The sequence below is a fragment of the Streptomyces sp. NPDC008092 genome, assembly GCF_042957285.1.
Taxonomy (GTDB): Bacteria; Actinomycetota; Actinomycetes; order Streptomycetales; family Streptomycetaceae; genus Streptomyces.
Map to the genome: position 1 here is coordinate 112,338 of NZ_JBIBHY010000007.1, position 227,839 is coordinate 340,176.

The following is a 227,839-nucleotide window of genomic DNA, read 5'->3' on the forward strand; positions in this document are numbered from 1 at the left end:
CCGGGATCAGCTGCAGTCCCTTGGGCTCCAGCGCCTGCTCGAAGGCCGCGAGCCCGGTGTCGGTGAGGGTCACGGTGTCGTGCTCGGCGACCACCATGAGCAGCGGTGTGGGGGAGACCCGGCTGATCCAGGCCCCCGGCTCGTACATGCGGGCCAGCCGGTTGGAGCGGACCGTGACCTCGTTGCGCCACGCGCCCTCGGGCGTCGGCTGGAGGTAGAAGCCGATGGCGTCCGGTGTCCGGTAGGACGCGGGCACCGCGGGGTCGTCGCTCACGACGGCCTGGCTGCGGGGGGCCTCGCCGCGCGCCTGGGCGCGTTCGTCCTCGTCGAAGGCCGCCTCCAGCTTCGCGACCGCCTCCGGCGCGACGCGGCGCCGGCCCTGCTCGAAGCCGCTGATGGTCGGGACCTGCGCGACCACGGCGCGCAGCCGCCGGTCGGTGGCGCCCAGCACGATCGCGTGGCCGCCGGCGTAGCTGGTGCCCCACAGACCGATCCGGTCGGCGGCGACCTCGGGCCGGCTCTCCAGGAAGGAGATGGCGCGGCGCCAGTCGGCGATCTGCCGCCAGGGGTCGATGTCCTGCCGGGGCAGGCCGTCGCTGGCGCCGAAGGTGCGGTGGTCGTGCAGCAGGACGACGAACCCCGCCCCGGCGAAGGCCCGTGCGAAGGGTTCGAGGCCGTGGTCCCTGACCCCGGCGTAGCCGTGGGCCATGGTGATCGCGGGGTGCGGGCCGGGACCGTCCGGCAGGAAGAGCCAGCCGCGCAGGGTGACCCCGCCGTCGGCGTCGAACGCGACGTCCTCGCGCTGGATCATGGGACAACCTCCTGGGTGCGGCCGGGGCAGGTCCCCGGCCGGAGTGACGGAAGACGGGGTCTCAGCCCCGGTGGAAGTACCCGGCGTCGAGCAGGCCGGCGAGTCTGGCGCCCAGTTCGGCGGAGAACCGGTGGACGGCGCCGAGCGGCCGGTGGTGGATGGCGGCCCGGACGATCTGTCCGGCCGCGTTCTTCGTCAGGACCGTCACGCCGTCGATCCGCATGCCGCCGAACGCGGTGGCCCGCCACTCCAGGTAGGAGCGTTCGCCGCTCACGGTCTCCTGGGTGAAGACGAGGGAGTCGTAGATCGCGCTCGCCGCGGCCAGCACGTTCTTGACCGGGTCCCGGCCCTCGACGGGGCGGGTGAGCGCGCTGGCCTCCAGCGTCACGTCGTCGGCGAACGCCTCGCCGAACGCGTCGGCCGACTTCTCCGCGAAGGCGCCGGTCCAGCCCGACGCGCGCACCGTGGGCAGCACAGCGGCGAGGAAGCGGTCGAGGTGGCCGGCGACGACGGCCGGCTGCTCCAGGTGGGCCCAGTGCCCGGCCCGGTCGACCACGACCGTCTCGGGCGCGGCGAACCGCGGCGCGACCCCCTGGGCGACCAGCTCGGCGGTGACGAAACCGTCGTCCGCACCGCGCACCACGAGCACGGGGCCCGGGTACCGGCTGGGCCGGGCGCCCGCCGGGTGCCCGTCGTTCCAGCAGCCGACGGTCTCCCGCACGGTCTCGGGACGGATCCGGGTGCCGCTCACCACCAGCCGGTCGAGGTCGGCCTCCGCGAGCGCGGTCGACAGCCGCGTCCGGACCGCGCGCTGCGCGTCGCCGTCGCCGCCCAGGGACCGGAAGGGGGCCGTCAGCGCGTCGGGCTGCCGGGTTCCGGCCAGCGGGACCGGGGTGACCAGGACCAGGCCGAGCGCCCGGCCGGGGCGCTCCGCGGCCACCAGCTCGGCCACGGCCGATCCCATGCTCTGGCCGACGATCACGAAGGGCTTGCCGAGGGCGTCGGCCACGGCACCCACCTCGCCGGCGAACCGGTCGTAGCCGAAGGGCCCGCTCGCCCCGGTGCGGTCCCCGCTCCCGGCCAGGTCGAGGGTGACGCATTCGACGCCGGGGGTGGTGAGTTCGCCGATCAGGCCGTCCCAGACGTACTGGTCGTCCAGGAAGCCGTGGACGAAGAGCACGGCGAGGTCCCCCTCGCCCTGCCGCCGGAACCGCACGTCGCTCGTTCCGATCCGGTCGGTCCGCATGGTCGCCGCGCTCACTTTCCGGGGGCGGTGGTGGCTCCGGAGGGGGACCACTCCGCGGTGTCGATCGGGGACCAGCCGGTGGGCCGTCCGTCCAGGCGCTGCATCCGCCGGCCGTGCCGCGCCGCCAGCAGTTCCTTGTCCAGGGGCGTGGTGAAGACGTTCTCGACCAGCGTGTACTCGGCGGCGAGGCGTCCCACGGCCGGCAGGGCGGCGGTGTCGATCCGGCCCCGGTCCAGGTAGAGGTCGTCCCGGATGTGGAAGCGGACGACCCGGCCCCACACCACGTGGTCGACCTTGTCGTCCCCGACGGGGATGATCCGGTCGACGACGCACTCGAAGGAGATCGGCGCCTCCCCGACCCGGGGGGCGCGGACCACCTCGGACGGCTCCTTGCCCAGGCCGAGCACCTCGAACTCGTCCACGTCCGCCTCGAACCCGAACGCCGAACCGTGCATGGCGTCCGCCTGCGGCAGCGTCACCAGGTTGGTGACGAACTCCCCGGTGTCGCGGATGTTGACGAAGGTGTCCTTCAGCGTGACGCCGTCCGCCTGGGGCTGCAGCGTGATCGAGACCATGGGCGGCTTCCTGCCGACCGCGGTGAAGAAGGAGATGGGCGCGAGGTTGGCCACGCCCTCGGCCGACACCGTGCTGACCCACGCGACCGGCCGCGGAATGATGCTCCCGATCAGCAGTTTGTACGCGTGGGCGGCGTCGAGTTCCGCAGCGTCAATGATCATCTTCTGGCCTCCGTCGGATTGCGGCGCGGTCCGGGCCGGTGAGGAGCGGCTCGTGAGGCGGTGTCGCACACCCGCCATCGGACATAACGCCCACGCGACAGAAGTGTATGCCCTATGCATGCGTCGTTTTGGTGTGACGCCGACCTCGTACACAGCGCGTGGCGCGCATGATGCCGTCCGCAAATGACATAGATGTGCACCGTTTGACTATGTCCATCCCTCGGGTTAATTTCGGCTGGAGAAGCACGACGTTGCAGCCCCCGAGAGCCCCAAGGAAGCGATCATGTCGGGACCACGACCGAGCTGGAGTGTCCATGTGGCGCCGTCGATCCCCACCGGGATCGACGATCTGCCGCCCGACGTCCCCCGGCGCATGTGGTCGCCCATCACGGCCACGCTGATCACGGGTGAGCGCGATGCGGTGCTGGTCGACGCACTGATGACCGCCGGGCAGGCGGACCGGCTGGCCGACTGGGTCGCCGCGAGCGGCAGGAACCTCACCACCGTCTTCGTGACCCACGGGCACGGCGATCACTGGTTCGGACTGGGCACCCTGCTCGAACGCTTCCCGCAGGCGCGCGCGGTGGCGACACCGGCGGTGGTGGAGCGGATGAAGCAGCAGATGGCGCCGGAGTTCGTCGCGTCGTTCTGGGAGAAGCGCTTCCCGGGACAGCTCCCGGACCGGCTCGTGGCCGCGGAGCCGCTGGCCGGCGACCGGCTGGAACTGGAGGGCCATGACCTCGTCGTGGTGGGCCTCGGGCACACGGACACCGACGACACCACCTGTCTGCACGTGCCGTCGACCGGCCTGGTCGTGGCCGGCGACGCCGTCTACAACGACGTGCACCTCTACCTCGCCGAGTCACCGGCCGAGGGCCGCCGGGCCTGGCTGCACGCGCTAGACACCATCGCCGCGCTGGAGCCGGAAGCGGTGGTCGCGGGGCACAAGAACCCCGCACGTCCCGACGGCCCGGGGGCGATCGCCGAGACCCGGAGGTACATCCACGACTTCGAGGCGGTCGCGGAGCGCACCACGAGCACGCTCGACCTCTACCGCGGCATGCTGGAACTGCATCCCGGCCGGGTCAACCGAGGCGCGCTGTGGGGTTCGGCGAGGTCCGCCAAGGGGTGAGCGACCGACCCGGTATGAAAATGTTTCCATAGCCGCCGTTCACCGAAAGAGATCCACCGATGCCCTGGACCGCCACCGCCCGATACGGCCTTGAGCCCGCCCCGGGCGGGCTGGCCTTCGTGCAGGACCTGCTGAACACCCTGTCCGCCGGGAAACCGCGCAAGCCCGACCTGCTGCAGACCGCAGAGGACGCCCGTGCCTGGCTGGACCAGGCGCTGCAGAGCTGGAGCGAGGCGACCCGACGGCCCGCACCCGTCATCGAACTGACGCCGCAGGATGTGGAGAGCCTCCGCGACTTCCGCCACGACCTGGTCCGGAGCCTCCACGGCCGGCACGGTGACCCGGTGCCGGAGCCCGGTCCGGCGGCGTCGGTGCTGACCCTGCCCACGGCGCTGCGGCTCGACGGGCACGGGGTCGTGCACGCCGAGCCCCGCGGCACGGGCTGGCGGCAGGCGGCCTCACTCGCCCTGACCGAGGTCTACCAGGCGCAGTGCACCGACACGCTGCGCCGACTGAAGTCCTGCCGCAACTCCCGCTGCCTGACCGCCTTCTACGACCGCTCCCGCAACAACAGCGGTATCTGGCACGACGTCCACGTCTGCGGCAACGCGGCCAACCTGCGCAACTACCGCGCGCGCAAGCGGGCGGGCGCGGACCAGGCCTGACGGGAGGATCGGCCCTCCGCCTTCGGTTCTTGTGGGCCCGGGGCCCTTTTCTTGTTCAGATCGTTGACACGAGTCACCACCGGATCCTACGTTTCCGACGCGCCGGTGGTGAGACTGACAGCTCGTCAAGGCCCTGTGACGGTCGGTGCGTTCACAGGCCGAACGCGCTCCGGGCCCGCCTTCGGCGGCTTCGCGGTCCACATCGTCGTGCCCGCACACCGAAGGAGTGACGGCTCATGTCCGAAACCGTCTCCCGACGATCCGCCCTGCGACTCACCGCCGGTGCCATAGCGGTCGCCGCCGCGGCCACCGGCGGACTCGTCCCGCTCACGCCCGCCGCGGCGGCGGACAGACCCGGGGCCGGGGCCGGCCCCCGCGTCGAGGGGCTGCTCGCCAGACTCACACTCGACGAGAAGATCTCCCTGCTGCACGGGGCCGACGACCCCGGCTCGCTCGGCCAGGCCGGCTACGTGCCCGGCGTCCCCCGGCTGAACATCCCGCCCCTCAGGCTCGCCGACGGCCCGGCCGGCGTGCGCATCACCGAACACGCCACCGCACTGCCCGCGCCCGTCCTGCTCGCCTCCGCCTTCGACCCCGAACTGGCCCGCCGCTACGGCCGGGTGATCGGCCGCGAGGGCCGCGCCCTCGGCCAGGACGTGCTGCTCTCCCCGATGGTCAACCTCATCCGCACCCCCTACGCGGGCCGCAACTTCGAGACGTTCAGCGAGGACCCGCTGCTCGCCTCCGACCTGGTGGCCGCCGAGATCCGCGGCATCCAGGGCGAGGGACTGATCGCGACCGTCAAGCACTTCGCCCTCAACAACCAGGAGCAGGACCGCAATTCGATCGACGTGCGGGCCGGCGAACAGACCATGCACGAACTCGAACTGCGCGGCTTCGAGGCCGCGGTGGGCGCCGGCACCGGCGCGGTCATGGGCTCCTACAACAAGGTCAACGGCACCTTCGCCTGCGAGAACAAGACCCTGCTCACCGACGTCCTGCGCGACCAGTGGGGCTTCGCGGGCTGGGTGATGACCGACTGGTTCGCCGCCCACAGCACCGCCGCCGCGCTCACCGCCGGCCTCGACATGGAGATGCCCGACGGCACCTACTTCGGGGCGGCCCTCAAGTCGGCGGTGCGGAACGGCAGTGTGCCCGAGCGGTACGTCGACCGGGCGGTACGGCGGATCCTCGCGGTGATGGACCGCTTCGGCCTCCTCGACGGCAGTGCCCCGCCCCGGCCCGCCCGGGACGCCGCGGCGGGCGCCGCCGTGGCCCTGGAGGTCGCCAAGGCCGGCGCGACCCTGCTGCGCAACGAGCACCGCACCCTGCCCCTGGACGGCGGCAGTGTCGCGGTGATCGGACCGACCGGCTCGCTGCCCTTCGTCAGCGGCGGCGGCAGCGCCCATGTCGTCCCCGACCACGCCGACAGCCCCCTGGACGCCATCAGGGCGCGGACCCGCGGCCCGGTCACCTACGCCCTCGGCGAGGACCTGTTCGGCAAGGCCCTGCCCGCCGACGCCCTCAGCCCCGGCTTCACCACGGAGGGCCAGCGGGTGGACGCCGGGAAGACCTGGGCGTACGACGGCACGCTCACCGTCGCCGAGGACGACGAGTGGACCTTCGTGCTCCACTTCTCCTCCGCGGCCACCGCCCGCCCCAAGGTCCTGCTCGACGGCGAGGAGCTCTTCCCGCTCGCGGCCGGATACGGCGAGTACTTCTCCGGCGGCCTGGTCGCCGCGGCCCCCGACGGACTGGGCGTCCGCCGCAGGACGCTCCGGCTCGCCCGCGGCGCCCACCTGTTGCGGATCACCGCGGACGGCGGCGACTCGGGTCTGCTGTTCCGGCTGCGCCGCAGCACGAGCGCGACCCGCGCCCAGGACGTCGCCGACGCGGTCGGCGCGGCCCGGGCGGCCCGCCACGCCGTGCTGTTCGCCTACGAGGACGCCACCGAGGGCCTCGACCGCACCACCGTCGCCCTGCCCGGCCACCAGGAACAGCTGATCCGCGCGGTGACGGCGGCCAACCCGCGCACCACCGTCGTCCTCAACACCTCGTCGTGCACCTCGATGCCGTGGCTGGCGGAGACCGGGGCCGTGCTGCAGATGTACTACCCGGGCCAGGAGGGCGCGGCCGCCACCACCGCCGTACTCTTCGGCGACAGCGACCCGGGCGGCCGTCTCACCCAGTCCTTCCCCGCCGACGACGACCACCACCCGGTCGCCGGCGACCCGCGCCGCTACCCCGGCGTCGACGGTGTGGAGGAGTACTCCGAGGGCATCCACGCCGGCTACCGCTGGTACGACGCGCAGGGCGTGCGGCCGCTGTTCCCCTTCGGGCACGGGCTGTCGTACACCTCCTTCGCCTACTCCGGCGCGGAGGCGCGGTGGACGCGCGGCGGGCTGGAGGTCTCGTTCACCGTGCGCAACACCGGGCGCCGGGCCGGGATCGCGGTGCCGCAGGTGTACGTCGGGCCCTCCCCGGATCTCCGGCTCGACCAGGCGGTACGGGTGCTGGGCGGCTACCGGCGACTTGGGCTGCGCGCGGGGGAGCGGCGGCGGGTGACCGTGCGGGTCGCCGCGCGCACCCTGTCGTCCTGGGACGCGCGGCATCATCGCTGGACGCTCGGCACCGGGCGGCGGACCGTCTGGGTCGGTGCCTCGGCGGGCGACCTGAGACTGCGGACCGGCGCCCGGGTGGGCGGCGGCCACCGCTGAATTCCTGTCAATGAACGGCCGGCGAGCGGGAGCTCTCCGGCCGTTTACTTCAAGGGTTTACAAGAATTTTCCCCGCCGTGTGTTTCATTTGCAGCGCTGTGGTTGACGGCGGGTTTTTGTCAGGATTGGGTGAGGGTTCGCGCAGAGGTGTTCGGCGCGAGTTTCCGGTGTGCCACGATCGAGCCAGCGGGCCGAAGTCATCCCGAATTTACAGAGCTCGGCGCGGCCGCACGCCGCGTTGCGGCGTGGTGAGTGCCGGGTGAATGGCCGGGGTGCTTTGACGGGCTTGTGGCGGTGTGCCGCCAGTGATCCGACCATCCGACGGCCGCCCATCCGCAGTGGATTGCTCGGATTTTCGGCTCTTGCGGTGAATTCCTCCCGCTGGCCGAATCAATGCTACCGGACGTGGTGGGCCACCTCCGTTATTGACCCGCGAGTAATGAACTCGCTAGTTTCCGGTGGCCTCACCACGAGCTTTCCGCCGCACACATCCCCCACCGTGCTGTCCTCCCGATTATTCGGAGCGTCATGACGTCCCCTGTGCGTGCCGTCGACCTGATCATGTGCATCACGCCTTTCGGAGAACCCGATGCCAGGCTCTCCGCAGCGGTCTGTGCCGCCGGCGGACTCGGCGTCCTCGACCTGGGCCGCGGCGACCGAAGAACCCGGGAGGCGCTGGCCCGGCTGAGACGGGCGGTGCCGGGACCGTACGGCGTGCGGGTCGCCGCCGGCTGCGCCCTCACCCCGGACGAGCTCGGCCCGGCGCCCGACACCGTGGTCCGGGCCGCCGACGCACCCTGGACCGTCGCCGAACTCGCCCCGCACACACGGGTGCTGGCCGAGGTGACCGATCTCGCCGAAGCGCGCGCGGCGGTCGCGGCCGGAGCGCACGGGCTGATCGCCCGGGGTGCCGAGAGCGGCGGCCGGGTCGGCGGGCTGAGCACCTTCGTGCTCCTCCAACAACTCCTGAACTCCACGGAGTCGGAGGTGCCGGTCTGGGCGGCCGGCGGCATCGGACCACGCACGGCGGCGGCCGCGGTGGCAGGTGGCGCGGCCGGGGTCGTCCTCGACAGCCAGCTGGCCCTGCTCGCCGAGTCCCGGCTCCCCGAGGCCACGGCAGCCGCACTGCGCTCCCTGGACGGCTCCGAGACCGCCGTCGTGGCCGGACACCGGGTCCTGCACCGCCGCGGGCCGGACGCCGTGCGCCCGCCCGCCGACGACCCGGCCGCGGTCGCCGCGCTGCTCGGCGCCGAGGACCTGCGCACCCAGCTGCTCCCGGTCGGCCAGGACGGCTTCCTCGCCGCACGGTTCGCCGAGCGGTGGGGCGATGTGCGGCGGACCGTGCGGGAGCTGACGGCGGCGATACGCACGGACGCGGGCGCCGCCGAGGCGCTGCGTCCCGGAACCTCCGCCATGAGCCGCGCCCTCGGCACCCGGCTGCCCGTCGCACAGGGCCCGATGACCCGGGTGAGTGACCGGGCCGCCTTCGCCGCGGCGGTCGCCGACGACGGAGCGCTGCCCTTCCTGGCCCTGGCCCTCGCCGACGGCGCCCGCACCCGCGAGATGCTGACCGAGGCAAAGGCCGCGCTCGACGGACGGCCCTGGGGCGTCGGCGTCCTGGGCTTCGCGCCCGAGGAACTCCGGAACGCCCAGCTCGAAGCGGTACGGGAACTGCGGCCCAGCCACGCCGTCGTCGCGGGCGGCCGGCCCGCGCAGGCGGAGGCGCTGGAGCGTGCCGGGATCAGCACCTTCCTGCACGTGCCCTCGCCCGGGCTGCTGCGGCAGTTCCTGGAGGCCGGGGCCCGCAAGTTCGTGTTCGAGGGCTCCGAGTGCGGCGGCCACGTCGGACCCCGCGCGAGCTTCCCGCTCTGGGAGGCCCAGCTCGCCGTCCTTGAGGACTTCCCGGACGCCGAGGGCCTGGAGGTCTTCTTCGCGGGCGGCATCCACGACGAACGCTCCGCCGCGATGGTCGCCGCACTCGCCGCGCCGCTCACCGCCCGGGGCGCGGCCGTCGGCCTGCTCATGGGCACCGCCTACCTCTTCACCGAGGAGGCCGTGGACCGTGGCGCGATCCAGCCGCTGTTCCAGCGCCAGGTCATGGCGGCCGCCTCGACCGCCCTCCTGGAGACCGCGCCCGGCCACGCCACCCGCTGCGTGCCCAGTCCGTTCACCTTCAACTACCGCGAACGCGAGGCGGAGTTGCGGGACAGCGGGGTGCCCGACCGGCAGGTCTGGGAGGAGCTGGAGCGGCTCAACGTCGGCCGGCTGCGCATCGCCAGCAAGGGCGTCGACCGCACGGCCGGCGGCGAGCTGACGCCCGTGGACGAGCAACGCCAGTTCTCCGACGGGATGTTCATGGCCGGAGAGGTCGCCGTGCTGCGCTCGGCGACCACCACCGTGGCCGCTCTCCACCACGCCGTGACCGACGGAGCCGCCGACTTCCTGGCGCGCCGGACGCCGGCGGAGGCACGGCCGGCCGAACCTCCCGCCCCCGCCCCGCTCGACATCGCGATCGTCGGCATGGCCTGCATGTTCCCCGAGGCCCCCGACCTCGCCACCTTCTGGGCGAACGTGGTCGCCGGACACGACGCGGTGACCGAGGTGCCGGTGGAGCGCTGGGACCCGGCCGTCCACCACGCCGACGGCTCCACCACCTCGAAGTGGGGCGGCTTCCTGCCGCCGATCCCCTTCGACCCGCTGAGCTACGGCATCCCGCCCGCCTCCCTCGGCCACATCGAGCCCGTCCAGCTGCTCGCCCTGGAGGCGGCCCGGCGCGCCCTGGACGACGCCGGATACGGCGCACAGGGACGGGAGTTCGACCGCGCGCGCACCTCCGTCGTGTTCGGCGCCGAGGCCGGCAGCGACCTCTCCAACGCGGCCACCCTGCGGGCCGTACTGCCCTCCTACTACGGCAAGGTGCCCGACGGCCTGGCGGACCAGCTGCCCCGGCTCACCGAGGACTCCTTCCCGGGCATGCTCTCCAACGTCATCTCGGGGCGGATCGCGAACCGCCTCGACCTGGGCGGCGCCAACTACACCGTGGACGCCGCCTGCGCCTCCTCGCTGGCCGCCGTCGACGTCGCCTGCAAGGAACTCACCGCAGGCACCAGCGACGTCGTGCTCTGCGGCGGCGCCGACCTGCACAACGGCATCAACGACTACGTCCTCTTCTCCTCGGTGCACGCCCTCTCCCCGACCGGCCGCTCCCGCGCCTTCGACGGCTCCGCCGACGGCATCGCCCTCGGCGAGGGCGTGGCCTGCGTCGTCCTCAAGCGGCTGACCGACGCCGAGCGCGACGGCGACCGGATCTACGGCGTGATCAAGGGCCTGGGCTCGTCCAGCGACGGCCGCTCCCTGGGCCTGACCGCGCCCCGGCCCGAGGGCCAGCGGGCCGCGCTGCTGCGCGCGTACCGCAACGCCGGGATCTCCCCGGCCCAGGTCGGCCTGGTGGAGGCGCACGGCACCGGGACCGTGGTCGGCGACCGCACCGAACTCACCATCCTCAGCGAGGTGTTCGCGGAGGCGGGCGCGGCGAACGGCGGTTGCGGGCTCGGCTCGGTCAAGTCCCAGATCGGGCACACCAAGTGCGCCGCCGGCCTCGCCGGGCTGATCAAGACCACCCTCGCCCTGCACACCGGCGTCAAACCGCCCACCCTGCACCTCGACCACCCCAACCCGGCCTGGCAGGAGGAGGACAGCCCGTTCGCCTTCCACACCGAGGCCCGGCCCTGGGCGGCGCCGCCCGCCGAACGGGTCGCCGGAGTCAGCGCGTTCGGGTTCGGCGGCACCAACTTCCACGTGGTGCTGGGCGCGTACGACAGCGCCGTGCCGCCCGAGCAGGGGCTGGACGCCTGGCCCGCCGAGCTCTTCGTGTTCCGGGGACGGGACGAGAAGGCCGCCCGGCGGGGCGTCGAGGAGCTCCTGCGGGCCGCCGGGACCGGTTCCTGGCGACTGCGCGACCTGGCGCTCGCCGCGGCCCGCCGCGCGGACGCCTCGCACGAGCCGGTACGGGCCGCGGTGGTCGCGGCCGACGTCACCGGGCTCGCCGCACAGCTGCGCCGGGTCCTCGCGGGGGACCACGACCCCGCGGCCGGGATCCACCTGGCCGACGGGCCCCGGGACGGGGACGCCAAGGTCGCGTTCCTCTTCCCCGGCCAGGGCAGCCAGCGTCCCGGCATGCTCGCCGACGTCCTCATCGCCTTCCCCGAGCTGCAGCACTACCTCCAGCTCGGCCGCGCCCACGCCGACGCCCTCTACCCGCCCGCCGCCTTCGACGACGGCACCCGCGAGCGCCGCCGGGCCGCCCTCACCGACACCCGGGCCGCCCAGCCCGCCCTCGGCATCACCGGCCTCGCCGCCCACGCCTTCCTGACGGCGGCCGGCGTCCGCCCCGACATGGCCGCCGGGCACAGCTACGGCGAACTGGTCGCCCTCAGCGCGGCCGGTGCCCTCACCCCCGAGACCCTCCTGGAACTGAGCGCCGAACGCGCGGCCGCGATCCTGGCCGCCGCGGGCGACGAACCGGGCACCATGGCCGCGGTGTCCGCCGGAGCGGACGACGTCGAGCGCGCGCTGCGGGCCGCCGACGCCCCCGCCTCCGTCGTCGTGGCCAACCACAACTCGCCCCGCCAGACCGTCATCTCCGGCCCCACCGACGAAGTGACCGCAGCCGTACGGTCGTTGCGCGAGGCGGGCCTCGGTGCCAAGCGGATCCCGGTGGCCTGCGCCTTCCACAGCCCGGTCGTGGCCGGCGCGGGCGAGCGGTTCGCCGAGGTCCTCGCGGACACGGCCGTACGACCGCCCGAGTTCCCCGTGTGGTCCAACCGCACGGCGGCCCCCTACCGGCCGGACGCCGACGCCGTACGCGCCGAACTCGCCGCCCAGATCGGCTCACCGGTCGCCTTCGCCGCCCAGATCGAGGCGATGTACGAGGCCGGGGCCCGGGTCTTCGTGGAGGCCGGACCCGGGACCGTCCTCACCCGGCTCGTCGGGCAGATCCTCGGCGACCGCCCGCACACCACCGTGGCCTGCGAACCCCGCGCGGGCGGCGGACTGCGCGGCTGGCTCGACGCACTCGCCGGGCTGGCCGCGGCCGGCGCACCGGTCCGCACCGCCTGGCTGCTGCGCGGCCGGGACGCCGTGGACGCGGTCCGGACCCCGGCGCCCAAGCGGCCGGGCTGGACGGTCGACGGACAGCTCGTGCGCACCGCCGCCGGAGACCTCCTGCCCGGTGCCCTCGCACCGGCCCGACGAGTCGTGGAGACGACGACTGTGACGACGAACCAGCCGCACGGCGCCCCCGCCGACCGGGACGCGCTGATCTCCGAGTTCCTGCGCACCAGCCGGGAGATGATCGCCGCCCAGCGCGATGTGCTGCTCACCTACTTCGGCGCGACCCAGCTGCAGGTGCCGGCCGCGCCGGTCCTCCAGCAGCTGCCGGCCGCCGCGGTGGCCGTGGCGCAGCCCCAGCCGCCGGAGCCCGCCCTCGCCCTCGCGCCCGCACCGGAGCCCGTCCCGGCGGTCGAGCCCGAGGCGACGGCCGACGTCGAGCGGGTCGTCCTGGAGATCATCAGCGAGCGCACCGGCTATCCCGTGGACATGATCGAGCCCGACCTCGACCTGGAAGCCGACCTGAGCATCGACTCGATCAAGCGGGCCGAGATCGCGGGGGAGCTGGCGAAGCGCCTCGGCATCGCGGGCGGCGCGGAGACCCTCGACGACGCCGAGCTGGAGGAACTGGCCAAGGCGCGCACGGCCGCGGCCGTCACCGGATGGCTGCGGGCACGGGTCGGCACCGGCGCGGAGGAGCCGGCCACGGCCCCGGCGGAACCGGCCCCGGCCACCGCCGGCCGGACGGCCGACGTGTCCGGGCCGGCGGCCGCGGTGACGGAGCCGGGGTCCGGCCCGGGCGCACCGGCGACGGCGTCCCACCCCGCCGCGGCCGACGAGGTCCCCGCGGGAGAGGCGCCCAAGCGGTTCGAGATGCGGCCCGTGGCCCTGGCCGGGCCGGACGCGATGGCCGACCCGGCCGCCGTGCTGTCCGGCAAACGGTTCCTCGTCCTCGGGGACGGCACGCGCACGGCGGCCCGGCTCGCCGGGTACGGCGCCGAGGCCGTGACCGTCGACGCCGACCACCTGCTCGGGGAGGCCGACGGAGCCGTGGACGGCGTGCTGTACCTGGGCGCGCTGCCCGGCACCGACACCCCCGTGCTGCCCGACGCCTACCCGGTACTGCGGGCGGCCCTGGCCCGGAACCCGCGCTGGCTGCTGGCCGCCCGGCCCGCCGGCGGCGCGGACGCGGCACGCTCGGCCGGACTGCACGGGCTGTTCCGCACCGTGGCCCGGGAGTACCCGGACACCGTCGCCCGGGTCGTCACCCTCGGGGACACCGCACCCGAGGCGGTCGCCGACGCACTGCTCGCCGAACTGCTCGCACCGGAACCGGCTCCCGTCGTGCTGCGCACGGCCACCGGCCGGCAAGGCCTGGAGCTGGTCGAGGTGGCGCCCGGCGCACTCGGCGGCACCGGGGCCGGACCGGCCGGGGCGGGGGCCGCCGAGGCCGCCGCGCTCGGCCTCGACCGGGACTCGGTGGTACTGCTGGTCGGCGGCGCCCGGGGCATCACCGCGAAGTTCGCGGCCACCCTCGCCGCCGCCTGCCGCTGCCGGCTCGAACTGCTCGGCCGGACACCCGCGCCGAACGGTCCCGAGGCCCCGGACACCGCCGCCGCCCGCACCCCCGCCGAACTCCGCGCCGCCCTCGCCGCCCGGGGCGGCCTGAAGCCCGCCGAGATCAACCGCGAGGCCGAACTGGTCCTGGCCCAGCGGGAGATCACCGCCACCCTGGACGAACTCGCCGCGCTCGGCAGCGAGGCCCGCTACCACGCCGTCGACTTCCGCGACCGCGACGCCGCACTCCAGGCCGTCAAGGAGATCCACGCCGACCACGGCCGCCTGGACGGGGTCGTCTTCGCGGCCGGGGTGATCGAGGACCGGCTGATCGCCGAGAAGACCCCGGAGTCCTTCCAGCGGGTCTACGGCACGAAGACGACCGGCGCGGCCACCCTGCTCGCCGCGCTGGAGGAACTGCCCAGCGGTCCCGGCTTCGCGGTCCTGTTCGGCAGCATCTCGGCCGTCCTCGGCAACCGCGGCCAGGCCGACTACGCCGCCGCCAACGACGCCCTGGAGAGCCTCGGCGCCGGCTGGGCGGAGCGCACCGGGAACCGCGCGCTGACCGTGCACTGGGGGCCCTGGGCACCCGTCGGCGGCCACACCGGCATGGTCAGCCCGGAGCTGGGGCGCGAGTACGCGCGCCGCGGCATCAGGCTGATCGACCCCGACGAGGGCACCGCGGCACTGCTGCGGGAGCTCGCCTGGGGCGCGGAGTCCGTGCGGGCCGTCGTCTACACCGCCTCGGGCTGGTGACATGACCGACGACCGCCGGACACCGGTCGCGATCGTGGGCATGGCGGTGCTGCTGCCCGGCGCCGCGGGCCTCGACGCGTACTGGACCAACCTGCGCGACGGCGTGGACGCGATCGGCGAGGTGCCCGCGGGGCGCTGGGACGCGGACTACTACCGGCCCGGCTCGGCGACCGGGCCCGCCGTCCCCGACGAGGTGTACTGCCGGCGCGGCGGGTTCGTGGACGGGCTGGCCGAGGTGGAGGTCACCCGGTACGGGATCATGCCGAACTCCGTCCACGGCACCGAACCCGACCAGCTGATCGCCCTCGACGTGGCCGCCGCCGCGATCGCCGACGCCGGCGGTGCGGACCGGCTGCCCGACCGGCACCGGATCGGGGTGGTCCTGGGCCGGGGCGGCTATCTCACCCCCGGCCTGGTCCGGCTCGACCAGCGGGTTCGCACGGCCGGGCAGCTCGTCCGCACTCTCGGTGAGCTGGTGCCCGACCTCACGCCCGGCCAACTGGCCAAGGTACGCGAGGCGTTCACCGAGCGGCTCGGCCCCGCCAGCCCCGAGTCCGCGATCGGCCTGGTGCCCAACCTCGCCGCCTCCCGGATCGCCAACCGCCTCGACCTGCGCGGCCCCGCCTACACCGTGGACGCGGCCTGCGCCTCCTCCCTGGTCGCCGTCGACCAGGCCGTCACCGAACTCACCGCCGGGCGCTGCGACCTGATGCTCGCCGGGGGCGTGCACCACTGCCACGACATCACCCTGTGGAGCGTCTTCTCCCAGCTCCGCGCGCTCTCCCCGAGCCAGCGCATCCGCCCCTTCCACCGCGACGCCGACGGCATCCTCATCGGCGAGGGCACCGGGGTCGTCGTCCTCAAACGCCTCGCCGACGCCGAACGCGACGGCGACCGCGTCTACGCCGTGATCCGCGGCACCGGGGTGGCCAGCGACGGCCGTACCGCCGGACTCGTCAACCCCGACCCCGGCGGCCAGAGCCACGCCGTACGCCAGGCCTGGCGGGCCGCGGGACTCGATCCCGCCGCACCGCACTCGGTCGGCCTCCTGGAGGCGCACGGCACCGCGACCCCGGCCGGCGACGCGGCCGAACTGACCACCCTGGCCGAGGTGTTCGGGCCCGGCGGACCCGACGGGCCCGGCGGCGAGCGGGCCGTGCTGGGCTCGGTGAAGTCGATGATCGGCCACACCATGCCGGCCGCCGGTGTCGCCGGGCTGGTCAAGGCCGCCCTCGCGCTCCACCACGCCACCCTGCTGCCCACCCTGCACTGCGACGACCCGCACCCGGCCCTCGCCGCCACCCGCTTCCGCACCCTGGACCGGGCCGCGCCCTGGGAGACCGCACCCGGACAGCCGGTGCGCAGAGCCGCGGTGAACGCCTTCGGGTTCGGCGGGATCAACGCACACGTGGTCCTGGAGGAGGCCCCCGGCCACCGCGCCACCGCCACCGCCCCCGCTACCGTCACGGCCGCCGGCCGCCGCAGCGCCGCAGCCGCACCGCGCAGCACCGAAGTCGCCGAAGCCGCCGGGGTCACCGAGGTCACCGAACCCGAACGCGTCCTCCTGCTCGCCGCCGACACCCCGGAGCAGCTCACCGCGATCCTCGCCGCCGACGACTCCGCCGTCCTCGCCGCCGGTCTCGCCCCCGAGGGGACCCATCCGGAGGCCGGCCCGGTCCGCCTGGGCATCGTCGACCCCACCGCCAGAAGGCTCGCCCTCGCCCGGCGCGCGGTCGGCAAGGGCCGCGCCTGGCAGGGCCGCAACGACGTCTGGTTCCGGCCCGCCCCGCTGCTGCGCACCGGCAGGCTGGCCTTCGTCTTCCCCGGCCTGGAGGGCGAGTTCACTCCCCGCGTCGACGACATCGCCGCGCATTTCGGTCTCCCCACCGTCACCGGCCCCGCCACGGACGCGGTGCGGGTCGGGGACGTAGGCCGTCATGGGTTCGGTGTTGTCGGCGTGGGGCGGCTGCTGGACGCGGCGCTGCGCCGGATGGGTGTGGTGCCGGACGCGGTGGCCGGGCACAGCGTCGGCGAGTGGACGGCGATGGTGGCCGCCGGGCTCTACTCGGGCGACCAGGTGGACGCGTTCATGGCCGAGTTCGACCCCGACGCGGTCACCGTCCCGGGCCTCGCCTTCGCCGCCGTCGGTGCCCCCGCCGACCGGGTCCTCGCCGCGCTCCACGCGGACCGGACGGACGCCGGGATCGTCCTCTCCCACGACAACGCGCCGAACCAGTCGATGGTCTGCGGCCCGGACCGGGCCGTCGCGGACTTCGTCCGGGCCTTCCGGGCCGACGGCGTGCTCTGCCAGGTGCTGCCGTTCCGGTCCGGTTTCCACACCCCGATGCTGGAGCCGTACCTGACCCCCATCAAGGCGGCCGCCGAGCAGTTCCGGCTGTACCGGCCGGCGGTCCCGGTCTGGTCCGGCACCACCGCGGCCCCCTTCCCGGCGGCCGAGGCCGAGGTGCGCGAACTGTTCGTCCGGCACCTGCTGGAGCCGGTCCGGTTCCGGCAACTGGTCGAGGCCCTGTACGCCGACGGCCACCGGGTCTTCGTCCAGACCGGCCCCGGCCAGCTGGCCTCCCTGATCGGGGACACCCTCGGCGACCGCGACCACCTCGCCGTCGCCGCCAACTCCCCGCACCGCTCCGGGATGGCGCAGCTCCGGCGCGTGGCCACCGCGTTGTGGACCGCGGGCGCCGCCGTCGCACCGGCGGTCCCGAGGGCGGGCAGCACGGCCGCACCGGCCCGGCAACGGCCGCCCGTCCGCCTCGACCTGGGCGGCGCGCTGGTCTCCCTGGACGGCCCGGAGCTGCACGAACTCCGCGCGGCGCTGGGCGGCCGGCGGACGTCGGCGGGGCCGTCCCCGCTGGACGACCTCGCCGCCCGGGTCCCGGCCGCCGCCGAACTCGACGCGCTGCTGCGCGAGACGGCCGACACGGCAGCGGCCGTCCTCACCGCGATCCGCACCCCGTCCGGCCCCGCGGCCGGCACCCCGTCCGGCACCGCCTCCCGCGCCCTGCCCCGCATCCCGGCCCCCGTAACCCCCGCGGTCCCCGTGGCGGCCACGACCCCCGCGGCGCCTCGGCCCACCGGATCCCAGCCACCGCCCCCCGCCTCCCGGACCACCACCCTCCAGGTGTCGCCCGAGGCGATGCCCCACCTCCTCGACCACTGCTTCTTCCCGCAACGCCCGGACTGGCCCGACACCGAGGACCGCTGGCCGGTGGTCCCGGCCACCACGATCGTCCAGCACATGATGGACGCGGCCGAGGACGCCACCGGACTGCGGGCGGTCGCCGTGCACGGCGCCCGCTTCGACCGCTGGCTCACCGCCACGCCCGCCGTCGAGGTCCCGGTCACCGTCACCCCCGAGGCCCCCGGACGCGTTTCGGTCACCTTCGGCCCCACCGCCCGCGCGGTCGTCGAAGTGGCCCCGGACCATGCTCCGCCGCCCACCGGACCGGCCGGGCCCCCGGCCGCCGAGCGGACCCCCGACCACAGCGCCGCCGAACTGTACGCCGAGCGCTGGATGTTCCACGGCCCGGTGTTCCAGGGCGTCACCGAACTCACCGCGATCGGCGACCGGCACGTCCGCGGCGTGATCACCACGCCCGCCGCGCCGGGCGCCCTCCTGGACAACGTCGGCCAGATCCTCGGCTACTGGATCATGTCCACCCGCACCGAGCGGACCGTCGTCTTCCCGGTGCAGATGCGGGAGATGCGCTTCCACGGTCCGCACCCCGCCCCCGGCACCGAGGTCGGCTGCCTGGTGCGGATCACCTCGCTCACCGACACCGTCCTCGAAGCGGACGTGGAACTCACCGTCGGCGGCCGGGTCTGGGCCCGGATCGGCGGCTGGCAGGACCGCCGCTTCGACAACGACCCGCAGACCCGCCCCGTCGAGCGCTTCCCGGAGCGCAACACCCTCTCCGAGGGCCGGCCCGGCGGCTGGGCCCTGCTCCACGAACGCTGGCCGGACCTCGCCTCCCGCGACCTGATCATGCGCAACTCCCTCGGCGGAGCGGAGCGTTCGGAGTACGCCGAGCACCCGCCGCGCGGCCGCCGGCAGTGGCTGCTGGGCCGGATCGCCGCCAAGGACGCGGTACGGCAGTGGCTCTGGCAGCACGGCGAGGGCCCGGTCTTCCCAGCCGAACTCCGCGTCCGCAACGACGCGTTGGGCCGCCCGTACGTGGTCGGCGTGCACGGCCGCACGCTGCCCGCGCTGGACGTCTCGCTCGCCCACCGGGCCGAGGCGGCGGTGGCGATCGTACGGCCGCACACCCCCGGACCCGGTCCGGGCATCGACCTCGAAGAGGTCGCCGAACGCGACCCGGCGGCCATGCAGGCCGCGCTCGGCGCGGACGAACTCCGGCTGCTGCACACCCTGTCCGCCGACGGCCCGACCGCTCTGTGGTTCACCAGGTTCTGGGCGGCCAAGGAAGCCGTCGCCAAGGCCGAGGGCACCGGATTCGACGGCCGGCCACGGGACTTCACCGTCCTGGAAGCCGCCCCGGACGGCAGCCGGCTGCTGGTCTCGGGCCGGCTCGAACGCGCCTACCCGGTGCACTGCGCGCCGGTCCGCAATCCCCCCGCACTGCCGGACCGCGACTACGTCGTGGCCTGGACCACCGGACCGGCAGCCGCAGACCCCGAGGAGGACCCGCGATGAATCCCACCGAACCCGAGATCCGAGCCGACGAGGAGGCCGTGCTCGCCGACCTCGCGCGGATGCTGCGCACCCTCCTGGAGGAGTACGGCGACGACGACGCCGAGATCGGCATGAGCACCACCTTCAACCGCGACCTGGAGCTGGAGAGCATCGACCTGGTCACCCTCGCCGGACTCCTGGAGGAGCGGTACGGCAAGCGGGTCAACTTCGCCGAGTTCCTGGCCGGGATGGAGTTCGACGAGATCATCGAGCTGACCGTCGGCCGGCTCGTCGAGTACGTGGTGTGGAGCCTGAAGGCCACGGAGGCGGGCTGACCGATGGCCATCGTCGACACCGGGGACATCCGGCTGCACGTACAGAGAATGGGCCCGGGGGAGGGCCGTACCCCCCTCGCCACCGTGGTCCTCGTCCACGGGCTGCTCACCGACAGCCTGGCCAGCTACTACTTCACCGTGGCCCCCGCGTTCGCCGCCTCCGGCCTCGACGTGGTCATGTACGACCTGCGCGGCCACGGCCGCAGCGGCCGCCCCGCCGACGGCTACACCCTCGACCACAACATCGACGACCTGGAGGCCCTGCTCGACCACCTGTCGATCACCGGCCCGGTCCACCTCGTCGGCAACTCCTACGGCGGCACCATCGCCTTCGGCTACGCGGCCCGCCACCCGGAGCGCACGGCCAGCCTGACCCTCATCGAGTCCGAACCGGCGACCGCCGCCTGGGCGGAGAAACTCGGCGGCATCCTGGGCCGGGTCGTCACCGAACTCGCCCACAACGAGCCGGACGCCATCGCCTGGATCACCGCGAACCGCAGCCACAACACCGCACGCCTCGCCAAGGGGGCGGCCCGCCTGGCCCGCGAGACCAGCCTCGGCCGGGACATCCCGGCCAGCCGGGTCCTGACCGAGGACCAGATCAGCGCCGTACGCTGCCCGGTCCTCGGGGTGTACGGCGGTGACTCCGACCTGGTCGGGGTGGTCCCGCTGAAGGAGGCCCTGCTGGCGGACTACCGGTCGGTGGTGCTGCCGGGGCACGAGCACTCCGTGCTGGTCGAGGCGGCCGGCACGGTCGGCGGACACATCCTGGAGCTGATCCACTCGGTCGGCGGCGGCGTACGGGCCGGGGTCCGGTGAGCGGCTTCCTGTTCGCCGTACCGCCCCTGGTCGGCCACATCAACCCGGCCGTCGGCGTCGCGGCCGAACTCGCCGCGCGCGGGCACCGGGTGGCCTGGGTCTGCGCGGACGCAGCTCTGGTGCGGCGGCTCGCGGGACCGGCGGCCACGGTGTTCCCGTGCGCGGGCGCCGCCGAGGGCGAGCGGCCCGCCGACCTGCGGGGCGCGGAGGCGCTGAGGTTCCTCTGGGAGTGGTTCCTGGTGCCGCTGGCGGACGCCATGGCGCCCGGCGTACGGGCGGCCGCCGAGGACTTCCGCCCCGACGTGGTCGTCGCCGACCAGCAGGCCTTCGCCGGGGCCCTGGTGGCCGAGCGGCTCGGCCTGCCGTGGGCGACCTCCGCGACCACCTCGGCCGAGTTCGGCGGCGCCTACGACGGCATCCCCAAGGTCGCCGAGTGGCTCCGGGACCGGCTCGCGGAACTGCGCGGCCGCATCGGCGACCCGGCGGGCACCGCCGACCCGCGCTTCTCGCCGTATCTCACCCTCGCCTTCACCACCCCCGAACTGGCGGGCCCCACCGACCGGCCGGCGGTCCGCTACGTGGGCCCGTCGATCTCCGAACGGCCGGTCGCCGACGGCTTCCCCTGGGAGTGGCTGGACCCGGGCCGGGAGCGCGTCCTCGTCTCCCTCGGCACCGCCAACGCTGACGTCGGCGGGCGGTTCCTGGCCGAGTGCGTGACCGCCGTCCGCGAACGCGCCGACCGGGTCCAGGCGCTGGTCGCCGACCCCGGCGCCACCCTGCCGCCCGCGGCCGACGACAAGGACATCCTGATCCTGCCCTCCCTGCCCCAGCTCCCGCTCCTGGAGCGGGTCGACGCGGTCGTCTGCCACGCCGGGCACAACACCGTGTGCGAGGCCCTGTGGCACGGCGTCCCGCTGGTCGTCGCCCCCATCCGCGACGACCAGCCGGTGATCGCCGGGCAGGTCGTCGACGCCGGCGCGGGCCTGAGGGTCCGCTTCGGCCGGGTCACCGCGCCGCGGCTGGGCGAGGCCATCGACACCGTCCTGTACGAACCCGGCCCGCGCACCGCGGCGGCCAGGATCCGCACCGCGTTCCGCGCGGCCGGCGGCGCACCGGCCGCCGCGGCCCACCTGGAACACCTCGCAGCCGATCCGCACGCACGGAGAGCAAGGAGAGCCGATGAGCAAGCAGAGTGAGATCGAGGCGCTGCGCTCCGCCTACCGGCGGGACCTCGCCGAGGGCACCGACCGCTTCTTCGAACCCCGGCGCACCACCTGCCCCTGGTGCGCCTCCGACCGGCTGACCACCCGGCTGCGCACCAGCGACCTGCTCCAGCACAAGCCCGGCGCCTTCGCCCTCGACCGCTGCGCGGAGTGCGGACACACCTTCCAGAACCCGCGCCTGAACGACACCGGCCTGGAGTTCTACTACCGGGACTTCTACGACGGCCTCGGCGAGCAGAAGATGAGCGGCACCTTCGGCGGCCGCACCAAGATGTACCAGGGCCGCGCCCAGGCCATGGTCCCGCACGACCCGACCCCCAAGAACTGGCTCGACGTCGGCACCGGCCACGGCCACTTCTGCGAGGCCGCCCGCGAGGTGCTGCCCGGCACCGCCTTCGACGGCCTCGACTTCACCGACGGCGTCGAACTCGCCGCCCGCGAGGGCCGCGTGGAGCACGCCTACCGCGGCGCCTTCCCCGACCTGGCCCCCGAACTCGCCGCCCGCTACGACGTCGTCAGCATGTTCCACTACCTGGAGCACAGCACCGACCCGGACCGCGAACTGCGCGCCGCCCACGAGGCGGTACGCCCCGGCGGCCACCTCCTCATCGAGGTCCCGGACCCAGAGAGCCGCTACGCCCGCCTCCTGGGCCGCTGGTGGCTGCCCTGGCTCCAGCCGCAGCACCTGCACTTCGTCCCGGTCGCCAACCTGCGCGCACGTCTCACCGACCTGGGTTTCACGGTCGTCGCCGAACAGCACGCCGAGGCCCACGACCCCGTCGACCTGCTGGCCGCCGTGTGGCTCGCCCTGGACCACGCCGCCCCGCGCGAGGACGCCCCCTGGCTGCCGACCCCGCCGGGCGGCCTGCGGAAGTCGCTCCGGGCCGCCCTGCTCATCGCGGGCATCCCGGCCCTGATCGCCGGCACCCTCCTGGACCGCTTCGCCGTACGGCCGTTCTCGCACCGGCTGCGCGTCTCCAACGCCTACCGCATCGTCGCCCGCCGCGACTGACGCCCCGCCTCACAGCACCTTCGCGCGGATCATCGCCGACAGCACCAGGGCGCCCGGCAGCAGCGGGATCCAGTCGGTCAGGACGCGGTAGCCGATCACGGTCGCGGTGGCCACCGCGACCGGGGAGCCGAACGCGACCAGCGTGATCACCAGCGCCGCGTCCACCGCGACCCCGCCGGGCACCGGAACGGCACCCCCCGCGGTGCCGGCCGCCAGGTACGCGAAGATCACGGTGCCCCACGACAGCCCGAGCCCCAGCGCCTCCCCGGTGCAGGCCAGCACGCAGGCCTGCACCAGCGGCATCGCGGTGGCCCCGCCCCACAGGGCGAGCACCCGGGAGGGCCGCGCGTGCACCGTCCGGGCGTCGGTGAGCGCGGACCGCACCATGCCGGTGATCGGGCGCCGCAGCGGCCGTACCACCGCCGTCGCCACGCCCATCAGCGTGAGCACCGCCGCGACCGGGATCAGCACCACGCCGTCCGGCACCAGCTCGCCCAGCCGTCGCCACGCGGACGACGACAGCAGGAACCCGATCAGCACGACCGTCTTGGCGCCCGACTTGGCCACCGAGTACAGCGCGATCGAGGCGGTGGCCCGCTCCAGGGGGACACCCCGGGTGCGCAGGAAACGCACGGTGACGGCGTGCGCGCCGAGCCCGGCGGGCAGCGCGTGGTTGGCGGCGCCGGCGGCGAACTGCGAGGCCAGCAGCAGCCCCGGTGGCAGCCGGTCGGGCACGGCACCCTGACGCATGCAGGCGGCCACCACCCAGGTCAGGCAGGTGAAACCGCCCGCGGCCAGCAGCCACGCCGGTTCGGCGCGGGCGAGCCGGACGACGCCCTCGTACAGCAGGGACTGGTTGGTCAGCCCCCAGACCGCGGCGATGAGCAGCGGGGACAGGCACAGCGCGAGCCGGAGCGGCCGGCCCGCCATCGAGGAGGACGCCCGCAGCGGCGGCACGGGCGCGTCGGAGCAGGACGCGGGCAGTTCGGGGCAGGACGAAGGCACCGACGACAGTGACGACAGCGAGGACAGTGAGGACACGGGGACGTTGTCCTTCCACGGCGGGCCTGCGGTGGGGAGCCGGAGGCGAGCAGACGCCGGGGAGCCTTCCCGTCCCGTATGACACCAGGATGTCCGAAAACCGAAGGCAGGGGGGCGGGCCGGTGCCGCGGGCGCGGTGGTACCCGGCCGACCCGGTAGCCTTCCTGGGGAAGAGCACGCGACAGGGGAGGATCCGGCGGTGCACGTCCAGGAATGGCTCGACTCGGTGCCTGCGGTCGCCGTCTACGCCGTGGTGGCGCTGGTGATCGGACTGGAGAGCCTGGGCATCCCGCTGCCGGGCGAGATCGTCCTGGTCTCCGCCGCGCTGCTCTCGTCCCAGCACTCGGGTGTCAACCCGTTCGTCCTCGGCGCCTGCGCGACCGCGGGCGCCGTGATCGGCGACTCGATCGGCTACGCGATCGGCCGCAAGGGCGGCCGCCCGCTGCTGGCCTGGCTGGGCAGGAAGTTCCCGAGCCACTTCAGCGAGGGCCACGTCGCCACCGCCGAGCGCTCCTTCGAGAAGTGGGGCATGTGGGCGGTCTTCTTCGGCCGCTTCATCGCCCTCCTCCGCATCTTCGCGGGCCCCCTGGCCGGCGTCCTCCAGATGCCCTACTGGAAGTTCCTGACCGCCAACCTCCTCGGCGGCATCTGCTGGGCGGGCGGCACGACGGCGGTCGTCTACTACGTGGGCCTGGTCGCGGAGGACTGGCTGAAGAGGTTCTCGTACGTGGGCCTGGCAGCGGCGGTCCTCTTCGGCCTGGCGTCGATGCTGGTCGTACAGCGCCGGGCGAAGAAGGCCAGGACAGCCGAGAAGGAACCCGAACCGGTGAACGCTGGGGAGTAGGCAAACTCAGGGGCGCTGGGGGTACCCCCGGCCGAAGGCTGGGGGAGGAACTGCGCGAACAGCCCCCACCCACCCGCACCCGCCATGAGTCCTACTCATGCACCCCGCGGTGCGCCACAGCCAACTCCGCATAGAAGGTCCCGTTCAGGGTCACCCCTTCCCGCTCTTCACGGCTGAGCTCGCGCCGCACCTTCGCCGGCACCCCCGCCACCAACGACCCCGGCGGCACCACCATCCCCTGCGGCACCAACGCCTGCGCGGCCACCAGCGACCCCGCCCCGATCACGGCCCCGTTCAGCACGGTCGCCCCCATGCCGATCAGGCAGTCGTCCTCCACGGTCGCCCCGTGGACGACCGCGTTGTGCCCGATGGACACCCGCTCCCCGACCGTCACCGGAAACCCCGGGTCCGCGTGCAATGTCACATTGTCCTGGACGTTCGCCCGCGCCCCCACGGTGATCTTCTCGACGTCCCCCCGCACCACCGCCCCGTACCAGACACTCGCCCCGGCCTGGAGGGTCACGTCCCCGATCACCGAGGCCGTCGGCGCCACGAACACGCCGTCCTCGATCTTCGGCTCCCGCCCCCCGATCCCCACGATCAGCGCCTGCCGCGTCATCACCGTCTCCCGTCGTCGTCGATGTCCCCGGCAACCTAGCCCACCCCCTGGGGCGAAGATCACAGCAGCCCGCCTTCTTCAATTCGGCGCCAGCTGAGTAGCGTGACTGCGTGCCGAAGCCCAAGAACACGTTCTCGTCCTGGCGCCGCCGCCTCGCCCAACGCGCAGTGCACGCGGCCTGGGCCTGGGTGCAGCGCACCGGATCCGTCAGCGCCGACCACCCCGGCCGCTTCCGCTTCGGCGCCCTCGGCGAGGCCACCCGCCTCGCCTTCCCGCTCGGCACGGTCTTCGGCGAACCGTGGATCCACCTCGGCTCGCACTGCATCGTCGGCGAGCAGGTCACCCTCACCGCGGGCCTGATGCCCGACCTCGACCTCGGCCCCGACCCGATCCTGCGCATCGGCGACGGCGTGGTCCTCGGCCGCGGCAGCCACGTCATCGCGGACACGACCGTCACCATCGGCAGCGACTGCTACTTCGGCCCGTACGTCTACGTCACCTCCACCAACCACTCCTACGACGACCCGCACCAGCCCATCGGCCGGCAGTGGCCCCGCATGGAGCCCGTGGAGATCGGTCCGGGCTGCTGGATCGGGACCGGCGCGGTGATCCTGCCGGGCGCGCGGATCGGCCGGAACGTGGTGGTGGCCGCCGGCGCGGTGGTCCGCGGCACGGTGCCCGACCACGCCGTGGTGGCCGGCGCGCCCGCCCGGGTCGTACGCCGCTGGACGGCCGAGACCGGCTGGCAGCCGCCGCTGCGCACACCCCCGCCGGTGCCGATCCCGGCGGGTACGACGCCGGAGCAGCTGCGCGCGCTGGCGGAGCTGGACGAGGCGGACGTGGCGCGGCTCGCCGAGCTGGAGCCCGAGAGCTGAGCGGCGCCCGGCCGGGCCGTCGGCCGCCGGTTCAGCCGGTGGCCAGCAGCAGCGTCCCCACCAGTGCCAGCCCGGCGCCCGCCGCCTGGATCGCGCGCAGCCGTTCGCTGAGGAAGCCGCGGGCCGCGAGCGCGGTGACCACCGGGTAGAGCGAGGCGAGCACCGCGGCGACGGTGACCGGGCCGTGCTGGGCGGCGACCGAGTACGTGCCGTTGGCCGCGACGTCGGCGAGTCCGACGAAGCCCAGGGCCGGGAGCGCGGAGCGGGCGAGGCCGCCCTCCGGCAGCGCGGGCGTGCCCCGCCGCACGGAGAGCCACAGGGCGGCGCCGCCGGTCGCGACGCTGGTCAGCCGCTGCACGAAGAGGGCCAGGAAGAGGCCGGTGACCGTGGTGGACGCCTCCGTGATCAGGGCGAACACGGTGCCGAAGCCGGCCGCCGAGACCAGGGTGAGCAGGATCGTCCGGCGCTGGACCGCCGCGCCGCGCAGCTGCGGGCCGCCGGCTAGCACGACCCCGGTGACGGCGACCGCGATGCCCGCGACCTGGAGCAGCCCCGGCCGCTCGCCGAGGAACAGTCCGACCCCGACCGGGACGGCGACGCTCAGCGTGGCCAGCGGGGAGACCACCCCCATCGGGCCGCGGGCGAGGGCCTGGTAGAAGGAGAGGAGCGCGACCGGTCCGACCAGACCCGCCGCGAACGCGAACCAGAGCTGGGGTCCGGCCGCGCTCCAGCCGCCCGTGGCGACCACGATCACGAACAGGACCGCCGCCGCCAGACCCTGCGACACGACGACCACCGTGAGCGCCGGCGCGCGTCGCGTGAGCAGCCCGCCGCCGAAGTCGGCCAGCCCCCACAGGAGACTGGTGGTCAGGGCGAAGAATGCTGTCACGGCCCGCCTCGCAGTACAGTTCGGTGAACGATCAGGTACACCCCATCGTAGTTCACTCAGGTAAACTGCGTCATTCAAAATATTGGACCACAATGCTTTCCACCATGGACGGAACGTGTCGGACCTCGACCTGCTGACCCAGTCCCTGGCCCGCAACGTCAAGCACTGGCGCGCGGTCCGCGGCTTCACCCTGGACGTGCTCGCGACCAGGGCCGGGGTCAGCCGCGGCATGCTGATCCAGATCGAGCAGGCCCGCACCAACCCGAGCATCGGCACGGTCGTCAAGATCGGTGACGCGCTCGGCATCAGCATCACCACCCTGCTCGACTACGAACAGGGCCCGAAGGTCCAGATCATCCCCGCCGACAAGGCCGTACGGCTGTGGCACACCGACGCCGGCAGCTACAACCGGCTCCTCGCCGGCACCGAGGCGCCCGGCCCGCTGGAGATGTGGGACTGGCACCTGATGCCGGGGGAGAGCAGCCCGTCCGAACCCCACCCGACCGGCACGGTGGAGATCGTCCACGTCACCGCCGGTGAACTCACCCTCACCGTCGACGGCACCGAGTACCGCGTGCCGACGGGCGCCAGCGCCTCCTTCGAGGCCAACACGGCCCATGTGTACGGCAACACCGGGGACGTGCCGATGGAGATGGTCATGACGGTCTCCGTGCCGCCCGTGCCCTGAGCCCGCGGACCGGCTGTTAGCGTGCGGACATGCGCGCACCCATCGGAGACTTCGACACCGCCGTCCCCGCTCCCGACTGCCTCGACGAGCTGACCGCACCGGTCGCCGACGCCGTACGGCACTGGACCGGCGCGGTGCCCGCCGACCGGATCGTCTACGTCGAGACCGACCCGCAGTGGGCGGACACCGCGGTCTTCGTCGAGCACTACGGGCACGACCTGCTGGACAAGTCGGCCAACTGCGTGGTGGTGGCGGGCAGGCGCGGCGGCGAGACCACCCTGGCCGCCTGCCTGGTGCTGTCCACCACCAAGGTGGACGTCAACGGCGTGGTGCGCCGCCAACTGGGCGCCCGCAAGGCCTCGTTCGCCGCGATGGACACCGCCACGAACGTGACCGGGATGGAGTACGGCGGCATCACCCCGATCGGACTCCCGCGCGACTGGCCGCTGCTGGTGGACCCGGCCGTGGTCGACCTGCCCTACGTCCTGGTCGGCAGCGGCCGCCGCCGCGGGAAACTCCTGGTCCCCGGCAAGGCGTTCGCCGAGCTGCCGGGCGCGGTGGTGCTGGACGGGCTCGGGGTCTAGGAGAGGGTGTGCGCGTGGTGCGCCAGCGCCAGGTGCGGGTCCGCCTGGCCCGGCGCCGGTGCCGGGTCCGCGTGCACCAGGGCCGCGGTCAGCCTGGGTACGGCGTGCAGCAGCGCGTGCTCCGCCGCGACGGCGATCGCGTGCGCCTGCCGTACCGTCGCCTCGCCGTCGACCACGACCGCCACCTCGGCGCGCAGCCGGTGCCCGATCCACCGCAGCCGCAGCTCACCCACCGCCCGCACCCCCGGCACCTCCCGCAGCGCCCGCTCCGCCCGGTCGGTCAACTCCGGGTCCACCGCGTCCATCACCCGCCGGAACACCTCGCGCGCCGCGTCCCGCAGCACCAGCGCGATCGCCGCGGTGATCGCCAACCCCACGAGCGGATCGGCGAGTTGCCAGCCGAGGGCGGCGCCGCCGGCCCCCAGCAGCACGGCGAGCGAGGTGAACCCGTCGGTCCGGGCGTGCAGCCCGTCGGCCACCAGTGCCGCCGACCCGATCTCCCGGCCCACCCGGATCCGGTACCGGGCCACCCACTCGTTCCCGGCGAACCCGGCGAGCGCGGCCACCGCGACGGCCGTCAGATGCGTGACCGGACGCGGATCCAGCAGCCGTTCGACGGCCGTCCATGCGGCGAAAAGGGCCGACGCGGTGATCGTCAGCACGATCGCGATCCCCGCGAGGTCCTCGGCCCGCCCGTAGCCGTAGGTGAAGCGCCGGTTCGCGGCGCGGCGCCCGAGCACGAAGGCGATGCCCAGCGGTACGGCGGTCAGCGCGTCCGCCGCGTTGTGCACCGTGTCCCCGAGCAGGGCGACGGAGCCGGACAGGACCACCACGAGCGCCTGCACGAGCGCCGTCGCGCCGAGCACGGCCAGGGAGACCCAGAGCGCGCGCATGCCCCGTGCCGAGGACTCCAGCGCGGGATCGAGCTTGTCGGCCGTCTCGTGGGAGTGCGGCTTGAGGAGGTGCGCGAGGCGGTGGCGGAGGCCGGCGGCGGGGGAGCGGGCCTCGGAGTGGGGGTGGCCGTGGCCGTGCCCATGGCCGTGCTCATGGCCGTGGCCGTGGTCATGCGTGTGCGCGGGCTCGCCGTGCCGGTCGGGGGTGTGTGCGTGCTCGTGATGGTGCCGGTCGCTCATGCGGCTCCCCTCTCCGGTGCGCGGGACGTGGACACGGGGCGCCCACGACGCCATTATGTGCGTATGAGCGCACGCTTGCACCTATCACCTGCGCATCATGCGCATCCGCGCACCCCGGGCGAGGAACAGTTCGCCCTCGCCGCCGAGGTGCTCGCGCTGCTGGGAGACCGCACCAGGCTCACCCTGCTGCACGCCCTGACGGCCGGGGAGGCCGACGTCACCACGCTCACCGAGGTGTGCGGCGCCGCGCGGCCGGCCGTCAGCCAGCATCTGGCCCGGCTGCGGCTCGCCGGTCTGGTGGGCACCCGCAAGGAGGGGCGCCGGGTGGTGTACTCGCTGCGCCACGGCCATCTGCGGACGCTCGTCGAGGAGGCGCTGAAGGTGGCGGACCACCGGCTGACCGAGACCGAGACCGCTACCGCTACCGCAGAAGACGGTTGAGTTCGTCCAGCGGGGCGAGCACCTTCTCCGGTTCGCCGGTGGCGGCCACCAGTGCTGGGCCGAGGGGTGCTTCCTGCACCGCCTGCATACGGGCGGACGGCTCGGCGGCCGGGCTCAGCAGCGTGCGCCGGCCGTCGCGCGGGTCGGGTTCGGCCGTGACCGCCTCGGCGCTGCGCGGCCGGGCCACGCAGTGGGAGACCTGACTCTGGGCCAGGCCGGTGCGCCCGGCGATCTCGGTGACCGTGGTCCGGGGGTGGTCCCGCAGGTCGGCGGCGACGATCAGCACCGTGCCGACGCTGGTGGGGTGTTCACCGATGCCCTCCGTGGGGACGGCGGACTCGGCGAGCTTCTGGAGGCGGTGCCCCAGCAGGCAGCGGACGCTGTTCGCGGCCGGGGTCGCGGTGCTCACCGCGGCCGGCGCGGTGTGCGGGCTGGCAGGCGGGGCCGGGGTCCGGCGGCCACCGGGTGCCGTTCGCCGGACTGGTGTCCTTCTGCGCGGGGCTGCTCGCGGTGATCCTGCTCGCGCAGGGCTCGGCCACGGCAACGGTCTTCACCGTGCCGCTGATGTTCATGGGGCTCGGCACCGGCTGCCTGATCGCCCCCCTCTCCACCGAGGCGATGCGGCACGTGCCGGCACCGCTGGCCGGAGCGGCCTCCGGGGTCGACAACACGGTCCGGCAGCTCGGTTCGGTGCTGGGCTCGGCCGCCGCCACCGCGCTGATGGCCGCGGGGGCCACGCCCCTGGCCGGCATCCACCCGGCCATGGCCCTCGCGGTCGTCCTGCTCGCGCTCGCCGGTACCGCGCTGGTCACGACCCGCACCGGGAACCCGGCGGCCGTTCCCGCGCAGTACTCAGAAGGCGGTGGCCGCACCGAGGTACTGCTCGGCGAAGGCCGTCGCCGCCGCGCGCGAGGTGAACAGCCTGCGCAGCCGGGCCAGGCTGGTGCCCGCGAGGAACGGGTCGCCGGAGGCCGTGCCGTGGTAGATGCCGGACAGGAACCGGGAGAACTCCTGGTAGTCCCAGACCCGGCGCAGGCAGGCGTGGGAGTAGCCCTCCAGGCCGGCGTCGTCGCCCTTGGTGACGTACGCGGCGAGCGCGTCGCCCAGCAGGAAGGCGTCGTGCAGGGCGAGGTTCATGCCCTTGGCCGCGATCGGCGCGGTCAGGTGGCCGGCGTCACCGGCCAGGAAGAGGCGGCCGTACACCAGCGGCTCGACCACGTAGTCGTGCATGTCCAGCACGCGCTTCTCGATCAGCGGCCCCTCGGTGAGCGGCGGTGCCCCGGCCGCGCCGAGCCGCTCGCGCAGCTCGTCCCAGATCCGGTCGTGCGGCCAGTTCTCCGGGTCGTCGCCCGGCGGGCACTGCAGGTAGTAACGGGTGACCTCGGGGCTGCGCGCCATGTGCCCGGCGAAACCGTTCGGATGGACGCCGAACAGCACGCAGTCCGAGGACGGCGGTGCCTCGGCGAGCAGCGCGAGCCACGCTATGCCGTGGTCCTGCCGGGCGACCCGCACCCGCCCCTCTGGTATCGCGTCCCGGGTCACCCCGCGCGCGCCGTCGCAGCCCGCGACGAACTCGCAGTGCAGGAGCTGCCGGTCGCCGGTCGCCGGGTCGAGGTACGACACGGCGGGCCGGTCCGTCTCCAGGTCGTGCAGCGCGACGTCGCGCACCCCGAACCTGATGTCCCCGCCACGCACGTCGGCGTACTCCCGCACCAGGTCCGTCACCAGCAACGGCTGCGGATAGACGTAGTGGTGATGGTCCGTCAGTTCGCTGTAGTCGAACCGGAACCGGTCGCCGCCGAACCGGAACTCGCACTCGCTGTGCACCTGCGCCCGGGCCACCAGGTTGTCGCCCAGGCCGCGTTGCCGGAGTCCGCGGACCGCCCATTCCTCGATGACCCCGGCCCGCGGCCGGGTCTCGATGAACTGCCTGCTCTCGGTCTCCAGGACCACGCAGTCGACGCCGGCGGCCCGCAGGATGTTCCCGACGGTCAGCCCGGCGGGCCCGGCGCCCACGACGACGACCGTACGGCGTTCCCCGGACGGGGAGTTGGAGTGGGGGGAGGGGTGAGTCACCCCCGCATTATGACGGTGTCCCGTCAGCCATGGCAGTGCCACCGTGGCTGACGGGACGCGGGTGAGGCGGACGGGTCAGTGCGCCGGGGCGTCCGTGACCACGACCTCGTCGATGCTGCGCTCGATGTCGGCGGCCGTGGAGGCGGTCGCCTTGGCCCAGTAGTAGACGCCGATCGAGAAGGCGGCGATGACCAGGATGTCCCACCACAGCGCGATGTTGTTCTGGCCGCCGAAGCTGCCCTGCCAGGAGATCAGGCCCATGCCGATCAGGTAGACCGGCAGCCACTGCGCGGCCTTGAAGTCCAGCCGGGGCGCGTCCGGCAGGTTCCTGCTGTGGGCGTAGAAGGCGTAACCGCCGAGCAGCAGGTAACCGATGATGATCGCGAGACCGAGCCGCCACAGGATGTCCCAGCCGGACCAGTAGATGATCAGGTTGGCGACCACGAACGACAGCGGGGAGATCACCTTGCCGAACGGCAGCCGGTACGGGCGTTCGCGCTGCGGCAGTCTGTCGGCGAAGACGCCGTACGCCAGCGGGGCACCGGCGTACATCAGCACGCTCGCCGAGGTGATGAAGCCGACCAGCTGCTGCCAGCTCGGGAACGGCAGGAAGCAGATCACGCCGGTCACGAAGGACATGACGAGGCCGAACCACGGCACACCGCGGGAGTCGGTCCGGGCGAAGATCTTCGGCGCGTAGCCGTTCTTCGCCAGGCCGTAGGAGACGCGGGAGGTGGCGGTGGTGTAGATGAGGCCGGTGCCGCCGGGGGAGATGATCGCGTCCAGGTAGAGGACCCAGGCCAGCCAGCCGAGGCCCACCAGGGTGGCGAGGCCCGCCCACGGGCCGCTGATCCCGGCGTACTTCAGGTTCTCCCAGCCGTGCGCGAAGGTGCTGTGCGGCAGCGCGGCGATGAACACGACCTGGAGCAGGACGTAGATGACGGCACCGATCGCGACCGAGCCGAGCGTGGCGCGCGGCAGGTCCCTCTTGGGGTTGCGGCTCTCGCCGGCCAGCTGGATGGCCTGCTCGAAGCCGAGCAGCGCGAAGATGATGCCGCTGGTGCTGATCGCGGTCAGGACACCCTTGGAGCCGAAGGGCGCGAAGCCCTCCGAGTGGAAGTTGGAGGTGTGGAAGTTGCCGATGGCGATGATGAAGATCGCGGCCAGCGGAACGGCGATCTTCCACCAGGTGGCGGCGCTGTTGGTGTGCGCGAGCACCCGGACGCCGAAGAAGTTGACCCCGACGAACAGGGCCATGAGCACGACGGCCACCAGCAGACCGCTCGCGGTCAGGGTGCCGTCGGCGTGCTCCAGGTGCTGGGCCCACTTCCAGTGACCGGCGTAACCGATCATGGCCTCGACCTCGATCGGCGCCACGGTCGCCGCCTGCAGCCAGGAGAACCAGCCGAAGGACATGCCGGCCAGGCCGCCGAACGCGTAGTGCGGGTAGCGGGCCGTACCGCCCGCCACCGGGAACATGCCGCCGAGTTCGGCGTGCACCAGTGCCAGGAGCACGATCGCGATCGCGCCGATCACCCACGAGATGATCGCCGCGGGGCCGGCCATGCCGACCGCCTTCTCGGCGCCGTACAGCCATCCGGAGCCGATGATCGAGCCCACAGAGGCCCACATCAGGCCGATCAGCCCGACGTCCCGCCTCAGACCGCCCGAAGGTGTGATGTCCTCCGTGGCGGCTTTCTCGACACTCACCATGTCAAGTGGCCTCTCAGTTTCTGAACGCAGATTTAACGAGCAAGAGGGCACAAGTTAAGGGCGGGCGCCGCAACCGGAGAAGAGTGTTGCCAAAGATTTGACCCTCGATCTTTCCTGTCTTGGCCAAAGCTTTTGCACAGGTCAGAGGTGGTCACGGAATGTCCGTATTCAGTTGTGATATGTGAGAAGAGGGTAAGACAGGCAAGCTCAGATCTTCCTCAAATCCGGCTCGGTCCCGGTTCAGTCCCGGTTCAAGAGAGGGATTTCTATGGCCGGGCAGCGGTCCATGACCATGTCCAGACCCGCGGCCCGCACCCGCTCGTACGCCGCCTCGTCGACCACCCCGAGCTGGAACCACACCGCCTTCGCGCCCCGCGCCACCGCCTCGTCCGCGACCGGCCCGGCCAGCTCGCTGTTGACGAAGACGTCGACGACGTCGACCTCGAAGGGGATCTCCGAGAGCGACGCGTAGCCCTGCTCGCCGTGGACCGTCTCCGCCTTGGGGTGGACCGGCACGATCCGCTTGCCGAACCGCTGCAGTACCTGCGCCACCCCGTACGCCGCCCGTCCCCGGTTGGACGACAGGCCCACCACCGCCCAGGTGTCACCCGTCCCGGTCAGAATCCTGCGGATCGTCGCTTCGTCGCCGTACACCGTCGGCCTCCTGGGCTCGGGGAACATTCGCCGTGGGCAACAGCGGCCGCCGGACCCTGATTCCCCGGCCCGGACCGGGCCCGCGCGGTACTTCCGGGGCACTCCGCGCTGCCGGGGGTGTCGCATGTCCCGCATGTCCCGCCACGGTGACCTGAATCGTCGCAAGGTGCCTGCGTGCGGCCCGCCGCACGCCTACGCTCAGCCCGTGCTGCGCATCCTCGACGCCAAGTCCGGTGAGACCGTCCCCGCCGTCTCCGCCCGCCGTGCCCTGACCCGGGTGGAGGCACACGCCTCCGGGTACGACCTGACGGCGCTGCGGGTCCTGCTCACCACCGACCTCCTGCTGCGCGCGCTGGAACTCGGCGGCACCCCGGTCCTGCCCCTGCTCACCGCCGACCACCACCAGGCCGAGCTGCACGCGGCCGCCACCACCCTCGGCATCCGCCCCTTCGAGGACGGCCGCGACCTCGCCGCGGGACTGGGCGAGGCACAGGTCGTCCACGTCACGGCCACCGGCGGCACCGGGCCCGCCACCGGCACCGGCGTGACCCTCGCCGTCGCCCCCGCCGACGGTCCCGACGCCGGTGTCCTGGGCACGCTCGCCGACCCCGCCGCACTGCGGCTCGCCCTCCTCGACGCCTCGCGCTCCACGGCCGTCCACCTCGGCGCCGGCGCGCTCGACGCGGCCGGACGGCGGCTCGGCAGGCTGCGCCAGTCGGTGGCGCACTGGGCCCGCAGCCCCTCGCGGCCGGTGCCCGAGAAGGTGAGGGGACGACTGCGGGACGCCTGGGAGGACGACCTCGACGTGCCCGGGGTGCTCGCCGTGCTGCACTGGATGGAGAACCAGCCCGAGATCCCGGACGGCGCCCGCTTCGAGACCTGCGCCTACGCCGACCGGCTGCTCGCCCTCGACCTCACCCGCGACCTCGGGCGGGCGGCGTGATCACCCGGGCGGGCGCGGGCCCGCTGCGCCGCCTGGTCGTCCTGCGGCACGCCAAGTCCGCCTGGCCCGAGGGCGTCCCGGACCGCCTGCGCCCGCTCGCGGACCGCGGCCGCCGCGACGCCCCCGCCGCCGGCCGCGCCCTCGCCGAGTCCGACTGCCTGCCCGACCTGGCGGTCTGCTCCACCGCCGTACGCGCCCGGCAGACCTGGGAACTCGCCGCCGGCCAGTGGGGCACACCGCCACCGGTCCGTTACGACGGGCGGGTGTACGCGGCCGACGTCCCCGACCTGCTGGCGGTGGTGCACGAGGTGCCGGCCGAGGTGGAGACGCTGCTGCTGGTCGGGCACAACCCCGGCCTGGAGGAACTCGTCCTCGGCCTCGCGGGCGACGGCCTCGACGACACCCTGGAGCAGGTGCACACGAAGTTCCCGACCTCCGCGATCGCCGTCCTGGCCTGGCACGGCACGACGTGGGCGGCCCTCGCCCCGGGCACGGCCCTGCTGACGGAGGTGACGGTGGCCCGGGGGACGAAGAAGTAGTCGCCTCTCGCTGTGCAGGGTTGCGGCGCCGGCGACCGAGTCTCGTGCGCGGGCGGCGGGCTCAGACGGACTTGACCTCGCCACCGTCCATCCGGAGGGCCGAGCCGGTCATCCAGCGTGCCGCCGGCGAGACGAGGAAGGCCATGAGTTCGGCAATCTCGTCCGGTTCGCCGTAACGTGCGATCCCTGCCTCCCGGGGGAAGCGGGCGGTTGCCTCCTCGACGGTCATGTGGTGCAGCGGCGCCCAGTGCTCCAGGTAGGAGCGGCGACGGCCGGTCATCACCGGTCCGGGCAGGACACTGTTGACCTGGACGCCGTCGGCGATGCCGCGATCGGAGAATGCCTTGGCCAGCGCGACGATCGCCGCGTTGACCGTGCCCACCGCCGCGTAGGGGGCCTTGGGGGCGAGCGCGGAGTTGCCCGAGATCAGGACGACGGACCCCTTGGTCTCCTTCAGGGCCGGCCACGCCGTGACCGTGAGGCGGCGGGCGCCGTGCAGCTTGAGCGCGAACCCGTGGTCCCACTGCTCGTCGCTCATGTCGAACAGATCGACCTGCGGGACGGCACCTGCGATGTTGAGCAGGGCGTCGATGCGCCCGAACGTGGTGAGGGTCGTGTCGACGACGGTGCGTGCCGCGGCGGGATCGGCCAGGTCCACGTCGACGACCAGGGATTCGGCACCCGCCTCGGTGACGGCGGCCGCCGTCACGTCGAGGTTGGTGCGGTTGCGGGCTACGAGCGCGATCGAGTCGAAGTCGCGCGCCAGCCGGATCGCGGTGGACCGGCCGATGCCCTGGCTGGCACCGGTGACGATGGCTACTGACTGGGGCATTCCGTTTCCTGTTCATGTGTGGGGTGTCCTGGTGGCGGGCGCCGAGATCGCATCGTGTGAGCCGCCGCTCTCGGGGCGGGTGGCCGTGTTCGCGTCCGGCGGGCCACCCGTCCGGGCCACCCGGTCAGTTCGAGAGGAATCCGCAGATGGCGGCCGCGATCTCACCGGCGTGTGTCTCCAGTGCGAAGTGGCCGGTGTCCAGCATCCGGACGTCGGCATCGGGGACATCGCGTCGGAACGCCTCTGCGCCGGCGGGCAGGAAGAACGGGTCGTTGCGGCCCCAGGTGGCCAGCAGTGGCGGCTGGTGGGCCCTGAAGTACTCCTGGAACGCGGGGTAGAGCTCGACGTTGCTCGCGTAGTCGAGGAAGAGGTCCAGTTGGATCTCGTGTGCGCCCGGACGGGCCAGGTAGTGGTTGTCGAGCGTGTAACCGTCGGGCGAGACCGAGGACGGGTCGGCGACACCATGGGTGTACTGCCACACCGTGGTCTCGGGCTGGATCATGGTGCGCAGCGCGTCGCGGTGGGCCTGTGTGGGTTCCTTCCAGTACGCCCGGATGGGGTTCCAGCCGTCACTGAGCCCCTCCTCGTAGGCGTTTCCGTTCTGCGTGACGATGGCGGTGATGCGCTCCGGCTGCCGGAGGGCCAGCCGGAAACCGGTGGGGGCGCCGTAGTCGAACACGTAGAGCGCGTACCGGTCGAAGCCCACCGCGTCGGTGAAGCCTTCGATGACGTCCGTGAGGGCTTCGAAGGTATAGGTGAAGCTGTCACGGTCCGGCATGTCGGACTGTCCGAAGCCGGGCAGGTCGGGTGCGACCACATGGAATCGGTCGGCCAGGTGCGGGATGAGATCCCGGAACATGTGACCGGCGCTCGGGAAGCCGTGCAGCAGCAGTAGCTTCGGGGCGTCCGAAGGTCCGGATTCCCGGTAGAAGACCTTCAGCCCGTTCACATCGGCGGTGCGGTACGTCGTGGGGGCCATGGTGTGCCTCTCCTGGGGGTCAGCTCGTGCGGGCCGGGTGCGCGGTCGTCACCACGTCACGCACGGCGTCGAGGACGATGTCCACGACGTCCTGGGGCGCGGTGACCTGCGGCGTGTGGTCGACGGGGCGGGTGCGTACGTGGGCACCCATCCGTTCGGCCGTGAAGCGCTGAGTCTCCGGGGCGATCATGCGGTCGTCCTCGGCGACCAGAAACCAGCTCGGGCGGTCCTTCCACAGCGGCCGCTCGATGGGTGCCCCGATACTGGGGGCGCCGATGGGGCGCTGCGCGGCGGCCAGGATCGCCTGCTCCTCGGCTGAGGCGTGCTGCGCGAAGGCGTCCGTGAAGTCCCTGTCGGACAGCCAGACCATCCCGTGGGCGTCGGGTGCGAGCTTCGGCGTCAGCGGGTGCGGCCTCCCGCGGTGGAACACGTCGCCGGCGGACTCTCCCTCGTCGGGTGCGAGCGCCGCCACATAGACCAACGAGGCGACCTTCGGATGGCGTGTCGCCGTGATGACCGTGCCCGCATAGGCGTGACCGACCAGGACGACCGTGCCGCCGAGCCGATCCAGAACGCGGTCGAGCGCCGTGACGTCGTCGGTCAGGGAGGTCAGGGGCAGGGGCGCCGCGACGACCCGAACGCCGTCGGCCTTCAGCGGGCCGATCACCTTCGACCAGCTCGATCCGTCGGCCCAGGCACCGTGCACGAGCACGACGTCGATGTGGTTCGTGGACATGTTTCGTTCCTTTTCTCTCGCCATCCCGGTGCGGGGAGGTCTCCCGCCCACGGTGGGCAGGTCACCTGGGAAGGCCCCGACCCCCGCGCCGTCTAATTCCTAATGGGAGGCTATACACGTTAGGGAAATAATGGCAACAGGCTAGATGTAAGCATTAGGCTTCATGGGCTCTCGCTGCGAACCGCTGGCATCGGGGTGATGGAAGCTAATGGGTAGGATGGGGTGCATGACGACATCGCCTCGACTTGTGGACATGCAGCGCGCCGGCTTTCCGATGGGCGGCGAACCGTCGGTCGCCCTGGATCTCGCGGACACCCTGATGCTCGCCGCGCAACCGCAGGTCGACCTGATCGGCACACCGGCGGCCGTCGCAACCTGGTGGCGATTGCAGGCGCCACGGCTGCCCGAGGGGCCCGTCCCCGGCCCCGAGGCCACCCGGGCGCTGCGGTCCGCGATCCGTGACGTGCTCGACGCCCACCTGGCAGGCCGGCCGCCGAAGGACACCTCCGTCGAGGACATCAACGCGGCCGCCGCGGCCGTGCCCACGAGCCCACGCCTCGTCAGGGGTGAGTCCGGTATCACCGCACGGACCCGCTGGCACACCGAACAGGGCGGCAATGCGGCCCTGGCCGCCGTGGCCCGCGAGACCATCGAACTGCTCGCCTCGCCCGAGCGGCTGGCCACCCTGCGCCGGTGCGCGAATCCGACCTGCTCGATGCTGTTTCTCGCCGCGACCAAGCGGCGGGCGTGGTGCGCGGCCAACGTGTGCGGCAACCGGGTGAGGGTCGCCCGCCACTACGAGCGCACGCGCGGGCAGCACCTGGGAGACCTGGGAGAGGAGCTGCCCCCGGGCAGCGGGTGACCCGGCGGCGTCCGCATAGGGTGGGCGGATGCAGGACGAGTACCGCACAGTCGCCCGCCCGGGCACGCACGAGACCGAGGTCAACCGCTCCCGCTTCCTGTGCGCCCTCGCCCCGGCGGCCACCGAGCAGGAGGCCCAGGACTTCGTCGCGGCGGTCCGCAGGGAGCACGCCGACGCCACCCACAACTGCTGGGCCTACGTCATCGGCGCCGACGCCGCCACCCAGCGGGCCAGTGACGACGGCGAACCGGGCGGCACCGCCGGCGTCCCCATGCTCCAGATGCTGCTCCGCCGCGACATGCGGTACGTCGTCGCCGTCGTCACCCGCTACTACGGCGGCGTCAAGCTCGGCGCCGGCGGCCTCATCCGCGCCTACGGCGGTGCGGTCGGCGAGGCCCTCGACGCCGTCGGCACCCGCACCCGGCGCCGTTTCCGGCTGGCCGCGGTGACCGTCGACCACCAGCGGGCCGGCAAGGTGCAGAACGACCTGCGCGCCACCGGCCGCGAGGTCCGCGACGTCCGCTACGGCGAGGCCGTCACCATCGAGATCGGCCTGCCGGACGCCGACGTGGACGCCTTCCGCGCCTGGCTCGCCGACGCGACGGCCGGTACCGCCACCCTCGAACTGGGCGGGGAGGCCTACGGGGACGCGTGACGACCGGGGACGCCTGTTCGGGGACCTGACCGGCGGCCGGGCACCCCGCCCACAATGACTCGCGTACGTGCGAAGGCGCTCGGGCCGCGCGGGCCCTTGACCCCACGAGTGAGGCCACGCGATGGCATTGCAGGTCGCCGAGGGAGACGAGACTCCCTTCGGCACTCCCCCCGACACCCCCGCCGGCGCGGCACGGCCGTTCGTCGACGTCGGCTCCCCCTCCTTCCGGTTCGACGACCGCCGCCTGCACACGGCCCGCACCCAGGGCCTGCTTCCGGACAGCATCTACGGTCCCGTGGTCTGCGATCACGCCACGGTCGGGCGGCTGCTGCGGCAGCCGACCCTGGTGCACGACCCCTGGCGGCAGCTCCGCTGCTCCGGGGTCACGGACCGGGCGGTCGGATCCTGGTTCGCCTCGCTGCTCATCTTCTCCCGGGCCCGCGACCACGACGCGCTGCGGCAGCGCATGCGTCCCCTCCTGCGCGGCCCGGCCTTCGACCCGGCGTTCGCCGCCGCCGAGGCCCTCGCCGCGACCGCCGGACTCGACGGCGCGTGCGAGTTCGTGGCGGACGTCGCCGACGCCGTCGTGGACGCGCAGGCGGCGCGGTTGCTCGACGTCGGCAAGGGGACGTACCGCGAGATCGCGCAACCGGTACGGGACCTGGCGCTCGTCCACCGGCTGATGCCGCTGGAGACGCTCGCGCGGGCCAAGGCGGCGGTCGAGCACGTGCAGGACTTCCTCGGCCGGCTGGCCCGCCGGGAGGGCGTCACCGCGGCCGAGCGCCCGGACTGGACCCGCTCCCGGATGTCGCTCCTCATCGGGTTCGAGCCGTACCGCCTGACGCTCGGCCAGCTGGTCGCGGTGCTGGCGGACCATCCGCGGACCTGGTCGGCGGCGGCCGGCGACGAGACGGCCGCCCGGTCCGCGGTGCGGGAGCTGCTGCGCTGGATGCCGACGGCGCCGATCCAGATCCGGTTCACCGAACAGCCGTTGACGCTGGCCGACCGCACACTGGAGCCCGGCCGTCCGGTACTCCTGTGCGCGGTGCAGGCCAACCGCGACGCGGAACCCGACGGCGACGCCTACCGGCCGCGGCGCGTGCCGTCCCGGCCGCACCTCAGCTTCGGCGCCGGCCTGCACTACTGCATAGGCGCCACGGCCTCCGAACTCCAGCTGACCGCCGTGCTGCGCGCCCTGGCGGCACGATTCGGCGCACCCGAGCCGACGGGCGGCGTCCGGTGGGGCCCGCCGTCCGGGGTCCAGGGACCGGTCGAGGTCCCGGTCCGGCTGACCCGGCGGCCGGCCTGACACCCCCCGGCGGACCGGCCGGCCCGGCCCGGCTCAGTCCGTGACCACCGAGGTGTTCAGACCCTTGTCGTAGTGGTTGTGGGCGATACGGATGCCCGAACTGCCGTGGAAGACGAACAGCGGTGAGGTGTACGGCGGTCGGTCCTGGCCGTCCAGGCGCCGGACGGTGTTGCCGGTGAAGGCGAAGCCGCCGACACTCTTGGCGTCGACGACGGTGACGTCGCCGATGTCGAACGCGTTCCGCTCGACCTTGATGCCGTGGTGCACCGGGTGCGCCGGGTCGACGACCTGGTTGGTCGGCTCCACGAAGATGACCGGACCGGTGGGCCGGGTGAAGGTGTTCCCGCGGATCGTGAGGTCGGTGACCGGACCGGACTCGTACCACTGGTAGGCGTCGGCGGAGACGTAGATGCCGGCCATGGACATCCCGTCGAACCGGTTGCCGGTGATGAGGACGGGCTTGCGGGTGGTGACCAGCACGCCGCGGGTCGGGACGTTGCGGAACACGTTGTGCGAGATGACGACCGACGGGGTGGCCGTGATGTTCTCGACGACCGTGCCGTTGATCTCGGTCCCGTCGGGGACCGGCCGGTCGAGGGTGACGGTCATCGTGGTGAGCGGCTTGTCGTGGTCCGTTCCGCTCGGCCCGTCGACCGCGGTGACCACCGCGTGCGCGCCCGTCAGCGGTGTCATCGTGCGCTTGTCCGTGAACTCGACCTCGTCACCGGGGGCGAACTGCGGGAATCCCGCGGTCTGCGGGTGCTCGTAGGCGAGGGTGACGGTGGACGGGCCGGGCTTCCCGACGACCTCCAGATAGGTGCCGTGGATGTTGATCGGGTCGTCCTGCGGCCCGTCGAAGACGCTTCTCGTGATCGAGACCTTCCCCTTGACCCCGGACATCTGCACGAAGTCCGCGAAGGAGGCCGTGGAGCGGCCGGACGCCGGATCGGGTGCGAAGTCCACCCGGTCGATCGAGATGTTCTCGCTGAACTGCCCCACCACGCCGAAGGACTGGAGGTAGTAGGCGTGCATCGAGCGCAGGGTCACGTTCTTCGACTGCCAGATGAACGCGCCCGGTTCGGTCCGCTCGATGTTGCGCATCTGGTAGACGAGCCCGGCGTCGGCCGGGCGGGCCGCCGTGGTGTAGTCGATCCGGATCCGGCGGTGGCCGAGGTCGGTGACCGCGGCGACGTCGTCGAACAGCGGGTTGTCCCCGCGCCAGGTCCGCTGTGCCCCGGGGTCGTGGATCTGGGTGTACTGGAGTCCGTCGACACCGGACCAGTACGGCTGCCCGGTGGCCGGGCTGGTCTCGCCGAGCCAGCTGATGTGCGTGCCGTTCACCTGGTAGGGGCTGCCGGCGGGAACGGACAGGACGCGGTAGGCGTGCCCGTCGGTGACACCGGTGGCGGCGACGGTCGCGTCGACGACCTCGGGGGCCGCGTAGTCGAAGGAGAAGTTCGTGAAGGTCACGTTCGTCGAGCGGATCGACGCGAACGCCGTCTGCAGACCGTGGTAGACCAGCTCGGCCCCGCCGCCGTCGACGGTGACGTCGTGCATGTCCTCGATGAGCAGCCCGATCTTCTTGTCCCGGTAACGCTGGTCGGCGCCCACGGTGTTGGACACGTACAGCTCACGTGTCTCGGCCCGCTCGGGGTACAGCTGGTAGGTGCCCTTCGAGAACACGATCCTGACCGGCCGGCCGATGCTCCGGGCGTGCCGCAGCGCCGCGGTGACGGCGGGCGTCGAGTCCGTACGGCCCGTCGGGTCGGCGCCGTAGCCGTCCACGTCGACCACCACCGGGGCGGCTTTCGCCACCGCCACGGCAGGAGGACTGCCGGCGCCGCCGAGCAACGCGAGTGCGACTCCGAGAAACGCGAACCGAGACATGGACAGTCCCTCCGGGGCATCCGTGAGTGTTGATCGCTGCCAATGCGTGCTGTGCCGTCACAGAGCCGAGGAGTTCGCCGGCGGGTAGACGAAGTCCATGGTCACGGAGCCGTCGTAGCCGTCGGCCGAGACGTCGCCCGGCACGTCGTAACCCTGTCGGCGCGCCCCGCGGATCGCTCCCGGAGCCATGTAGCCGTCGGCCGCGACCGGCTGCCCCTGGAGCTGCCCCTCGTACCCGAGGCCGGCCGTCGCCTGCTCGGCCGCCCGGTGGTACCGACCTTCATACGGCTCCCTCCGCCGCCGGTGGGGCCGGCCGTCGGTGATGCGCGGTGATGCATGCGGGATGTGAGGCTCGGCTGGAAGCTAACAAGCGCCCCGACCGACTTGCAAGACGTAGTTGAAAACTTTCAGCTCGGCTGATCGCCTTATATAGCGCGGGAGTTGCGTGATTTCCAGATTCCTTACGCATGGTGAGGGGGAAGCTCCCTCGCCCCCCGCCGCCCCGCCGCCGCTCGGCCACCCCGCCCGCTTCTCCCGGCCATCACCGCGCGGGGGGTTGTCCTGACATTCCTCCGGATCTAGGGTCCCTTCGAGAGCAAGCGCTTTCTCCGCGTCTTGGCCCCCGCACCCCCAGGAGGACCGCATGCCCCCGCACCGGACCCGCCGCCGGGTCGCCGTGATCGGCACCGGCTCGATCGTCGGCGGCAGCCATCTGCCCGCCCTCACCGCCCACGCCGACCGCGCCGGACTGGTCGCCGCGGTCGACGTCGACCAGGCCCGCCTCGACGCCTTCCGGGAACTCGCCGGCGGCGACGTCGCCGGGTACACCTCCGTCGACGAGATGCTGGACGCCGTACGCCCCGATCTCGTCCTCGTCGGCACACCCCCCTCCCTGCACCGCGAGCAGACGGTGGCCGCGCTGAAGGCGGGTGCCTGGGTGCTGTGCGAGAAGCCGCTGTGCCTGTCCCTCGCCGAGTACGACGAGATCGCCGCCGCCGAGGAGGCCTCCGGCGGCTACGCCTCCGTCGTCTTCCAGCACCGCTACGGCTCCGGCGCCGTCCACGCCCGGCAGCTGATCACCGGCGGCGAGCTGGGCGCCCCGCTGGTCGCGCACTGCCAGACCACCTGGCACCGGGACGCCGACTACTACGCCGTGCCGTGGCGTGGCACCTGGGCGAGCGAGGGCGGCGGCCCGACCATGGGCCATGGCATCCACCAGTGCGACCTGCTGCTGCACCTGCTCGGCCCGTGGACGGAGATCCGGGCCATGGCGGCCCGCCTGGTCCACGACACCGAGAGCGAGGACGTGTCCACCGCCCTCGTCCGCTTCGCGAACGGCGCACTCGCCACCGTCGTCAACAGCGTGCTCTCCCCGCAGGAGGTGAGCCGCATCCGTGTCGACTGCGCGGACGCCACCGTCGAACTCACCCACCTCTACGGGCACCGCAACGAGGACTGGGTCTACACCCCGGCCCCGCACGTCCCCGCCGCCCGCGCCGACGCCTGGCGCACCCCGGGGGCGGACGTGCCCAGCTCGCACACCGCGCAGCTCGGCGTCCTCCTCGACGCCCTCGACGCGGACGTACGGCCCCCGGGCAGTGGACCCGACGCCCGCGCCACCCTCGAATTCGCCGCCGCGCTCTACAAGTCGGCGTTCACGGGCCGCCCCGTGCACGCGGGCGAGATCGGCCCCGGCGACCCCTACTACGCAGCCATGCACGGCGACCACCCCCACTGGGCCCCCACCGAGGAGCGCGCATGAGCATCCGCGTCAGCCACGTCCACGGCGAGCACATCGCGGTCGCGGCACCGGACGGCACCGAGATCCTGCGGTACGTCTACCGGCCCGACCCGGAGGCGTACGAGGCGCGCAAGCCGTACGCCCACCCGGTGCGCACGCTGGCCGGCCGGACCGTCACCGGCTACCGGCCGAGCGACCACCGCTGGCACAAGGGCCTCCAGATGACGGCCAGCCACCTGTCCGGGCAGAACTTCTGGGGCGGCAACACCTATGTCCCCGGGCAGGGTTACCAGGTGCTGCCCGCACGGGTCGGCTCGATGCGGCACGACGGCTTCACCGGGTTCGACGTCGCGGCCGACCGGTTCGCCTTCACCGAGGAGCTGACCTGGGTGGAGAACGGCGGCGCCGAATGGGCACGGGAGGTACGCGGGCTCACCGTCCACTCCGTCGACGAGGAGGCCGGCGCCTGGGCGCTCGACTGGACGATCCGTCTCACCAACCTCCGCGGCGAGCCGCTGACCTTCGGTTCCCCCACCACCGAAGGCCGCGAGATGGCCGGATACACCGGGCTCCAGTGGCGCGGCCCCCGTGACTTCACCGGCGGCACCGCGTTCGGCCCGGACTCCGTCACCGGCGCCGAGAAGCTGATGGGCACCCAGGGCCCGTGGCTCGCCTACACCGCCGAGCACGACGAGGTGGACGGGTACTCCACGATCGTCTTCGCCCACGCGCCCGAGAACCTCGACGCCCGCGAGGCGATCCACGAGTCGCACTGGTTCGTGCGCGCCGAACCGATCCCCACGGCCGCGTTCTCGTGGGCGTTCTTCGACGAGTTCGCCCTGCCGCCGGGGGAGTCCTTCGCCTACCGCTACCGGATCGTCTTCGCCGACGGCGCCTGGGACGCCGACCGGGTCGCCGCACACCTGGCGGGCCTGCCGTGGTGACGGGACCCGAGCCCGCCCTCCCGCACCCGCTCCCCGGCGCCGTCGGCCTGTCCCACCTCAGCGCCTACGACTGGGAGGCGGCCGACGGCGTCTGCGGCGGCAGCCCGCACCTCCACCTGGTGTGCACCGAGGCGTACGTCGTCACCGGCGGCCGGGGCGCCGTGCAGACGCTCAGCCCGGACGGCTACCGGGACACCCCGCTGGCGCCCGGGTCCGTCGCCTGGTTCACCCCGGGCACCGTGCACCGCATGGTGCAGGGCGGTGATCTGCGCATCACCGTGCTGATGCAGAACAGCGGACTGCCGGAGGCCGGGGACGCCGTCTTCACCTTCCCGCCCGAGGTGCTCGCCGACCCCGAACGGTACGCGGCCGTGGCGACGTTGCCGCCGGGCACGGGAGCCGCGGCGGAGCAGGCCGCCCGCAGGCGCCGGGACCTCGCCGTCGAGGGCTACCTCGGTCTGCGGGAGGCGCTGGTCGCCGGGGACGCCGGCCCGTACGCCGAGTTCCAGCGGGCCGCCGCCCGGCTGGTGCGCGACCGGGTGCCGCGCTGGCGCGAGCTGTGGCGGGCCGGTGCGCTCGCCGCCGCCGAGCGCACCGGCGCCCAGCTGGACGCGCTGCAGGCCGGCGAGCCGTCGTACCTCGGCGAGGCGACCGCGTACCTGACCGCGCCCACGCGGCTCGGGGGGTTCGGGATGTGCGGCCGCCGCGACGAGTACAGCCTGCCGGGCGTGACCCTCCCGTACGCGGGGGACTAGCAGAGGTGTGCGCGGAGCCCGGGGAACGCGAGGTCCGTGGTGGATCAGGGGGTGGTATGCGTTAGCGTGGCAGGCGTTGCCGGGGAGTCCCCGTGCCGGTTCATGCGGGTCAAATAGGTGCAATAGGGGTAAGTGTGCAGGTCGGGGTGGTTTCATGAGAATCCTGCACACTTCCGACTGGCATCTGGGCCGGGCGTTCCACCGCGTCAACATGCTCGGCGCCCAGTCGGAGTTCATCGGCCACCTCGTGGCGACCGTGCGCGAGCACGCCGTCGACGCCGTGGTGGTGGCGGGGGACGTCTACGACCGCGCGGTGCCGCCGCTCGCCGCGGTCGAGCTGTTCGACGACGCCCTGCACCGGCTCGCCGGCCTCGGCGTGCCCACGGTGATGATCTCCGGCAACCACGACTCGGCCCGCCGCCTCGGTGTCGGCGCCGGTCTCATCGACCGCGCCGGTATCCACCTGCGCACCGAGCCGTCTGCCTGCGGCACCCCGGTGGTGCTCGCCGACGCCTTCGGGGACGTCGCCTTCTACGGCCTGCCGTATCTCGAACCCGCCCTGGTGAAGGACGAGTTCGCGGTCGAGCGGGCCGGGCACGAGACCGTGCTTGCCGCCGCCATGGACCGGGTCCGCGCCGACCTGGCGGCCCGCCCGCCCGGTACCCGCTCCGTCGTCCTCGCGCACGCCTTCGTCACCGGCGGCGAGCCCAGCGACAGCGAACGGGACATCACGGTGGGCGGCGTGGCCGCCGTCCCGGCCGGCGTCTTCGACGGCGTCGACTACGTGGCCCTCGGCCACCTGCACGGCTGCCAGACCCTCACCGGACGCGTCCGCTACTCCGGCTCCCCGCTGGCGTACTCCTTCTCCGAGGCCGCCCACCGCAAGAGCATGTGGCTCGTCGACCTCGCCGCCGACGGCACGGTCACCGCCGAGCGCCTCGACTGTCCCGTCCCGCGCCCCCTGGCCCGCATCCGCGGCACCCTGGACGACCTCCTCGCGGACCCCGCCCTCACCCCCCACGAGGACGCCTGGGTGGAGGCCACCCTCACCGACCCGGTCCGCCCCGCCGACCCCATGGCCCGCCTCACCGACCGCTTCCCGCACACCCTCAGCCTGGTCTTCGACCCCGACCGCGCCCCGGACGACCCCGACGTCTCCTACGCCCGCCGCCTGGCCGGCCGCACCGACCGGCAGATCGCCGAGGACTTCGTCGCCCACGTGCGCGGCGCCGGCCCCGACGAACACGAACTGGCTGTCCTGGGCGAGGCGTTCGACGCGGTGCGCGCGGACGGCACGGTACGCGAGGTGGCCCGGTGACAGCGCGTCCGCACCGGCGCCGCCGCACGGAGGTGGCCGCATGAGGCTCCACCGGCTCGACATCACCGCGTTCGGCCCCTTCGGCGGCTCCCAGAGCGTCGACTTCGACGCGCTCTCCGCCGCCGGGCTCTTCCTCCTGCACGGCCCGACCGGCGCCGGGAAGACCTCCGTCCTGGACGCCGTCTGCTACGCCCTCTACGGCACCGTCCCCGGCGCCCGGCAGACCGGCCAGGGCCTCACCCTGCGCAGCGACCACGCCGACCCCGCCACCCGCACCGAGGTCCGCCTCGAACTCACCGTCGCCGGACGCCGGTTGGAGATCACCCGGCAGCCGCCCTGGGAGCGCCCCAAGAAGCGCGGCGCGGGCACCACCCTCGACAAGGCCCAGACCTGGCTGCGCGAGTACGACGCGAAGGCCGCCGCCTGGAAGGACCTCAGCCGCTCCCACCAGGAGATCGGCGAAGAGATCACCCAGCTGCTCGGCATGAGCCGCGAGCAGTTCTGCCAGGTCGTGCTGTTGCCGCAGGGCGACTTCGCCCGCTTCCTGCGCGCCGACGCCGGCGCGCGCGGTCAGCTGCTCGGCCGGCTCTTCGACACCCAGCGCTTCGCCGACGTCGAGAAGCGCCTCGCCGAGCGCCGCAGGACCACCGAGGCCCGGGTCCGGGACGGCGACTCCGTGCTGCTGGCCGACGCGCACCGTATGCAGCAGGAGGCCGGTGACGCCATGGAGCTGCCGGAGGCGGCCCCCGGCGAGCCCGGCCTGGCCGCCGCCGTCCTCGCCGCCGCGGCCGTGGCCCGCAGCACCGCCCGGGAGCGCCTCACCGTCGCCCACTGCCGGCTCACCGCCGCCGAGTCCGCCCAGTTCGCCGCCGACCGCGCGCTGGCCGACGTACGCGAACTGGCGCGGTTGCAGGCCCGGTTCGCCGAGGCGCGGCAGCGGGCCGGACGGCTGGAGGAGCGGGCCGGGGACCACCTGGCTGCGCAGGCGCGGATGGAGCGGGCCCGGAAGGCGGCGGCGGTGGCGCCGGCGCTGGAGCTGCGGGAGGCCGCCGAGGAGGAGCACCGCAGAGTGGCCGGCGCCGAGGTGCGCGCGCGGGCGCTGCTGCCGGAGACCCTCGCCGGGGCCGGTGCGGCGGGGCTCGCCGCGGCTGCCCGCAAGGCCGCCGAGGAGCTGGGCGGGCTGGAGTCCGCGCGCCGGGCCGAGCGACGGCTCGCCGAGGTCGTCGACGAGCGGGGCCGGCTCGACCGGCAGGAGCGGGACGACGAGGACACCCTGCGCGAGGCCGCGGGCTGGCTCGCCGGCTGGGACGCCAGGCGCGCGGGACTCCAGTCCCGTGTCGACTCCGCCCAGGACGCCGCGACCCGCGCCGAGCAACTCGCCGTACAGCGCGACCCCGCCCGCCGGCGGCTGGAGGCCGCGCGGTTGCGGGACGAGCTGGGCCGGGACACCGACGAGGCCCAGCGCACCGCCCTCGCCTCCGCGGAGCGGGCCGTCGACGCACGGACGCACTGGCTGGACCTCAAGGAACAGCGGCTGAACGGCATCGCCGCCGAGCTGGCCGCACAGCTCACCAAGGGAGAGCCGTGCGCGGTCTGCGGGGCCACCGAACACCCGGCGCCGGCCGAGAAGTTCGCGGGCCACGTCGACCGCGCGGCCGAGGAGGGCGCGCTCGCCGCCCTGCAGCGCGCCGACGAGCAGCGCGCCCGGGACGAACGGCGGCTCGGTACCGCACGCGAGGCACTGGCCGCCGCCACCGCCGAGGCGGGCGACACCCCGACCGCTGAACTGGCCTCGCAGGCGAGCGAGTTGGAGCGGGAGTACACCCAGGCCCGGGGGGCGGGCTCCGCCCTGCACGCGGCGCACGAGGAGCTGCGGCTGGCCGAGCAGGAGCGCGAGCGCCGGCTGACCGAGCGGCAGCAGGCCGAGGTCAGGGCCGCCGCACGGCTGACCCGGCGCGAGGGCCTCGACGCGGAACAGGCCGCCCTGGAAGCGGAGTTGGACCGGGCCCGGGGGAGCGCCGCCAGTGTGTCCGCGCGGGCCGCGCAGCTGGAGCGGCAGGTGGCGCTGCTCACCGACGCCGCCGACACCGCCCGTGCCGCCGAGGACACCGCCCGGCACCTGAAGGACACCGACGCCCGGCTCGCCGACGCCGCCTACCGGGCCGGTTTCGACACCCCGCAGGCCGCGGCCGCCGCCCTCCTCGACGACACCGCCCACCGCGAACTCCAACGGCGGCTGGACGAGCGGCAGTCCGAGGAGGCCGCGGTGCGCGCGGTGCTGGCGGAGGCCGACACCGCGGCCGCCGCCCAGCGGCCGCCCGCCGACCTCGACGCGGCGGAGCGCACCGCCGCCCTGGCCGCCCGGCGGCTGCGCGACGCCGCCTCCGCCCGCGACCGGGCCGCCCGCAGCTGCGCCGAACTCGACCGGCTCTCCGCCCGCGCCACCGAGGGCGTACGCCGGCTCGCCCCGCTGCGCGAGGAGTACGACCGGGTGGCCCGCCTCGCCGGGCTCACCGCCGGCACCTCCGCCGACAACGAGCGCAGGATGCGCCTGGAGTCGTACGTCCTGGCCGCCCGCCTGGAACAGGTCGCCGCGGCCGCGACCGTACGCCTGCAGCGCATGTCGTCCGGCCGCTACACCCTGGTCCACTCCGACGACCGCACCGGACGCGGCCGCAGCGGCCTCGGACTGCATGTCGTCGACGCCTGGACCGGACGCGAGCGGGACACCGCCACCCTCTCCGGCGGCGAGACCTTCTTCGCCTCCCTCGCGCTCGCCCTCGGCCTCGCGGACGTCGTCACCGACGAGGCCGGCGGCGTCAGTCTCGACACCCTCTTCATCGACGAGGGCTTCGGCAGCCTCGACGACCAGACCCTGGACGAGGTCCTCGACGTCCTGGACTCCCTCCGCGAACGCGACCGCAGCGTCGGCATCGTCAGCCACGTCGCCGACCTGCGCCGCCGGGTCCACGCCCAGCTGGAGGTCTCCAAGGGGAGAACGGGCTCGGCCCTGCGGCAGCGCGGGGTCTGAGCGTTCCGCCGGTTGCGCGGTCCGTACACCGCGGGCCGGGGCTGGTCGCGCAGTTCCTCCCCCAGCCTTCGGCCGGGGGTACCCCCAGCGCCCCTTACGGGGCCCGGTGTAGCGCCCCCGAAGGGGCGCGGGGAACTGCGCGACCAGCCACGACGGCGCCGCAGACGGCAGACCGGGGAGCGCTCAGACTCCGACAGCCCGCCGCGGAAGCGGCGAGGAGTAGACGACGCTCGTCGTCACCGAGCCCAGCGTGCCGATGCGGCCGGAGACCTCCTCCAGGTGCCGCATCGAGCGGGCGGTGACCTTGATGACGAAGCAGTCGTCGCCGGTGACGTGGTGCGCCTCCAGGATCTCCGGGGTGGCGGCGACCAGGTCGTGGAAGGGCTTGTAGTTGGCGTTCGGGTAGCGCAGCCGGACGAAGGCGAGGATCGGCAGGCCGAGCCGCTCCGGGTCCACCACCGCCGCGTATCCCTGGATCACGCCGGCCTCCTCCAGCCTGCGCACCCGCTCGGTCACCGCGCTCGGGGACATCGCGACGGCCCGCGCCAGCTCGGCGAAGCTGGCCCGGCCCTCGCGCTGCAGGACGTCGAGGATGTGCCGGTCGGTGGCGTCCGGGGAAAACTCGGTCATGGAGGATGGATAACAGGGAATCCCCGGCCGGACAAGGGCAGGGCCGGGGATCACGCCTTCAGGGCGCCCCGTCGCCCTCGTAGATTTGCGGACATGGAGATCCGCTGCACCGACGGCGGCCGGCGAAAGGCCCCACATGACCGTCACCACCGCCAACCCAGTCCTGCGCGTCGCCCCCGCCGCCCCCGCCGAGGCCGCCGCCCACTTCCGGGCGAGCCTCACCCTCTACGCCGACGTCTCCGACGTGGCTGCCGCCCTCGCCGCCGACGGTGACCCCGGCTTCGTCGTCCTGGACTCCCGCTCCACCGCATCCTGGGACCAGGGCCACATCCCCGGCGCCGTCCACCTGCCCACCGCGCTCGTCGCCGAGCAGGCGGCCGGGCTGCTCGACAGGGCCGTGCCCGTGGTGACGTACTGCTGGGGTCCCGGCTGCAACGGCGCGACCCGGGCCGCCCTGGCGCTGGCCGAACTCGGCTACCGGGTCAAGGAGATGCTCGGCGGATTCGAGTACTGGGTGCGTGAGGGCTTCGAGTTCGAGACCTGGCAGGGGCGCGAGCGCCGCGCCCCGGACCCGCTGACCGCACCCGTGGAGGGCGACTGCGGTTGCTGATTCCCGGAGGCGAACCTGTGCCGTCGCTGTCCGTGTAGGTTCACCCCATGACTCGATATGCGGATCCAGGCGCGGTGGAGTGGGTGGAGTCGGGCGGCGGCCCGCTGGTGGCGGTCCCGGAGACGGTCCTGCCGTTCTGGGCCGGCGCCGACAGCGAGGACCTGGCCACCGACTACGACCGGGCCTGCGAGGTCGACGGCTACGTCGGACTGCTCCCGGTCGGGGACAGCACCGCCCTGGTCCTCGGCGACGAACCCGCCTCGACGTCCTTCCTGCCGGACCACGGCACCTTCGTACGGTGGTCCGCCGCCAACTCGGAGGAGGAGCTCCTGGCGCAGGTGCCCGCCGCCCTGGACGCTGCCGCGTGGGAGAGCGAGATCCGCTGGCAGGTACCCGGCCCGGTCGTCCTGTTCGACTCCGCCTGGCCGGGCGGCGAGGCCGAGGGCGGCGACCACCTGCGGGTCCCGCTGGAGCCCGGCACCTACGCGGTACGCGCCGCCTACACCAGGCCGGGCCCCGAAACCTGGCTGGGCCTGGTGCAGTTGCGCAGACTCCCGTCCTGACGAGCCGTCACTTGATGCCGTCGATCGCGATGTTGAGGTGGCGCGGCCCGCGCAGCACCGCGTTCGGGCGGTAGGGCGGCGGGTCCTCGACGAGCCGCGGGTTGTCGAGCCGGCGGGCCAGCTGGGCCAGCGCGATCTGGGCCTCCAGACGGGCCAGCGGGGCGCCGAAGCAGCTGTGGATGCCGCTGCCGAAGCCGAGGTGCTGGATGTCCTGCCGGTCCGGGTCGAAGCGGTCGGGGTCCGTGAACCGGTGCGGGTCCCGGTTGCCCGCGGCCAGCACCAGCCAGATCCGCGAGCCCTTGGGGATCGTCACCCCGTGCACTTCGAGGTCGGTGATGCAGGTGCGCTGCGGCAGCAGCTGCACCGGCGGCTCGTAGCGCAGCAACTCCTCCACGATCCGCACCGACAGCCCCGGGTCGCCGCGCAGCCGCTCCAGGTACTGCGGGTGGCGCAGCAGCGTCAGCATGCCGTTGGTGATGAGGTTGACCGTCGTCTCGTGGCCGGCGATGAGCAGCAGCACCGAGGTGCTGAGCACCTCCATGGTCGTCATGGCCCCGTCCGGACCGTGACTGTGCACCAGGTCGGACAGCATGTCCTCGCGCGGCTCCTTGGCGCGCTGCTCCGCCAGCCCGTTCAGGTACATGCCGAGCTGCAGCCGGGCCTCCTGCGCGGTCCTCGCGGACTCGTCGGCGGTACTGCTGTCGGGGTCCAGACCGGCCACGATCGGGTCGACCCAGGCCCGGAAGCGGGGCTCGTCCTCGCGCGGCACGCCGAGCAGCCGGCAGATCACGGTGACCGGGAACGGGTAGGCGACCTGGTCGACCAGGTCGATCTCCCGGGCGTCCCCGAGACCGTCGATCAGCTCGGTGACGATCTCCTCCAGCTGGCCCCGCATGTTGTCGATCCGGTGCGGCTGGTGCGGCGGACCGAAGGAGCTGTTGGCGATCCGGCGCAGCCGGTCGTGCTCCGGGGGGTCGAGCCGGATGAAGCTCGGCGGCAGCCCCGTGGCCTCCGGGCCGGACAGCTCGTCGTCCCTGCCCACGGTCACGTTGGACTCGTCGGAGCTGATCCGCGGATCATGGAGCAGGGCCTCGATGTCGTGGTAGGTGCTGATGATGTAGGGGCCGTCCTCCTCCTCGTGCAGCACCGGGGTCTTGCGGAGTTCCTCGTACAGCGGGTACGGGTCGGCGCGGTTCGCGAAGTCGGTGATCTGGCGCAACATCGAGGTCTGCGTCATGACAGTTCCTTGGAGCGTCGGGGCCCGGTCGCGGTCAGTGGCGGCCGGGGTGGAAGACCAGCTGCGTGTCGGTCGGCGAGTAGCCGCTGAGGGTCACCATGGGGGCGTGCGTCGGCAGGGCCGGGTCCGGGAAGTCGGCGTCGACCGGCACCCGGCCCTCGGGACGGCGGTCCACGGTCGGGAACTCCACCGGGAACGGCCCGGCCTTCTCGATCTGCCGCTGGTAGAACTCCAGCCACCGCGTGTTGTCGAAGCTCACCGCCGCGATCGTCCGGCCCTGGTAGCCGTACACCCCGACGAACCGGCGCTCGGCCAGCGAACCCTGGGTGATCATGATCTGCTCGCCCATCGGCGGCACCCCGACCGACTTGATGTTCACCCCGAACTGCGACGACCAGAACGCCGGCACCCACAGGTGCGGCCTGCGCTCGGCGCTCGGGCTGATCATGTTGTGCGCGGCGATCTCGGCCTGCGCGACCGCGTTGCCCCAGTGCTCGAGGGACAGGAACTGGTAGCCGAACAGCGCGTGCGGGGACCGGGCGACGTCGCCGGCGACGAAGACGTCGTCGGTGACGATGCCCCGGAAGTCGAAGGCACGGCAGCCCGCGTCGCAGGCGATGCCCCGCGGGCCCGCGCCGAGACCGGAACCGGCCAGCCAGTCGGTGTTGCGGGTCGCGCCCAGCGACACGATCACCACGTCCGCCTCGACGACGGACTCGTCGGACAGATGGACCGCCCGCACCCGCCCGGCCGGGTCGCCCTCCAGCGCGGTGACCATGACCCCGGTCCGCAGGTCCACCCCGTTCTCGCGCTGCATCTCGGCCGCCACCGCGCCGATCACCCCGCCGAGGGCGCCCACCAGCGGCGCGCCCGCGCGTTCCGCGACGGTGACCGCGATGCCCTGCTCGCGGCAGGCCGAGGCGATCTCCGACCCGGTGAACCCGGCGCCGATCACGAACACCCGGCGCGGCCCGGCCTTCATCCGGCGCAGCAGCGCGGCCGCGTCGTCCCGGGTGCGCAGCGTGAACACGCCCTCCAGGCGGGCCTCGTCCTCCCTGGGCCAGGGCCGGGCCCGCACCCCGGTCGCGATCAGCAGCCGGTCGTACTCGACCTCGTCGCCGTCGGCCAGCCGGACCCGCTTGGCCTCGACGTCGAGACCCGTCGCCGCGACGCCCAGCCGCCACTTCGCGTCGATCTCCCTGCGGTGCGGCAGCGCGGTGTGGTGCGGGGCCGCCCTGCCGAGCAGCACCGCCTTGGACAGCGGCGGCCGGTCGTAGGGCTCGTACGGCTCGTCGCCGATCATGGTGAGTTCGCCCGAGAACCCCTCGGCACGCAGCGTCTCGGCACCCCGCAGCCCGGCCAGCGAGGCACCCACGATCACGATCCGGCCCTCGCGGCGCAGCCAGTCGAGATAGTCAGCGGGCGGCATCGGAGGCCCCTCCCGCGAATCCGTCCAGGCCGTCGGCGGTGATCGCCTGCACCGGGCAGGCGGCGACGGCGCGCGCCACCCGCTCCCGGTGCTCCTGCTCGGCCTGCGGGTTGTAGACGAGGGACTCCTCGCCGTGCATGGCGAAGACGTCCGGAGCGAGGAACGCGCACTGCGCGTACCCCTGACATCTGTTGAGGTCGACGACAAGGCGCATCATGGCTCCGCCCTTCCGGTGGCCAGGTCCGGTGCGTACCGCGGTCCGTCGTGCCAGGCCCGGACGGCGGAGAACTCCCCGCACGCCAGCATGGGAGCCCGGTCGTGCCGTCGCGCGCCGGGGCCCGCCGATCGGGTGAGCCGTCAGCCCGGCGGGGCCGCCGGCACCGCGGTGGCGCGGCGGAAGCTCGCCCCGACGATGTACACGCTGAGCAGCAGCGACCAGGCCGGGAACACCAGCTCGGCCCAGGGCACGGCGGACGACACGAACAGCAGGACCAGGGTGCTGAGGAAGCCCAGCAGCGTGAGCCAACGCGGCAGGATGCGCAGGCGGTGCCCGATCACCGAGGCGGAGCAGGTGAAGACGGCGGCCATCCGCATCGCGTACCCGGTCATCAGCGTGTACGCGAGATCCTGGCCGAAGTCCCAGGTGGGCCGGGACGGCGAGGTGCCCGCCGGATGAGCGGTGCCGAGCACGGCCGAGGCCACCGCGGCGGCGGCGAACATCATGGCCGTGAAGACCAGGCCGCTGCCGAGGAACACGGTGGCCATGAACCGGTCCTCGGCGTCGCCGACGTGCGAGCGGACGGCGCCGACGAACCACAGGAAGAAGATGCCGGCGAACGGCACCAGCAGCAGGGCCGCGTGGACGGCGCTGCGCCGGGCGGGATCCGGCTGCTGGGCGGTGACCGCGTCGGCGCCCTGCGGGATGGCCAGCCGGATCAGCACCATGGCGGCGGCCAGCAGCAGCGCGAAGACGATCCCGGCCACGCCCGCGGCACGCGGGGTCTGCAACGGCTCCCTCGGGTGCGTGGAGGTCTGCATCCGCGGCTCGCTTCCTGTGTCCGGTGGCCCCCGGCACCAGCAAGCCCGCCGGCTCCGGCCGCCGCCACCGGAGCACGCCCGAACGGCAGACCGCGCCGGCCCGGTCGCGGCTGCCGCCGGGCGTCCACCGGCCGTGGGCGCCCGCACGGTACCGCCGCCCGGTCGGGCGCAGCCCGTACCGTCAGAGCTGCGACAGCTCGTCCACCAGGTCGTCCAGGCCCAGCGAACCCTGGGACAGGGCCGCCATGTGCCAGGACTTGAGGTCGAAGCCGGCGCCCCGCCGCTCCCGGGCCTGCTCCCGGCCCAGCAGCCAGGCCCGCTCGCCCAGCTTGTAGCCGATGGCCTGCCCCGGCATGGACAGGTAGCGGGTCAGCTCGCTCTCCACGAAGTCCGCGGGCCGGCTGCTGTGCGAGCCGAAGAACTCCTGCGCCAGCGCGGGCGTCCAGCGCTCCCCGGGGTGGAAGGGGGAGTCGTCCGGGATCGTCAGCTCCAGGTGCATGCCGATGTCGATGATGACCCGCGCGGCCCGCATCATCTGTGCGTCCAGGTAGCCGAGGCGGCGCTCCGGGTCCGTGAGGAAGCCCAGTTCGTCCATCAGCCGCTCCGCGTACAGCGCCCAGCCCTCGGCGTTGGCGCTGACCATGCCCACGCTGGCCTGGTAGCGGGACAGGTTCTCGGCGACGTGCTTCCACTGCGCGAGCTGCAGGTGGTGGCCGGGCACACCCTCGTGGTACCAGGTCGACACGAGGTCGTAGACCGGGAACCGGGTCTGGCCCATGGTCGGCAGCCAGGTGATGCCCGGGCGCGTGAAGTCGTCCGACGGCGGCGTGTAGTACGGCGCCGCCGCGCTGCCGGGCGGAGCGATCCGGGACTCCACCCGGCGCACCCGCTCGGCCAGGTCGAAGTGGGTGCCGTTCAGCTTCTCGATGGCCTCGTCCATCACCGACTGCAGCCAGCCGCGCACCTCGTCGACACCCTCGATGTGGGTGCCCTGCTCGTCCAGGTGCGCCAGCGCCACCCACGGCGTGGCCGCGCCCGGCAGGATCTTCTCGGCCTCGGCCTTCATCTCGCCGAGCAGCCGGTGGTACTCGGACCAGCCGTACGCGTACGCCTCGTCCAGGTCGAGATCGGTGCCGTTGAAGTAGCGCACCCAGCGGGCGTACCGCTCCCGGCCCACCACGTCCGGCGCGCCCTCGACCGCCGGCGCGTACACGTCCCGCATCCAGTCGCGCAGCGCCAGCACCGCCGCGGTGGCGGCGCGGGCCGCCTCGTCCAGCTCCGCGCGCAGCGCCTCCGGCCCGGACGCCGCGAACTGCTCGAACCAGCCCTTGCCGTCGCCGGTGTCGGCCCATTGGCCGAGCTGCCCGACGAAGGTCGCGGTGGCCCGCGGACCGCCGTACAGCTTCCGGTCCAGGCCGAGTTCGAGGGACTGCCGGTAACCCTCCAGCGCGGCCGGCACCGCGCGCAGCCGCTCGGCGACCGCCGCCCAGTCCTCCTCGGTGGCGGTGGGCGTCACGGTGAACACCTGGCGCACCGCGTGCGCGGCCGAGCTGAGGTTGCTGACGGAACGCAGGCCCTCGTCGGCGTCGTGCACGGCGAGGGAGGCGCTGAGCCGCTCGCGCAGCAGGCGCGCGCAGCGACGCTCGATGTCACTGTCCGCACCGGGCTGCCGCTCGGCCTCGTCGAGCTTGGCGAGCGTGTCGCGCTGGAGCCGGGCGAGCGCCTCGGCGCCGGCCGGCGACTTGTCGGGCAGCCGGCCCGAACTCTCCTTGTCGCCGAGGAAGGTACCGGTGATCGGATCGAGGGCGATGAGCTCGTCGACGAAGGCGTCGGCGACCTGACGGGGCAGCGGGCTACTGGTCTGTGACATGCGGTCCATCCTCGTACGACGGACCGCCGCCCGTCACGGGGATCGGGCCGGCGACACCGGCGGAAGCAGCGGCCCGCACTCCCACTGCTGGAAGATCAGCCGGGTCTCCACCCGGGCGACCTCCCGGTGCGCCGTGAACTCGTCCAGGACCAGCCGTTGCAGGTCCGCCATGTCCGCCACGGCCACATGCACCAGGTAGTCGTCCGGACCGGTCAGATGGAACACCGTCCGGGACTCCGGCAGCGCCCGGATCCGCTCCACGAACGGCCCCACCAACTCCCGCCGGTGCGGCCTGACCTGCACCGACAGCAACGCCTCCAGACCGCGGCCGAGCTTGGCCGGATCCAGCTCCAGGCGGTGCCCGAGGATCACCCCCGAGCGGCGCAGCCGGGTCACCCGGTCCAGACACGTCGACGGCGCCACGCCCACCTGGGCGGCGAGATCGCGGTAGGTGGTCCGGGCGTCGTTCTGCAGCAGCCGCAGCAGATGCAGATCGACCGGATCCAGTACGACGGAATCGGACATGGGTCGAACGTAACACGGGTCTCACCTCGCAGGCTCCGTCGATTGTTCACCCTGCCGTCATGGACACAGCAAGCACCTACGACGACCCGGCAGCCGTCGGCGGCCACGCCACCCGCACCCCGCGCGCCCTGGCCACCGAGGCCGTGCACGCCGGCCGCGACGACCTCGCCCGCCAGGGCCTGCACGCCCCGCCGATCGACCTGTCCACCACCTACCCGTCGTACGACAGCCGTGCCGAGGCCGCCCGCGTCGACGCCTTCGCCACCGACGGCGCCGACCCTTCCGGCCCGCCCGTCTACGGACGGCTCGGCAACCCGACGGTCGCCCGCTTCGAGACCGCCCTCGCCCGCCTGGAGGGCACCGAAGCCGCGGTCGCCTTCGCCAGCGGCATGGCCGCCCTGTCCGCCGTCCTCCTCGCCCGCGCGGCCACCGGTCTGCGCCATGTCGTCGCGGTACGGCCCCTCTACGGCTGCAGCGACCACCTCCTCACCGCCGGCCTCCTCGGCACCGAGGTCACCTGGACCGACCCGGCCGGCATCGCCGACGCGCTGCGCCCCGGCACCGGGCTGGTGCTGGTCGAGTCCCCGGCCAACCCGACCCTCGCCGAACTCGACCTGCGGGCCGTCGCCCACGCCTGCGGCACGGTGCCGCTGCTCGCCGACAACACCTTCGCCACTCCCGTGCTGCAACGCCCCGCCGGACTCGGCGCACGCCTGGTGCTGCACAGCGCCACCAAGTACCTCGGCGGCCACGGCGACGTGCTCGGCGGAGTGGTCGCCTGCGACGAGGAGTTCGCGGGACAGCTCCGGAAGATACGGTTCGCCACCGGCGGCGTCCTGCACCCGCTCGCCGGCTACCTGCTGCTGCGCGGCCTCGCCACGCTCCCGGTGCGGGTCCGCGCCGCCTCCGCCTCCGCCGCCGAACTGGCCCGCCGCCTCACCGCCGACCCGCGCGTCGCCCGCGTCCACTACCCGCGGCTGGGCGGCGCGATGATCGCCTTCGAGGTGTTCGACGACCCGCACGAGGTCATCTCCCGGGTACGCCTGATCACCCCGGCCGTCAGCCTCGGCAGCGTCGACACCCTCATCCAGCACCCGGCCTCCATCAGCCACCGCGTCGTCGACGAGCGAGACCGCCGCAGCGCCGGCGTGAGCGACCGGCTGCTGCGGCTGTCGGTGGGCCTGGAGGACGTGGACGATCTGTGGGCGGACCTGGATGTGGCACTGGGGCCACTTTGACGCGCCCCTTCGGGGGCGCGGGAACTGCGCGACCAGCCCCCACGCTCCCGCAGTCGCCGACCGGCCGTACGCCCTACGGCGCTTCGGCGTTCCCCAACTCACCCGCACCGGAGAGCCACCCCGCGGCAGTCACGGCGTCACCCCGCTCCGCCGTCAGCCGAGCCGTGATGACCAGCGTCCCCTCCTCGATCTGATAGTCGAGCGGCAACCCCAGCCCCCTCATCGCCGCCACCATCCCGGTGTTGGACGCCTGCGTCACCGCGTACACGCTCTCGCAACCCGCCTCGACCGCCATCCTCACCAGCCGTCCCAGCAGTTCGGCGCCGATACCGCGCCGCTGCCAGTCGTCCTCGACGAGCAGCGCCACCTCGGTCTCGTCGCCGTCCCACAGCAGATGCCCGAGGCCGACGATCCGGCCCGAGGCGGTCTGCACGGCCAGCGTCCTGCCGAAGCGCGGGCTGAGCAGGTGGTTCAGGTAGCGGTCCGCGTCCCCGACCGGCCCGTGGTAGCGGAGCGCAAGCGTCCGTGTCGAGCAGCGCTCGTGCATCGCCCGCGCCGCCTCCAGGTCACCGGTGTCGGCCCGGCGCACCGTGATCTCGCTGCCCGCGGGGAGCGAGACCACGTCCTGGCTGCGCGGGATGCGCGGTCCGAGCCGGGCGTCCAGCTCCACCAGCGCCCGCGCCCGCGCGAACTCGGTCGGCGTGAACGGGAGATAAGGCCGTTCCACGGTGATCGCTCCCCCCTCCGGCGCACGCAACCGCATCACGGTGTCCTCCAGCGCCCCTTCGACGGGAACCGCCTCGGGGCTCCGGGCCCCGCCGACCGGGTGGGCGGGGAGCGAACGGATCGTGCACCTCCCCAACAACTGCCGGAGGGCCAGCGGAAGTTCCGCCGCGTCCAGGGCGGTGCGCGTGGCCAGCCCCAGGACCCGGGTCGGCGCGTCCACCAGATCGTGCGCGTCGGCCCGCTCGATCCAGGTGTCCGTGCCCCCGGCCAGCGCGACCGCCCGCGTGATGTCACCGGCGATCAGCTCACCCGGGGCCCGCAGCAGGAACTCGTCCACCGTGCCGTCGCCCAGCGGATGCGTCTGCAGGCTCAGGATGTCCACGCGGTGCCCGGCGAGCGCGCTGCACAGCGCCGCCAGCGAGCCCGGCTCGTCCCGCACCGTCGTCCGCAGCCGCCACAGCGTGCTCGCCCGGTCGCCGGTTCCCGAGGCGTCCGCGCCGGCTCCGGCCTGCCGTGTCTCGGTGACGGCCGGCCGGGCGCCGGTATCGGTATCCGTCACCGGCGGTGCGTGACCTGGGCGCCTCGCCCACCAGACGTGGAAGCCCGCCGTCGCCGCCAGCACCAGCGCCGAGATCGTCAGCAGGGCGGGCCCGCCGGGCCCGTGCCCGACCAGGTTCGCCACCCCGTCGGCCACCGCGACCGCCGTGAACAGGGCGGCGAGCTCGACGACGTCCCGTCGCCAGTGGTGGACGGGGCGTCCGTTCCTTGCGCGTGTCACATCAGACATGTCTCGATTCATGCAGCCACTGTGAAGCAACGGTGTTGCGTGATCACGAACGCTCTGTGACCGATGGGTAAAGCATGCTTACGTTCCTTTTGTGGCGGTTCCCGGGTTGTCGCGGGCTGTGAAATGACCGATTCCTGCCCCTGTCAGGCGGCCTCCGCCATCGCCAGGGCGTCCCGCAGCCGCCGGGCCTGGACCACCAGCCGCGACGAGCCGCGCCGGGCCGCCGCGCCGGCGAGATGCGGCAGCTCACCCCCGGCCCCGGACCGCTCGGCGCAGTCGGCGGCCACAGCGAGCAGCTCCCCGAGCCCACGGGCCGCGCCCGAGGCCCCCGAGGCGCCCGAGCCCTCCGCGGTCCCGCCGGTCGCGAGGTCGGCGAGCAGTACGGGCAGGGTGTGCCGGAGCATCTCCCAGATCGTCGCGTTGGCCCCCGTGGCCGCCGCCGTCCGGGCCGATTCGGCCAGCCGCAGCGGCTTCACCGCACCGCGCCGGACCAGTTGGCCGAGGTCGGCACCCAGCCGCTCCGCGTCGAGCTGCCCGCGCGCGGCGAGCACCAGCAGCGCGTCCACCGCGGCCAGCCGGTCCTCCGGATGCCGGGCACCCAGCCCGTACGCCACGCACAGGTGCGTGCTCTCACCGGCCGGGCCGCCGGACTCGGCGAGCAGCGGAAGGGCGGCGGCCATGCCCCTCCCGTCGTCCCGGGCGGCCTCGCAGAAGTCCTGCACCAGCCGTACCGCGACGAGTTCGCGCAGTTCCGGGAGCGTGGCCAGCCAGTGTCGGTGGCTCTCCTGGCCCCAGTGGTAGCAGTAGTGGACCGCGTCGGGCACCGTGAACGCGCGGCCCAGCTGCCGGAACGCCTCCGGGAAGTCCGTCCGCAGCTCGTGGACCTCGCCGGACTCGATCAGGATGCGCGGACCCGATGTCCTGCGGTCGAAGCCGGGCAGGGCCGGTGCCCCGGCGGACAGCAGGCGGGCGAGTCGCTCGCCCTCCGGTGTGCCGAGCTCGCTCGCGCGTCCGGCGGCGGCCAGGGCTGCCGGACGGTCCTCGCGCCGGACCCGCAACAGGGCCTGCGCGAAGTCGACTTCGCCCACCCGGGCGCCGAGGCGGCGGTAGGTGCCGAGCCGGTCGACGAGTTCGGCCGGCTCCAGGAGCCCGGTGCTCCACGAGGGTGTGGCCAGCAGCAGCGGCTGCGGGTCCGTGCGTATCCGGTGGGCCAGTTCACGCAGCCGGACGTCGAGGACGCGGGAGAACCCGTGGCGCGCGCACGCGTGGTCGGCGGGACCGTGCTCCAGTCCGGCGAGGAGGGTGGCCGTGCTCACGGCCCCGTACAGCGTGGCCAGGACGAGTTCGAGGCCGCCCTCGGCGGTGAGGAGGCCGCGCCGGGTATGGCCGAAGCGCTCCTCGGAGTGCTGCCGGCGGTATGCCTCGGGCTCCCACCACCAGCGGGTGGCCGCCACCGGTTCGAGCGCCTCCCGCAGCGCGTCCTGGTCGCGGTGCGCGTGCCGGGCCAGACCGTCCAGCGCCCGCTCGAACGCGGCCACGTCCGCGTCCTCGTCCGCCGCCAGCAGGGCCGAGACCTCCTCGGCGAGTTCCACGGCGGAATCCGGCGCGGCCGGGAGCCGGAACGGCTCCGGGGCAGGCGGCAGCATCTCCTCGTAGGCCTCGGCTGCCGCCGCGGGCACGATGCCCAGAGCCGCGGCTGCCCGCACCCGCAGCGCCGGGCTCAACCCCTCGGCCGCGACGGCGATCTCGGACCGGACCCCGTCCGCGCCGTCGAGCCGCTTCGCATGCCGCTCCACCAGCTTCAGCGCGCGCTCCTGCAGCTGGGTGTCCTCGTGCCCGAACGCCTGGGCCACGGCCGGCAGCAGTTCCGCCGCCGCGGACGTGTCGTGGGCGAGTACCTTGCCCAGCAGCACCAGCTGGGCGCGCACCAGCTTCTTCTCGGCGCGGAACAGCAGCCCTTCGGAGGCCTCGGCGAGCTGCCGCGGGGTGAGGTCGCCGTCCAGCGCGAGGGCGGCGAGGACCGACTGGGCGTGGGCGGCGACCGGGGAGACGGCGTCCCGGGCCAGAGCCGTCCAGTCGGCGACGCGCTCGCGCGTCTCGTCCCGGGTGAGGGCGAGCAGGCCCAGCAGCGGCAGGAAGGTCCGGTGGTCGGTGGGGCCGCCGCCGCGCAGCAGGCGGGCCACACAGGCGTCGACCACGGCCTTGCGCTCCAGGACGCCGGCACCGGTCAGCTCCGCGAGGGCGCTCTGCCAGGAACCCGGCCCGTCGCCGAACAGCCAGCGGACCTCACCGAGATCGGAGAGCTCGAACAGGCCGTTCACCAGCGGCGCGAGGTCGGGCTCGGCGCGCAGCCGCTCGACGAGGGGGACGCGTCCCCAGCTGTGGCCGATGTGGCGGACCCAGCCGACCACATAGGCGTCCGTCACCGGCACCTCGCAACCCGAGCGCCGTACCAGCCCCGCCATCAGCACGAACGGCACGTCCGCGGAGACCGGCCGCGCGGCCAGCCGCCGTGCCACGTCGGCCTGCCAGCCGGTGTCCCGGTCCGCCAGCACCTTCAGCAGCAGGTCCGCCGGTGCCTGCCGCCAGCGCATGTCGGCCCCGGCGATCCAGGTCGCGGCCGCCGCGGCCCCCGAGTGGCACATCGCCCCGGCCACCTGGAGCGCCGGATAGCTGCGCTCGGACCGGGACTCCCACGGCGCGGCCCGCAGCTCCTTGCGCAGTGCCTGCAACCCGGGCAGCAGCGCCCGTCGTTCGGCATCCGTCAGCTTCTTCACCAGGAGGGCCGTCTCCCCGGCGCGCCCCGCCCGTACCGCCTCAAGTACCGCGTTCACCGTGCACCCCCGCCGATCTCCGTCATGTCCTGTGCCACGTTCTGCGCGCCGTTCCGCTCGCCGCCGTGCTCCACCGCGGCCCCCCGCCGCACCATCCGCACCGCGAGCGCGTGCTTGCACGGACCGCGCCCGCCCCGGTACTTCGCCCACCACAGGCAACTGCAGCTCAGCACGCCCGCCGCGTCCCGCACCCGGTGCACGTGACCGTCCTCGGCCGTCACCGTGGACAGCTCGCCGGCCAGGGCCACCGCGCCCGCGGCCACCAGCGCCCGGGCCGACCGCAGCCGGGGGTTGTGCCGCTCCACCCGCCCGGCGTCGTAGGGCAGTTCGCGGTGGAAGTAGGCGGCCTCCGCCGTGTCGTAGCCGACGCGTCCCGAGGTGCCGAGGCGGACCAGGGCCGCGCGGACCCGCTCCGCGGTGAGCCCGGAGGCGGCGGCGAGGTCGGCGACGTCGACGCGGGGCTCCCAGGCCAGCAGGACCGCGATCAGCTCCGCGTCCTCGGCGGCCTCGTCGGTGGCGAGGGCGTCCAGGACGCCGCCCTCGCCGGAGAACCCCCGCGCGGCGTCGGGCGACAGGGTCAGTGTCAGCCGCATGCCCGGGAGCACGACCTCCCAGGCGGCGGCCGTGCCGGAGGCGGCGAGGGCGCCCTGCGGGCCGTAGACGCGCAGGGCCGTCGCATGGCGCAGCACCCGCTGCAGCGCGCCCAGCCGCTCCGGTCCCGGCAGGCACACCGCGCCCGGCACCGGCCGGGTCGTCGGCCGCAGCCCCCGGCCCACCGGGACCACCCAGCCGGGACCGGCCGAACCCCGGCGTGCGGTGCCGCCGCGGGGGAGCGAGCGCAGGAACCGCACCGCCTCGTCCGCCGGCAGCTCGGCCCGCAGGTCGAACCCGGCGGCTATGACCTGTGCCTCCGCGAAGCCGCGCAGCCAGCGGTCCGGGAGCGGGACCTTCTTCTCCACCACCGGGCCGTCCAGCGTGGTGACCGCCAGCTCCTCGGGGCCGACCCGAAGGTGCAGCGGATCGTCCGAGCCGAGCCGGGAGAGGGCCTCCCGCAGCGGGTTGTTGACGTCGACGTTCGTCGTGCCCTCGCCCACCTCGCCGCCGTCCAGTCCCGGGCCGAGGACGTCCAGCCGGGCGTACACCCCGCCGCAGCCGGAGAAGGACTCGAAGCGCAGCCGGTCGCCGTTGCCCGTCACCACCGGGTCCAGCGAGGCGCGCAGCTGCGGCTGGTAGTACCGCGCCGCCGCCACGTCGGCCACCGCGAGCAGCCCGGCCGCGGCCACCTGAGGAGAGGTCAGGAAGCCCGCGAAGAACCGCGGATGGTCCTCGACCCCGGTGGGTGTCGCGCCCCGGGAGGTCTCGAGACCGAGATGGCGGCCGCCGGCGCCGGAGCGCAGCACGGAGGGTTGGCGATAGGCCACGGCCTGTGAAGATCGCGTCATGGAAAAACCGTAGAGGCGACCACTGACAATCGGCTCCGACCTGCGAGAACACCCGCGAAGGCGCCCTGCGGGCAGGGGAGTTCGGAGAGTGCGGCAGGGCCGCGCACCGGGGGATGACGCCGGTGCGCGGCCCTGTGCAGAGCGTACGGGAGTTACTGGCCGACCCGGCCCGGCTGCAGGGTCTGCGTGAACAGCACGGTGCCGTCGTACTCGCGCAGACGCACCGTCAGCTCGCCGCTGTCGCCGTCGATGTCGACCTCGCCGAAGAACTGATAGCCCTCGGCGGGTGACACGTTCGAGGCGGTCGGCGCCTTGACGAACACCCGGTCGGGCCCGAAGGTGCCGTCCAGCGCGTTGGCCGGGAAGGCGCCGGCGTTCAGCGGGCCGGAGACGAACTCCCAGAACGGCGCGAAGTCCTTGAACGCGGCCCGCGACGGGTCGTAGTGCTGGGCCGAGGTGTGGTGGACGTCGGCCGTCAGCCACACCGTGCCGGTGACCTTCCGGTGCTTGATGTACCGCAGCAGCTCCGCGATCTGCAGCTCGCGGCCGAGCGGCGCGCCCGGGTCGCCCTGGGCCACGGCCTCGAAGTTCGCCTTGCCCTCGACCGGGTCCGGGACGACCAGCCCGAGCGGCATGTCCGCGGCGATCACCTTCCACACCGCACGCGACCGGGACAGCTCGCGCTTGAGCCACTCCAGCTGCTCGGCGCCGAGGATGCCCTGCGGGTCCGTCGTCTGGTCGTCGGGCGAGTTGGCGTTGCGGTAGGTCCGCATGTCCAGGACGAACACGTCGAGGAGCGGGCCGTGGTGGTGGACGCGGTAGATCCGGCCGTCGGGGCGGCCGCTGATCGTAGAGATCGGGAAGTACTCGGAGAACGCCTGCCGGGACCGCACCGCCATGTCGTCCAGCTTCGTACCGGCGGGGTAGGCGGTGCCGGTGCCGATGACCTCGCCCGGGTACCAGTTGTTGCGGACCTCGTGGTCGTCCCACTGGATGACGTTCGGCACCTGGGCGTTGAACCGGCGCAGCGCCTCGTCCAGCAGGTTGTAGCGGAAGTTGCCGCGGAAGTCGTCCAGCGTGACCGCGACATGCGACTTCGCCTCGGAGGTGACGTTGCGGTACAGGCTGCCGTCGGGCAGTGCCTGGGTCGCCGAGATCACGCCGTCGGCGTAGATGTTGTCGCCGCTGCACAGGAAGAAGTCCGGGTCGAGCTTCGCCATCGCGTCGAAGATGCGGTAGCCGCCGATGGACTCGTTGATGCCCCAGCCCTGCCCGGCCAGGTCGCCCGACCACACGAACCTCACGTCCTGGCGGCGGCGTGCGGACGCCGTGCGGAAGGTGCCGGTGACCGGCTCGCCGGTGCGGCGCGGGTCGTCGGGGTCGGCGAGGAGCACGCGGTAGTGGATCTGCTCGCCGGACGGCAGCCCGTGCAGCCGCGTGGTGCCGGTGAAGTCGCTGTCGGCGCCGAGCAGCGGGCCGCGCCACCGGCGGGGGTTGCGGAACGACTCGGTGGCCGAGGTCTCCACGATCATCCGGGCCGGCCGGTCCGAACGGACCCACACCAGGCTGGAGTCGGCGGTCACGTCGCCCGCCTGCACGCCCCAGTCCGCGCGGGGACGCCCGGACAGTGCGAACGCCGGCGCGGAACCGAGCGCCGTGGGCAGGGTCAGGGCCGCCGACGCGGCGAGCGAGCCGCGCAGCACACTGCGGCGGCCAGGGAGCGAAAGGGACATGGATGGGCCTCCAGAACGGGATCCGGCCAGTTGTGCACAGCCACAACTACTGGGGCGCCGCAGCGCACACGGAAACCGCGGGTGAACAACTGACCGGCATGGCAAGCGCTGTCTCCCTGCCGCCGGTCGTGAGGCCGTCATCCGTCGAGCGCCTCGGCCATCATCCGCACCCCCTCCCGGATCCGCGCCGCCGGCAGCTGGGCGTACCCCAGCACCAGCCGTACGGCGGACTCGTCGCCCCGCGCGTGCGTGCACGCGCTCAGCGGACGCACCGCGACCCCGGCCGCCGTCACCCGCCGCACGAAACGGCTCTCCGGCCCGTACCGTTCGGGGAGTTCGGCGATGGCGTGCAGCCCCGCCGCGATCCCCGACACGCGCGCGTGCGGGAAGTGCTCGGCCAGGGCGGCGACCAGGACGTCCCGCCGCTCCCGGTAGGCGCGCTGGCAGCGGCGCAGCTGCCGGTCGTAGTCGCCGCGCTCCAGGAACCGGGCGAACACCGCCTGGTCGAGGGACGGGTGCCCCAGGTCCATGGTCCGCTTCCGGTCGACGACGGAGTCCGCCAGGAACTCCGGCACCAGCAGCCAGCCCAGGCGCAGTCCGGGGGCGAGGGACTTGCTGACCGACCCCATGTAGGCCACCCGCTCCGGATCGAGGCCCTGGAGCGCGCCGACCGGGGCCCGGTCGTAGCGGAAGTCGCCGTCGTAGTCGTCCTCCAGCAGCAGCCCGTCCACCGACCGGGCCCACTCGAGAAGCCGGGTGCGGCGCCCGGCGGAGCAGGCGATACCGGTCGGGTACTGGTGGGCGGGCGTCGTCACCGCCGCGCGGACGCCCGACGCGTGCAGCGGGCCCGGCGCCAGGCCCTCGTCGTCCAGGGGCAGCGGTACGGCGCGCAGCCCGGCCGCCGCGTACAGGCCGTCGTGCTGGGGGCTGCCGGGGTCCTCCACGCCGATCTCGCGCATCCCGCGCGCGTGCAGCACGGAGCCGAGCAGCGCCGCCGCCTGTGCCACCCCGGAGACGACCACGATCCGCTCCGGGTCGGCGACCACCCCCCGGCGCCGGGCGAGCAGTTCGGCGAGGGCCGAGCGCAGCCGGGGCAGTCCGCGCGGGTCCGGATAGCCGAGGTCGCGGTGCGGCAGCTCCGCCAGCACCTCGCGCTGTGCGGCACCCCAGGCGGCACGCGGGAACAGCGAGAGATCCGGTGACCCCGGCAGGAAGTCCACCCGGACACCCTGCGGGCGCGGCGCGAGATCAAGCGTGCGGGGCGCCGCCGCCCGCACGGCGCCCCCCACCCAGGTGCCCGCCCCGCGGTCGCTGCGCAGGTAGCCCTCCGCCGTCAGCTGCTCGTACGCCTCCGTGACCAGTCCCCGGGACACCCCGAGATCCCTGGCCAGCTCGCGGCTGGACGGCAGCCGGGTGCCGGGCGCGAGCCGCCCCGCGCGGATCGCCTCCCGCATCCCCGCCTGGAGGGAACGGCCACGCGCGCGTGCCGGTGCGGACGCGGCCGGCAGCAGCAGCTCCCACGCGGCGGAGCCCGGCAGGGCGCCCGGACTGGTCCCCGATGACGTCATGGAAGTGGACCTTAATCCGGGCCGCCGGGGTTCCTAGCGTCGTCCCCATGAACGCGACCACCGCACGCGGCGCCCTGCCGGCCGCGCTCGCCTACGTCCTCGTCGGCGCCTCCTTCACCGCCAACAGTGTGCTGGGCCACTACCCCTACGCGGGCGGCCAGTTCCTCCGCTACGGACTTGCCTGCCTGCTGCTCGTGCCGTTCGTCGGGCGGGGCGCGGCCGGGCGGCTGCGCGGGCTGGGGGCACCCGCGTGGCTGCGGCTGGCCTTGCTCGCCGCCGTCGGGATGGTCGGCTTCAACCTGGCGATCCTCGCCGCCGAGCGCACCGCGGAACCGGCGGTCCCGGGCGTCCTCGTCGGCTGCGCCCCGGTGGTGGTCGCGGTCCTGGTCCCGCTCCTTGCCGGCCGTCGGCCCCAACGCCTCGTCCTCCACGGGGCGTTGCTGGTCGCGGCCGGTGCCTTCGCGGTCCAGGGCTGGGGGCGGACGGACGGCGGCGGTCTCGCCTTCTCGGTGTGCGCCCTGGCCGGTGAGGTCGGGTTCGCCGTGCTGGCCGGACCGGTGTTGCGGGCGCTCGGGCCGCGGCTGCTGACCGCCACCGTGTGCGCCCTCGCGGCGGCCGAGGCGGCGCTGACCGGGGCCGTGCTCGACGGCGGGGCGTGGCTGCGCCGTCCCGACGCCACGGAGACGGCCGCGCTGGTGTGGCAGGCGGCCGTGGTGACGGTCGTCGGTTTCGTGTGCTGGTACATGGGCGTGCAGCGGATCGGCACGGAGCGCGCGACGCTCTTCACCGGCCTCGTCCCGCTCGCCGCCGTGTGCACCGCCCCGCTCGTCGGAACGGGCTCCTACGGAGCCGCGCAGGCCGTCGGCGGTGTCCTGGTGGGTGCCGGGGTCGCGCTGGGCTCCGGCGCGCTGCCACGGCCCGGTCACCGGTCGACGCCGACCACCGCGCGGCGCCGCGGAAGGCCCTTCGGCGCCGGTTTCCGGCCGGCGGCCGGTCACGCCCCGTCCGGTCACGCCCCGGCCGACCGCGCCGGTGGCCGGTTGCGGGTGGGCAGGGCGCTGACTCGCCTCGGCGGCCGCCGGACACCGGTCGCCCCGGTCCCGGTTCCGGTCCCGCTCCCGGCCCCGTACCGCACCGCGCCGTCGGCCGGCCGGCGTGGGCCGGCCGCTGCGGAGACGGCGCCGGTGCCCGGCCGCGCGTCAGCGGCTGCCGTCGAGGATGACGCGGGCGACCAGCGCCGGGTCGTCGTTCATCGGGCAGTGTCCGCAGCCGGGCAGCCTGACCAGCCGGGCCTTGGGGATGATCTGCTTGGCCCGCACCCCCTGGCGGCGCACCAGCAGCATGTCCCGGGTGCCCCAGCCCACGGTGACCGGGATGCCGGGGACGTCGTCGGTGAACTGGACGGCGGAACCCGCCCGCAGGGTCTCGGCGAATCCGCTGGCACGGGCGAGGGCCAGCGTCTCGGCGACCACGGCCTCGGGTGAACGGCGTGACGGGCGGGCGTAGATGGTGCTCGTCAGGGCGGCCCGCCCGGCGGCCGACCGGGACAGCCGCTCGATCAGCGGGAGCGGCAGCCGCTCCGCGATCCGCCGCATGGCGATGAGCACACCGAAGGCGTAGCGCCGCTCGGCCTGCGACCAGAACCCGGCGGGGGAGAGGGCGGTGACGGACCGTACGAGCTTCTCGCGGCCCAGCTCCAGCGCCAGCAGCCCGCCGAGCGAGTTGCCCGCCACGTGCGGCCGGTCCAGCTCCAGGGCCTCGAACAGGGCGCCGAGCAGGGCGTTGGTGGTCGGCAGATCGTAGGCGAGGCCGTCGGGAAGGGCCGGGGAGGCGCCGAAGCCGGGCAGGTCCACGGCGATCACGTCCCGCTCCGTCGCGAGGATGTCCACCACGGGGTCCCAGGCCTGCCGGTGATGCCCTATGCCGTGGATGAGGACCAGCGGTTCGCCGCGGCCCACGCGCGCGTACGAGACGGTCACATCCTGCCGGCCGTGCGCGGCCGGGGCTTTGAAGGAGACGGTGGCGGACATGGGGGCTCCTCGTCTGGCGACTTCGGCGAACGCCGTAGACAGCTTGTCAGCAATTGCTACTCGCGGGTAGTCCCCGGTGGGGTGTGTCGTACGCCGGCCCGCCCCGTCAACGCACCGCGGATGGCGTCGGAGCCACATCGGGATGCCGGCCCGCCTCCTGGAGGCACCGCACCGGCCACTTCCGCGCCCGGCCGCCGCTCGCCGGCGGTACCCGGGCCATTCTGGGCCGAGGGTGCGCGGCGCGCCGCGATTCCGTCCTGACATGCGGGAACGTGTCGGGCCCGAGGGGGCGACGCCCGCGGCGCCGACCGCTGTTCGCGCTGCTCCGGGCGCTTCCCGCCGTGCGACGGGAGCTTTGCCGCCATGTCACGAAAACGCACCCGCGCGAACGCCTCGTGAATGCTCTGTGGCACCGCTTTCTATGCGTTGGCCAAGGGATCGAGGATTGGTCTTGACCAAGGGTCTGCGCCGCCCTATGGTCGCAGATAAGTAAAACAACCTTTAATAAACAAGGGCGCTAAAACGCCGCCGGACCACGGCGATTGCGGAGGACAGGGTGGGGACCACGCAGCTGGAATCGGTGCCGGAACCGAAGTACTGGCATCTCAAGACCGTGCTCAGTGAGGCACTGGACTCGGAGTTCTCGGTCGGCGAGATCCTGCCCAACGAGCGCGACCTCGCCGCTCGCTTCGGCGTGGCCCGCGCCACCCTCCGCCAGGCCCTCGAACAGCTCGAACTGGAGGGCCGGCTGCAGCGCCGCCGCGGTGTCGGTACGACGGTCGCGCCCCCGCGCATGGGAGTGGCGGTCGGCACCGACCAGCACGCCTGGCCCGGCGCCGCCGGCGACGCCTGGCAGCCCGCCGACTGCACCCTCGCGGTACCGCCGGCCGCCGTCGCGACCGTCCTGGAGACCGGCGCGGAGGAGCCCGTGCACATCGTGCGCCGCTCCCGTGTCTCGCACGGCCAGCCCGTCGCCGCCGAGCTGCTCTACATCCCGGCGGCCTCGGTCCCGGAGCTGACGGCGATCGACGCGCCGTCCGGAGCGCCCCGCGCGCGTGCGGTGCTGCGTGAGCTGCAGCGCCTGGACCTGGAGGGCCAGGACCGCGCCGTGGAACTCGGCTCGGCCCGCGCGGACGACGCCAAGGAACTCGACCGTCTCCCCGGAGCCCCGGTGCTGGTCGTCACCACCCGGTTCCTCGCCGCCGGCCGCACCGCCGCGCTCTCCGTCGCCACCTACCGCGCGGACACCTGCCGGCTGACCTTCGGCGACACCGGCGGCGTGGAGATCCACCACGGCCCCGAGCGGCAGGCCTCCTAGCCACCGCGCCGGACACCCGGCCGCGCCCCGGTTCCCGCCGGGGCGCGACGCGTTTCCCGGCACCCGCGCTCAGCGGCGCGCGGTGACCGTCCCGTCCACCGCGAACAGCTGTTCCTCCACATGGTCGAGGGCGAGCCGCAGCGCGCCCGTCGCCACCGCCGCCTCACCGAGCAGGGAGAGAGCCACCCGGGGCGGCCGCAGACAGTAACGGGCGAGTTCCCGGCGCAGCGGCTCCAGGACGCCGTCCAGCCCGGCCGCCCAGCCGCCGATCACCACCAGCTCCGGGTCCAGCGCCAGCACCAGCGCGGCCACGTCGTGGACCAGCCGCTGTATGAACCGGTCGACGGCCGCCCGCGCCCGCGCGTCCCCCTTGCGGGCCAGCGCGAACACCTCGGCGACCGCCTGCTCGTCCAGCGGGTGCAGCGGCTCGTCGGTGGTGGACAGCAGCGTCTCCGGGGTCACCTCCCGGCCCAGCAGATGCAGCGCGCCGATCTCCCCGGCCGCCCCGCCGTACCCCCGGTGCAGCCGCCCGCCGATCAGCGACCCGGCGCCCGGACTCAGCCCGGCCATCACCATCACCACGTCGTCGGACTCGGTGGCGGCGCCCTTCCAGTGCTCGGCGACGGCCGCCGCGTTGGCGTCGTTCTCCACCAGGACCGGGCACTTGAAGGACCGGCTCAGCCGCTCGCCGAGCTGCAGTCCCGTCCACTCGGGCAGCGCGGTGCCCAGCCGCACCCGGCCGTCCGCCTCGACGATGCCGGGGGTGCCGACCCCGACGGCGCGCAGCGAACTGCGCGCCACCCCGGCCCGGCGCAGCAGCTCGGCGACGGCGGTGCGCAGCCGCTCCAGCCGCTCGTCGGCGTCGGCCGTCTCGTCGACCTCCTTGGCCTGCGCCCCCAGCACCCGGCCGTCCAGGTCGGCCAGGAGCGCGGCGACGCGGTGCGGGCCGATCTCCAGACCCAGCAGATGCCCGGCCTCGGCCCGGAACCGGAACCGCCGCGCCGGCCGCCCCTGCCGCCGGGTGGCACCCTCCTCGGCCGCCGTCTCCACGACCAGCCCGGCCTCGATGAGCCCCTCGACGACCCCCTCGACGGTCGGCCGGGACAGCCCGGTCACCCGGGTGATCTCGGTGAGCGTCGCACAGTCGGTGGCCCGCAACGCATGCAGCACCACTGCGGAATTGATCCTTCGCAGCAGAGAGGGATCACCGCCGGTCAACCCCGCCAACGTCTGTCCTCCCAGCTAGCCCAGCACGTTGGCCGGATCGTACTTCGACGCCGACGGCCCCGGCGAGTGCCGGACGCCCCCGATCTGCCGGAGATCCGCGATCAGCGGGGCCCGACGAACCCCGACTCGTACGCCGCGATCACCGCCTGGGTACGGTCCCGCACCCCGAGCTTGGCCAGCACGGCGCCCACATGGGACTTCACGGTCTCCGTGCCGACGACCAGCCGCCCGGCGCTGTCGGCGTCTGCCAGCCCCCGTGTCATGAGCCGCGGCACCGTGGCCTCCCGCCCGGTCAGCCGCGCCCGGTCCGGCGCGCCCCGCCCGTCGCTCCGGCCGTACCGTCCGGCGGGCCTCACCCTCCGTGCGGTGCCCGGCCTCGTCAGTGGCTCCCGCTTTACCGGATCACATGGACATCGCGAAGTGCCTCGCCCTGATCGACGAGTTGTGCGCCGGGGAGTTCCCCACGGAACACGGCCGCACGGAAGTCGGCACGGGCGGACCGGGGTACTTGACAGCCGTGCTGGAGACCAGCGGCGACTTCTACGAGGACGACGGAAGCGAGCGGGCGGAGACCGAGGCGCGGTTCGAGGCCGACCGGGACGCGCTGGGGGAACGGCTCGGCGAGCGCTGGGGACCCGCTCGGGAGGTCAGCCTGCACGGCGCTCTGGAGCGCGCCATGGACGGCGAGGAGGTCGACGAACCGTGGGCGCACCTCTGCGACCACCTGCCGGACGTGCGCCTGTGGGAGACCGGCACCGGCCGCCGGGTCGGCCTCGGCGTCTCCCAGTGGGACAAGGAGCTGCCCCTCCAGCTGCTGGTCTTCGTCACCACCGTGGACCCGCCGTGACCGGCTATTCCGCCGCCGCCACCCGCAGCCGCCCGAACTCCTCGGCCATCGTCGCCGCTGTCCAGTGCGCGTTGAGCCCGCTGGGGTTCGGCAGCACCCACACCCGCGTGTCGCCGATCGTCCGCTCCTGCGGCCCCACTTGGGCCCTGCGGTCGTCGAAGGCGGCCCGGTAGGCCGTGACGCCCACCACCGCCAGCCACCTCGGCCGCGCCCGCTCGACCTTCGCCGTCAGCAGCCGCCCACCCTGCGCGTACTCCTCGGCCGTCAGCTCGTCGGCCCGCGCGGTCGCCCGCGCCACCACGTTCGTGATGCCGAGCCCGTACGACAGCAACTCGCCCTGCTCGGCGGGCTTCAGCAGCCTCGGGGTGAAGCCGGACAGGTGTAGGACCGGCCAGAAACGGTTGCCGGGATGGGCGAAGTGGTGCCCGGTGGCCGCCGTCATCAGGCCGGGGTTGATCCCGCAGAACAGGACGTCGAGGCCGTCCGCGAGCACGTCCGGGACGAGACGGTCGCGGGCGGCCTCCAGCTCCGCCGCCGTGAAGCGCGGGGAACGAGGGGAGCGAGGGGAACGGCCGGTCAGAGGATCGCTCCGGGGGTGTAGCCGGCGGCCTCGGGGTGCTGCTTGACGATCTCCTCGATCCGGCCGACGACGACACCGACCTGGGCCGCGGCCGCGCCCGTGAAGGACAGCTTGTCCGCCATCAGCGCCGCCAGCTGCTCGCGGTCCAGCGGCAGCCGCTCGTCGGCGGCGAGCTTGTCGAGCAGGTCGTTGCGCTCGGCGCCCTGCTCACGCATCGCGAGCGCGGTGGCGACGGCGTTCTCCTTGATCGCCTCATGGGCGACCTCACGGCCCACACCCGCGCGCACCGCGCCCATCAGCACCTTGGTGGTGGCCAGGAACGGGAGGTAGCGGTCCAGCTCCCGGGCGATGACGGCGGGGAAGGCGCCGAACTCGTCGAGGACCGTCAGGAAGGTCTCCAGGAGGCCGTCGAGCGCGAAGAAGGCGTCCGGCAGGGCCACCCGGCGCACCACCGAGCAGGACACGTCGCCCTCGTTCCACTGGTCGCCGGCCAGCTCGCCGGTCATCGAGGCGTAGCCGCGCAGGATCACCATGAGGCCGTTGACGCGCTCGCAGGACCGCGTGTTCATCTTGTGCGGCATCGCCGAGGAGCCGACCTGGCCCGGCTTGAAGCCCTCGGTGACCAGCTCGTGCCCGGCCATCAGGCGGATCGTCTTGGCGAGGGAGGAAGGGGCGGCGGCGAGCTGCACGAGCGCGGTCACGACCTCGTAGTCCAGCGAGCGCGGGTACACCTGGCCGACCGAGGTGAACGCCTGCGAGAAGCCGAGGTGCCGTGCGATCCGGTCCTCCAGCTCGGCCAGCTTCGCCGCGTCCCCGCCCAGCAGGTCCAGCATGTCCTGCGCGGTGCCCACCGGGCCCTTGATGCCGCGCAGCGGGTAGCGGGCCAGGAGCTCCTCGACGCGGCCGTAGGCCACGAGCAGCTCGTCGGCGGCGGTCGCGAAGCGCTTGCCGAGGGTGGTGGCCTGCGCGGCCACGTTGTGCGAGCGGCCGGCCATGACCAGCTCGGCGTACTCGCCGGCCAGCTTGCCCAGGCGGGCCAGGACGGCCGTCGTACGGTCCCGCACCAGTTCCAGCGAGAGGCGGATCTGGAGCTGCTCGACGTTCTCCGTCAGGTCCCGGGAGGTCATCCCCTTGTGCACGTGCTCGTGGCCGGCGAGAGCGTTGAACTCCTCGATCCGCGCCTTCACGTCGTGCCGGGTGACCTTCTCGCGCTCGGCGATGGAGGCCAGGTCCACGGTGTCGAGGACCCGCTCGTAGTCGGCGATCGCCGCGTCCGGCACCTCGATCCCGAGGTCCTTCTGGGCCCGCAGCACGGCGAGCCAGAGCTGCCGCTCCAGCTTCACCTTCTGCTCGGGCGACCAGAGCGTGGCGAGCTCGGCGGAGGCGTAGCGTCCGGCGAGGACGTTCGGAATACGGGGCTTGGCGGGCGCGGCTGAAGTCACGTGTACGGATTCTACTGGCGATTCCTGCAGGCCAGCGTCGCGGGCCCGCTCGTGCGAACGTACGAGAGCCGCGTCACTGCTCCGGAACGCCGGCGAGTTCCGCCAGCACGTCCGCGTGGCAGAGTTCGGGCGCGCACCAGCAGGCCAGCGTCCTTCCGCGCAGTTCCGCCACCAGCTCCAGCAGCTCGGGCCGTTCCAGCAGGTACGCCCGGTACATCGCCATCACCTCGGCGCGGGTGCCGTCCCGCTTCTTCTTCGGGGTGTCGTAGGCGAAGGGGTTGTACAGAGGATGGCGGGGCAGGTCCCAGCCGCCCATCGTCCAGCGGCGGCCCACGTAGACGACGTCCGCGGGGGCGTGCTCCAGCCGGGGGCCGAACTCGTGGATGCGGCCCCTGACATTGATCACCCGGGTGGGCACGGCAGTGCCCCTACGCCTCGTAGGGCAGCAGCTCCGGGCGCTTCGGCTCGCGGCCGTCGCCGGAGGAGCGGCCGGTGAGGCGGCGGCCTATCCACGGCAGCAGGTGCTGCCGGGTGAAGCGGGCGTCCTCGACGCGGCGCGCGACCCAGCCGGGCGGCACCGTGGCCGGGATCGGGGTGCGCCACTCGGCGTCCTCGGGGTCGTAGCCGAGGGTCTGCCAGACCGCCTCGGCGACCCTGCGGTGCCCCTCGGCCGTCAGGTGCAGCCGGTCCACGTCCCACATCCGGGGGTCGGCCAGCGAGGGCGCGCCGTACAGGTCGACGACGAGGGCGCCGTGCCGTTCGGCCAGTTCGTCGACGACGTCGAACAGCTCCTCCATGCGCGGCCGGAACCGCTCCAGGACCGGGCCCTGGCGGCCGGGGCTGCGCATCAGCACCAGCTGCCCGCAGGCCGGCGCCAGCCGTTCCACCGCCTCGGTGAGCAGGTCCCGGACCCGGACCATGTCGCACTTGGGGCGCAGCGTGTCGTTCAGACCGCCGACCAGCGTGATCACGTCGGGCCGCATCGCGACCGCCACGTCCACCTGCTCCTCGACGATCTGCCCGATCAGCTTGCCGCGCACCGCGAGGTTGGCGTAACGGAAGCCGGGGGTGCGGGCGGCCATCCGGGCGGCGAGGACGTCCGCCCAGCCTCGGTAGGAGCCGTCGGGCCGCAGGTCCGACATGCCCTCGGTGAAGGAGTCGCCTATCGCGACCAGGCTGGAGTGTGCGGGAAGCACCGGGTTCTTCTGCATGGCGACAGAGATGGTATCCCGGGGCGCATACCCGCCGGTCGGTCACTCCCTCCGGTGCGGGACTCCTCCTCCGGCGCCTCCTCCTCCGGCGCCTCCTCCTCCGGCGCCGCCTCCTCCGGCGCCGCCTCCTCCGGCGCCGCCTCCTCCGGCGCCTCCTCCTCCGACGCGGCCTAGGCGTGCTGCCCGAACAGCTCCCGCAGCACGTCCTCCATCGTCACCAGCCCCCCCAGCCGCCCGTCGTCGCCGAGCACGCCCGCCAGATGGGTGCGGCTGCCGCGCATCGCGGTGAGCACGTCGTCCAGCGGTGTGTCCTCCCGTACCCGGGCGATCGGCCGCATGTCCCGCAGCCGGAACGGCTCGTCCCGGGGCGAGGCGTCCAGCGCGTCCTTGACGTGCAGGTAGCCGACGATCCGCCGCCCCTCGTCCACCACCGGGAACCGGGAGAAGCCGGACTCCGCCGACAGCCGCTCCAGTTCCTCCGGGGTGACGCCCACGCGCGCGTAGATGACGCGTTCCAGCGGTACCACCACGTCCCGCACCGGCCGGCGGCCCAGCTCCAGGGCGTCGTGCAGCCGCTCCTGCGCCCGGTCGTCGATCAGGCCCGCCTCACTGGCGTCCCTGACGATCTGGGCGAGCTGGGTGTCCGTGAAGGTCGCCGAGACCTCGTCCCTGGTCTCCACCCGGACCAGTCTGAGCAGGCCGTTCGCGAAGGCGTTGATCGTGAAGATCACCGGGCGCAGCGCCCGGGACAGGGCGACCAGGGGAGGACCGAGGAGCAGGGCGCTGCGCACCGGCTCGGCCAGCGCCACGTTCTTGGGCACCATCTCGCCCAGCAGCATGTGCAGATACGTCGCCAGCGACAGCGCGATCACGAAGGACACGGCATGGCCCGCGCCCGTGGGCACGCCGGCCGCGTGGAACACCGGCTCCAGGAGGTGCGCGATCGCGGGCTCCGCGACCACGCCCAGCACCAGCGTGCACAGCGTGATGCCGAGCTGGGCGGCGGCCAGCAGCGCGGAGACGTGCTCCAGCCCCCACAGCACGCTCCTGGCCCGCCGGTCGCCGGCCTCCGCGTGCGGCTCGATCTGGGAGCGGCGCACGGAGATCAGCGCGAACTCGGCACCGACGAAGAAGGCGTTCACGACCAGCGTCGCGAAACCGATCAGCAGCTGTACGGCGGTCACCGCTGCCCCTCCTGCTCCGTCGTCCCGGCGGCGGGCGGCGCGTGCAGCAGCACCCGGGCCGCCCGCCGCCCCGCCGCGTCCACCACGTCCAGCCGCCACCCCGCGACCTCGACGGCGTCCCCGGTCTCGGGTATCCGGCCCAGCTCGGCCGCGACCAGCCCGGCCAGCGTCTCGTACGGCCCCTCGGGCGCCCTGAGGCCCACGCGCGCGAGCTGGTCCATGCGGGCCGCGCCGTCCGCCGAGTAGAGCGTCCGGCCGGCCGCGTCGGCACCGGCGGGGGCGAGGTCGGGCGTCTCGTGCGGGTCGTGCTCGTCGCGGACCTCGCCGACGACCTCCTCGACGATGTCCTCCAGGGTGGCGACCCCGGCCGTACCGCCGTACTCGTCGATCACGACGGCCATGGTGCGCCGGCCGCCGAGGCGGTCCAGGAGGCGGTCGACGGTGAGGGACTCGGGGACCAGCAGGGGCTCGCGCATCACCTGGGCGACCCGGACCCTGGACCGCTCCTCGGCCGGCATGGCGACGATGTCCTTGATGTGGGCGGTGCCGACGACCGAGTCCAGGTTGTCCTCGTAGACCGGGAAGCGGGACAGGCCGGTCGCCCGGGTCGCGTTCGCCACGTCCTCGCAGGTCGCCCTGACCTCCAGGGCGACGACCTGGACGCGCGGGGTCATCACGTTCTCGGCCGTGAGATCGGCCAGGTTGAGCGTGCGCACGAACAGCTCGGCGGTGTCCGCCTCCAGCGCGCCCTGCTTGGCGGAGTGCCGGGCCAGCGCGGCCAGCTCCTGGGGGCCACGGGCGGAGGCCAGCTCCTCGGCGGGCTCGATGCCCAACCGTCGTACCAGCCGGTTCGCGGTGTTGTTCAGATGCGTGATGAACGGCCGGAAGGCCGCGCTGAACCAGCGCTGGGCGTTGCCCACCCGCTTGGCCACGGCCAGCGGCGCGGAGATCGCCCAGTTCTTGGGCACCAGCTCGCCGACGACCATCAGGAACACCGTGGACAGCGCGGTGCCGATCACCAGCGCGAGCGAACTCGCCACCGACGCCCCGATGCCCACCGCCTCCAGCGGGCCGGCCAGCAGCTTGGCGACCGAGGGCTCGGCGAGCATGCCGACGACCAGGTTGGTGACCGTGATGCCGAGCTGTGCCCCGGAGAGCTGGAACGTCAGGTTCCGTACGGCCTTGAGGGCGCCGGCCGCCCCGCGCTCGCCGCGCTCCACGGCACGTTCCAGCTCGCCGCGCTCGACCGTGGTCAGCGAGAACTCGGCCGCGACGAAGGCACCGCAGGCGAGCGACAGCAGGATCGCCACCAGCAGGAGGAGCACTTCGGTCATCGGGTCACCTCCGTCCCATGATCGGGCAGGGCGGTCGGGACCGCGCGGCGTTGCCGACGGACAGGACTGGGAGGCTCGCCCATGGCTGGACGCTCACACACCTTTCATCGAGGAAGGACGACTCCCCCAATGGTAAAGGATCGGCAAAGCGTGCTCAGCGGTCGCCGTCCGTCAGGGTCTTCACCCAGCGCCGCCACTGCTCCTGGGACTCGTACCCCGCGGCCCGCCAGGCGTGGTGCGCGGTCTCGTTGCGGACCAGCACCATGGCGTCCACGCGCCGCCTGCCCAGGCCGAGGAAGCGCCGTTCCGCGGCGTCCAGCAGGGCGGCGGCGATGCCCTGCCGCCGGTGGTCGGGGTGTACCGCCAGCCGGTAGGCGGAACACCGCCATCCGTCGAAGCCGGCGATGACGGTTCCGACGAGGAGCCCGTCGCGTTCCGCGAGGAGCAGGGCTTCCGGGTCCCGCTCGATGAGCCGGGCCACCCCGTCGTGGTCATCGCTGATGCTGGTCCCCTCGGCGGCTTCGCGCCAGAACCGCAGCACGGTGTCGATGTCGGACGGGGTGGCGCTGCGGATGTCGAGATCGCTCATGGGGCGAGCCAATCAGAGCGCCGGTCCGCGGGGCGAGGGATTTCCGCATTCCTGGTTCACGATTCAACCAGAGCCGTTCCGGTTCAACCGTATGCCGCTCCCGTGCGTCAACTCCGCTCTCCGGAGCAGGACTTGTGACGTCCGAGCCCGTCGGTTCCCGTTCCGCCGGTGCGAACCGGCGTACTGGGGCCCTTCGGCATCCGGCCGTGACCCGCGGCCGGTCCTAGCGGGCGGACAGCTCCGCCAGCACCGGAGCGAAGGCCTCCATGTGCGGTTCCAGGACCGTCAGATACGAGAACCCGTACCGGTCGCGCAGGCCTCGCACCCGCCCGGCGACCTCCGCCAGCGGGCCGACGAGAAGGGTGGGCAGGGCGAGGGCCTGCTCCAGGGTCAGCTCGGGCCGCCGCTCCAGCAGCGGGCCGAGTTCGGACGACGGGTCGTCGGTGACCGCCACGACCTGGATGAGGAGGTTGCGCTCGGCGGGTTCGGCGCGGTCCGCCGCCAGTTCTCCGTAGCGGGCCACCCGTTCGTCGAGTTCCTCCGCCGTGACCGGATCGAGCCGGCCCTCCGTGTTCCCGGGCACCAGCCGGGCCCCGCTGAAGGCCGCGATGTCCGCGTGCTCGGCGGTCAGCCGCAGCATCCGGTCGCCGTTGCCGCCGATCAGCAGCGGCACCCCCGCCCCGTCCGACTTCAGCAACTCCTCGACCGTGCGCCGCAGATGGTCCACCCGCTCGCGCGGCGAACCGAACGGCAGCCCGGCCCGGTCGTGCTCCGCCTGTACATAGCCGGTGCCGAGCCCGAGTTCGAGACGGCCGCCGGTCAGCGCGGCGGTCGTCGCCACCTCACGGGCCAGCAGCACCGGGTTCCAGAAGCCCGCGTTCAGCACGAACGTGCCGAGCCGGGGCCGCTCGGTCGCCCCGGCGGCCGCGACCAGCGCCGGGAAGGGCGCCGGCATGCCGAGGTGGTCGGGGACGAGGATGACGTCGTACCCGAGTTCCTCGGCGCGCCGGCACTTCGCGCGCCACTCGCCGGCCGACGCGGGCGTGAGCAGGTTGACCCCGAAGCGGAACGGGCGCGGCATGAACTCTCCTCGACGGTCGGCGACTTGGCCATGGGCGACGCGGGTCATTCGTGCGCGATGGCCGCCAGCACGTTCATCCGCGACGCGCGCAACGCCGGCAGCAGCGCGGCCACGATGCCCACGACCGCCGAGCCGATCACGACCGCGACGATCGTGCCCCACGGGACGGCCAGCGCCTTCATGCCCTGGAGTGCCAGCACCTGCTGGGTGCACACGCCCCACACCAGGCCCAGCGCCAGCCCCAGCACGGCGCCGAACACCGCGATCACCACCGACTCCAGCCGGATCATCCGGCGCAGCTGCCGCCTGGCCAGCCCGATCGCGCGCAGCAGCCCGATCTCCCGGGTGCGCTCCACCACCGACAGGGCCAGGGTGTTGACCACCCCGAGCACCGCGATCACGATCGCGAGCCCGAGCAGCGCGTACACGAGGTAGAGCAGCACGGCGATCTGGTCGTGCACCAGCTTCTTGTAGTCGGCCTGGTCACGGACCTGCACCTGCGGGTACGGAGCCAGCGTCCGCTCCAGCCGCGAGCGCAGCTGGTCGGCAGTGGTGCCCGGGGCCCGGTTGACGTACAGCGAGGAGTCCTGGCCGCCGGGAACGTACTTCTCCACGGTGGCGATGCCGAAGAACAGCCCGCCCTGCGTGCCGAAGCCGCTGCCGCTGTCCTGGTCGGTGAGGGCGCCCACCTTCATCTGCGCGTGCTTCCCGCCCTGGAACTCGACCGGGAGCACGCTGCCGAGGCGCACCTTGTGGTCCGCGGCGAAGGTGGCGTCCATGCCGAGGCTGCCGGGAGCCAGCGCGGCCGCGGTGTCGCCGCCCTTGTAGGCGACATGGGCGACCTCGTCGACCTGGGAGTCGTACCCGGCGGCGGTCGTCGTGACCCGCTTGCCGTCCGGCAGCCGTACCGCCACCGGCGCGAACCGCTGCCGTACGACGAGCCCCACGCCCTCCGTGCCCCGCACCTTGTCGGTGATCTCCCGGGTGAACGGGAGGAAGTTGCTGTTCTGGACGACGAAGTCGGCGCCCAGCGTCTTGTCGATCTGCTGGTCGAAGGACTTGGACATGGAGGCGCTGGCCACCGACATCCCGCCGACCAGGGCCAGTCCCACCATGAGCGCGGCGGCGGTGGCACCGGTGCGGCGCGGGTTGCGCAGGGCGTTGCGCTGGCTCATCCGGCCGACCGGGCCGAAGAGGGCGGGGAAGGCCCCGCCGAGGACCCGGATCACGGGGCGGACCAGCAACGGCCCGGCGATGACGGTCGCGATCAGGGTCAGCACGACCCCGAGGCCGAGCAGCGAGGCGGCGGAGGCGGTCTTCGTGGCCGCGGCGCAGCCCGCGAGGGCCGCCGCCCCGAGCGCCCCGACGACCCCGCCCACGAGCGCCCGCACCTTCAGCGGCTTGCCGATCCCGGCGATCTCGGCGTCCGCGAGCGCCGCCATCGGGGACACGGTGGCCGCGCGCCGGGCGGGCAGGTACGCGGCGACGAAGGTGACACCGACGCCCACGACGTACGCGGCGACCGGCGTGCCCCAGCCGATGACCATCTCGGTGGCCTTGAGGTTCATCCCGAACGCGCTCATCAGCTTGATCAGGCCCAACGCCAGCCCGACCCCGGCGCCCAGGCCCAGCGTCGAACCGACCAGACCCAGCAGCACCGCCTCGGTGAGCACGGACCGCCGCACCTGCCGCCGGTCGGCGCCCAGGGCGCGCAGCAGCCCCAGCTCCCGGGTGCGCTGGGCGATCAGCATGGAGAAGGTGTTGACGATGAGGAAGACGCCCACCAGGGTGGCGATCCCGGCGAATCCCAGCATCACGTACTTGATGACGTCGAGGAACCCGCCGAGGTCCGCGGCCGACGACTTCGCCTGCTCGTCGGCCGTCTTCAGGTCGTAGGTACCGGTGCCGATCGCCGCGCCGATGCGGCTCTTGAGCTGGGCGTCCGTGACCCCCTGCGCCGCGTCCACCGAGATGCTGGTGGCCCGGCCGGGGGAGCCCAGCAGCTCCTTCGCGGCCACCGCCGGGTCGAGGAAGACCAGGGCGGCGCCGGGGTTGGTGGTGGTGAAGGTGGCGATGCCGACGATCTCCACCTCGAAGGTGCCGGGCTGCGCCTGCACGGTCAGCGTGTCGCCGATCCGGACGTGCTTCTTGTCGGCGGTGTCCGCGTCGAGCAGTGCCTGTCCCGCGCCCTGCGGGGCGTGGCCCGAGGTGAGCTTCACGGGGCTGCGGTGGGTCAGGTACCAGTCGGTGGCGATGGTCGGGGCGCCGGTGGTCGGGCCGACCGACTTGTTGTGGCTGTCGACCACCACGATGTTCTGCACCGAGACGTCCGCGTGGGTGTCCGCGACCCCGTCGACCTTCGCCACCTCGCCCGCGAGCGCGGCCGGCACGGTCTGGACGGCGCCGGTCGGCACCGACGACTTGAGGTCCTGCTTCGGCTCCAGCGTCACGTCCGCGGAGGTGGAGGCGAACAGCCGGTCGAAGGTGCGGGTGACGGTGTCGGAGAAGATCAGGCTGCCCGCGACGAACGCCACGGACAGGACGATGGCCAGCGCGGACAGCATCAGCCGTCCCTTGTGCGCGAGGAAGCTGCGCAGGGTTGCCTTGAGCACCGGGTCAGTCCTCCTCGGGCCCGGAGGACCCGCGTCCCACGTCGAACCGCTTCATCCGTTCGAGCACGGCGTCCGCCGTCGGACCCTCCATCCGGTCCACGATCCGGCCGTCCGCGAGGAAGAGGACCAGGTCGGAGTGGGCGGCGGCGCCGGGGTCGTGGGTCACCATGACGACCGTCTGGCCGAGCTGGTCGACCGCCTCCCGCAGGAAGCCCAGCACCTCCAGACCCGCCCGCGAGTCCAGGTTCCCGGTCGGCTCGTCGGCGAAGATCAGCTCCGGGCGGGAGGCCAGCGCCCGCGCACAGGCCACCCGCTGCTGCTGGCCGCCGGAGAGCTGGGTGGGCCGGTGCTTGAGCCGGTCCCGCAGCCCCAGCGTGTCGATGACCTGGTCCAGCCACTTCTCGTCGGGCTTCTTGCCCGCGATGTCCATGGGCAGGGTGATGTTCTCGGCGGCGTTCAGCGTCGGGATCAGGTTGAACGACTGGAACATGAACCCGATCCGGTCCCGGCGCAGCCGGGTCAGCTCGCGCTCCCGCAGCCCGGTTATCTCGGTGCCGCCGAGCCAGACCTGACCGGCCGACACGGTGTCCAGCCCCGCCAGGCAGTGCATCAACGTGGACTTGCCGGAGCCCGACGGGCCCATGACCGCGGTGAAGCGGCCGCGCGCGATGTCCACGTCCACCGAGTCCAGTGCGAGCACCGCCGTCTCGCCCGCGCCGTACGCCTTGGTCAGCCCGCGCGCACGGGCCGCGACCCCGTCCGTGGCGGGCGCCTCCGCAGCTGCTGTGGACAAGACTGCCTCCCCGTTTCACCCGACGGTCACCCGACCTCATTGCCGGGGTCTTTGTCCGGGTCGAGCGTAGTGTGACCCGTCCCACAGCCGGTATCACTTTTCGATTCCGATGCGCGCTGGCATTGCTAGCGCGGTCGCGCTAGCTTCGAGGTATGGCGAAGACCCAGCTGAACGTGCGCGTGGACGAGGGCACCGCCAAGGCGGCCCGCGAACGCGCTCTCGCGCGTGGTGTGAGCGTCAACCGCTACATAGAGGAACTGGTCATGCAGGACACGGGTGAGGCCGGCCGGACGTTCGTCGAGGCCGCCGCCGATTTCATGAAGCAGTACGAGTCCGTCTTCGCCGAGGAGTTCGGCGAGCCGCACGGTACCGACACGTCTGACAAGACCGAAGGCCGTCACTGATCCCTTGAGCGACCTGACGATCGACCTCGCCTGGCTCCTCATGCTCGCCGAACAGAAGACCCCGGGTGACCCGCAGGTCACCGACTGGGGTGCGCTGATCGCCGCCGTCGCCAGGCACCGGGCCGAGATATTCGACGTCCCCGTCTACGACTCCCCGCAGGCCCGCGCCGCCGCCCTGCTCCAGCTGCTGATCCACGTTCCGGCCCTGGAGCGCTCGAACGCCCTGTTCGCGTCCTCGGTCGCCTACGCCTACCTGGTGGCCAGCGGCCTCAAGGTGGTCACCTCGCCCGAGCAGGTCCGCGACCTGGCCCGGCTGGTCAAGAACGGCGAGGCCGGCGTCGCCGACATCGCCGAGGAACTGCGCCGCTGGAGCCTGTGAGCGGTCCGGCCGAGCCCCTGGCCGGCCGGGTCAGGCCTCCGGGGGCTTGCGGGCGACGCCCAGCGCGCAGTACGAGGAGGGCAGCCGCGGGCCGTTCTCCGGCAGGAACACCCGTCGGTACGGGCCGAGTTCGAACCCGGCCGCGCGCAGCTCGGCGACCGGCTCCCGGGACAGATGGCAGCCGCCGCCCAGCAGCGGCCACACCGTCCGGTCCAGGGCCCGCTGGGTCAGCCTCATCGCCGGGCCGCCGCCCGCGCCGTGCTCGAAGAACCGCAGCTCACCGCCCGGCCGCAGCACCCGCCGCACCTCCGCGAGCGCCCGCTGCACATCCCGGACACTGCACAGCACCAGCGAGAACACCGCCGCGTCGAAGGCCTCGCTCTTCACCGGCAGCGCCTCCGCCGCGCCCGGCACCACGTCCACCGGGACGTCCGCGCGGACCGCGGCCTCGGCCGCCAACTGCCGCAGGGTGCGCTCCGGTTCGATCGCGACGACCTCCGCGACCGAACCGGGGTACCGCGCGAAATTGAGCCCGTTGCCGGCCCCGATCTCGATCACCCGCCCGGACAGCCCGGAGAGCAGCCGCTCCCGGATCGCCGCCATACCGAGACTCGTCTCGGCGGTGACGCTGTAGCGGGCATAGAAACGCGCGAACAGCGGGTGGTGGACGGGATCCCGCACCGGTGTCCCGGCGCCGGCGGACGACATCAGCCGCATGACGACCTCCAGACCTCCGGACGGAAGCAGGTCTACGGTGATTGTCCCCCGTTACGGCCCGCCGCACCCCCGCTGCCGGGGACGGCTCAGCCGATGAAGTCGCGCACCTGCTCGTAGACGCCGTAGTCGTCGTTCATGTCGGTGTGCGAGATGCAGCCGACACCGACGTTGGTCGCCCCGCTCAGCAGGGCCGAGGAGTCCGGGTCGATCGCCGCGTCGCAGTTCGACCAGTACGCCGCGTACGAGACGCTGCCGGGCGTCTCGTCGCCGGAGTTCAGCGCGGTCAGGAACGAGCTGCCGGTCGTCATCTCCTTGCAGGAGGTGTACAGCCACCCGCAGAGCGAGGCGACGCTGGTCCCGTGGTTCACCCCGGCGACCGAGACGAAGTGGTCCACGTACGAGGTCCCGCCGAGGTTCTTGAGGTAGTAGCGGCTGTTGAGCGCACCCATGGAGTGCACCACCAGGTCGACCTTGGAGGCGCCGGTCTTGGAGAGGACGGACTGGATGTAGGTGGCCAGCGTCGAGGCGGTGGTGACGTTCGACTTCGTCCAGTCGTACGAGATCGCGTACAGCTCGGAGGACGAGTAGCCGTCCGCCTCGAAGTCCGAGATCCAGGTGTTCCAGCTGCTGGAGTCGCTGCTCAGACCGTGTACGAACACGATCGGGTCGTGGCTCGCCGCGTGCGCGGTGCCGGCACTCAGGGGGAGGGACAGAAGGAGCGAACCGGCTATCGCCGACAGAGCGGTTGCGATGCGACGCTTGGCGCGTTGCATGATGCCTCCTGAAACGGGTGGGGTTGTTCAGGAGTGTCGGGACGGGTCTACGCGCGCCGCATCGGTGAAGTCGCCAGTCTTTACGAATCAACTAACTCGCCAGTAACGTCATTGGTGTGGTGATACCGGTGAACCCCCCACACCTTGACCGCACTTCGCCACCGCAGCCGACCGACGCGGGGCCGTGCCCGGCTCCGGCGCTCCCCGAGGGCGTCCGCACCCGGGTGACACGAGTCGTATACGAGGACCAGCGCGCCGTGGCCGAACTCGTGCCGCGTCTCACCGAACGGCAGGCCGCCGGCGCCGACCCGCTGCCGGTCGAACCGGACGAACTGGCACCGGGGTTGCTCCGCGCCCTGCGCCGGGAGATCCGCGCCCTGCCCGACGAGACCCGGCTGCTGTTGCTGCTCGCCGCCGCCGACCAGTACCCGGTCGCCACCCACGCCTTCCTGCGCGCGGTCACCGCCGGCCGGTTCGACACCCGCCCGCTGGAGGCGGCCGAGGCGGCCGGGGTCGCCCACGCCAGCGTCGGCGGGGTGTTCTTCCGGGACCCCTGGACCCGGATCGCCGCCTACGAGACCGGCTCGCCGTCCGACCGGCGCGAAGCCCACCTGCTGCTCGCCCGGGTGCTCGGCGGCAAGGCCGAGACGGCCCGCCGCTCCTGGCACCGGGGCGCCGCCGCCCTCGGCCCGAGCGCCCGGCTCGCCGCGGAACTGCGCACCGCCGCCGACCGGGCCCGCTCCGAAGGGCGCCCCGCCCTGGCCCGTGCCCTCGCCGAACGGGCCGCCGACCTCTGCCCCGACCCGGTCGAGGAGGCCCGGCTGCTCGCCCTGGCCGCCGCCGACGCCTGGCGCTCCGGAGAGCCCGACCGGGCGAGACGGCTCGCCGCCCGCACGGACAACTCCGCCCTCAACGGCGTCCTCGCCCTGAGAGCCGGCAACGCCGCCGAGGCCTTCGACGCCCTGCTCACCGCCGCCGTACGGCAGGAACGTTCCGCCGATGCCGTGGAACTCCTCGCCCTCGCCACCGAGGCCGCCGTCTACACCGGCGACCTCAGGCGCTGCCGCGAGGCCCACGTCCTCGCCCAGTGGCTGGACCTCCCGCCGTCCGGCATCCTCGCCGCCCTCGCCTGCGCCGTCGAAGGCCGCTACGCCGACGCCCGCGTCCTGCTCAAGGGCACGGCGGGCCGCTGCGGGCCCGGCGGCGACCCCGGTCCGCTGGTCCACTCCGGGATCGCCGCGCTGATGCTCGGCGACCACACCCGGACCGTCACCGCCACCCTCCGGGCCGCCGCCTCCGCCCGCGCCCGCGGCATCCCCGGGACGGCGGCGCAGGCCATGGAGTTCCGGGCCTACGCCGACTTCTGGACCGGCCGCCCCCGGGCCGCCGAGGCCGCCGCACAGGACGCCCTGCGCCAGGCGTACGCCGCCGGGCAGGACAACGGGGCCTGCCATCTCCAGGCCGCGCTCGCCATGTTCGCCGCCGTCACCGGCGACGAGGAGGCCTGCCGGGCGCGCGCGGCGGCCGCCCGCTCGCACGCCCTGGCCCACGGGCTGGGCCTGCCCGCCGCCCTCGCCCAGTGGGCGCTCGCCTTCCTCGACCTGGCCAACGGCCGCTTCCCCGCGGCCGCCGCCCGGCTGCGCGCCCTCGCCGGGTTCGGCCCCGGACACGGCCACCGGGCCATCCGGCACCTGGCCACCCCGCACTACGTCGAGGCCGCCGTCCGCACCGGCGACACCCGGGTCGCCCGCGCCGCGCACGCCGACTACCACCGCTGGGCCACCGCCGTCCGCAGCCCCGACGACCTCGCGCTCAGCGCCCGCTGCCGGGCCCTGCTCGCCCCCGGCACCGAGGCCGTCCAGCACTACCGTGCCGCACTGGACCTGCACGCGCGGGGTACCCGGGACTTCGAACGCGCCCGCACCGAGCTGCTGTTCGGCGGCGCGCTGCGCCGGCTCCGGCAGCGCACCGAGGCGCGCGACCGGCTGCACAGCGCCCTGGAGGCCTTCGAGTCCTTCGGCGCCCCGCACTGCGCCGCCCAGGCTCGTGCCGAACTCCGCGCCCTGGGCACGGCGTTGACACCTGCCACCAGCGCGCCCGACCCGGCCGCCGTGCTCACCGCGCAGCAGCTGATGGTGGCCCGGATGGCAGCCGAGGGCGCCACGAACCGTGAGATCGCCGACCGGCTGAACCTCAGCCCCCGCACCATCGACCACCATCTGCGGGGGGTCTTCAGCCGGCTGGGGATCCGGTCCCGGATCGAACTGGTACGGCTGCTGGGCGCATCGCCCTAGGCCGTCGGCCGGGTGCGGCTGGGTGGGGGCTGGCCGCGCGGTTCCCCGCGCCCCTGAAGGGGCGCCGGTGCAGCGCCCCTTCTTTCAGGGGCGCGGGGAACCGCGCGACCAGCCACGACGGCGCCGCACCCGGCCGACACGGCCGGCCCCTACGGCGCTTCGCGCGCCCGGAACGCCTCCGCGTCCCAGTTCCCGTCCAGCCGCGCCGACAGCCAACTCGGCGCCACCGCCCGGAACTCGGCGGGGGAGAGCGCGCCCGCCCCGGCCGGCAGCGCACCGAGCAGCGGTGCTCCCGCCACCTCCGGCAGGTCGGCCACGTTGCACCGCGACGCAAGATCGGGGGAGTCGGGCCAGCTGCCGATCACCACACCAAGCAACTCCAGCTCCCGCGCCCGCAGTTCACGGGCCGTCAGTTCGGTCGTGTTCAGCGTGCCGAGCCCGGCCGACGCCACCACCAGCACCGGCGCGTTCAGCAGCCGGGCCGCGTCCGCCAGGGTGCCGCCCGCCGCGTCGAACCGGACGAGCAGCCCGCCCGCGCCCTCGACCAGCACCAGTTCGTGCTCGGTCGCCAGCTTGGCGGCTGCCTCGGCCACGTCCTGCGGATGCACGGGAGCCATCCCCGCCCTGCGGGCCGCCGTGCCCGGCGCCAACGGCTCAGGGAAACGGGCGACCTCGGCCGCCGTCACGGCACCCGCGAGCCGCGCGACCTCGTCGGCGTCCCCGCGCTCGTCCGGTCGTACCCCCGTCTGCGCGGCCTTCAGGACCGCCACCGAGCGGCCCGCCGCGAGCGCGGCGGCGGCGACCGCGGCCGTGGTGACCGTCTTGCCGACCTCCGTGCCCGTCCCCGTGATCACCAGGATCGGCATGCTCATCCCTCCCGCGCGGCGGCGCACACCGCGCGCGCGATCCTTGCCACGTCCGCGTCACCCGTGACGTACGGCGGCATCGTGTACACCAGGTCGCGGAACGGGCGCAGCCACACGCCCTCGCGCACGGCGGCGGCCGTGGCGGCCTTCATGTCGACCTCGTGGTCCAGCTGGACCACCCCGATGGCGCCGAGGACCCGGACGTCCTGGACACCGGGAATCTCCCGGGCCGGCGCCAGGCCCTCCCGCAGCCCCGCCTCGATCCGTTTGATCTCCGCGAGCCAGTCCTGGCCGAGCAGCAGGCCGAGCGAGGCGCAGGCCACCGAAGCCGCGAGCGGGTTGGCCATGAACGTCGGCCCGTGGGCCAGCACCGGTACTTCGCCCCGTGAGATCCCCTCGGCGACCCCGGGCGTGCACAGCGTCGCCGCCATGGTCAGGTAACCGCCGGTCAGCGCCTTGCCCACGCACATCACGTCCGGGGTGACGGCCGCGTGGTCCGCCGCGAACAGCGCACCCGTCCGCCCGAAGCCGGTCGCGATCTCGTCGAACACCAGCAGCACGTCGTGCGCGTCGCACGCCTCGCGCAGCACCCGCAGATAGGCGGGGGAGTGGAACCGCATGCCGCCGGCGCCCTGCACCACCGGCTCGACGATCACCGCGGCCAGCTCGTGCGCGTGCCGCTCGATCGCCGACCGCAGGTGCTCGGCGTACGCCTCGTCGTACTCCGCGGGCGGGGCGTCCGCGAACACCTGGCGGGGCAGCACCCCGGACCAGAGCTCGTGCATCCCGCCCTCGGGGTCGCAGACGGACATCGGCTGCCAGGTGTCGCCGTGGTAGCCGCCGCGCCAGGTCAGCAGGCGCTGCTTGGCGGGGCGGCCGAGGGAGCGCCAGTACTGCAGGCACATCTTCACCGCGACCTCGACCGACACCGAACCCGAGTCGGCGAGGAAGACGTGCTCCAGGCCGGCGGGCGTGATGTCGACGAGAAGTTTCGCCAGCCGGACGGCGGGCTCGTGGGTGAGCCCGCCGAACATCACATGGCTCATCCGGCCCAGCTGGTCGCGGGCGGCCTCGTTGAGCACCGGGTGGTTGTAGCCGTGGATCGCCGACCACCAGGACGACATGCCGTCGACGAGTTCGCCCGAGCCGTCCGCGAGCCGCAGCCGGACCCCGCTCGCCGACTCCACGACGAGCGGTTCGGCCCGGCCGGGCATCGGACCGTACGGATGCCAGACGTGCCGGCGGTCGAGGTCCAGCAGCTCGGGGACGCTCAGGTCAGGCATTGGGCGCGAGGTCCGTTCCGGCACCCCGGCGGCGGACGGCGACCAGGTCGGTGCGCGGCTCGCCGGCGGGGACGGTCACAGCCTCGGCCGCACTTTCGTGGGAACCGCACACCGACCCGCACCCGGCGCCCTCGCCCGCGTGCGATCCGCAGCCCGCGTCCTCCGCCGCGTGCGACCCACAGCCGCCCCGGACCTCGGCCCGGTGCTGCGGGAGCGTCACCTCGTCCGCGCCCTCCACCGTGAACCCGGCGTCCGCGATCATCTCCAGGTCGGCCTGGCCGGCCTGGCCCTCGGTGGTCAGGTAGTCGCCGAGGAAGATCGAGTTGGCCAGGTGCAGCGCGAGCGGCTGCATGGTGCGCAGGTGGACCTCGCGGCCGCCCGCGATGCGGACCTCCACGTCGGGGCAGACGAACCGCACCATCGCCAGGATGCGCAGGCAGCGCTGCGGGGTGAGGTTCCACTCCTTGGCCAGCGGGGTGCCCTCGACCGGGATCAGGAAGTTCACCGGAACGGAGTCCGGGTCCAGCTCGCGCAGCGAGAAGACCACGTCGACCAGGTCCGCGTCGCTCTCGCCCATGCCGGCGATCAGACCGGAGCAGGCCGACAGACCCGCCGCGTGCGCCTTGTTGACCGTGTCCACCCGGTCGGCGTACGTGTGCGTGGTCGTGATGTCCCCGTACGTCCCCTCGGACGTGTTGAGGTTGTGGTTGTAGGCGTCCGCGCCGGCCTCGCGCAGCCGCTCCGCCTGGCCGTCGGAGAGCAGGCCGAGGCAGGCGCACACCTCGACGCTCTCGTTCTGCTCCTTGATGGCCTTGATGGTGCCCGCGACCCGGTCCACGTCCCGGTCGGTCGGACCGCGCCCGGACGCCACCAGGCAGACCCGCTTGGCGCCCCCGGCCAGGCCCGCGGCGGCCGCCTTCGAGGCCTCGTCGGGTTTCAGCCAGCTGTACTTCAGGATCCCGGTGGACGAGCCCAGCCGCTGCGAGCAGTAGGAGCAGTCCTCGGGGCACAGGCCCGACTTGAGGTTGACCAGGTAGTTGAGTTTCACGCGCCGGCCGAACCAGTGCCGGCGCACCTTGCCGGCCGCGGCCACCACATCGAGCACGTCGTCGTCGGAGGTCGCCAGCACGGCGAGCGCTTCCTCGCGGGTCGGCAGCTCGCGCCGAAGCCCCTTGTCCACCAGCGTGTTCAGCAGGTCCATGAGAGCCGATCCTGTACTACGAGGCAGCTCCGGGCCAAGGAGAGTTCGCACAACCCTGCCGGTTCGACGTGTGGGGTATGTAACATGACCGCCCCAGTGCGCAGGGTCCAAAGAGAGCGCGGAAGACCAGGCCAGAGGCCCAAGGTCGGCATCCCACTGCCGATTTGGTGAGAGTCATGTGCGAGACGCACGGGCCAGTGGATCAGTGTGGAGGGTTCCTACAACACTCCCGCCACGGCTTCTGGTTCAACTGGTACGACGCCCACGACGGCTCCCTGCTGACGACCTGGCCCGAGACCGGCTACGGCTTCCGCGGCTCGGTCGACGTCAGCACGGGCCGGGTGAGCGACTTCGTTCCGGCTCTCGACCAGGGCATGATCACCGCAGCCCTGGCCCAGCAACTGCGGCCCGGCCTCCTTCAGGCCCCCTTCCGCACGGGCGGGTTCACCAGCCGGGCGCGTCCTCTGCTGCGCGAGGGAGCAGTTCTCGATCTGATCGCCCCTTGACCGCAGAAGCCGACCGTTGACGGAATCCGGCCGGCCACTGCCCGCACCTGGCGGCCTATCGGTCGGCTTCCGCCGCGGTTGCCACCGGGACCGGCTCCTCGATGATCTCGGGCAGGGCCTGCTCGGCCCAGATGACCTTGCCCTGGGGGGTGTAGCGGGTGCCCCAGCGCTCTGCGATCTGGGAGACCAGGAACAGGCCCCGGCCGCCCTCGTCCGTCGTCGCGGCGTAGCGCAGGTGGGGCGAGGTGCTGCTGCCGTCGGAGACCTCGCAGGTCAGGGCTCGGTCGCGGATCAACCGTACGTGGATGGGCTCGGCGCCGTAGCGGATGGCGTTGGTGATGAGTTCGCTGAGGATGAGTTCCATGGTGAAGCCGAGTTCGGACAGGCCCCACGCCTCCAGCCTGTCGGCCACCGCGTCGCGCATTCCCGCCACCGCCGCCGGGTCCGGCCGGACGTCCCAGTCGGCGATCCGGTCCGCAGGCAGCTGCCGCGTACGGGCGACGAGCAGCGCGACGTCGTCCTTCGGGCGCTCGGGGAGCAGGCTGTCCAGCACGTACTTGCAGGTCTCCTCCGGCGGGCGACGGGGGTGGCCGGTCAGCGCGTCGCGCAGCAGTTCCATGCCGACGTCCAGGTCACGCCTGCGGTCCTCGATGAGGCCGTCGGTGTAGAGGACGAGCTGGGTGCCCTCCTCCAGACACAGCTCCGCGGTCTGGAACGGCATGCCGCCGACGCCGAGGGGCGGACCGGCCGGCACGTCGGGGAAGGTGGCGGTTCCGTCGGGCCGGACCAGCGCGGGCGCCAGATGTCCGGCACGCGCCATGACGTAGCGCCGCGTCACCGGGTCGTAGATCCCGTAAAGGCAGGTCGCGCCCACGACGCCCTCGGCACTCGCCGCCGCCTCGTTCTGGTCGATACGGCCGACCAGGTCGTCCAGATGGCCCAGCAACTCGTCCGGCGGCAGATCCAGCGCGGAGAAGTTGTGCACCGCGGTCCGCAGCCGGCCCATCGTGGCGGCCGCGTGGAGACCGTGGCCGACCACGTCGCCGACGGCCAGTGCCACCCGGCTCCCCGGCAGCGGAATCACGTCGAACCAGTCCCCGCCCACGCCCGACTGGGCGGGCAGGTACCGGTAGGCGATGTCCAGGGCGTTCTGCTCGGGCATCGCCTGCGGCAGCAGGCTGCGCTGGAGGGTGACCGCCATCGCGTGCTCACGGGTGTAGCGGCGAGCGTTGTCGATGCTTATCGCGGCACGGGCCACCAGCTCCTCCGCCAGCGACAGGTCCTCCTCGTCGAAGCACTCGTGACGGTGGCCGCGCCAGAAGTTGGCCGTGCCCAGCACGACGCCCCGCGCCCGGATGGGGGCGGTGATCAGGGAATGGATGCCGTAGTCGATGATCGCCTCGGCGCGCTCGGGGTCCTGCAAGCGCCAGGACGTGGCGCTCGGCAGGTCGCTCACCAGCTCGGAACGTCCACTGCCGTACCCGCGTGCCTGGGGCGTGGCCGGTTGATAGGTGAACAGTCGGCCCTGTTCGAAGAGCGGATGATCGTCCCGGATGCCGCGCACGGCCGCGCGTCGCATGTCCGCCCCTGTGGGGGACGGCTCCTCGCCGTGCAGCACGGCGTCGGCCAGATCGACGGTGACGAAGTCCGCGAACCGCGGAATGGGGACGCACGCCAACTCGTCGGCGGTGCGCAGCACGTCCAGGGTGGTGCCGACGCGCAGTCCGGCGTCGTACAGCAGCCTCAGCCGCTCCCGTGCGACCTCCGCCCTGCCGGTCACCGCTTGGAGCTCGGTGGAGTCGCGCAGCGTCACCACCGTTCCCCTGGGACCGCCGTCACGATCCGTGGGCCGCTGGTTGACCGCGAGCAGTCGCTCTCCGGAGAGGTGCACCTCGTCAGTGGCCTCGCGCCCGGAGACGAGCAGCTCCTTCGTCCCGGGATCGAGGCCCGGCAGCTCCGGCACGAGGCGTCCCTCGGCGTCGGACGGCAGATCCAGCAGTCGCCTGGCCTCGTCGTTCGCCAGCATCAGCCGCCCGTCCGGAGACACGATCAGCACACCCTCTCGAACGGAGTGCAGGACCGTGTCGTGGTGCTGGTACATCAAGGTCATCTCGTCCGGGGCGAGGCTGTGTGTCTGCCGTCGCAGGCGCCGGCCCACCAGTGCCGTCACTCCGGTGGACAGCGCGAGGGCTGCGGCCCCGGCGCCCAGGATGATCGGCAGCTGCCGGTCCACCTGGCTCTCGACCTTCTTGACCTTCATCCCGGCCGAGACGAGTGCCACCACCTTGTCGTCGGTGTCCTTGATCGGGACCGTGGCCTGCACCTCACGGCCGAGTGGGCCGTTGACGCTCTCCACGTAGACCTTCCCCTTCAGCGACGGCCCGATCTCGCCGACGAACCGCTTCCCGATCCGGTCCGGCAAGGGGTGCGTGTACCGGATGCCCTCGGTGTTCATGACCACGATGAAGTCGACTCCGGCAGCACGGCGAGCCGCCTCCGTGAGCGGTTGGAGGATCTTGCTCGGGTCCGGGGTCTCCAGGGCCGCCAGGACACCTGGTGAGTGCGCGAAAGTCTGGGCCACGGCAATGGAGCGGTGCCTGGCCTCGGCGCTGGTGTCCCGCTCCGACTGGAGGACGAGGGCAAGGACGGCGCATGCCACCAGCAGCACCACCAGAGCCACCTGGAAGACCAGCACCTGCCCGGCCACGCTTCGCGTGCTCGCGTTGAACGGCCGTTTGACGGATAGGTGCCGAAAACGGGCGAATTGTTTCGCCATGCGACCTTTCTAGCATCGGTGATCCTGAGAGGCCAGGGCCCATTCACCGGATCCTTGTCCGGCTGACCTCGGGCATCTGTGCCGCCATGCCTGTCCGACAACGGATCCTGGGGCTCGGCGGTCCGCCCTGGACGCCCGACCGAGGCCACGATTTCTCCGCGCTTGATGGACACTTAGGCCGATATGATGCATTTTGTGATCATGTCTGCACGGCACGGGCGCCGTCGCCCCGCCTACAGCGGCCGATGGGAAGCCGCCCGGCTGTCACCCGTGATCCTGGCCGTCCTCATCATCGGCCTGGCGTTCTCCACTCCCAGGGATATCGCCATCAGCCGGCTGTTGCCGGTCGCGCCCGCCCTGGCCGCCGCGATGTGGCCCGTGTTTCCCACGATCATGCTGGGGGCGTTCTGCTTTCTCGCCATGATCATCCTCAGCTTCTTCTACACCGACCTGGGGACGCAGTACACGGCGGCCGCGATCATCGCCGTCACCCTCGCGGCCGCCTACGGGAGCCATGTCCGACTCCAGCGGGAGGACATCCTCTTCCAGGTCCGACTGGTCGCCGACGCGGCCCAGAAGGTGTTGCTGCGCCCGCTGCCGCGCCGTATCGACGACGTCGAGATCGAGTCGCTGTATCTCGCGGCCCAGGAGCAGGCCAGGATCGGCGGCGACTTCTACGAGGCGATCGGCACACCGCACGGGATCAGGCTGCTCATAGGCGATGTACGGGGCAAGGGTCTGTCCGCGGTGGGGGCGGCGTCGGCGGTGATCAGCTGCTTCAGAGAGGCCGCGTACGACGAACCCGATCTCAGAGCGATCATCCATCGCCTGGAGACCACCATCACCCGCCACAGCGCGGCGTTTCCCGCCTATGACCAGCCCGAGCACTTCGCCACCGCTCTCCTCGCCGAGATCCCGCACGGCGGCGGCCGCGTACGCATTCTCAATTGCGGGCACCCGCCGCCGCTGATCGCGCACGGCGGGAAGGTCCGGGTCCTGGAACCCACCGTCGCCTCCGCGCCCCTCAACCTCGCGGCGCTCATCGGCGACCGCTACTGGGTCGACGTCGTCGCCTTCGCCCCGGGGGACCGATTGCTGCTCTATACGGACGGCGTGTCGGAGACCCGGAACCACGACGGCCAGTTCTTCCCGCTGGCGGAATGGATGCGGCAGCAGGACCTGGAGAAGCCCCGCGAGCTGCTCGACCAGCTGCACGGAGACCTGCTCCAGCACAGCGGCGGACGGCTCGACGACGACATCGCGGCGCTCGCGCTGAGGTGCGCCGGCGCGCCGGAACGGGGAGCCGTGGGCGTGGAAGGCTGAGAACGGGCGGTCCCCCGCGAATTCCCGGCCCCACGGCCGGCCGGGCGGACAAGGTCCGGCTGCGCGTTGATCTCAGGTGCGGCCGCGTTGTGCCGCCGCAGACGGTGCGGGGTGCGTCCCGAAGGCCAGGACCGCCTGCGGTAGCCATGCCTGCCCGTCACTTCCACTCCATCGGAGATCCGCACAGTGACCGGACGGCGCGGCCGTGGCCGGCCGGCCGAGGTCGGCGCCGGCCGAAATCCGCTCGCCGCCCGGACGGCGGCCTGGAGCGACTCGGCCGACCCGAGGACGGCCGGGTGCTGCACCCGCGGCCCCAGCACACGTTCCAGAGACGGGTGGATCTGGGTCAGCAGGCCGTGCAGCCGGTTGGCGACACGGGTGGCTTCACCGGCCAGGTCGTCGTCGAGGCCGGCAAGCATCTTCAGTTCGGCGGTCGTCTCGTCCTCGCCGTCGACCGCCCGCAGCGTATGCGGCATCGCCCGGTCCGCGTCCGCGATGATGAACGCGTCCCTCGCATCCGTCTTCGCCTCGCCCGGGTAGAGGTCGGCGATCCGCCGCATCGTCAGACCCGGTAAGCAGGCGACCGGGCAGCCCGTGTCCCTCGCGACCGTCAGTGGCAGGGCCCCGACCGAGGCCGGCTGGTCGACCACGACCAGCACCGTTCCGTGCTTGGCCGGAAGCTTCGCGAACAGCTCGCGCAGCTTGGGGTCGGTGTTGGGCAGGCGCTTGCCGAAGGCCTTCTTGCCGGCCGGGGGGTGACGGCGGTGGCGTGGTGTTCGCCCTTGCCGACGTCCGGGCCGAGGAAGACGTCGATGTCGCCGGTGTCGATCACGTGCAGGCCCCTGCGACCGTGGTTCCTCACCAGTCGGCGGTGGCGGTCGGCTGCACCTCGCAGTGATCGAGCTGGTCCAGCGACCCTCCCGCACCCGCGACGGCGACGCGGAGGCTCTTCGTGCCCTTCGCGGGTACCGACACCTGATGGGTGCCGTCCATGAAAGTGAAGCCGCTTCGGTCCTTGAAGCTGATCTTCGTGGTGAAGACGACCTCGCGGGCGTTCGGATTCCTGACCTCGATGGTGGCGTACGGGTCGTCCGCACTCGCGCACCGCACGAGCACTGCGGTGCCGTCCTTGAGCGGCAGGGCGGACGCAGAGGGCGACGCGGCGGGGGTGGAACGCCGGGTGGGGTGCGAACGGTAGGAACCGCTGGGCGTGCTGTCGTGCGCATCACCCCCGTGCGAACCGCTGCCTCCGGATGCGGGCGTCGAAGCGTCGTGATCCTGACGGGAACTGCTGCACCCGCCCCCATCGCTGTCGTGATCACTGAGGGTTCCGTGCCCGCGCCCCGACGAGAATCCGGTCAGGGCCAGGACGACCATGACCGATACCGCTGTGAACTTGAGCCGACGCCCCCGTGTGTACATGCCATCATCGTATCCGCAGGCGCTGCCCCCCGGATTGCCGCCGCCGACCTCTCTCCGGATGGCTGCCGCACCCCCATCGAGTACGAACCGCTCTCCGCAAAAGACACCATCCACGCAGCCGGTCAGCCACCGCAGCTGGAACCCAAACCGTGGGGCAGGTCAAGGTGTCACTTCGAACGTGGGGCAGATCGGAGCAACGACACGGGTGTCATTGCGCCTTGTGGCCGTCCTGAGCTCCAGTTGTCCTGTACTCCGACGAACCTGAGAGGGCATCGGGAGAGAAGGAACGAATTGACACACGAGAGCGAAGCGGTGCCCGACCGCGACCCGTACCTCCTGGCGCAGATGCGAGAGGCCTTCGGGCGCGTGGTCCACAGCCACAAGACCCATGAGAAGCAGGCGGACCTCTGCTTCGCCAAGCACCGGTGGCAGCAGGGCGTCCTCATTGCTCTCACCGCGATCGGCTCGGGCACCTTCCTCGCCGCGGCGGTCGGCCTGCTCGGCAACGCAGTGCCGATGAGCCTCGCGACCAACCACGTGTGGGTATTGCCACACAGTGGGGTGCGGGTGCTCCCGCTAGGGTCTGTCCACTGCCTGCAAAATCACCGGAGGGGTCATGGCGTTCGGCTGGATCGACGAACAGGCGGAGCAGCGCCGCCGCGCCGGACTCGTACGGACCCTGCGCCCCCGCCCCGCCGATTCGCCGCTGCTGGACCTGGCGAGCAACGACTACCTGGGCCTCGCCCACCATCCTGAGGTCGCCGAGGGCGCCGCCGGGGCGGCCCGGACCTGGGGCGGCGGCTCCACCGGCTCCCGGCTGGTGACCGGTACGACGGAACTCCACACCGAGCTGGAGCGGGAGCTGGCCGGATTCTGCGGGTTCGAGGAGGCCCTGGTCTTCTCCTCCGGTTACGCGGCCAACCTCGCCGCCGTCACCGCGCTCGGCCCGCACGGCTCCCTGATCGTCTCCGACGCGCTCAACCACGCCTCCCTGATCGACGGCTGCCGGCTCGCCCGGGGCACCACCCAGGTCGTCGGGCACGCCGACCCGGACGCCGTGCGCAAGGCGCTCGGGACGCACGAGGGGCCCGCGGTGGCCGTCTCCGACACGGTGTTCTCGGTCGACGGCGACGCGGCACCGCTGGCCGCGCTGGCCGAGGCGTGCCGGGAGCACGGCGCCGGACTGCTCGTCGACGACGCCCACGGGCTCGGGGTCCTCGGGGACGGCGGCCGGGGCGCGCCGTACGCGGCGGGGCTGGCCGGCGCCGAGGACGTGGTGGTCACGGCGACCCTGTCGAAGTCGCTGGGCAGCCAGGGCGGCGTGGTGCTGGGCCCGGCCCGGGTGATCGACCATCTGGTCAACGCGGCCCGGACCTTCATCTTCGACACCGGCCTGGCCCCCGCCGCGGCGGGGGCGGCACTGGCGGCCCTGCGGCTGCTGCGCCGCGAGCCCGGGCGGGCGGCCAGGGCCCGCGAGGTGGCCGCGGAACTGCACGCACGGCTGACCGCCGCGGGTCTGGAAGCGGTGCGTCCGGACGCCGCGGTGGTCTCCGTGCGGGCCCCGTCCCCGGAGCAGGCCGTGCAATGGGCGGCCGACTGCCGTACGGCAGGCCTGGCCGTGGGCTGTTTCCGTCCGCCGTCGGTGCCGGACGGCATCTCACGGCTCAGGCTGACCGCCCGTGCGGACCTCTCCGGGGCGGAGATCGAACGCGCTGTTCGTGTGATCGGCAAGACACGACCATGAGTCGGCGTGACACGGCCGGGCCTGGCTCGCGGGCGGATACGGGGTCGGGGATGGATTGGGGTGCGAGTCTGATCGGTTTCGTTCGTGTCTGATCAGACTCTTCTGGAGCTGATCAGCCGGCGAGTGCCGACGTGAAACCCGCCCAGCTCTCGGGGGAGAAGAGCAGCGCGGGTCCGGCCGGAGCCTTGGAGTCGCGCACGGCGAGCAGTCCGGCCGACGGGCCGGAGCGCGGCCGTGCCGTCTCCACGCAGTTGTTGGCTCCGGTGCTGTAGCTGCTGCGCAGCCACCGCAGTCCGTGCAGATCAGCACTTGAAGGTACGTTCCGAGGCAGTGCAGTCATGGTGCCTCCTTACGCGCCGTCAGCTATTGCGGCGATGTAATCCAACGAGTCCTCGGGCGAAAGGGCGTGGATCCGGAGCGTGTTGAAGGCCTCCGTGTAGGCCTGGAGGTCTTCTTTCCGCTCCAGGTAGAGGCTACTCGTCAACTGGTCGATAACAACCACGTCCAGATCAGAAGTGCTCGGAAATGAGAAGATTACGAAAGGTCCGGTGATGCCGATATGCGCCCCGGCCGCGAACGGCAGCACCTGGAGCCGTACTTGGGGCAGCCGGGCCGCCTCCACCAGCCGCGTCAGCTGCCGCGCCATCACCCCGGGACCGCCCACCTCCCGGCGCAGCACCGCCTCGTCCAGGACCGCGCTCAGCTCCAGCGGCGGATCGTTGCGCAGCACGTCCTGCCTGGCCAGACGCACCTCCACCAGGGCGTCCAGGGCCTCGTCGTCGCGCCCGTCCACGGCCGCCCGGGTCACCGCACGCGCGTACTCGGGGGTCTGCAGCAGCCCCGGCACGACCGAGGTCTCCAGCGTGCGCATCGCGCTGGCCTGTGACTCCAGGCTGATGAAATCCCGGTAGGCGGGCGGCAGCACCCCACGATAGGCGTGCCACCAGTGGTGCCGCCCCGCCGTGTCCTCCGACCCCGCCAACACCAGCAGCAACTCGCGCAGTTGCCCCTCGACCACGCCGTAGGCGTCCAGGAGTAACCGCACATCGGCCGGTTTCACACCGCTGGCGCCGGTCTCGATCCGGCTCACTTTCGACTGATGCCAGCCCACCAGACGGGCGGCCTCACCGCTCGTGAGGCCGGCGCCGGTGCGCAGTGTGCGCAGTTCGGCGCCCAGTTTCCGGCGGCGTACCGCGGGACCGTTCTGCATGGGCTACTCCTTACTCCTTGCGAGCCGCCCAAATACGGTCTGAGGTCGCAGAGTTCACCGCTTCGAGCGACAGATATATGCATATCTTGGTGGATCGCTCCCCGTGACCGGCCCGGTAATGGCAGTCTGGCGAAGAAGCACCAGTCCGGGACCGTACTCGAACCATCCGCACTGTGTCGGACTCCGGTCCCGAGGAAAGGGACGACGTCGCCATGGCAGACCACCTGGAAGCATCCGTCACTCTGCCGAGCGATCCCGCCTCGGTCTCCGCCGCCCGCTCCTATGCGCTGGACACCCTCGCGGAGTGGGGGCTGCCACCGGAGACGGAGACCGCGGACACCATCCGCCTCATCGTCTCCGAACTCGCCACCAACGCCGTGCAGCACACCTTCGGGCAGTCACCGACCTTCACGGTGGACCTCGTCCTCGACCGTGACGAGCAGCTGCGCATCGGCGTCACGGACAGTCATCCGCGCTTCCCCAAGAGACTCCCCGCCGCGGTCCAGCAGGACAACGGGCGCGGCATGGTCATCATCCGCTGGCTGACCGCCGAGTGCGGCGGCAAGCTCCGGGTACGCCCCACCCGGGAGGGCGGCAAGACCGTCTCCATCGAACTGCCCTGGACGATCCCGGCGGGCACCGTCACCGCGGCCGGCCAGCAGGAACCGTAGCCCTGAGCCCCTGCCGGCCCGCCGTCGGCGTGGGTCAGCTGACCCGGCCGTACCAGACGCTGCGCGTCCAGATCTTCTGGAGCTTCACCACGTCCCCGGTCTTCGGGGCGTGCCAGATCTTTCCCTTCCCGGCGTAGATGCCGACGTGGTACACGCTGGAACCCGAGTGGAAGAAGACCAGGTCCCCGGCCTTGCGGTTGCCGGCCGAGACGTGACGGGTCTTGTTGTACTGCTGGGCCGCCGTACGCGGCAGGGTCTTGCCCGCCTTCTTGAACGAGTACAGCGTCAGCCCCGAGCAGTCGAACCTGTTCGGTCCGGTGGCGCCCCACCTGTAGGGCGCGCCCTTCTTCGAGGCGGCGACCTGAAGTGCCTTCGTCGCCATCGTGGCGGCCGAGGCGTCGGAGGCGACACCCGGGATCACGATCGAGCCGCCCACGGCGGCGATGGTCAGCGCCGAGGCCGTACCGGCCCGGGCCATCAGCGACGGAACACGATTGAGCGCAGTCATGCGCAACCCTTCGTCAGCCGCCTGTGAAGGATGACCTGTCGGATTCGGGCTGGCGAAGTTGCCCGGCCGTGTTGCCACGGCTTCACCCCAAGGGCTGCTCGGCCCGGTCATGGCGCGACCGTGCCGGCGACCCGTCTTGCCTGGGTCCTCCACTCCTGCCGATGCACTTCTGTCGACGGGTCAATCCGGGCGGCGGCAGGACTCGGCGTCCGCCCGGACCGCCCCGCCGCTGTGGCGGGGGCTTGTCGTCAGACAGGGATCTTCACTCACTCGTGTCCGAAAATCCCAACGGAATCGGGGATTTGTGGGGTTACTCACCACCCACCCGTTCGGGTGGACAGCCCTGTGTTCGATTCTCCGTCAACTTCCCTGCGTAGCCCCGGACCTGCGCGGAAGCCGCTTCCGGGCACCCTCGCACGGGCAACCTGAGCGGCCCTCGCGGTCAGGTAAAACCACGCCACACTCCGCCGAACGGCGGTAACCCCTTTGGAGCGTTTCGACCCCGGCCCGGTCGCGCCGTCGACGCATCGCACGGATTCCGGCGGGTGTCACGGTACGCAGTCGGGCGGGAGTACGACGCGAGCGGTCCGGCGCTCACCGTCGAGCACCCGCAACGCCCGTGCCAGCGTGTCCCCGTGAAGCTCCGTCTCGCCCCGCAGATGCATCAGGGCCAGGGCGTCGCGCAGCTCGGACGCCGCGCGCACCAGCGCCTGCGCGGCGCGCAGCCCACGGTAGGTGTCCTCGTTCTGCGCCGGATTGATCCGGCCCAGTAGATCCACCACGTCCAGGTAACGGTCGATCAGCTCGCCCTCGGCGCGGGTCAGCGCGGGCAGCGGCGGGAGCTCCGGCAGCATCGGCGGCTCACCCCGCGTCCGGCAGGCCGAGCGGACCGCGGCGGCTGGGTACGACCCGGTCCACCAGCCCGTACGCCAGCGCTTCCGGCGCGTCCAGGACCAGATCCCGCTCCAGGTCCTGGTGCACCTGTTCGGCCGTGCGCCCCGTGTGCCGGACGAGCATCCCTTCGACCATCGCCCGGACCCGGTCCAACTCCGCGGCCCGGATGAACAGATCACTCGGCTGGCCCTGCACCGGCTCCGGCAGGGACGGCTGCTGGAGCACGATGCGCGCGCCGGGCAGCACGGACCGCTTGCCCGGTGTGCCGGCCGCGAGCAGCACCGCGGCCGACGCCCCGGCCTGCCCGAGGCAGATCGTCTCCACGTCGCAGGTCACGTACCGGACCGTGTCGTAGATCGCGGCCATCGCACTGTACGAACCGCCCGGGGAGTTGATGTGCAGCGAGATGTCCCGCTCCGGAGCGGCGTACTCCAGGTACATGAACTGCGCCATCACGTCGTTGGCCGAGGTCTCGTCGACGGGCGTGCCGAGGAAGACGATCCGCTCCTCCAGCAGCTTCGAGTACGGATCCATGGTGCGGTGCCCCGCGGCCGTGCGTTCCGTGAACTCGGGCAGAACGTAGCGGGCGGACGGTCGGGTCATGGCGTACCCCTCCTCGCGACTGAGGCGGCCCGGGAGCCGGGCTCTCTGTTGAAAATGTACAGGACGTACAGATCATTCAGTGGGGATTCCGCTGTCGCCGAACAAGATGTGATGTCCGGGGTGCCCCGTAAGCTGGGTTCATGGCCTACGAGATTCCGGTGACCCAAGCCAGGGCTGAGCTCGCCGAACTGATCAACCGGGTGGTGTACGGCGGTGAGCGTGTCGTCGTGACGCGCCACGGCAAGCCCCTGGTCGCCCTCGTCTCCGCCGCCGACCTCGAACGCCTCGAAGAGCTCCCGGAACCCGCCGAGGACCACGTGGACCACGTGGTCAGCTCGGTCTCCACGGTCCGCGAGACCGCAGCCGTACGCCCGGAGCGGGGCCGCTTCGGCATCGCCGCGGAGCACCGGGGGGCCGCGGGCTCCTAGCGCATGCCAGGCCGCGTGCCGCCGGGCTGATCCGGCGCCCGCCTGCCGCCGGTACGACCGCCGGCCCTCCTCGAAGCATTCGGGTGAGGGCCGTTCGGGTGTCACGGGCTCTTGTCCCGGTCATGAAGTGATCAAGGTCCGGTTAACGTCGCCGAAACTCCGGCGAACTAGCCTGCCGATCCACGCCACCTGGGGTTTTCCTAGCCGGATTGGGTCCGTGAGCCCAATCCGTCGCGGTGGCCGCGGCAACCGGACCCCGCACGGTCCGGAGCGAGGACTGTGAGGTGGGACGTGCAACTGACCCCGCACGAGCAAGAGAGGCTGCTGATCCACGTGGCGGCCGACGTGGCCGAGAAGCGCCGGGCCCGCGGGCTCAGGCTGAACCACCCCGAGGCGGTCGCCCTCATCACGTCGCACATCCTCGAAGGCGCGCGTGACGGCCGTACCGTCGCCGAACTCATGGCCTCCGGGCGCAAGCTGCTCACCAGGGACGACGTCATGGAGGGCATCCCCGAGATGATCCACGACGTCCAGGTCGAGGCGACCTTCCCGGATGGCACCAAGCTCGTCACCGTCCACGACCCGATCGTCTGAGGAGGCAGGCCGCCGATGATTCCCGGAGAAGTGCTTTTCGCCGACGGGCCTGTCGTATTCAATGCGGGCCGTGAGGTCACCCGGATGACCGTCCTCAACGCCGCCGACCGGCCGGTCCAGGTCGGCTCCCACTACCACTTCGCCGAGGCCAACCCCGGACTGGAGTTCGACCGGGACGCGGCGCGCGGCAAGCGGCTGAACGTCGCCGCCGGCACCGCCGTCCGCTTCGAGCCCGGCATCCCCGTCGACGTCGAACTCGTCCCGCTCACCGGCGCCCGCGTGGTCCCCGGGCTGCGCGGCGAGACCGGAGGTGCCCTCGATGCCTGAGATCTCCCGCGCCGCCTACGCCGACCTGTTCGGGCCGACCACCGGCGACCGGATCCGGCTCGCCGACACCGACCTGATCGTCGAGATCGAGGAGGACCGCTCCGGCGGTCCCGGACTCGCCGGTGACGAGGCGGTCTTCGGCGGCGGCAAGGTCATCCGCGAGTCCATGGGCCAGTCGCGTGCTACGCGCGCAGACGGCACTCCCGACACGGTCGTCACGGGTGCCGTGATCATCGACCACTGGGGCATCGTCAAGGCCGACATCGGCATCCGCGACGGCCGGATCACCGGCATCGGCAAGGCCGGCAACCCCGACACCATGGACGGCGTCCACCCCGACCTGGTGATCGGCCCCGAGACCGAGGTCATCGCCGGCAACGGCCGCATCCTCACCGCGGGCGGGGTCGACGCGCACGTCCACTTCATCTGCCCGCAGATCGCCGACGAGGCGCTGTCGGCCGGCGTCACGACGCTGGTGGGCGGCGGCACCGGCCCCGCCGAGGGATCCAAGGCGACCACCGTCACCCCCGGCCCCTGGCACCTCGCCCGGATGCTGGAGGCGATGGAGCAGTACCCGCTCAACATCGGCTTCCTCGGCAAGGGCAACACCGTCTCGCACGAGGCGATGCTCTCCCAGATCCGGGGCGGGGCACTGGGCCTGAAGCTGCACGAGGACTGGGGATCGACCCCGGCCGTCATCGACGCCTCCCTGACCGTCGCCGACCGGACCGGCGTCCAGGTCGCCATCCACACGGACACGCTCAACGAGGCGGGTTTCGTGGCGGACACGCTCGCCGCGATCGGCGGGCGGGGCATCCACGCCTACCACACCGAGGGCGCGGGCGGCGGGCACGCCCCCGACATCATGACCGTCGTCTCCGAGCCGCACGTGCTGCCGAGTTCGACCAACCCGACCCGGCCGTACACGGTGAACACCGCCGAGGAACACCTCGACATGCTGATGGTGTGCCACCACCTGAACCCGGCGGTACCGGAGGACCTGGCCTTCGCCGAGTCGCGGATCCGGCCGTCGACCATCGGCGCGGAGGACATACTGCACGACCTCGGCGCGATCTCCATCATCTCCTCCGACGCCCAGGCCATGGGGCGGGTGGGCGAGGTGATCCTGCGGACCTGGCAGACCGCGCACGTGATGAAGCGGCGCCGGGGCGCGCTGCCCGGCGACGGGCGGGCCGACAACCACCGGGTACGGCGCTACGTCGCCAAGTACACGATCAACCCGGCCCTCGCGCAGGGGCTGGCCCGTGAGATCGGCTCGGTGGAGACCGGGAAGCTCGCCGACCTCGTGCTCTGGGAGCCCGCGTTCTTCGGGGTCAAGCCGCACCTCGTCCTCAAGGGTGGGCAGATCGCCTACGCGCAGATGGGTGACGCCAACGCGTCCATCCCGACGCCGCAGCCGATCCTGCCCCGCCCGATGTACGGGGCGATCGGGCGGGCGCCGGCCGCCAACTCCTTCAACTTCGTCGCCCCGCTGGCGATCGAGGACGGGTTGCCGGAGCGGCTGCAGCTCGGGAAGCGGTTCGTCGCCATCGAGTCGACCCGCGGGGTGACCAAGGCGGACATGCGGGAGAACGACGCGCGCCCGCATGTCCGGGTCGATCCCGACAGCTTCGCCGTGCACATCGACGGCGAGCTGGTCGAGGCGACACCGGCCGCCGAACTGCCCATGGCCCAGCGCTACTTCCTCTTCTGAGAACTGAGAGCTGGTGGGTGTGGTGTCCCGTGCAGCGTTGCTGGTGCTGGCCGACGGCCGCTTTCCCGCCGGAGGGCACGCGCACTCCGGCGGGGCGGAGGCGGCCGTCAAGGCCGGCCGGATCACCGGGGCCGCGAGCCTGGAGGAGTACTGCCGGGGGCGGCTGCACACGGCCGGGCTGGTGGCCGCGGCGTTCGCCGCGGCCGCGGTACTCGGCTTGGACGTAAGGGAGTTGGACGCGGCGGCCGATGCGCGGACGCCGTCGGCCGCGCTGCGGGGCGCGGCGCGCCGGCTCGGACGGCAGCTGCTGCGGGCCGCGCGGGTGGCGTGGCCGGGGGCCGAACTCGACGCGCTGGCACGGGAGTTCCCCAAGGGGGCCCATCAGCCGGTGGTGTTGGGGATGGTGGCTCGGGCGGCGGGGCTCTCGGCGGCGGACGCGGCGTACTGCGCGGCGTACGAGTGCGTGAGCGGGCCGGCCACGGCGGTGGTGCGGTTGCTGAGTCTGGATCCGTTCGAGGCGACGGGGGTGCTGGCGCGGTTGGCGGGGGAGGTGGACCGGGTGGTCGACCGGGCGGTGGAGGCGGCACGGGCCGCTGCCGCGGGGGCGGGGGCCGATGCGTTGCCCGCGGCGTCGGCGCCGGTGGCGGAGATCGGGGCGGAGTGGCATGCGGGGTGGGCGGTGCGGTTGTTCGCGTCGTAGGGGGTTTTCTCGCCCCCGCCGCCCCTACCCGTCCCGTCCCGGGGGCTGCCGCCCCCGGCCCCCCGCTTCGGCCTGAACGGCCTCGTCCTCAAACGCCGGACGGGCTGGGAGGGGTGCTCACCGGGTTTCGTCCTCGGACGCTGGACGGGCGGAGGGGGTGGCTCGCCGGCCTCGTCCTCAAACGCTGGACGGGCCGGGAGGGGTGCTCGCCGGGTTTCGTCCTCGGATGCTGGACGGGCTGGGAGGGGTGCTCGCCGGGTTTCGTCCTCGGACGCCGGGCGGGCGGCGGGGGTGGCTCGTCGGCCTCGTCCTCGGACGCCGGACGGGCTGGAGGGGGTGCTCGCCGGCCTCGTCCTCAGGCGGGTGCTCGTCGGCCTCGTTCCCGGATGCCGGGCGGGCTGAATGGCAAGGTCTACTGAAAAGGAGCCGTACATGCATCTCGATCACGACCACCACCACGGTCCCGTCGCCCTCAGCGCCGACGCCCACCGGGCCGACGGGTCCCGGCGTGCCCTCCGTATAGGGCTCGGGGGGCCCGTGGGGTCCGGGAAGACCGCTACCGTCGCCGCTCTGTGCCGGGCCCTGCGGGACAGGCTTTCCCTCGCCGTCGTCACCAATGACATCTACACCCGCGAGGACGCCGAGTTCCTGCTCCGGGAGGCCGTGCTGCCGCCGGAGCGGATCGCCGCCGTCGAGACGGGGGCCTGTCCGCACACCGCGATCCGGGACGACATCTCGGCCAATCTGGAGGCGGTGGAGGACCTGGAGGACGAGGTCGGGCCGCTGGATCTGATCCTCGTCGAGTCCGGTGGGGACAACCTCACCGCCACCTTCTCCAAGGGGCTCGTGGACGCGCAGATCTTCGTGATCGACGTGGCGGGGGGCGACGACATCCCGCGGAAGGGCGGGCCGGGGGTCACCACGGCCGACCTGCTCGTCGTCAACAAGACGGACCTCGCTCCGTACGTCGGGTCGGACCTGGCGCGGATGGCCGCCGACGCCAAGGCGCAGCGGGCCGAACTGCCCGTCGTCTTCCAGTCGTTGCGCAGCGAGGCGGGCGTCGCCGACGTGGCCGCGTGGGTGCGGGAGCGGCTCGCCGCGTGGACCGCATGACGGTCACCGGGGTGCGCGCGACCGCGCGGATCGTCGCCCGGGACGACGGGCGGGGCGGTACCGCGCTCCCCGTGCTGGAGAGCGGGGGACCGCTCGCGCTGCGGCGCACCCGGGGGAGCGGGGCCGAGGCGCGGGTGATGGTCGTCGGGGCGATGAGCGGGCCGCTCGGCGGGGACCGGTTCGGCGTCGAGGCACGGGTCGAGGGCGGGGCCCGGCTGAGCGTCGGGTCGGCCGCCGCGACCATCGCCCTGCCGGGGCAGGGCAAGGAGGAGGCCCGGTACGACGTCCGGCTCGAGGTCGCCGACGGGGGTGAACTGCGCTGGCTGCCCGAGCAGTTGATCTCGGCCGGCGGGAGCGATCTGCGGGTCCGCACGCGTGTCGACGTCGGGGCCCGGGGGCGGCTCGTGCTGCGCGAGGAGCAGGTGCTCGGCAGGGTCGGAGAGGCGCCGGGGCGGCTCGGCAGCCGGCTCACCGTGCGGGTGGCCGGGCGGGCCGTGCTGGATCAGGAGCTCGCCTGCGGGCCCGGGGCGCCCGGCGGCTGGGACGGGCCCGCCGTGCTGGCGGGGCATCGCGCGGTGGGGCAACTTGTCGTCGTGAGGCCGGAGTTCGCGGTGGAGCCGATGGGGGCACGGATGCTGGGGGAGGGGGCCGCGCTCACTCCGCTCGCCGGGCCCGCCGTGCTGGTGAGTGCGGTGGCGGGCGACGCGCTGCGGCTGCGCCGGGTGCTGGACGAGGCGTTGGCCCAGTTGGGCGGTTGATCCGCTCAGCGGGACGTCGGAGTCCGGCTATCGGATTGGTAAAGACGGCTGTTGAGCCCTGTTCTCAGGGACCTCACAGCCGCAAGGATCTCCCCTGACCATTCGTCATGATGTACGGGGAGGGGCCCACTTGAGGGACAACTCGAGATCGAGGAGCCGGGTGCTGGCGCTCGGTTCGGCCGGAGTGCTCGTCACGGCCAGCCTGATCACCGGTGCGCTCGCGGTTCCCGCCGCCGGCGCCGAGGCCCGGCACGACGGCCAGGACCGCGCGCAGCAGGGCGCGGCGATCGCCGCCGCACGGGCCGAGAAGGCAGGGATCGACTGGGCGGACTGCCCGGCCGACTGGGGCCTGGAGAAGCCCATCCAGTGCGGCTGGGTGAGCGTGCCGCTCGACTACACGAACCCCTACGGCAAGCAGATCAAGCTCGCCGTCGACCGAATAGGCAACACGGGGACGCCGGCCGAGCGCCAGGGCGCGCTCGTCTACAACCCCGGCGGCCCCGGCGGCTCGGGGATGCGCTTCCCGCGCCGGGTCACCACCAAGAGCCCCCTGTGGGTCAACGTCTCGAAGGCGTACGACTTCGTGGGCTTCGACCCGCGCGGTGTCGGCCACTCGGCGCCCATCTCCTGCGAGGACCCGCAGGAGTTCGTGAAGGCCCCGAAGGCCGACCCGGTGCCGGACACCGAGGCCGACAAGACCGCGCAGCGCAAGCTCGCCGAGCAGTACGCGGACGGCTGCGCCGAGCGCACCGGCCGCGCGATGCTCCAGCAGATGACCACCGCGAACACCGCCCGCGACCTGGACGTCATCCGGGCCGCGCTCGGCGAGAAGAAGCTCAACTACCTCGGTGTCTCCTACGGCACCTACCTCGGCGCGGTCTACGGGACGCTGTTCCCGGGTCACCTCCGCCGGATGATCGTCGACAGTGTCGTCAACCCGTCGAAGAAGAGCATCTGGTACCAGGCCAACCTGGACCAGGACGTCGCCTTCGAGGGCCGCTGGAAGGACTGGGAGGACTGGGTCGCCGCGCACGACTCCGCCTTCCACCTGGGGACCACGCGGGACGCCGTCCAGGCCAAGTGGCTCCAGCTGCGCGCCACCGCCAAGGCGAACCCGATCGGCGGGGTCGTCGGACCCGCCGAGCTGATCGGCTTCTTCCAGAGCGCGCCGTACTACGACTCCTCGTGGGTCCCGGTCGCCACCGTGTTCGGCAAGTACTTCGCCGGTGACACCCAGGCCCTGGTCGACGCGGCCGCCCCGGACCTGACCGACACCGCCGGCAACATCACCTCGGAGAACGGCAACGCCGTCTACACGGCCGTCGAGTGCACCGACGCCAAGTGGCCCACCAGCTGGAAGAAGTGGGACCGCGACAACACCGAGCTGAACAAGCAGTACCCGTTCATGACCTGGGCCAACGCATGGCTGAACCTGCCGTGCGCCACCTGGCCGGTCAAGCAGCAGACCCCGGTGAACGTCAAGACCCACAAGGGCCTGCCGCCGGTGCTGATCGTGCAGTCCACGCGTGACGCCGCCACCCCGTACCCGGGCGCCGTCGAACTGCACAAGCGCTTCAAGGGCTCCCGCCTCATCACCGAGCAGGGCGCCGGTTCGCACGGTGTGACCGGCCTGGTCAACCCGTGCATCAACAGCCGCGTCGACACCTACCTGCTCACCGGTCAGCTGGACGGCGCGGACGTCACCTGCACCCCGCACGCGACACCGCAGCCGTAACCCTCCCGGTACGACGACGAGGGGCGGCGGGATCCCGCCGCCCCTCGCTCGTGGGCCCACAACCTCAACTCAGCGGCGCCCGCGGGAACCTGCGCTCCTTCTCGCCCTTCTCCGCCGCCTGCCCGGCCTTGACGACGGCCGCGTACTCGTCGACGTACTCCTGCTCGGAGAGGGTCAGGATGGCGTACATGATCTCGTCGGTGATGGCGCGCAGGACGGCCTTCTCGCTCTCCATCCCGGCGTAGCGGGAGAATTCGAGGGGCTTGCCGAAGCGGATTACGACGGGGTGGACGTTCGGGATGACCTTGCCGGGCGGCTGCGCCTCGAACGTGCCGATCATCGCGCAGGGGATCACCGGGACACCGGCCCGCAGCGCCATCACGGCGACCCCGACCTTGCCCTTGTACAGGCGGCCGTCGTGCGAGCGGGTGCCCTCCGGGTAGATGCCGAGCAACTCGCCCTTGCCCAGCACCCCGAGCCCCTCCCGGATGGCGGCCTGGCCCGCCTCCTTGCCGGAGCGGTCCACCGGGATCTGCCCGGCGCTGCGGAAGAAGAAGGCGGTCAGCCGGCCCCGCACCCCCGGCCCCGTGAAGTACTCGGCCTTGGCGAGGAAGGTGATGCGCCGCTTGAGGACCGCCGGCATCAGGAAGTGGTCGGAGAAGGAGAGGTGGTTGCCCGCGATGATCGCCGGTCCCGTCGGCGGCACATGTTCGAGGCCCTCGATCCGCGGCCGGAACACCACTCTCAGCAGCGGCCCCAGCAGTACGTACTTGAGCAGGTAGTAGAACACGGCTCGCCCCTCGCTTGTTCATTTCCCCAGGTTGGCTGGGCGGCGGGTCGGACTGGCGGCGGCTGTCTTCGCCCTTCCCGGACATGGGGTGTGGGCCTGTTCGGGGAAGCCTCAATCTACCTGGAACAGGTGTGGCGGAGACGGTTTGGATCTTCGGCTCAGTGTCTCAGCGATATGAGGGTGAGTCACTACGGGCGGACACCGGAGCTTGCGTTCCTTACCGCGGCGAGGCGGGCGGCTGCGGGGAGCGGAGGACGAGCAGGGTGATCTCGCTGGGGGCGAAGACCCGGAACGGCGGGCCCCAGAAGCCGGTGCCGCGGCTGGTGTAGAGGAGGGTGCGGGCGCCGTGGCGGCTGAGGCCGGCGAGGGCGGGCTGGTCGAGGCGGACCAGGTGGTGGAAGGGCCAGATCTGCCCGCCGTGGGTGTGGCCGGAGAGCTGGAGGTCGATGCCGTGGGCCGCCGCCCGGTCGACGAACTTGGGCTGGTGCGCCAGGAGCAGCACGGGCAGGTCGGGGTCGGCGCCGTGCAGCGCTCCGGCGAGGTGGGCGCGGTGGCCGGCCAGGCCGGAGGACTCGGCGGTGACGTCGTCCACGCCGGCCACCACGAGGGTGTCGCCGCCGCGTTCGAGCAGCAGGTGGCGGTTGCGCAGCGGCTCCCAGCCCAGCTCGTCCATCAGGTCGACCCAGCCCTGGGCCTCGCTGTAGTACTCGTGGTTGCCGGTGACGTAGACCCGGGCCCGGGTGGCCCGCACGGTACCGAGCGGGACGGCCTGGGCGCGGCGGCGTTCGGCCGTGCCGTCCGCGATGTCGCCGGTGTGGCAGACGAGGTCGGCTTCCAGCGTGTTCACCGTCTCGCACACCCGTGCCGACCAGCGAGCGCGGTCGAGCGGGCCGTAGTGGGTGTCGGTGATGAGGGCGACCCGCAGGCCGTCCAACCCGGCGCCCAGCCGCGGGAGTTCCACGTCGAGGCGGCGCACGCGTGGCACGCGGCGGGCTTCGCCGTACCCCCAGGCGAGCAGGACGGCGGTTGTGCCGAGGACGGCCCAGGTGACGATTCGGGCCCGGTCCTGACTCCCGCCGACGCCGGCCACGGCCAGGGCGAGCCGCAGGAGGACGCCGAGCAGAACCGACCAGGTGAACAGGATCCAGCTCGCGCCCAGCAGGGTGTCACCTGCTATCGCCATCCGGTCCTGCTGGCGCCGGCCGTGGCCGCGCATCATCGCGAGCGGCATACCGGCGAGGCCGAGGGCGAACAGGGCGGTACCGGCCAGTGTGACGGGGAGCGGCCAGTGCTGGCCTGCGTACAGGAGCACCCAGCAGGGCACGGCCCAGAGCAGGACGGGGGCGATCAGCGGGAGGTAACGCATCAGCCGGTGCAGTCGGCTCGGCCGCGGAGCCTGCGCCGTGCTGTCGGCGGGTCGGGTGTCGCTGGTGTCGGTCACGCTTCCCCTATCTGGCCGTGCTGCCGTCTCGCGCACTGTATCCGGTCGTCCGCGGGCCGGATCCGGGGTCCGGACATGCCGGTGTGCACGGCAGGGCCCCCGAGCGGCAGTTGCCCGGGGGCCTTGCGCGGTCGGCCGACGGGCGTCAGCCGAACACGACGCTTTCTCCGCGGTAGCTTCCCCACGTCTCGCCCGTGCGCTTCGGCAGTGGCTGCGCCACGCCGCCGCAGCCGTAGGTGTCGTAGACGACGGCGTCGGTGTCGGTCTGGTTGTCGGCGCCGAAGGCGGGGGAGTCGAAGTCGTAGCAGACGCCGTTGGCGGGGTTGGTGATCGTTCCGTGGCTGCCGTCGGTGCGGTCGTAGGTGAACCTGCCGGTGGCCGCCTGGGCGTCGAAGGCCGTTGCGGTGAGCAGAAGGAACACGGCGCCGGCGGTCAGCACGGGGCGGGCGGCAGTCGCGAACTTCGTCATGCGCGTCCTTTCCTCCGGGCCCTTCGCACCAGGCCCTGGACTGCAAGGATTCCGTGAGCCGTACCGTCTGATCAGGCCTTTGCCGTGCTTTCGCTCGAACGAAGGACCCTCGGGCGGGGCCGGTCCGAACGGCACGTTCCGGGTCCGGCACCGGTGCCTCGAAGCCGCCGTCCGGGGCGTGCCCGGGCCGGCCGGCTCTCAGGGTGTGCATAGGATTGCTCCGATGCGCCCCACCGAGCCGCCCGCCCCCCGACCGCCGCACCGGCGTCGGCGCGCCCTGCTCGTGCTGGCGCTGCTGGCCGGGCTGTTCGGCATGCACGCGCTGGCACCCGGCGGTGCCGTGGGAATGCACGGCGGGCACGAGCGGGCCGTCTCCCGGACAGCGGTCGTCGTCACCGTGTACGACGGCTGCTCCGGCCACGACGGCCACTGCGGCGGCGACCACGCCCACCACGCCGACGCGACCTGTGCCTCCGGCGCGGTGAGCGGCGGGCCGGTGCTGCCCGCGCCGGTCCCGGACCCGGTCCCCGTGCTCACGGGCGACGGCCTGGCCCCCTCCTGCCCGGCCGTGGCACCGGACGGCGCACGGGCGCCACCCGACCTGGCCGAACTCCAGCTCCTGCGGATCTAGAGGCACCCGAGCCGGCCGTACGCGCACCGCGCGGCGGTCGTGCTCCCGCGTGCCCACCCACACTCACCGCAGGAGATCCAGCATGACCAGCACACGTACCCGTGCCGTCCTCGTCGCGCTCACCGCGACCGCCGCCCTCGCCCTCACCGGGTGCGGCAGCGGCGACGACAGCGCCGACACCGCACACGCGTCGCACTCGGCGGCGGCCGGCGCGACCGCCTCCGCCACTGCCGGTTCCCACAACGCGCAGGACGTGTCCTTCGCGCAGACCATGATCCCGCACCACCAGCAGGCCCTGGAGATGGCCGGCCTCGCCGTCGACCGTGCCTCCTCCGCCCGGGTGAGGGACCTCGCGGCCCGGATCGAGAAGGCCCAGGACCCGGAGATCAGGACCATGACCGACTGGCTGAAGGCCTGGGGCGAGGACGTCCCCATGGCGGGCATGGACCACAGCGGCCATGCCGGCATGACCGGGATGATGTCCGACAAGGACATGACCATGCTGAAGCAGGCCGAGGGGCCGGACTTCGACACCATGTTCCTGACCATGATGGTCCGGCACCACCAGGGCGCGGTGCAGATGGCCGGTACCGAGCAGGCCAAGGGCGCCTACGGCCCGGCCACCAGCATGGCCGGTGACATCGTCACCGCCCAGAACGCCGAGATCAAGGAGATGAACAAGCTCCTCGGCAAGGGCTGAGCACAGGCAGCGGCGGCCGCGCCCACCGGCGCGGCCGCCGTCCGCTCAGGCCGCCAGCACCTTCTCCAACGACCCCAGCGCCGACCGCAGTTCCTCCGCCGTGACGGTCAGCGGCGGGGCCAGCCGGATCGTGGAGCCGTGGGTGTCCTTGACCAGGACGCCCTCGCGCATCAGGCGCTCGCCGATCTCCCGCCCGGTGCCGATCGCCGGGTCCACGTCGACGCCCGCCCACAGCCCGCGGGAGCGGAAGCCGACCACGCCGTTGCCGACCAGCTCCGCCAGGCCGTCCCGCAGGACCACGCCCAGCTCGGCGGCCCGGCGCTGGAACTCGCCGCTCTCCAGCAGCTCGACCACCGCCGTGCCGACCGCGGCGGCGAGCGGGTTGCCGCCGAACGTCGAGCCGTGCTCGCCGGGGTGCAGCACCCCCAGCACCTCCCGCCGGGCCACCACGGCCGACACCGGCACGATCCCGCCGCCCAGCGCCTTGCCGAGCAGCAGCATGTCCGGCACGACGTCCTCGTGGTCGACGGCGAGGGTGCGGCCGGTGCGGCCGAGACCGGACTGGATCTCGTCGGCGATGAAGAGGCAGCCCCTGCGCCGGGTCAGCTCCCGGACCCCGGTCAGGTAGCCGTCGTCGGGGATGAGCACCCCGGCCTCGCCCTGGATCGGCTCGATCAGCACCGCCGCCGTGGTCTCGTCGACCGCCGCCTCCAGCGCGGCCAGGTCGTTGTACGGCACGATCCGGAACCCGGGCGTGAACGGGCCGAAGCCCGCCCGCGCCGTCTCGTCGGTGGAGAAGCTGACGATCGTGGTCGTACGGCCGTGGAAGTTGTCGGCGGCGACGACGATCGTGGCCCGGTTGGCCGGGACGCCCTTCACGTCGTACGCCCATTTGCGGGCCACCTTGATGCCGGACTCGACCGCCTCGGCGCCGGTGTTCATCGGCAGCACCATGTCCAGTCCGGTCAACGCGGCGAGCCGCTCGGCGAACTCGGCGAGCCGGTCGTTGTGGAAGGCGCGCGAGGTGAGGGTGAGGCGGTCCAGCTGGCGGTGGGCGGCCTCGATCAGCGCCGGGTGGCGGTGGCCGAAGTTGAGGGCCGAGTAGCCGGCCAGCATGTCGAGGTAGCGGCGGCCCTCGACGTCCTCCACCCAGGCGCCCTCGGCGCGGGCGACGACGACGGGCAGCGGGTGGTAGTTGTGCGCGAGGACCGGTCCCTCCGCCTCGATCAGCTCGGCGGAGGTGCGTGCGCGTGCGGGTGCGGTCATCAGGGGGATCTCCTGGTCCTCGGCGGATGTCAGCGGATTTCCTGGGTGCAGCACTTGATGCCGCCGCCTGCCTTGTGGAACTCCGACAGGTCGACGGGGACGGGCTCGTAGCCCTGGTCGGCGAGCCGGGCGGCGAGCGCCTCGGCCTGCGGCGCGATGAAGACGTGGCGGCCGTCGGAGACCGAGTTCAGGCCCCACGCCAGCGCGTCGTCGCGGGTGGCGAGGACCGCCTCCGGGAACAGCCGGCGGAGTACGTCACGGCTTCCGGGGGAGAAGGCCTCGGGGTAGTACACGATGTTCTCCTCGTCGAGGACGAACAACGCGGTGTCCAGGTGGTAGAAGTACGGGTCCACCAGGGTCAGGCTGATCACCGGGTGGCCGAAGAACTCCTGGGCCTCCCGGTGCGCCTCGCGGCTGGTGCGGAAACCGGTGCCGGCGAGCAGGTACCGGCCCGTCCAGACCAGGTCGCCCTCGCCCTCGACCACCGAGTCCGGCCGGTACACGTCGAAGCCCGCGGTCTTGAACCAGAGGTCGTAGTGCGAGGACTCGGGGCGCCGCTCGGGTGCGTGGAAGAGCGAGCCGAAGACGCGGCCGCCGACCACGACCGCCGAGTTCGCGGCGAACACCATGTCGGGCAGACCGGGGACCGGCTCCAGCCGGTCGACGCTGTGGCCGTGGGTGCGGTAGGCGCTGATCAGCGCGGTCCACTGCTCCTGGGCCAGGTCGACGTCGACCCTGGTGTCGGGGTTCATCCAGGGATTGATCGCGTACTGCACGGCGAAATGTCTGGGCTCGCAGACGAGAAAGCGCCTGAGGCGCGGCACACGGCTTTCGGACACAGAGGTGTTCCTCCGCTTTCCCGCGGTGTCGACTGAGGGTTGACACCAAGGTAGAAAGCGTCGGATACGGACGACAAGAAACGAATGTTGCGCATCTGCGCAGGAACGCTGCGTCTCCGGTCGTACAAACGCAGCATCGGTGCGTTTACTCCGGCACGGGGTGCGTGGCCCCGGCCTCCGGGCTCTCCGGCAGCAGGTGCGACAGCACCATCACGCTGATCGTCTTCCGGATGAACGGCTCCACGCGGATCCGCTCCAGCACCTCCTCGAAGTGGTCCACGTCCCGGGCCCGCACGTGCAGCAGGGCGTCCGCGCCCCCGGTCACCGTCATGGCCGCGGTGATCTCCGGATGGTTGCGGACCACCTCCGCGAGCCGCCGGGGCGGGGCCGCGCCCTCGCAGTACACCTCGACGTACGCCTCCGTGCGCCAGCCGAGGGCCGCCGGGGTGACGGTGGCCGTGAACCCGGTGATCACACCGGTCTCGCGCAGCCGGTCGACCCGCCGCTTCACGGCCGTCGCGGAGAGCCCGACGGCCGCGCCGATCTCGGCGAAGCTGGTCCGCGCGTTCGCCATCAACGCGGTGGTGATCTTCCGGTCGAGATCGTCGAAGGGGACGGTGCCGCTGTTCATGCCCGCACTGTAACCACGGGCGAGGACGGTACGGGAACACCACTTCGTCCGGCGCGAACGTCCACGTCCGGCACATGTCCAGCGCCGCGTTCCGCCGCCTACACTCCGTTCATGCTGCGCGCCCTCGCCGTCGACGACGAACGCCCCTCGCTGGAGGAGCTGCTCTATCTGCTGCAGGCCGATCCGCGCATCGGCAGCGTCGAGGGCGCCGGGGACGCCACCGAGGCGCTGCGCCGCATCACCCGCGCCCTGGAGTCCGGACCGCAGGGCCCCGAGGCCGTCGACGTCGTCTTCCTCGACGTCCAGATGCCCGGCCTGGACGGCCTGGACCTGGCCCGGCTGCTCACCGGCTTCGCCCGGCCCCCGCTGGTCGTCTTCGTCACCGCCCACGAGGACTTCGCGGTCAGGGCCTTCGACCTCAAGGCGGTCGACTACGTCCTGAAGCCGGTCCGCAAGGAACGCCTCGCGGAGGCGGTACGCCGGGTCGCCGAACTCCGCGGCACCGCACCCCGGATACCCGTGCACGAACCCGACCCCGACCACATACCCGTCGAACTCGGCGGCGTGACACGGTTCGTGGCGGTGGACGACATCACGCACGTCGAGGCCCAGGGCGACTACGCCCGCCTGCACACCGAGCGCGGCAGCCACCTGGTCCGCATCCCGCTCTCCACCCTGGAGGACCGCTGGCGCTCCCGCGGCTTCGTCCGCATCCACCGCCGCCACCTCGTCGCCCTCCGCCACGTCGGCGAACTCCGCCTGGACGCGGGCACGGTGAGCGTCCTGGTCGGCGCCGAGGAGCTCCAGGTCAGCCGGCGGCACGCCCGCGAACTGCGGGACCTGCTGATGAGGAGGGCCTGACGATGGCCGCGGACCCCGCCGAACGCCGGGTCACCGTCACCGGCCCGCCCCGCCGCAGCCGCCGTACCTCCGGCTACTACCGGCCGCGCACCGAGATCGACGAGCAGACCACCCTCGGCCACACCTATGTCCGCTCCCTGATGCGCAGCCAACTGCGCGTCGCCCTCGTCGTGTTCGCCGTCCTGGTGCTGCTCGTCGGCCCGCTCCCGCTGGTCTTCGCCGCCGCCCCCGAGGCCCGCCGCCTGGAGTGGCTGGTGCTCGGCTTCTGCCTGTACGCCCCGCTGATCCTGCTGGCCCGCTGGTACGTGCGCCGCGCCGAACGCAACGAGCAGGACTTCGTCCGCCTCGTCGAGGACCGATGGGACCGATGAACTCCAGCTCCTCCGAGCCTCGATGAACTCCGGCTACGCGGTCCCGGCCGTCGCCCTCGTGGTCGTCGCGACCGTCCTCGTCGGCGCCTTCGGCCTGCGCATCTCCCGGACCACGTCCGACTTCTACGTCGCCTCGCGCACCGTCGGCCCCCGCCTCAACGCGGCCGCGATCAGCGGCGAGTACCTGTCCGCCGCCTCCTTCCTGGGCATCGCGGGCCTGGTCCTCGTCCAGGGCCCGGACATGCTCTGGTACCCGGTCGGCTACACCGCCGGCTACCTGGTCCTCCTTCTCTTCGTCGCCGCCCCGCTGCGCCGATCCGGCGCCTACACCCTCCCCGACTTCGCCGAGGCCCGGCTCGCCTCGCAGACCGTACGGCGGCTGGCCGGGGCGTTCGTCGTCGGCGTCGGCTGGCTCTACCTGCTGCCCCAACTCCAGGGCGCCGGACTCACCTTGACGGTCCTCACCGGCGCCCCCGACGTCCTCGGCGGGCTCATCGTCGCCGTGGTCGTGGTCGCCACCGTGGCGGCCGGCGGCATGCGCAGCATCACCTTCGTGCAGGCCTTCCAGTACTGGCTGAAGCTCACCGCCCTGCTCGTCCCCGCCCTCTTCCTGGTCCTCGCCTGGCAGCGCGCCGGCGCCCCCGTGCACGCCTTCGACGAACCGGCCACCTTCCGCACCCAGCGGGCGGTGGACGTCAAGGACACCCTCTCCCTCCGGCTCGACCGCCCGCTCACGGTCACCGTCACCGGCACCGTCGACGGCCGCCCGCACGAGGACACCCGGGTCACCCTCCCCGAGGGCACCCACCGCATCACCGCCGGCACCCGCCTGACCTTCGCCGAGGGCACCCGCGTCCCCGCCACCGACCGGGGCACCAACGGCGGCATGTCCACCTCGCTCGCCGAGAGCCGCGAGGAGCGCCCGCTGTACGCCACGTACGGGCTGATCCTCGCCACCTTCCTCGGCACCATGGGCCTGCCGCACGTCGTCGTCCGCTTCTACACCAGCCCGCACGGCGTCGCCGCCCGCCGCACCACGGTCGCCGTCCTCGCCCTGATCGGCCTCTTCTACCTCCTGCCGCCCGTCTACGGCGCCCTGGGCCGCCTCTACACCCCCGAACTCACCCTCACCGGCGAGACGGACGCCGCGGTCCTGCTGCTGCCCGACCGGGTCGTCGGCGGCCTCGGCGGCGACCTGCTCGGCGCGCTGGTGGCCGGCGGCGCCTTCGCCGCGTTCCTCTCCACCGCCTCCGGCCTCACCATGGCGGTCGCCGGCGTCCTCACCCAGGACGTCCTTCCGTCCCGCGGTGTACGGCACTTCCGGCTCGGGACGGTCCTCGCGATGGCCGTACCGCTCGCCGCCAGCGTCCTGGTGGGCGGCCTGCCGGTCGCCGACGCCGTGGGCCTCGCCTTCGCCGTGTCCGCGTCGTCCTTCTGCCCGCTGCTGGTCCTCGGCATCTGGTGGCGGCGGCTGACCCCGCCCGGCGCGGCCGCCGGGATGCTGGCCGGGGGCGGCTCGGCGTTCTTCGCGGTGGCCGCGACCATGGCCGACCTGCCCGGCACCGGCGACCTGCACGCCCTGCTGGCCTGGCCGGCGCTCTGGTCGGTCCCGCTGGGCTTCCTCACCATGATCCTGGTCTCGCTGGCGACCCCGGGCCGGGTGCCGCCCGGCACGGCCGCGATCCTGGCCCGCTTCCACCTGCCGGAAGAGCTGCGCGCGGAGGTCAAGGCGTGACCGGGTTCCTCGCGGGCCTCCTCGTGGCCGTCCTCCCGCTCCTCGCCGCCGGCTTCTGGCTCGGCCGCCGCACCGCACGCCCCGAGAGCCTCGGCGGCCTCGGCACCCCCGTCGAGCACGCCACCTTCGAGACCCTGCACACCGCCTCCCTCGCCGCACCCCCGCTGCGCGCGGGCCTGACCGAGGAGACCGCCCGCCGCTCGGCCCGCCGGCTGCGCACCCTGCTCGGCACCGACGCCCTCTGCCTCACCGACCACGAGAACGTGCTGGTCTGGGACGGCGTCGGCGACCACCACCGCGCCGAGATCACGGAACGGCTCACCGGACCGGTGGAGTCCGGCCGCGGCGAGGCCTTCCGCCTGCACTGCGAGTATCCCGACTGCCCGGTCCGCTGGGCGGTGGTCGCGCCCCTCACCGTCGACGACCGCGTCCACGGCACCCTGGTCGCCTGCGCCCCCCGCGAGTCCGCCGTCCTGGTCCGGGCGGCCGGCGAGGTCGCCCGCTGGGTCAGCGTCCAGCTGGAGCTGGCCGACCTGGACCGCTCCCGGACCCGGCTCATCGAGGCCGAGATCCGCGCCCTGCGCGCCCAGATCTCCCCGCACTTCATCTTCAACTCGCTCGCGGTGATCGCCTCGTTCGTCCGCACCGACCCCGAGCGCGCCCGCGAACTGCTGCTGGAGTTCGCCGACTTCACCCGCTACTCGTTCCGCAGGCACGGCGACTTCACCACCCTCGCTGACGAACTGCACGCCATCGACCACTACCTGGCGCTGGTCCGGGCCCGCTTCGGCGACCGCCTCACGGTCACCCTCCAGATCGCCCCCGAGGTGCTCCCGGTCACCCTCCCCTTCCTCTGTCTGCAGCCCCTGGTCGAGAACGCCGTCAAACACGGCCTGGAGGGCAAGACCGGCACCTGCCGCATCCAGATCACCGCCCAGGACGAGGGCGCCGAGGCCCTGGTCGTCATCGAGGACGACGGCGCCGGCATGGACCCGGCCCTGCTGCGGCGCATCCTCGCCGGCGAGACCAGCCCCAGCGGCGGCATCGGCCTGTCCAACGTCGACGACCGGCTCCGCCAGGTGTACGGCGACGACCACGGGCTCGTGATCGAGACGGCGCCCGGGGCGGGGATGCGGATCACCGCGCGGTTGCCCAAATATCAGCCCGGGGTGCACTAGGCGCTCCGCGGTGCGCCGTTGTTCGGGTGCGGCGCCGTCGGGGCCGGTCGCGCAGTTCCTCCCCCCAGCCTTGGGCCGGGGGTACCCCCAGCGCCCCTTTGGGGCGCTGCATGCGAGGCCGATGTGTCAGTTGTTCTGGGTGAGGACCATGGCCAGTGTCAGCAGGCCCAGCACCACCCACCCGAACCACAGCCATCCGTTGCTGCCCAGCGCCACCGTGTAGGCGGTCACCACGACGAGTCCGCCGACGGTGAGCACCCCCATCGTCTTGGTGGCACCGTTCGAGCCGTTCGCAGAACCGGGCATCACGACACCCTCCTCATGGTCCGACTCCCTCCATGGTGCCTCCGTTCTGCTTCCCGGCGGTGCGCACGGCGAAATGAGCGCCGATCTTCCACATGAGGTCACCGGCCGAGGCGCCCGGCGGTTCCGGCCTGCCGCGCTCCGTGCTGTCGAAGGAAGAGCAGGTCAGCCCTTGCGAGCGTGCAGTGAGGCCAGATAGGCGTTGTACGCTTCGAGCTCCTTGTCGCCGTCCCGGTCGGCGGCCCGGTCGATGCGCCGGGCCTGGCGCTGCTCGGAGCCGTACCACTGGAACAGCAGCGCGATCAGCACCAGGACGGACGGGACCTCGCTGAACGCCCAGGCGATTCCGCCGGCCGCGTTCTGGTCGGAGAGCGCGTCGATGCCGAGCGACGCGGGCGGGTGCTTGAACGTCTCGACCATCGGCTCCGACGCCATCATCAACGCGATGCCGAAGAACGCGTGGAACGGCATGCCCGCGAACAGCTCCAGCATCCGCATGAGGTACCCCGGGCGGTGCGGACCCGGGTCGACGCCGATGATCGGCCAGAAGAAGACGACACCGACGGCGAGGAAGTGCACCATCATCGCGATGTGCCCGGCCTTCGAGCCCATCAGGAAGTCGAACAGCGGGGTGAAGTAGAGCGCGTACAGGCTCGCGATGAACAGCGGAATGGTGAAGGCGGGATGGGTGATGATCCGCATGTACCGGCTGTGCAGCAGAGCCAGCAGCAGCTCACGGGGCCCCTTGCGGCCCCGCCCGGCGACGGGCAGCGCGCGCAGCGCGAGCGTCATCGGCGCGCCCAGCAGGATGAAGATCGGCGACAGCATGCTGATGACCATGTGCTGCACCATGTGCACGCTGAACATGACCATCCCGTAGTCGTTCAGCCGGGTGCACATCACGAGCATGATCGTGAGCACCCCGACGACGAACGACACGGTCCGCCCCACCGACCAGGCGTCCCCGCGCCGCCGCAGCCGCACCACACCCCACCCGTACAGCGCGAGCCCGGCGACACAGGCCACGAGGAAGAAGGGATCCGCCGACCACTCCAGCCCCCGTGCCAGCGTGAACGGCGGCAAGTCCATGGTCATGCCGTGCCCGCTGTGATCCATCCGCCGGCTCCTGATTCGTGGGGGTGTTTCTATCGACCCCACATTAGAACCGCGGCCGACCCAGCTTGTGAGCGGGGTGCACGATCCCTACCTAAAGGGGCGCTGGGGGTACCCCCGGCCGAAGGCTGGGGGAGGAACTGCGCGACCAGCCCCCACGCACCCGCGGAGAACACACGACCGCAATCCCTACAGCACGGTCTCCGCCTCGTCGTACCGCTCCGAAGGAACCGTCTTCAACGTCTCCACGGCCTCGGCCAGCGGCACCATCACGATGTCCGTTCCCCGCAGCGCGGTCATGTGACCGAACTCCCCGCGGTGCACCGCCTCCACCGCATGCCACCCGAACCGCGTCGCCAGGACGCGGTCGTACGCCGTCGGCGTGCCACCCCGCTGCACGTGCCCGAGGATGACCGGCCGCGCCTCCTTGCCGAGCCGCTGCTCCAGCTCGACGGAGAGCTGCCGGGCGATCCCGGCGAACCGCTCGTGGCCGTAGATGTCCTTGCCGCCCTCGTCGAAGGCCATCGTGCCGGCCTTCGGCTTGGCCCCCTCCGCCGCGACGACGATCGCGAACCGCTTGCCCGCCTCGAACCGCTCGCCGACCCGGCGGGTCAACTCCTCGATGTCGAAGGGCCGTTCCGGTACGACGATGGCGTGCGCGCCGGCCGCCATGCCGGAGTGCAGGGCGATCCAGCCGGTGTGCCGGCCCATGACCTCGACGACGAGCACCCGCTGGTGGGACTCGGCGGTGGTCTTCAGCCGGTCGAGGGCCTCGGTGGCGACGCCCACGGCCGTGTCGAAGCCGAAGGTCACGTCGGTGACAGCGATGTCGTTGTCGATGGTCTTCGGGACGCCCACGATCGGCAGGCCGGCGTCGGACATCAGCCGGGCCGCCTTGAGGGTGCCCTCACCGCCGATCGGGATGACCGCGTCGAGCCCGAGCTCGGCGACATGGCCCCTGGCCCGCTCCACGCCGTCCCGCAGATGCGAGGGCTGGACCCGGGACGACCCGAGGATGGTGCCGCCGCGGGCCAGGATGCCGGCCACGGCGTCGAGGTCGAGCTTGAGGTAGTCGCACTCCAGGAGGCCCTTCCAGCCGTCCCGGAAGCCGATGACCTCGTCGCCGTGGTCGGCGACGGCACGGTGCACGACGGACCGGATGACGGCGTTCAGGCCGGGGCAGTCGCCGCCGGACGTGAGGACACCAATGCGCATAGCCCGAAACAACCTTCTCCACGTGGGCCGGAGACCGGACCACGCTGTCCGGCTGACATCGCGGCCACCCTACCGGCGCAAGGGGGTCATTCCGCACCGGGCGTCCGCCTGCTGGACGTGCCCGCACATGTGAGCGGACACCCTGTCAGGCGGGCCCCGGAACCGGCCGTTCCAGAAGGTTTACGCGGGCTGCTGAGCGGCGGCGATGCGCTCGTTGCGGAGCGCCTCGTACCAGTGGTCGTCGATCGGCGGCAGCGCGTTCACGTCGAGGGCCAGCTTCAGCAGCAGGTCCGCGATGAGCGGGTTGCGGGCGAGCACCGGCCCGTGCATGTACGTACCGAAGACGGTCTCGTTGTACGCGCCCTCCGTGCCGTCCCCGGTGCCGTTGCCCCGGCCCAGCTTGACCCGGGCGAAGGGGCGGGCGGTGGGGCCGAGCTGGGTGACGCCCTGGTGGTTCTCGAAGCCGGTCAGCGGGGGCAGGCCGAGCCGCGGGTCGATGTCGCCGAGAACGTCGCCGACGCACCGCTCGCCGGTCCCGCGCACGGTCGTCACGTCGAGCAGGCCGAGGCCGGGCTCGCGCTGCCCGAGGTCGTTGATGAACTCGTGCCCGAGGATCTGGTACCCGGCGCAGACGGAGAACACGATCGCGCCGTTCTCCACCGCCCGGTACAGGTGCCCGTCGCGGCGCAGCCGCTCGGCGGCGAGCCGCTGCGGACGGTCCTCACCGCCGCCGATCAGGTAGATGTCGCCGGAGGTCGGGATCGGCTGGTCGCTGCGCACGTCCAGCCGGGCCACGTCGAGACCGCGCTGCCGGGCCCGCCGCTCCACGACGAGTGCGTTGCCCTGGTCGCCGTAGGTGCTGAGCAGGTCGGGGTAGATCCACACCAGCCGCAGTTGGTTGTCGCTCATGAACGGTTCGTCCTTCGTGGTCAGTTGCCGACGCGGCGGCGCAGGTCCTGGAACGCGGTGTAGTTCGCGATGACCTCGATCCGGCCCGGCGGGCACATCTGGACGGCCTGGTCGAGGGAGTCGCAGACCTGGAAGTGCTGGTTCGCGACCTCAAGACGTACCGCGAGGTCCAGCTTGCGGTCGCCGAGCACGAAGATCGGGTGGCCGGTCAGGCGCGTGTAGTCCACGTCCCACAGCCAGGAGGTGTCGGTGCCGTCGGCGCCGCGCGCGTTCACCGAGAGGATCACCGGCGTCGGCGGCGGGTCGATCAGCGAGAACGTCTCCAGCCAGCCGGCCGGGTTCTTGGCCAGCAGCAGGCGCAGGTCGCGACCCTGGAACTGCACGACGTCGTAGCGCCCGGCCACGGCCTGCACCTGGTACATCCGCTCCAGGGCGACCTGCGGCGGCACCCCGAAGACGGCGGCGACGGCGGCCGAGGAGGCGGCGTTCGCCTTGTTGGCACGCCCCGGCAGCTGCAGGTGGATCGGCCAGGCGGAGCCGTGCGGGTCGAGCACGTGGTCCCCGGAGAGCACCCAGCTCGGCGTCGGCCGCCGGAAGCCGCACTCGCCGCAGAACCAGTCGTCGCCGGGCCGCTGCATCACGCCACCGCAGGACGGGCAGGACCAGGCGTCGTCCTTCCACATCTGCCCGGCGGCGACCCAGATCACGTTGGGGGAGGAGGACGCGGCCCAGACCACCAGCGGGTCGTCGCAGTTCGCCACGATGACGGCCTTCGACCCGGCCAGCCCCTCCCGCCAGTTCTCGGCGAGCATGCGGGTCTCGGCGGCACGGTCGAGCTGGTCGCGCGAGAGGTTCAGCAGGGCGATGCACTTCGGGTCGGTGTCCCGGGCCACTCCGGCCAGGTACTTCTCGTCGACCTCGATCACGCCGAACTTGGACTCCGAGCCGCCCGCCAGCGCCGACGTGATGCCGGCCGGCATGTTGGCCCCGAGCGCGTTGGACACGACCGGCCCGGCGGCCTTCAGCGCCTCGGCGATGAGCCTGGTGGTCGTCGTCTTGCCGTTCGTCGCCGAGACGAGGGTCACGTCCAGGTTCTGGGCGAGCCGGGCGAGAAGGTCGGGGTCGAGTTTGAGCGCGACCCGGCCACCGATCACGGATCCGCTGCCGCGCCCCGCGGCTCGGGACGCCGCCGCGACCGCCTTGCCCGCGGTCACGGCCAGCTTGGCCCGCGGCGTGAGCGGGTCCGAGTTGCCTGCCATCAGTTCTCGATCCTCCTTGCGTACGCGCCGCGCCTCAGCCATCCGGCAACGTGGTGTGCACCTCAGCCTATCGAGATCCATTCGCACACCCGAATTCCGGCCCATGCCTGCGCGGCGAGCAGGGGCCCATCCGAACCGTACCCTTGCGGCCATGCGACACGGTTCCATTCCGGGCGCCCGCGGGCGGGTCCGGCCACTCACCCTGCTCGGCGACCCCGTCCTGCACGCCCGCTGCGCGGAGGTCACCGACTTCGGCACCGAACTCGCTCGGCTGGTGGAGGACTTGTTCGCGACGATGTACGCGGCGGAGGGCGTGGGCCTGGCGGCGAACCAGGTGGGGGAGCCGCTGCGGGTGTTCGTCTTCGACTGCCCCGACGACGACGAGGTCCGCCACCTGGGCCACGTGGTGAACCCGCGCCTGGTGGCGGCGGACGGCATCTCGCTCCGCGGCCCCGAGGGCTGCCTGTCCCTGCCGGGCCTGGAGGCGGGCACGGAGCGGTACGACCACGCGGTGGTCGAGGGCTTCACGGCGACCGGTGACCCGGTCACGATCCACGGCACCGGCTTCTTCGCAAGATGCCTCCAGCACGAGACCGACCACCTGGAGGGCCACGTCTACGCCGACCACGTCACGGGCTGGCGCAGGCGCAGGCTGATGCGCCAGGTGGCCAAATCTTCTTGGCACCGGTGAGTGGACGCGCCCTAAAGGGGCGTGGGGAACTGCGCGACCAACCCCCACCGGCGGTCAGCCGAAACCGAACCCGTCAGAACCCCGGACCGCCGATCTTGTCCCCCGCGGCCGCCAAGCGACCCCACAAAAGATCGGCCAAACTCTTCACCAGTTCCGCACGAGAACAGGGCCGTTCCCCCAGCCACCAGTCCCCGGCCGCATGCATCATCCCGACGATCCCGTGCCCCCACACCCGCGCCAGCTGCTGACTGTTCGGCCCCAGATCCAGCCGGTCCTCGATGACCTGGGCCAGCTCCTCGCCCATCCGCCGCAGCAGCGGAGCCGAGTGCACCCCGACGTCGAACCCCTGGTCGGCCCCCGTGCCGCCCTCCGCGGGATGCATCAGGAACCGGTACACCTGAGGCCGCGCCTCGATCGCCGCGAGGTACGTGTCCAAGGTCGCCTCGACCCGCTCGCGGCGCTCCGCGGGAGCGTCCAGCGCGGCCCGCAACGAGTTCAGCAGCGCGTCCGTGTGCCGCTTGGCCAGCGCCGCGTACAGCCCGCTCTTGTCGCCGAAGTGACGGTAGAGGATGGGTTTGGTGATGCCCGCCTCCGCCGCGATGGCGTTCATGGAAGCCTGTGGGCCGTCGCGCAGCACCACCCGGTCGGCGGCCTCCAGCAGCTCGCGCCGTCGGCGGTCGGCGGACCGTTGCTGTTCGGTCCGCTGCGTGGTGTCCATGTGCTCTCCCCACCCCGTGCTCTTATCGGTGACGCCTGCGCAAACTAACACCTGACGGCCATCCGCTCTCGAACTGGCTGCCGAGGTGACCTTGGGAGTTGACTTTTCCTACCGACGAGTAACAGACTCGGGTTACCGCTAGTAACACATTATGCGCCGCCGCTGGAGGAGTCATGGCCGAGTTCACCATGGAACTCAACGACGAACAGAAGGAGGTCCGGGACTGGCTGCACGGTTTCGCCGCCGACGTCATCCGTCCCGCGGCCGCCGAATGGGACGAGCGTGAGGAGACTCCCTGGCCGGTCATCCAGGAGGCCGCGAAGGTCGGCATCTACTCCCTCGACTTCTACGCCCAGCAGTACTTCGACCCCACCGGCCTCGGCATCCCGATGGCCATGGAGGAGCTGTTCTGGGGTGACGCGGGCATCGCCCTGTCCATCGTGGGCACGGGCCTCGCCGCCGTCGGCGTCCTCGCCAACGGCACCGAGGAGCAGATCGGCACCTGGATCCCCCAGATGTACGGCGACCCGAACGACGTCAAGGTCGCCGCGTTCTGCTCCTCCGAGCCCGACGCCGGCTCCGACGTGGGCTCCATGCGCACCCGGGCCGTCTACGACGAGGCCAAGGACGAGTGGGTGCTCAACGGCACGAAGACCTGGGCGACCAACGGCGGCATCGCCAACGTCCACGTCGTCGTCGCGGTCGTCGACCCCGAGCTCGGCTCCAAGGGGCACGCCTCCTTCATCGTCCCGCCGGGGACGCCCGGGCTGTCCCAGGGCCAGAAGTTCAAGAAGCACGGGATCCGTGCCTCGCACACCGCCGAGGTCGTCCTGGACAACGCCCGGGTGCCCGGGTCCTGCCTGCTCGGCGGCAAGGAGAAGCTGGACGAGCGGCTGGCCCGTGCCCGGGAGCGGGCCAAGTCGGGCGGCGAGCGGGTGAAGAACGCGGCGATGGCCACGTTCGAGGCCTCGCGGCCCGCCGTCGGTGCGATGGCCGTCGGCACGGCACGCGCCGCGTACGAGGTCGCCCTCGACTACGCCGTGACCCGGGAGCAGTTCGGCCGGCCGATCATCGACAACCAGGGGGTGGCCTTCCAGCTCGCGGACATGCGGACGTCCATCGACGCGGCCCGGCTGCTGGTGTGGCGGGCGTCCTGGATGGCGGTGAACGGGAAGCCGTTCACCGCGGCCGAGGGCTCGATGTCGAAGCTGTTCGCGAGCGAGACGGCGAAGAAGGTGACCGCCCAGGCGATCCAGATCCTGGGCGGCAACGGGTACACGCGGGAGTATCCGGTGGAGCGGATGCACCGGGATGCGGCGATCTACACCATCTTCGAGGGGACGAGTGAGATCCAGCGGCTGGTGATCGCCCGGACCTTGTCGGGGATGCCGATCCGGTAGCGCCGTGGGGGTGCGGGTGCGTCGCGGGCCCACGGTGCGTCGTGGTTGCTCGCGCAGTTCCCCGCGCCCCTGACGGGGCGCTCCAGCTCACCGGTGTTTCAAAGGCGTGAGCTGCTCGATGTCGTAGCGCTTGCGGAGTATCTCGATCGCCTCCAGGTCCGGAGGGCCGCCGCTGCCGAGGATCTCCAGGAGTTCCTCGAAGTAGCGCTCGTGGTCGGGCGGCGGGGAGGACTGGAAGAACATCCGCGCCGGGCTGTCCGTCGGGTTGGCGAAGGCGTGCGGGCAGCCGGGGGGTACGGCGATCAGCGTGCCCGGGGTCGCCCGTACCACCCGCGTGCCCGAACTGGACTCCCACTTCTGCCAGTTGTCGGGGGTGCGGATGCGGGGCTCGAAGGCGAGGACGTCCAGTTCGCCTTCGAGGACGTAGAACAGTTCCTCGCTGCGGGTGTGCACATGGGCGCCCACGTCGAAGCCCGGCGGGACGTCCACCTCGAAGGTGGAGGCCATCCGCGAATGCGTTCCCGTCACCTTGAAGGTGACACGCTGGGCCGGCGTGTGGACCACGCGCCCGTGTCCCGGTGGGACGAGGAGTCCCTCGCTCGTGGTCATGGGCCGCTCACCAGGTCACCGGAAGTGCTTCGGGTCCCCGGATCAACGCGCCCTGTCGGAAGGGCACCTGTTCCGGGGGTACGGCGAGCCGCAGCCCGGGCAGCCGGTCGAGCAGGGCGTCGACGAGGAGTTGCTCCTCCAGCCTGCCGAGCTGGCCGCCGGGACAGTAGTGCGGGCCGAACCCGAAGGACACATGCGGGTTGGGGCTGCGGGTGAAGTCGATCGTCTCGGGGTCGGGGAAGACCTCCGGGTCGCGGTTGGCGGCCAGGTACGAGATGTAGACCGCGTCGCCCGCTCGGATCCGTACGCCCCTGATCTCCACGTCCTGCGTGGCGATCCGGGACAGCCCGACCGCGCTGCGGTGCGGGATGTAGCGCAGCAGCTCGTCGATCGCCCGGGGGCGGATCGCCGGCTCGGTGCGCAGCCGGTCCAGGAGGTCGGGGCGGGTCAGCAGCAGGTAGAACATCTGCCCGCTGTTGTTGGTGACCGCCTCGCCGCCGATCTGGAGGAGGACGGCGAGACCGACGGCCTCCTCCAGGGTGATCTCGCCGCGGCCCACCGCGGCGCCCAGCAGCGAGCACACGTCCTCGCCCGTGCTGTTCTCCCGCAGCCCGACGAGGTCGCCGAAGTAGGCGCCCATCTCGCGCTTGGCCCGCTCGCTGACCTCCTTGCCGTGGCTGGAGGACAGGATCAGCTGGGTCCAGATGTGCATGGTGTGCCGGTCGGCGGCCGGTACGCCCATCACCTCGCAGATCACCGCGATCGGGAACGGGCTGAGGACCGTCGCCGTGAGATCCGCGGGCGGCCCGTCCTGGACGAGCTCGTCGACGATCTCGTCCAGCATCTGGCGGGCCTTCTCGCGGACCCGCTCCACGCCCTTGGAGGTGAGCGCGGAGGCCACCGAGCGGCGCAGCCGCGTGTGGTCGGGCGGGTCCAGGAAGCCGACCGCGTCGCGGTCCGGGATGAAGTGCGGGGCGAGCCGGGTGACCGGCTGCGCCATCACCGCCTCACGGCTGAACCGGGGGTCGTTGGCCACCATCCGTACGTCGTCGTACCGGGTGACCAGCCACGCCCAGCCCTCGCCGTTGGGGAGCCGGATCCGGGTGACCGGACCCTCCCGCATCAGCTCGGCCAGGGTGGGGTCGAAGTCCACCCCCGTCAGGTCCGGCACTTCCCAGTGCCGGACCGGACAGGCGGCCTCACCGACGGCCTTGCCGGTGATCTCGACGGCGGCCTCGACGGCGGCCTCTTCGGCCGCCTCGCCGGCTGGGTCGAGCGGTTCGGTGAGCGCCATCTCTATCGCGCCGCCTCTCCGCCCGAACGCCGCCAGCGACCCAGCGACATTTCCGCGGTGATGCCGGGACCGAACCCGGCCAGCAGGCCGCGTGCCTGGTGCTCGGCACCGCCCTCGTCGAACATCCGGCGCAGTGCGTCCAGGACGACGGCGCTCGCGATGTTGCCGTACTCGGTGAGCGTGGCCCGGCTGAACCGGAAGGCGTGCGGGTCGACCTGGAGGAACTTGCTCAGGTCGTCCAGGATCCGCGGCCCGCCCGCGTGGACTATGTAGAAGTCCAGGTCGGACGCGTCCCAGCCGTGCAGCCCTGCCAGGTCCTGGAGAGCCGGCGCCAGCGGCTCCATGGTCGCCGGGACCCGCTTGTCCAGCAGGAAGTGGAACCCGGTGGCCCGCACGTCGTACATGATCCACTCTTCGGTCTTCGGGATCAGGTACGAGCCGTTGCGTTCGAGTTCGACGCCCGTGCCGCCCTTGCCGCGGACCACGGCGGCGGCGATGCCGTCACCGAAGAGGCCGTTGGAGAGCAGCGAGCCGACGCCGAGGTCGGTCGGCTGGTAGCACAGCGAGCAGAACTCGCAGGCCACGATGAGGGCGTTGGCGTTCGGGTACGCCGAGCAGAAGTCGTGCGCCCGGTTGATCGCCGCTCCGCCGGCCGCGCAGCCGAGCTGCGCGATGGGGATCTGGCGGGTGGTGGAGTCGAAGTCCATCTCGTTGATCAGCCACGCCGTAAGCGAGGGCATCATGAAGCCCGTGCACGAGACGTAGATGATCACGTCGATGTCGGTGGTGAGCAGCTCGGCGTCGTCGAGCGCTCGCTGGATGACTGCGGGGACCCTGGCCTTGGCCTCGACCTCGTAGAGCTTGTTGCGCTCCTCGAAGCCGGGGTGCTTCAGGGTCTCCTCGATCGGCTGCACGATGTGCCGGGTGCGAACGCCCGTGTTCTCGATCAGTCTCAGCGCCAACGGCAGCTGCGGGTGGTTCTCGTGGTGGGAGCGCGCCAGTTCCAGCGTCTCCTCCATCGTGATCACGTACTCCGGGACCGACACTGAGGGTTTGCACAAAGTCGCCATGAACCGTGCCTGCTTTCAGCCTTCCGGTGGGTTTGGGCCCGACCGGTCAGAGAGGTGGTTCACCTCAGGAGGTGGTTCCCTCACGATCACCCGTGAGGGCGATGATCTCTCGCCGGACTACTCCGAACCGGTGACCCCGTGTCAGGGTCGGATCAGCACAGAGCTATCCGCACGAGGAGGACGCGATGCCCGGCACGGCCGCGGAAATTCTGAAAACGACCAGGTCAGAGCTTGCCCCGGACCCGAACGCCAATCCATTGGTCCCCCTCGTCGCCAGCGGCCGGGCGAGCCTGGAGACGCTCGCCGCACTTGCCCTGGAACAACACCGAGTGATCCCCGCCGACCGACGCGCGTTCCTGCATCTGGCGCAGCGCGCCTCCGAGGAGCCTGCGGCCGCCGGGTTCTTCACCATGCTGGCCGAGGGCGAGGAACTGGCGGCAGAGCGGCTGGGCGCGTTCACCGAGGCGTGCGAAGTGGATGACGAGCGCATGCAAGCGTACGAGCCCCTACCGGGCTGCCAGGCGTACCCGGCGTACATCTCCTGGCTCGCCCTCAACGCCACCCCGACGGACGCCGTCCTCGCCATCACGGCCAACTTCGCGACGTGGGGCACGTATTGCGCGACCATCGCGCAGGGACTGCGCACCCACTACGGCTTCACCGACGAGGCCTGCGCCTTCTTCGACTTCTTCGCGGAACCGGCCCCGGCGCTGGACGAGCAGGCGGAGGCGGCAGTACAGGCGGGACTGGAGTCAGGGCGCCTGGACGAGAAGCGCGTGTACACCTACGGCCGATTGCTCCAGGCATACGAGGAGATGTTCTGGACGTCCCTGACTGCACGTACCTAGGGGCGCTGGGGGTACCCCCGGCCGAAGGCTGGGGGAGGAACTGCGCGACCAGCCCAGGACTACCCGCACCCGCCGAACGACCGGCTACTCCCCACTGCTGTGGGCGATACAAGCCACGTCGATCCGATCGGCGAGCTTCGCGAGCTCGATGGTCAGCGCAGCCACCGTGTCCTCGTCCAGCCCGCCCTCGTCGGCCTCCACCAGACGCAGCCACCGTGCCCCCAACGTCCGCAACAACTTACTCACGTCGGCCGCGGCCACCTGCAAGGTCCCGCGGTCGTCGACGATCAGAGGCAGGGTCACTTCGCGGTTCACACCCGGGATCGTAGTCGTGCAACCCTCACGCACCCTGCCAAACAGTGGTGATGTTGCAGAACTCCCGGATTCCGTGCCCGGACAGCTCACGGCCGTATCCGGACCGCTTCACCCCGCCGAACGGAAACGCCGGGTGGGAGGCGGTCATGCCGTTGACGAACACGCCACCGGCCTCCAGATCCCGTACGAACCGGTCCACCTCGGCCTCGTCCCGCGTCCACACGTTCGAACTCAGTCCGAAGGGCGAGTCGTTGGCGATGAGGACCGCCTCGTCCAGGTCCCCGGCCCGGTACAGCGTGGCCACCGGCCCGAACGCCTCCTCGCGGTGGATGCGCATGTCGCGGTGGATCCCGGCGAGCACGGTCGGCGGGTAGAACCAGCCGGGCCCGTCCGGCCGCTCCCCGCCGCACAGCACCTCGGCGCCCGACCGCTTCGCGTCCTCGACCAGCTCCTCCAGGTCCTTGCGTCCCTGCTCGCTCGCGAGCGGCCCGACGTCCGTCGCCTCGTCCATCGGGTCGCCCATGCGCAGCGCCGCCATGCCCGCCACGAACTTCTCGGCGAACGCGTCGTAGACGTCGGTGTGCACGATGAACCGCTTCGCGGCGATGCACGACTGCCCGTTGTTCTGCACCCGGGCCGTCACCGCGATCCGCGCGGCACGGTCGATGTCCGCCGAGGGCATCACCACGTAGGGGTCGCTGCCGCCCAGCTCCAGCACTGTCTTCTTGATCATCTCGCCGGCGGTGGCGGCGACCGCGCGGCCCGCGGGCTCGCTGCCGGTGAGCGTGGCCGCCCTGACCCGCTCGTCGCGCAGGATGTCGTCGACCGCGCCGGAGCCGATCAGGAGGGTCTGGAAGCAGCCCTCGGTGAAGCCGGCCCGGTGGAACAGGTCCTCCAGGTACAGGGCCGTCTGCGGGACGTTGGAGGCGTGCTTGAGCAGGCCCACGTTGCCCGCCATCAGCGCCGGGGCGGCGAAGCGGACCACCTGCCAGAGCGGGAAGTTCCACGGCATCACGGCGAGCACCGGCCCGATGGGGCGGTACCGCACCCGCACCCGGGACGCGCCCGAGTCCTTCACGTCCGTCTCCGCCGGCTCCTCGTCGGCCAGCAGGGCCTGCGCGTGGTCGGCGTACCAGCGCATCGCCTTCGCGCACTTGGCGGCCTCCGCACGGGCCTGCTTCAGCGGCTTGCCCATCTCGGTGGTCATGGTGCGCGCGATGCCGTCCAGGTCGCCGTCCAGCAGGTCGGCGGCCCGGTGCAGCAGCCGGGCGCGTTCGGCGAAGGTGCTCGTGCGGTACGTGCGGAACGTCGCCTCGGCGAGTTCGAGCCGGCGTTCGAGCTCGTCCTCGTCCATGGCTTCGAACGTTTCGAGCGTCTCGCCGTTCGCCGGGTTGACCGTCGCGATGGGCATGGCTGACCTCCCTGGGAGCGGGCTTGGTACGACCTTCCCGCGCGGCCGGGCCGCCCGCAACGTAGGGGGCGCTGTTCAGCCCGAGCGCTCCGCCAGCCGGTCGAGGAACGCGGCCTGCGCCTTGACGATCACCTCGCGGGCCCGCTCCGGGGCCAGCCAGGCCACCCGGTCCAGCTCCGGGAACTCCTGGATCCGGCCCGACCGCGGCGGCCACTCCATCACGAAGGTGCCCGGTTCGATCGTGGCCGGGTCCAGGTCGGCCTCGATCGCCCACGCCGTGACGATCTTGCCGTTGGTCTGCCGGACCTCGCCCAGCTCGATCGCCTCGCCGTCCGGCGGCGCCAGGCCCAGCTCCTCCCGGAACTCGCGCCGGGCCGCGTCCCAGGCCGTCTCGTCGGGCTCGTACTCACCCTTGGGAACGGTCCAGGCGCCCGCGTCCTTCTTCGCGAAGAACGGCCCGCCCATATGGCCGAGCAACACCTCAAGGCCTTCGCCGGTATGCCGGAACAACAGCAGTCCGGCGCTTCGCTTCGGCTCGGTCAACGCCGTACCTCCGGGTGCGCGGCCAGCAGGGTCTCCACCGTATCGGCCTCCTCCGGCCGCTTGTCCTCGCGATAGCGGACCACCCGGGCGAACCGCAGGGTGACACCGGCCGGGTAGCGGGTGGACCGCTGCAGTCCGTCGTAGGCGATCTCGACGACGAGTTCGGGGCGTACGGTCACCAGGCGGCCGTCGTCCGAGACCGCCAGCTCCCTGAGCCGGGCGGTCTGCCACTCCAGCACCGCGTCGGTCAGGCCCTTGAACGTCTTGCCGAGCATCGCGAAGGTGCCGTCCGGGTTGCGGGCGCCGAGGTGCAGGTTGGAGAGCCTGCCGGTGCGGCGGCCGTGGCCCCATTCGGCGGCCAGCACGACCAGGTCGAGGGTGTGGACGGGCTTCACCTTCAGCCAGGAGGCGCCCCGGCGGCCGGCGCTGTAGGGGGCGTCCAGGGCCTTGACCACCACGCCCTCGTGGCCGCGGGCGAGGGCGGCCGCGAGGAACTCCTCGGCGGCCGTCGCGTCGTCCGGCCCGGAGACCAGCGCCCGGCGCACCCGCATCGGTTCGGGGACCAGCCGGGCCAGCTCCGCGTGCCGTTCGGCGAAGGGCAGGTCGAGCAGGTCGTGGCCGTCGGCCGAGAGCACGTCGAAGAAGACGGGGGAGACCGGGACCTCCCGGGCGGCCTTCGCCACGTCCGTCCGGGAGCCGACCCGGCCCGCCGTCTCCTGGAAGGAGCGAGGCCGCCCGTCCGCGTCGAAGGAGATCACCTCGCCGTCCAGGATGGTGCGATCACCCCTCAACTCCCGCACGGCCGAGGTCACTTCGGGAAGGCGGTCGGTGATGTCGTCCAGGGTGCGGGTGAAGACCCGTACCGCGTCGCCGTCCCGGTGGACCTGGACCCGGATGCCGTCCAGCTTCTCCTCGACCGCCGAGCCGCCCAGCTTCGCCACCGCCTCCGCGACCGTGGACGCGGTGTGCGCCAGCATGGGCAGCACCGGGCGGCCGACGGTGAGCCGGAAGCGGTCCAGGGCCGGCGGGCCGTCCGCCAGCAGCCCCTCCGCCACCGTCTGGAGGGACCCGGCGAGCATCACCGCCCGGCGGACGGCCGCCGGGTCCGCGCCGGTCGCCTGCGCCAGCCCTTCGACGGCGACCGCGTCCAGGGCGCCCTGCCGCACCTCCCCGGTGATCAGCCCCAGCAGGAAGCGCTGCTCGTCGGCGGTCGCGGCGCCCATCAACTCGCCGACGATCCGGGCCCGTTCGGCCTGGGAACCGGTTCCGGAGACCTTGCCCAGCTCGCCGAGCCGGGCGTCGACCTCGCGGACCGTGAGGGACGGGGCGGCGGCCGGTGGGACGGGCCGGCTCAGCACCTTCCAGCCGACGCCGAGCCTGCCCTGCGGGAGCCGGCCGGCCAGGTAGGGGATGACGACCGGGACGTCGTCGGGGGCCGTCTCCCGGAAGAGGTCGGCGAGCAGCGCGGTCTTGCGGGACCTGGCCGCGGTGGCGGCGACCTCCCGGGACACTTCGGCGAGCCGGCTCAGCAGCATGCAGCCATGGTGCAACGGGTGCGCCCGGACCACACCACAACGTACGTGCCCGGACCACACCACAACGTACGTGCCCGGGCTACACCACAACGTAATGTGCCCGGACTACACCCGCACGGCCGCGTCCAGGTCCGCGAAGAGCAGCTCGCCGTTGATGGCCGCGCCCGCCCGGTAGCCGCGGCTCGCCGCGTTGACCACCTGCTCGGCGAAACCGCTCGCGTTGCCGGCCGCCCACAGTCCTGGCACGGTCGTCAGGCCCCGCTCGTCGGTCACGGGGTAGGCGCCGAAGGGGGTCTCCGCCAGCTCCGCGCCCAGCGCGACCAGCAGGTCGTTCTGCGGGACCGGGCGCGGGGCGACGAACACCGCCTCCCGCGCGTGCACGCTTCCGTCGGCCAGGCGCACGCCCGTGAGCCGGTCGTCCTCGACGCGCAGCCCCGTGACCTCGCCCGGCACCACCCGCACCCCGGCCGCGGCCAGCCGCCGCAGGTCGTCGTCGGTCAGCTCCGACTCCTGGACCTGGTGCAGGAAGAGGGTCACGTCCTTGGACCACTGGGTGACCATGAGCGCCTGGTGTGCGCTCATCGGGCTGGTGGCCAGCACGCCGAACGCCTGGTCGCGCACCTCCCAGCCGTGGCAGTACGGGCAGTGCAGCACGTCCCGGCCGAAGCGCTCGGCCACCCCGGGAACGGGCGGGAGCTCGTCCCTGAGGCCGGTGGCGACGACCAGGTGCCGGGCCCGGACGGTACGGCCGCCCGCCAGCGACACCGTGAAGCCGCCCGGGGCGTCCCCGTCCCGTGCCGCGTCCACCGCCCGGTCCCGGACCAGCTCCACGCCGTACCGGGCGATCTCCGCGCGGCCCACCGCCAGGAACTCCGCGGGCGGCATGCCGTCCCGGGACAGGAAGCCCTGCATGTGTGCCGCCGGGGCGTTGCGCGGCTCGCCCGCGTCGACGACCAGGGTGCGGCGCCGGGCCCGGCCCAGGACCAGCGCGGCGGACAGCCCGGCCGCGCCGCCTCCGACGACGACCACCTCGTACGTATCGGTCATGGTGACCACCTCCGCCGCCGAGGGTCGCCCGGCCGCTGCCGGATTGACAAACGTCTTTGCCGAAACTGCAATGCAGGCATGACTACGGACGACGTCCTCGCGGGCGTGGGACCCCGGCTGCGCCGGCTCCGCAAGGAGCGGGAGGTCACCCTCGCCGCGCTCTCCGAGACCACCGGCATCTCGGTGAGCACCCTCTCCCGGCTGGAGTCCGGGCTGCGCAAGCCCAGCCTGGAGCTGCTGTTGCCGATCGCGCAGGCCCACCAGGTGCCCCTGGACGAACTGGTCGGCGCCCCGCCGGCCGGCGACCCCCGGGTGCGGGCCAAGCCGATGGAGCGGTACGGCCGCACCTTCATCCCGCTCACCCGGCAGCCCGGCGGCCTGCAGGCCTTCAAGGTGGTCGAACCGAAGCGGAAACTCGAACCCGAACCGCGCACCCATGAGGGCTACGAGTGGCTGTACGTGCTGTCCGGGAAGCTCCGGCTGGTGCTCGGCGAGCACGACGTCGTGCTGGGGCCGGGGGAGGCGGCCGAGTTCGACACCCGGGTGCCGCACTGGTTCGGGTCGACGGGGGAGGGGTCGGTGGAGTTCCTCAGCCTGTTCGGGCCGCAGGGGGAGCGGATGCACGTCCGGGCGCGGCCGAAGCGGACGTGACGAATCCGGCGATCCCCCGGGCGGCTGTTCCCTGGATGGCAAGCGACCGCTTAGTATGCGGTGGACCCGGTCAGACGACGGTCGGACGACGCAGTCGACGCAGTCCCGTGGAGGCACCGCATGCAGGCATGGCAAGTGCACGAGAACGGCGAGCCGAGCGAGGTGATGCGGCTCCAGGAGGTGGAGCTGCCCACGCCCGGCGACGGCCAGGTGCTGCTCAGGGTGCGTGCCGCCAACATCAACTTCCCCGATGTCCTGATGTGCCGGGGGCACTACCAGGTGCGCCCGCCGCTGCCGTTCACCCCCGGGGTGGAGATCTGCGGCGAGACCGAGGACGGGCGCCGGGTGATCGCCAATCCCGCCCTGCCGCACGGCGGTTTTGCCGAGTACGCGGTCGCGGACGCCGCCGCGCTGCTGCCCGCCCCGGACGCACTGGACGACTCCGAGGCCGCCGCGCTGCACATCGGCTACCAGACGGGCTGGTTCGGCCTGCACCGCAGGGCCGCCCTGCAGGCCGGCGAGACGCTGCTCGTGCACGCCGCAGCCGGTGGGGTCGGCAGCGCGGCCGTCCAGCTCGGCAAGGCGGCCGGGGCCCGGGTGATCGGGGTGGTCGGCGGCGCCGACAAGGCCGCCGTCGCCCGCGAGCAGGGCTGTGACGTCGTCGTCGACCGGCGCACCGAGGACGTCGTCGCCGCCGTCAAGGAGGCCACCGGCGGCCGGGGTGCCGACGTGATCTACGACCCGGTGGGCGGCGAGGCCTACACCCAGTCCACCAAGGTGGTCGCCTTCGAGGGCCGGATCGTGGTCGTCGGCTTCGCCAGCGGTACCATCCCGAGCCCGGCGCTCAACCACGCCCTGGTGAAGAACTACTCCATCCAGGGCCTGCACTGGGGCCTGTACGCCACCAAGAACCCCAGGCTGATCCTGGACTGCCACCGGCAGCTCACCGAGCTGGCCGCCAAGGGCGCCATCAAGCCCCTGGTCAGCGAGCGGGTCCCGCTGTCCGGGGCCGCGGCGGCCGTGCAGCGGGTCGGCGACGGCGTCACCACCGGCCGGGTCACCGTCGTACCGAACGGAGCCGCAGCATGACCGACGCTGCCGAACTCACGCGCCGCACCGCCGAGTTGCTGGCCGCACACCCGCCCGCCACCACGGCGAAGCCCGACTTCCTCAAGGCCCGGTTCGACGCGGGGCTGGCCTGGGTGCACTACCCGGAGGGCCTCGGCGGCCTCGGCGCCCCGCGTTCCCTCCAGGCCGCCGTGGACGCCGAACTGGCGGCCGCCGGCGCCCCCGACAACGACGCGCGCCGCAACGGCATCGGGCTCGGCATGGCCGCGCCGACCATCCTCAGGTACGGCACGGAGGAGCAGAAGCAGCGCTATCTGCGGCCGCTGTGGATCGGCGAGGAGGTCTGGTGCCAGCTGTTCAGCGAGCCGGGCGCCGGCTCCGACCTGGCCGCGCTCGGCACCCGGGCCGTCCGGGAGGGCGACGAGTGGGTGGTGAACGGGCAGAAGGTGTGGACCTCCGGCGCGCACAACTCCCGCTGGGCCATCCTCATCGCCCGCACCGATCCGGACGTGCCCAAGCACGCGGGCATCACCTACTTCATCTGCGACATGACCGACCCCGGCGTGGACGTCCGGCCGCTGCGCCAGGTCACCGGCGAGGCCGAGTTCAACGAGGTCTTCCTCACCGACGTGCGCATCCCCGACTCCCGCCGCCTCGGTGAGATCGGCGACGGCTGGCGGGTCGCGCAGACCACCCTCAACAACGAGCGCGTCGCGATCGGCGGCATGCGGCTGCCCCGCGAGGGCGGCATGATCGGACCGGTCGCGAAGACCTGGCGCGAACGCCCCGAACTGCGCACCCACGACCTGCACCAGCGGCTGCTGAAGCTGTGGGTCGAGTCCGAGGTCGCCCGCCTCACCGCCGAGCGGCTGCGCCAGCAGCTGGTCGCGGGGCAGCCCGGGCCCGAGGGTGCCGGCATGAAGCTCGCCTTCGCCCGTCTCAACCAGGAGATCAGCGGCCTTGAGGTCGAACTCCGGGGCGAGGAAGGCCTGTTGTACGACGACTGGACCATGCGCCGGCCCGAACTGGTCGACTTCACCGGCCGCGACGCCGGCTACCGCTACCTCCGCGCCAAGGGCAACAGCATCGAGGGCGGGACCAGCGAGGTCCTGCTGAACATCGTCGCCGAACGCGTCCTGGGCCTGCCGGCCGAGCCGCGCACCGACAAGGACGTCGCGTGGAAGGACCTCGCCCGATGACAACGCAGAGCACACAGCCCGATCTCCTGTACTCGGAGGAGGAAGACGCGCTGCGGGCCGCGGTGCGGGACCTGCTCGCCGACCACTGCGACGCGCCGGGCGTCATCGCCCGTACCGAGTCGGACACCCCGCACGACGCGGCCGCCTGGAAGGCCCTCACCGAGGGCATGGGGCTCGCCGGGCTGCTGGTCCCCGAAGAGCTGGGCGGCCAGGGCGCCTCGCACCGCGAGGTCGCCGTCGTCCTGGAGGAGCTGGGGCGGGCGGTCGCGCCCGTGCCCTACCTGACCAGTGCCGTCGTGGCCACCGAGGCGCTGCTGGCCTGCGGCGACGGGCAGCTGCTCGGGAAGCTGGCGTCCGGGCGGACCGTCGGGGCGCTGGCGGTGGGGCTGCACGTCGCTCCGGGCGGCGCGTTCACCGTCGTACGCGTCGAGGACGGGCGCCTGTACGGCGAGTTGACCGGGATCGCGGACGCGGTCGCCGCGGACGTGCTGCTGGTGCCGGGGGACGACGGCGGGCTGTACGCCGTCGAGGCGGGCGCCGTGACCGTCACCCCGCAGGTGTCCTTCGACCTGACCCGGCCGCTCGCCACCGTCGCTCTGGACGGTGCGGCGGGGCGCCGCGTGGGCGACGCGGAGCCGGCGGTACGGCGGGCGCTGCGGGCCGGGGCCGGGCTGCTGGCCTCCGAGCAGTTCGGGGTCGCCGAATGGGCGCTGACCGAGACCGTGCGGTACCTCAAGGAGCGCAAGCAGTTCAACCGGCCGGTCGGCGGGTTCCAGGCGGTCAAGCACCGGCTGGCGCAGCTGTGGCTGGAGGTGGTGAACCTTCGCGCGGCGGCGCGCGGGGCGGCCGACGCGCTGGCCTCCGGCGAGGACGCCGACGTGCTGGTGGCTGTCGCCCAGGCCTATGCGGCGCCGGTTGCCGTGCATGCCGCCGAGGAGGCGCTGCAGTTGCATGCGGGGATCGGGATGACCTGGGAACATCCGATCCACCTGTATCTGAAGCGGGCCAAGGCGGATTCGATCGCCTTCGGTACGGCGGGGGTGCATCGGGAGGCCCTGGGCGCACTGGTTGATTTGCAGGCGCCGTGATGTAGCGGGTTCGGGTGCGGGTGCGTGGGGGCTGGTCGCGCAGTTCCCCGCGCCCCTGAAGGGGCGCTGCCGTTGCGGCTCGCATGAAATGAACCGGGGGTGGCAGTCCAGCCAACTCCCTGCGCAGGTACACCAATTGGGCTCTGTTCGAACGCATACTCCCTTGGGTCACTCATGGCCCTACAAGGGAGGCAGAGCATGGCCCTCACCACCCGTCGCAGAGCCCTCAGCACCCTCGGTGCCGCCCTCGCCGGCGCCGTCGTACTGCCCGGCGCACAGGCCTGGGCGGGCGGCGGTCACCGCGGGCGCCGGCCGCTGTGGCGTGCCCACGCGCACAACGACTACGAGCACACCCACCCCCTGTACGACGCCCTCGGCCACCGGTTCGGGAGCGTCGAGGCCGACATCTTCCTCGTCGGCGACCAGCTCCTCATCGGCCACACCGTGGACGACCTCGACCCGAGCCGCACCCTCGAATCCCTCTACCTCGACCCGCTGGCCGCGATCGTCAAGGCCAACCGCGGTTCCGTGTACCGGGGTTGGCGCAGGCCGCTGCAGCTGCTCATCGACATCAAGACCGAGGGCTCCTCGACCTACCTGGAGCTCGACCGGCATCTGCGGCGCTACCCGCACCTGTTCACCACCTACGCCCACGGCCGGGTGACCCCCGGTGCCGTCACCAACGTCATCTCCGGTGACCGTGCCGCGCGTACACCGATGGAGGCGCAGACCGTGCGCCGGGCCTTCTACGACGGCCGGCTCACCGACCTCGGCACCTCGGCCCCCGCCTCCTTCGTCCCGCTGATCAGCGACAACTGGCAGCTCAACTTCACCTGGCTCGGCACGGGCGCGTTCCCCGACGCCGAGCGGCAGAAGCTGCGCGGCATCATCAACCAGGCGCACGCGCACGGTCAGACGGTGCGCTTCTGGAACACCCCCGACGTGGCCGGCTCCGACCGCGACGCGCTGTGGAGCGAACTGCTCGCCGCCGGCGTCGACTACTTCAACACCGACGACCTGGCCGGCCTGGAGGCCTTCCTGGACGCCCACGCGGCGTCCTAAGACCACTCGAACGGGGGCCGTGTCAACCGCACGGGCCAACCCTCCGCTACGCCACACTTGCGGCCGAACGCCCCGGAACGGGCGTGGCGGAGGAGGTTCGCGATGGCCGTTTCCATCTCTGTGGTGCTGCTGCTCCTGTTGCTGGCCGTGATCTTCATGCGCCAGGGCGCGCTGAAGATCTCGCACGCCCTGGTCTGCATGCTGTTCGGGTTCTTCCTGGCCAGCACCAGCATGGCGCCGACCATCACCAGCGGGCTCACCGCGACCGCCGACCTGGTCAGCAGTCTGCGGCCCTGAGCCGGCCGCTCGGGGTTCCCCTCAGGGTTTCCAGAAGACCCCGATCCCGTTCGCCACGGCGCGTTCCGGGCTCTCGGTCGGGTGGTTGAGCACGCTCACCGTCTTCGCCCCCGCGGTGCGGGCCACCATCGTCGTGGAGCCGCCGCCGTCCAGGCTGAACGCGTCGACCGCCCCCAACTGCCGCATCTCCGCGGCGACTTCCGCGATGGTCAGACCGCTGCGGTAGGCCACCGCGCCGTCCAGCGCGAACAGCAGCAGCCGGCGCCCGCCGCTCGCGTAGCCGACGGCCGTGCGCACCGCCGCGGTGGTGCCGTTGAGGCCGGCCAGCGGCTCGCCGCCGCGCAGCACCGGGTAGCCGCCGACCGCGAAGCGGTACGGGATCCTGGCGGCGGACGCCACCATGTGCTCGCGCACCGTGACGCGTTCGCCCTTGGTGAGGGTGCGCAGCCGGTCCGCGCCCGCCTCCCGGCCCAGCAGGACGGTCGTGCCCGTGGGGATCGCACCGCTGCCCGGGGTGGCGGACGTGGCGACGACCCTGCTGGCCCGGATCTGCACCTCGTAGGTGTCCGTGCTGCACCCGGCGGCCCGGCTGGTGTCCGAGCCGCAGGTGGCGCGCTTGCGGGAGGCCGAGCCCCAGGCGGCGGTGTAGGCGCCCACCGCCCCCTGTGCCAGGGCGTACTGGTTGAGCCCCCGCAGCGCCAGGGTGGCGTCGGGGGTGCGGACCGTGCCGACGAGGGTCAGCCGGTCGAGCCGGGCCCGGCGGTCCACGCCGACGCCGAAGACGTCGGTGGTGTCGGTGCCGGGCGGCAGCGACGGTCCGAACCGCTGGGCGGTCGGCACCGCCGCCTTCAGCACCCTGCCGTGCGCGATCGCCGGGCCGACGCTCGCGCCGGTCACCTCGACGCCCGGGTGCTGGGTCTCGGTGATGTTGAAGAAGTCGCCGTTCACGCCCGCGACCGCGCCCGCCGCGTCCGCCATCGTGGACACCGGCGACCGCGCGGCCACCGCGCCCGGCGAGAGCAGGTCCATGTGGACGTGCGGGTCGGTCAGGTCGACGGTCAGCAGATGGACGTGGACCGTGCCCCTGGCCGCCGGGAGGTCGAACTGCCGGTAGGCGACACCGGACGCGATCCGCCCGGCGTCCGACGCGGCGCCGGCCGGTGCCGCCCCCGCGAGGGCCGCACCGGCCAGCACGCCGGACGTGGTGAGAATCGTGCACAGAGTTCGGGTCTTCGCCGCAAGCCGTCTCCGACGATGCGTCACCGCACCCCCTGATGTCTCGTCAAGTTCCTCAGGACTCAGGGAAGTGCAGCAGACGGGAGTGACCGGCGGGGCGGCTAGCCGTCGACTACGCGAGAACGGGTGAGGAAACGCACCCCCTCGGGTGCCTCCAGGGAGAATCCGCTACCCCGTCCGGGTACCACGTCCACGATCAGCCGGGTGTGGCTCCACGCCGCGTACTGGCTGCGGGACATCCAGAAGGTGACGGGCTCCTCGACACCGTCCACCGCCAGCTCGGCGAGCAGCACGTCCGAGCCGCCGGTGCGGAACTCGCCGTCCGGGTAGCACATGGGCGCGCTGCCGTCGCAGCAGCCGCCGGACTGGTGGAACATCAGCGGCCCGTGCTCGGCACGCAGCCGGCGGACCAGTTCGGCGGCCTGCGGGGTGAGTTCGACGCGCGGGGGCGTCGCTGTCGGGTCGGCCATGGTCACCCTCCTGGGGCCGGGGCGGCGGACCCCCCAGTCTCACCGCTGTGTCACCGGCGCGTCCAGAACCGGGCGTTGATCTACTCCGCGCGCAGTGCCGTCGCCGTCCGGACGCGGGCCGCCCAGCCCGCCGGGAGCAGCGCGCCGAGGACCGCGATCGCCGTCCCGCCGAGGGCGAGGAGGAGCAGTTCCGGTGTCCGGTAGACGTCGAGGACCACGTCGGGCAGGCGCAGTCCCGCGCTGTCGCCCATGGCGGGCATGACCGTGCGGTGCACCACCAGGCCCAGCGGGACGCCGAGCGCGCCGCCCGCGAGGCCGGGCAGGACGACCGAGGCGATCACCAGCGTCACCGTCTGCCGCGGTGTCATCCCGAGCGCCTTGTGGATGCCCAGGTCGCGGATGCGCTCATGGGTGTCGAGGACGACTCCGCCGAGCACCCCGAGTCCGGCCACCGCCACCAGGATCAGGGTGAGTGCGGCCGCCAGCGTGTCGAGGGCGACCACGCTGTCGCTGCCGTTGACCGACTTGGCCGCGGTGGCCGTGAAGCCGAGCGGCTTCAGCGCCGCGTCGAGGCGATGCACGTACGTCCCCGGGTCGGTGCCGGAGCCGAGCCGTACCGCGCGCTCGGCGGGCTGCAGGCCCGGATCGGCGGTCCGGAGCGTGGCCAGGTCCGTGAACACCCGCATGCCCTGCTCACCGACGTCGAAGACCTCGCCGACGATCCGGGTCCGCACCGGCGAGCCGTTCACGGTGAGGGTGACCGTGTCGCCCACCCGGGCCCCGCTCGCGGTCAGGAACGGGGTCGCCACCACCGCCTCGCCCGCCGCCCGGATCCAGCGTCCCGACACCATGACGAACCCGCCCCAGGAGGCGTCACCGTCGTAGCCGATCACCGGCACCCGCTCCGTCACCCCGGCGACCCTGGCCTCCGTCTCGGCGCTGCCGTACTGGTCCCGGGTACCCGGCTGCGCGGCGATCGCGGCCTGCACCGCGGCGGCTTGGGCGGCCGTCACCGGGACGGCGCCCGGCCCGACGGGTGCCGGGCGCCGCGTCCGCCCGGCACTCACGGTCACGTCCGCCGCGTTGTGGTTCTTGGCCGTGATCACCTCGCCCAGGGACGCGGCCATCCCGACGGCGAAGGTGACCGCCGCCGTGCCGAAGACGACCGCCGCGACCATCGAGGCGGTCCGAGCCGGCCGGTGGAAGGGCCGCGCCAGCCCGAGGCCCACCGCCCGCGGCCCCGGCAGCCGCGCCGCCGACCGGGCGGCCCATCGGCCCCGGCCCGGTGCCGGGGTCCGGCCCACGGCCAGCGCGTCGACCGTGCGCAGCCGCCCGGCCCGCCAGGCGCTCAGCCACGCCGTGCCGGCCACCACGCCCAGCACCCCGCCCGCGACCGCCAGGTCGACGCCGGCGGAGACCCCGAGTCCGACCGAGCCGTACACGGCCGCGGTGTCCGCCAGCAGCGGCGCCGCGAGCACCTGCCCGGCGACCACGCCGAGCCCGGTGCCGATCGCGGCCGGGACCAGCGCCTGCGCGACGTACGCGCGGACGACCTGGCCCGGAGTGCAGCCGACCGCCTTGAGGACACCGATCCGGCGCAGCCCGGTGCCCACCGCACCGGCCACCACGTTCCCGACGACCAGCGCCGACAGCACCAGGCCCAGCACCCCGAAGGCGACCAGGAACGGGACGTACAGAGCGATGTCGCGGGTCGCGAACTGCCGGGTGGCGAGCCAGGACCGGGCGCTGCTGAGCGCTCCCCTCGGCACGGCCGCCGCCACCGCCGCGCGGTCCGCGGCGACCTGCGCGCCGGTCGCCGCGTGGGCGAAGCGGTACAGCATCTGATAGCCGTCGGGGCGGCCGGACTTGGTGAGTGCCGGGAGCTGCGCGGGCACCACCCAGGCGTCGGCGGTACGGCTCACCGAGCGGGCGATACCGACCACGGTCAGCGTCGGGCCGCCGGGCAGGCCGGGGAACTCCAGTGTCTCCCCGAGGCGTACGGGCGGGCCGTCCGAGTCCGCCGCGAGTACGATCTCGCCGCTCCGCCGCGCCCACCGGCCCTCGGTCGGCGTGACCCGGTCCACCGCCCCGCCGGGACGCGCGCGGCCGACGACCGACAGGGCGCCCGCATGGTCCGGCGTGACGGTGGCCGTCGGGAACGGGCCGGACGACCCCGTGACCCCCGGGACACGGGCGGAGGCGGCGAGTTGGGCCGTCGTGGTCCGGCGCGCGTCGAACTGCGCGGCGAGCTGGGCGCCCCGCTGGCGTGCGAAGGCCTGGTCGAAGGGCGCCCGGGAGGCCGCCAGCAGCGCACCGGCCAGCACGGACGCCGTCACCGCCAGCAGGGTGGCCAGGGTGACGACGAGGGTCTGCGTACGGCGGCGGGTCATGCCCGACCGGACGACCCCGAGCAGCGCGCTCATCGGACCGCCTCCGTCGTGACGTCGGTGGTGATCCCGCCGTCGGCGAGACGGACCGTGCGCCGGGTGCAGGCCCGGGCCAGGCCGTGGTCGTGGGTGACCAGGACGAGGGTCTGGCCGTCGGCGTTCAGCTCCTGGAGGAGGCGGGCCACGTCGGCGCCGGACGCGGAATCCAGGGCGCCCGTCGGCTCGTCGGCCAGCAGCAGTGCGGGGCGGTTCATCAACGCCCGGGCCACCGCGACGCGTTGCCGCTGACCGCCGGAGAGCCGGCCGGGGTAGGCGGTCGCCTGCGCCGCGATGCCCAGCGAGTCGAGCAGTTCCCCGGCCCGGCGGGCGGCCTCCCGCCGTCCCGTTCCGGCGAGCCGGGCCGGCAGCGCCACGTTGTCGGCGACCGTCAGGTCGTCCAGCAGGTTGAAGAACTGGAACACCATCCCGACCTTCGCCCGCCGGTAGCGGGCCGCGCCCGCCTCGCCCAGCCCGTCCACCCGGACGCCGTCCACGGTCACCGTGCCCTCGTCCGGCCGGTCCAGGCCCGCGACCAGGTTCAGCAGCGTCGACTTCCCGCTGCCGGAAGGACCCAGCACGGCGACCGCCTCCCCGGGTGCCACGGTCAGGGTCACGTCCAGCAGCGCGGGCGGTCCGGCGTCGTAACGCCGGGTCACGTCCCGCAGTTCGATCAGCGGTGCCGTCATCGGTGGGCCTCCGTCCCTCGGTGGCCGCCGACGCTAGGGAACGGGCCGGGGCCGGCACGACGGGCGCCGGGGGTAATCGCCGTACCCTGCCGGAGGTACGGGCCGCCGGGTCATCCTTGAGATGTAGTCGGTGGAGGGATGCCCTGGGAGCCGCACGCGCCGAGAATGGGGCGATGACGACCACGCGGACGGGGGAGCCGATCCGGGAGCGGCACCGGGTACGGCTGCGCGCGCTGACCGAGCCGAGCGGTGCGGTACCCGTCCCCACCGTGCGTGGCCGGCTCTTCGACGCCGCCCTCGCCCTGATCCTCCTGGTCTCCTCCCTCCGGTACACGACCGGTGACCTCGACGACCAGGCCCACCGGCACAGCATGGCGGGGCTGGTCTGCCTGGTGTTCCTGGCCTGCGTGCCGCTCGTCTGGCGCCGTCGCTACCCGCTGGCCGTGCTGTGGATCGTGCTGGTGGCGAACGCGCTCACTCCTGCCGACGTCAGCCGGCTCACCTTCTACGCCTGCGTCGTCGCCGCCTACAGCGCGGCCGCCTACAGCCCCTACCGGCCGGCGGCGACGGCCACGCTCGCCGTGGCCGTGCTCCTCACCTTCGTGATCGGGAAGTCGGTACCGCACACGCCCTTCGGCGTCGATCCGACCGTGCCCACCCAGTACGTGCCGCTGATGATCTCCGCGCCGCTGGTCGTGGCCACGGTCGGGCTGCGCAGCTGGAAGGTGCGGGCGGCCGAGAGCAGGATGCGGCTGGCGGAGGTGGAGCGACGGCAGGCCGAGGCGCTGCGCAGCGCCGTGGAGCACGAACGGGCCCGGATCGCCAGGGAGTTGCACGACGTCGTGACGCACAACGTGAGCGTGATGGTCATCCAGGCCGGCGCCGCCCGGAAGATCATGGACCGTTCGCCCGAGCAGGCACGCGAGGCGCTGCTCGCGGTGGAGGCGGGCGGCCGTACGGCGATGGGGGAGCTGCGGCAGGTGATGGGGCTGCTCACGATGGACGACCCGGAGGAGACGGAGCTGGAGCCGCAGCCGGGTCTGGCACGGCTCGGCCCCCTGATCGACCGGACTCGCGGCACCGGCACCCCCGTGGAGCTTTCGGTCTCCGGAACGGTCCGGCTGCTGCCCGGCGGGGTCGAACTGACCGCCTACCGCGTGGTGCAGGAGGCGCTCACCAACACCCTGAAACACGCGGCCGGTGCGCGGGCGGACGTACGCGTCGACTACGGCGAGCACGAACTGCGCGTCGAGGTCACCGACTCCGGCGGTACCCCCGGACCGGGCGCCGCGACGGGCAACGGGCGCGGACTGGTCGGACTGCGCGAGCGGCTCGCCGTGCAGGGCGGCACCCTGAGCAACGGGCCGCGGCCGCTGGGCGGTTACCGGGTCCGCGCCCTGATACCCCTGGAGCGCGGGTGAGTTCGCCGGCGGATCCGCCGAGGGTCGTCGTCGCGGACGACCAGGCCCTGGTGCGCACCGGCTTCCGGCTGATCCTGGCCGCCGACGGCATCGAGGTCGTCGCGGAGGCCACGGACGGCAACGAGGCGGTGGCCGCGGTACGGCGCACCCGGCCCGACGTCGTCCTGATGGACATCCGGATGCCCGAGCTGGACGGCCTGGAGGCGACCCGCCGGATCCTCGCCGCCCCCGACCCGCCGCGCGTCCTGATGCTGACCACCTTCGACCTCGACCGCTACGTGTACGCGGCGCTGTCCGCCGGGGCCAGCGGCTTTCTGCTGAAGGACGTCACCCCCGAGCACCTGACGGCCGCCGTCCGCACGGTCCGGTCCGGTGACGCGCTGCTGGCGCCCGCCATCACCCGCCGCCTCGTCGAACGGTTCGCCCGGGCCGGTGCCGGCACCGCCGCCCTGCACCGCGACCTCGCCCACCTCACCCCCCGTGAACTCGACGTCCTGCGGCTGCTCGCCCAGGGCCTGTCCAACGCGGAGACGGCCGCCCGCCTCCACCTCTCCGAGGCCACCGTCAAGACCCACGTCTCCCGTGTCCTCGGCAAGCTCTCCCTGCGCGACCGCGCCCAGGCGGTGGTCGTCGCCTACGAGACGGGACTGGTCACTCCGGGCGCCCGCTGAGGGAGCGACCGCATCCCTGGTGCTCGTCTTCATATGTAGATACTGTCTGCGTATGAGACAGCCCTACGTCACTCGTTTCTCCGTGTACCCGGTGGCGGGCCGGGACTCCATGCTGCTGAACCTCTCCGGTGCGCACGCCCCGTACTTCACCCGGAACGTCGTGGTCGTCGAGGACTCCGAGGGCCGGACCGGGCTCGGTGAGGTGCCCGGCGGGGAGGCGATCACCCGGACCCTGCGGGACGCCGGATCCCTGGTGGTCGGAGCCGGGCTGGGGGACTACAAGCGGGTACTGCGGGCCGTGGGGGAGGAGTTCGCGGGGCGGGACGCCGGCGGGCGCGGAGCGCAGACCTTCGACCTGCGCACCACCGTGCACGCCGTCACCGCCGTGGAGTCCGCGCTCCTCGACCTGCTCGGCCAGCACCTGGAGGTACCCGTCGCCGCCCTGCTCGGCGACGGCAAGCAGCGCGACTCGGTACGCGTCCTCGGCTACCTCTTCTACGTCGGCGACCCCGACCGCACCGGCCTGGACTACCTCCGTGAACCCGGCTCCGACGTGCCCTGGTACCGGATCCGCCGCGAGGAGGCCCTCACCCCGGAGGCGATCGTCCAGCAGGCGGAGGCGGCCTACGACCGCTACGGCTTCCGCGACTTCAAGCTCAAGGGCGGCGTGCTGGCGGGGGCCGAGGAGGTCAAGGCCGCCCAGGCGCTGAAGGACCGCTTCCCCGGGGCCCGGATCACCCTCGACCCCAACGGCGCCTGGTCACTGCGCGAGGCCGTCGAGCTGTGCCGCCCGCTGCTCGGCACGCTCGCCTACGCCGAGGACCCCTGCGGGGCCGAGGCCGGCTACTCCGGCCGCGAGATCCTCGCCGAGTTCCGCCGGGCCACCGGGCTGCCCACCGCGACCAACATGATCGCCACCGACTGGCGGCAGCTCACCCACGCCCTCGCCCTGCAGTCGGTGTCGATCCCGCTGGCGGACCCGCACTTCTGGACCATGCAGGGGTCGGTGCGGGTGGCCCAGCTCTGCCACGAGACGGGGCTGACCTGGGGCTGCCACTCCAACAACCACTTCGACATCTCGCTCGCCATGATGGCCCACTGCGGTGCCGCCGCCCCCGGCGAGTACAACGCCCTGGACACGCACTGGATCTGGCAGGAGGGACAGGAGCGGCTCACCGTCGAACCGCCGAGGATCTCCGGCGGCGAGGTCGCCGTCACCGACGCCCCCGGGCTCGGCGTCCGGCTCGACATGGACCGGCTGCTCGCGGCCCATGCCCGCCACGAGGAGCTGAACCTCGGGGCGGGCCGGGACGACGCGGCCGGGATGCAGTACCTCGTGGCGGGCTGGACCTTCGACGCCAAGCGGCCCTGCCTGGTGCGGTGAACCGTCAGGCGCCCTGCGCCGCCGAGGACTTCTCGGCCGTGGTGTGGCCGGCCGCCCTGAGCGTGAGCTGCTGCCGGGGTGTGCGCAGCAGCACCGCCGCGACCAGGGCGGCCAGCAGCGTCAGGCTCCCCGCCGTGATCAGGCACAGGCGCATGCCGTCCAGGAAGGAGTCGCCGAGCGCGCCCATCGTCTGCCCGGTCCGGGCGCCCAGGTCCAGGCCGGCGACCGCGCCGAGACCGTCCGTCCGCGCGGTCGTCACGATCCGGTCCTGCACCGCGCCGGTGACGCCCGCGTCGGTGAGGTGACCGGGCAGCGCGTCCAGCGCCCGGGTGGTGAGCAGCGCGCCCAGGACGGCCGGGCCGAGGGCGCCGCCGACCTGCCGGAAGGCGTTGTTGCCGGCCGCGGCCATGCCCGCCAGGTGGTACGGCACGGCGGCCACCGCGGTCGCGGTCATCGGCGTCATGACGAAGCCCATGCCGAGGCCCAGCAGGGCGAGCCGCCAGGCCGCCGAGCCGAACGAGGTGTCGGCGGCCAGACCGGTCAGCGCGAACTGCGCGGCGGCGACCAGCAGCAGACCGCCGGTGATCATCACCCGCGCCGATATCCGGTGCATCAGCCGCCCGGCCGGCCCGCCGACCAGCAGGGCCGCCCCGGTGACCGTCAGCAGCCGCCACGCGGCCGCCATGGTGTCCAGCCGCTGCACCATGCCGAAGTAGAGGCTGAGCACGAAGAAGAACCCGATGAGCGCCAGGAAGCTGGTCATCGCGACCAGCGTGGTGGCGGTGAAGGCGGGGCTGCGGAACAGGCTCAGGTCCAGCATCGGGCTGTCGCTGCGCCGCTCCGCCAGCACGAACCCGGCACCGGCGACCACGGCCGTGAACAGCGCCACCATCACCTTGACGTCGGTGAACGAGCCGGCCCCGCCCTCGATCACGCCGTACACCAGGGCGGTGACCGCGAGCGTCGCGGTGAGCTGGCCCGGCCAGTCCAGCCGGCGCCCGTGCGGTGCCCGCGAGTCGGCGAGCTGCCGGGCCGCGACGGCGACGGCCAGCAGCGCGACGGGCACGGTCGGCAGGTAGATCCAGCGCCAGGAGAAGTGCTGGACGACCACACCGGAGATCAGCGGACCGACGGCCAGCGCCGCCATCAGGCAGGTGGCCCAGATGCCGATGAACTTGCCGCGCTCCCGGTGGTCCGGCACCGCGTGGCTGATCAGCGCCAGCGTGGTCGGCAGCAGCGCGGCCGCGCCGACGCCGGCCAGGGCCTGTCCGGCCCAGACGACCTCGATCGAGTGCGCGCACAGGGCGGTGACCGCGCCCGCCGCCGAGAACAGCAGGCCCGCCTGGAACACCCTCTTGCGCCCGTGGACGTCCCCGAAGACGCCCGCGGTCAGGATGAACGCGGCCATCGGCAGCACGAACGCGTCCTGCACCCACGACAGCTGGGCGGTCGAGGCGTTCAGCGCGGCCTGCAGGGCGGGCAGGCTCACGGCGACGGTGGTGACCGGAAGATAGGCGACGAAGACGCCCAGGCAGGCCATGACGATCGTGGCCGCCCGCCGCTCGACCGGCGCGCTCGCCGGTGTCGTGACGTTCACGGAGATACTCCTTCGCGGCGCACCGCACCGCGGTCGAAGGCCACCGGCGTGTCCGGCGGCCTGTGTCGAACGGGCTTCCGAGGGGAAACCCGCCGCCACAGCATCCGATCCCGTCCGCGCATCCGCCAAGCAGGTAGCCGCCCTACCGCAGAATCCTCCAGCACGCCCACAGTCATGGCACACTTCCACCATGCTCGACGAGGTAGACCGAAAGATCCTCCGCGCCCTCCAGTGCGCACCCCGGCTGCCCTTCCGGCGGATCGGTGAGGTGGCCGGGGTCTCCGAACAGACCGCGGCCCGCCGCTACCAGGCGCTGCGCCGCGCCGGGGCGCTGCGGGTGGTGGGGCTGGTCAACCCGTGGGTGTACGGCGCCGCGCAGTGGGTCACCCGCATCCGCTGCCGCCCGGACCGGGTCGACCCGCTCGCCGACGCCCTCGCCCGGCGCCCCGACATCTCCTGGGCCCACCTGGCCTCGGGCGGCTCGGAGATCATCTGTGTCATGCGCTCGCCGCTCGACGCGCCCCGCGAGGACGTACTGCTCCGGCAACTGCCCAGGTCCGCCTCGGTCCTCGACGTCAGCATCGACCTGATCATCCACGGCTACGACGCTCCCGGCAGCGCCGGCTGGACCGGCTACGGCGACAACCTCGACCCCGGGCAGGTCCGGCAGCTGACCTCGGAGCGCCCGCCGCCCGCCCCCGGGCCGCCGCCCCCGCCGGCCGCCGAGGACGCCCCGCTGCTCGACGCCCTCGCCCAGGACGGCCGTACCACCCACACGCGGCTCGCCGAACTCACCGGCTGGTCCCTGTCCCGGGTGGCCCGCCGGCTGGAGTCGCTGGAGGACTCCGGAACCCTGGAGTACGAGGTCGAACTGCTCCCGGAGCGGCTGGGGTTCCGGCTGAACGCCATCCTCTGGCTGCGGGTGGCCCCGGCCCACCTGGAGCGGGTCGGGGCGGAGACCGCCCGGCTCGACGAGGTTCCCTTCGCCGGCGCCATCAGCGGTGAGCACAACCTGATGGTCAGCGTCATCACCCGCGACCCCGAGGACTTCTACCGCTTCCTGACCACCCGCATCGCCGCGACCCCGGGCATCGACGGCTACGCGGTCAGCATCAGCCTCCGCCACCTCAAGAAGGCGGCATCCCTCATCTCCCGGGGCCGACTGGTACCGCCGGTGTCCGTCTAGACGGCGCCCCCGCCGCCCTCGGCGGCCAGGACCGACCGCCGGGACGGCGGAACGGCTAGAAACCCGCCCGAGTTCCGCCGTCCACCGTCACCATGGTGCCCGTGACGTAGCCCGCGGCCGGCGACAGCAGGAACGCGGCGGTGCGGCCGAACTCCTCCGGAGTGCCGAGGCGGCGCAGCGGGATGCCGGCGGCGGCGGTGCCGGCGTCGCCGGTGATCGACCGGAGTTCGAGTGTCCGGTCGGTTGTGATGTGCGCCGGGACCAGCCCGACCACCCGGATGCCCCGCGGGCCCACCTCCCCGGCGAGGGTCTTGGCGTAGCCGGCCAGCGCGGGCCGCAGGGCGTTGGAGACGGCGAGGCCGGGGATCGGCTCGTACACCGAGGTCGACAGCACGAACCCGATCACCCCGCCCTCGCCGAGCCGCGCGGCGACGGCCCGCGACAGCCGCACCGCGCCCAGGAAGCCCGACTCGAAGGCGGCGCGCCACTGCTCGTCGTCGATGCCGTCCGTGGTGCCCGTCGGCGGGCCGCCGACGCTGATCAGCACGCCGTCCAGCCCGCCGAACGCCTCGCGCGCCGCGGTCAGCAGCCGGTCCGGCGTGCCGGCGTCGGCGTTGTCGGCGACGACCCCGACGGCCTGCCCGGGGCCGCCCAGCTCCGCCTCGGCCGCGGCCAGCGAGTGCGTGCTGCGCCCGCTGACCACCACCTTGGCACCGCCGGAGGTCAGCTCCCGGGCGGCGGCCAGGCCGAGACCGCGGGTGCCGCCGGTGACGATGTAGACGCGGTCCTTCAGTCCGAGATCCATCTCCGCTCCCGTCTTCCGTGCTGCCGGCCGACGGCCCCGCCTAGAGCATGGCCTTCTGGGGCTGGGTGGCCACCACGATGACGGTGGTGGTGTCCGCGCCCAGGGCCGCCTTGAACTCGCGCTGCAGGTCCTCGGTCGTGTCGACGTCGACCGCACGGCAGCCGAAGCCGCGGGCCACGCCCGCGATGTCCAGCCCCGGCAGGTCGAGGCCGGGCACGCCCGGGGTCTCCTCCAGGACCGCGAACGACTTGAGGATCGAGTACTCCTGGTTGCGCATCACGACGTAGACGACGGGCAGCCGGTGCTGCGCCGCCGTCCAGACCGACTGCACGGAGTACTGGAACGAGCCGTCGCCGATCAGTCCGACGACCGGCCGGGTCACGCCCCGCTCCCGGTCGGCGAGGGCCACGCCGACGGCGGCCGGCGTGCCCCACCCGATGCCGCCGCTGGCGGTGGCGAAGAAGGATCCGGTGCGGGTGGTGGGCAGCCACTCGATCTGCTGGGCCATCGTGGAGGTCGACTCGTTGACGATGACCGCGTCGGCCGGCTTGACGCTGCTCAGGGCGGCGTAGACCTCCGGCGGGGTCAGCGGGCTGTTCGGTGCCTCGGGGAGCACCCGCGGGCGCTCCATCGGCTGCGGCGCGGTGCGGGCGGAACCGTCCGCGACCGCGGCCAGCAGCTGCTCGATCGCCGTCCTGGGGTCGCCGAGCAGGCTGTCGCCCACGCGGGCGGCGGCGGCCACGTCGGGATTGCCGGTGATCTGGAGGAGCTCGGTGCCGTCGGGCAGGTAGGGGCCGGGGACGTAGGGGTAGTAGCGGAAGACCTCCGCGCCGATCACCACCACCAGGTCGTGGCCCGCCAGGCGGTCGCTGATCGTCCGGACCGACATGCCGAGGGGGCCGCGGAAGAGCGGGTGGTCCTCGGGGAAGGAGGCGCGGTCGAGGAGCGGGGAGCCGTAGACGGCCGCGCGCAGCCGCTCCGCGAGGGCGACGGCCACGTCCCAGCCGCCGGCCTTGTCGACCTCCGGCCCGAAGACCAGCGCCGGACGGCTGCTCGCGGAGATGCGGTCGGCGAAGCTCCGCAGCCGGTCCGGGTCGGGCAGCACCCGGTCGCTGAAGGTCCGCATGCGCGTGAAGCCGGACAGCGGCCGCTTCCAGTCGTCCATGGGGATCGACAGGTAGACGGGACCGGCGGGCGGCTGCAGGGCCGTCGCGTAGGCCCGCAGGAACGCCTCGGGCACGTCCTCGGCGCGTGCGGGCTCGTACGACCACTTCACCCATGGCTTGGGCAGCGTGGTCGCCTCCCGGTTGCCCAGGTAGGGGTCGCCGATCAGCAGTTCCCGGTGCTGCTGGCCGGAGGTGACGATCAGCGGGGTGCCGCCGTGATAGGCGGCGACCAGGTTGCCGACGGCGTTGCCCAGCCCGGCCGAGGAGTGCACGTTGACCAGCGCAGGCCTGCCGGTGACCTGGGCGAAGGTGTCCGCCATCGCGATGACGGAGGCCTCCTGGAGGGCGAGCACGTAGGTGAAGTCCGCCGGGAACTCCTGGAGGAACGGCTGTTCGGTGGAGCCCGGGTTCCCGAAGACGGTGGTGAGTCGGAGAGAGCGCAGCAGATCGTAGGTCACGCTTCGGACGGTGGCTTGCTCGGTCATGGCAACCTGCCAGTTCTCGTACCGGGCCCGATATCGGGAGGATCCCGCCCATACTCACCCGGGTACCGCCGCCATGCCTTCCGTCCGATGACTGAAGCGCCTGCTGAAGCGCCCGCCGGAACGACGGGCCCGGCCGCCGCGCGGCCGGGTGGCGGCCCGCCGCAGTTCCGCACCCAGTCGGATGACCGAAGCCGGGACCCCTGGGCCGCCGGAGTGCGGGGTCGGGGCCCGGGCCCCGACCCCGGCACGATCGTCCGGTCCGGGTCATGGTCGTACTCCAGGACAGCCCCCGCCCGCTCCGCCGTCGAGGGCGGCCGCGTCCTGCCCGAACCCGGCCAGGAGAAGGAGTGGCTGGCCCGCAGGGGCGAGGCCTGACGGCCGCACCGGACCGTCCGGGGCCGGTGCCCGCACGGCCGTGTGCCCGGCGGCAGCCCCCTGCCGCCGGGCACACGGTCCGTCCGGTGGGCCGTCGCTCGCGTGGCCCCGGCCGGCCGGTGGTTACGCCGCCGCGAAGCGGGCGGTGATGGTGGCGACCCGCTTGCCCTGGTAGACGGCGGCGGCGCGGGCGGTGTCGTCGACGGGGACCGCGCCCTGTCCGTTGACGTGGCTGGTGCCGTAGGGGTTGCCGTCGACGAACTTCACCGGGTCGGTGTAGCCGGGGGTGACGAGGATGCCGCCGAAATGGTGGACGGAGTTGTAGAGCGCGAGCAGCGTCGACTCCTGGCCGCCGTGCGCGGTGGCCGTGGCGGTGAAGCCGCTGTACACCTTGTCGGCCAGCTTGCCCTGGGCCCACAGCCCGCCGAGTGTGTCGATGAACTGCTTCAGCTGGCTGGCGATGTTGCCGAACCGGGTGGGGGTGCCGAAGACGACGGCGTCGGCCCATTCGATGTCGGCCGGCGTGGCGATCGGGATGTCCTCGGTGGCCGCGGCATGCGCCGACCAGGCGTCGTTGCCCGCGATGGCCTCCTCGGGCGCGAGCTCGGACACGCGCAGCAGCCGTACCTCCGCACCCTCCTTGCGGGCGCCGTCGGCCACGGCCTCCGCCAGCTCGTGCACGGTGCCGGTCGACGAGTAGTAGATGACCGCGATCTTGGGGGACATGGGGAGTTCCTCTCGCTGTGCTGCGCTCTCGGCGGCGGGCGCCGCCTGGGTCGTGGTGTTCCGGGCGGCGGAGGCCGCGGGATGGGCGGTGGCGGACAGGGTGAGCCGCAGCTGCCGCGCGGCGAGGCCCTTCGCCGCGGTCAGCCCGTGGCGGTACCGGTCGACGGTCGCCGAGGCCGAGATCTTCAGCGAGCCGTTCTCGACGGACAGGGAGTCCACCGTCAGCTCGACCGGCTCGCGGCGCCCCCGGACGGTCAGGTGCCCCTCGACGACCCAGGCGCCGGACGTGCCGCGGCTCACCCCGGCCGACTCGAACCGGATCTCGGGGTGGCGCTCCGCGTGCAGGAACGCGGCGGAGCGCACGTGCTCGTCACGGCGGGGCGTCCCGGTGTGGAAACTGCCCGCCTCGATCACGGCGTGCGCCGTCGACCGGGTGACCGGCTCGGCGACCGTGATGCTCGCCGACGCCACCCGGAAGGTGCCGTGCACCTTGCCCAGACCGAACATGTGCCGCGTGGTGAAGCCGATGGACGACCGCTCCGGATCGACCGTGTAGGTCCCCGCGGGGGGCAGTTCGACGCTCATGCCTCTCCGGCCTCTCGGTTGGCGTCGCGCGGCTGGTCCGCTGCGGCGCTGTTGCTTGCCTTGGCAAGTATCTTGGTCGCGCCGGAATGCTTTGTCAAGCAAGTAATATGTGCTTCAGTGGCAAGGTCGGACAGTGGCAGGGCCGGACATGCGAAGGGAGGCCAGCACGTGTCACCGCAGCCGCCGGGACCCGCGTATCCGCTGGACAACGACGAGGAACGCCTCTGGCGTGCGCTGCAGCGAATGCTGGTGGCACTGCCCCGGGCGCTCGACGAGGACCTGCTCTGTGCCACGGGCCTCTCGCTCACGCAGTACATCGTGCTGGCCCACCTCTCCGAGGCCGACGGGAACAGCCTGCGCATGACCGAACTGGCCGGTGCGGCGGCCCTGTCCGCGAGCCGCATCACCAGGGTGGTGGAGAACCTGCGTGACCTGGGCCTGGTGACCAAGCGGCGGCACTGCACGGACGCCCGTGGATACGTGGCCGAGCTGACCGGGGCGGGCCGGCTGCGGCTGGCCGGCGCCTATCCGGCGCATCTCGCCAGCGCGCGCAGACGCGTCATGGACCGGCTCGACCCCGCCCTGGTCGGGCGGCTGGCCGAGCAGATGCAGTCGGTGGCCGACCCGCTCGCCGCCCCGTGCGAACGCGGCACGGGGCGCCGGGAGCGCCCCGCGGCCGCGGTCGACGGCGGGTGCGAGGAGCCGCCCGGCCACCCGGACGTCGCCGGATACCGCGAAGCAGTCATCTGACCCAAGCCGGCGAGCGGTGTCCGTGCGGAACATGGTCTCTTCCCGCGCGCCTGCCTTCTGGAGACCCCCCCCATGCTGCAGGGCTACACCTACCCGCTGTCGCCGCGCGGAGAGGCGAACCTCGCCTCCGCTCCGCCGTGGCACTACGCCGGTGACATCGTCGGCGTCGAGTTCTGGACCGACCCGGTGGCCGCCGCGGCGACCCTCCCGGAGGGCCTGGCACCCGACACCGCCTCCGGCGGACGGGTGGTGGCGCTCTTCTTCGGCTGGCAGTTCTCCGCCGGGAACGACGAGCACCTCGACCCGGTGCGCAGCCAGTACCGCGAGTTCATGCTGCTGGTGGACGCCAGGTTCCAGGGCGAGCCGGTGTCCTGGTGCCCGTACATCTACGTCGACAACGACCTCGCCATGGCCCGCGGCTGGGTCCAGGGCTTCCCGAAGAAGCTGGGCTCGGTGCACCAGACCCGCGTCTTCGCCTCGCCCGGCAAGGCCTCGCCGTCCCTCGCCGCCGGCGGGCGGTTCGGCGCGTGGCTGTCGGCGGCCGGGCGCACCCTCGCCGAGGCGCGGGTCACCCTGGAGCAGCCGGCGGGCGACCCGGCGGCCTTGTTCCGGCCGACTTGTGGAGCGAGCTGTGACGGGGCGTCGTACGGCGACGGCCGTGAGCCGCGCCGAGTGCGGTGGGGACTCCGGCGGCGCGGAGTTCGTCGTTGAGATTCCTTGCTTGGGCACGCTATTCTGCTCAAATGAGCGCAGACAACCCGCTGACCGCCCAGGAAGAACGCTTCTGGCGCGCCCTGATGCGCGTCATCGTCGCGCTGCCCCGCTCGCTCGACGACGACCTGCTGCGGTCCACAGGGCTCACGCTCACCGAGTACGTCGTCCTCATGAACCTCTCCGAGGCCGAGAACCAGGAACTCCGCATGACGGACCTCGCCTCGGCCACCGCCCTGTCGGCAAGCCGCATCACCCGCGTCGTGGAGGCGCTGCAGAGCCGCGGCCAGGTCGCCAAGCGGCGCTACGAGGGGGACGCCCGCGGCAACGTCGCGAGCCTCACCCCGGAGGGGCTGAAGCGGCTCCAGGACGCCTACCCCGTGCACCTGGCGAGCGCCCGCAAGCGGGTCATGGACCTGCTCGACGGCCGGTCGGTGCCGGCCATGGTGCGGCAGTTCGAAGCCGTGGTCGAGAAGCTCGACTGAGCGATCCCGGCTCGCCCTGTTCCCCGTCAGGGCCTCCTCGCTAATATACAAGTGTCAAACAGTTGCGCTGTGCGGGTCCGGCCGGACCGCGACCCCGGGGAGAAGCCATGCAGGAGCGTCTTCGGCGGAGACAGCCGGCATGACCGCGCGACCGGAGCGGCGGGAGGGCTGGGCCCGGCTGCGCCGGCAGCTGTGGCAGCCGCCGCGCGCCCACGGGGAGCAGCCGCGGCACCGGGTGGTCGGGCCGCTGGAGCTCTTCTACGACCTGGTCGTGGTCGTCCTGGTCGCCCAGGCCGCGCACCACCTGGCGGGGCATCTCACCTGGCACGGGCTCGGCGAGTTCGCGGTGGTGTTCGCGCTGGTGTGGACCGCCTGGCTGAACGGCACGCTCCACCACGACCTGCACGGCCACGACGACGCCCGGGGCCGCAGCCTCTTCCTCCTGCAGATCCTCGTCCTCGTCCCGCTGGGGTCGTTCATCCCCGAGGCCGGCGGCGCGGAGGGCGCCCGTTTCGCGGTCAACGCCGGGATCCTGTTCGCCCTCCTGGCCGTGCTCTGGTTCCTGGCCGGGCGCGGCAGCTCCGCGGAGTTCCGCAGGCCCACCCGGCTGTACGTGACCGGGACGGCGGCCTGCGCGGTCGTCCTGTTCGCGAGCGCCGGCCTGCCCGCCGGCGCCCGGCTGCCGACCTGGGGGCTGCTGGTCCTCGCCTACCTGGGCGGGCTCGCGTGGACGACCTTGGCGGCCGCTCCGGCCCAGGAGACGGCGCTCGCCCTCACCGACGCGCTCGTCGAGCGGTTCGGGCTGCTCATCATCATCGTGCTCGGCGAGACCGTGACGGGTGTCGTGGCCGGACTCGCGGCCGAGCCGACCACCGCCATGAGCCTCGCGGTCGGACTGGTCGCCGTGGTGGTCGGATTCGGCGCCTGGTGGACGTACTTCGACTTCGCCGGGTACCGGCCGCCCCGGCGCACCCGTGCGGTGACCCTCCGGTGGATGCTCACCCATCTGCCGCTCACGGCGGCGGTGACCGCCATGGGCGCCGCGATGGCGGGCCTGGTCGAGGACGCCCACGCAGGCCGGACGCCCGCCGCCACCGCGTGGGTGCTGTGCGGGGGCGTGGCCGTCGTTCTCACCGGCACGATGCTGCTCGCGACCGGCCTGGAGGCCTGGCGGGACGAGCGGGAGCTGTACCGGCCGCTGGCGCGCACCAGCCTGGCCGTGGCCCTCGTGGTCGTGGCCCTGGGCGCCGCACGTCCCGCGCCCCTGCTTCTCGGGCTCGCGCTCGTCGCCCTGCTCGGCGTCCCGTGGGGACTCGCCGTCGCCCACCGACTCGGCCGGGACGAGACCGCGACCCTCTGAACTCCCGTACATCCGCCGGGCGATCAGCTCGGCGATGCCCTCGGAGAGCACGTCGAGCGTGGTGATCATCTTGGCCGGCAGCCCGGGTGCGCGGTAGCCCAGGGTCGTGTACGCCTCCAGCGCCTCCTGCTCGGCGGCGCCCACGATCCCGATCTGGAACAGGTGGTCCATGGCGGCGACCCGGCGGAAGCCCGGCTCGTCCGCGGTGCGGGCGAGCCGGGCCACATGGCGTGCGGGGCCCGCCGGGCCGACGGGCTGGGTGAAATCCGCGATGGCGATGCCGAGATCCAGGCCGGCCTTCCGTGGTCCGAGCCCGTCGCCATCGCGTGTGCCGAGACCGGCATATGCTTTGTCAAGCAAAAAAATTGGCCAGTCGGTCAGCCGCCGAGTGGCAGCGACCGGCGCCGGCGGCGCACCTCCGACGAGGCGAAGACCGCCGAGATGCCGTGCACGATGCTGAAGAGACCGAAGACGGTGGCGAGCGAGACCGCACCTATGTCCGGCCGCACGAACAGCACGAACCCGAGCGCGACCGACACGAGACCGGTCAGCAGGAACAGGGCGCGCTCACCCGCCGTCTCACCGCGCATGAAGGCCAGGGCGACCTCCATGGCACCGGTCGTCAGAGCCCACGCGGCGACCCAGAGGGTGAGCACCAGGGCCGTGATGCCCGGCCAGGCCAGGGAGCTGACGCCGGCCACGACCGACAGCACGGCCAGCAGCAGCCACCCCAGGACCGGACCCACCCGGTCGCTGCTGAAGGCGCGGACCCCGTCCATCACCGCGTACATGAACGCGTACACGGCGAACAGGACGACGAACGCGCCGACGGTGATGCCCGGCCAGGAGACGGAGACGATGCCGATGACGACGGCCAGCAGGCCGCGCCAGAGCAGTGCGTTGGGCGAACTGAACAAGGTGACCTCCGTGAACGAGCGTGCCGCGGCGCCGACTTCCACCCCGGCCCGGGAAACCGCGATGACGGGCACGAAGGCTAACGGCCCGACGGCGTCGTGTGATCGGTCATTCGACTCATTCCGCTACTGCCCGATCGGCGGACCTTCGTCCGTTCTGCCGAGCGCTCCGCCGGGCGGATTCCGCGCCCGGCCCGCTCAGTGCCCCTCCGGCTCCTGCCCCGCCACGTCTCCGGGCGCCCGGCCGGGCCCCTCCGCGGCGGGCATCGCCTCCAGCGCACCGCGCAGAGCGGCCCGCGAGGTGATCCCCAGCTTGGGATACACCCGGTACAGATGCGAGCCGACCGTACGGTGCGACAGGAACAGCCGTTCGCCGATCTGCTTGTTGCTCAGGCCCGTTGCCGCCAGTTCGGCGATCTGCCGCTCCTGGGCGGTCAGCGGCTCGGGCGCCGTGCCGGACCGGGGGGTGACGGAGACGCCGGTCGCGCGCAGCTCGGCCGCGGCGCGCTGCGCCATCAGCGCGGCACCGATCCGGTCGAACGTCTCCAGAGCCGCGCCCAGTTGAGCCCGGGCCCCGGCCATGTCGTGGGTCCGGCGCAGCCATTGGCCGTACGCGAACCGGACACGGGCGTAGTCCCACGGCCAGCGGCAGGCGTCCGGAAGGGCCAGGGCCGCCTCGAACAGCCCGGCGGCCGCCGCGTCGTCGGCGGCCACGGCGGCGGCCCCCGCGGTGATCAGCTCGATCCGGGGGCCGATCCGGGGCAGCCCGGCCTCCTGGGCCGCGCGGACATGCGCCCGGGCGTCCTCCAGACGGCCCGTGCGGACCGCCGCCTCGACGTAGTCCAGCACCATCCAGCGGCCCGGCACACCGGGGGTGGGGGCGCCCGGCGGGCCGATCCGCGCCGCCTGGGCGAGCGCCTCCTCGTAGTCGCCCTGCCCGATGGCCGCGAGGTTGCGCGCCGACCGCGCGTACCCCTCCGTCACCTCCATGCCGCGGGGCGCCGCCCAGGTGGTGGCCTCCTCGCTGCGGCTGCGGGCGAGCTCCGCGTTGCCGCGCAGCGCCGCGCCGGAGGCCAGCACGGCCCGCAACTGCTGTTCCCAGAACTGGTAGCCGTAGGCCGCGGCCAGGTCCAGCCCCTCCTGGGCGAGCCGCTCCGCCTCGTCCCACTGCCCGTGGACGTAGGAGTCCTGGCAGAGCAGCAGCAGCGCGGGGATCACCATGCCGATCGCGCCGCCGTCGCGTTCCCGCCCGGTCATGCGCACGAGCAGGCAGCGGTAATCGGCGAGGGCGTCCATGGCGACGGCGGCGAATCCCAGCGGCACGATCTGCCACGGGGCCGCGTCGGTCGGCAGCTCCGCGAACGCGTCCGCGAGCCCCTCCCGGATCGCGCCGGACTTGCGGACCGGGTCGACGTACGCGTCGTAGCACAGCCGGAAGGGCGTGACCGCCTCCGCCGGGAATCGGGCCATCGCCGTGTCGAGCAGCTTCCACGGCTCGGGTCTGAGGGTGTAGAGGCTGACCAGCAGCAGGGTGTACAGGATCCCGAGCCGGTCCCAGCCGTCGGCCGTGGCCCTGCACGTGACGTCGTCCAGGGCCCGGGCCAGCAGCCGGTAGGCGGCGTCGACGTCGCCGTCGTCATGGGTGAGGAGATGGGCGGTGGCGGCGAAGACCAGGCCGGTCGGGGTGTCCGGGGTCTGGCCCGCGTCGGTCAGCAGCCGGTTCACCTGGTCGAGCTGGCCGGTCATGGTGGCGAGGAACGCTGCCTCGACCAGGCGGCGGGAGCGGTCGACCGGGTGCGGACTGAGCTCCCCGGCGCGCACCAGCGCCGTGACCGCGGCGGACGCGGCGACCCGTCGCCGGTCGGAGACCAGCGCGCCGACCGGCGACGGCAGCTCGGCGAGGGCGCCGCCGCGCCGCCAGGCGGTCAGCGCCGCCTCGTCCAGCGCCCGCGCCACCGACTCGTCGGGTCCGGTGGCGGCCTCCGCGAGGTGCCAGGCGCGGCGCTCGGGCTCGTCGGCCAGGGCGGCGGCCAGCGCCTCGTGCGCGGCCCGGCGGTCGCTGGGCGGGGCCAGGTCCACCACGGCCGTGCCGATCAGCGGATGGCAGAAGACGAGGCCGCGGCCGGCCGCGGGCGCGTGCACCAGACCGGCCCGCTCGGCGGGGACGAGGTCGTCGAGGTCGGCCGACCCCCGCGCCGCGGCGCGCAGGACGGTGACTCCGGCATCGGCGTCCAGGGCCGCAAGCAGCATGAGCGCGCGGGTCGGGGCGGGCAGTTCCGCGAGCAGTCCGGCGCAGGTGGCCGCGAGCCGCCGGGACAGCGGCAGCCGGTCGGGCAGCGGGTCCTGGCCGCACAGCTGACGCTCGGTCAGCGCCGCGGGCAGCTCCCGGAGCGCGAGCGGGTTGCCGTCGGCCTCGGCCAGCAGCCGCCGGCGCACGGCGGGGGCCAGCCCGGGCGCGTGCGCGTCCAGGACGGCGCCGGCCCCTCCGGTGTCCAGCGACTCGACCTTGCGCTCGGGCAGCCCGGACCGCCGGAAGAGATCCTCGGTACCGGTCCGGGAGGCGGCCAGGAAGACGATGGGGGCGTCCGCGATGCGCCGTACGACGAAGCCCACGACGGCCGCGCTGGAATCGTCGAACCACGCCACGTCGTCGGTGATCATCAGCAGTCCGCGCTCGGCGGTGGTCAGCTCCAGCAGCGCGAGCACCGCCGTCGACACCAGCGGCTCCGGGGCCGGGGCCCGGGTGAGGCCGAAGACCTGGTGGAGGGCGTCCCGGTGCTGCCCGTCGAGCCGGTCCACGTCGTGCCGCACCGGATACAGCAGCTGGTGCAGCGCCGAGTACGGGATCCGGGCCTCCGACTGCACGCCGGCGGCGCGCAGCACCCGCATCCCGAGAGCCGTGGCCCGGGCCGCCGCGGCGTCCAGGAGGGCGGTCTTCCCCACGCCCGGCTCGCCGTGCAGCAGCAGCCCGGAGCTGCCCAGGCCGGGACCGGCGAGCAGGGAGTCGATCAGCTCCAGCTCCGCCTCGCGGCCCGGCAGCCGGGTCTCGCCCGACGGTGACCGGGGCGGCTCCTCGGTCCGACGACGACTCTCGGAGGTGCTCACAGACCTGAATATAGCCTCCCCAAAATGCTTGACGGCGCAAACAATTGCGCGAACGGCGAGGTGAGCGCTGGGTAAGGTTGGCCAATGACCAGTGACCCGAGGCCCGAGGCCGAGGTCGCCGCCGAGCTGATGAAGGCGATGACCCGGCTGCGCGCCCGGCTGCGCACCGAGTCGGCGCCCGGCGACCGCCAGTGGAACTGGTCGCAGCTGACCACCCTGGCCCGCATCGTCGAGGAGGGCCCGGTCACGGCCACCGAGCTGGCGCAGGCCGAGCACGTACGCCGCCAGTCGATGGCCGAGACACTCGCCGCCCTGCGCGCCGACGGCCTGGTCGGCACCAGCAAGGATCCCGGCGACGCCCGCAAGACCCTCGTCCACGCGACGCCCGAGGGGCGCACGCTGATCGGGACGATCCCGGTGGCCCGGGCGGCCTGGCTCGGCGCGGCGATCGAGGCGCACCTGCGGGCGGACGAGCGCGAGACCCTGCTGAAGGCCGCGGCGATCATGAACAGGATCGCGGACAGCGGGAGTTGACGCGTGGCGGCCGGGGCTCAGGCCGACCTGGTCAGGCCCTGGAGGTCGTCGGTCCCGATGACGTGGGCCTGGTGCGGGAAGACCTTCTCCGTCAGGACGCGGTGGACCTCGGGGTCGGGGTCGGCGGTCGCGTCCTTGAGGAGGTAGAGCGCGAAGTCGTCGTCGGCCGCCTGCCGAAGGGTGGTCAGGACCACGCCACCGGTGGACAGTCCGGCGAGGACCAGGGTGTCGACGCCCCGCTCGCGCAGCAGCCCGCGCACGTCGGTGGCGGAGGCGAAGGCGCTGAACCGGGTCTTGCGCACGGTGATGTCCCGCTCCGCCACCTCGAACGACTCGTGGAGCTCGGCCTCCGGGCTGCCGTCGGGCAGGAAGCCGTTCTCGGCGACGGCGGCGAACGCCTTGTTCAGCGCGGGTATGGCGGCGAAGTCCTCCGGCGCGAAGGCGACCCGGACGTGGACGACCTGGACATCGTTCGACCGGGCCCAGGACAGGGCGGCGTGGGCCCGGGACAGCGCCTGCTCCGGGTCGGCCACGGCGGCGAGGACGGCCGGCTGGAAGTCCATCAGGAACAGGGCGGTGCGGGCGGGATCGAGGTGCGGGACGGTGCTGGTCATGACCTGGACTTTCGTGTCTTGCCGGAGGGTTCCGGACGGTTGGCGCGGTGCGGTGCGGTGCGGCGCGGTGCGGTCCGGTGCCGGACGGCGGGGGAGCGGGGTCAGGGGGCGGGCCGCCGGTCGGCGTGTGCCAGCTGCCGGTCGAGGACCGTCATGACGAGGACGACGGCGGCGATGCCGACCAGCGCCCAGGAGACGTGCCGGAGGCCGGTGTCGTCGACACGGGTGTGGAAGGCGGTGCCGGTGATGGCCGCCGAGGCGATGGAGCCGATGTAGCCGAAGGTGCGCAGCAGCCCCGAAGCGGTCCCGACGCTGTCCGCGGGCGCTTCCTGGTAGAGCACCGTCTGGTTCGCCACGGTGCCGGCACCGGAGGTGAGGCCGAACACCGCCGTGATCGCGATCACCACGGCGATCGGCGTGCGGCCGTCCACGGACAGCGTGGCGAGGGCGCCCGCCAGCAGGAGCAGTGCCGAGACGAGCAGCGGCGCGCGGACCCGGCCGCGCCGGGACACCACCCGGGCGGAGACCGCCGACAGGACGCCCATCGGCACGAGGACCAGGCCGGACTGGTAGGCGGTGAGTCCGCGGGACGCCTCCAGCCACTGGGTGAGCCCGTACAGGATCACGTAAGTGCCCAGCAGGGTGAGGCCGTTGCGCAGGTAGGTACGGGTGAGCGCCAGGTTCGAGGCGAGCAGCCGGACGTTCAGGAAGGGGTTGGCGGCGCGCAGTTCCCAGGCCACGAGTACGGCAGCGAGCGCGACGCAGACACCGAGGGCCGGCCACTCGGGGCCGGGCAGCGAGGACAGGAACACCAGGAGTGCGGTGAGCGCCCCGCCGAAGCCGGCGATTCCGGCCAGGTCGACGCGGGAGACCAGCTCGCGCGCCGAGCGTCCGCGCACCCGGTCGGTGTCCCCGGGGATCCAGAGCGCGGCCATGGCGAAGGCGACGACCGCGACGGGGACGTTGATCCAGAAGGCCGTCTGCCAGCCGAGCCGGCCGATCAGCAGGCCGCCGACGGCGGGGCCGACGGCGACGGTGGCGGCGCCCGCTATCGCGAGGCCCCCGAGGACGCTGCCGGGCGGCTCCTGCCGTCCGGCAGCCAGGGCCCGGCGGCGGATCAGCAGCATCGCGGAGGGGTAGCCGGTGGAGGTGCCGGCGCCGATGAGCACGCGGGCGGCGACGAGCAGTGATATGTCACATGCCACCGCGCCGAGGATCCCGCCCGCCAGCACCAGCAGGATCCCGGCGAAGAACACCCGCCGCGGCCCGAACTCCTCGGCGAGCCGTCCTGCCGCCGGCTGGGCTATCGCGCTGGTCAGATACAGGCTCGATATCAGGATCGCGGTGCCGCCGACGGAGGTGTGCATCGCGGCCGCGATCGCCACCAGGGCGGGCGCGATCACCGAGCTGTTGATCGGGTTGAGGACGGCGCCCATGTAGAGCGGGGTCACGAAGGCCGCTCCGAACGGATTGTCCGGCGAAGCCTCCGACCGCTGTACGGAGGCGGCGTCGGCGGTGGTTTCCAAGGTGCTGCTCCTCCCTTCCCGTGCTGCTGCCGGGCCCGCGCGGAGCCGCTCGGGCAATTTACGCAGGCTGCCTGACAAATAATAGCAGGCAGCCTGCCTATTTCTTCGCGGGTGATCCCGAGGGGAAGTGGGGAGGGGAGTCCGGGGCCGGAAATTGCCTCGTCAGAGGGGATGTGGGGGTGGCGTGCGGAGGTGTTGGCCGGTTTTCGACCTTGATCTCTGACTCTCCGTCAGTTCCCAGATTTCTTCCCGGCATCCCCCAGTCGCACCGGTAACAGTCGGGAACCGGCCCGCCCCGGGCCCAGGAGCCGCCCCCATTGTCTCCTCCCGCTTAGGAAGCCATGACTGCCACCCCCACACCCGTTCCCACGTTCGCCTTCCAGCGTCCCGCCGTCCTCTCGCTCGCCGGATCGGGCACCGCCACCGTCGACATCGTGATCCCGGTCTACAACGAGGAGCGCGCGCTCCCGGGCTGCCTGCGCACCCTGCACACCCGGCTCCGCGAGGACTTCCCCTTCCCCTGGCGCATCACGGTCGCGGACAACGCGAGCACGGACGACGCCCTCGCCGTGGCCCGCCGGCTCGCCGACGAACTGCCGGGCGTCGCCGTCACCCACCTCGACCGCAAGGGCCGCGGCCTGGCGCTGCGCACCGTGTGGGGCGACAGCGAGGCGGACATCGTCGCCTACATGGACGTGGACCTGTCCACCGGCCTCGACGGCCTGCTGCCGCTGATCGCACCGCTGGCCAGCGGCCACTCCGACATCGCGATCGGCAGCCGGCTGGCCCCCGGGGCGCGCACCGTGCGCGGACCCCGGCGCGAGTTCATCTCCCGCTGCTACAACGCGATCATCCGGCTCACCCACGGCGTCAGGTTCACGGACGCGCAGTGCGGCTTCAAGGCCGCCCGCACCGAGGTGCTCGGCCCGCTCCTCGAAGTTGCCCAGGACGACGCCTGGTTCTTCGACACCGAACTGCTCCTGCTCGCCGAGCACAACGGACTGCGCATCCACGAGGTACCGGTCGACTGGGTGGAGGACATCGACACCCGGGTCGACGTGGTCGGCACCGCCAGTGACGACCTGCGCGGACTGTGGCGGATGGCCCGCGCCAAGGCCTCCGGGGCCGCCCGCGTCGAACTCGCCCAGCGCCCCGCACCGGCCGCCGAGCACCCGGACGCCGTACTCGCCACCCCCTCCACCCGGCGCACCGTGCTGTCCTGGGAGGTCGGCTGCTTCGTCGCCATCGGCATCGCCTCGACCGTCGGCCAGGCGCTGCTCTACGCCCTGCTGCGCTCCTGGTGGTCACCGGCGCTGGCGAACCTGTTCTCGCTCCTGGTCCTGACCCTGCTGAACACCGAGGCCAACCGCCGCCTCACCTTCCGCCACACGGCGGCCCGCGCGGGCCGCGCCCACCTCGGCGCCGGTCTCCTCTTCGTGCTCGGCTATCTCGTCACGTCGTTCGCGGTGGTCCTCTTCAAGCAGGCCGACCCCTCGGCCTCCACGGCGGCCGAGACGCTCGTCCTGATGGCGGCCTCCCTGGTGGTGACCGCCGTCCGGTTCGTCGTCCTGCGCACCGCCGTCTTCCGCAGCGCCGCCCACTGACCCCCGACGAGAGCGACTTCCCTGCCATGAACACATCCGCTCACCCGGTGGCGACGCCCGCGACGGCCGCCGACCCCACCGCCGAGGACGGCACGAGCCGCTCCTGGCCCGCCTGGGCGGCGCCGGCGGCACTCGGCGCGGTCCTCGTCCTCGCCGCCGTCCTGTACGCCTGGTCGCTGAGTTCGCTCGGCTGGGGCAACAGCTACTACTCGGCGGCCGTGAAGTCGATGGGCCGGAGCTGGACCAACTTCCTGTTCGGCTCCTTCGACCCGGCCGGCGTGGTCACCGTCGACAAGCCGCCGGCCGCGCTGTGGCCGCAGGTGATCAGCAGCAGGATATTCGGGCTGCACGGCTGGGCGCTGATCCTGCCGCAGACGATCGAGGGCGTGGCCGCGGTGTTCGTGCTGCACCGGACCGTGCGCCGCTGGGCGGGCGAGCGCGCCGCGCTGCTCTCCGCGCTGGTGCTCACGGTCACCCCGATCACGGTGGCCATCAACCGGGACAACAACCCGGACAGCCTGCTCGTGCTGCTGCTGGTCTCGGCCGCCTACGCCCTCACCCGGGCGCTGCGCGCCGAGGGCAGGGCGGCCACGTACTGGCTGTGCGCCTGCGGCCTCCTGGTCGGCTGCGGGTTCCTCACCAAGATGCTCGCCGCCTGGATGGTCCTGCCCGCGTTCGCCGCCGCCTGGCTGATCGGCGCGGCCGGCACCTGGGCCGGGCGGCTGTGGCGGCTCGCCGCCGCGACGGGGGTGCTGCTGGTGTCGTCGATGTGGTGGGTCGCCATGGTGGCCCTGTGGCCCGGCGACCACCCGTACATCGGCGGCAGCGAGGACGGCTCGGCCTGGAACCTGATCATCGGTTACAACGGTTTCGGCCGGATCTTCGGCTCCAGCGGTGACACCTCCCAGGGCTTCGGCGGTGCGTTCGGCGGCCAGGCCGGTGCCGGGCGCCTCTTCAACGACCAGGTGGGCGGGCAGATCAGCTGGCTGCTGCCGGCGTGCGGCGTGCTGCTCGCCGTCGCGGTGGCCGCGGAGATACTGCGCCGCCGGGGACGCCTGGCCGCCACCGACCTGCTGCCCCTGTCGGGCTGGGTGCTGTGGGGCGGCTGGCTGGTGGTCTGCGCCGCGGTCTACAGCACCCAGGAAGGCATCTTCCACCCCTACTACACCACCCAACTCGCCCCGGCGATCGCCGCGTTGTGCGGTGGCGGCTTCGCCCTCCTGGCCCGGCTGCACCGCACCGGGGCGCGCTGGGCGCCGGTGGCGGGGGCCGTCGCGGTCGCCGCCACGGTGATCTGGGCCGCCGTGGTCATCCGCCGTGACCCGGACTGGAACGGCTGGCTGGTCTGGCCGGTGCTGCTCGCGGGCGGTGCCGCCGTCGTCCTGCTGCTCCTGGTACGGCGGCGCAGGAGGCTGGTGCCCGTGACGGTGTCGGCGGCGGTTCTCGCGGTGCTGCTGGCGCCGGGCGCGTGGGCCGTGGGCGAGTCCGGGGCCCAGGACCAGGGCATGGGCGGTACCAACCCGACCGCCGGGCCCGCGACCTCGATGTTCGGTGGCAAGGGGATGCCGGGCCGGGGCGCGGGCGGGCGGCCCGGGGGATCGGGGATGCCCTCGGGCATGCCGTCCGGCATGCCGGGCCTGTCCGGCGGAGGCACCGGTTCTGGTTCTGCTTCTGGTTCTGGTACCGGGATGCCGTCGGGTGTGCCGTCCGAGATGCCGGCCGGTGGTTCGGCGGGCTCCGGAGGCTCCGCGGGCCAGGGCATGCCGTCCCTGCCGAGCGGCTCGGGCGGTACGGCCGGCGGAACGGCCGGCGGGATCGCCGGACGGATGGGCGGCGGCATGGGCGGCATGGGCGGCGCCCAGCTCACTGCCGAGCAGCGCAAGATCCTCGCCTACGCCGTCAAGAACGCGCCGGACGCACGGATCAAGCTGGCCGTGGCGAGCGGCGCCCAGGGTGCCACCGCCTTCATACTGGACAGCGACGAGACGGTGATCGGCATGGGCGGATTCACGGGCATGGACAACGTCCCGTCCACCGACCAGCTGGCGAAGTGGACGAAGGACGGCGAGCTGCGCTACGTCCTCGGCACCGACTCGGCGGCCGGCGGGATGGCCGGCGGGATGGCCGGGGGCCCGGGCGGAGCCAGTGGCGCCGGGCAGCAGCGCACCCAGTGGATCGCGAAGAACTGCACCGAGGTCCCCGCCTCGGCGTACGGCGGCTCGTCGAGCACGGGCACGAGCGGCACCGCCGGGTCCGGCGGCTTCGGCGGCGCCACCGTCCTGTACGACTGCGCGGCCGACCAGAGCTGAGAGAAGCCGACCGGCACTGAGAGAAACGGAAGAACGCACCATGACCCCGCCGTCCGCGACCGCGGAATCCAGGTACCGGCTCCTCGTCGTCGAGGACGAGCCCAGCATCCGCACGCTGCTGGAGTCGACCCTCCGCCTCGCGGGCGGCTACGAGGTGAGCGGCGCGGACAGCGGGCAGTCCGCCCTGGTCGAGGTGGAGCGGGTGCGGCCGCACCTGATGCTCCTCGACGTGATGCTGCCGGACCTGGACGGCTTCGAGGTGACCCGCAGGCTGCGGGCGGCCGGGAACGACGTACCCGTGCTGTTCCTGACCGCCCGCACCGGCGTCGACGACCGCATCAAGGGGCTGGCGGCGGGCGGTGACGACTACGTGGCGAAGCCCTTCAACATCGAGGAGGTCCTGCTCCGTATCGAGGCCATCCTGCGCCGCACCGCCGCCGACCCGGAGCCGCCCGCGCCCGTCGGCGTGGTGCGCTACGCCGACGTCGAACTCGACGAGCTCGCGCACGAGGTGCACCGGGCCGGCCAGTACGTCTCGCTGTCCCCCACGGAGTTCCGGCTGCTGCGCTACCTGCTGGTCAACGCCGGGCAGGTGGTGAGCAAGACCCAGATCGTCGACCACGTCTGGAGCTACGACTTCGCGGGGGACCAGCGCATCATCGAGACGTACGTGAAGTACCTGCGCCGCAAGATCGACCGGTTCGACCCGCCGCTGATCCACACGGTCCGCGGTGTCGGCTACTGCCTGCGGCTGCCGCGCGACCACCAGGAGGCGTCCGAGTCGTGAGGCGCCGTCCCGCCGCCGCGCTCAAGTCCCTGCGCGGCCGGCTCATCATCGGCGTCACCCTGCTGGCCACCGCCGCGGTGCTCGCGTCCCAGCTGGCCGGGTTCTTCGTGCTGCGCTCCTGGCTGGTGGACCGGGTCGACCAGCAGCTGACCGGCTTCCAGCCGCCGTCGCGCGCGTTCCTCGAAGCGCTGCGGGAGTCCAACGCGGACCAGGGCCAGCAGTCGGCCCTGCCCTCGGACTTCCGGATCTACGTCTACGACGCCGAGAGCCACCTCATGAAGACGGCGCTCGGCTCGAAGGACAGGCCCGGGCCCGAGCTGCCCGCGTCCGCCCGGAACCTGGACCTGCGGGAGGGCACGCCCAGCACCCTCCCCGCCGTCTCCGGAGGCGGGCACTGGCGCGTGGTCCTGCGCAACGGCGACGACGGCACGAAGATCGTCGTCGCCCTGCCGCTCGACACGGTCGACGGCGCCACGTCGAAACTCCTCTGGCTGGACGGCGTGCTGCTGGCCGTCACGATCGCCGCCCTGCTCGCCCTGGGCCGGTCGGTCGTACGGCTGGGACTGCTGCCGCTGACCCGGATGGAGCGCACCGCGGCCGACATCACCGAGAGCCGTCCGGACCTGCGGCTGGCCGACACCGACCCGCACACCGAGATCGGCCGGCTCGGGCGGGTCCTGAACTCGATGCTGGACCGGCTCCAGCGGGCGCTGGCGGAGCGCGAGGCCTCCGAGGCCCGGCTGCGGCGGTTCGTCGCCGACGCCGGCCACGAACTGCGCACCCCGCTCACCTCCATCCAGGGCTACGCCCAGCTCGCGCTGCGTCCCGAGCGCCGCCCGGCGGAGGAGGAGCGGGAGGCGCAGCGGCTGATCGTGCAGAACGCCGAGCGGATGGCTCTCCTCGTCGACGACCTGCAACTGCTCGCCACCCTCGACAAGGAGCCGGCGTACCAGTCGGAACCGGTCGACCTGCTGTCGGTGGCGGCCGACGCGGTGAGCGGCGCCGCCGTGCACGGCAGCGGGCATCCGACCGACCTGGGCCCGTTGTGCGGGGACGGCGGGGACGGCGGGGAGCTGGACATAGTCCCGGCCGTCGGCGATCCGCACCGGCTGCGGCAGATCGTGGAGAACCTGCTGTCGAACGCACGCACCCACACCCCGCCGAACACCCCCGTGCACGTGCGGGTCGGCGTCACCACGGCCGGCTTCCGGGCCGGCGGCACCAACCGCCCGGGCCGCTACTCGGCCTCCGCTCCGCTGCCGCCGGGAGCGGCGGTGGCCGTCCTGGAGGTCGCCGACGAGGGCCCCGGCCTCCCCGCGTCCGACGCCGAGCACGTCTTCGAGCGCTTCTACCGGGCCGACCCGTCCCGGTCCCGCGCCCACGGCGGCAGCGGCCTCGGCCTGGCCATCGCGGCGACCATCGCCGAGGGCCATCGCGGCCGCCTCGAACTCGACACGGCACCCGGCAGGGGCTGCACGTTCCGGCTGGTCCTGCCGGTGGCGGACTGACCGCGGACGCGCGGTCAGCGGCCGCCGGAACCGTCGTCCGACGCGAACGAGATCGTGCCCTGGGCGACGGCGCACACGCTCTCGCCGCCGTCGGGGCCGACACTGGCTACCTCGCAGCGGCAGACCGCGAGCGAGCGGCCGGCCCGCACCACCCGGGCCCGGGCGCGCAGGAGTTCGCCGTCCGCCGGGCGCACGTAGTCGATGGTGAAGCCGGCCGTCAGGGGCCGGCTTCCCGGCCCGGTGCCGGCCGCGAACGCCATCGCGTTCTCCGCCACGTAGGCGAGCGCCCCGCCGTGGACGTACCCGTACTGCTGGCGCAGTTCCGGGCGGTTGTCCAGTTCCAGCGTCGCCCCGCCGTCGCCGAAGGCCACCAGACGGGTACCCAGCAGGACGCTGAAGGGCTGGGTCGCCAGGACCTGCCGGGCGAAAGCCAGATCGGGTGTGTCGGTCACACTCGCCACCCTCCACCGGGTTTCGATTCACCAGTTTCAATTCACTAGTGAAGTGAGAATGGCGCCGGGTCGTCTCCTCTGTCAATATTCCGCCCATGCCCGAGCCCGACCAGCGCCTGTTCTTCCTGCTGCAACGCGCCGCCCACCAGCTGCGCACCACCGCGGACCGCCGGCTGCTGTCCGCCGCGGGGATCACCACCGCCCAACTCGGCGCGCTGCTCGCGGTCGGCGACGAGCCCGGGATCACCCAGCAGCGGCTGGCCCAGGTCCTCCAACAGCGCGAATCCGGCATCACCGCGCTGGTCCGGCGGCTCACGGAGGCCGGCCTCGTCACCCGGGACAGGCACCCCAGCGAACACCGGGCCGTCGTTCTCGAACTGACCGAGCGCGGTGTCGGCGCACTCGCCCTGGCCCGGCCCGAGATCGACGCCTTCAACGCCGGACTGCGCGCCCTGCTGGGTGCCGACGGCTTCGCGGACACCGCCGCGGCCCTCCATCGCCTGGCCCACTGGGAGCCCTGAGCGGGGTCAGCGGTCACGGTGCGCCCGGTGTGCCCGGCGGGCCTCCAGCAGCAGGGGCAGCAGGGACAGGACGACGATCGCGCCGACCAGCGGCAGCAGATAGCGGTCGATGTGGGAGACCGAGGAGCCCAGGGCGTACCCGGCGAGGACGAAGGTCTGGGACCAGAGGACTCCGCCGACGGCCTGCCAGACGGTGAACGGCCGTACCGGCACCCCGAGCGCCCCCGCCGCAGGGTGCAGCACCGACCGGAGCACCGGCACGAAACGGCCGATCACCAGGGCCTTGCCGTACCCGTAGCGGGCGAGCAGTTCCTCCGCCCGGGCGGCGCCCTCCCGCACCCGCGGCCGGGAGGCACGGGCCAGCAGCGGGCGCCCGCCGTGCCGGCCGATCAGATAGCCGACCTGCCCGCCCGCCACCGCGCCGACGGCCGCGCACACCAGCACCTGCCACAGCTCCAGCCGGGGCGCCCGGTCCGCGTTCGCCGCGCACAGCACACCGGCCGGGAAGAGCAGCGTGTCGCCCGGCAGGAAGAAGCCGACGACCAGCAGCCCCGACTCGGCGAAGATCACCGCCAGGACGCCCAGCGCGCCGAAGGCAGCGAGCAGCGAGCCGCTGTCCGTCGGATTGACGGCGATCACCACGCTCGCCTCCCCGCCCCGCTCGCCGGCCGTCTGCCTCAAGTGTCGCGTGACGGCGGCCGGGGACCCGCCCGCAACACCGCGCACCCGGCGGCTCCCGGATCGGCACGCAGGACCGGGAGGCCGGACCGGGAGGCTCATCTGTCCCAGATCCGCCGGTAGGCCTCCCGGTAGCCCGGTGGGTCCCAGGTCGTGGCCCCGGCGCTGTTGGCGGCCGTCGAGACGTGGGTGGGGGCGACGTAACCGCTGGCCGGGCGGCCGGAGAAGGCGCGGTTGAACTCGTCGACGATCTGCCAGCCCTGCTGCGTCAGTGGTTCGGGAACGGTGGCGGACTGGTACTGCCCGCTGTTGATGCGCTGGAAGGCCGACGGGTCGCCGTCCCCGGCCCCGATGTTGAACGGCGGTCCGGTTCCCTTGCGGCCGGCCGCGCGGAACGCGGGGGCGGCGTCGGCGAAGTACAGGTCGTTGATGGCGACGGAGTGCGTCCACGCGTCCGGGAAGCGGGCGAGCAGCGAGGCGATCTCGCGCGGGGTGCGGCTGCTCGCGTCCGGGATCGGGATGTTCTCGTACGCGAGCAGCCGCACGCCCGCGCAGGTGGCGAGTTCGGCCCTGATCAGGTCGGACTTCGTCCTCGCGAACGGGACCGAGGCGTCGGTGAACAGGACCACCCCGGCCCGGCCGCCGGAGTGCGCGATGATCCACTTGGCGCTGATGCCGGCCACGTCCGCCACCCGGGTGGTGACGTTGGTGAACAGCGGAGGCCGTCTGCTGGGGCCCGGGGCGACGACCGCGTGCCAGCCGACGAGCGGGATGCCCGCCGCGGCGGCCGCGGCGACCTGCTGTGCGGTCGAGCCCGGGTCGAAGCCGCCGACGACGATGCCCGAGGGCCGCAGGGCCACGGCCTCGCTCATGGCCGCCTGGATGCCGGCCGGGGTGCCGGCTCCGTCGATCACCCGGACGTCCCAGCCGACGACGTGCGCGGCCTCCCGCAGGCCGTTGGCGACGCCCGCCACGCCGGGATTGGTCATGGTCTCCGCGACGAAGACGACCGTCCTGCCGGACACCGCCGCGGGGCCGGTGGCCGGTCCGTTCCAGACCGTGCCGGTCCGCTCCGCCCGCGCGACGGCGGCCCCGGCCGAGGCCTGGACGGCGGGACAGCCACCGGGCCCGCTGGTGGCGACCGCGGGGCCGCCCGACGAGCCGCGCTGACAGCCGGCCAGGGCGGCGGCCGCGGCCAGCAGCGCGACGGCGACGGCCCGCCGGACCCCGCCGGACCGGGGAGCGGCGGCCGTGCCGGAGGCCGTGCCGGAGACGGGGCTCATGCGGGTGACGGGGGCCCTGGTGGGGGTCATGGCGCGGTGCCGGCGGAGCCGTCTCCGGAAGCCGCCGTCGGCGGGCGCGGCGCGGCGGCCGGTGCGTCGCGGGCCGCGTCGGCCCCGGTGCGCAGCCGGCGGGCGGAGTAGCCGGCCAGACCGACGGCGAGCAGCAGCGTGCCGCCGTAGAACAGGGGGACCGTCCAGAACGCGGCGCCCAGCTGTCCGATGCCGGTGAGGCCGACGGCGAGCACGGCGACGGCGACGAGCGTGCCGAGGGCGTTGGGACGGCCGGGCCTGATCGCGGTGGCGCCGAGGAGCGCGCCGACGAACGCGGGCAGCAGGTAGTCGAGGCCGACGCTGGGATTGCCGATCTGCTGCTGAGCCGCCAGCAGCACCCCGGCGAAGCCGACGACCAGCCCCGAGACGGCGAACGCGTAGACGGTGTACCTGCGGGTCGGAATGCCGACCAGTTCGGCGGCGCGCGGGTTGGCACCGATGACGTACAGGCACCGGCCGAGCGGCAGCCGCTCCAGCACCACCCAGAGCGCGACGGCGAGGGCGAGGACGTAGAACGCGGGCAGCGGCAGGCCGAGGAGCGTGGAGTCGTAGAGATCGGTGAAGCCGGCCGGCAGACCGGCCGGGCCCGGGACGATCCTGCCGCCGCCGGTGACCCAGCCGGTCACGGCGTACAGCATGCTGCCGGTCCCGAGGGTGGCGATGAACGAGTCGATCCGGCCGAACTCGACGGCCACACCGTTGAGGACACCGACCACCCCGCCTCCGGCGATCACCGCGAGGCAGGCCCAGGGCCAGGGCCAGCCGGCGTCCACGACGAGCCGCAGCACCATGACATGGGCCAGACCGAGGCCGTAGCCGAGGGAGAGATCGAACGAGCCGGTCACGATGGGCACCATGGCGGCCAGGGCGAGGACGGCCGGGATCGACTGGTTGGAGAGGATCGAGTCGACGGTGTCCCGGGTGGGGAACGTGTGCGGCAGCGCGAGGGAGAAGACCACGACGAGCAGCGCGGTGAGGACCAGCAGGCCGTACGCGCCCGCGAGGTGCCGGGCCGGACTCCGGCCGAGCGGCCGTGAGCGGGGGGCGGGAGGCGGCGGCGCGGCGGTCATGAGCCCGTGGCTGTTCCGGGCCGGGCCGGGAGGGCCGAGGCCGCCCGGGTGAGCGCGGTGACCGTGAGGTCCGGGCCGCTCAGCTCGGTGGTCACGCGGCCGCGGACGAACACCAGGGCGCGTCGGCACACGCCCGCCACCTCCTCGAAGTCGGTCGAGATCAGCAGGACCGCGAGGCCGCCGGCCAGCGCCTCGTCGAGCAGGCGGTGGACCGCGGCCCTGGCCCCGACGTCCACGCTCGCGGTCGGCTCCTCCAGGACCAGCAGCCGCAGGTCCACGCCGAGCCAGCGGCCGATCAGGACCTTCTGCTGGTTGCCGCCGGACAGGGCGGCGAGCGGGGCCTCGCCGTCCCGCGGCCGTACCGAGAACCGTTCGATGAGCTCCGCGGCCCGGGCCCGTTCGCGGCGCGGACCGGTCCAGGACAGCGCGGGCCGCCCGCCCGCCCGGGGATTGGCCAGCAGGTTCTCGCGCACGGTCAGCCCCATGGCACAGCCCTCACGCTGTCTGTCGCCGGGCACCAGGCCGACCCCGGCCGCGACGGCGTCCGCGACCGTACGGGGCCGGTAGGGCCGCCCGCCCAGCAGGACCCGGCCGCCGACGAAGGGCCGGGCACCGGCCAGCGCGCGGCCCAGCTCCACGTGCCCGGCGCCCGAGAGGCCGACCAGGCCCAGCGCCTCCCCGGTCCTCAGCTCCGCGGTGACCGCCGCCGTGCCGGCGGTCCGTGCGCCGTCGAGGACCAGGACGGCAGGGGCGGCGCCTGTGGGGACGGTGGCCGGGACTGCTGGGCGGGCCGGTTCTTCGGCGGTGGTGCTGCGGCCCGGTTCCCCGGCGTCGGTGGCGGCGGTGTCGTCGGCCGGTGCGGTACCGACGATGTCCCGGACCAGCCGGGCGGGGCTGTGGCCCGCCAGCGGGCCGTGGCTGACCAGCCGGCCGTCGCGCAGGACGGCGAAGGCGTCGGCCACCTGGTACACCTCGTCCATGCGGTGGGTGACGTAGAGGATGCCGTGCCCCCGGTCCCGCAGGGCGTGCAGCACCCGGAAGAGCCGGGCGCAGTCCGCGGCGGGCAGGCGGGCGGTCGGCTCGTCGAGCACGACGAGCCGGGTGCGGGCCGCCAGCGCCCGGCCGACGGCGACCAGCGAACGCTCGGCGGGACCGAGCCGTGCGACCGGTGTGTCCGGATCGAGGTGTCCGGCGACCGTCTCCAGGGCCTCGGCGCAGCGCTCCCGGGCCCGCCGCCAGGAGATCAGTCCGGCGCGGCGCGGATATCCGGTGGTCAGGGCGATGTTCTCGGCGACGGTCATCCACTCCACGAGCCCGAGGTCCTGGTGGATGAAGGACATGCTGCGGGCGGCGGCCTGACTGCCGAGCGGGTGCCCGGCCACCGTGACCGTCCCCGCGTCGGCGTGGTGGACCCCGGCGAGCACCTTGATGAGTGTGGACTTCCCGGCGCCGTTGGGGCCGAGCAGGGCGAGGACGCTGCCGGCCCGCACGTCGAGATCGACCCCGTCCAGCGCGCGGGTCCCGCCGAACCGCTTGGCGAGCCCGCGGATCCGTACCAGGGGGTCGGGAGGCTCGTGCACGGACAGCTCCGGGGGTCGGCCTGACGTCTTCTTCTTCCCGACTTCTACTTCCGGACTCTCGCCTTCTTCGTCCCGACTCTCGCCGGTGATTGTAGAGGGATGAACCATGGCATTTCGGATTCGACGCCCGGGCGGCGGATCCGGTGCCGGATTCGCCGCCTGCGGATGACACCAACGGGTCAGCCGCGCCGCCGGCCTCGGCCGCTCCTGGCCGGTGCGCGCCTCAGGCGGCGTCGAGTCCGCACTCGGCCCAGATGACCTTGCCCTGCCGGATGTAGCGGGTGCCCCAGCTCCGCGACAGCTGGGCCACCAGGAACAGACCGCGGCCGCCCTCGTCGGTGGTGGCCGCCCGGCGCAGGTGCGGGGCGGTGTTGCTGCCGTCGGAGACCTCGCAGATCAGGGTCCGGCCGTGCAGCAGACGTACCCGGACGGGGGCGGAGCCGTGGCGGATGGCGTTGGTGACCAGTTCGCTCAGCACCAGCTCCGCGGCGAACCCGGCCTCCTCGACTCCCCAGTCCGCCAGCCGGCGCAGCGCCGAGGAGCGGACCTCGCTGACGAGGGAGGGGTCGGCGGGCAGGTCCCAGGTGGCGATCAGATGGGGGGCCAGCGCGTGGGTACGGGCGACGAGCAGGGCGATGTCGTCATGGGGATGGTCCGGGGCCACCGTGTCCAGCAGCGTCTCGCAGATCTCCTCGGGGGTCCGGTCCGGGCGGGCGAGGGCGTCGCGCAACCGGTCGAGGACCAGGTCCACGTCGCGGTTGCGGCTGTCGATGAGCCCGTCGGTGTAGAGGACCAGCCGGCTGTCCTCGGGGAGGTCGATCTCGGCGGCCTCGAAGGGCAGGCCGCCGAGGCCCAGCGGGGGCCCGGCGGGCAGGTCCGGGAAGGAGACCGTGCCGTCGGGGTGGACGAGCGCGGGCGGCGGGTGCCCGGCGCGGGCCATGGTGCACTGCTGCGTGGTCGGGTCGTAGACGGCGTACAGGCAGGTCGCGCCGAAGATGCCCGTCTCGCCCGCGGCGGGGGCCTCCCGGTCGAGGCGCCCCACCAGGTTGTCGAGGTGGGTGAGGACCTCGTCCGGGGGGAAGTCGAGTTCGGCGAAGCTGCGGGCGGCGGTGCGCAGCCGTCCCATGGTGGCGGCCGAGAACATGCCGTGGCCGACGACGTCACCGACCAGGAGGCCGACCCGGGTGCCGGAGAGGGGGATGACGTCGTACCAGTCGCCGCCCACGTCCGACTCCGCGGGCAGGTAGCGGTGCGCCACCTCGACGGCGTCCTGCTCCGGCAGCCCCTGCGGGAGCAGGCTGCGCTGCAGGGTCAGGACCATGGTGCGCTCCCGCGTGTAGCGCCGGGCGTTGTCGATGGACAGGGCGGCGCGGGCGGCGAGTTCCTGGACCAGCGAGCGGTCGTCGTCGTCGAAGGGTGCGGGGTGGCGTCCGCGGTAGAACGCGGCCACGCCGAGGACGACCCCGCGGGCCACCAGGGGGACGGCGATGAGCGAGTGGACGTGCGCCAGCATCGCCTCGGTGCGCGGCGGGTCGTGGTCGAGCCAGCCCATGGCGGCCCTCAGGTCCGGTTCCAGCACGGCCTGCCCGTCGGCGAGGCAGCGCAGGTGCGGAGTGGCCGGGCCGTAGTCGACGCGCTTGCCGACCGGGTGGAACGGGCAGTCGTCGGTGATGCCGTGGACCACCGTGCGGTACAGGTCGGAGAACGGATCGGCGGCCTCGCCGCCCCGCAGGACGGCCTCGGGCAGGTCGATCGTGACGTAGTCGGCCAGCCGTGGCACCGCCGTCTCGGCGAGTTCCTCGGCGGTACGCCGCACGTCCAGGGTGGTCCCGATGCGCGTACTGGCGTCGGTCAGCAGCTCCAGGCGGCGACGGGCGGCCAGGGCGTACCGCCCCACATGCGGCTCTCCCACCAGCACGAGCCCTCTGGCCGGGGGCTCCGGCGGGGGCGGCGAGCCTCGACTGTCTGCGGCGGCGCCGGGGCCCGCCCCGGTTCCTGCCTCGAATCCTCCCTCGGTTCCGGCTTCGGATCGGGCTTCGGATCCTGCCTTGGTTCCGGCTTCGGGTCCGAGACCGCCCGTCGCGCCGCCCGAGCCGTCCGCCGGCATCTCGGCACCGCGCGACTCGGCCCGGAGGGGCACGAGGCCGGGCACGGAGCTGGGTGTCACGGTGCCGGGGACGGTGCCGGGTGCCGCGGTGACGGGAACGGCCGCGGCCGGCGGGACGGCGAAAACGGCGGACGTCGCGCGGACGGCGGCGCCGGGCACGGCCGGGGCCACAGGCGCGGCGGGGGCGTGCGCGAGGTCGGTGGGGACGCGGGCGGGGCGCCGCGGCTCCTCGGTCGGCCACGGGACGAGGAGGGGCTCGTGCGGTGCGGGGCCGGGCAGGACGACCTCGGTGACGAACCCCTGCACGCCGGTCGCGGTCGTCATCGGACGGCTGACCAGGGTGACCCGCCGGCCGTCGGAAAGGGTCACGTGGACGGCGGCTCGCTGCGCCCAGGAGATCAGTTCGACGGCCTTCTCCATGAGGATCGCGCGGTCGCCGGGGCGCATCCCGAGGGCCGGCTCGCCGACCCCGAGGCGTTGGTGCGGCCCGGCGGCGGTCTCGGCGCCGGTGTCCAGGTACGCCCGCAGCAGGGCCCGCTCGCGTTCGGAACTCTGTCCGAGCAGCCGCCTCTCGATGGCGTGGGCGGCCCGGCGTATCACGGTGGCCAGTGCCGGGTCCTCCGCGCTGCGCGGGTAGCCGAGGCACAGGACACCCTCGATGCGGCCGCTGATCGGGTCGCGGACCGGAAGCGCCCGGCAGGCGTTGCCCTGCGCGCGCTCGGCGAAGTGCTCGGCGCCGTAGACCTGGACGAGCTGCCGCTCCGCGAGGGCGAGCCCGATCCCGTTGGTGCCGGCGTACCGCTCGGCGAACACGAAGCCGGGGACGCGCTGGAACGCCGGGAGGCTGTTGGCCAGCGACGTCTCTCCGAAACGGCGCAGCAGGACGGTCCCGTTCGCGTCCGCGACGGAGATGTTCATCCTGGTGCCGGCGAACCAGGACTGCAGCCGGTCGACCACCGGCACGGCCGCACGGATGATCCGGGCATCACGCTCGAAGTCGTCCCGGAAGGGGAGCCCGGGCTGGTCGGGGGAGAGCCCCAGAGCCCGGCAGCGCTGCCACGAGTGCGAGATGGGACTGCGTACGCCGGCCCCGACCGCCTCGCCCTGCAGAAAACGCTCACGTGAGCGGGCGGGCCCTTTGCCGTCTGTCGCACGCCCCATCGCTGCCGCTCTCCCGCCGCCCCGAACCACGCTTCGCCTCACTCACGCCCGCAGAGTCCGTTCAGCTCCAACAACTTTTACTACAACAATAGGATATACGTGAGGTTACGGACATTGCGCACTCGGCGTCACAGGACGGCGACCGGGTTGACCGGTGAGCCCGTCCCGCCCGGGATGTTCAGCGGGGCCACCACCAGCAGGAACTCGTACCGTCCTGCCCGACCCGTCGCGGCCGACAGCGCCTCCAGGTCGAGGTTGTCCAGCAGCGGCACCCCCATCGAGGCCACGACGAGGGCGTGGACGGGCGAGTGCACGCCGTCCACGGGGGAGGGCCGTACGTCGCTGTCGCCGTCACCCCCGAGCAGCGCGATGCCGCGCTCGGCCAGCAGCGGTACGGCGTCCACGTGGAGCCCCGCGCCGGCCGTGCCCGGGTCCCAGGCGCCGAGTTCCGCACGACGGCGGTGCTGCCCGGAGCGCAGGAGCACCGCGTCGCCCTCGCCGATCCGCACGTCGAGGGCCCGCTCCGCGGCGATGACGTCCTGCGCGTGCACCGCCAGCCCCGGCTCCAGCCAGCGGACCCCCAGGACGGCGGGAAGGTCGAGGAGCACGCCCCGGGTGACGAGCGGGCCGAGCGCCGACACCGCGCCGAAACGGGCGCCCGCCGCGCCGACGACGTCCCGCGCCGTCCGGCCGTCGTACAGCTGCCCCCGGTAGGAGACGTGGCACAGGGCGTCGAGATGGGTGACGGCCTTGCCGTGGTAGTCGGCGCCGATGAAGTCCTTGTGGATGGCGGGCTCGGGGCTCTCCACGTCACCGAGATCGGTCATGTGGTGCAGGGCGGGCCGGGGGTTGTCGGGGCCGGGCACGGTGTTCCAGGGCAGCGCCAGCGGTACGACCAGGCCGGACCGCACCGCCGCCGTGGCCCGTCGTACCTGCTCCGCGGTCACCCGGTTCCAGGCGCCGCGGTCGGCCGGGGTCCAGCGGCCCCAGGTGCGGACCGCCTCGAAGAGCGCGTCGAAATCCCGGCGGGAGACGGCGGGCCCGTTCCGGGAGTCGGCGGGACCGGCGTGCGGGCCGGTGGGACCGGGTTGCGGGCCAGTGGAACCGGGTTGCGGGCCGGTGGGACCGTGTTCCGGGCCGTCCGCGGGGTTCGCGTCGCTCATCCGTGCTCACCGCTTTCCGCGTCGGCAGACGGCCCCGGCGGCGGGGCGGGGGCGGGGGCGGAGACGGCGCTCGGTGGTCGTACGCCGCCCTGTATGGGCCCGGTGCCCGGTGACCGCACGCCGCCACGCGGCCCCGGTGACCCGTCCGCGGGCCCGCCGGCCAGGATTTCCAGCCTGGCACGCCCCGGCCTGCCCCGCCCCGTCGCGCCGGCCGGGCGGGCGGGGTCGGCCAGCCGGTACGCGAGGCCGCCGGGCGGGCAGAGCTGCAGGACGGACCGTAGATTGAGGACGGAGCCGTTGAGGCGGGAAGGAGCGTCAGCGGTGGCATCCCGGGTTGATCACACGGCGCTGTTCGCCGCGACGCCGAGCCCGTACCTGGTGCTCGGTCCGGATCTGGTCATCGTGGATGTGAACCGGGCCTACCTGGCGGCCACCGGACGCACCCGGGAGGACCTCCTCGGGCGGCACATCTTCGTCGCGTTCCCGGACAACCCCGCCGACCCGGACGCCGACGGCGTCAAGAACCTCGGTGCCTCCCTGCACCGGGTCCTCGCCACCGGCCGGTCCGACACCATGGCGCTGCAGAAGTACGACATCCCGGTCATGGGCCGGCCCGGGGTCTTCGAGGAGCGCTGGTGGTCCCCGGTGAACACCCCCGTGCTCGGCGCGGCCGGGCAGGTGGACTACATCATCCACCGGGTGGAGGACGTCACCTCGTTCGTCAAGGAGTACCGGGCCACGCACCCCGACGGCGTCCGGGCGGCGGAGCGTCCGCAGGAGACGCAGGCCCTGGAGGCGGAGCTGTACGCACGGGCGCGGGAGCTGCAACGGCTGAACGAGGAACTGCGGCAGGCCCACACCCGCGAACGCGAGGTCGCCGTCATCCTCCAGGAGGCCATGCTGCACGTCCCCGACCTGGCCCACCACCGCGACATCGCGGTGCGCTACCTGCCCGCGACCGGCTCCCTCAACGTGTGCGGCGACTGGTACGACGTCGTCGACATCGCGCCCGACCGGCTGGCCGTCGCGGTCGGCGACGTCATCGGCCACGGCCTGGAGGCGGCGGCCGTCATGGGCATGCTCCGCAGCGCGCTGTCCGCCGCGATCCGGGCCCTGGAGCGCCCCGCCCAGGCGCTGGAGGTACTCGGTCTGTACGCCAGGTCCGTCGAGGGGGCGCTGGGCACCACCGCCGTCAAGGCCGTCGTCGACATGCGCAGCCGTCTGATCACCTACAGCAGTGCGGGCCACCCGCCGCCGATGCTCATCCACCCCGACGGCAGCTGCGAACTGCTGGACCAGGCGACCGACCCGCCGCTCGGCGCCCGCCCGCAGCACGTCCCGCGCCCGCAGGCGAGCCTGCCGTACAAGCCGGGGGACACCCTCGTCCTGTACACCGACGGCCTGATCGAGCGGCGGGACCAGGACATCGACGTCGGTCTGGATCAACTGGCCGAAGTCCTCGGTGAGTTCGTCCACCTGGGTACCGAGGAGCTGGCCGACACCGTGCTGGACCGCCTGGGCGTATCCGGCGGCGGCCGGGACGACGTCGCGCTCATCGTCGTACGCCTCTGAGCCGTGGGGCGGCGTACGGCTCTGAGCCGCGGGGCTCCAGCGGGGGACCCGGCGCCCGCTAGCGGCCGGCGCGGACCCCGTCCAGGGCGATGCCGAGGACGCGGTCGCGCTGGGCGTCGTCCTCGAACGCCGTCGCCGTGATGCCGGAGACCATCCGGAGCAGGTCGCCGATCTCCATGTCGGTGCGGACCACGCCCGCCTTCTGGGCCCGCTCCAGCAGCGGCCCGCCGGCCGCGTACATCGAGTCGCGGCAGGCCTGGAAGATCTCCGACTCGTCGTTCAGGGCCTCGCGCACCGCCCGCTTGGTGACCATGTAGCCGGTGAAGCGGTCCAGCCACGCGGTGAGGGCCTCCCACGGCTCCAGCTCGGCGAGGTCCACGGCGGCCCGGCACAGCGCGTTGACCTCGTCCGCGTAGACGCTCTCGAAGAGGTCGCGGCGGGTCGGGAAGTTCCGGTAGAGGGTGCCGATCCCGACCCCCGCGCGGCGGGCGACGTCCTCCAGGGAGACGTCGGCGCCGCGCTCGGCGAACGCCTCGCGGGCGGCTGTGACCAGTGCGTCGTAGTTGCGGGCCGCGTCCTTACGGTGCGGTCTGCGGGACGCGACGATCTCGCTGACGGGGAACGGGCTGTCCGTCACTGCTGCCTCCCGCGTGACAGGGGTAAACCGGAGGGTTTCCTCGACTTCGGTTGAAGCGGAGGGTTGCCTCCAGTAGAGTGGAGGGGTACCTCCACTTTAGCAGTGCGGAGCGGTACCGCCATGGCCGGACGCGGCCGGTTGTCCCCCGCCCGCACGCTCACGGACGTCACCCTCACGCTTTGCTCTTTTCCCTTCCCTTCCCTTCCCTCCGTTCCGATCTCGGAGAGGCCCTTCATGCCCCGGAAGTCCACCCGCCTCACCTTCGCGGTCCTCGCGACCGGTGCCGGCGTGTTCTCCATGCTCCAGTCGCTGGTCGCACCGGCCCTGCCGACCGTCCAGCACGCCCTGCACACCTCCCAGTCCACCGCGACCTGGGTGATGACGGCCTATCTGCTGTCCGCCTCGGTCTTCACCCCGATACTCGGCCGGGTCGGCGACCTGGTCGGCAAGAAGCGCACCCTCGTCGCCGTCCTGCTGGCCGTCCTGGCCGGCTGCCTGGTCGCGGCCCTCGCGCCGAACATCGGCGTCCTGATCATCGCCCGGGTCGTCCAGGGCATCGGCGGTGCCCTGTTCCCGCTCTCCTTCGGCATCATCCGCGACGAGTTCACCGCGGCCGAGGTCAGCGGCAGCATCAGCAACCTGTCCGCGGTGATCGCGGCCGGCGGCGGCGTGGGCATCGTGGCCGCGGGACCGATCGTCTCGGCCCTCGACTACCGCTGGCTGTTCTGGATCCCGGTCGGCGTGGTCGCGGCGACCGTCCTGATCGCCGCCCGCTACGTTCCCGAGTCGCCCAAGCGGGCCGAGGGCAGCGTCAGCTGGCTCGGCGCCGGGCTGCTCTCCGCCTGGCTGGTGGCGCTGCTGCTGCCGCTGAGCCAGGCCGGGCAGTGGGGCTGGGCCTCGGCCAAGGTGCTCGGCCTGTTCGGTACGGCCGTCGTCCTGTTCACCGTCTGGCTGCTCACGGAGTCCCGCTCCGCCACCCCGCTCATCGACCTGCGCGTGATGCGGCTGCCCGCCGTCTGGACCACCAACACGGCCGCCCTTCTCTTCGGCGCCGGCATGTACGCGATCTGGTCCTTCCTGCCCGGCTTCGTCCAGACCCCCGCCGCGGCCGGCTACGGCTTCGGCGCCACCGTCACCGAGTCCGGCCTGCTCATGCTGCCGATGCTCATCGCCATGTTCGTCTCGGGCGTCATCGGCGGCCGCCTGGAACCCCGCGTCGGCGCCAAGGCGCAGCTCACCGCGGGAGCCGCGCTCGGCGCGCTGGCCTGCGGCTTCCTCACCCTCTGGCACGACGAGCAGTGGCAGATCGGCGTCGTCGCGGGACTGTTCGGCCTCGGCATCGGCCTGGCCTTCGCCTCCATGGCCAACCTCATCGTCGGCAGCGTGCCGCCCGAGCAGACCGGCGCCGCGACCGGCATGAACGCCAACATCCGCACCATCGGCGGCTCCATCGGCGCCGCGCTCACCAGCGTCCTGGTCACCGGACGCCTCCAGCCCTCCGGACTGCCGTACGCCTCCGGCTACACCCACGCCTGGGCCCTGCTCGCGCTCTTCTGCCTGACCGCGGCCGGCGCCGCCCTCCTCGTCCCGGTCCGCCGGGCGGGCCGTGTCACCGACCCGGTCACGGAGCGGCCGGCGGCAGCACCCGTACGCGTGCGGTAGTGTTGACCTGCGTGATCACGCGGTACGCACCGCGTGACTCCGCAGCGGGACGTGGCGCAGCTTGGTAGCGCACTTGACTGGGGGTCAAGGGGTCGCAGGTTCAAATCCTGTCGTCCCGACTTTACGGAGTCAGAGTTCAGGGCCGGTTTCGGAGGTGTCCGAGACCGGCCCCTGCTCGTTCCTGGGGAGGGATGGGGACCGGCGTCCCTGACCGGGTCCGGCGGGACCTGCGTCACCGCACACCTCATCCGCCGGACAACACCTGACCCCGACGCGCCCGTTCCCGGCCGATCGGGACGTGCAGCAGGTCTGTCCCCAGGACCACGCGGCCGCCGTAGCCGGCGCGGTGGGCGCTGCCGTGCAGCAGGCGTCGCCAGGTCGCGTCGGACACGGTGGCCGGGTCTCCCGGGCCGAGGTGGGTGGCGACCAGGGCGCCGACGCCGGACTCGGCGGCGATCCGGCCGAGTTCGGCCACATCGGTGTGTGTGGCCAGGATGTGGTCGATGAGGGACTGCGGCAGCCCCAGAGCGGCGAGGCCGGCGGGGTAGAGGGCCTCGTGGACCAGTACGTCCGCTCCCCGGGCCAGTGTGATGACGTTGGGGGTGAGCGCGGTGTCGCCGGAGAAGACGACGCTGCCGTGGTCGGTGTCGAAGCGGTAGGCGTAGGCGGGGAACACCGCGCCGTGCGGCACGAGGACCGCGGTGACCTTGACGTCGTCGTTCTCCATGACGGTGAACGGCCGCATGGCGGGAGCGGTGTTCGTGGCCGAGGCGCCCGCCGCGGACGGCGGCAGGACGTCACGGACGTCCAACAGGGTGGCCGGGTCGATGCCGATGTGCTCGGTCATGAAGAAGGTGGGAGCGGCGGCGTACGCCTGACCGGCCAGCCGCGTCATCTCCACGGTGCCCGGCACGGGACCGGGGGCGCCGGCCACCGTGGACGGGATTCCGGCGGGGCCCGGGCCGTACACGGACACGGGTGTCCGGAAACCCTGCGCGCCCGACGCCCCGGCGGCCAGCAGGGGAAAGGCGTAGTAGTCGACGATGTGGTCGGCGTGCAGGTGGGTGAGGAAGATCCCGGTCAGCGAGGGCATGGACAGTCCCGCGCGCAGGTACTGGCTCACCGCTCCGCGGCCGCAGTCGACGACATACGTCCTCCCGTTGACGACAAGGGCCGACGCGATGCCGTACCGGTCCGCGAGGGGCGGTGGTCCGCTGTTGGTGCCGAGCAGCACGAGCGACAGGGGAGCGGCGGAGGCGGAGGCGGCTGCGGCGGGTGCCGCGGTGAGCAGCGGGGCGGCGGCGACGGCCGAGGCGGCCACCGCGCCCAGCAGCGTTCTGCGGGACGCGTGCCGCGTCTCGTCCGGTGGCGAGTCGCTTGCCAGGTCCTGGTTCGGCCGGTGGTTCTGGCACATGGCGGGCGGCTCCTCCGTGCTGTGCTGGGCTGGGCAGGTCGCGGTGGGGCGGCCGGAGGAGGACACGCGGGACCCGACCCACCTGTCGTCCTGGCGCGGCACGCGGCGACCGCGATCTCTGGACGGGATGCTGGTCCGATTCGAGCCGGTGGGGGAGAGCGCGTACCGCAACCTAAGGTGACGACCGGTCTCCTTGTGTTCGAGCCGTCCACGCTCCGGGCGCCCGCGCCCTCACGTCCGGACTGTCGGGAGGGGCACCTCGGTGTCGCCTTCGATCGTGCCGGTGCCGGTGCCGGTGCCGGTGCCGGGGCGGGTGCGGGGGCGGGTGCGTGGGCCCGGGTCCGTGTCGCCGGTGGCGGGTGCCGTGGCCGTGCCGTGCAGGAACACACGTACCGCGACGGCGATGCTCTCCCGGACCTCCGCGTCGTCCGGTCTGTGCGGGGAGTTGGTCAGCAGGCGCATCTGGGCGTCGCCCAGCATCGCCTGGTAGAGCTGCGCCGCGGCACGGACGGGGGCGGTGGCGAGCTCGATCTCGCCCGCGTCGTGCGCCTGCCGCAGGTACGTGGCCAGCACGCCCTGGCCGGCCGACGGGCCGTGCTCGAAGAAGGCCCGGCCCACCTCCGGCATGCGTTCCGCCTCCGAGGTGACCAGCCGGTGCAGGGCGATGGCCTCGGGCGTGAGGACCAGGGCGGCGAAGTGTCCGCCCAGGGCCGTCAGGGTCTCGGCGAGGTCGGTGCCGGGGGGAGTGAAGGTGTGCACCGGCTTCGACCACTCGTCGCACAGGGCTTCCACCGAGGCCTGGAACAGCTCGGCCTTGTCCGCGAAGTGCCGGTAGAGCGTTGCCTTGGAGCCGCCCACCTTCGTCAGGACGTCCTCCATCGTGACGCCTGAGTAGCCCTTGGCGATGAACAGCTCGCCGGCTGCGCGCAGGATCAGGTTGCGGCGGTCCTCGGATCTCGTTCTCGGCACATTCGTCATCGTAGGTGCCGTCTCCGGACTCCCTTGCCCCGCTCGCCTTCTGGCCACCTCTTACCTCTCGACCCTCTTGACGAGACATAACAGTACTGTACGGTACAGTTTCATTATCGATCGGGGCCGTCTCCTGATTCGCATTCCCCTCTCCCGCTCACCGGCGTGGCATCCGCAACCGCATCCGCGACCGCACGGGCACGACATGGAGGAAGCAATGGCACAACTCGATGACCAGATACGTGAGTCCGGCGGTCCGCTGGCGCTGCTGCGCGGTGGCCGTTCCGGGGCCTATCCGTTCCCGATCCGCGCCGAGTTCACCAACTGGCGCGACGAGCAGGAGAGCTGGCGCAACAGTGCGGCGCTGATGGACCTCTCCCACCACATGACCGACCTCACCGTGGAGGGCCCCGACTGCTACCGCCTGCTGGCCGCGCTCGGCGCGAACAGCTTCGAGGGCTTCGGCCCCATGCAGGCCAAGCAGTTCATCGCGGTCAACCACGACGGCTACCAGATCGGCGACTGCATCCTGTTCTGCCTCGCCGACCACGTGGTCCGGCTCGTCGGCCGGCCGCCGGCCCTCAACTGGGTCCAGTTCCACGGCGAGACCGGCGGCTACGACGTCACCCTGCGCCGCGACGAGCGCACCGCGCAGAACCCGGACGGCCGCGAGTTCTACCGCCTCCAGCTCCAGGGCCCGCACGCCGCCCGCATCTTCGAGGAGGTCAACGGCGGCCCGATGCCCGACATCCCCTTCTTCACCATGGGCCGCTTCCGCATCGGCAAGCACGAGACCACCGCCCTCAACCACCGCATGAGCGGCTTCCCGGGCCTGGAGTTCTTCGGCCCCTACGCCGACCTCGACGGCATCCGCGACACGATCCTGGAGGCGGGGGAGCCCTACGGGATCCGCCAGGTCGGCGGCCGGGCCTACGCCTCCGTGGCCACCGAGTCGGGCTGGATCGCCTCCACCGTGCCCGCGGTCTACTCGGGCGAGAGCATGCGGCCGTTCCGCGAGTGGCTCGGCGCGCGCTCCTTCGAGGCGAACCTCTCCACCGGTGGCAGCTACACCCCGGACAAGGTGGAGGACTACTACGTCACCCCGTACGACCTGGGCTACGGCCACATCCTCAAGTTCGACCACGACTTCGTCGGCCGCGAGGCCCTGGAGCGGATGCGCGGGCGCAAGCACCGCAAGAAGGTGTGGCTGTCCTGGCACCGTGACGACGTCGCCCGCATCTTCGCCGGCATGTACGAGCAGGGCGACCGGCGGTTCAAGTACATCGAGATGCCCGCCGCGTTCTACTCGGCCTCGCACTTCGACCGCATCGAGAGCGTCGACGGCAAGCTGATCGGCCTGTCCACGCTGTGCAGTTACTCGTCCAACGTCCGCGGCTGGATCTCCGTCTGCATGATCGACGCGGACGAGATCGGCTACGGCCGTGAGGTCAACGTCGTGTGGGGCGAACCGGACGGCGGCTCCGCCAACCCGACGGTCGAGCGGCACTCCCAGACCACGATCCGCGCCACCATCTCCCGCAGGCCCTTCGCGAGTGACAGGCGCTGACCTGCCGGTAAGGCCGTGAGCTCGTGACGCCGTAGGTCTCCGCAAGCACGTGACGACTTCTGACGACTTCAGGGCTAGAACGATTAAGCAGCCTCCTGTAGCATCGGCGACCTAATCGATTTAGCTCTCCTGTTCCTCTCCCGTGGTGGTCGAACGCGGGACCAAGGGGGTTGCCGCTGATGTCAACCATGGAACGAATCACCCCGCTCGGACGGTCCGGAAGGGCGGCCGAGGTGAAGGGGCTGCCCGGTCCGGGCCGCTGTCTGGTCATGGGCATCCTCAACGTCACGCCGGACTCCTTCTCCGACGGCGGCCGGTACGCGGACAGCCGGCGCGCGATCGACCGGGGGCTGGAACTCGCCGCCCAGGGCGCGGACATCGTGGACGTGGGCGGCGAGTCCACCCGGCCCGGAGCGCGGCCCGTGGGTCTGGACGAGGAACTGGCCCGGACCGTGCCGGTGGTGCGGGAACTCGCCCGCGCCGGCGTCCGTACGAGCGTCGACACCATGCACGCCCCCGTCGCCAGGGCCGCCGTCGAGGCCGGGGCGTGCCTGGTCAACGACGTCAGCGGTGGCCTGGCCGACCCGGCCATGGCGCGCACCGTAGCCGCGGCCGGCGTGCCGTACGTCGCCATGCACTGGCGGGCGCCGAGCCGGGACATGGACCGCCACGCGGACTACCGCGACGTCGTCTCCGAGGTCACCGCCGAACTCGCCCGGCGGCTCCGGCGGCTGGCGGAACAGGGACTCGACCCGGACCGCGTCGTCCTCGATCCCGGCCTCGGCTTCGCCAAGCGTCCCGAGCACGACTGGGCGCTGCTGGCCGGGCTGGGGTCGCTGCGCCGGCTCGGGCGTCCCGTGCTCGTCGGCGCATCGAGAAAGAGGTTCATCGGCGCCGCTCTCGCGAGCGGGGGTGCCGGTGAAGTGCCGCCTGTGGAACGGGACATGGCCACGGCCGTCGTGTCCGGGCTGGCCGCCGTGGCGGGCGCGTACTGCGTACGGGTCCACGACGTCCGCGCGGGCCTCGACGCGGTGCGCGTGGCGTCCGCCTACCTGGACCACTACGCGCGCCATGAACGCACCCCCGGCCCGGTGCGCGAGGGCGCGGTCGGGACGGGGGCCGTGCCGCACGCGTAGCGCCCCGGCACAGCCTCGCGGGAATCCGCCCCGGTACCCGCTGCGGGCGGCGTCGCCGCGCAGGGCCGACCGGTCCGTGGCTCACTAGATCGATTTAGTAATCGCGGGACAGATCACCAGCGGCAACCACCGCCGCAAGCAACCAAGGAGCCGCACATGGCAATCCCCTCCCTCCAGGACGGCATCGACAAGGCCGGATCCCCCGTCGAGCTGCTGTGGCAGCCGGACGCCGAACCGTGGACCCCCGAGGTCGTGGCCCGCGAGTACTCCGGCTGGCGTCAGGAGCAGGCCGCCTGGCACGAGGGCGTGGCCCTCCTCAATCTCTCGCACCACATGTACGACATGTGGATAGAAGGCCCGGACGCCACCCGGGTGCTGGCCGAGCACGGCGTCAACAACTTCGAGAAGTTCGCGATCGGCCAGGCCAAGCAGTACGTGCCGGTGACCCGCGACGGACTCATCGTCACCGACGGCATCCTCGCCCGGCATGCCGAGAACAGGTACCTGCTCAGCGGTATCCCCGCGGCCCAGCACTGGGTGCAGTACCACGCGGAGAAGGGCGGCTACGACGTCGCCTTCGAGACCGACGCGTCCTCCGCCTTCCGCCCGGGCGGCGGCGACCCGAAGCTTTTCCGCTACCAGATCCAGGGCCCGCTGGCGATGGAGCTGATCGAGAAGGTCTTCGGCGGTCCGTTGCCGGAGACGAAGTTCTTCCACGCCACCCCCGTCACCCTCGGCGGCCGCCCCTTCGAGGCCCTGCGCCACGGCATGGCAGGACAGGCCGGTTACGAGTTCATCGGCCCGTGGGAGCACGCGGCCCACGTCCACGAGGCGTTCCTCAAGGCGGGCGAGCCGCTGGGCCTGGTCCAGGTCGGCGCGCTGGCGTACGCCACGCCGAGTGTGGAGAGCGGCTGGATCCCCTCGCCGGTGCCGGGCATCTACACCGATGCCGGCCTCGCGGAGTACCGTGCCTGGCTGCCGCTGTTCGGCATCGAGGGCAAGCGCCCCCTCAACGGCAGCTACTTCTCGCGGGACATCGAGGACTACTACGTCTCCCCGTACGAGCTCGGCTACGGCAAACTCATCCACTTCAGCCATGACTTCGTGGGCCGGGACGCCCTGTTGAAGGCGAAGGACGGCCCGCTGCGCAGCAAGGTCACCCTCGTCCTCGACCCGGACGACGTACGTACCGTCCTGGGCGGCGGTGAGGACCCCGGCTTCGTGCTCTCCTACGCGCGCCACCGGGTGGAGACGGACGCGGGCCTGGCCGGCGTGACCATGCAGAGCGCGTCGATCGACCCGGTCGGGACCGTGCTGACGCAGACCCTCGTCGACGCCGAGCACGCCGTACCGGGCACCCGGGTCGAGGTGGTCTGGGGCGAGCACCCCGGCGCCGGCACCGACCCCGAGGCCGACCTGGGCTTCCCCCGGATCCGGGCCACCGTCCAGCCCTCCCCGTTCGACGAGCACGCGCGGACCCTCTACCGCCGCGACCGCTGACGACGGCCGTACGACGAGCGAGGCGAGAGAGATGAATCCCGTGAGCACGGTACGCACGGCGGCCGACACGTCGCTGCTCGACGACTTCTCCCTGGAGATGACGGGGAAGGACGTCCCGAAACTGGAGGAGGCCCGCGACACCATTCCGGAGGGCACCCGGATCAACGTCACCTTCCTCGGCAACGAGGACCTGGAGCTGCGGCTGGCGGCCGCCCGCGCGGTCAAGCGGCTCGGCTTCGTGCCCGTACCGCACATATCCGCCCGCCGCCTCGGATCGCGCGACGACTTCGAGCGGTTCCTGGCGGGACTCAGGGCCGACGGCACCTCGGACAGCGTGTTCCTCGTCGGCGGCGACCCCGCCGTCCCCGAGGGGCCCTACGCCGACTCCCTCTCCCTGATCGACACGGGTCTGCTGCAGGAGTACGGCGTCCAGGACGTCGGCATCACCGGCTACCCGGAGGGTCACCCGGCCATCGACGCCGGCGTGCTCTGGTCCGCGCTGCGGGACAAGCACACCGCGCTCGCCGCCCAGCCCCTTGAGGGCGGCATCATCACCCAGTTCGGTTTCGACGTCGAGCCGGTGCTGGCCTGGGTGGAAGAGGTACGGAGCCGGGGCGTCGCGCTGCCGATCAGGATCGGGGTGCCCGGACCGGCGGGCATCAAGCGGCTGATGACGTACGCCTCCCGCTTCGGCGTCGGGACCAGCGCGTCCGTGGTGAAGAAGTACGGGTTCTCGATCACCAACCTCATGGGCACGGCGGGCCCCGACCGCTTCCTGCGTGCTCTCGACGCGGCCCACGACCCGCACCGGCACGGCGAGTTGAAGATCCACTTCTATACGTTCGGCGGGCTCAGGGCCACTTCCGAGTGGGCCGCCCGGTTCCGGAAGGACAGTGCGGCATGACCCTCACACAGGACGCCCCGGCCCGCGCCACCACGAGCGGGGCCGCCGCCCAGCAGGCCGCGCTGATCGTGCAGGGCGCCGACGCCACCGGCATCGTCGCCGCCGTGGCGTCGGTCCTCAGTGGGCACGGCGCGAACATCGTCTCCCTCGACCAGTACTCCGACAATCCGCAGGGCGGTGCCTTCTTCCAGCGCACCGTCTTCGGCCTGGACGGCCTGCGGGCCGCGCTGCCCGGCCTGCGGGCAGACCTGGACGAACGGCTGGTGAACGGCTTCGGACTGACGTACACGCTCCGCGACCTCGCCGTGCCCAAGCGGGTCGCGATCTTCGCCTCGAAGTCCGACCACTGCCTCCTCGACCTGCTCTGGCGGCACCGCCAGGGACAACTCCCCGTCACCGTGGCCATGGTGATCTCCAACCACCCCGATGTGGCGGAGGAGGTGCGGTCGTTCGGCATCCCCTTCTTCCATGTGCCGTGCCAGGGCGCGGACAAGTCGGCGGCGGAGGCCGAACACCTGCGGCTGCTCCAGGGCAATGTCGACTTCGTCGTCCTGGCCCGCTACATGCAGATCGTCTCCGGCGACTTCATCGAGCGGGTCGGGGTGCCGATCATCAACATCCACCACTCCTTCCTGCCCGCGTTCATCGGCGCGGGACCGTACGCCAAGGCCAAGAGCCGCGGGGTGAAACTGGTGGGGGCCACCGCCCACTACGTCACCGAGGACCTCGACGAGGGCCCGATCATCGAACAGGACGTCGTCCGCGTCACCCACGCCCACACCGCCGCCGACCTCACCCGCCGGGGCGCCGACGTGGAACGGGCGGTGCTGTCACGGGCGGTGCTGTGGCACGCCGAGGACCGGGTCGTCCGCGACGGCAACCACACCATCGTCTTCGCCTGATGAGACGGAACAACAGCTCGCGGCACAACTACCGCCCGGTGCCGGGACAGGCGGTCCTGTCGTGCGCCGCTCCCTGTGACCTGGCCGGCCACCTGCGCAGACCGGCGGCCGGCCGGGTCACGGCGCCGTACAGACGCGGTCACACCGACCGCACGCAGCGCCACACCCCTCTCGCCCGGGCGAATCGTTCCTCACGAACAGAAAGCGGTTCGCCACCATGACAACCACGATCGACGGCAGCGGGATCGCCCGGCGCATCCGGGCCGAGGTCGCCGAGGAGGTCGCCGCGGCGGCCGGTCCGGGGCCGGTCCCCGGGCTCGCGACCGTCCTCGTCGGCGACGACCCGGCCAGCGCGGTGTACGTCGCCGCGAAACGGCGTGCCGTCAGGGAGGTCGGCATGCGCGACTTCCATCGCCATCTGCCCGCACACGCCACCCACGACCACGTGGCCACCGTCATCGACGAACTGGCCGCCGCTCCGGAGGTCTCCGGCATCCTCCTCCAACTCCCGCTCCCCGCGCACCTGGACGCGGCTCCGCTGATCGACCGAATCCCCGTCACCAAGGACGTCGACGGTCTCACCACCGCCAGCCTCGGGCGCCTTGCCCGGGGGGAGCGCGGACTGCGCCCCTGCACCCCCAGCGGCGTCATCGAACTCCTCGACACCGAGGGAATCGCCCTCCAGGGTGCCCGGGTCGCGGTCGTCGGCTGGGGCGAACTCGTCGGCAGACCCCTGACCCAGCTGCTGCTGCGGCGCGGGGCGACCGTGTCCGTCGCCCACGAGCACACCACCGACCTCGCGGCCGTCACCCGGCCCGCCGACATCGTGGTGGTCGCCACCGGTGTCCGCGGACTGGTCGGCCCCGAACACGTCCGGCCCGGCGCCGTCGTCGTCGACGTCGGCATCCACCGCACACCCTCCGGCCTGACCGGCGACGTCCGCTCCGCCGAACTCGACGGCATCGCCGGCCGCATCACTCCCGTCCCCGGCGGGGTGGGCCCCATGACCATCGCGATGCTGCTGGTCAACACGCTGCGCGCCGCCCGGTGGGGCGCGGAACGCGCGACCGTCGCGGCGTGAGCGTCCCACCGGGCGTGCGATGGCGGAGGCGTGCGGCGGCTGCGGCGCCGTCGTGGCCGGGGTCGCTCCCCACGCCGGGCTCCGCCATCGCGGGAGGTGATCCCGTCGGGGCGGAGCCGGACACCGACGGAGCCCCACCCCCCTGTGGGCGCTCTCCAGGGCACCGGAGCTGTGCCATGCCTCTCGGGCGCCGACCGACCCGGTCGGAGCACGGCAGGTCGGCCGGTCGGGCGGTCGGCCGGTCGGGCGCACTGCGGTCCGGAAACAGCACTGAAACGATCTAGCGGCGTAGAGTGGCGCGCCAGACGCTTAATCGTTCTAGAGCCCGGACGCGTTCTTTCGCCGAAGCAGCCGGCCGAAGAGGTCGACCGGGGACAGCTCGGTCGACCGAGAGGGAGAGTGCCGGCATGGGCCGTTCGGGCCGGGTGACGCTGACCGACGTGGCGAAGGCGTCCGGGGTGTCGCGGGCGACCGTGAGCTTCGTGCTGAACGACGACCCCCGGCAGACGATCTCCACCGCCACCCGGGAGCGGGTCATGGAGGCCGCCCGGGACCTGGGCTACGTGCCGCACGGCATCGCCCGCGCCCTGCGCGAGGGGTCCTCGCGCATCGTCGTGCTCAACGTCGACCGGGGCATGGAGGGCAACTTCTCCCGCAGCTACGTCCGGGGCCTGGACGAGGAACTGGCCGAACACGACCACATCCTCCTGGTCCGGCACGGCCACGCGATCCCGGAGGCCACGCAGAAGGTCCTGGACACCATCGCGCCGCGCGCGGTGCTGCGGCTCGGCGAGGCCTACATGCGGGGACACGAGCCCGTCGAGGAGGACTGGGAGAGCGGGTTCGCCTTCAACGCGGCCCTGCAGATCGGCTACCTCGCCGAACGCGGTCACACCCGGATCGCGATGGCCCTGCCCGACCACGACTTCCCGCTGACCGAGGCCCGGCTCGGATTCGCCCAGGAGGCCGCCCGGCGGCTCGGGCTGCCGCCCCTGGAGCGCTTCGTCGTGCCGCGGCCCCGGGAGGCCGGCGCGATCGCCGTCCGGTCGTTCCTCGCGGTCCACTCCGACGTGACCGCCCTGGCCGCCTTCGACGACGACATCGCGCTGCGGGCGCTGACCGCCCTGCGCGACCTCGACCTGCGGGTGCCCGAGCACGTGGCCGTGATCGGCTTCGACGAGATCGAGTACGGCGCCCTGTCCACGCCCGCCCTCACCACCGTCCACATCGACGCCGAGATCCTGGGACGGATCGCCGCCCGCAACGCCCTGGGCATCGACGCCGGGGGGCTGGCACCCGTGCCGGGCCGGATCGTGGTCCGCGGGTCCGTGTAATCAGGTGGCGGCGTGACCGGCCTTGCCGTGATGGTGCTCGCCGTGACCGCCGTGCCGAGGCCCCCGAAACGATCTGCGTCACCACCGTCCCCCGTGGCCGCGATCATCTGCTAGCGTGCGACTTAAACGATCTAGTTGCACGATCCGGCCGCTCGGCCCGATCGCGCGCTTCGGGCGCTTCCTCGCAACCGGACGGCCGGACGACCGGACAGACCCCTTCACGACTTCACGACGCAGCAGCTCCGGATGTTCCGCTTCTCGCCGAGGCGGTGGCGCCCGGCACCCGCCCTCTCGCGCGCCACGCCCGTAGCGCGCCCGTGCCGTACCCGGAGCAGCCGAGAGCCCATGAGCACGAGCAGGAGGATCACCGTGGACACTGCCGAGACCCGACGCGCCACCTACGAAGCGGTCCTGCGACTGAAGGACGCCCCCTTCGTCGCCCAGCGGCCGGCGTACTTCAGCCCGGCCGCCGCAGCCCAGGACGAGAGCAACGCCCTCGGCTCGTACGGCCACTTCGCCCAGACCCTGCTGCCCCTCGAATACACCGACTGGGTCGAGGAGTGCGGCGCGCACGTCACCTCCTGCTATCTCGGCGACTGGTCCAGCCTCCACAAGGTCGTGGTCCGCGGGAGGCAGGCGCTGGACTTCCTCGCCTGGCTCGGCATGAGGGACCTGTCCCGCTTCGAGAAGGGGCAGATCAAGCACCACGTCCAGCTCGACGAGCACGGCCGGGTGGCGTCGGAGGGAATCCTGTGCCGTCTGGCCGAGGAGGAGTTCCTCTACACGGCCGGCAGCGGCGACTGGCTGCTGTGGCAGCTGAGCCAGGGGAGTTGGGACGCGGAGGCCGAGGACGTCAGCCCCGGGCGCTTCATCTTCGGCGTCCAGGGCCCGGCCTCCCTGGACACGCTGGAGAAGCTGACGGGGGAGAGCCTGCGCGACATAGCCTTCAGCCGCAGCCGGACGGCCGCCGTCGCCGGAGTCCCGGTACAGGTGCTGCGGACGGGCATCTCGGGCGAACTCGGCTACGAACTCCACGGACCCGCCGGGCACGCCGACGCGATCTGGTCGGCCACCGTCGCCGCCGGAGGGCAGTTCGGGCTCCGCCAACTGGGCCTGCGCTCCCAGCCGGTGCAGCACATCGAGGCGGGCATCGCCACGAACGGCCTGGACTACCTTCCTGCCTCGATACTCACGCCCGGCGCACCGCGTCAGTTCCGCAGGGGAAGGCCCGGCGGCAGCTTCGTACCGGACAACGGCATCACGGACTACTTCCGCAAGCCCGCCGAACTCGGCTGGGGCTTTCGCAAGGGCGTCCCCGACCGTGACTTCCTGGGCCGTGCCGCCCTGGCCGCCGACGCCGCCCGCGGGGAGCCGCAGCGGACACTCATGGGCCTGCGCTGGAACACCGAGGACGTCGCCGCCGTCCTCGCCTCGCCGCTCGGTGCCGGGGACCTTCCCGACCCGATGGAAGTCCCGCGCGGCCGCGGCCCGGTCTTCGACCAGGTCCTCGCCGCCGGCCGCCGCGTGGGCGTCTCCACCGGCAGGACGCTCAGCGTGAACCTGCGGTCGACCATCTCCCTCGCCGTGCTCGACCAGACCCATGCGGCCCCCGGCACGGACGTGGTGGTGCTGTGGGGAAGGCCGGGGACCGCACAGCGGGAGATCAGGGCGACGGTGACCGCGCTTCCCTTCAAGCCGGACAGGCGGCGGACGGACGTCTCGGCGCTGTAGGAGGCCGTGACCGGCTGTCGTGCTTCCGACCGTGGCGTGTGCGCCGCGATTTCACCATGGCAGCCCGTTGCGGGAGAGCAGCAGCTCGTCGGGCGGGAACCGGAACGACGCGATGCGGTCGGCAGACTGTGGCCCCGTGTGCATCGGGCCCGTTCAGGCAGACGGCCGTCGACGGCGGTGGGCCGCCCACTGTTCGGCGAGTTGGCTGCGGCGGGGGGCGTCCAGGAACTGTGCGGTCCGCTGGATCCATTCCCACAGGACGTTCTCGGCCTGGTGGACATCGGGCGTGGGATAGGAGCGGTCGGCCGACAGGACCCGCATCGCGTAGTCGAGTACGAGTCCGAGCGCGTCGCCGGCCCGTATGGGCTCGTAGAGCATCCCGAGGCCGTCCCGCCAGCCACGCGGGCCGGGGGCGAGGCGGGACGGGAAGAGGTCGGGCAGGGCGTCCAGGATGCGGAGCAACTGGTCGCCGTCGGCAGGAGGCGGCAGGGCGGCGAGTCGGCCCAGCAGGTCCGTGCGCTCGTGCGCGGTGAGCACCCCGCCGGGCCGCACACCCAGCCTGCTCTGGACATCGGTCCAGGTGGAGCGCGCGGTCGTGAGGTCGCGCTGTCGGTCCTGGTGGTAGCGGTCGTGGGCGTGGAACACCGTCTGGTAGAGGTCGTCGCCCGCCGCCACGGGCAACTTCCGCAGCTGTTCGATCCCCGTGGACGTGCCGCCCCGCCCGTGGGTCGCGCGCGACTTCAGGATGCCGACGACCTCGCCGCGTACCGGATCGAGTACGGGCCCGCCCGCGACACCGGGGGGAAGGTCGTTGCCCCCCAGCCGCAGTTGTGCGCCCGTGGACCAGCTGCCGATGGTGCCCTCGACGGACAGCGCCCCGTCCAGGATGTTCAACTGCCCTCCGAGCACGGTCCAGCCGGCGTAGTGCACCCTGCCTTCGCCGTAGTTGGGCTGGGCGCGTTCCGAGACGTACACGCAGTCGTGCTCGACGGGTTCGGCCAGCCGCACGAGCGCGAGATCCGGGGCCGGCCAGGACCCGGTCCCGGGTTGCTTGACGCTGTCCGGGAGCGCGACCACGACCCTGCCGGTCACCGTGGACGGGGCGCGGCCCGGTGCGGTCCTGTGGACCACCGCCACTTCGCCGCCTTCCCCGGCGCATGCCACGTGGGCGCAGGTCAGCACCCAGTTCGGCGCGATGAAGAAGCCGCTTCCGAGGAAGGTCCCGGGCCCGTCCGGGCCGGCTTCGGCCGATGGGCGGTGGATACGTACGGTTGCCGCCAGGGCGAGCTCGCGCAGCGCGCGGTGGGCGGCGTCGGACGGCTGGGACAGGTACGGGGAGCCTTGTCGCGCGTGTGTATCGTCCCGCCGTACCAGGCTGACCGAGCAGGTCACCGCCAGTCCCGGCACCGGCCAGTCGCGCAGTCCGGCGTGCACGGCGTGCTGGGCCGCGATCACGTCCTCGGGCGGATGGCGGCGGGTGATCCGGGCCGCCTCCTTGGAGAGGTGCTCGAACAGGACACCGGTAACGTAGGCGAACCCGCCGTTGACGAAGGCGACCGGATCGACGACGTTCCAGGTCAGCTCGACCGAGGCGGTGAAGGGCGGACCGTCGGAACTGGGCAGGGACATCGAAGTGCCGTCACGGTGGTCGGTGAGGTCGACCTCGTAGTACCTCGTGGACGGGGCCGGCGGCGCGCCGGAGGGCGGCATGAGGACCGGCCGGCCGTGGTCCGGGACGAGCACGATGGCCTTGACGCCGGGTTCGGGCAGGCAGTCCCGGGCGGGGGCGTGGGTCACGAGGGGGCCGGTGAACAGTTCGCCGTGGACGGGCTCGGGCTCCGGGGGCAGCAGGGGCAGCTGCCGGTACCAGGCGAGGGGCGCGGCCGACGGTGATCCCCCCGGCAAGGGGTCGAAGCGGGACTCCGCGGAGGCGGCCGGGCCGGCCTCGTACTGCGCGTACAGCACGGGGGAGACGACGACCAGGGCGTTCGTGCCCGTCATCGCCGGAGCGTCATGAACCTCGGCCGGTACGACCGGGGTGTGCCAGAACGTCACTCGGATCAGGCCGGACTCCGCCGCCTCCGCGAGAGCCTCGGGTACCTCCCGCAGCAGCGCCGTCAGGACCGGCAGCACGTCGGTCCCGGGTTCGGTGAGGAAGACCTGGCCGTTGTCGCGCGCCGACACCTCGTAGTCATGGGGTTCGAGCCCGCCGAGGGCGAGCAGCCGGGTCGCCTCGCGGCCGAGCTGGCTGCGGGCCTGCTGACTGCTGCTCCCCCCCTCGGCCCGGAAGACGATCGTGGCCCGGAGCGCCTCCCGGCCGGTGCGCAGTTCCCGGTGGAGGTCGTCGAGCGCGGGGTCGACCGGCTCGCGGCGGCGCTGCCGGAGTTCCGCATAGGACTCGTACGATTCCACGGCCTCCGTGATCCGGCCCAGTTCCCGGAGCGCCGTCATGTGCAGGCGGCGCAGGTCCGCCCGGAGCGGGTGCTCGCGCAGTAGGGCTTCGAGATCGGTGGTGGCGCGCTCGAAGTCACCGAGCAGCAGGTCGAGTTCGGCGGCGGCGACATGCAGTGACATGCGCAGCTCGGCCAGCCGGGCGCGGGTGGCGTCGGCGGCGGGGCCCGGGATGCCCGCGAGCGGATCGCCGTACCAGAGGCCCAGGGCCGTCCTGACGCGCTCGGCGCGGGCGCCGGCGTCGTCGTCCGTGCGCCAGTCGGTGAGCAGTTCCTCACAGTGGCGTGCGTCGATGTAGGCGCCCGGCACGTGCAGCGCGTAGCCGTCCGGGAGGGCCGCGAGGGTGCCGGGGCCCAGGCGGCTCAGAGTCTGGTCGGCCAGTAGATCGATGCGTCGTACTGCCTCGTCGGATGGGGGCGGTTCCTCCCACAGGCCGTCGGCCAGCTCCTGGTAGGTCACGCGTCGGCCGTCCCTGAGGAGCAGCATGCACAGCAGTGCCTGGGCTTCGGAGACCGGCACGGTGATCCCGGGCTCGGCGGGGAGAAGGCCGACCCGCAGCGGGCCGAGCAGGTGGAAACTCCAGCTGTCGGCGTCGTGGGAGGCGGCGAGCGCCTCGGCCGCCTCCAGTGCCGTCAGCTCCCCGTCGGCGATCCGGGCCCGGTGCCGTCCGTACTCGGCCGGGGCCGTCACCTGCCGGGCCAACTCCCTCAGAAATGCGCTGAGTTCGTCGAAGTCCGCCGCGGTGCCGCCAGGCGCCGACGCCTCGTCCACTTCGAACCGGCTGATCATCACGGTCCCGTCGGGACGCAGCAGCAGGCCGTCCGTGCCGCTCTGTCCGCGGACGAGACCGCGTGCGTGCAGGGCGTGCAGTCCGGACACCACGTGCGAGGCGAGGCGGGCGAACAGCCCGAACGGCACCTCCGGCCCGCTGCCCCGGCGCAGTTCCGTGAGCGTCACCCCGTCCACGAACTCCGTGACCAGAAAAGGGGTTTCACCTTCCATCCCGTAGTCCAGGACGCGCACCACATGGCGATTGTCGATCTCGGTGAGTACCTGCGCCACGCGCAGAAACCGTTCCCGTGGCGCGGCCCGCTCCGGATACAGGTGCACAGCCACGGTCCGGGAGGTCCGCACGTCCACGGCCTCGCGCACTCGTCGCCCGGCTCCCCGCGGCCCCACCAGCCGGTACCGCCCGCCGACCAGCCGGTGCCGTTCGTCCTCGGTACCGCCGAGCCTGGTCACCGTCTCGGGGGTCACCGTCGCGAACTCCGTACCGGACGGCCCGCGGTGCCCCGCCTCGGCCCGGAACTCCCCGGCCGCCAGGCCCGCCCGCTCGTCGATCAACCCGCCGACCCGGGCCAGGAGTTCGCGCGAGCGGCTGCGAGCCGTGCGGGGCAGGGAGCGCAGGAGCAGTTCGCGTACGCCCGGCCGGAAGTCGTACGTACCCGCAGGCCCGGGGACGGCGGTGAGCATGCCGCTGACGACGACCTCGGCCAGATGTTGCGGGCGGGGGTCGTGCAGCAGGGTGTGCTGGACGAGGCGCATGACCGGCACCGAGGGGACGGCCAGCGCGAGATGGCCGGCGAGCCGGAAGGCTTCCGGGGAGGCGGTCGCACGGAAGTGCAGGACCAGGTCCTGCGGAGACAACGACGCGATGTCGGGCACGAGTTCGGGGGACGGCACGGGGGTCGGACGCAGCCAGGCCGCCGCTCCGGGCGTGCGGCCCCCGCCGGGGTCGGCGACCAGTGAGGCCCAGTTCGCCAGCCAGCCGGGCCCCGGCTCCAGGACGGGGAGGGGGAGGGCTCCGCGTGGCGTGGGCGGGGCGTCCGGGTCGTACGGGGTGAAGGCGAGGGCGCCGGTCGGGGCGGCCGGCGCCGGAGCCGTGAGGAGGCCGGGCGTGGCGGGCAGGGCGGTCGTGGCCCACAGGTGCTCGGGCAGCGGCTGTACTACGGCCAGGGGCATCCGGCCGGCCCAGGCGCGCAGGGTGCCGTACCAGAGTCTTCCCGCCCGCCCCGGCCGCCACTGCGGGCCCATGCAGTCGCTGAGGACGAGGGTGACCGTGCGGCCGTCGGCTGGCGCGGGGACGTGCGGGGCGCGGCCGTCGGGGGTGGCCGGATGCAGGGTGACCGTGCGGAAGAAGCCGGACTGGGCCAGGGCGGTGTGCAGTTCGCGCACCAAGGGATGCCAGACGGGCATGGTGGGGCCGGTGTCGTGTACCAGGTTCAGGCGCAGCCAGCGTTCGGGGGCCGGGCGCAGGACGGGCAGCCACACCTCGGGAAGTGCCCCGAGCCGGGCGATCCGGTCCGCCGTCGCGCGTTCGTCCAGCACCCGGGCGCGGGGTGAGGGCACCTTGCGTTTGAGGGGGCGCAGAGCACGCTGCAGCGCGAGGGGCCGGTGCAGCATCGGTGGCGCGGGGGCGAGCAGGGAGCGGCGGTCGTCGGAGGCCGTCGAGGCCGGTGGGGGTGCGTGCAGGGGAACCCGGTCGGTGTCCTGCGGGGTGGCGGGGACGTCGTGCGTCGGCGACTCCGTACGCGGTGGCGCGGCGCCGGGGGTGGCCCGATCCGGTGGCAGCCCGGCCGGCGTGTCCGGCCCGGTCGGTGCCTCCTGCCGGATCGGGCCCAACTGGCGTGCCAACCAGAGCAGTTCGGCGAGTTCCCGGGGTGTCGGGGGTTCCCCGGCGGAGGCCGCGGGGTCGGCCTCCGCGGCAGCGGCCAGTACGGCGGCCAGGTGGGCGAGGGGCCGGGCATCGTCGGGCCGGCGGGGCCCGCCGGGTCCGGCCGTTGCCACCTCACCGCTCGCCGCCGCAGGCTCTTGAGGCGCTCCGGGCTCTCCCGGTCCTTCCGGATCAGAGGCCATCGTCGTCCGCCGCCGCGCTGAGGTACGGCATCAGCTGTTCGGCCAGTTGCTCGCGGGACACGGCGTCCAGACCGGCCACGCCGGTGAGGTAGATGGCGTTCAGGAGCTGGTCGGTGGCGAGCTCTCCGCTGCCGGAACGATCCAGGAACGCCCGGATGAGGGACACCGCCTGGTCGTCCGGATCACCGAGATGGGAGCGGACGATCTCGGTGAGCTGGTCCCGGCCGGGCCGGCGCAGCTTCAGCCGGACGCAGCGGCGCAGGAAGGCGGGCGGGAACTCGCGCTCGCCGTTGCTGGTGAGGACGACGAAGGGGAAGGCGCGGCAGCGGACCCGGCCGCGCGTGATCGAGACCGGGGTGTCCGTGCCGTCCACCAGGACCCGCGCCATGCCGCCGGCACCCGAGTGGCGGGCCGCGCGGACCAGCTCCGGGATCTCGTACTGGCCCTCCTCCAGGACGTTCAGCAGGTCGTTGGGCAGGTCGAGGTCACTCTTGTCGATCTCGTCGATGAGCAGGGCGCGGGGCCGGTCGTGGGGGAGCAGCGCAGTGCCGAGCGGGCCCAGCCGCAGGTGCTCCTCGACCGCACCCATGGCCCGTCGGCCGTCGTGTTCCGGGCCCTCGCCGTCGGCGCCGGGACGTACCGCGTACAGCCGGGACAGCGGGTCGTACCGGTAGAGGGCGTCGGCGAGGCTGCTGCGGCTGGTGATGTTCCAGCGCAGCACCGGACCCAGGCCCAGCTCGCGTGCCACGGCGTACGCCAGGGAGGACTTGCCGGTACCGGGCGGGCCGGTGACCAGCAGCGGGCGGCGCAGGCACAGCGCGGCGTTGACCAGCTGGACGCTCTCCGGGGTGGCGACGTAGGTACGGGCGCGGTGGACCCGGTCCGGGGAGACGGCCGCCTCGTCGTCGGTGTCGCCGGGCGCGGGCAGTACGGGGCCGCCGTCGAAGGCACGCCAGGGCGGCGGTGCGGGCAACTGCCCGATTCCGTCGTGCGGTTCGCTGCTGCCGGTGTAGACGGACCAGTGCGGCATGGGTTGTCTCCGGTTCCGGATCTCCGAGGCGGGTTCAGGCCACGGGGGATCGGCTGTGGATGGCGGCTGCGAGCGAGTCGGTGAACCAGCGCGGGTCGTCCCAGAGCAGCTGGATGTCCCGGGCCCAGTGTCCGCCCGGGGCGTCCGTCGCGTAGGCGGCGCGGCGCAGTTCCCGGACGTGACGCGGCAGTTCGGAGGGCGGCACCTGGGCGATCCAGTCCCCGCACCGGTCCAGGAACGCCGTACCGGTGCAGCCGTCCGCGCCCGGGCAAGGGCCCTCCTCCGCGGTGTCCCCCGGGCCGCAGCCGCTGCGCGACCATGCGATGACCGGGGCCGGCGTGGTCACGGAGCAGGCGAAGTGGTCGCGGGTGCGGGCAGTGCGCGGGGTCGTGGCAAAACCCGCGCAACAGGAGTCCGGGTCCCACAGTCTGAGCTGGAGCTGCCGGGGGCTCAACCGCCCGTCGCACGACACGGGTTCCATCCGGGAGCCGGTGCGGGTGGCGAGCCGGCCCCAGGCCTGGGTCAGGGCGTGCCGGACCGTCGGAACGCGGCGCGCGTGGTCGGTGACGACGAGGGGGTGGACACAGCCGAGTGGAGTGTCGTTCTCGGGGCCGCTCGGCCAGGTGTCGACGGGCCAGTCGAGCCAGTCGCGCGGTAGTGAGAACGCGATCAACTCGTCCGCTCCGGGCGCCAGATGGAGAATGGCCGTCTGAAGGCGATCATGGACGTACGTGCGCAGCCGGGACTGCGGCACCGTGTCCGAGGCGACCGGATGGCGGCGCCCGTCGCTGAACGCCGACACCTCGACGCACACCTCGCCGTCACCCGCGCCGCTGCGCCCGAACTCGAAGAGTATCGAGGACCAGTCGGTCCGGGGCTGCGCTTCGCCTGCGCCGAGCCGGGCCTCCAGCTGGTCTGCGAACCGGGCCACGGTGTCCGTGGAATGCTGGACGTCGAGTTCGTCCAGCACGAAACGCGCGGCGGCCTCCAGCGAGTCGAACCCCTCCTGAGGCACCGGCGGGTCGTACGGACCCGCCGCGCCGTTGTACAGGCGCACCGGGTCGTGCTTCAGGCCCCTGCGGGCCGCCCTCTCGACCAGCTCGTGCAGCCGCGCTCGTTCGGCGACCGCCCGGCGCGACGCGGTGACCAGGCTCTGGAGGTCGGGCCAGTAGCGGGTCATGACCTGGGTGGGCAGCATCCGGCCGACCCTCACGTCCCTCTCGCCCGCGATCGCCGAGACCATTCCGACCACCCGGCCGTCGTCCAGGGCCAGCGCCGCCCCACTGAAACCGGCGGCGAGCGGCTGCCCGTGCCCCGTGACGGCCTCCAGTTCCACCCACTCGCCGGCGATCCGCGTGCGCGACACCGCCTGGTACCGGGCGAGCGTGCCCTCGTCGTAGCCGACCGGGAAGCCGTAGGCGACCAGCACGGGTGTGGGGGAGGTGTGCTCGGTCCCCGGCGGGGCGAACACGGCCGGGGCCAGCGGGACTTCGCGGTCCAGTTCCAGTACGGCGAGGTCGCCGGGGTCGGCGGCACCCCCGGCCCAGCTGCCGCGTACCTCCACGGTGGCGGGCAGCGCGCCGAGTTCCCTGCGGTGCGGGAAGGAGACGGTCACTTCCGCGGTCCCGCTCTGTCTGACGACATGCGCGCAGGTCAGCACGCGGCGCGCGGCGACCAGGAATCCCGCGCCGACCTCGTTCCCGCACTCGATCCGGGCGTGCCAGGCAGGGCCGCTCATGACTGGCCGGAGGCCGCCGACGCCGGCCGGGACGGCTCCGGCGACCAGCTCAGCTTCACCACCAGATGGCCCTCCGCCGTCCCCTTCGCGATGACAGCGCCCGCCTCGGCACTGAGTTTCACCCCGAACTCCAGCTCCACGGAGTCCGGTTTGAGCGAGCCGTCCCGGAAGACCCGCAGCGCGGACTCGGCCGCCGCCCGCACCCCGTCCAGGGCGCTTTCGAAAGTGCGTGTGGCCTGGGCCGGCGCACCGCCGCGGGAAACCAACCGGGCGCCGGTCACGCTCTCCACGCCCTCCACGACGACCTGGGCGCCCTCCTCGGTTCTGAACTCCATCAACCCGTCCATGGCGCCGCGCTCCCCCGTGATCCCGTACCTGGCAGAACGCCATTGTTCCGGACGGTGCTCGGCCATGTCCCGGGTTCGGACGTCCTCGGTCCGCCGCGGCGGCGGGAACCTGCCGGGGCAGGACCGCGCGTGCGCGGCGCGCGGATCCGGTTCGGCGCAGGTGCTCCACACCGTCGAGGCGGCCGCCGGGGCGCAGGACACCCTGGAGGGGGGCGTGTTGACGATGGCACCGCCGGCCGGGACGCCGAGCCGATCGGCAGGTCGAATACCGCCGCCCACAGCGAGGAGGCCACAGCCACCGCCTGCGGAGTTGCCGATCACGCCCGCCACACCGAACCCGGACAGCAGCGAACCCTGCCGACCGCCGGGACGTGGGCGACCGCTCAGGTCGGGTGCCCGGCCGGCGGGTGGTCGGCACCCCGGGTCGCCCGCTCGGGTTCCGGTGCAGGGCCCACGGACCTCGGCAGCGGCGCGCGGACGGTCCGCGTCCGGCGCCGTCAGCTCCTCGTCGGCACCGGACGGCCCGGCCGGCGACGGCCGAGCCGCACCCGTGACTGCCCGCCGCCGGCGATCAGTAACGCGTGTTCCGCAGGTCGGTCAGCCACGCCTGTTCGGGGTGTCGGTCCCAGTGCCGGCGCAGGGCGGTCTCCCGCATGGCGTAGTCGCCTTGGTGGGTCAGGCCGCCGTGGGAGAGGGTCACGCTCATGCTCAGGGGCGACTCACCGGTCACCCAGTGCGGTGTGAGGAAGTGGCTCCACAGCAGGTCGCCGGGCTCCATCCGCGCGTCCTGCCGGTCCGCGTCGTCGTGGGGCGGCGGGTCTTCGGCCGTGAAGTCGCCGCTGATCGCGGCGTCCGCGGGGACCGCGCTGTCGGGGTCGAGGTAGCTGTGGAAGGTCTTGACCCCCTCGACCTGCCACACCAGACCGTGCGACTGGTCGGCGTGATAGGTGGAACTGCCGCCGGGGCCGGAGATGAACAGGTCGGGCGCACAGCGCTGCCAGGTGTATCCCTGGGCCGACAGGAACGTCCGCCAGGGGACCATCACCTGCTCGTGGAAACCGCGCAGGACGCCGTCGTACAGGCGGGAGAGGTTGAAGTGCGCGAGCCGGAACGGCCAGGTGGCGACCTCTTCGACGGGTGCGCGCTTGAAGGACATCGTCCTGGCCGTCCGAACGGCCGGGTTGTCCGCGCCGAGAAGCGTCACGCGCGCCTCGTCGTCCCGCCGGACGACGTCCAGGACCTCCAGGGCGCTGGGGAAGGTGAAGTCCGGCCGGTAGAGCTCGTGGCTGATGCGGAAGTTGGGAGGCGCCGTCCAGGCTTCCCTGAACTCGCCGATTGTTGTGATCGTCTTGGGCATCGATGTCCTTGGTGGTGAGTGTCCGGCCGTCGCCCGGCTTGCCTCAGGTGCCCTGCGCGAGCACGACGTCGTGGGCGAAGCGCCCCCCGAAGTCCGTGTTCCACACGGCCCTCAGCGGCGGCAGCGCCTCCAGTACCCCTGCCGTGGCGAGTCCGAGCACCATCTCTCTCATGACCTGCCGGGTCAGGGCGGCCCCCAGGCACGCGTGCCGGCCGCGCCCGAACGCGACGTGGCGAGCCCCGGTCCTGTCGAGACGGAACGTGCCCGGGTCCGCGAACCTCCTCGGGTCGCGGTTGGCCGCCACGAGTACGAGGACCACGCGCGACTCGGCCCGTACGGTGTGGCCGTGCAGGCGCAGATCGGTCAGTGCGCGTCGCATGGCCAGGTGGAAGGGGGTGACCAGCCGCAGCGCCTCGTCGCAGGCCGCGTCGATGTCCGCCCCGAGGTCGAGCGCGGCGCCCGCCGGCCCGGTCACCGCCTCCAGCAGGCCCGCGACGGCCGCCGCGGTGGGTTCCAGCGCTCCGCTGACGAGTTGGGCGTACACCGCGGTGGCGTCCACGAGGTCCAGTGTCCCGTCGGACAGGGAGCGGCTCAGCGCCGAGGCGAGGACCCCCCGCGGCGCCTCGCAGCGCCGCGCGACGAGTCCGGTCAGCTCGTCGAGCGCCTCCTCCGCACGGAGGCCGGCCGCGGGGTCGTACGTCTCGACCGAGCCGAAGCCCAGAATCCGGGTGGCACAGTCCGCGAGCTGGGCCAGGGCCTCCGGCGGTTCGTCGAGCAAGGAGGCGAGACCGGCCGCCAGGGCCGGCCTGACCACAGTGGCGAACAGCCGGTCGGGCGCCACCGCAGGGCTCGTCGCCGCGATCGAATCCGCCGTGGCGGCGGCCGTCCGCGCGACGGTGGCGGGTGTGAACAGCGGGAGGAGCAGGCGTCTCATACCGGTGTGCCGCGGCGGGTCGGAGAACACCGGCCAGCGGTCGATGAACTCCGTCACCCGCCAGTACGTCTTCTGCTGCTCCTCCGTCAGGCCGGGCGGGCAGTATGTCTCCACCTGCGCGCCGAGCCGCGGGTCCCGAAGCAGTTCGTACACGTCGTCGTACCGCGTGATGTACCAGGTGTTCGAGCTCTCGTCCCGTTCCATGCCGCGCGACTCGCGTATTTCGTCGAACCACTCGATGGGCGCCACTTCCCGGTCCGCCTGAATCTGCGTCACCCCGGTCTCCGCCTCTCCGTCGTCGCGTCGTCCATTCCGAACCGCCCTTTTCCGCCCGTCTGTTTCAGAAGCCGGAGAGACGGGCGGAATCCCGCAGCCCCGACCGGTCGGCGGCCAGACAGTCGCTCAGCTCCTGCCGTGCTTCGTCCGATTCCGGCACGGAGGCGAACGTGGTGGTGATCTGCCGTCGTCCGGCGGCGCCGCCGAACGACGCATGGTAGGAATACGGGTCGAAGGCGACCAGGTCACCTGGTGCGGACTCGATGGTGAAGGCCGGCACCTCCGTCGGCTCCATGCCGAGGAACCGGACCGGATCCGCCATCTCCGCGGCGAACCTGTCCCAGCTTCCGCCGCGCCGGTGCGTGCCCGGGATGATCCGCAGGGCTCCGGTGCGGGCGGAGAGCGGTTCGAGGAACTGGACGATCTCGATCAGCCGGAGAGCGCGGTGGCCGCCCTCCCGCTGCCAGCCGACGGCACCGTCGTGGCGCACCCCGGCGCTGCCGACGTAGACCACGTCCGTGCCCAGCAGCCGCCGCGCGAGCCGGGGGCACCGGTCCTCTGCCAGCAGTGCCTCCTGGAGCACTTCGCTGCGCTCGGCGATACGGCTGACGCCCGCACCTCCCTCCCGGCCGGCCGGGGAGGGATTCTCGAAGACCTCGGCGAAGACCTCCGCGAAGACCTCTTCGAAGGCGTCGGTGATGGCCGGTGCGACGTCGTCCTGCACCTCACGCAGGTGCACGAAACCGAACGTCCTGAAGCGCGTGACCTCGGCAGCGGAAACCGACAAAGGGGCGAGCCTCATCCGATCAGCACCGATCCCGAGACGTAGCGGTTGAGGAAATAGCGACGCGTGTCGAGTTGCTCGGCCTCGGTCACCGGTTCGCCGACGCAGTTGAACGCCAACTGCCGTCGGATGTCACCGTTCCACGCCGCGTGCATGACGTTCGTGTCGAACACGATGACGTCGCCGGGCCGGGATTCGACCACCACGGCCGGAACGTCCCCGCCGGAGAGGCCGAGGTCCTCCCGGTGTCTGATCACCTGCCGGGTCGGGTCCCCCAGCCAGCCGTTGTCGGCCCGGTGCGATCCGGGCAGGAAGCGCAGCGCACCGGTGTCGTGCGCGGTCGCGTCGAGGTACAGCACGAAGCGCAGGAACGGCGTGTTGTAGAACCCGTCCGAGTGCCAGTACGAGTCACCGACGAGGGCGTTGGCGTCGCTGGTGATGACCTGGTTGTCCCGCCCGAAGTACGCCCCGCAGACTCCGCGTACCCACGCCGACCGGGAGATCAGCCCGAGTTCGGGCATCTCGGTGAGGATGTCGAACCTGGTCACCCGCTCGTTCGGCTTGCCGTCGCCAGGCAGGTCGATCAGTTCGTCGAAGCCGCGTTCCAGGGCCGGGACAGCGTCCGCAGCGGCCTGCCGGAGGTGGGCGAAGCCGAACACCTTGAGCTGCCGGGACACTTCGGCATCACGGAGCGGCATGGAGCCCCCCGACAGGAGCGTGCGGACCGGAGGACGACCAACGGACCGCCCCTGCCTCGTAGTCGGCCAGCTGCGCCCCGGTCCGCGGACCGACGACGACGGCTTCCGGGGCGTAGATCTCGTGGATCTCGGCGATTCTGGCGGCGATCGACTCCGCCCTGCGCTCCGCCGGCACGTCGTGCAGCCGACGGCCGCCCGAGAAGAGACTGCGGACCACGAGGCGGTAGTCGGCGAGCAGCCGGATCGTGCTCGTGTCCTCGGGATCCAGCTGGTCCGCCTCGCACATGACCAGGCTGCCGGCGGGCAGTCTGCCGACGAGCTGCGGCAGGGTCACCTCCGGCAGCAGCACACTCACGCCGACGAGGTCCGCCTGGCCGGTCTTCGAGCAATGCCTGGCGAACGCGGCGAAGTCGATGTCCGAGACCCGCTTCGGCTCCGGATTGTGCACGAAGGCGACCTCGACATGATCGCGCCTCAGCCGCTGGAGGCTTCCCTGCAGCGACTTGGCCAGCCCCGCGACGCTGTAGTCCAGGGTGGGCAGGGCCGTGGTGGTGTCGACCCCGGCTTTCGTCCACACCGCGGCGTCGCCGGGAAGGCAGGCCCCGAGGTCTTCCTCCGCTTTCCCGCGGGCGTACACGGGGGAGGTGTCGAAGGTGGTGAACCCCCGCGCGATCGCGCCCTCGACGAACTCCCGGCCGTCGTGCGTGTCACGGCCGAGCACCATCAGGCCGTTGAAGGACCCGGAGCAGCGCATGGTGCCGATCACAACGCTCGGCCGATCCTGCATCGTGTTCATGGACGCCTCATCCCTGGTGGCTTTCCGAACGGCAGATCGCCATGCAGGCGAGACTCGTCCTGGGTGGTTCGCAGAATGACTGCTCAAGGGCGTCGGCGATCTCCTGCCGGGGCGCGAAGACCGACACCTGACCCGACTTGTCGTACGGACAGCGGCGCAGAAAACCGTCGGCGGACAGGTACAGCCGCGCGGACTCGCAGGAGCGTACGACCGGGCCCCGCAACCAGGTCCGGTACTCCGACACCACTGTTCTCAGCTGTTCCGACATGCCGAAGAACGTGTCTATCAACGCCAGGTCGCGCTTCAGGTCGGGATTCTCGAACCGGAACGTCGGTGACGGGAGGAGCGGACTGACCTCGACCGGAACGTCGGCCGTCTCGACGACGGTGACGATCGACTTCAGGTCGTCCTCGTCCAGTTCGTAGGCGGTGACGTGCAGGCTGGCCCGGTGGTGCCCCAACGCCTCGAAGACGGGAGGTGTCGAGGAGATCGTCCGGCCGGTACGGCCCAGTTCGTCCGCCCGCCGGCTGTCGGCGGAGACGGTGACATGGCTGAGCATGCCGGCCACGTCGGCGAGCGCGTCGAGTCGCGGGCCGGTCCTGGCAGCCGTGACCACCGACGGACGAAAGCCGAACTGCAGTGCCACGCGCACGAGTTGGCGGAACTCGGGGTGATCGGTGGGCTCGCCGCCCGAGAGGCACAGCTCGTCGACCCCGACTTCACGGAGGCGCGACAGAGCCCGGGAGTACGCGTCGAGGCTCAGGACGTCGCGGCCGACGTCGGCCCGGAAGCAGAACCGGCAGTTCACCTCGCAGTTGTCGGCTGTCGAGATCAGCACCCCGCTGAGTGGTCCGAACCGATCGGTCACTGCAACCCCGTCTGGTCGGTGAGGGCGAGTTCGAGACCCACCCGGAAGAAGTCGCACATCTGCGAGTCGGGCTCGGGATTGTTCCGGAGCGAGACGTCGTTGCGGGACGGACCACCGCAGACGGCGGCAGCGGGGCACTCCCCGCACTCCTTCGACGGCAGCAGGTTCTTCGCGGCCCCCGCCAGCAGTTCGGGCTGCTCCCGGAGCCGGCTGATCGGGAAGACGAACGAGTCGTCGCGCCAGTTGAGGTCGAGGAGGGAGATCCGCCCGCGGGACAGCAGCGCGGCGTTGAGGCCGCCGTCCTGCTGGATGTGCTCGTACATCTTCGGCAGGCGGGTGTCCAGAGCCTGGTATATGCGGTCGAGCGAAGAGAACAGCATGGCACCGCGGGACAGGGCCAGCAGTCGCGAACGGAAGACCGCGCGGCACAGTGCCTCGCCGTCGACGTGCCAGCGACCCGAAATCGGAATCGGTGTGTTGACGTAGATGAAATTGATGCCGAGCGACAGCACGTACTCGACGGTGTCCGGCAGGTTGCCCACATTGGTCGGCGTCGGGGTGAGGTTGCAGCCCACGTACACGCCGGCCTCGATCAGCCGCTGGATGTTCCGGTGGATCCGTTCGTCGGCCGGCTTTCCCGAAAGCAGCAGGCGTTCGAGCTTGTTGTCGTCCGGAGTGCCGTCGAAGGACACGCCCACACCGTACTTGAACTCTTTGAAGTGTTCGATCATGGCGTCCTTCATCAGGACGCCATTGGTGACGACGGTGAACTGCACACGGCCGACGCCGTGTTTCTCGGCGAGTTCGAGAGCGTATTCGTCACCGTACTTCATGAGGTCGAACCGGGTGGTCGGCTCTCCGCCGAACCACTGGATCGTGACCTCCGGCTGGCCGGCGTTCTGCTCGAAGAGGTATTCGAGCCCCTCGCGGAGGTCGGGGATGGTGATGTCGTCGGCACCCGTGTTGGTGTCGACGAAGCAGTACGTGCAGGTCATGTTGCAGCGGTCGGTCACCACGATGCGGTACCCGCTGATCCGCGGCGGCTTTCCCGTCATGCCCAGTCCGCGGGCCCGGTCGAGGACGAGATCACGCTGCGGCGCGGCCGGCGGGTCCGGAGTGAAGCCCAACTGGCTCATCTCCGCCAGGATCCCGGGATCGTTGCCGCGGATCCGTTCCATCTCGTCAGCGGTAAGACTCGCGCTGCCCAGGGAGACGGGATCAAAGACAATGCCCTCCTTCCCCTGCGCGACAAGCAAATACTTGTTCCAGAGTCGATCGGCATCGTTCATCACGGTGACCTCCTAAAAAACGCGGAACCAGTCAGGCGTCGAAACGCGCACAGCGAGAAACCTGCTGCGGTGTCACCGCCGATCGCCGGTGACACCGCAGCAGAACGGGACCGTCAGTCCTCTTCCGCGATCTTGGCGGACTTCAGGACGTCCTGGACGATCTCGGTGTAGTGCTTCTTGAGGTGCTCGGTGTTCTCGGCCGTGGCGCCGTCGGCGAGGACGATGATGCCGGGCAGCGACGGGTTGGGTGCCATCAGGACGATGCCGGGCGGGTCAAGGCTGATCGCCATGACCGCGTCCTCGACCGGAACCCATTCGACCCGTTCCTTGACCGCATCCATCACGGTGACCTGCTTGGCCTTGATGTCTTCGCGCTCGCCGAACCATACGCCCGACTTCCCCCGTGACCCCACTGCGTCAGCGTAGATCAGGTGGTTGTCCTTCTGTTCGCGAGGTTTGGGCATGCAAACGCCTCCTATGAAAGGGCAGAATTCGGTCTGTGCTGCCTCGGAGCCTGATTACCGAGCGCTCTCCGGCTTTTTGCGCGCACATTCTGACCGCTAAAGGCGAGTGTTGCATGCCGGGATATAAACGCAGTCCATTCCCGGTATATTCGAATAGCGTCCCGGCAGCCTTTCACCGGTGACGCGGACCAGGCCGGTGATCCGTCAGAGCCCGCCCGGGGACACGGAGCGGTCCGCCAGGCGGTCCAGGATCCGGCCGACGTCGTTGGCATCGGGGAGCCCCAGACGGGCGAAGAGCGTCCGCGCCTTGTCCAGTTGGACACGGGCGGCGCCGGTCAGGCCGAGGTCGGCCTGGGCCTTGCCGAGCACCGTCAGGGCGTACGCGTGGTCCCGTACCGCTCCGATCTCCTCGCACCGGGCGACGGCCTCGGTGGCGTGCCGCACCGCCTCCTCGTACCGCCCCGTCCTGCGGAGCGTTTCGGCGAGCCGGTAGAGGGCGTGGGCCTCGCGTCCCCGGATGTCGGCCGACCGGCACACGGCGAGGCACTCGGTGTAGCGGGCGATGGCGTCACCGAACCGCTCCTCCTCGTGCAACGCCAGGGCCAGCACGTACAGCGCGTACGCGACCCCCGGAAGGTCGCCCATGGCACGCAGCACCGGCAGCGCGGCCTCGCAGGCCGCCGTCGCCTCGGTGGCCCGGCCGCTGCGCACCCGGGCGAGCGCCGCGTTGATCGTGGTCGCGGCCTCGCCGGAGCGGTGGCCCAGCACGCGGGCGAGCGCGATCGCCTCGTCGAAGCACACCACCGCCTCGCCGTACCGGCGCAGGAACATGACGGCCACCCCGAGGTTGTTCAGCGCCTGCCGGAGGATCACCGGGTCGTCCGTGTTCCGCGACGCGTCGACGGCAAGGCGCGCGTGCTCCTCGGTGTCGGCTGGCCGGGCAGCCTGCAACGCGATGTCGCTGCACAGGAACTGCGCCCGGCCGAAAGCCCGTTGATCGCCCCGCAGTTCCGCCTCCCGGGCCAGCTCCGACGCGGCCGACTGCAGCTCCTCGAACCGCACGTCGACGCAGAACGGACTGACCGCGATGAGCAGGTCCACGGCGGTCTGCAGCCGGCCGTCGTCCGGCTCCTGCGGCCGGCCGACGGTGCGCAGCGCGGCACGTGTCACCACGCCGATCTCGGCGATGACCCAGGACCGCGCCGCGTGGACGTCGGGGAACCGCAGCCCCTGCGATCGCAGCGGACCGAGCGAGTCGGCCACCGGGTCTCCCGGCACGGCGTGCGCGAACGCATTGCACGCGGTGGCCAGCAGGTGGTCGAGCAGTCTGCCGAAGGCCTGGTCGGTGTCGGTCCGGTGGCTGCTTCCCGCCCGTTGCGCGAAGACCCGGAGCAGGTCGTGGTAGCGGTAGCGACCCGGTTCGGGGGACTCCAGCATGGCGGCGTCCACCAGAGATTCCAGCAGCTCCTCCGCCGTCGCCTCGTCGGTCGCGAGCACGGCCGCGGCCACCGGCAGGCCGAAGTCCAGCGGACCCGCGACGGCGAGCAGCCGGAAGGCCCGGGCCTGCTGAGGCGGCAGCTGCCGGTAGCCGACCTCGAAGGCCGCGTGAATCGACACGTCGCCCACGCGCAGTTCCTCGATGCGGCGCCACTCGTCGGCGAGCCGGGCGGTCAGCGTCGCGACGGCCCACCGCGGCCGGGACGCCAGCTTGGAGGCCACGATCCGGATGGCCAGCGGCAGGAATCCGCAGAGCCGGAGCAGTTCGAGCGCCGACGCCCGCTCCGCCTCGACCCGTTCCCGCCCGATGACCGCGCTCAGCAGCGACAGGGCCTCGTCGGGCCGGAACGTGTCCACGCTGAGCTGCCTGGTGAGCGGCAGCCCGAAGAGCCGGGACCTGCCGGTGACGATGAGAGCGCAGCCGACCGATCCGGGCATCAGGTCCAGGACCTGCGACGCGTCCCGTGCGTTGTCCAGGACGATGAGGACTCTGCGGCCGTCCAGCATCGAACGGAACAGCTTGCAGCGGTCGTCGAGGGTGTCGGGCACGGCCTCGGCGGCGACGCCCAGGGACAGGAGGAACCCCGTCAGGACGATGGCGGGCTCGGCCGGGCTGTCGCCGTCCCCGCGCAGATCGGCGTAGAGCTGCCCGTCCGGGTAGGCGTGGCGCACGGCGTGGGCGGTGTGCAGGGCCAGCGAGGTCTTCCCGATCCCGCCCATCCCGGTGATCGCCACGACGGTCAGCGCCCGGCGTCCGGGCGTCGTCAGCAGGGTGCGGATGTCGCCGACGGCGTCGGCACGCCCGGCGAAGTCGGGCAGGTCGGGGGGAAGGTGCGCAGGCACCGGCAGCGCGTCCCGGTCCCGGGTGGTCGCCGCCGCGTCCGGCGTTGCCCTCTTCGGCTCGCCGGGCACCGCGGACTCCTCGACGGCCGCTATGGACAGGTTCGGGTCGTTCTCCAGGACCTGTCGGTAGACGGCGGTCAGTTCGGGCCCCGGGTCGATGCCCTGCTCCTCCAGCAGCAGCTTCCTGACACCGCTGAACACCGCGAGCGCGTCGGCCTGCCTGCCCGCCCCGTACAGCGCGCGCATCAGCAGGCCGTGCGGACGCTCGCGCAGCGGGTAGGTGGCGGTGAGGTCCGCCAGGTCGGGAATGACCTGGCGATGGCGGCCGAGGGCCAGGTCGAGATCGAAGCGCTCCTCCAGCAGGGCGATCCGCAGCTCCTCCAGCCGGTCGCGCTGGCGCATGGCGAAGGGTCCGGGTACGCCGGCCAGCGTCTCCCCCTGCCACATGCCGAGTGCGCGCGCCAGCAGGTCGCTCGCCTCCTTCACCCGCCCCGAGGCACGTGCCCGCGCCGCTTCACGGGTGAGTGACTCGGCCTGCCCCACGTCGAGCGCGGACGGCGGGACGACCAGCCGGTAGCCGTCCCCGACCGACACGAGCACACTCGGCGTGGCGCGGTCCGGTTCCAGGAGGCTTCGCAGCTGCCAGGCATAGGTGCGGATCGTGGTGGTGGCTCTGCTGGGTGGCGCGCCGCCCCATAACGCGTCGACCAGCTGTGCCTTGGACGCCGTATGGCCGGGCCGCAGCAGCAGAACCGCCAGCGCGGCGCGCAGTTGCGGCGGCCCGACATGCAGTTCGGCATCGCCCCGGTGAACACGCACTGCTCCGAGTACAGCAAAGCGAAGCTCCTCCGTCACGCCGCCCACGCCTTCCATGCCGCGCCACTGACAAATACCGTCGTTATACCAAGAGTGGTCACTGCAATGGTCGGTTGCCTGCCGCGGCGGTCCGCGCGGGCGTTCGCCGACGTGGGCGGCCTCGTGGAAAGTCCTGATCGCCGCACGGAACCGGAACCCCGGACCGCCCGCGGAGGCGGGGGCGGCCGGCGGGATTCCGTCCCGACCGAGCCGTCGACGGGCCGGGAAGGGCAGCACCGTCGGTGCGTCGGTCACGCCGTGCGGCTCCGGGCGGCCGGCCCCGGGAGCGGGGCGGACACCCCCGGCCGTACCCGGGGGCGTCCGGGCGCCGACGGTCTCTCAGACCAGCTCTTCCCAGTCGACGATGCCTTCCGCGAGGTCGCGTACGGCGGCGAGCAGGCCCAGCCTGTTGGCTCGGACGCCGGGATCCCCGGCCATCACCAGGACGTCGTCGAAGAAGCTGTTCACCGCGTCGGCCAGCTCGCCGGTCTCCGCGTTGAAGCGGATGAGCGAGGTCTCTCCGTCGAGGACCTGACGGGCCTTGGCCAGCGCGGTGTGCAGAGCCTGCTCGGCCGGCTCTTCGAGCCGGTGCGGGTCGTAGGCCGCCGCCTGTCCGGTCGGCACGATGCGGCGCACCCGCTGGAAAGCCGCCAGAACCATCGCGAAACGGTCGTCCCCCCGCAGGCTCTCCAGCTCCTCCAGGGTGTGCGCGGCCAGCCGCGGCGCGTCGGCCCGCACCAGGACCGCGCGGACGTCCGTGACGGCATGCCCCTGCTCGACGAGCTGCTGTTCGAAGCGGCGCAGGACGAACCGGGCCGCGCCGTCCAGGTGTTCCGGTGCCACGGGCACGGCCTGCTGTTCCGCCGCGATCGCCAGCCCCTGGCCGAGCGTGATCCCGGCCAGGTCGCTCCTGGAGAGGAGGATGTTGACCACGCCGAGGGCGGAGCGCCGCAGCCCGAACGCATCGGAGCTCCCGGTGGGTTCCGCACCGATCGCGAACAGACCGACCAGCAGGTCGAGCCGGTCCGCCAGGGCCAGCAGGGCCCCCGGCAGGGTGGCCGGCAGCGCGTCGCCGGCGAAGCGCGGCAGTTCGTTCTCGAAGAGAGCCGCCGCCACCGCTTCGCTCTCGCCCGCTCGCACGGCGTACTCGCGGGCCATGACGCCCGCGAGACCGGACAGCTCCGTGACCATCTGCGAGCCGAGGTCGAACTTGGTCAGCTCCGCGGCCCGGTCCAGGACCTCGCGGTCCGTGCCGGAGACGCCGACAACCTCCGCCAGCCGGCGGGCGACGGCCGAGATGCGCTCGGCGCGATCCGCCATGGAACCGAGCCGCTCCTCGAACGTGAGGAGGCGGGTCCTTTCCCTCATCTCGCCCAGCGGTGTCCCGAGGTCCGCCCGCCAGAAGAAGGAGGCGTCCTCGTACCGGGCGCGCAGCACGGCCTCGTTGCCGTGGCGGACGACATCGTGGTCGCACGAACCGTTGGCCACCGCGACGAAGTACGGCAGCATCCTGCCCTCCGCGTCCACGACGGGCAGGTATCGCTGGTGCTTGCGCATGACGGTGACGAGGATGTCCGCGGGCAGCGTCAGGTACTTCGCGTCGAAGGCGCCGAGGACCGGGGTCGGGAACTCGACCAGGTTCGTGATCTCGTCGATGAGCGCGCCGTACTGCTCCACCTGGATGTGTCCGCCCACCCCCGCGGCGAGCCGGGTCGCCCCGTCCACCACCAGGCGCCGCCGCTCCGCCGCGTCCGCGAGGATTCCGTGGTCCTCCAGGAAGGCCAGGTACCCGTCCGCGGTCGGCACCTGCACCGCGGGAGGTACCGCGTCGCGGTGTACCTGTGTCGTGCGTCCCGACGTCAGGCCGGACACCGCGAACGGGACGACCCGCTCTCCCAGCAGAGCCGTGATCCAGCGGATCGGCCGGGTGAAGGCGAGCCGCGGAGCGTTCCACCGCATGTTCTTCTCGGACCGGAGCCCGGTCACGAGGTCCGCGAGGAGGGCGGAGAGGACCTCCTCGGCCGAACGGCCGACGACCTGCCGGGTGACCGCGACGTGCTCGTTGGCTCCCACGGTGACGCGCCCGAGCCCGGACGGATCCACGCCCTGACTCCTGGCGAAGCCGACGGCCGCCTGCGTGGGGTTCCCTTCCGCGTCGTAGGCTGCCGAGACCCGGGGCCCGCGCACGGTCTGCTCGTGGTCGGCCTCCCGGGGCAGAACGCCCAGGACGGTGGCGACCACGCGCCGGGGCCCGGCGCAGACGCTGATGTCCCCGTGGCCCAGCCGGGTGGCGGCGAGCTTCTCCGCCAACGCGTCGTGCACCGCCCGCGAGGTCCGGGTGACCTCGGCCGGCGGCATCTCCTCCACGCCGATCTCCACCAACAGCGTGGCCGGCCCGGGCCTGGCCGGTGACGCCTCGGCCGGGGTCACGACCACGGAGGCCCCGGCGGAGTCGGTGCCCGTGACCCGCCCCAGCGGGAAGCCGAGTTCCTCGCGCCGCGCGGCCCACAACCCGGCGACCTCGTGCGCCAGCCCGCGCATCCGGGCGAAGGAACGTGCCCGCTCCGTGGTGGAGACGGCACCTCGCGCGTCGAGCACGTTGAACGCGTGCGAGCACTTGAGGACGAAGGAGTACGCAGGCACGGGAAGGCGCAGGTCGAGCAGGCGGCGGGCCTCGCCGGCGCAGGCCTCGAACAGGCTCCGCTGGGTCTCCAGGTCGGCCTCGTCGAGGTAGTAGCGACTCATCTCGTACTCGGCCTGGCCGAACGCCTCACCGTACGTGACCCCTGGCGCGTACAGGAGGTCCTTGAAGTGGTCGACGCCCTGAAGCGCCATCAGAATGCGTTCCACGCCGTAAGTGATCTCGACCGACACCGGGTCCAGGGTGATGCCGCCCGACTGCTGGAAGTAGGTGAACTGGGTGATCTCCAGGCCGTCGAGCCACACTTCCCAGCCGAGCCCCCAGGCTCCGAGCGCGGGAGATGCCCAGTTGTCCTCGACGAAGCGGATGTCGTGTGCCGCCGTGTCGATGCCCAGGGCCCGCAGGCTGCCCAGGAAGAGTGCCTGCGCGTTTCCGGGTTCGGGCTTGAGGACGACCTGGTACTGGGTGTGGGTCTGCAGGCGATTCGGGTTCTCGCCGTAGCGTGAGTCGTCGGGCCGGACGCTCGGTTCCACGTAGGCGACGCGCCACGGCTCCGGGCCCTGGACCCGCAGGAACGTGGCGGGGTTGAGTGTGCCCGCACCCACCTCGGTGTTCATGGGCTGAACGAGCAGACACCCGTGTTCGGTCCAGTACTTGTTCAACACCAGCAGTGCTTCTTGCATCGTCAACACTGAGATCATTCCTCTACGGGTACGGCAGGCGCAGCACGGCGAACCTACAGGGCGGCCCATCATGGGGAGTCGACCATGGCCGGACATGCCGGGCAACCCGTTTTCTAGGGAATCCACTAGTCTTTCCGCGCTGCTCGTCGGGGAGCCGATTTGCCGTGAGAGCATGGCTCAGGTCGCTTGCGTGGAATTTCTCTGTCCTGGTCGGATGCATTTCCGGCGTGGAACACCCGTAATCGGCGGGGGTTGAGAATTCCGTTGACGCTCCCTACGGTATAGCTGTTCGGCCGTCCGGACGTGAAAGTAAATTCGTAACATCCTCTGTGCTTCTTTCCGCCGACCGGGTCCGCTGCTTTCGGCGGATATCGGCGGGCCATTGCTTTCGGTGCGAGGAAGCCTCTTCGGAAGGGAAAAGTCATGGACAACTTCGACGACATCGACATTTCTGAGCTGTCGGACGAGGAGCTGGACGACATCGTCGGCGGCCAGTTCGCGATCACCAGCAGCTGCGTCATCTGACGACTGCGTTCGAGGTCTGACTCCGCGGCCCGTCTGCCGGAGGGGCTTTCGCCGCTCCGGCAGACGGGCCGGCGGCTCACAACGGGAAGGGACCCATGCCTGGCGAATCCCGCTTCAACGCCGAGGCGCTCGAACACCATCGCAGGGGCGATGGCCTCGGACCGGTGTTCGGCCACGTTCCTCCCGCCACCCGGCCCAAGGGCCCGGCCGAGCGGATCACCGCGGTCCGCGAGCGATTCGGGCGCCGCACCCGCGCAGCGCGCCTGGAGGTCTGCTTCCAGACCCAGGTCAGCGACTGCGGTCCCGCCGCTCTCGTGACCGTGCTGCGCTACCACGGCGTGGACGTCTCCCTCGACGAGATCCGCGCCCGGGCCGGCTCCGGACGCAACGGCGCGTCGGCCCGTACCCTGCTGGAGATCGCCCGCGAGCACGGTGTCAAGGGCCGCGGCGTGCGGGCCACCACGGAGGCCCTGGCACGGCTGTCCCCGGGTTCGATCCTGTTCTGGAACTTCAGCCACTTCGTGGTCCTCGAAGGCGCCGGCAAGGATCACGTGGACGTCATCGACCCCGTGCACGGCCGCCGCAGGCTCGGCATGGCGTCGGTCGCCGAGTCCTTCACCGGTGTGGCCCTGGAGTTCGAGCCGCCGCTCGACACGGGCTCCGGTCGCCGTCGGCGCGGCGGCGAACTGCGCGGACCCTGGCACCGCCTGCGCCGGTTCCTTCCGCACGGACGGGAACTGGCGCTCCTCCTCGCGGCCTCCGCCGGACTCATGGCCTTCGAACTCGCCCTGCCGCTCACCACCGGATTCCTGGTCGCGCGCGTCCTCGGCAGCCGGTCCACCGGGGGAGTGTGGACGGCCTGGGCCGTCCTGGCCGGACTCGTCGTCCTCTACTTCTCGCTGTACGCGGCGCGGTCGTTCCTGGTGACCAGGCGTCAGGCCGTCATCGAGAAGCGGCTCACCCTGGGCATCGCCGGACACCTGGCGGACCTGCCCTACGACTTCTTCACCGTGCGCAACTCCGGTGACCTCGCCCTGCGGGTCCGCACCAGCAACGTCCTCGTCCAGGTCCTGAGCCTCACCGCGGTCTCGGCCGTCTTCGACAGCCTGCTCATCGTCGTCTACCTGGTCGTGATCGCCGTGGCCAACCCGCTGCTCGCGCTCCTCGTCACCGTGCTGGTCGTCCTCCAGACCGGCATCCTCGCGCTGACCTGGCGACGGCAGACGGGACTCAGCCAGGAGGTCCTGGAACGCCAGACCAAGTCCCAGGAGGAACTGGTGGAGATGCTGGAGAGCATCACCACCCTCAAGGCCGGCGGCATGGACGGCAGGGCGGTCGAGCGGTGGTCGCACACCCTGGTGCACGAGGTCAACAAGCGTCTGAGCGCCCGCCGCAACCTTGCCCTGTTCGCGTCCCTCAGCCGCACCGTGCAGTTCGCCGCCCCCCTCGTCGTGCTGGTCACCGGGATCTGGCTGGTCCTGAGCCACCACTACCCGCTCGGCGAGGCCATGGGCTTCATGACCCTGACGATCGCCCTGTTCATCCCGCTGGAAGGCCTCTTCGACGCCGGCTCCCAGCTGGCCGCCGTCCGGCCCACCCTCGCCCGGCTCGACGACGTCCTGCGCGCGGCCCCCGAACCCCGGGGCGCCTTCGCCGGCACCGGCGTCGCCAGGCCCGGCCGCATCCGGGCCGAAGCGGTCGCCTTCCGCTACCCGGGAGCGCCCCGGCTCACCCTCGACGACATCAACTTCGAAGTCGAACCGGGCCAGTTCACGGCCATCGTCGGCCGTTCGGGCTCCGGCAAGTCCACCCTCGGCATGCTGCTCGCCGGACTCCACACACCCACCAGCGGCACCCTCACCTTCGACGGTACCGACCTGGCCGAACTCGACCGGCCCACGCACCGGCGCCGCATCGGCTACGTCAACCAGAACGCCCACCTCTTCGGCGGCTCCATCCGGGACAACATCGTCTTCGGCGCCGACGAGATCAGCAGGGCCGACCTGATCACGGCCGTCGGGCTGGCGCACATCAACGAGGAGATCGAGGCCATGCCCATGGGCTACAACACCCTCGTCGCCCCGGGCGGCCACGGCTTGTCGGGAGGACAGCGCCAGCGGATCGTGCTGGCCCGGACGCTGGCGAAGAAGCCCGAACTCGTCATCCTCGA

Annotated in this window: 192 protein-coding genes, 1 tRNA gene, 6 pseudogenes and 1 riboswitch (2 of these 200 only partly in view); of the genes and pseudogenes, 88 read left to right on the forward strand and 111 right to left on the reverse strand. The window is 72.8% G+C overall.

Features of this window, described 5'->3' with window-relative positions; translation table 11 throughout:
- From ACFZB3_RS23550 to ACFZB3_RS23560, 3 genes are all read right to left on the reverse strand, one after another.
- Positions 1-811: the 5' portion of an alpha/beta fold hydrolase gene (locus tag ACFZB3_RS23550; RefSeq protein WP_391378074.1), read on the reverse strand. 83 nt of this gene lie to the left of the window's left edge; 811 of the gene's 894 nt are visible here — the first part of the coding sequence; its start codon is at positions 809-811; its stop codon lies beyond the left edge, outside the window.
- Between the two features lie 61 nt (positions 812-872).
- Entirely contained in the window at positions 873-2,057 is a 1,185-nt protein-coding gene (locus ACFZB3_RS23555) for an alpha/beta fold hydrolase (RefSeq protein WP_391378076.1), read from the reverse strand.
- Positions 2,058-2,068: 11 nt separating this feature from the next.
- A complete protein-coding gene (locus ACFZB3_RS23560; RefSeq protein ID WP_391378078.1) occupies positions 2,069-2,794 on the reverse strand; it encodes a flavin reductase in 726 nt (241 codons plus the stop codon).
- Positions 2,795-3,077: 283 nt separating this feature from the next.
- Here ACFZB3_RS23560 and ACFZB3_RS23565 point away from each other — a divergent pair, with 283 nt between their 5' ends.
- The 9 genes from ACFZB3_RS23565 to ACFZB3_RS23605 all read left to right on the forward strand — a co-directional run bounded on the left by ACFZB3_RS23565 (position 3,078) and on the right by ACFZB3_RS23605 (position 22,770).
- Complete coding sequence (locus ACFZB3_RS23565; RefSeq protein ID WP_391378080.1) at positions 3,078-3,926, forward strand: MBL fold metallo-hydrolase; 849 nt, start codon at positions 3,078-3,080, stop codon at positions 3,924-3,926.
- A gap of 59 nt (positions 3,927-3,985) precedes the next feature.
- Complete coding sequence (locus tag ACFZB3_RS23570) at positions 3,986-4,591, forward strand: CGNR zinc finger domain-containing protein (RefSeq protein WP_391378082.1); 606 nt, start codon at positions 3,986-3,988, stop codon at positions 4,589-4,591.
- A 236-nt stretch (positions 4,592-4,827) separates the two neighbouring features.
- The gene (locus ACFZB3_RS23575) at positions 4,828-7,308 is read left to right on the forward strand and encodes a glycoside hydrolase family 3 N-terminal domain-containing protein (protein ID WP_391378085.1); all 2,481 of its coding nucleotides are present in this window, start codon (positions 4,828-4,830) and stop codon (positions 7,306-7,308) included.
- Between the two features lie 528 nt (positions 7,309-7,836).
- Complete coding sequence (locus ACFZB3_RS23580) at positions 7,837-14,730, forward strand: SDR family NAD(P)-dependent oxidoreductase (RefSeq protein ID WP_391378087.1); 6,894 nt, start codon at positions 7,837-7,839, stop codon at positions 14,728-14,730.
- A gap of 1 nt (position 14,731) precedes the next feature.
- Positions 14,732-19,402 (forward strand): beta-ketoacyl synthase N-terminal-like domain-containing protein, encoded by a 4,671-nt coding sequence (locus ACFZB3_RS23585; protein ID WP_391378089.1) that lies wholly within the window; start codon positions 14,732-14,734, stop codon positions 19,400-19,402.
- A complete protein-coding gene (locus tag ACFZB3_RS23590) occupies positions 19,399-19,716 on the forward strand; it encodes an acyl carrier protein (RefSeq protein ID WP_089105552.1) in 318 nt (105 codons plus the stop codon). The genes ACFZB3_RS23585 and ACFZB3_RS23590 overlap by 4 nt, the downstream gene beginning before the upstream one ends.
- Positions 19,717-19,719: 3 nt before the next feature.
- Entirely contained in the window at positions 19,720-20,535 is an 816-nt protein-coding gene (locus ACFZB3_RS23595) for an alpha/beta fold hydrolase (protein ID WP_391378092.1), read from the forward strand.
- Entirely contained in the window at positions 20,532-21,731 is a 1,200-nt protein-coding gene (locus ACFZB3_RS23600; RefSeq protein WP_391378094.1) for a nucleotide disphospho-sugar-binding domain-containing protein, read from the forward strand. Before ACFZB3_RS23595 ends, ACFZB3_RS23600 begins: the two co-directional genes overlap by 4 nt.
- Positions 21,715-22,770, forward strand: coding sequence for a methyltransferase domain-containing protein (locus ACFZB3_RS23605; RefSeq protein WP_391378096.1), 1,056 nt, complete (start codon positions 21,715-21,717; stop codon positions 22,768-22,770). Before ACFZB3_RS23600 ends, ACFZB3_RS23605 begins: the two co-directional genes overlap by 17 nt.
- A 9-nt stretch (positions 22,771-22,779) precedes the next feature.
- On the opposite strand, the gene ACFZB3_RS23610 is transcribed toward ACFZB3_RS23605, so the two are convergent.
- On the reverse strand, positions 22,780-23,811 hold the full coding sequence (locus ACFZB3_RS23610; protein ID WP_391378098.1) for a lysylphosphatidylglycerol synthase domain-containing protein: 1,032 nt from the start codon (positions 23,809-23,811) through the stop codon (positions 22,780-22,782).
- A gap of 199 nt (positions 23,812-24,010) precedes the next feature.
- Here ACFZB3_RS23610 and ACFZB3_RS23615 point away from each other — a divergent pair, with 199 nt between their 5' ends.
- On the forward strand, positions 24,011-24,655 hold the full coding sequence (locus ACFZB3_RS23615; protein ID WP_391378100.1) for a VTT domain-containing protein: 645 nt from the start codon (positions 24,011-24,013) through the stop codon (positions 24,653-24,655).
- Between the two features lie 91 nt (positions 24,656-24,746).
- Here ACFZB3_RS23615 and ACFZB3_RS23620 read toward each other — a convergent pair whose 3' ends face one another.
- Positions 24,747-25,274, reverse strand: a complete 528-nt coding sequence (locus ACFZB3_RS23620) for a DapH/DapD/GlmU-related protein (protein ID WP_391378102.1) — start codon at positions 25,272-25,274, stop codon at positions 24,747-24,749.
- A gap of 110 nt (positions 25,275-25,384) precedes the next feature.
- Between ACFZB3_RS23620 and ACFZB3_RS23625 the strand changes: the two genes are divergently transcribed.
- Positions 25,385-26,149 carry a DapH/DapD/GlmU-related protein gene (locus ACFZB3_RS23625; protein WP_391378104.1) on the forward strand — a complete coding sequence of 255 codons (765 nt, stop codon included), beginning with the start codon at positions 25,385-25,387 and terminating at the stop codon, positions 26,147-26,149.
- A 31-nt stretch (positions 26,150-26,180) separates the two neighbouring features.
- Here ACFZB3_RS23625 and ACFZB3_RS23630 read toward each other — a convergent pair whose 3' ends face one another.
- Positions 26,181-27,038 (reverse strand): EamA family transporter, encoded by an 858-nt coding sequence (locus tag ACFZB3_RS23630; protein WP_391378106.1) that lies wholly within the window; start codon positions 27,036-27,038, stop codon positions 26,181-26,183.
- Between the two features lie 115 nt (positions 27,039-27,153).
- Here ACFZB3_RS23630 and ACFZB3_RS23635 point away from each other — a divergent pair, with 115 nt between their 5' ends.
- Positions 27,154-27,726, forward strand: a complete 573-nt coding sequence (locus ACFZB3_RS23635; RefSeq protein ID WP_391378108.1) for a cupin domain-containing protein — start codon at positions 27,154-27,156, stop codon at positions 27,724-27,726.
- Positions 27,727-27,755: 29 nt separating this feature from the next.
- On the forward strand, positions 27,756-28,310 hold the full coding sequence (locus ACFZB3_RS23640; protein WP_391378110.1) for a YbaK/EbsC family protein: 555 nt from the start codon (positions 27,756-27,758) through the stop codon (positions 28,308-28,310).
- Here ACFZB3_RS23640 and ACFZB3_RS23645 read toward each other — a convergent pair.
- Positions 28,307-29,443 carry a cation diffusion facilitator family transporter gene (locus tag ACFZB3_RS23645; protein ID WP_391378112.1) on the reverse strand — a complete coding sequence of 379 codons (1,137 nt, stop codon included), beginning with the start codon at positions 29,441-29,443 and terminating at the stop codon, positions 28,307-28,309. The two genes, ACFZB3_RS23640 and ACFZB3_RS23645, sit on opposite strands and share 4 nt — an antisense overlap.
- 63 nt (positions 29,444-29,506) lie before the next feature.
- On the opposite strand from ACFZB3_RS23645, the gene ACFZB3_RS23650 reads away from it, so the two are divergent.
- Positions 29,507-29,884 (forward strand): metalloregulator ArsR/SmtB family transcription factor, encoded by a 378-nt coding sequence (locus tag ACFZB3_RS23650; protein WP_391378114.1) that lies wholly within the window; start codon positions 29,507-29,509, stop codon positions 29,882-29,884.
- Here the strand turns inward: ACFZB3_RS23650 and ACFZB3_RS23655 are convergent.
- From ACFZB3_RS23655 to ACFZB3_RS23670, 4 genes are all read right to left on the reverse strand, one after another.
- Positions 29,865-30,293 (reverse strand): MarR family transcriptional regulator, encoded by a 429-nt coding sequence (locus ACFZB3_RS23655; RefSeq protein WP_391378116.1) that lies wholly within the window; start codon positions 30,291-30,293, stop codon positions 29,865-29,867. The genes ACFZB3_RS23650 and ACFZB3_RS23655 overlap by 20 nt on opposite strands.
- Before the next feature lie 443 nt (positions 30,294-30,736).
- A complete protein-coding gene (locus ACFZB3_RS23660; RefSeq protein WP_391378118.1) occupies positions 30,737-31,960 on the reverse strand; it encodes a 4-hydroxybenzoate 3-monooxygenase in 1,224 nt (407 codons plus the stop codon).
- 75 nt (positions 31,961-32,035) lie between these two features.
- Complete coding sequence (locus ACFZB3_RS23665) at positions 32,036-33,673, reverse strand: amino acid permease (RefSeq protein WP_391378120.1); 1,638 nt, start codon at positions 33,671-33,673, stop codon at positions 32,036-32,038.
- 240 nt (positions 33,674-33,913) lie between these two features.
- The gene (locus tag ACFZB3_RS23670) at positions 33,914-34,327 is read right to left on the reverse strand and encodes a CoA-binding protein (RefSeq protein ID WP_391378122.1); all 414 of its coding nucleotides are present in this window, start codon (positions 34,325-34,327) and stop codon (positions 33,914-33,916) included.
- Positions 34,328-34,532: 205 nt separating this feature from the next.
- On the opposite strand from ACFZB3_RS23670, the gene ACFZB3_RS23675 reads away from it, so the two are divergent.
- Together ACFZB3_RS23675 and ACFZB3_RS23680 are read left to right on the forward strand one after the other, a co-directional pair.
- Positions 34,533-35,270, forward strand: coding sequence for a hypothetical protein (locus tag ACFZB3_RS23675; protein WP_391378124.1), 738 nt, complete (start codon positions 34,533-34,535; stop codon positions 35,268-35,270).
- Positions 35,267-35,809 (forward strand): histidine phosphatase family protein, encoded by a 543-nt coding sequence (locus tag ACFZB3_RS23680; RefSeq protein WP_391378126.1) that lies wholly within the window; start codon positions 35,267-35,269, stop codon positions 35,807-35,809. Before ACFZB3_RS23675 ends, ACFZB3_RS23680 begins: the two co-directional genes overlap by 4 nt.
- A gap of 61 nt (positions 35,810-35,870) precedes the next feature.
- Here ACFZB3_RS23680 and ACFZB3_RS23685 read toward each other — a convergent pair whose 3' ends face one another.
- The 3 genes from ACFZB3_RS23685 to ACFZB3_RS23695 all read right to left on the reverse strand — a co-directional run bounded on the left by ACFZB3_RS23685 (position 35,871) and on the right by ACFZB3_RS23695 (position 38,356).
- On the reverse strand, positions 35,871-36,641 hold the full coding sequence (locus tag ACFZB3_RS23685) for an SDR family oxidoreductase (RefSeq protein WP_391378128.1): 771 nt from the start codon (positions 36,639-36,641) through the stop codon (positions 35,871-35,873).
- Between the two features lie 124 nt (positions 36,642-36,765).
- Positions 36,766-37,620, reverse strand: coding sequence for an alpha/beta fold hydrolase (locus ACFZB3_RS23690; RefSeq protein WP_391378130.1), 855 nt, complete (start codon positions 37,618-37,620; stop codon positions 36,766-36,768).
- Between the two features lie 19 nt (positions 37,621-37,639).
- Positions 37,640-38,356, reverse strand: coding sequence for an alpha/beta fold hydrolase (locus ACFZB3_RS23695; RefSeq protein ID WP_391378132.1), 717 nt, complete (start codon positions 38,354-38,356; stop codon positions 37,640-37,642).
- A 226-nt stretch (positions 38,357-38,582) separates the two neighbouring features.
- On the opposite strand from ACFZB3_RS23695, the gene ACFZB3_RS23700 reads away from it, so the two are divergent.
- The 3 genes from ACFZB3_RS23700 to ACFZB3_RS23710 all read left to right on the forward strand — a co-directional run bounded on the left by ACFZB3_RS23700 (position 38,583) and on the right by ACFZB3_RS23710 (position 41,182).
- Positions 38,583-39,218 carry an ABATE domain-containing protein gene (locus ACFZB3_RS23700; protein ID WP_391378134.1) on the forward strand — a complete coding sequence of 212 codons (636 nt, stop codon included), beginning with the start codon at positions 38,583-38,585 and terminating at the stop codon, positions 39,216-39,218.
- 28 nt (positions 39,219-39,246) lie between these two features.
- The gene (locus tag ACFZB3_RS23705; protein WP_391378137.1) at positions 39,247-39,873 is read left to right on the forward strand and encodes a YigZ family protein; all 627 of its coding nucleotides are present in this window, start codon (positions 39,247-39,249) and stop codon (positions 39,871-39,873) included.
- Between the two features lie 121 nt (positions 39,874-39,994).
- A complete protein-coding gene (locus ACFZB3_RS23710; RefSeq protein WP_391378139.1) occupies positions 39,995-41,182 on the forward strand; it encodes a cytochrome P450 in 1,188 nt (395 codons plus the stop codon).
- 33 nt (positions 41,183-41,215) lie between these two features.
- Here the strand turns inward: ACFZB3_RS23710 and ACFZB3_RS23715 are convergent, their stop codons facing one another.
- Together ACFZB3_RS23715 and ACFZB3_RS23720 are read right to left on the reverse strand one after the other, a co-directional pair.
- Positions 41,216-43,069, reverse strand: a complete 1,854-nt coding sequence (locus ACFZB3_RS23715) for a right-handed parallel beta-helix repeat-containing protein (RefSeq protein WP_391378141.1) — start codon at positions 43,067-43,069, stop codon at positions 41,216-41,218.
- Between the two features lie 57 nt (positions 43,070-43,126).
- Positions 43,127-43,258, reverse strand: coding sequence for a hypothetical protein (locus ACFZB3_RS23720; protein ID WP_391378143.1), 132 nt, complete (start codon positions 43,256-43,258; stop codon positions 43,127-43,129).
- A gap of 454 nt (positions 43,259-43,712) precedes the next feature.
- Between ACFZB3_RS23720 and ACFZB3_RS23725 the strand changes: the two genes are divergently transcribed.
- The 5 genes from ACFZB3_RS23725 to ACFZB3_RS23745 all read left to right on the forward strand — a co-directional run bounded on the left by ACFZB3_RS23725 (position 43,713) and on the right by ACFZB3_RS23745 (position 50,858).
- Positions 43,713-44,831: a Gfo/Idh/MocA family oxidoreductase gene (locus tag ACFZB3_RS23725; RefSeq protein WP_391378145.1), complete on the forward strand. Its 1,119-nt coding sequence runs from the start codon at positions 43,713-43,715 to the stop codon at positions 44,829-44,831.
- Entirely contained in the window at positions 44,828-45,754 is a 927-nt protein-coding gene (locus tag ACFZB3_RS23730) for a DUF6807 family protein (RefSeq protein WP_391378147.1), read from the forward strand. The genes ACFZB3_RS23725 and ACFZB3_RS23730 overlap by 4 nt, the downstream gene beginning before the upstream one ends.
- Complete coding sequence (locus ACFZB3_RS23735; RefSeq protein ID WP_391378149.1) at positions 45,748-46,509, forward strand: cupin; 762 nt, start codon at positions 45,748-45,750, stop codon at positions 46,507-46,509. Before ACFZB3_RS23730 ends, ACFZB3_RS23735 begins: the two co-directional genes overlap by 7 nt.
- Positions 46,510-46,663: 154 nt before the next feature.
- Positions 46,664-47,827, forward strand: a complete 1,164-nt coding sequence (locus ACFZB3_RS23740) for an exonuclease SbcCD subunit D C-terminal domain-containing protein (protein ID WP_391378152.1) — start codon at positions 46,664-46,666, stop codon at positions 47,825-47,827.
- Between the two features lie 40 nt (positions 47,828-47,867).
- Positions 47,868-50,858 (forward strand): AAA family ATPase, encoded by a 2,991-nt coding sequence (locus ACFZB3_RS23745; RefSeq protein ID WP_391378154.1) that lies wholly within the window; start codon positions 47,868-47,870, stop codon positions 50,856-50,858.
- A 183-nt stretch (positions 50,859-51,041) separates the two neighbouring features.
- Here ACFZB3_RS23745 and ACFZB3_RS23750 read toward each other — a convergent pair whose 3' ends face one another.
- Complete coding sequence (locus tag ACFZB3_RS23750; RefSeq protein ID WP_391378156.1) at positions 51,042-51,488, reverse strand: winged helix-turn-helix transcriptional regulator; 447 nt, start codon at positions 51,486-51,488, stop codon at positions 51,042-51,044.
- Between the two features lie 136 nt (positions 51,489-51,624).
- On the opposite strand from ACFZB3_RS23750, the gene ACFZB3_RS23755 reads away from it, so the two are divergent.
- Positions 51,625-52,098 (forward strand): rhodanese-like domain-containing protein, encoded by a 474-nt coding sequence (locus ACFZB3_RS23755; protein WP_391378158.1) that lies wholly within the window; start codon positions 51,625-51,627, stop codon positions 52,096-52,098.
- Between the two features lie 47 nt (positions 52,099-52,145).
- Entirely contained in the window at positions 52,146-52,661 is a 516-nt protein-coding gene (locus ACFZB3_RS23760; protein ID WP_391378160.1) for an Imm21 family immunity protein, read from the forward strand.
- Between the two features lie 7 nt (positions 52,662-52,668).
- Here ACFZB3_RS23760 and ACFZB3_RS23765 read toward each other — a convergent pair whose 3' ends face one another.
- The 6 genes from ACFZB3_RS23765 to ACFZB3_RS23790 form a co-directional block, all read right to left on the reverse strand.
- On the reverse strand, positions 52,669-53,898 hold the full coding sequence (locus tag ACFZB3_RS23765) for a cytochrome P450 (RefSeq protein ID WP_391378162.1): 1,230 nt from the start codon (positions 53,896-53,898) through the stop codon (positions 52,669-52,671).
- Between the two features lie 34 nt (positions 53,899-53,932).
- Positions 53,933-55,327: an FAD-dependent oxidoreductase gene (locus ACFZB3_RS23770; RefSeq protein ID WP_391378164.1), complete on the reverse strand. Its 1,395-nt coding sequence runs from the start codon at positions 55,325-55,327 to the stop codon at positions 53,933-53,935.
- Complete coding sequence (locus ACFZB3_RS23775; protein ID WP_391378856.1) at positions 55,314-55,541, reverse strand: 4Fe-4S domain-containing protein; 228 nt, start codon at positions 55,539-55,541, stop codon at positions 55,314-55,316. Before ACFZB3_RS23775 ends, ACFZB3_RS23770 begins: the two co-directional genes overlap by 14 nt.
- 143 nt (positions 55,542-55,684) lie before the next feature.
- Complete coding sequence (locus ACFZB3_RS23780) at positions 55,685-56,365, reverse strand: hypothetical protein (RefSeq protein ID WP_391378166.1); 681 nt, start codon at positions 56,363-56,365, stop codon at positions 55,685-55,687.
- 181 nt (positions 56,366-56,546) lie between these two features.
- On the reverse strand, positions 56,547-58,235 hold the full coding sequence (locus ACFZB3_RS23785; RefSeq protein WP_391378168.1) for a DUF885 family protein: 1,689 nt from the start codon (positions 58,233-58,235) through the stop codon (positions 56,547-56,549).
- A gap of 33 nt (positions 58,236-58,268) precedes the next feature.
- Positions 58,269-58,760: an AsnC family transcriptional regulator gene (locus ACFZB3_RS23790; RefSeq protein ID WP_391378171.1), complete on the reverse strand. Its 492-nt coding sequence runs from the start codon at positions 58,758-58,760 to the stop codon at positions 58,269-58,271.
- 59 nt (positions 58,761-58,819) lie between these two features.
- Between ACFZB3_RS23790 and ACFZB3_RS23795 the strand changes: the two genes are divergently transcribed.
- Positions 58,820-59,998, forward strand: a complete 1,179-nt coding sequence (locus ACFZB3_RS23795) for a PLP-dependent transferase (protein ID WP_391378173.1) — start codon at positions 58,820-58,822, stop codon at positions 59,996-59,998.
- Between the two features lie 73 nt (positions 59,999-60,071).
- Here ACFZB3_RS23795 and ACFZB3_RS23800 read toward each other — a convergent pair whose 3' ends face one another.
- The 5 genes from ACFZB3_RS23800 to ACFZB3_RS23820 form a co-directional block, all read right to left on the reverse strand.
- Positions 60,072-61,511: a GNAT family N-acetyltransferase gene (locus tag ACFZB3_RS23800; RefSeq protein WP_391378175.1), complete on the reverse strand. Its 1,440-nt coding sequence runs from the start codon at positions 61,509-61,511 to the stop codon at positions 60,072-60,074.
- A gap of 143 nt (positions 61,512-61,654) precedes the next feature.
- Entirely contained in the window at positions 61,655-64,345 is a 2,691-nt protein-coding gene (locus tag ACFZB3_RS23805) for a DUF6493 family protein (RefSeq protein WP_391378177.1), read from the reverse strand.
- Complete coding sequence (locus ACFZB3_RS23810; RefSeq protein WP_391378179.1) at positions 64,342-65,787, reverse strand: SWIM zinc finger family protein; 1,446 nt, start codon at positions 65,785-65,787, stop codon at positions 64,342-64,344. The genes ACFZB3_RS23805 and ACFZB3_RS23810 overlap by 4 nt, the downstream gene beginning before the upstream one ends.
- A 152-nt stretch (positions 65,788-65,939) precedes the next feature.
- The gene (locus ACFZB3_RS23815) at positions 65,940-67,520 is read right to left on the reverse strand and encodes an alkaline phosphatase D family protein (protein WP_391378182.1); all 1,581 of its coding nucleotides are present in this window, start codon (positions 67,518-67,520) and stop codon (positions 65,940-65,942) included.
- Positions 67,521-67,657: 137 nt separating this feature from the next.
- Positions 67,658-69,088 (reverse strand): aminotransferase class I/II-fold pyridoxal phosphate-dependent enzyme, encoded by a 1,431-nt coding sequence (locus ACFZB3_RS23820; RefSeq protein WP_391378184.1) that lies wholly within the window; start codon positions 69,086-69,088, stop codon positions 67,658-67,660.
- A gap of 47 nt (positions 69,089-69,135) precedes the next feature.
- Here ACFZB3_RS23820 and ACFZB3_RS23825 point away from each other — a divergent pair.
- Positions 69,136-69,972 (forward strand): annotated as a pseudogene (locus ACFZB3_RS23825) (EamA family transporter); the annotation flags it as partial.
- 315 nt (positions 69,973-70,287) lie between these two features.
- Here ACFZB3_RS23825 and ACFZB3_RS23830 read toward each other — a convergent pair.
- Entirely contained in the window at positions 70,288-71,118 is an 831-nt protein-coding gene (locus ACFZB3_RS23830; protein ID WP_391378186.1) for an alpha/beta fold hydrolase, read from the reverse strand.
- Positions 71,119-71,674: 556 nt separating this feature from the next.
- Between ACFZB3_RS23830 and ACFZB3_RS23835 the strand changes: the two genes are divergently transcribed.
- Positions 71,675-72,436, forward strand: a complete 762-nt coding sequence (locus ACFZB3_RS23835) for a GntR family transcriptional regulator (protein WP_391378188.1) — start codon at positions 71,675-71,677, stop codon at positions 72,434-72,436.
- A 69-nt stretch (positions 72,437-72,505) separates the two neighbouring features.
- Here the strand turns inward: ACFZB3_RS23835 and ACFZB3_RS23840 are convergent, their stop codons facing one another.
- Complete coding sequence (locus ACFZB3_RS23840) at positions 72,506-73,663, reverse strand: ROK family protein (protein ID WP_391378190.1); 1,158 nt, start codon at positions 73,661-73,663, stop codon at positions 72,506-72,508.
- 101 nt (positions 73,664-73,764) lie between these two features.
- Positions 73,765-74,052 (reverse strand): annotated as a pseudogene (locus ACFZB3_RS23845) (response regulator transcription factor); the annotation flags it as partial.
- Between the two features lie 17 nt (positions 74,053-74,069).
- On the opposite strand from ACFZB3_RS23845, the gene ACFZB3_RS23850 reads away from it, so the two are divergent.
- On the forward strand, positions 74,070-74,510 hold the full coding sequence (locus ACFZB3_RS23850) for a hypothetical protein (protein ID WP_391378193.1): 441 nt from the start codon (positions 74,070-74,072) through the stop codon (positions 74,508-74,510).
- Between the two features lie 4 nt (positions 74,511-74,514).
- Here the strand turns inward: ACFZB3_RS23850 and mug are convergent, their stop codons facing one another.
- The 10 genes from mug to ACFZB3_RS23900 all read right to left on the reverse strand — a co-directional run bounded on the left by mug (position 74,515) and on the right by ACFZB3_RS23900 (position 85,336).
- Positions 74,515-75,003: a G/U mismatch-specific DNA glycosylase gene (mug, locus tag ACFZB3_RS23855; protein ID WP_391378195.1), complete on the reverse strand. Its 489-nt coding sequence runs from the start codon at positions 75,001-75,003 to the stop codon at positions 74,515-74,517.
- An 83-nt stretch (positions 75,004-75,086) separates the two neighbouring features.
- Positions 75,087-76,532 (reverse strand): adenylosuccinate lyase, encoded by a 1,446-nt coding sequence (gene purB / locus ACFZB3_RS23860; protein ID WP_391378197.1) that lies wholly within the window; start codon positions 76,530-76,532, stop codon positions 75,087-75,089.
- A gap of 73 nt (positions 76,533-76,605) precedes the next feature.
- Entirely contained in the window at positions 76,606-76,950 is a 345-nt protein-coding gene (locus ACFZB3_RS23865) for a DUF4326 domain-containing protein (RefSeq protein ID WP_391378199.1), read from the reverse strand.
- A 10-nt stretch (positions 76,951-76,960) separates the two neighbouring features.
- Positions 76,961-77,743 carry an SGNH/GDSL hydrolase family protein gene (locus ACFZB3_RS23870; protein ID WP_391378201.1) on the reverse strand — a complete coding sequence of 261 codons (783 nt, stop codon included), beginning with the start codon at positions 77,741-77,743 and terminating at the stop codon, positions 76,961-76,963.
- Positions 77,744-77,913: 170 nt separating this feature from the next.
- A complete protein-coding gene (locus ACFZB3_RS23875) occupies positions 77,914-78,927 on the reverse strand; it encodes a CNNM domain-containing protein (protein ID WP_391378203.1) in 1,014 nt (337 codons plus the stop codon).
- On the reverse strand, positions 78,924-80,261 hold the full coding sequence (locus tag ACFZB3_RS23880; protein ID WP_391378205.1) for a CNNM domain-containing protein: 1,338 nt from the start codon (positions 80,259-80,261) through the stop codon (positions 78,924-78,926). The genes ACFZB3_RS23875 and ACFZB3_RS23880 overlap by 4 nt, the downstream gene beginning before the upstream one ends.
- 154 nt (positions 80,262-80,415) lie before the next feature.
- On the reverse strand, positions 80,416-80,850 hold the full coding sequence (locus ACFZB3_RS23885) for a GNAT family N-acetyltransferase (RefSeq protein ID WP_391378208.1): 435 nt from the start codon (positions 80,848-80,850) through the stop codon (positions 80,416-80,418).
- A gap of 223 nt (positions 80,851-81,073) precedes the next feature.
- The gene (locus ACFZB3_RS23890) at positions 81,074-81,931 is read right to left on the reverse strand and encodes a TIGR03621 family F420-dependent LLM class oxidoreductase (protein ID WP_391378210.1); all 858 of its coding nucleotides are present in this window, start codon (positions 81,929-81,931) and stop codon (positions 81,074-81,076) included.
- Between the two features lie 44 nt (positions 81,932-81,975).
- Complete coding sequence (locus ACFZB3_RS23895) at positions 81,976-84,543, reverse strand: FtsX-like permease family protein (RefSeq protein ID WP_391378213.1); 2,568 nt, start codon at positions 84,541-84,543, stop codon at positions 81,976-81,978.
- A gap of 4 nt (positions 84,544-84,547) precedes the next feature.
- The gene (locus ACFZB3_RS23900; RefSeq protein WP_391378216.1) at positions 84,548-85,336 is read right to left on the reverse strand and encodes an ATP-binding cassette domain-containing protein; all 789 of its coding nucleotides are present in this window, start codon (positions 85,334-85,336) and stop codon (positions 84,548-84,550) included.
- A gap of 152 nt (positions 85,337-85,488) precedes the next feature.
- Here ACFZB3_RS23900 and ACFZB3_RS23905 point away from each other — a divergent pair, with 152 nt between their 5' ends.
- Positions 85,489-85,740, forward strand: a complete 252-nt coding sequence (locus ACFZB3_RS23905; protein WP_217551774.1) for a toxin-antitoxin system HicB family antitoxin — start codon at positions 85,489-85,491, stop codon at positions 85,738-85,740.
- Positions 85,741-85,744: 4 nt separating this feature from the next.
- On the forward strand, positions 85,745-86,119 hold the full coding sequence (locus ACFZB3_RS23910; RefSeq protein WP_391378218.1) for a fic family toxin-antitoxin system, toxin component: 375 nt from the start codon (positions 85,745-85,747) through the stop codon (positions 86,117-86,119).
- 30 nt (positions 86,120-86,149) lie between these two features.
- Here ACFZB3_RS23910 and ACFZB3_RS23915 read toward each other — a convergent pair whose 3' ends face one another.
- Both ACFZB3_RS23915 and ACFZB3_RS23920 read right to left on the reverse strand, forming a co-directional pair.
- Positions 86,150-86,836, reverse strand: a complete 687-nt coding sequence (locus tag ACFZB3_RS23915) for a methyltransferase domain-containing protein (RefSeq protein ID WP_391378220.1) — start codon at positions 86,834-86,836, stop codon at positions 86,150-86,152.
- 86 nt (positions 86,837-86,922) lie between these two features.
- Positions 86,923-87,609, reverse strand: coding sequence for an alpha/beta fold hydrolase (locus tag ACFZB3_RS23920; protein WP_391378222.1), 687 nt, complete (start codon positions 87,607-87,609; stop codon positions 86,923-86,925).
- A gap of 116 nt (positions 87,610-87,725) precedes the next feature.
- Here ACFZB3_RS23920 and ACFZB3_RS23925 point away from each other — a divergent pair, with 116 nt between their 5' ends.
- On the forward strand, positions 87,726-89,903 hold the full coding sequence (locus ACFZB3_RS23925) for a LuxR C-terminal-related transcriptional regulator (protein ID WP_391378224.1): 2,178 nt from the start codon (positions 87,726-87,728) through the stop codon (positions 89,901-89,903).
- A gap of 149 nt (positions 89,904-90,052) precedes the next feature.
- Here ACFZB3_RS23925 and bioD read toward each other — a convergent pair whose 3' ends face one another.
- The 3 genes from bioD to bioB are packed head-to-tail and all read right to left on the reverse strand — an operon-like array spanning position 90,053 to position 93,253.
- Positions 90,053-90,769, reverse strand: coding sequence for a dethiobiotin synthase (gene bioD / locus ACFZB3_RS23930; protein WP_391378858.1), 717 nt, complete (start codon positions 90,767-90,769; stop codon positions 90,053-90,055).
- Between the two features lie 2 nt (positions 90,770-90,771).
- Positions 90,772-92,052 (reverse strand): adenosylmethionine--8-amino-7-oxononanoate transaminase, encoded by a 1,281-nt coding sequence (locus tag ACFZB3_RS23935; RefSeq protein ID WP_391378226.1) that lies wholly within the window; start codon positions 92,050-92,052, stop codon positions 90,772-90,774.
- A complete protein-coding gene (gene bioB, locus ACFZB3_RS23940; RefSeq protein WP_391378228.1) occupies positions 92,045-93,253 on the reverse strand; it encodes a biotin synthase BioB in 1,209 nt (402 codons plus the stop codon). The genes ACFZB3_RS23935 and bioB overlap by 8 nt, the downstream gene beginning before the upstream one ends.
- A gap of 299 nt (positions 93,254-93,552) precedes the next feature.
- Here bioB and ACFZB3_RS23945 point away from each other — a divergent pair.
- Positions 93,553-93,748, forward strand: a pseudogene (locus ACFZB3_RS23945) (hypothetical protein); the annotation flags it as partial.
- A gap of 66 nt (positions 93,749-93,814) precedes the next feature.
- Here ACFZB3_RS23945 and ACFZB3_RS23950 read toward each other — a convergent pair.
- On the reverse strand, positions 93,815-96,535 hold the full coding sequence (locus ACFZB3_RS23950; protein WP_391378230.1) for a SpoIIE family protein phosphatase: 2,721 nt from the start codon (positions 96,533-96,535) through the stop codon (positions 93,815-93,817).
- Between the two features lie 201 nt (positions 96,536-96,736).
- On the opposite strand from ACFZB3_RS23950, the gene ACFZB3_RS23955 reads away from it, so the two are divergent.
- Positions 96,737-97,858 (forward strand): SpoIIE family protein phosphatase, encoded by a 1,122-nt coding sequence (locus ACFZB3_RS23955; RefSeq protein ID WP_391378232.1) that lies wholly within the window; start codon positions 96,737-96,739, stop codon positions 97,856-97,858.
- A 284-nt stretch (positions 97,859-98,142) separates the two neighbouring features.
- Here the strand turns inward: ACFZB3_RS23955 and ACFZB3_RS23960 are convergent.
- Both ACFZB3_RS23960 and ACFZB3_RS23965 read right to left on the reverse strand, forming a co-directional pair.
- Positions 98,143-98,690 (reverse strand): annotated as a pseudogene (locus ACFZB3_RS23960) (IS110 family transposase); the annotation flags it as partial.
- 26 nt (positions 98,691-98,716) lie between these two features.
- The gene (locus tag ACFZB3_RS23965) at positions 98,717-98,974 is read right to left on the reverse strand and encodes a hypothetical protein (RefSeq protein ID WP_391378234.1); all 258 of its coding nucleotides are present in this window, start codon (positions 98,972-98,974) and stop codon (positions 98,717-98,719) included.
- 651 nt (positions 98,975-99,625) lie between these two features.
- Between ACFZB3_RS23965 and ACFZB3_RS23970 the strand changes: the two are divergent.
- Positions 99,626-99,763, forward strand: a pseudogene (locus ACFZB3_RS23970) (hypothetical protein); the annotation flags it as partial.
- Between the two features lie 133 nt (positions 99,764-99,896).
- On the forward strand, positions 99,897-101,024 hold the full coding sequence (locus ACFZB3_RS23975) for an aminotransferase class I/II-fold pyridoxal phosphate-dependent enzyme (RefSeq protein WP_391378236.1): 1,128 nt from the start codon (positions 99,897-99,899) through the stop codon (positions 101,022-101,024).
- Positions 101,025-101,136: 112 nt separating this feature from the next.
- On the opposite strand, the gene ACFZB3_RS23980 is transcribed toward ACFZB3_RS23975, so the two are convergent.
- Entirely contained in the window at positions 101,137-101,364 is a 228-nt protein-coding gene (locus ACFZB3_RS23980; RefSeq protein ID WP_391378238.1) for a DUF397 domain-containing protein, read from the reverse strand.
- A 9-nt stretch (positions 101,365-101,373) separates the two neighbouring features.
- The gene (locus ACFZB3_RS23985) at positions 101,374-102,234 is read right to left on the reverse strand and encodes a Scr1 family TA system antitoxin-like transcriptional regulator (protein ID WP_391378240.1); all 861 of its coding nucleotides are present in this window, start codon (positions 102,232-102,234) and stop codon (positions 101,374-101,376) included.
- A gap of 212 nt (positions 102,235-102,446) precedes the next feature.
- Between ACFZB3_RS23985 and ACFZB3_RS23990 the strand changes: the two genes are divergently transcribed.
- The gene (locus tag ACFZB3_RS23990) at positions 102,447-102,905 is read left to right on the forward strand and encodes an ATP-binding protein (RefSeq protein ID WP_391378242.1); all 459 of its coding nucleotides are present in this window, start codon (positions 102,447-102,449) and stop codon (positions 102,903-102,905) included.
- Between the two features lie 34 nt (positions 102,906-102,939).
- Here ACFZB3_RS23990 and ACFZB3_RS23995 read toward each other — a convergent pair whose 3' ends face one another.
- The 3 genes from ACFZB3_RS23995 to ACFZB3_RS24005 form a co-directional block, all read right to left on the reverse strand.
- Positions 102,940-103,413, reverse strand: a complete 474-nt coding sequence (locus ACFZB3_RS23995) for an NlpC/P60 family protein (protein ID WP_391378244.1) — start codon at positions 103,411-103,413, stop codon at positions 102,940-102,942.
- 3 nt (positions 103,414-103,416) lie between these two features.
- A riboswitch (cyclic di-AMP (ydaO/yuaA leader) is annotated at positions 103,417-103,601 on the reverse strand.
- A gap of 360 nt (positions 103,602-103,961) precedes the next feature.
- Complete coding sequence (locus tag ACFZB3_RS24000) at positions 103,962-104,267, reverse strand: hypothetical protein (RefSeq protein ID WP_391378246.1); 306 nt, start codon at positions 104,265-104,267, stop codon at positions 103,962-103,964.
- A 7-nt stretch (positions 104,268-104,274) separates the two neighbouring features.
- Positions 104,275-104,910, reverse strand: a complete 636-nt coding sequence (locus tag ACFZB3_RS24005; RefSeq protein WP_391378248.1) for an ATP-dependent Clp protease proteolytic subunit — start codon at positions 104,908-104,910, stop codon at positions 104,275-104,277.
- 140 nt (positions 104,911-105,050) lie between these two features.
- On the opposite strand from ACFZB3_RS24005, the gene ACFZB3_RS24010 reads away from it, so the two are divergent.
- The 8 genes from ACFZB3_RS24010 (at position 105,051) to ACFZB3_RS24045 (ending at position 112,279) form a co-directional block, all read left to right on the forward strand.
- On the forward strand, positions 105,051-105,338 hold the full coding sequence (locus tag ACFZB3_RS24010) for a type II toxin-antitoxin system prevent-host-death family antitoxin (protein ID WP_391378250.1): 288 nt from the start codon (positions 105,051-105,053) through the stop codon (positions 105,336-105,338).
- A gap of 291 nt (positions 105,339-105,629) precedes the next feature.
- Positions 105,630-105,932, forward strand: a complete 303-nt coding sequence (locus tag ACFZB3_RS24015; RefSeq protein ID WP_037782101.1) for an urease subunit gamma — start codon at positions 105,630-105,632, stop codon at positions 105,930-105,932.
- Between the two features lie 15 nt (positions 105,933-105,947).
- Entirely contained in the window at positions 105,948-106,259 is a 312-nt protein-coding gene (locus ACFZB3_RS24020; protein ID WP_351502126.1) for an urease subunit beta, read from the forward strand.
- Complete coding sequence (locus ACFZB3_RS24025) at positions 106,252-107,973, forward strand: urease subunit alpha (RefSeq protein ID WP_391378254.1); 1,722 nt, start codon at positions 106,252-106,254, stop codon at positions 107,971-107,973. The genes ACFZB3_RS24020 and ACFZB3_RS24025 overlap by 8 nt, the downstream gene beginning before the upstream one ends.
- A gap of 22 nt (positions 107,974-107,995) precedes the next feature.
- A complete protein-coding gene (locus tag ACFZB3_RS24030; RefSeq protein WP_391378256.1) occupies positions 107,996-108,673 on the forward strand; it encodes an urease accessory UreF family protein in 678 nt (225 codons plus the stop codon).
- A 432-nt stretch (positions 108,674-109,105) separates the two neighbouring features.
- Complete coding sequence (gene ureG / locus ACFZB3_RS24035; RefSeq protein ID WP_391378258.1) at positions 109,106-109,786, forward strand: urease accessory protein UreG; 681 nt, start codon at positions 109,106-109,108, stop codon at positions 109,784-109,786.
- Positions 109,783-110,544: an urease accessory protein UreD gene (locus ACFZB3_RS24040; RefSeq protein WP_391378860.1), complete on the forward strand. Its 762-nt coding sequence runs from the start codon at positions 109,783-109,785 to the stop codon at positions 110,542-110,544. Before ureG ends, ACFZB3_RS24040 begins: the two co-directional genes overlap by 4 nt.
- Before the next feature lie 163 nt (positions 110,545-110,707).
- A complete protein-coding gene (locus tag ACFZB3_RS24045) occupies positions 110,708-112,279 on the forward strand; it encodes an alpha/beta fold hydrolase (protein WP_391378862.1) in 1,572 nt (523 codons plus the stop codon).
- Positions 112,280-112,343: 64 nt separating this feature from the next.
- Here ACFZB3_RS24045 and ACFZB3_RS24050 read toward each other — a convergent pair whose 3' ends face one another.
- The 3 genes from ACFZB3_RS24050 to ACFZB3_RS24060 form a co-directional block, all read right to left on the reverse strand.
- Entirely contained in the window at positions 112,344-113,069 is a 726-nt protein-coding gene (locus tag ACFZB3_RS24050) for a 1-acyl-sn-glycerol-3-phosphate acyltransferase (RefSeq protein WP_391378260.1), read from the reverse strand.
- A 217-nt stretch (positions 113,070-113,286) separates the two neighbouring features.
- Positions 113,287-114,510 (reverse strand): metallophosphoesterase, encoded by a 1,224-nt coding sequence (locus ACFZB3_RS24055; RefSeq protein ID WP_391378262.1) that lies wholly within the window; start codon positions 114,508-114,510, stop codon positions 113,287-113,289.
- Between the two features lie 145 nt (positions 114,511-114,655).
- Positions 114,656-114,979, reverse strand: a complete 324-nt coding sequence (locus ACFZB3_RS24060; protein ID WP_391378264.1) for a hypothetical protein — start codon at positions 114,977-114,979, stop codon at positions 114,656-114,658.
- 223 nt (positions 114,980-115,202) lie between these two features.
- Here ACFZB3_RS24060 and ACFZB3_RS24065 point away from each other — a divergent pair, with 223 nt between their 5' ends.
- Entirely contained in the window at positions 115,203-115,610 is a 408-nt protein-coding gene (locus tag ACFZB3_RS24065) for a DUF6153 family protein (RefSeq protein WP_391378266.1), read from the forward strand.
- An 82-nt stretch (positions 115,611-115,692) separates the two neighbouring features.
- Positions 115,693-116,310, forward strand: coding sequence for a DUF305 domain-containing protein (locus ACFZB3_RS24070; protein WP_391378268.1), 618 nt, complete (start codon positions 115,693-115,695; stop codon positions 116,308-116,310).
- Between the two features lie 45 nt (positions 116,311-116,355).
- Here the strand turns inward: ACFZB3_RS24070 and rocD are convergent, their stop codons facing one another.
- The 3 genes from rocD to ACFZB3_RS24085 form a co-directional block, all read right to left on the reverse strand.
- Entirely contained in the window at positions 116,356-117,576 is a 1,221-nt protein-coding gene (gene rocD / locus ACFZB3_RS24075; protein ID WP_391378270.1) for an ornithine--oxo-acid transaminase, read from the reverse strand.
- Between the two features lie 29 nt (positions 117,577-117,605).
- Positions 117,606-118,415: a dimethylargininase gene (gene ddaH / locus ACFZB3_RS24080; protein ID WP_391378272.1), complete on the reverse strand. Its 810-nt coding sequence runs from the start codon at positions 118,413-118,415 to the stop codon at positions 117,606-117,608.
- A 145-nt stretch (positions 118,416-118,560) separates the two neighbouring features.
- Complete coding sequence (locus ACFZB3_RS24085) at positions 118,561-119,046, reverse strand: Lrp/AsnC family transcriptional regulator (protein ID WP_361298191.1); 486 nt, start codon at positions 119,044-119,046, stop codon at positions 118,561-118,563.
- Between the two features lie 111 nt (positions 119,047-119,157).
- Between ACFZB3_RS24085 and ACFZB3_RS24090 the strand changes: the two genes are divergently transcribed.
- The 4 genes from ACFZB3_RS24090 to ACFZB3_RS24105 are packed head-to-tail and all read left to right on the forward strand — an operon-like array spanning position 119,158 to position 123,191.
- Entirely contained in the window at positions 119,158-119,907 is a 750-nt protein-coding gene (locus ACFZB3_RS24090; RefSeq protein ID WP_391378274.1) for a LytTR family transcriptional regulator DNA-binding domain-containing protein, read from the forward strand.
- Positions 119,908-119,909: 2 nt separating this feature from the next.
- The gene (locus ACFZB3_RS24095; RefSeq protein ID WP_391378276.1) at positions 119,910-120,278 is read left to right on the forward strand and encodes a hypothetical protein; all 369 of its coding nucleotides are present in this window, start codon (positions 119,910-119,912) and stop codon (positions 120,276-120,278) included.
- Positions 120,279-120,300: 22 nt separating this feature from the next.
- Positions 120,301-122,013: a cation acetate symporter gene (locus ACFZB3_RS24100; RefSeq protein WP_391378278.1), complete on the forward strand. Its 1,713-nt coding sequence runs from the start codon at positions 120,301-120,303 to the stop codon at positions 122,011-122,013.
- Positions 122,010-123,191: a histidine kinase gene (locus tag ACFZB3_RS24105; RefSeq protein WP_391378280.1), complete on the forward strand. Its 1,182-nt coding sequence runs from the start codon at positions 122,010-122,012 to the stop codon at positions 123,189-123,191. The genes ACFZB3_RS24100 and ACFZB3_RS24105 overlap by 4 nt, the downstream gene beginning before the upstream one ends.
- A gap of 126 nt (positions 123,192-123,317) precedes the next feature.
- Here ACFZB3_RS24105 and ACFZB3_RS24110 read toward each other — a convergent pair whose 3' ends face one another.
- From ACFZB3_RS24110 to ACFZB3_RS24130, 5 genes are all read right to left on the reverse strand, one after another.
- A complete protein-coding gene (locus tag ACFZB3_RS24110; protein ID WP_189267566.1) occupies positions 123,318-123,497 on the reverse strand; it encodes a hypothetical protein in 180 nt (59 codons plus the stop codon).
- A 162-nt stretch (positions 123,498-123,659) separates the two neighbouring features.
- Positions 123,660-124,610, reverse strand: coding sequence for a cytochrome c oxidase assembly protein (locus tag ACFZB3_RS24115; RefSeq protein ID WP_391378283.1), 951 nt, complete (start codon positions 124,608-124,610; stop codon positions 123,660-123,662).
- Positions 124,611-124,796: 186 nt separating this feature from the next.
- Complete coding sequence (locus tag ACFZB3_RS24120) at positions 124,797-125,822, reverse strand: ATP-dependent 6-phosphofructokinase (protein WP_391378285.1); 1,026 nt, start codon at positions 125,820-125,822, stop codon at positions 124,797-124,799.
- Positions 125,823-126,002: 180 nt separating this feature from the next.
- Complete coding sequence (locus tag ACFZB3_RS24125; RefSeq protein WP_391378287.1) at positions 126,003-126,731, reverse strand: type 1 glutamine amidotransferase; 729 nt, start codon at positions 126,729-126,731, stop codon at positions 126,003-126,005.
- Between the two features lie 20 nt (positions 126,732-126,751).
- Positions 126,752-127,990, reverse strand: coding sequence for a MurT ligase domain-containing protein (locus ACFZB3_RS24130; protein ID WP_388918991.1), 1,239 nt, complete (start codon positions 127,988-127,990; stop codon positions 126,752-126,754).
- Between the two features lie 151 nt (positions 127,991-128,141).
- Between ACFZB3_RS24130 and def the strand changes: the two genes are divergently transcribed.
- Positions 128,142-128,681 (forward strand): peptide deformylase, encoded by a 540-nt coding sequence (gene def, locus ACFZB3_RS24135; RefSeq protein WP_391378290.1) that lies wholly within the window; start codon positions 128,142-128,144, stop codon positions 128,679-128,681.
- 73 nt (positions 128,682-128,754) lie between these two features.
- On the opposite strand, the gene ACFZB3_RS24140 is transcribed toward def, so the two are convergent.
- Positions 128,755-129,399: a TetR family transcriptional regulator gene (locus ACFZB3_RS24140; protein ID WP_391378292.1), complete on the reverse strand. Its 645-nt coding sequence runs from the start codon at positions 129,397-129,399 to the stop codon at positions 128,755-128,757.
- 173 nt (positions 129,400-129,572) lie between these two features.
- Between ACFZB3_RS24140 and ACFZB3_RS24145 the strand changes: the two genes are divergently transcribed.
- A complete protein-coding gene (locus ACFZB3_RS24145) occupies positions 129,573-130,799 on the forward strand; it encodes an acyl-CoA dehydrogenase family protein (protein WP_391378294.1) in 1,227 nt (408 codons plus the stop codon).
- Positions 130,800-130,886: 87 nt separating this feature from the next.
- Here the strand turns inward: ACFZB3_RS24145 and ACFZB3_RS24150 are convergent, their stop codons facing one another.
- From ACFZB3_RS24150 to ACFZB3_RS24160, 3 genes are read right to left on the reverse strand one after another with little or no spacing between them, the layout of a single operon-like run.
- Positions 130,887-131,408, reverse strand: coding sequence for a cupin domain-containing protein (locus ACFZB3_RS24150; protein WP_391378297.1), 522 nt, complete (start codon positions 131,406-131,408; stop codon positions 130,887-130,889).
- A 7-nt stretch (positions 131,409-131,415) separates the two neighbouring features.
- Entirely contained in the window at positions 131,416-132,702 is a 1,287-nt protein-coding gene (locus ACFZB3_RS24155; RefSeq protein ID WP_391378300.1) for a cytochrome P450, read from the reverse strand.
- Between the two features lie 2 nt (positions 132,703-132,704).
- Entirely contained in the window at positions 132,705-133,772 is a 1,068-nt protein-coding gene (locus ACFZB3_RS24160) for a 3-oxoacyl-[acyl-carrier-protein] synthase III C-terminal domain-containing protein (protein ID WP_391378302.1), read from the reverse strand.
- A gap of 185 nt (positions 133,773-133,957) precedes the next feature.
- On the opposite strand from ACFZB3_RS24160, the gene ACFZB3_RS24165 reads away from it, so the two are divergent.
- Complete coding sequence (locus ACFZB3_RS24165) at positions 133,958-134,620, forward strand: transcriptional regulator (protein WP_391378304.1); 663 nt, start codon at positions 133,958-133,960, stop codon at positions 134,618-134,620.
- A gap of 84 nt (positions 134,621-134,704) precedes the next feature.
- Here ACFZB3_RS24165 and ACFZB3_RS24170 read toward each other — a convergent pair whose 3' ends face one another.
- From ACFZB3_RS24170 to ACFZB3_RS24190, 5 genes are all read right to left on the reverse strand, one after another.
- Positions 134,705-134,935: a DUF6213 family protein gene (locus tag ACFZB3_RS24170; RefSeq protein WP_089105419.1), complete on the reverse strand. Its 231-nt coding sequence runs from the start codon at positions 134,933-134,935 to the stop codon at positions 134,705-134,707.
- Positions 134,936-134,960: 25 nt separating this feature from the next.
- The gene (locus ACFZB3_RS24175; RefSeq protein WP_391378306.1) at positions 134,961-136,346 is read right to left on the reverse strand and encodes an NADP-dependent succinic semialdehyde dehydrogenase; all 1,386 of its coding nucleotides are present in this window, start codon (positions 136,344-136,346) and stop codon (positions 134,961-134,963) included.
- A gap of 75 nt (positions 136,347-136,421) precedes the next feature.
- Positions 136,422-136,889 (reverse strand): NUDIX domain-containing protein, encoded by a 468-nt coding sequence (locus ACFZB3_RS24180; RefSeq protein WP_391378308.1) that lies wholly within the window; start codon positions 136,887-136,889, stop codon positions 136,422-136,424.
- On the reverse strand, positions 136,886-138,424 hold the full coding sequence (locus tag ACFZB3_RS24185) for an ATP-dependent DNA ligase (protein WP_391378311.1): 1,539 nt from the start codon (positions 138,422-138,424) through the stop codon (positions 136,886-136,888). The genes ACFZB3_RS24180 and ACFZB3_RS24185 overlap by 4 nt, the downstream gene beginning before the upstream one ends.
- Before the next feature lie 105 nt (positions 138,425-138,529).
- A complete protein-coding gene (locus ACFZB3_RS24190) occupies positions 138,530-139,471 on the reverse strand; it encodes an FAD-dependent oxidoreductase (protein ID WP_391378313.1) in 942 nt (313 codons plus the stop codon).
- A 78-nt stretch (positions 139,472-139,549) separates the two neighbouring features.
- Between ACFZB3_RS24190 and ACFZB3_RS24195 the strand changes: the two genes are divergently transcribed.
- From ACFZB3_RS24195 to ACFZB3_RS24220, 6 genes are all read left to right on the forward strand, one after another.
- Entirely contained in the window at positions 139,550-140,122 is a 573-nt protein-coding gene (locus tag ACFZB3_RS24195; protein WP_391378315.1) for a cupin domain-containing protein, read from the forward strand.
- Between the two features lie 120 nt (positions 140,123-140,242).
- Positions 140,243-141,211, forward strand: coding sequence for a zinc-binding dehydrogenase (locus ACFZB3_RS24200; protein ID WP_391378318.1), 969 nt, complete (start codon positions 140,243-140,245; stop codon positions 141,209-141,211).
- A complete protein-coding gene (locus ACFZB3_RS24205; RefSeq protein ID WP_391378320.1) occupies positions 141,208-142,389 on the forward strand; it encodes an acyl-CoA dehydrogenase family protein in 1,182 nt (393 codons plus the stop codon). The genes ACFZB3_RS24200 and ACFZB3_RS24205 overlap by 4 nt, the downstream gene beginning before the upstream one ends.
- Entirely contained in the window at positions 142,386-143,477 is a 1,092-nt protein-coding gene (locus tag ACFZB3_RS24210) for an acyl-CoA dehydrogenase family protein (RefSeq protein WP_391378322.1), read from the forward strand. The genes ACFZB3_RS24205 and ACFZB3_RS24210 overlap by 4 nt, the downstream gene beginning before the upstream one ends.
- Before the next feature lie 198 nt (positions 143,478-143,675).
- On the forward strand, positions 143,676-144,539 hold the full coding sequence (locus ACFZB3_RS24215; RefSeq protein ID WP_391378324.1) for a phosphatidylinositol-specific phospholipase C/glycerophosphodiester phosphodiesterase family protein: 864 nt from the start codon (positions 143,676-143,678) through the stop codon (positions 144,537-144,539).
- Positions 144,540-144,641: 102 nt separating this feature from the next.
- Positions 144,642-144,836 (forward strand): hypothetical protein, encoded by a 195-nt coding sequence (locus tag ACFZB3_RS24220; protein ID WP_093505948.1) that lies wholly within the window; start codon positions 144,642-144,644, stop codon positions 144,834-144,836.
- A 21-nt stretch (positions 144,837-144,857) separates the two neighbouring features.
- Here ACFZB3_RS24220 and ACFZB3_RS24225 read toward each other — a convergent pair whose 3' ends face one another.
- From ACFZB3_RS24225 to ACFZB3_RS24240, 4 genes are all read right to left on the reverse strand, one after another.
- Entirely contained in the window at positions 144,858-146,099 is a 1,242-nt protein-coding gene (locus tag ACFZB3_RS24225) for a phosphodiester glycosidase family protein (protein WP_391378326.1), read from the reverse strand.
- 74 nt (positions 146,100-146,173) lie between these two features.
- Entirely contained in the window at positions 146,174-146,542 is a 369-nt protein-coding gene (locus tag ACFZB3_RS24230) for a DUF779 domain-containing protein (protein ID WP_391378328.1), read from the reverse strand.
- Between the two features lie 80 nt (positions 146,543-146,622).
- Positions 146,623-148,965 carry an FtsX-like permease family protein gene (locus ACFZB3_RS24235; RefSeq protein WP_391378330.1) on the reverse strand — a complete coding sequence of 781 codons (2,343 nt, stop codon included), beginning with the start codon at positions 148,963-148,965 and terminating at the stop codon, positions 146,623-146,625.
- On the reverse strand, positions 148,962-149,654 hold the full coding sequence (locus ACFZB3_RS24240) for an ATP-binding cassette domain-containing protein (protein ID WP_391378332.1): 693 nt from the start codon (positions 149,652-149,654) through the stop codon (positions 148,962-148,964). The genes ACFZB3_RS24235 and ACFZB3_RS24240 overlap by 4 nt, the downstream gene beginning before the upstream one ends.
- Before the next feature lie 173 nt (positions 149,655-149,827).
- On the opposite strand from ACFZB3_RS24240, the gene ACFZB3_RS24245 reads away from it, so the two are divergent.
- The 3 genes from ACFZB3_RS24245 to ACFZB3_RS24255 are packed head-to-tail and all read left to right on the forward strand — an operon-like array spanning position 149,828 to position 153,130.
- Positions 149,828-151,075, forward strand: a complete 1,248-nt coding sequence (locus ACFZB3_RS24245; RefSeq protein ID WP_391378334.1) for a histidine kinase — start codon at positions 149,828-149,830, stop codon at positions 151,073-151,075.
- Complete coding sequence (locus tag ACFZB3_RS24250) at positions 151,072-151,746, forward strand: response regulator (protein WP_391378336.1); 675 nt, start codon at positions 151,072-151,074, stop codon at positions 151,744-151,746. Before ACFZB3_RS24245 ends, ACFZB3_RS24250 begins: the two co-directional genes overlap by 4 nt.
- Positions 151,747-151,798: 52 nt before the next feature.
- Positions 151,799-153,130, forward strand: coding sequence for an enolase C-terminal domain-like protein (locus tag ACFZB3_RS24255; protein WP_391378338.1), 1,332 nt, complete (start codon positions 151,799-151,801; stop codon positions 153,128-153,130).
- Between the two features lie 4 nt (positions 153,131-153,134).
- Here the strand turns inward: ACFZB3_RS24255 and ACFZB3_RS24260 are convergent, their stop codons facing one another.
- Positions 153,135-154,727, reverse strand: coding sequence for an MFS transporter (locus ACFZB3_RS24260; RefSeq protein ID WP_391378340.1), 1,593 nt, complete (start codon positions 154,725-154,727; stop codon positions 153,135-153,137).
- Positions 154,728-154,917: 190 nt separating this feature from the next.
- On the opposite strand from ACFZB3_RS24260, the gene ACFZB3_RS24265 reads away from it, so the two are divergent.
- Entirely contained in the window at positions 154,918-155,913 is a 996-nt protein-coding gene (locus tag ACFZB3_RS24265) for an AsnC family transcriptional regulator (RefSeq protein WP_391378342.1), read from the forward strand.
- Positions 155,914-155,968: 55 nt separating this feature from the next.
- Here the strand turns inward: ACFZB3_RS24265 and ACFZB3_RS24270 are convergent, their stop codons facing one another.
- Positions 155,969-156,718, reverse strand: a complete 750-nt coding sequence (locus tag ACFZB3_RS24270; protein WP_391378344.1) for an SDR family oxidoreductase — start codon at positions 156,716-156,718, stop codon at positions 155,969-155,971.
- A 40-nt stretch (positions 156,719-156,758) separates the two neighbouring features.
- Positions 156,759-158,342 (reverse strand): benzoylformate decarboxylase, encoded by a 1,584-nt coding sequence (mdlC, locus tag ACFZB3_RS24275; protein ID WP_391378346.1) that lies wholly within the window; start codon positions 158,340-158,342, stop codon positions 156,759-156,761.
- A 114-nt stretch (positions 158,343-158,456) separates the two neighbouring features.
- Between mdlC and ACFZB3_RS24280 the strand changes: the two genes are divergently transcribed.
- Entirely contained in the window at positions 158,457-158,744 is a 288-nt protein-coding gene (locus ACFZB3_RS24280) for a hypothetical protein (protein ID WP_391378348.1), read from the forward strand.
- 123 nt (positions 158,745-158,867) lie between these two features.
- Here the strand turns inward: ACFZB3_RS24280 and wrbA are convergent, their stop codons facing one another.
- Together wrbA and ACFZB3_RS24290 are read right to left on the reverse strand one after the other, a co-directional pair.
- A complete protein-coding gene (gene wrbA / locus ACFZB3_RS24285; RefSeq protein ID WP_391378864.1) occupies positions 158,868-159,470 on the reverse strand; it encodes an NAD(P)H:quinone oxidoreductase in 603 nt (200 codons plus the stop codon).
- A 99-nt stretch (positions 159,471-159,569) separates the two neighbouring features.
- Positions 159,570-160,055 (reverse strand): annotated as a pseudogene (locus ACFZB3_RS24290) (YceI family protein); the annotation flags it as partial.
- Between the two features lie 168 nt (positions 160,056-160,223).
- Here ACFZB3_RS24290 and ACFZB3_RS24295 point away from each other — a divergent pair.
- From ACFZB3_RS24295 to ACFZB3_RS24310, 4 genes are all read left to right on the forward strand, one after another.
- Positions 160,224-160,805: a MarR family transcriptional regulator gene (locus ACFZB3_RS24295; RefSeq protein ID WP_391378351.1), complete on the forward strand. Its 582-nt coding sequence runs from the start codon at positions 160,224-160,226 to the stop codon at positions 160,803-160,805.
- Positions 160,806-160,877: 72 nt separating this feature from the next.
- The gene (locus ACFZB3_RS24300; protein ID WP_391378353.1) at positions 160,878-161,516 is read left to right on the forward strand and encodes an acetoacetate decarboxylase family protein; all 639 of its coding nucleotides are present in this window, start codon (positions 160,878-160,880) and stop codon (positions 161,514-161,516) included.
- A 32-nt stretch (positions 161,517-161,548) separates the two neighbouring features.
- Positions 161,549-162,001, forward strand: a complete 453-nt coding sequence (locus tag ACFZB3_RS24305; RefSeq protein ID WP_391378355.1) for a MarR family transcriptional regulator — start codon at positions 161,549-161,551, stop codon at positions 161,999-162,001.
- A 139-nt stretch (positions 162,002-162,140) separates the two neighbouring features.
- Positions 162,141-163,361: a low temperature requirement protein A gene (locus ACFZB3_RS24310; protein ID WP_391378357.1), complete on the forward strand. Its 1,221-nt coding sequence runs from the start codon at positions 162,141-162,143 to the stop codon at positions 163,359-163,361.
- Positions 163,362-163,738: 377 nt separating this feature from the next.
- Here ACFZB3_RS24310 and ACFZB3_RS24315 read toward each other — a convergent pair whose 3' ends face one another.
- Positions 163,739-164,278, reverse strand: coding sequence for a DUF308 domain-containing protein (locus ACFZB3_RS24315; protein WP_391378359.1), 540 nt, complete (start codon positions 164,276-164,278; stop codon positions 163,739-163,741).
- 195 nt (positions 164,279-164,473) lie between these two features.
- A complete protein-coding gene (locus ACFZB3_RS24320; RefSeq protein WP_391378361.1) occupies positions 164,474-167,380 on the reverse strand; it encodes an AAA family ATPase in 2,907 nt (968 codons plus the stop codon).
- A gap of 84 nt (positions 167,381-167,464) precedes the next feature.
- Between ACFZB3_RS24320 and ACFZB3_RS24325 the strand changes: the two genes are divergently transcribed.
- Positions 167,465-167,914 carry a MarR family transcriptional regulator gene (locus ACFZB3_RS24325; RefSeq protein WP_391378363.1) on the forward strand — a complete coding sequence of 150 codons (450 nt, stop codon included), beginning with the start codon at positions 167,465-167,467 and terminating at the stop codon, positions 167,912-167,914.
- A gap of 17 nt (positions 167,915-167,931) precedes the next feature.
- Here the strand turns inward: ACFZB3_RS24325 and ACFZB3_RS24330 are convergent, their stop codons facing one another.
- Both ACFZB3_RS24330 and ACFZB3_RS24335 read right to left on the reverse strand, forming a co-directional pair.
- Positions 167,932-168,528 (reverse strand): isochorismatase family protein, encoded by a 597-nt coding sequence (locus ACFZB3_RS24330; RefSeq protein WP_391378365.1) that lies wholly within the window; start codon positions 168,526-168,528, stop codon positions 167,932-167,934.
- Between the two features lie 101 nt (positions 168,529-168,629).
- Positions 168,630-170,054, reverse strand: coding sequence for an MFS transporter (locus ACFZB3_RS24335; RefSeq protein ID WP_391378367.1), 1,425 nt, complete (start codon positions 170,052-170,054; stop codon positions 168,630-168,632).
- Between the two features lie 341 nt (positions 170,055-170,395).
- On the opposite strand from ACFZB3_RS24335, the gene ACFZB3_RS24340 reads away from it, so the two are divergent.
- Genes ACFZB3_RS24340 through ACFZB3_RS24355 form a run of 4 tightly spaced genes read left to right on the forward strand, consistent with a single transcriptional unit; the run spans position 170,396 to position 176,262 of the window.
- Entirely contained in the window at positions 170,396-171,658 is a 1,263-nt protein-coding gene (locus tag ACFZB3_RS24340; RefSeq protein ID WP_391378369.1) for a glycosyltransferase, read from the forward strand.
- A 26-nt stretch (positions 171,659-171,684) separates the two neighbouring features.
- Positions 171,685-173,967: a glycosyltransferase family 39 protein gene (locus tag ACFZB3_RS24345; protein WP_391378371.1), complete on the forward strand. Its 2,283-nt coding sequence runs from the start codon at positions 171,685-171,687 to the stop codon at positions 173,965-173,967.
- A 40-nt stretch (positions 173,968-174,007) separates the two neighbouring features.
- Positions 174,008-174,754, forward strand: coding sequence for a response regulator (locus ACFZB3_RS24350; protein WP_391378374.1), 747 nt, complete (start codon positions 174,008-174,010; stop codon positions 174,752-174,754).
- A complete protein-coding gene (locus tag ACFZB3_RS24355) occupies positions 174,751-176,262 on the forward strand; it encodes an ATP-binding protein (protein WP_391378376.1) in 1,512 nt (503 codons plus the stop codon). The genes ACFZB3_RS24350 and ACFZB3_RS24355 overlap by 4 nt, the downstream gene beginning before the upstream one ends.
- 14 nt (positions 176,263-176,276) lie before the next feature.
- Here the strand turns inward: ACFZB3_RS24355 and ACFZB3_RS24360 are convergent, their stop codons facing one another.
- Positions 176,277-176,714: a hotdog fold thioesterase gene (locus ACFZB3_RS24360; RefSeq protein WP_391378378.1), complete on the reverse strand. Its 438-nt coding sequence runs from the start codon at positions 176,712-176,714 to the stop codon at positions 176,277-176,279.
- Between the two features lie 95 nt (positions 176,715-176,809).
- On the opposite strand from ACFZB3_RS24360, the gene ACFZB3_RS24365 reads away from it, so the two are divergent.
- Entirely contained in the window at positions 176,810-177,235 is a 426-nt protein-coding gene (locus tag ACFZB3_RS24365; RefSeq protein WP_391378380.1) for a MarR family transcriptional regulator, read from the forward strand.
- 6 nt (positions 177,236-177,241) lie between these two features.
- On the opposite strand, the gene ACFZB3_RS24370 is transcribed toward ACFZB3_RS24365, so the two are convergent.
- The 6 genes from ACFZB3_RS24370 to ACFZB3_RS24395 form a co-directional block, all read right to left on the reverse strand.
- Positions 177,242-177,874: a VTT domain-containing protein gene (locus tag ACFZB3_RS24370; RefSeq protein ID WP_391378866.1), complete on the reverse strand. Its 633-nt coding sequence runs from the start codon at positions 177,872-177,874 to the stop codon at positions 177,242-177,244.
- A gap of 137 nt (positions 177,875-178,011) precedes the next feature.
- Positions 178,012-179,226 (reverse strand): substrate-binding domain-containing protein, encoded by a 1,215-nt coding sequence (locus ACFZB3_RS24375; RefSeq protein WP_391378382.1) that lies wholly within the window; start codon positions 179,224-179,226, stop codon positions 178,012-178,014.
- Positions 179,223-180,317: an ABC transporter permease gene (locus tag ACFZB3_RS24380; protein ID WP_391378384.1), complete on the reverse strand. Its 1,095-nt coding sequence runs from the start codon at positions 180,315-180,317 to the stop codon at positions 179,223-179,225. Before ACFZB3_RS24380 ends, ACFZB3_RS24375 begins: the two co-directional genes overlap by 4 nt.
- Positions 180,314-181,903: an ATP-binding cassette domain-containing protein gene (locus tag ACFZB3_RS24385; protein ID WP_391378868.1), complete on the reverse strand. Its 1,590-nt coding sequence runs from the start codon at positions 181,901-181,903 to the stop codon at positions 180,314-180,316. Before ACFZB3_RS24385 ends, ACFZB3_RS24380 begins: the two co-directional genes overlap by 4 nt.
- 217 nt (positions 181,904-182,120) lie before the next feature.
- Positions 182,121-185,165 carry a SpoIIE family protein phosphatase gene (locus ACFZB3_RS24390; protein ID WP_391378386.1) on the reverse strand — a complete coding sequence of 1,015 codons (3,045 nt, stop codon included), beginning with the start codon at positions 185,163-185,165 and terminating at the stop codon, positions 182,121-182,123.
- A 128-nt stretch (positions 185,166-185,293) separates the two neighbouring features.
- Positions 185,294-186,328 carry a cyclase family protein gene (locus tag ACFZB3_RS24395; protein WP_391378388.1) on the reverse strand — a complete coding sequence of 345 codons (1,035 nt, stop codon included), beginning with the start codon at positions 186,326-186,328 and terminating at the stop codon, positions 185,294-185,296.
- A 321-nt stretch (positions 186,329-186,649) separates the two neighbouring features.
- Here ACFZB3_RS24395 and ACFZB3_RS24400 point away from each other — a divergent pair, with 321 nt between their 5' ends.
- The gene (locus ACFZB3_RS24400) at positions 186,650-187,900 is read left to right on the forward strand and encodes a SpoIIE family protein phosphatase (RefSeq protein WP_391378390.1); all 1,251 of its coding nucleotides are present in this window, start codon (positions 186,650-186,652) and stop codon (positions 187,898-187,900) included.
- A gap of 58 nt (positions 187,901-187,958) precedes the next feature.
- On the opposite strand, the gene ACFZB3_RS24405 is transcribed toward ACFZB3_RS24400, so the two are convergent.
- Positions 187,959-188,537 carry a TetR family transcriptional regulator gene (locus ACFZB3_RS24405; protein WP_391378392.1) on the reverse strand — a complete coding sequence of 193 codons (579 nt, stop codon included), beginning with the start codon at positions 188,535-188,537 and terminating at the stop codon, positions 187,959-187,961.
- 234 nt (positions 188,538-188,771) lie between these two features.
- Between ACFZB3_RS24405 and ACFZB3_RS24410 the strand changes: the two genes are divergently transcribed.
- Positions 188,772-190,199: an MFS transporter gene (locus ACFZB3_RS24410; RefSeq protein WP_391378394.1), complete on the forward strand. Its 1,428-nt coding sequence runs from the start codon at positions 188,772-188,774 to the stop codon at positions 190,197-190,199.
- Positions 190,200-190,244: 45 nt separating this feature from the next.
- Positions 190,245-190,318, forward strand: a tRNA-Pro gene (locus tag ACFZB3_RS24415).
- Between the two features lie 125 nt (positions 190,319-190,443).
- Here the strand turns inward: ACFZB3_RS24415 and ACFZB3_RS24420 are convergent.
- Both ACFZB3_RS24420 and ACFZB3_RS24425 read right to left on the reverse strand, forming a co-directional pair.
- Positions 190,444-191,613: an MBL fold metallo-hydrolase gene (locus ACFZB3_RS24420; protein ID WP_391378396.1), complete on the reverse strand. Its 1,170-nt coding sequence runs from the start codon at positions 191,611-191,613 to the stop codon at positions 190,444-190,446.
- A gap of 231 nt (positions 191,614-191,844) precedes the next feature.
- The gene (locus ACFZB3_RS24425) at positions 191,845-192,582 is read right to left on the reverse strand and encodes a TetR/AcrR family transcriptional regulator C-terminal domain-containing protein (protein ID WP_391378398.1); all 738 of its coding nucleotides are present in this window, start codon (positions 192,580-192,582) and stop codon (positions 191,845-191,847) included.
- Between the two features lie 217 nt (positions 192,583-192,799).
- On the opposite strand from ACFZB3_RS24425, the gene ACFZB3_RS24430 reads away from it, so the two are divergent.
- The 8 genes from ACFZB3_RS24430 (at position 192,800) to ACFZB3_RS24465 (ending at position 202,737) form a co-directional block, all read left to right on the forward strand.
- Entirely contained in the window at positions 192,800-194,149 is a 1,350-nt protein-coding gene (locus ACFZB3_RS24430; protein ID WP_391378400.1) for an aminomethyl transferase family protein, read from the forward strand.
- 188 nt (positions 194,150-194,337) lie between these two features.
- Positions 194,338-195,285, forward strand: coding sequence for a dihydropteroate synthase (folP, locus tag ACFZB3_RS24435; RefSeq protein WP_391378402.1), 948 nt, complete (start codon positions 194,338-194,340; stop codon positions 195,283-195,285).
- A 156-nt stretch (positions 195,286-195,441) separates the two neighbouring features.
- Positions 195,442-196,785, forward strand: coding sequence for an aminomethyl transferase family protein (locus ACFZB3_RS24440; protein WP_391378404.1), 1,344 nt, complete (start codon positions 195,442-195,444; stop codon positions 196,783-196,785).
- Between the two features lie 31 nt (positions 196,786-196,816).
- Positions 196,817-197,689: a methylenetetrahydrofolate reductase gene (locus ACFZB3_RS24445; protein ID WP_391378406.1), complete on the forward strand. Its 873-nt coding sequence runs from the start codon at positions 196,817-196,819 to the stop codon at positions 197,687-197,689.
- Positions 197,686-198,591, forward strand: a complete 906-nt coding sequence (gene purU / locus ACFZB3_RS24450; protein ID WP_391378408.1) for a formyltetrahydrofolate deformylase — start codon at positions 197,686-197,688, stop codon at positions 198,589-198,591. Before ACFZB3_RS24445 ends, purU begins: the two co-directional genes overlap by 4 nt.
- A 217-nt stretch (positions 198,592-198,808) precedes the next feature.
- Positions 198,809-199,672 (forward strand): tetrahydrofolate dehydrogenase/cyclohydrolase catalytic domain-containing protein, encoded by an 864-nt coding sequence (locus ACFZB3_RS24455; protein WP_391378410.1) that lies wholly within the window; start codon positions 198,809-198,811, stop codon positions 199,670-199,672.
- A gap of 407 nt (positions 199,673-200,079) precedes the next feature.
- Positions 200,080-201,006, forward strand: coding sequence for a substrate-binding domain-containing protein (locus ACFZB3_RS24460; protein WP_391378412.1), 927 nt, complete (start codon positions 200,080-200,082; stop codon positions 201,004-201,006).
- A 369-nt stretch (positions 201,007-201,375) separates the two neighbouring features.
- Positions 201,376-202,737: an aminomethyl transferase family protein gene (locus ACFZB3_RS24465; RefSeq protein WP_391378415.1), complete on the forward strand. Its 1,362-nt coding sequence runs from the start codon at positions 201,376-201,378 to the stop codon at positions 202,735-202,737.
- A gap of 153 nt (positions 202,738-202,890) precedes the next feature.
- On the opposite strand, the gene ACFZB3_RS24470 is transcribed toward ACFZB3_RS24465, so the two are convergent.
- The 14 genes from ACFZB3_RS24470 to ACFZB3_RS24535 form a co-directional block, all read right to left on the reverse strand.
- Positions 202,891-207,975 (reverse strand): SAV_2336 N-terminal domain-related protein, encoded by a 5,085-nt coding sequence (locus tag ACFZB3_RS24470; RefSeq protein ID WP_391378417.1) that lies wholly within the window; start codon positions 207,973-207,975, stop codon positions 202,891-202,893.
- Between the two features lie 58 nt (positions 207,976-208,033).
- Positions 208,034-209,074 carry an AAA family ATPase gene (locus tag ACFZB3_RS24475; protein WP_391378419.1) on the reverse strand — a complete coding sequence of 347 codons (1,041 nt, stop codon included), beginning with the start codon at positions 209,072-209,074 and terminating at the stop codon, positions 208,034-208,036.
- A gap of 34 nt (positions 209,075-209,108) precedes the next feature.
- Positions 209,109-210,812: a trypsin-like peptidase domain-containing protein gene (locus ACFZB3_RS24480; protein WP_391378421.1), complete on the reverse strand. Its 1,704-nt coding sequence runs from the start codon at positions 210,810-210,812 to the stop codon at positions 209,109-209,111.
- On the reverse strand, positions 210,809-211,159 hold the full coding sequence (locus ACFZB3_RS24485) for a CU044_2847 family protein (RefSeq protein ID WP_391378423.1): 351 nt from the start codon (positions 211,157-211,159) through the stop codon (positions 210,809-210,811). Before ACFZB3_RS24485 ends, ACFZB3_RS24480 begins: the two co-directional genes overlap by 4 nt.
- A gap of 571 nt (positions 211,160-211,730) precedes the next feature.
- The gene (locus ACFZB3_RS24490; RefSeq protein ID WP_391378425.1) at positions 211,731-212,516 is read right to left on the reverse strand and encodes a hypothetical protein; all 786 of its coding nucleotides are present in this window, start codon (positions 212,514-212,516) and stop codon (positions 211,731-211,733) included.
- A gap of 43 nt (positions 212,517-212,559) precedes the next feature.
- Entirely contained in the window at positions 212,560-213,726 is a 1,167-nt protein-coding gene (locus tag ACFZB3_RS24495; protein WP_391378426.1) for a cytochrome P450, read from the reverse strand.
- A 64-nt stretch (positions 213,727-213,790) separates the two neighbouring features.
- Positions 213,791-214,528: a phytanoyl-CoA dioxygenase family protein gene (locus ACFZB3_RS24500; protein WP_391378428.1), complete on the reverse strand. Its 738-nt coding sequence runs from the start codon at positions 214,526-214,528 to the stop codon at positions 213,791-213,793.
- Positions 214,525-215,208, reverse strand: coding sequence for a phytanoyl-CoA dioxygenase family protein (locus ACFZB3_RS24505; protein WP_391378430.1), 684 nt, complete (start codon positions 215,206-215,208; stop codon positions 214,525-214,527). Before ACFZB3_RS24505 ends, ACFZB3_RS24500 begins: the two co-directional genes overlap by 4 nt.
- Positions 215,195-216,004 carry an aldo/keto reductase gene (locus ACFZB3_RS24510; RefSeq protein WP_391378432.1) on the reverse strand — a complete coding sequence of 270 codons (810 nt, stop codon included), beginning with the start codon at positions 216,002-216,004 and terminating at the stop codon, positions 215,195-215,197. The genes ACFZB3_RS24505 and ACFZB3_RS24510 overlap by 14 nt, the downstream gene beginning before the upstream one ends.
- Before the next feature lie 7 nt (positions 216,005-216,011).
- Positions 216,012-216,872: a radical SAM protein gene (locus tag ACFZB3_RS24515; protein ID WP_391378434.1), complete on the reverse strand. Its 861-nt coding sequence runs from the start codon at positions 216,870-216,872 to the stop codon at positions 216,012-216,014.
- Entirely contained in the window at positions 216,869-218,050 is a 1,182-nt protein-coding gene (locus ACFZB3_RS24520) for a radical SAM protein (RefSeq protein WP_391378436.1), read from the reverse strand. Before ACFZB3_RS24520 ends, ACFZB3_RS24515 begins: the two co-directional genes overlap by 4 nt.
- A gap of 224 nt (positions 218,051-218,274) precedes the next feature.
- The gene (locus ACFZB3_RS24525; RefSeq protein ID WP_391378439.1) at positions 218,275-218,625 is read right to left on the reverse strand and encodes a hypothetical protein; all 351 of its coding nucleotides are present in this window, start codon (positions 218,623-218,625) and stop codon (positions 218,275-218,277) included.
- Between the two features lie 204 nt (positions 218,626-218,829).
- Complete coding sequence (locus tag ACFZB3_RS24530) at positions 218,830-221,784, reverse strand: BTAD domain-containing putative transcriptional regulator (RefSeq protein ID WP_391378442.1); 2,955 nt, start codon at positions 221,782-221,784, stop codon at positions 218,830-218,832.
- Positions 221,785-222,159: 375 nt separating this feature from the next.
- Positions 222,160-225,144 (reverse strand): glycine--tRNA ligase, encoded by a 2,985-nt coding sequence (locus ACFZB3_RS24535; protein WP_391378870.1) that lies wholly within the window; start codon positions 225,142-225,144, stop codon positions 222,160-222,162.
- A 620-nt stretch (positions 225,145-225,764) separates the two neighbouring features.
- Here ACFZB3_RS24535 and ACFZB3_RS24540 point away from each other — a divergent pair.
- Positions 225,765-227,839, forward strand: the 5' portion of a protein-coding gene (locus tag ACFZB3_RS24540; protein ID WP_391378444.1) for an ATP-binding cassette domain-containing protein. 211 nt of this gene lie beyond the right edge of the window; 2,075 of the gene's 2,286 nt are visible here — the first part of the coding sequence; its start codon is at positions 225,765-225,767; its stop codon lies beyond the right edge, outside the window.

Bases quoted from the DNA above. Each gene is read 5' to 3' on its own strand.
- ACFZB3_RS24165 (WP_391378304.1), top strand. From the start codon at position 133,958: ATGCCCGGCACGGCCGCGGAAATTCTGAAAACGACCAGGTCAGAGCTT.
- ACFZB3_RS24110 (WP_189267566.1), bottom strand. From the start codon at position 123,497: ATGCCCGGTTCTGCGAACGGCTCGAACGGTGCCACCAAGACGATGGGG.
- ACFZB3_RS24205 (WP_391378320.1), top strand. From the start codon at position 141,208: ATGACCGACGCTGCCGAACTCACGCGCCGCACCGCCGAGTTGCTGGCC.
- ACFZB3_RS24270 (WP_391378344.1), bottom strand. From the start codon at position 156,718: ATGGATCTCGGACTGAAGGACCGCGTCTACATCGTCACCGGCGGCACC.
- ACFZB3_RS24235 (WP_391378330.1), bottom strand. From the start codon at position 148,965: ATGAGCGCGCTGCTCGGGGTCGTCCGGTCGGGCATGACCCGCCGCCGT.
- ACFZB3_RS23775 (WP_391378856.1), bottom strand. From the start codon at position 55,541: ATGCGCCTTGTCGTCGACCTCAACAGATGTCAGGGGTACGCGCAGTGC.
- ACFZB3_RS24100 (WP_391378278.1), top strand. From the start codon at position 120,301: ATGAACTCCGGCTACGCGGTCCCGGCCGTCGCCCTCGTGGTCGTCGCG.
- ACFZB3_RS24125 (WP_391378287.1), bottom strand. From the start codon at position 126,731: ATGAGCGACAACCAACTGCGGCTGGTGTGGATCTACCCCGACCTGCTC.
- ACFZB3_RS24460 (WP_391378412.1), top strand. From the start codon at position 200,080: ATGGGCCGTTCGGGCCGGGTGACGCTGACCGACGTGGCGAAGGCGTCC.
- ACFZB3_RS24200 (WP_391378318.1), top strand. From the start codon at position 140,243: ATGCAGGCATGGCAAGTGCACGAGAACGGCGAGCCGAGCGAGGTGATG.
- ACFZB3_RS24510 (WP_391378432.1), bottom strand. From the start codon at position 216,004: ATGAACACGATGCAGGATCGGCCGAGCGTTGTGATCGGCACCATGCGC.
- ACFZB3_RS23890 (WP_391378210.1), bottom strand. From the start codon at position 81,931: ATGCCGCGCCCGTTCCGCTTCGGGGTCAACCTGCTCACGCCCGCGTCG.
- ACFZB3_RS23605 (WP_391378096.1), top strand. From the start codon at position 21,715: ATGAGCAAGCAGAGTGAGATCGAGGCGCTGCGCTCCGCCTACCGGCGG.
- ACFZB3_RS23800 (WP_391378175.1), bottom strand. From the start codon at position 61,511: ATGTCTGATGTGACACGCGCAAGGAACGGACGCCCCGTCCACCACTGG.
- ACFZB3_RS24175 (WP_391378306.1), bottom strand. From the start codon at position 136,346: ATGCCCATCGCGACGGTCAACCCGGCGAACGGCGAGACGCTCGAAACG.
- ACFZB3_RS23770 (WP_391378164.1), bottom strand. From the start codon at position 55,327: ATGCCGCCCGCTGACTATCTCGACTGGCTGCGCCGCGAGGGCCGGATC.
- ACFZB3_RS24390 (WP_391378386.1), bottom strand. From the start codon at position 185,165: ATGGGGCGTGCGACAGACGGCAAAGGGCCCGCCCGCTCACGTGAGCGT.
- ACFZB3_RS24140 (WP_391378292.1), bottom strand. From the start codon at position 129,399: ATGGACACCACGCAGCGGACCGAACAGCAACGGTCCGCCGACCGCCGA.
- ACFZB3_RS23595 (WP_391378092.1), top strand. From the start codon at position 19,720: ATGGCCATCGTCGACACCGGGGACATCCGGCTGCACGTACAGAGAATG.
- ACFZB3_RS24240 (WP_391378332.1), bottom strand. From the start codon at position 149,654: ATGACGGCACCGCTGATCGAACTGCGGGACGTGACCCGGCGTTACGAC.
- ACFZB3_RS24215 (WP_391378324.1), top strand. From the start codon at position 143,676: ATGGCCCTCACCACCCGTCGCAGAGCCCTCAGCACCCTCGGTGCCGCC.
- ACFZB3_RS24485 (WP_391378423.1), bottom strand. From the start codon at position 211,159: ATGGACGGGTTGATGGAGTTCAGAACCGAGGAGGGCGCCCAGGTCGTC.
- ACFZB3_RS23705 (WP_391378137.1), top strand. From the start codon at position 39,247: ATGCAGGACGAGTACCGCACAGTCGCCCGCCCGGGCACGCACGAGACC.
- ACFZB3_RS24145 (WP_391378294.1), top strand. From the start codon at position 129,573: ATGGCCGAGTTCACCATGGAACTCAACGACGAACAGAAGGAGGTCCGG.
- ACFZB3_RS23870 (WP_391378201.1), bottom strand. From the start codon at position 77,743: ATGCAGAAGAACCCGGTGCTTCCCGCACACTCCAGCCTGGTCGCGATA.
- ACFZB3_RS23830 (WP_391378186.1), bottom strand. From the start codon at position 71,118: ATGTCCGCCACCGTCTCCTTCAAAGCCCCGGCCGCGCACGGCCGGCAG.
- ACFZB3_RS23920 (WP_391378222.1), bottom strand. From the start codon at position 87,609: ATGCAACGCGCCAAGCGTCGCATCGCAACCGCTCTGTCGGCGATAGCC.
- ACFZB3_RS23985 (WP_391378240.1), bottom strand. From the start codon at position 102,234: ATGCAGAACGGTCCCGCGGTACGCCGCCGGAAACTGGGCGCCGAACTG.
- purU (WP_391378408.1), top strand. From the start codon at position 197,686: ATGACCCTCACACAGGACGCCCCGGCCCGCGCCACCACGAGCGGGGCC.
- ACFZB3_RS23980 (WP_391378238.1), bottom strand. From the start codon at position 101,364: ATGACTGCACTGCCTCGGAACGTACCTTCAAGTGCTGATCTGCACGGA.
- ACFZB3_RS24330 (WP_391378365.1), bottom strand. From the start codon at position 168,528: ATGACCAGCACCGTCCCGCACCTCGATCCCGCCCGCACCGCCCTGTTC.
- ACFZB3_RS24310 (WP_391378357.1), top strand. From the start codon at position 162,141: ATGACCGCGCGACCGGAGCGGCGGGAGGGCTGGGCCCGGCTGCGCCGG.
- ACFZB3_RS23690 (WP_391378130.1), bottom strand. From the start codon at position 37,620: ATGGCCCCCACGACGTACCGCACCGCCGATGTGAACGGGCTGAAGGTC.
- ACFZB3_RS24185 (WP_391378311.1), bottom strand. From the start codon at position 138,424: ATGCTGCTGAGCCGGCTCGCCGAAGTGTCCCGGGAGGTCGCCGCCACC.
- ACFZB3_RS24025 (WP_391378254.1), top strand. From the start codon at position 106,252: ATGCCTGAGATCTCCCGCGCCGCCTACGCCGACCTGTTCGGGCCGACC.
- ACFZB3_RS23780 (WP_391378166.1), bottom strand. From the start codon at position 56,365: ATGCAGACCTCCACGCACCCGAGGGAGCCGTTGCAGACCCCGCGTGCC.
- rocD (WP_391378270.1), bottom strand. From the start codon at position 117,576: ATGACCGCACCCGCACGCGCACGCACCTCCGCCGAGCTGATCGAGGCG.
- ACFZB3_RS24395 (WP_391378388.1), bottom strand. From the start codon at position 186,328: ATGAGCGACGCGAACCCCGCGGACGGCCCGGAACACGGTCCCACCGGC.
- ACFZB3_RS23995 (WP_391378244.1), bottom strand. From the start codon at position 103,413: ATGACTGCGCTCAATCGTGTTCCGTCGCTGATGGCCCGGGCCGGTACG.
- ACFZB3_RS24480 (WP_391378421.1), bottom strand. From the start codon at position 210,812: ATGAGCGGCCCTGCCTGGCACGCCCGGATCGAGTGCGGGAACGAGGTC.
- ACFZB3_RS24230 (WP_391378328.1), bottom strand. From the start codon at position 146,542: ATGGCCGACCCGACAGCGACGCCCCCGCGCGTCGAACTCACCCCGCAG.
- ACFZB3_RS24155 (WP_391378300.1), bottom strand. From the start codon at position 132,702: ATGGCGCTCACCGAACCGCTCGACCCAGCCGGCGAGGCGGCCGAAGAG.
- ACFZB3_RS24340 (WP_391378369.1), top strand. From the start codon at position 170,396: ATGACTGCCACCCCCACACCCGTTCCCACGTTCGCCTTCCAGCGTCCC.
- ACFZB3_RS24115 (WP_391378283.1), bottom strand. From the start codon at position 124,610: ATGGATCACAGCGGGCACGGCATGACCATGGACTTGCCGCCGTTCACG.
- ACFZB3_RS23620 (WP_391378102.1), bottom strand. From the start codon at position 25,274: ATGACGCGGCAGGCGCTGATCGTGGGGATCGGGGGGCGGGAGCCGAAG.
- ACFZB3_RS23665 (WP_391378120.1), bottom strand. From the start codon at position 33,673: ATGGTGAGTGTCGAGAAAGCCGCCACGGAGGACATCACACCTTCGGGC.
- ACFZB3_RS24090 (WP_391378274.1), top strand. From the start codon at position 119,158: ATGCTGCGCGCCCTCGCCGTCGACGACGAACGCCCCTCGCTGGAGGAG.
- ACFZB3_RS24505 (WP_391378430.1), bottom strand. From the start codon at position 215,208: ATGCCGCTCCGTGATGCCGAAGTGTCCCGGCAGCTCAAGGTGTTCGGC.
- ACFZB3_RS24120 (WP_391378285.1), bottom strand. From the start codon at position 125,822: ATGCGCATTGGTGTCCTCACGTCCGGCGGCGACTGCCCCGGCCTGAAC.
- ACFZB3_RS23755 (WP_391378158.1), top strand. From the start codon at position 51,625: ATGACCGTCACCACCGCCAACCCAGTCCTGCGCGTCGCCCCCGCCGCC.
- ACFZB3_RS24210 (WP_391378322.1), top strand. From the start codon at position 142,386: ATGACAACGCAGAGCACACAGCCCGATCTCCTGTACTCGGAGGAGGAA.
- ACFZB3_RS23975 (WP_391378236.1), top strand. From the start codon at position 99,897: ATGGCGTTCGGCTGGATCGACGAACAGGCGGAGCAGCGCCGCCGCGCC.
- ACFZB3_RS23785 (WP_391378168.1), bottom strand. From the start codon at position 58,235: ATGTCACAGACCAGTAGCCCGCTGCCCCGTCAGGTCGCCGACGCCTTC.
- def (WP_391378290.1), top strand. From the start codon at position 128,142: ATGCGACACGGTTCCATTCCGGGCGCCCGCGGGCGGGTCCGGCCACTC.
- ACFZB3_RS24280 (WP_391378348.1), top strand. From the start codon at position 158,457: ATGACTGAAGCGCCTGCTGAAGCGCCCGCCGGAACGACGGGCCCGGCC.
- ACFZB3_RS24500 (WP_391378428.1), bottom strand. From the start codon at position 214,528: ATGAGGCTCGCCCCTTTGTCGGTTTCCGCTGCCGAGGTCACGCGCTTC.
- ACFZB3_RS24410 (WP_391378394.1), top strand. From the start codon at position 188,772: ATGCCCCGGAAGTCCACCCGCCTCACCTTCGCGGTCCTCGCGACCGGT.
- ACFZB3_RS24085 (WP_361298191.1), bottom strand. From the start codon at position 119,046: ATGAACAGCGGCACCGTCCCCTTCGACGATCTCGACCGGAAGATCACC.
- ACFZB3_RS23885 (WP_391378208.1), bottom strand. From the start codon at position 80,850: ATGAGCGATCTCGACATCCGCAGCGCCACCCCGTCCGACATCGACACC.
- ACFZB3_RS23990 (WP_391378242.1), top strand. From the start codon at position 102,447: ATGGCAGACCACCTGGAAGCATCCGTCACTCTGCCGAGCGATCCCGCC.
- ACFZB3_RS24520 (WP_391378436.1), bottom strand. From the start codon at position 218,050: ATGGAACGGATCCGCGGCAACGATCCCGGGATCCTGGCGGAGATGAGC.
- ACFZB3_RS24420 (WP_391378396.1), bottom strand. From the start codon at position 191,613: ATGTGCCAGAACCACCGGCCGAACCAGGACCTGGCAAGCGACTCGCCA.
- ACFZB3_RS23590 (WP_089105552.1), top strand. From the start codon at position 19,399: ATGAATCCCACCGAACCCGAGATCCGAGCCGACGAGGAGGCCGTGCTC.
- ACFZB3_RS23765 (WP_391378162.1), bottom strand. From the start codon at position 53,898: ATGACGCAGACCTCGATGTTGCGCCAGATCACCGACTTCGCGAACCGC.
- ACFZB3_RS24440 (WP_391378404.1), top strand. From the start codon at position 195,442: ATGGCAATCCCCTCCCTCCAGGACGGCATCGACAAGGCCGGATCCCCC.
- ACFZB3_RS23760 (WP_391378160.1), top strand. From the start codon at position 52,146: ATGACTCGATATGCGGATCCAGGCGCGGTGGAGTGGGTGGAGTCGGGC.
- ACFZB3_RS24535 (WP_391378870.1), bottom strand. From the start codon at position 225,144: ATGCAAGAAGCACTGCTGGTGTTGAACAAGTACTGGACCGAACACGGG.
- ACFZB3_RS23580 (WP_391378087.1), top strand. From the start codon at position 7,837: ATGACGTCCCCTGTGCGTGCCGTCGACCTGATCATGTGCATCACGCCT.
- ACFZB3_RS23955 (WP_391378232.1), top strand. From the start codon at position 96,737: ATGTCTGCACGGCACGGGCGCCGTCGCCCCGCCTACAGCGGCCGATGG.
- ACFZB3_RS23695 (WP_391378132.1), bottom strand. From the start codon at position 38,356: ATGTCCACGAACCACATCGACGTCGTGCTCGTGCACGGTGCCTGGGCC.
- ACFZB3_RS24005 (WP_391378248.1), bottom strand. From the start codon at position 104,910: ATGACCCGACCGTCCGCCCGCTACGTTCTGCCCGAGTTCACGGAACGC.
- bioD (WP_391378858.1), bottom strand. From the start codon at position 90,769: ATGCCGATCCTGGTGATCACGGGGACGGGCACGGAGGTCGGCAAGACG.
- ACFZB3_RS24095 (WP_391378276.1), top strand. From the start codon at position 119,910: ATGGCCGCGGACCCCGCCGAACGCCGGGTCACCGTCACCGGCCCGCCC.
- ACFZB3_RS23715 (WP_391378141.1), bottom strand. From the start codon at position 43,069: ATGTCTCGGTTCGCGTTTCTCGGAGTCGCACTCGCGTTGCTCGGCGGC.
- ACFZB3_RS23710 (WP_391378139.1), top strand. From the start codon at position 39,995: ATGGCATTGCAGGTCGCCGAGGGAGACGAGACTCCCTTCGGCACTCCC.
- ACFZB3_RS23645 (WP_391378112.1), bottom strand. From the start codon at position 29,443: ATGAGCGACCGGCACCATCACGAGCACGCACACACCCCCGACCGGCAC.
- ACFZB3_RS24375 (WP_391378382.1), bottom strand. From the start codon at position 179,226: ATGACCCCCACCAGGGCCCCCGTCACCCGCATGAGCCCCGTCTCCGGC.
- ureG (WP_391378258.1), top strand. From the start codon at position 109,106: ATGCATCTCGATCACGACCACCACCACGGTCCCGTCGCCCTCAGCGCC.
- ACFZB3_RS24490 (WP_391378425.1), bottom strand. From the start codon at position 212,516: ATGCCCAAGACGATCACAACAATCGGCGAGTTCAGGGAAGCCTGGACG.
- ACFZB3_RS24150 (WP_391378297.1), bottom strand. From the start codon at position 131,408: ATGACCACGAGCGAGGGACTCCTCGTCCCACCGGGACACGGGCGCGTG.
- ACFZB3_RS24070 (WP_391378268.1), top strand. From the start codon at position 115,693: ATGACCAGCACACGTACCCGTGCCGTCCTCGTCGCGCTCACCGCGACC.
- wrbA (WP_391378864.1), bottom strand. From the start codon at position 159,470: ATGTCCCCCAAGATCGCGGTCATCTACTACTCGTCGACCGGCACCGTG.
- ACFZB3_RS24365 (WP_391378380.1), top strand. From the start codon at position 176,810: ATGCCCGAGCCCGACCAGCGCCTGTTCTTCCTGCTGCAACGCGCCGCC.
- ACFZB3_RS24345 (WP_391378371.1), top strand. From the start codon at position 171,685: ATGAACACATCCGCTCACCCGGTGGCGACGCCCGCGACGGCCGCCGAC.
- ACFZB3_RS23935 (WP_391378226.1), bottom strand. From the start codon at position 92,052: ATGCCTGACCTGAGCGTCCCCGAGCTGCTGGACCTCGACCGCCGGCAC.
- ACFZB3_RS24000 (WP_391378246.1), bottom strand. From the start codon at position 104,267: ATGCTGCCGGAGCTCCCGCCGCTGCCCGCGCTGACCCGCGCCGAGGGC.
- ACFZB3_RS24300 (WP_391378353.1), top strand. From the start codon at position 160,878: ATGCTGCAGGGCTACACCTACCCGCTGTCGCCGCGCGGAGAGGCGAAC.
- ACFZB3_RS23915 (WP_391378220.1), bottom strand. From the start codon at position 86,836: ATGCGGCTGATGTCGTCCGCCGGCGCCGGGACACCGGTGCGGGATCCC.
- ACFZB3_RS24195 (WP_391378315.1), top strand. From the start codon at position 139,550: ATGACTACGGACGACGTCCTCGCGGGCGTGGGACCCCGGCTGCGCCGG.
- ACFZB3_RS24220 (WP_093505948.1), top strand. From the start codon at position 144,642: ATGGCCGTTTCCATCTCTGTGGTGCTGCTGCTCCTGTTGCTGGCCGTG.
- ACFZB3_RS24245 (WP_391378334.1), top strand. From the start codon at position 149,828: ATGACGACCACGCGGACGGGGGAGCCGATCCGGGAGCGGCACCGGGTA.
- ACFZB3_RS23745 (WP_391378154.1), top strand. From the start codon at position 47,868: ATGAGGCTCCACCGGCTCGACATCACCGCGTTCGGCCCCTTCGGCGGC.
- ACFZB3_RS23650 (WP_391378114.1), top strand. From the start codon at position 29,507: ATGAGCGCACGCTTGCACCTATCACCTGCGCATCATGCGCATCCGCGC.
- ACFZB3_RS23725 (WP_391378145.1), top strand. From the start codon at position 43,713: ATGCCCCCGCACCGGACCCGCCGCCGGGTCGCCGTGATCGGCACCGGC.
- ACFZB3_RS24190 (WP_391378313.1), bottom strand. From the start codon at position 139,471: ATGACCGATACGTACGAGGTGGTCGTCGTCGGAGGCGGCGCGGCCGGG.
- ACFZB3_RS24265 (WP_391378342.1), top strand. From the start codon at position 154,918: ATGCTCGACGAGGTAGACCGAAAGATCCTCCGCGCCCTCCAGTGCGCA.
- ACFZB3_RS24325 (WP_391378363.1), top strand. From the start codon at position 167,465: ATGACCAGTGACCCGAGGCCCGAGGCCGAGGTCGCCGCCGAGCTGATG.
- ACFZB3_RS23720 (WP_391378143.1), bottom strand. From the start codon at position 43,258: ATGGCTCCGGGAGCGATCCGCGGGGCGCGCCGACAGGGTTACGACGTG.
- ACFZB3_RS24430 (WP_391378400.1), top strand. From the start codon at position 192,800: ATGGCACAACTCGATGACCAGATACGTGAGTCCGGCGGTCCGCTGGCG.
- ACFZB3_RS23850 (WP_391378193.1), top strand. From the start codon at position 74,070: ATGGACATCGCGAAGTGCCTCGCCCTGATCGACGAGTTGTGCGCCGGG.
- ACFZB3_RS24305 (WP_391378355.1), top strand. From the start codon at position 161,549: ATGAGCGCAGACAACCCGCTGACCGCCCAGGAAGAACGCTTCTGGCGC.
- ACFZB3_RS24475 (WP_391378419.1), bottom strand. From the start codon at position 209,074: ATGCCGCACTGGTCCGTCTACACCGGCAGCAGCGAACCGCACGACGGA.
- ACFZB3_RS23810 (WP_391378179.1), bottom strand. From the start codon at position 65,787: ATGACGCGATCTTCACAGGCCGTGGCCTATCGCCAACCCTCCGTGCTG.
- ACFZB3_RS23700 (WP_391378134.1), top strand. From the start codon at position 38,583: ATGACGACATCGCCTCGACTTGTGGACATGCAGCGCGCCGGCTTTCCG.
- ACFZB3_RS23815 (WP_391378182.1), bottom strand. From the start codon at position 67,520: ATGTCCCTTTCGCTCCCTGGCCGCCGCAGTGTGCTGCGCGGCTCGCTC.
- ACFZB3_RS24160 (WP_391378302.1), bottom strand. From the start codon at position 133,772: ATGGCGACTTTGTGCAAACCCTCAGTGTCGGTCCCGGAGTACGTGATC.
- ACFZB3_RS24455 (WP_391378410.1), top strand. From the start codon at position 198,809: ATGACAACCACGATCGACGGCAGCGGGATCGCCCGGCGCATCCGGGCC.
- ACFZB3_RS23880 (WP_391378205.1), bottom strand. From the start codon at position 80,261: ATGACCGAAGTGCTCCTCCTGCTGGTGGCGATCCTGCTGTCGCTCGCC.
- folP (WP_391378402.1), top strand. From the start codon at position 194,338: ATGGAACGAATCACCCCGCTCGGACGGTCCGGAAGGGCGGCCGAGGTG.
- ACFZB3_RS24525 (WP_391378439.1), bottom strand. From the start codon at position 218,625: ATGCCCAAACCTCGCGAACAGAAGGACAACCACCTGATCTACGCTGAC.
- ACFZB3_RS23570 (WP_391378082.1), top strand. From the start codon at position 3,986: ATGCCCTGGACCGCCACCGCCCGATACGGCCTTGAGCCCGCCCCGGGC.
- ACFZB3_RS23790 (WP_391378171.1), bottom strand. From the start codon at position 58,760: ATGTCCGATTCCGTCGTACTGGATCCGGTCGATCTGCATCTGCTGCGG.
- ACFZB3_RS23795 (WP_391378173.1), top strand. From the start codon at position 58,820: ATGGACACAGCAAGCACCTACGACGACCCGGCAGCCGTCGGCGGCCAC.
- ACFZB3_RS24065 (WP_391378266.1), top strand. From the start codon at position 115,203: ATGCGCCCCACCGAGCCGCCCGCCCCCCGACCGCCGCACCGGCGTCGG.
- ACFZB3_RS23685 (WP_391378128.1), bottom strand. From the start codon at position 36,641: ATGCCCCAGTCAGTAGCCATCGTCACCGGTGCCAGCCAGGGCATCGGC.
- ACFZB3_RS24060 (WP_391378264.1), bottom strand. From the start codon at position 114,979: ATGACGAAGTTCGCGACTGCCGCCCGCCCCGTGCTGACCGCCGGCGCC.
- ACFZB3_RS23820 (WP_391378184.1), bottom strand. From the start codon at position 69,088: ATGACGTCATCGGGGACCAGTCCGGGCGCCCTGCCGGGCTCCGCCGCG.
- ACFZB3_RS23555 (WP_391378076.1), bottom strand. From the start codon at position 2,057: ATGCGGACCGACCGGATCGGAACGAGCGACGTGCGGTTCCGGCGGCAG.
- ACFZB3_RS23640 (WP_391378110.1), top strand. From the start codon at position 27,756: ATGCGCGCACCCATCGGAGACTTCGACACCGCCGTCCCCGCTCCCGAC.
- ACFZB3_RS23565 (WP_391378080.1), top strand. From the start codon at position 3,078: ATGTCGGGACCACGACCGAGCTGGAGTGTCCATGTGGCGCCGTCGATC.
- ACFZB3_RS24350 (WP_391378374.1), top strand. From the start codon at position 174,008: ATGACCCCGCCGTCCGCGACCGCGGAATCCAGGTACCGGCTCCTCGTC.
- ACFZB3_RS23905 (WP_217551774.1), top strand. From the start codon at position 85,489: ATGGCGAAGACCCAGCTGAACGTGCGCGTGGACGAGGGCACCGCCAAG.
- ACFZB3_RS23575 (WP_391378085.1), top strand. From the start codon at position 4,828: ATGTCCGAAACCGTCTCCCGACGATCCGCCCTGCGACTCACCGCCGGT.
- ACFZB3_RS24040 (WP_391378860.1), top strand. From the start codon at position 109,783: ATGACGGTCACCGGGGTGCGCGCGACCGCGCGGATCGTCGCCCGGGAC.
- ACFZB3_RS24445 (WP_391378406.1), top strand. From the start codon at position 196,817: ATGAATCCCGTGAGCACGGTACGCACGGCGGCCGACACGTCGCTGCTC.
- ACFZB3_RS23950 (WP_391378230.1), bottom strand. From the start codon at position 96,535: ATGGCGAAACAATTCGCCCGTTTTCGGCACCTATCCGTCAAACGGCCG.
- ACFZB3_RS24380 (WP_391378384.1), bottom strand. From the start codon at position 180,317: ATGACCGCCGCGCCGCCGCCTCCCGCCCCCCGCTCACGGCCGCTCGGC.
- ACFZB3_RS24010 (WP_391378250.1), top strand. From the start codon at position 105,051: ATGGCCTACGAGATTCCGGTGACCCAAGCCAGGGCTGAGCTCGCCGAA.
- bioB (WP_391378228.1), bottom strand. From the start codon at position 93,253: ATGGACCTGCTGAACACGCTGGTGGACAAGGGGCTTCGGCGCGAGCTG.
- ACFZB3_RS24020 (WP_351502126.1), top strand. From the start codon at position 105,948: ATGATTCCCGGAGAAGTGCTTTTCGCCGACGGGCCTGTCGTATTCAAT.
- ACFZB3_RS23730 (WP_391378147.1), top strand. From the start codon at position 44,828: ATGAGCATCCGCGTCAGCCACGTCCACGGCGAGCACATCGCGGTCGCG.
- ACFZB3_RS24255 (WP_391378338.1), top strand. From the start codon at position 151,799: ATGAGACAGCCCTACGTCACTCGTTTCTCCGTGTACCCGGTGGCGGGC.
- ACFZB3_RS23750 (WP_391378156.1), bottom strand. From the start codon at position 51,488: ATGACCGAGTTTTCCCCGGACGCCACCGACCGGCACATCCTCGACGTC.
- ACFZB3_RS23585 (WP_391378089.1), top strand. From the start codon at position 14,732: ATGACCGACGACCGCCGGACACCGGTCGCGATCGTGGGCATGGCGGTG.
- ACFZB3_RS24130 (WP_388918991.1), bottom strand. From the start codon at position 127,990: ATGGCAGGCAACTCGGACCCGCTCACGCCGCGGGCCAAGCTGGCCGTG.
- ACFZB3_RS23560 (WP_391378078.1), bottom strand. From the start codon at position 2,794: ATGATCATTGACGCTGCGGAACTCGACGCCGCCCACGCGTACAAACTG.
- ACFZB3_RS23740 (WP_391378152.1), top strand. From the start codon at position 46,664: ATGAGAATCCTGCACACTTCCGACTGGCATCTGGGCCGGGCGTTCCAC.